Origin of the sequence: Serratia grimesii (assembly GCF_900186025.1) — a bacterium.
Taxonomy (GTDB): domain Bacteria; phylum Pseudomonadota; class Gammaproteobacteria; order Enterobacterales; family Enterobacteriaceae; genus Serratia; species Serratia grimesii.
On sequence record NZ_LT883155.1, the window covers coordinates 4389637 to 4620322 of the forward strand.

Sequence of the window (230686 nt, forward strand, 5' to 3'; positions counted from 1 at the left end):
TCGATGAACGCCACGGCGTACGCTATGGCCACGGTAGCCCATTACGTCGCGCCTCAGAAATGGAGCATATCGTCGGTATGACGCAGATGGGCATCCGCAACGTGTCTTCGTCAAATCGTGACGACTACGACGCAGCACGCAACGCTGGTTCACAGATCCTGTCGGTACGCGATGTGCGCCGCCTTGGTACTGAAGGTGTACTAGATTGCATCCCGGCGGGTACCGCCTATTACATCACCATTGATATCGATGGCTTCGATCCCTCTATTGCGCCAGGTACCGGCACCCCCAGCCACGGCGGTTTTACCTATTACGAAGTGCTGGAGATCATTCAGGCATTGTCCAAACGCAGTAGTGGCAACGTCATCGGTATGGATCTGGTCGAAGTCGCCCCCGCTTATGACCCAACCGGGCAGACGTCGATACTCGCCGCACAATTGCTGATGAACAGTCTCGGTTTCATTTTCCACGACCGCGCCACCAGCAAAGCACGCGCTATATAACCATCGCCGCGCACTGGCGCAGCCAACCACGCTTCCCAGCCCGCGACCAGAATGCGGAAAACTTATTCGGAGACAGATTCATGGATGCACTTGTACAGCAATACCTGGATCAATTCGGCGTATCGGACGCCACGCGCCACTTCCTCACCAAACCCAAAAAGATGTTTATCGGTGGGGACTGGCTCGATGGTAGCGATAACAGCACAGCCAACGTGATTGAACCTTCGACCGGAGGCGTGCTGACCCAGATCCCAATCGGCAGCATAAAGGACCTGGATCTCGCTGTGGCCGCGGCTCGTAGCCAGTTCGATGGCGGCGAATGGCGCCGTTTAAAACCGCTAGAACGCGAACGCCTGTTACACCGTCTGGCCGACCTTATCGAAGCCAATGCCACTGAACTGGCCGAGATTGAATCAGTCGACATGGGTAAGTCAGTCTCGCAGGCACGGGATGTCGACATCCAGGGCACCATTGATACTTTTCGCTACTTTGCCGGCTGGGCCTCAAAACTGCATGGCCGTACTGTCGAGCCATCCCTGCCGGGCAATTACCTGGCCTACACGCGTAAAGAACCCATCGGCGTCGTGGGCGTCATCGTGCCATGGAATTTCCCGCTGCAAACCATGGCATGGAAGTTGGCCGCGGCGCTGGCCGTGGGTTGCACCGTCGTGGTCAAACCGGCCGAACTGACCTCTCTGTCCACGCTGCGCTTTGCAGAACTGGTACAAGAAGCCGGTATTCCTGACGGAGTGGTCAACATCGTGACTGGCTATGGCAGCGTGATCGGCGCTGCCATGAGCAGCCACCCTGGCATCGACAAACTCACCTTTACCGGCTCGACCCCGGTCGGGCGCACCGTTGGCCAGAATGCAGTGAACAAGGTCAAGCGCGTCACACTTGAGCTGGGTGGAAAATCGCCAGTACTGGTGCTGAAAGATGCCGATATTCCCGCGGCGGCACGCGCAGTCGCCAATGGCGTATTTTTCAACTCGGGACAAGTGTGCGACGCCGGCACCCGTGCTTATGTACATCGCAGTATTTACGATCAATTCCTGCAAGAATTAGTGGCCTACACCGAGAGCTTGAAGGTCGCCCCCGGCCTCGATCCGGATTGCTTCATCAGCCCGCTGGTGTCCGCCAAACAGAAGGACAATGTCAGCTCATACATTGCCATTGGCCTGCAAGAAGGTGCCAAACTGGCCTATGGCGGACGCACACTGGACGGCCCAGGTTATTTCGTCGAACCCACTATTTTTTCCCATTGCCACAACGATATGCGGATCGTGCAAGAAGAGATCTTTGGCCCGGTACTGGTCACTATCCCCTTCGATACCACAGAAGAAGCGGTCAGGTTGGCAAACGATTCATCGTTCGGCCTCGCGGCAGCGATCTATTCCAATGACCTGGGCTTGGTGCATACGTTGATCCCGCAACTGCATGCCGGTTCTGTCTATGTGAATGCCCACAGCACCATTGATCCCTCCATGCCGTTCGGCGGCTTCAAAGAGTCCGGTTTCGGCAAGGATCTTGGGCCCGAGCAGCTTGACTACCTGATGGAAACCAAGGCGGTGTGGATCACCCTGCCTTAAGCGTTCTCATCCCTCCCGTTGCGGCCAGTACATGGCTGCAGCGGGCGGAGAATAAGATCAGATCCCTTGAATTTTCAAGACTTCAACCAACACGACGGTGAGGTATTTCATGCAATCTGACGTAAACGCAGCCAAAGCAATCTCCAGCGTTCAAGGCACCATCGAAGGACGCTCGATTGACTTTGTTCCGGATAGTGAAAGAAATGACAAGCTCTCCAGCCAGGGGCCGTTCTGGTTCGTCGGTAACTTTACCTTCTTTACCATGACGATTGGTTTTGTCGGGCCGAGTGTCGGTCTCACCGCGCTCTGGACTACCCTCGCAGGTACCCTCGGTATCATGTTCGGCACGTTATTTATGGCCTTCCACGGTTCGCAAGGCCCACATCTGGGCCTGCCGCAGATGATTCAGTCCCGTGCGCAATTCGGTTATCGCGGCGTAGTGTTGGTATTGCTGGCAACCTTATTTGTGTTTGCCGGTTTCAACATCGTTAATCTGGTCCTGATGATGCAGGGCCTGAAAACCTTGTTCAGTTGGAACCCGTTCCAGGTCGCTCTGGCCGTGACGGTACCTGCCACCATCCTGGCTATTCTCGGGCACGACTGGATGCACAAGACCTTCAAGTGGTCACTGTATCTATCCTTGCCGCTGTATGGCCTGGTGACCCTGGCCGTACTCATGGGCTGGGTACCTGATGCAAAGCCCATCACCGGCGCAACCCCTGTGGCAGCGTTGGGGTTCAACTGGACCGGATTTATCGCACAGTTCGCGGCGGCTGCCAGCTACAACATCGCCTATGCCCCCTATGTCTCTGATTATTCTCGCTACCTGCCGAAAAACACCCCAAGCGGCAAGCTGATCACGGCCGTGTTTCTGGGGGCATCGCTGTCGGGGGCCTGGATGATCGCCGTCGGCGGCTGGCTGGGCGCTCACCTGCATGCCACTGATGTGCTGGTCTCGCTTAATCAGGTCGGCGCCAGCATTGCACCGAAGCTGGGTACTCTGGTCGTCGCCGTTGCCATCCTCTCTTTCTTGCCAGTGATCGCAATGAACATCTATAGCGCCAAGCTAACTGCAATCACCAGTGTCGATTCGTTTCGGAAGATCGCGCCCACCGCCAAGGTACGTATTGTAGCCATCATTTTTGTCGTGCTGCTGCAACTGGGTGTGGCAATGACCATCTACAACTCAGGATCGGGGTTGTCGGTGCTGAACATCTATCTGGTGCTGATGTTGTACTTCCTGGTGCCATGGACCGCCGTCAACCTGACCGACTATTTCTTCGTGCGCAAGGGGCGCTATGCCGTGCCGCATTTCTTCATGCCTGGCAACAACATCTATGGCACCTGGGGCACCCGTGGCCTACTGGCTTACGCCATTGGCTTCGTTGCGATGATTCCCTTCTTCTGCGTCTTCAATGGCAGCGAAGAGGTCTATGTCGGTTCGCTGGCCAGGGCCATGGGCAGTGTTGATCTGGCCTGGCTTGTCGGCCTGATCGTCTCAGGCGCGGCCTACTACTTACTCTCCAACTCGCTTGATCTGGACAGTGAAGAACGTGTGATTGAGCACATCGAGAAACATATGCCGGAATTTACCACCGGGGACAAGAAACGTGTCTGAGGCACGACCCGACGCAAGGAACCAAAAAAATCATGACGATCAAACAATACGATTACATCATTGTTGGGGCCGGTTCAGCCGGGTGTGTACTGGCAAGCCGGTTGAGTGAAGACCCGAATGTCAGTGTGCTGGTGCTTGAGTACGGCGGCAGTGACCGCAGTATCATCATCCAAATGCCAAGTGCATTTTCCATCCCGATGAATACCAAGAAGTACAACTGGCATTACGAAACTGCGGCCGAGCCGCACCTGGACAACCGCAAGCTGCACTGCCCTCGCGGCAAAGTACTGGGCGGGTCCTCGTCGATCAACGGACTGGTTTATATCCGTGGGCACGCCTGTGACTTTGACGAATGGGAGTCACTTGGCGCCAGGGGTTGGGGCTACCGCAACTGCCTGCCGTACTTCAAGCGTGCTGAAAATTACAAGTTTGGTGGTGACGACTATCGCGGCAGTGAAGGCCCGTTGAGCACCAACAACGGCAATAATATGGCGAACCCGTTGTATGGCGCCTGGATCGACTCAGGTGCACAAGCCGGCTACATCAAGACCGATGACTGCAATGGCTATATGCAGGAAGGCTTCGGTGCCATGCACATGACCGTCAAGAACGGTGTGCGCTGGTCCACCGCCAACGCCTACCTCCGCCCCGCCATGCAACGACCTAACCTGACAGTGATCACTCAGGCGATGACCCGCCAGATATTACTGGAAGGTAAGCGCGCGATCGGCGTGACCTACGATCAGAATGGCGTTACCCATACCGTGCACTGCAAACATGAGGTCTTGGTGTCATCAGGGCCTATCGGTTCACCACACCTGCTCCAACGTTCCGGCATCGGCCCGGCAGCCGTGCTCCGCGAAGCAGGCATTCCGGTGAAGCACGATCTTCCCGGCGTTGGCGAAAACCTACAGGATCATTCGGAAATCTATATTCAGTACGCCTGTAAAGAACCTGTTTCGCTCAATAGCAAGATGGGGTGGTTCAGTAAGGCGTTGATCGGTTTGCGTTGGCTGCTGTTCAAGGATGGTCTGGGGGCAAGCAACCACTTTGAAGCCGGTGGCTTCATCCGTTCCGAAGTCGGGTTACGTTGGCCGGATATCCAGTTCCATTTCTTGCCGGCGGCCATGCGCTATGATGGCGATAAACCGTTCAAAGGCGATGGTTTCATGGTCTTAACCGGGCCGAACAAACCCAAAAGCCGTGGCTATGTGCGCGCGCGTTCGGCCGATCCTTATTCGCATCCGGAGATCCAATTCAACTACCTGCAAAGCGAGGAAGATCGCGAGGGTTTCCGCCGCTGTGTACGCCTGACACGTGAAATCATCAACCAACCAGCGATGGATCGTTTCCGTGGCGTCGAACTGGCACCGGGACCTGATGTGACGACCGATGAAGAGATTGACGCCTTCGTGCGCGCTAACATGGAAAGCACCATGCATCCTTGTGGTTCCTGCCGTATGGGCGAGGACGATATGGCGGTTGTGGACTCGGCGCTGAACGTGCGTGGTCTGTATGGCCTGCGCGTGATCGACTCGTCGGTGTTCCCGACCGAACCGAACGGCAATCTGAACGCCCCCACCATTATGTTGGCCGAGCGCGCGTCTGATTTGGTAAGAGGTAAAACATTGCTCCCTGAAGCTGATGTGTCCGTCGGGTTAGCCGATCACTGGCAAACACAGCAACGCACCAATAAACCGCTACGCACGGTGGATGTGTAATAGGGCCGTTCTGAATCCAGACGCATATCCTTCCTTTCTTAACAGCCCAGTGAGCATATCATCGGGCTGTTTGGCTTTTATGAAGCCCGCTGAACGGCCATATCCCCATTTGCTGATGAGATGTTAATATCGACGTTTTTCAGGTGAATAGGCTCAGCATGCCATCCTCTTATCTTCGCTGTCTTACCTTTATTATCACGCTGATTATCGGCGTTGGCTCCCCCATGCTGGCGCAGGCCAGACCCGATCTGGAGCGTAAAATTGGCGTGACCGTCGCCGATACACAGTCACCTGATTATCAGTTCAGTGATTTGCGGTTCAATTCAGCGGATGGCCAGCGTCATTACCGCATCCGCATTGTGCAACCACGTATAGCCCCGCCACCGGCTGGGTATCCGGTCATCTACTTTTTGGATGGCAACGCAGTACTGATGGAGTTAAATGCCAGCTTATTGGCCCGGCTTGCGGCACAAAAACAGCCGCCGGTATTGGTACTGCTCAGTTATGACAACGATTTGCGTATCGATGCCAATGGCCGCAGCTACGATTACACGCCGGCGCCACTGCAAACCCGTGGGATGCGGGCCAATGGCGGCGCAGATGCCTTCTTGCAACTGATCGAAAGCCAGGTTAAACCGGCCGTTGCAGCGAAAGTTGCCATTGATCCTCAACAGCAAACGCTGTGGGGACACTCTTACGGTGGCCTGTTCGTTCTGCATACGCTGTTAACCCAGCCAGCTTCATTCCAATATTACGTCGCCGTAGAGCCCTCTCTGTGGTGGGGAAAAGGCTTTATTTTGCAGGAAGCACAACGGGTTATTGATCGACATCCTGCATTATCTGCCCATCTGTGGCTGTGGACCGGCGGTGGAGAGAAAATGCGCTCGGCGCCGCCCAATATAAAGCAGACCCCACTCCCCGCAGACGCAGCTCAGCAGTTAGCCGAGCGGTTGAACACGCTAAACGGGCTTGATGTGGACTTCCGGGAATGGCCCGGCTTGGATCATGGTGCCATGTTCAGTGCAGCTATCGCACCTGCATTGGAAAACATCGCCAAAGATGGCGCTCAGGACAAATGATGGGATTCTAGGTGCTGACTCTGGGGATTCTTAAACATGGCGGCTCCCCTTTGGCAAGTTAGCTTGCTCTACCGGTGGAGCCTGAATGGCTAATGTATTTCCTGAAGGAGGCCCTGGTGAGGCACAATAGGAATAGATTGACTGGACAGGACTTACCGCTATTTATTACCGCGTATTGCGCTATTTTCTAGCCCTGTCACAGTTAATATAAAGGTTTGCCACATTAACGGGAACGGGTGAAAACCACCCTTGTAATACATTATGAAAAGTGATAGTTAAACCCGTTAGCAAGCATCAAATTGATTGCAAAAACAAATTATTATCACATGGAATTATATTACAACGATGAATATCAATATTACCGATCAGCCAAACCCACAGGATGAAGAATTCGTCATTGATAGCCTTTGGGCCCACAACGAGAAAACCGAACATGTAGATATCCACCCGTTGTTCCTGACCATTACCGATGACGAAGGAAAAATCGTCGCTGGTCTGGTTGCCAGAACCTGGTGGGGCGGGCTTGAAGTTCAGTATCTTTGGGTCAGTGCCCAATATCAGAAAAGTGGCTATGGCCGCCAACTAATGGTGCAAGCCGAAGAAGAAGCCAAGAAGCGGGGTTGCCACATGGCTTATGTCGATACCTTCGACTTCCAGGCCAGAGGTTTTTATGAAAAATTGGGCTATCAGGTCTACGGTAATTTAGGCGGATATGCCAAGAAGCATACACGTCACTACCTGGCGAAAGAGATTTAACCCAATCTTAATCGGTGAGGTCAGAATGGATTCGCCCGATAAAAGTAATGAATTCTATTTGAAAGGCCTGATTGCCATGATGGAGCACTTAAGTGAGCCATGGGGCATTAAGGACCTGGCATCCCGTCATCTTTACATGAACCGGGCCGCCTACCTCTATACCAACACGCCATTAAGTTTTGATATAGCCGGTAAGCGAGACGACGAATTCCCCGCCGACTGGGCCGAGTCTGCGGCCGATTTTGTCGAACATGACAAAATGACCGAGATTTCGCGCGATCGGGTTGCCGTGATAGAGACGCATTATTGGTACGGGAAAGACAGCCTGACACCGTTTATCAGCGAAAAACTGCCTATCTACAACGATAAGAAAGAAGTATTTGGGGTAATGTGGAACGCCAAGCCGCTTAACACCTTATCCCCACTTAACTATATCAATCATCAAAAACCCAGCGTATTGACCACTGAAACTAACAGCACCATTTTTACCCGGGCTGAGCTGGACGTTATATTTTTAATGCTGCAACGGCTGTCGGTGAAAGAAATCGCCAAAATATATAACATCAGCAATAAAACCATAGAAAATAGAATATATAACATTTATCAGAAATCTGATGTCCACACACAGCAGCAGTTTGAGGAGTTTTGCAAATATGCTCAGCTGGACAGCTACATTCCCGATCGCCTGATAGCAAAAGGCATCCAGTTTATTTAAATAGCAAGGAATACCTCATTGTGATCAAAATTGAAGACTATCCGTTAACCCGGGTACCTCAGGATAAAAGAGTCTCGTTCTTAAGCGTAGCTATTGTGCATATGGGTATGCTGACCGCTCTGGATCAGTTTATGCTTGGCGCCGTATTAGGCCATTCAATGACACTGATCGATGCATTCACCGCCATTTTTGTCGGCAGCCTGATATTTGGCGTGGTGACCTACGGCCTTGGGTTGGCGGGTATGCGAGAAGGGATCTCCGGTAGCCTGTTGGCCCGTTGGTGCGGCTTTGGCCGGTTAGGTTCAGTCCTGATCGGCGTCGTTGTCGCTGTCAGCCTGCTAGGCTGGTTTGGCATACAAAATGCTATCTTCGCCAAATCGTTGGATTTCGCTCTTGGCAATAAACTGGGCTTTGGTCTGGCGGCAGGTTTGTCCGGTACTCTGTTGACCATTCTGGTGGCGTTCGGCTTCAAGGCCTTGCGCATCGCCGCCAGAATTGCGGTACCGATGTTTATTATGTTGGTGGCCTATATTTCCTACATCACCCTCACCGGCCATAACCTGCCGGAGATTATCCAACTCATGCCGCCAGGTGATCCGCTGTCGATCAGCGCCGGTATCACCATTGTGGTCGGCGGCGCGATTGTTGCCAGCCTGATGACCCCCGATTTAACGCGCTACTCCAAAAACAGCAAGCATGTATTTGGCGTGACTATTCTCACCATTGTCGCCGGAGAGTTCGTGGTTAACGGCCTGGCATTGCTGATCGCCAAAACGCTCGGCACAGCGGATGTGGTCACCATCATGTCACAAGTCGCCGGCGGTGCAGGATTGCTGGTCGTAGTATTCTCCACACTGAGAGTTAACGATCTCAATCTGTATTCATCGTCACTGGGCATCGTCAACGCCGTTGAAGGCATGACCGGCAAAAGACTGAAATACACCGCGACCACGTTGGTGATTGGCGTATTAGGTACCACACTTTCCGTATTGGGAATTCTGGACCGGTTTGTCGATTTCCTGACGGTACTTGGCGTGGTATTCCCTCCGATTATCGGCGTTATGTTGGTCGATTATTATCTGCTGCGTACTCATCGCAAGATTCTGGATGAGAGCCGCCAAGAAGGAAAACTGCCTGACCAAACGCCAACCATTGGCTGGGCGGCCATCATCGCCAGTATTGCTGGCAGCATCGTCGGATTGGTGACTGAATGGGGTGTGCCAACCATCAACTCACTGCTGGCCGCTAGCCTGCTGTATTGGGCACTTAAATTGACGGTGAGTCGCTCTCAGAAACCGGCGTCTGCACAAAGCTGATTTGGCCTGAGTGATATCTCCACTCTCCACCACGGGGAGTGGGGAACTCGGAAACAGAGAGATAAGAGATACAATTACCGAATGATGACATCACGTCATAAATAGATATCGGTCGGCTAACTAGCCGACTGGCATCAATATAGAGGGGTGGGTTTTAAACTGCAGCTTTACAGCCGATGACGTAATTGAAATTCCCTGGTGTTAGTAGCTAAAACATCCTTTAATACTCAGAGAATGGAAACGCCTCCCTCTCAGAGCTTTTTATTATAGAAGCTGTCCGACGATTACCTATTAACCATTTGGATCGTCAATAAACACTTCAGTATGGGTGAACATTAGCTCACAAAATCCGCTCTGGTCAACACAAAAGTAGACACAAAACTCACTTTTGTGTTCACTTTTCTTGGATTGAAATGTAAGTGATTGATTTATATTTAATTACCTTTATTTCTCATTATATGCATCATGATAAATGCCTCCGTGCCCACGACAAGGGGTAGAATACTTTCCGTTTCTAAAGTGTAATCAGCTGGTTACCGGCACAATGTCCGTGTCCGTTCTGGACAATGCCGGTGCGTGCGATATAGTAAAGCCGGCCAGAATATTGTAAGGAATGCTTATGAAGACCACTAACGCCCAGCGCAAAGTCAACATCATTAAGAATATTGAATATCTGATGCGCACCCGTGGCGAAACCAAGGCATCCTTCTCTAACCGTACTGGCCTGACACGCACCACCATCTATAAGATCCTGGATGGAAAGGTCAATAATGTGCAGCAAGCCACCGTTAACCGGATTTCAGATTTCTTTGGCGTTTCCTGTGAAGAGATCGAAGACTATGATCTGGAAAAGCTGGAGCTGCTCAACGAAACCCTTTCCACCGAAGGGAATAAAAACCCCTCCGCCATTCCTGTTATTCCGCAGTCACGTTTTTTAGCGGTTGCCGGCAAGAAGATCGGTCAACTTGTCACAGAGTTCCCTTTGACTTATTTCTTCGGCGATGAGTCAAATATGGTAGCAATGAAAATAGAGACCGAAATAAAAGGTTCATTTATCCCAGGCGAGGTCATTATTATAAAACGCCCGCCGGTGCTGGTTTGCAATTCGCCTTTATTGTATCACTCGGGAAAAAACGGCTTCTTTGTCATTAATGACAAAGAAGAAAGCAGCATGGAGAAAAATCATCAGGATACCGTGCAATTCCTGGGTTATATCTTTGGAGAAAGGCTATAAATGGAACCGAATCAAAAGTTCAAGCTATTGGGCTTTACCCGACATGGCACCCTGGCCGCCAATGTCATGGTATTAGCTACAGGCAAAACCATCACCATGGGGCTCAATGAGCTGGCCGACAGCGAAATATCGGAAGATCTCAGCCGACATGAGTTGCAGGCGCTGTACCGCAAGATTTACGGTAACAATCAGCAGCAAACCGCTTACGAGCTCAGCGATCGCCACGAACGCTCCTGGTATGCCTATCTGATCATTACCGTAGCACTCAGCGTAATTTATATCTTTTCAACCCTGTGTGGCGTCAAACCGATTCAAATTCCCGCGTTGAACCTGATCACACCGCCCGCTATTTTTATTTATCCTCTCACTTTTATTCTGGTCGATATTTTAAACGAGTTTTACGGACTACGATTGGCCAGACGTACCATCATCATCTCGTTTATGGCCAACCTGATTTTTGTACTGGGTGTTTGGGCCACCACACTGGTGCCGAGCATTCCTCAGTGGGAATTCAGCAAGACCTATGATGGCATTGTTCACAGTATTATGGCGGTACTGGTCGCTTCATCTGCGGCTTATTTGATCTCCGAGAACGTCAATTCCTATCTGCTTTGCAAAATCAAAGAGTTGACCAACTCCCGCTACCTGTTTGTGCGAGTGATCACCAGCACCGTTGTCGCTTCAGCCATCGACAGTGTGGTGTTCTGTACACTGGCGTTCTACAACGTCTTGAGCTGGGACATCATCAAAACCATGATCTTGTCGCAGTTCCTGATCAAGGTGGTCTACGCCCTGGTAGGGGTTGGGCCAATTTACGCCGCCCGTAGCCTGTTTAACCGCTATATCAATACCGATCTTGCAAGGAGCAATGAATATGCATATCAAAAAACAAGATAAAATCACCCATCTTGGCGCTAACTCCGATTATCCGGACCAGTATGCTCCCGAATTACTCGAGGCTCTGCCGCGTGCTCGCGGCCGTGATCTGATCGGTGTAGATGAACAAAACCTGCCGTTTAGCGGCTTCGACCTGTGGACTGCCTTCGAGCTGTCCTGGCTCAACGCAAAAGGCAAGCCAGTGGTTGGCATTGGTGAGTTCACTCTGCCGCATTCTTCCACCAATCTGATCGAGTCCAAATCATTCAAGTTGTATCTCAACAGCTTTAACCAAACGCGCTTTGACAGCGTGGAACAGGTGAGCGCGGCGATGCAAAAAGATTTGTCGCAGGCCGCTAACGGTCAGGTCGGCGTTAAACTCTATCCGGGATTGGACGGGTATTCATCGCAGATAGACCGCCTGCCGGGAATCAATATTGACGATCTGGATATCGCCGTGGATGACTTTGACTTTAAGCCAGAATATCTGGACGGAGCTACCCATGAGCAAGCAGAAACCGTGACGGAAACATTGTCCTCCAATCTGCTGAAATCCAACTGTCTGGTCACCAACCAACCGGACTGGGGCAGCGTAGTCATCCACTATCAAGGCCGGAAAATCGATCGCGAACGCCTGCTGCGCTACCTGATCTCTTTCCGTCAGCATAATGAGTTCCACGAGCAGTGTGTCGAGCGCATTTTTAACGACATTAAGAAAAGCTGCCAGCCGGAAAAACTCAGCGTATTTGCCCGTTATACCCGCCGTGGTGGTCTGGATATCAACCCGTTCCGCAGCGACTTTGAAGCCGCACCGACACTGGGTCGACTGATCAGGCAATAAACCCTTCGATAATGCTCCCGCCCGGGAGCATTATTTTTTCCCCTTTCATCTCCTTGTTATTTTTCGCTATTACCGTCGTTAACAACTATCTTCAAAGCACACCTATGGGAGTTTAACGACGCATGCCTGATTTTTCGCGCAGAGAAATACTGCGGGCTGCCGCCATCGGATCGGCTTTTTCACTGTTACCAGTCTCGATCCGTAAAGCCCTGGCAATTCCGGCCAATAACCGCACCGGCACGATTAACGATGTCGAACACGTGGTGATCCTGATGCAGGAAAATCGCTCGTTCGATCATTACTTCGGCACACTGCCCGGGGTACGCGGCTTTAGCGATCGCATTACCATCCCGTTGCCCGACGGCCGTCATGTGTGGCAGCAGCAAGGGGAAAATCGGCTGGTGCTGCCCTATCACCTGGACAGCAAGCGCGGCAATGCTCAGCGGGTTAGCGGCACGCCGCATTCGTGGGTAGACGAGCAGTCCGCCTGGGATAGCGGCCGTATGAGCGCCTGGCCCACGTACAAAACGCCGACCTCGATGGGGTATTACCGTCGCCACGAATTGCCTTTCCAGTTTGCGCTGGCCGAAACCTTCACCCTATGCGACGCCTATCATTGTTCGATCCACGCGGGTACCAATACCAACCGTCTGTTCCACTGGACCGGGACCAACGGCCCAACGGCTGCCGACGTCGCTGTCGTGGTCAACGAATGGGACAGCCCCGGCCCCGTTGAGGTCGGCTACCAGTGGCATACGTATCCAGAACGACTCGAAGCCAGTGGTGTCAGCTGGAAGGTCTATCAATTTTTGCCGGATAACTTCACCGATAACCCATTGGCGGGTTTTCGCCAGTATCGCGCCGCCAGCGTTAAAGTGGGTAATCCGGCGCAGCCGCCGAAAGATTTCACCGCCTTTGTGCCCTACCGCGATGAGCTAAACGCCGAAGCGCCGCTGTACAAAGGGAATGGCAATACACTGCCAGCCGCTAACGGCAATGATTTGGCCGCGATGTTAGCCGGTTTCCGCGCCGACGTGCAGCAGGGCAAACTGCCACAAGTAAGTTGGATTATCGCCCCGGCAGCCTACTCGGAGCACCCCGGGCCGTCCAGCCCGGTTCAGGGGGGCTGGTTTACTCAAGAAATCCTCAATGCACTGACCGACAACCCCGAGGTGTGGAGCAAGACCGTACTGTTGGTCAATTACGACGAAAACGACGGTTTCTTCGATCATATGCCTTCACCTTCCGCCCCCTCATTACGCGAAGACGGCAGCTTTGCCGGCAAATCAACGGTGCCGTTCGACAGCGAAATATTTCAACACGTTGCCCCTCCGGGTTCACAGGACCAACCCCCACCAGACGGTCGCATTTATGGCCCCGGACCACGCGTGCCAATGCTGGTGCTATCACCCTGGAGCCGTGGCGGTTGGGTCAATTCACAGGTATTCGATCACACCTCGGTACTGCAATTTTTGGAGAAACGCTTCCAGGTGCATGAACCGAATATCAGTGCCTGGCGACGGGCAGTGTGCGGCGATCTCACCTCTGCGTTCAACTTTGTCGACCCTAACGGCGAGACGTTACCCAGCTTGCCGGCAGTCAGTCGTCACGCTGCCGACAGCTTGCGCCAACGGCAGGAACAGTTACCACAGGTACCTCTGCCGCCACCGGACAAGCAGCAGTTACCGCACCAATCGAGATTGGCACGTCCATCACGTGCGCTGCCTTATCAACTGCACGTTGAGGCCACCAGCTACCCCGAACAACACATGGTGACGCTCAATCTGTACAACACTGGCGCACAAGGCGCGGTATTCCACGTTTACGATCGACTGAACCTGGATCAGATTCCACGGCGCTATACCGTCGAAGCAGGAAAGGCCGTCAGCGATAATTGGTCAACGACGGATGAATACCATTTGTGGCTACTGGGCCCCAACGGTTTTCATCGTGAGCTGCGTGGCAACGTTCAGCAGCCGCAGCCAGAAGTACGCCTGACCCCACAGGGAGATCGTTTGTCGCTAACGCTCACGAACCCCGGTAGCCAGACAACAACAGTAACCATCGCCCGTTGCCCCTATACGCAACTCGGCCCTTGGCGAATTGAACTGCCGGCAGGTGGCCGCCATCAGCAAGCCTTTGACGCCAAAGCCAGCGGTGGTTGGTACGATCTTTCGTTAGAAGGTTCTCATGGCTGGCGGCGACGATTGGCAGGCCGTCTGGAAAACGGCGATCACAGCGTCAGCGATCCGCTGATGGGCAAAGCCTAAGATATCCGCACAGGGGTGTTCAAAAAGCGAAAGGATATGGATTATCACCCGCCACTTTATTCGGGAGCGGGGATAACTCGCTGCGGCATTTTCACCGGCAATACAGCCGAAACAAGCGCGCCAGGTGTGCGCCCATCGGCGTCAGAGTGGTGTCTTTACGCTGGATCAGATAAAACGTCGCCTTTGGAAGGCTCTCCTCCAGCGCCAGCGGCACCAGATGTTTGCCCAATATTGGATCAGAAATCACATCTACCGACAAAATACTGACAAAGTCACTCTGCGCCACCAGGCTGGTGCAAGCCATAAAAGTCTCGCATGTCACGCTGATCGACGGCGCCATCCCCAAGTCCCCGAACAAATCATGCAACAGCCGATAGTAGCTGCCTTTAGGCGTTGGCATGGTCCAGTCGCAGTGTTGCAGTTGCTTAAGTGATGTCGCCCCCTCCATCGGGTGCCCCTTACGCACCACCACTTTATACTCTTTCTCCATTAGCCGTTCGTATTGCAGCTCATTGTCCATGCTACTGGGGTAATAGGTATTCACGGTAAAATCCAGTTCACCCTGTCGCAGTTCCGGGATCATCGACACCAACTGCCCTTCAACAATTCTGACTTTGACCTTAGGGTATTCACGATGAAACTGAGTAATCACCTGCGGCATCACTGTTCGCGCAATACTGCCACCGACGCCGATATTCACTGATCCCCCTGCCAGCCCTAGCCGTTGTTGGATATCTTCTTGCGCCACCCGGAGTTCTTCGAGGATCAGACTGGCATGTTGGAAAAAGTTATCGCCACAGTCGGTGAGCACAACCCCTTGGCTACGGCGGATAAACAACTTGGCCCCCAGTACCTGTTCCAGTTCCTGAATCGACTTGGTTAGCGCGGGCTGTGAAAGGTGTGAAGTGCGGCTGGCGGCGCGAATGCTGCCCTGCCGGCTGACTTCTACAAACGCACGTAATTGGTGCAATTTTATTGAGGCGGGCATAGGCAAGTGGCGATAACTGTTGTTTATCAATAGCAACATATTGGCATCTTATTTAGCCCGATTCCATTGTGTACATTCGAAAAAAACATAATAAATAACCAAATTCTTATTTCGCTTAATTAAACGCATTTTCTGCGGTGATAAGCGCTCTTCACGGTAGTTAGTCACTAAATACGCCATTTTCATTAAATAGTTTCACCGTCTGATTTCAGTTCAGCGCACCACTGCTGCCCGGCATTTGCCTGGGCGCGATAACTTATGAGATATCCCAATGAATAATCCGCTTTCGATGTTGGTGACCGATTTATACCCGCAACTGCAGGCTTGGCGCCGTGACTTCCACCGCTATGCCGAGTCAGGTTGGTTTGAGTTCCGCACTGCTACTCTGGTGGCTGAAGAACTGGATCGACTGGGCTATCGCCTGCAACTGGGTCGCGAAGTAATTAATGCCGATGCACGTATGGGGCTTCCGTCTGCCGAAGTCTTACAGCAACAAGAGCAACGCGCACGTGAACAAGGTGCGCTGGAAAAATGGCTGCCGCACTTTTCCGGCGGTTTTGCCGGCATTGTTGCCACGCTGGATACCGGACGCCCTGGCCCGGTGATTGCCTATCGGGTTGATATGGACGCGCTCGATCTGAACGAAAAACTGCAACCGGATCACCTGCCGTTCCGTGAAGGGTTCGCCTCCTGTAACAACGGCATGATGCATGCATGTGGTCATGACGGACACACCACCATCGGCCTGGGACTGGCGCATGTATTCAAGAACCTGGAACCGCAACTGAGCGGCACCATCAAACTGATTTTCCAACCGGCGGAAGAAGGCACCCGTGGCGCAAAATCCATGGTGGAAGCCGGCGTCGTTGACGACGTTGATTTCTTTACGGCTGTGCATATTGGCACCGGTGTGCCTGCCGGGGAACTGGTGTGCGGCAGCGACAGCTTTATGGCCACCAGCAAGCTGGACGTCACCTACCGTGGCATAGCCTCCCATGCCGGCGCCAAACCGGAAGACGGCCGTAACGCCCTGCTGGCGGCGGCGGCGGCCACATTGGGGTTGTACGCTATCCCACGTCACAGCGAAGGCAGCTCACGCATCAACGTCGGTGTATTACAGGCCGGTACTGGCCGTAACGTGATTGCCGATCAGGCCTTTATGAAAGTGGAAACTCGTGGCGCCACCAATGCTATCAACGAGTTTGTCTACCAGCAGGCACTGAATGTGATTGAGGGCGCAGCCAAAATGCACGGCGTGGAATGCGAGATCGCGCTGATGGGTGCGGCGCAGAGCAGTAAACCGACCCAACCGTGGGTGGACTATATCCACCAGCAAGCACAGGGCATCGCAGAGCTATCTTCAGTAGTTGATCGCCGCGAGCAGGCTGCCGGTTCAGAAGACGCCACCTATATGATGGAACGGGTTAAATCCCACGGCGGTCAGGCCTCTTACGTGATTTTCGGCACCGAACTGAGCGCTGGGCACCACAACGAGAAATTTGATTTTAACGAACAGGTTATGGCGGTAGCGGTGAAAACACTGGCGTCTCTGGCGCTGAACCTGCCAACGTTTGGGAGCAAAGCATGAGTAATCCGCAATTACTGGCGTTCATCAATCAGTACATTGACCAACACCAGCCTCGTTTCAGCGCACTGAGCGACAGCATCTGGGATCACCCTGAAACGCGCTTTACCGAAACCTATTCTGCCAACCTGCTAGCCGATGCGCTGGAGCAGGAAGGCTTTACGCTTGAACGTGGTGTTGGCGGTATTGAAACCGCGTTTATCGCCAGCTATGGCAGCGGCCATCCGGTGATCGCGCTACTGGGCGAGTACGACGCTCTCGCCGGACTGAGCCAGCAAGCGGGGTGTGCCACACCGGAACCCTTAGTGGAAAACGGTAACGGTCACGGTTGCGGCCACAATCTGCTGGGTACCGCCGCACTGGCAGGGGCATTCGCCGTGAAAGCCTGGATACAACAACAACACCTGACCGGCACCGTACGTTTCTACGGCTGCCCCGGCGAAGAAGGCGGCTCCGGCAAAACCTTTATGGTACGTGAGGGGCTGTTTGATGGCGTCGATGCCGCCCTCACCTGGCATCCTGAAGGCTTCAGCGGGATGTTCAACACCAGTACCTTAGCCAATATTCAGGCAGCGTTTCAGTTCAAGGGAATCGCAGCTCACGCCGCTAACTCGCCACATCTTGGCCGCAGTGCACTGGATGCCGTGACATTGATGAATACCGGTGCCAACTTTCTGCGTGAGCACATCGTGCAGGAAGCCCGGCTACATTACGCAGTCACCAACACTGGGGGCAGCTCACCCAACGTGGTGCAGGCCGACGCAGAAGTGCTGTACCTGATCCGCGCGCCGCAGCTCGATCAAGCGCAAGATATTTACCAGCGGGTGATCAACATCGCCAAAGGCGCGGCACAGATGACAGACACTCAAATGACGGTGCGTTTCGACAAGGCCTGCTCCAACTATGTGCCGAACCGCAGCATGGAACAGGTGATGTATCGCTATGTCTGTGATTTCGGTTTGCCAGAGTACAACGAGGAAGAACGCAGGTTCGCCACCGAGATCCGCCAAACGCTAAACAAGGACGACCTGCGTAATGCCAAGCTGAATATCGCCCGTACCGGCGGTGCTGCCGGGCGCGAATGGGTGCAGAATTTGGGCGACAAAGTACTGATGGATGAAGTTGCACCTTATGTGGCGTCTGAAGATCTGCTGTATGGCTCCACCGACGTCGGTGATGTCAGTTGGGTAACGCCCACCGCTCAATGCTTCAGTCCGTGTTTCGCACTCGGCACACCATTGCATACCTGGCAACTGGTAGCACAAGGCCGAACCTCTATCGCACACAAAGGCATGTGCCTGGCGGGTAAAGTCATGGCGGCTACTGCCATCGAACTGCTGAGCGACAGCAACCTTCTGGCTGACTGCCGTCGTGAGTTCGAACGCCAGCGTGCAGAACAGCCCTACAGTTGCCCAATCCCCAAGGGCATTAAACCTTCACCGTTAAAATAACGACTACGCTGCAAAGGCCCGTAAACCGGGCCAGTAACAATAATTATAATTAAATCAAATAATAAAAAATAAACACAACAGGACAAACACAGAGGGTAAGCCAATGAGTGAGGTCACAACGTCAGCGAATAAAAGCCCCGGCCGCGTTTTTTACTGGGTAGAACGCATCGGGAATAAAATCCCCAATCCATTTTTACTGTTCGTCTATTTGATCGTTGTCTTAATGCTAGCCACTGCGCTGTTCTCTTGGCTAGACATGGTGGTGAAGAACCCGGCCACTGGCGAATTAATCAAGGTGAATAACCTGATGAGCGTGGAGGGCATGCAGTGGATCTTCCCCAATATCATTCATAACTTCAGCAGCTTTGCCCCACTGGGTGCCATTCTGGCATTGGTGATCGGCGCCGGGCTGGCCGAGAAGGTCGGACTGCTGCAAGCATTGATGTACAAGATGGCTTCACGCGTTAGCGCCCGCTATGCCAGCTACATGGTGCTGTTTATTGCCTTTTTCAGCCATATATCCTCCGATGCCGCACTGGTGGTAATGCCGCCGCTCGGCGCACTGATGTTCCTGGCAGTAGGCCGTAACCCGATAGCTGGATTGCTAGCCGCTATAGCTGGGGTTGCCTCAGGCTTTACCGCCAACCTGTTGATCGTAACAACCGACGTACTGCTTTCCGGTATCAGTACTGAGGCCACCAAAGCGGTGGACGCCGCCGTCCACGTCAGCGTGATCGACAACTGGTACTTTATGGCAACTTCAGTGATCGTGTTGACCATCGCCGGGGCGCTATTAACCGATAGGTTTATAGAACCGCGCCTGCCAAAATGGCAGGGCAGCGCCGAGGATAAAATTGAGGCGCTGACCCCACTGCAAAACCGTGGGTTGATGATGAGCGGTATCGCTGCACTGGTGTTTATCGCCATTATCGCCGCACTGGTGGTGCCGGAAGCGGCCCCGCTGCGCAATCCTAAAACCGGCTCGGTGATCCCATCGCCGTTTATTAAAGGCATTGTGCCGATCATTATCCTGTTCTTTTTCACCGTCGGTATTACCTATGGCGTCGTCACCAAGCAAATCCGGCGTCCGGACGATATTCCCCACCACCTGATCGAACCGATGAAAAGCATGGCCGGGTTTATCGTTATGGTATTCCCGTTATCGCAGTTCGTGGCGTTCTTTAACTGGAGCAACATGGGCAAGTTTATGGCCATCGGCCTGACTGACATGTTGGAAGCGGCAGGCATGAGTGGTGCACCGGCGTTTCTGGGCCTGATGTTCCTTTCCGCCTTCCTGTGTATGTTTATCGCCAGCGGCTCCGCCATCTGGTCGATACTGGCGCCGATATTTGTGCCGATGTTTATGCTACTCGGCTTCCACCCTGCGTTCGCGCAGATGATCTTCCGCATCGCCGACTCGTCGGTGCTGCCACTGGCGCCGATGTCGCCGTTCCTGCCGCTGTTTCTCGGTTTTCTACAGCGCTACCGCAAAGACGCCCAGCTTGGTACCTATTACGTGCTGATCCTCCCGTATCCGCTGGTGTTCTTTGCTGTATGGATTTTGCTGTTGCTGGCATGGTATGCGCTCGGCCTGCCGATCGGGCCGGGAGTCTATCCGAAGATGGGGTAAAGGTTGCCGGCCTCCATGTCTGGAGGCCGGAAGCATTCAACTATCAGAAACGATAGCCAATGCCGATGTTGAAGCCGTTAATAGCGTGGTTTTTATCATCGGCATCCAGTCTGGATCCTTCGTAACCGACATCAATCGCCAGGTTCTCCATTGGATTGACCTGGAAACCGACACCGTACATAAAGGACGTTTTCTTCTGGTTACCGCTCTCTTCGCCCATATATTCGTAAGCGCCGTTTGCGTAGTTATTCCAGGATGACTTGTAATCAAGCTTGTTATAATTCAACCCCAGCAAACCATAGATGCTGATATATTGGTTAAAACGATACGCTGGACCAACAGACAGAGAGTAGTATTTAACTTCAGCGTGGTGATCTATCACGTCACGGTAGAAACTGTAAGACTCATTCTTGTCACCGCTCATATAGGTAAATGAGCTGATAACGCTGATCGGGGAATCCCACTCGTAGCGGTATTTTAAGTTAACGCCGTTGATATTCTTGAAGTCCTGCACCTTGCTCTGTGCATAGCCGGCAGTGATAGTGCTTTGCCCGGCATGTACCGCAGTTCCGAAACCCAGAGTAGAAATAACAATACTGGCAATGACTAACTTTTTCATAACAATCATCCTTAATAGTAAGTAGAACAACATTGGTGCGAAAGCATTGGTATCTATGTCATATTGACGGCATAAATAATTTATTAGTTTTAATCAAGATAAATTGATATATAAAGTTAGAGAGTAACACACTCACTGCAATAATTAATCAGTTGAACCGGTAATTTGTGGACTACTACGCATCAATAATAATTCCTGCCGCCCAACAGACCTGTTTTATAGTTGCATTCTTTGTCTTCATTACCCCACGACTTTGATGCATGGTGGCTGCTGGTCAGGTCAACAACACTTACACCCGAGTTGGATGAGTAGATGTCATAATCGTGCCCAACCTCAGGGATAAAATTTGAAGAGCGCGTAGCTATGATTTGAGTATATTGAGACCTAAACGTCTCTTCTTTATAGGTGATACTGACATGCTGATTCGCTTTGATTTTGTATTCTATCGCATCCATCCCCTGCATCTCGGTAGACGGTGGTAACATGCCTGGTAGTTTTTTATTGTAGGTTGACTTGATACCCATGACATTGACACCCGCAGTCAAACTCTTGGCATCCACAAGTTTGTAGCACTGCCCTGATTTTTCATAAACCTCAAGAGTTAAAGGCGGCAGGTAGTTTTTCACCCTGATCCTGGCAAAATCTGCACCTGCGTAATCATCTACAGATTTTGTTAAGCTCACGGAACAGCCAGAAACGACACTGACAGATAGAAAAACTGTAAAAACTTTTATTAATACTTTAGCAACCACAACCACCATCCATTTTTATTTAAATAATCAATGCGTTAGAAAAAACACAACCAATCCACAGTTTAAAAATTGAAAATGAATATATTTATCAGTAACAAAAAAAATAAAAACCAAGCTGTTCGCATTAATCATCAGGTTTTATTTTAACTTTACGTGCTCTATACCAATCCAATCCCCTAAAGATAATAGCAGCCAAAGAAATCGCACTCCCACCAACAAATCCAAAGAAAATAGCCCTATGAATTTGCTCAACAGGGAAATTGAATTCCCCTTTACTTAAAAACGATACCGTTGAAATCACCCCTCCAATTAAAAGCAAGAAAGCAATACAAAAAAACCAGCTATAAATAAATAACTTAGCATATTTAAAAATCAATCTAATCATTTCTTATTTACCTTTTCATCAGCGGGCTTTGATAAATCCTTTATGAATCCACTTGTAAACTCTGATGACATACCACCAATAAAATCATATACATACCCTGGAACCTTATCGTCGCCAAGGATCTTCTTGACGCCCTCAGGAGCATACTTACCAAACCCGCCCCCCACAAGAGCACCACCTGCTGCAGCGCCAACCGAAACTGGATCAGCCCCATCAGTAAAGATCGTACCGCCAATTGCAATACCGATATTGGCTGGGATACCTCTTCCTGGTGCCAATCCTCCCGTGACTGCCGCCGCCGTGGTACTCCAATAATCATAAGTTTTGGTTTCATGCCCTGGTTGACTCATGTCATACCATTGATACGCTGCATTCGCTCCGCCACTCAGAACTGAACTGACGGCTACCTTGCCGATCGATGCTGCTGGTCCAAGATAGATCGCTCCCGCAATCATTGCGCCATCGGCGTAACCATTTATTATCACTTTAGCGATATCGGCCCCCTCAGGCATATCTCCCTTGGCGTAATGACTCATTGCAGCTTGTATTTCATCGAGCGATTTTCCTTCTTTCACCATGCTTTCTTGCAGAGACATTGCCCCTGAACCGTAGCTCATCATCCCAGGAGAAAAACCAAGCTGGTCATTGTTCTCAGAGGTATTCTTACCGGATTGCCCGCCAGTGACGGCTCCTGCCGTATCACCACTTGCCAACCCACCGGCCAAGCCGCCTGCGAGCGTGGCCAATGCAGAAACCGTCTGGCGCTGCTCTTCGCTCATTTTGCTGAAATCGCTGGTACCAAACATCGCCTCGGCAATCGCTTTGGTACCCAGTGCCGCCGTCGCAGCACCTGCTGCCCCTGCTGCGGCCGACTGGCCTTGCAGCTCCGCCAGTGCACCAGCCACCACCGCATGCGCGATAATACGACTTTCCTCATTGGGTGCCAGACGGTGTATCTGTTCCGCCAGATAAGGCGCAGCCCCACCGGCAATTGCCGCTTGCAGATCGCCACCGGCCAACCCTTGCACCGCGGCTACTGCTGCCTGCATGCCTTGTTGTACCTTACCGCCCGTGCCATAACCCGACTCGCTAAACGCCTTGTTATAGGCCGTCTGATAAATCTGCGCGTTGATATCGTCGTTGGTGATCACCTCACCAGGCCTATCTTTCGCCAACTTGTCGGCCGCCGCCTTGCGATCGGTATCGGTGACGTTATTCATCTTCTCTTTGGCAGCCTTGGTCGCTGTGATCGCCCCCTCGGTCCGCGCAATGTCCATCGCCTGATTGCCGATCTCGCCGATCAACTGCGCCTGCTGCAGGCGTTTCTGCTCTTTCTCTTTATCGAAGATCGGGCTCAGGGTTTGGTTGGCGTGCTCTACGTCGCGGCTCAGGTCACTGACATTCTGCGTTTGTTTGTCCTGATCCCGAATGATGATGGTGCCGTCGCTCACCGCCGATTGGGTGGTTGAGCTGTCATGTCCGCTGTTGTTGGCCCCCACCAGCAGGCCGTTGGCCATGTTACCGGCGAACTGGCTACCGATGCTGCCGCCGGAACTGATGCCCACGCTCTGGTGCTCTACCTCGAAATCAGCCTGATTATGGATGTCCTTAAAGCCCAGCGTGCCGGTGTCGAGTTTATTTTTGTCCGCCGTGGCAGTGCTGCCGATTACCGCGCCGTTAAGCTGGGTATGTTCGCCCACCGTCAGGTCAAAGCCACCTTTACCGGCGAAGATACCGGTCTGCTCCTGCACGCTGTCGTAGTTGCTGTGCATCTTGTCTTTGCTCAGGCTGATGCTGCCGGAGCCGGTCATGGAGCCGAAGGTGAAGCTGCCGCCGGCGCTGGCATTTTGCTGTTTCGAGTCGTAACGATCGCTGTCCTGCTGGCTTTCCAGCAGCAGGTTGCGGCCGACGTCGGCCTTGACCGTTTCACCGGTGACCTGCGCGCCGATCAGGTTGGTGTCACGTCCGCTGGTAATATTGACCTGATTACCGGCGTTCACCGTGGTTTCGGTATGGCTGGTACCGTTGCCCTTCTCGTTGCCCTTGCCTTTATTGACGCTGGCAGAAACGCTCAGCCCAATGCCGCCGGAACCGACGCCGATGCCCACGCCCAGCGTGCCGCCCTGGCTCTCGTTCTTGCCATCCAGATACTGGGTGTTGGTGGCAGACAGCAGATTCACGTCCCGATTGGCATTCAGGGTGATGTCTTTGCCCGCCTGCAGTTGGCTGCCTTGCACGGTGATGTCACCATCCTGACCCTTCACACCGTTGCCGCTGGCAGTAATGCTCAAGTTGTTGCCCGCCGTCAGGCTGCTGCCCTGAGCGGTGCTCTGCCCGCTGTTCTGGGTCGAGGTGGAGGACTGGGTACCGTAGGAAATACTGATCCCGACCATGTTGTTGTTGGCGGGATCGGCACCCTGCGCCTCAGCCAAGCGCGCAGCCTGCACCGCCTGTACACCACTTAACGCTGCTTTGGTGCCCTGCAACGCCGCCAGACGGCTGTCGTCGGTAGATTTTGCCTGCTGTGAGGTTTCCACCGCGGTGTTCAACGCGCTGCCAACCGTACCGGAAAGCGCCAGCGTCAGCCCGGATTTCTTCTGTTCAACCTTGTGGGTCTGGCTATTTTGATCCTGCGCCTGCGTCACCGACACATTCTTGCCGCTCAACGCCATGTCTTTACCGGCCACCAGCTCAGAGCCGGTTACCGCCAGGTTGTTACCGGCGCCCAGAGTTACATTGCCGTTTACGCTGCCGAGGGTACTGCCCTGATTGGTCAGGCCCTGCGAGGTATCGGTGGTTTTCAGGCTTTCGGTACCGTAGCTGATGCCGATGCCGCCGCTGCTCATCAGGCCGGATTTTTTCTCCTGCTTGAGATGCAGTTCGCGGTTGCTTTCGGTCGCACCGGTCACAGTCAGATCGTTGCCTGCCAGTAGTTTCACATCCTGAGTACCAGCTACGCTGCTGCCCTGCACACGCAGATCGTTACCTGCCAGCACGTTGATGCTGTCACCGCTCAGAGTGCTACCCTGAACAGTTTGGCGATCGAAGGTGTCTCGGGTTGTTGTCGTGGTTTTCGACAACAGGCCATTGCCCCCCGTCACCTTGTGACGCTCATCCAGATCACGTGTGTTCTCGCCATTAAGGATATTAACGTTATGGCCAGCATTCAGGTTAAGCGCATCACCCGCGGAAACTGTCGCCGCACGGGCGTTGAGATCGTTACCCGCATTGAGAGTCACGGCCCCTTTACCGACCACCTCGCTACCCACCTGTTGGCTATTGCCCTGTTTCAGGCTGTTATCACCGTTCCAAATCAGGTTGTCGCGGCTGGCGGTGGTCACCGTATTCAGGTTAAGATCACGCCCGGCATTCAGCACCGTCTGGCCGTTCTCACCACTGTTAACCACCTGCGCGGCATCCAATTTAATGTCGCGACCGGCCTGCAGCATCAGCTTGCCGTCAGCGCCTTGCACATACATACCCGCCACGCTGTCGATATTGGTGCGCTCGAAGCTGTTGGCCCCGTTAACGCTCTGCGCCGTACGGGTAGTACTGATGGCGTTGATATCACGCCCGGCGCTGGCCAACAGTGAGTTATTGCCCTGGATCACGCCACCGATATTGTTGATGTCGGTACGGGCGATCAGCCCAACGTCAGTGCCCTGAATGTTGCCCGCCACGTTAGTGATATTGGCAGCACTCAGTTTCACCACTTCGCGGCCTGCAATATGGCCGCTGTTAAACAGACCGTCTCCCAGATTGAGGTTGACGTTGCGCCCGGCAATCAATGCGCCAGAACCGTCCAGATCGCCCGGTTGCATGCGTGCATACACCTGCGGCACCAGCACATTTTGCTGGCTCCCGTCCGGCAACGTGACCTTGGCATTCACCAGCCAGACGATGTCTTTGGTCAACAGCCCCATCTGCTCTGGCGTCAGCGCTACGCCAACCTTCAGGTTATATTGCTGACTGAACGTCAGGCCTTGATCCATCAGCGCCTTGAACTGCTCTTCGTCGTTGTTGTAACCGTCCAGATACCGCTGGCCTGTCAGATTAATTACTTGTTCACGGATCAGTCGCTGTTCGTAGTAACCATCACCCAGGCGTTTCAGCACGTTGTCCTGATTATTGGTCGCCTTGGCGATCATGTAGTCCGAACCCAGCCAGGATTTTTGGTTGGTGAAGCGCGGATCGGTTTCCACCAGATACTGCCCACCTGGTGCCGGATTGGTCTTGAACAGGCTGTTATCTGGCAGGCGAGTGTCAGGGCCGACGATACGCACAACGCTGTCGACCGCGTCACCCTGTTGGTTGTTCACCTTATTAGCGACTTCAAACTGTTGGCCTGGTTGCAACGCCACCGCTTGAATCACCGGCAGCGCACCGCTGCCAATAGTCTGCATCCCGGCAGAAACATCGCTGCCAGTCACCACGGCATTCACCCCACCGGCCGCGCCGATGGTGGCATTGGTGCCCTGTGGCGTTAGCGGCGTGATGGCGATCGGGTTGCCTGCAACCTGCCCGTGATCAATCAGTTGGCTAGGTTTCAGCGCAATGGTCTGAATAGTGGTCGGCGGCGTGTAGGCCGTGGCGTTATGTCCCTGCTTGTCCTTGCCTTTCTTCTTGATGCGGTAGTAATTGGTCACTTCCCCGGCGTCAGTGGTCAGGCGCTGGCCCGCCACCGCTACGTTATCCACGCTGCCGGCATTGATCGCCAATGTACCGCCCGCGACCACCTGGCTCTTGTCATTGAGCAGATGACCCGCGTTGATCGCCATATCGCCACCGGCGATTATCTTGGCCGGATCGCTTTCCTTGATCTGGGTTTCCTGCACCGTGCGGTTGAAATCGAACTGGTTGTAGTTGTCTTTACGACCGTCCGGCGTGTTGAGGTAATTCACCTCATCGTGAGTAATGCGTATTTCGTCCGGCTGATAGCGCTTATCGGAGCCGCTCAGTTGATACTCGGTCAGCTTGTCGCTGGATACTGTCACCAGTTCGGTGCTGAAGTGATCATTGATGTTATTGATCTGCCCGGCGGACAGCGCCATGTTACCGGCAGACTCAATGGTCGAGCTGTGGTTATTAATGGTGCCAGCCTGCCCGCTCGCCAGGTAGTTAGCGTCAAGCTGGCCGCCAATGGCCATATCCCCGCCGCTGTAAATCAGCCCGTGGTCATAGTTATTCAGCGTCTGGGTGCCAATATCTACCCGCTCGCGCCCGGCCAACGTGGCGGCAGTACCGTTCTCCGCCAGGTTGTTGAAGGTGACGGTTTGCACGCCAATCGCATCGCCATAAATGCGACCCGTGCCGATGTTGGTCAGCGTATTGGCAGTCAGCAAGGTGTGCTTGCCATCGATCAGGCCGTAGTTGGTCAGGGTGCCATTCACCGTAAGCCAATCCTGCCCGGCATTGATCTCACCACTGTTGCTGTTGAACAGATTGTTAGCATGCAGATCAAGCCTGGAGCCCGCCAGCAGTTTGCCGCTGTTGGTCACATCGCCCGGCGTAGTGAAGTTAAAATTGCCGTTGGCGATCATCTCGCCGCTGTTATTGATGCCTTGCCCACTGACCAGATTAATATCACCCAACGACAGCAACTGCCCATCGCCACCGACCGCTGCGGCATTGATGTCCAGCAGCTTGCCAGCCTTAATGGTGCCGGCAGTGTTCAGCAGGTTAAGCGCTGCGCCCTGCAACTGCAGATTTTCGCTGGCCGCCAATTGGCCCCCGCTGTTATCAAGCAGGCCCGCGTTAGTGATGGTCAGTTGTTGGTTAGCCAGAATGCTGCCGCCACGGTTGCTCAGTGTGCCGGTGTTCAGCGCCACTGACTGGCCTTCCAACCCTTTATTTTCCGCCTGCGTCGTGTCGTTGGTGAACTGCAGAGCATTGAGCGTTACGCTGGCACCACTGCGGATCAGCCCCAGAGTGTTATCGATAATCCCCTGCGCACTATCCAGCAGCAGGTTGCCGACCGCCTGAATTTGTCCGTTGCGGTTATCCAGACCGGCGCTGGTGAGCGTCACCGCCTTCTCGCCGATAATCCGCCCGCCGTTACTGTTATCCAGCTTCAGCGCCGTCAGGGTGAAATCGCCTTTGGCCCCCAGCGTGCCGCCCTGGTTATTGAGGTCGCCACTGCTGAGTTCCAACTGGCCCAGGCTGTGCAAGGTGCCGTTCTGGTTATCCAGCAACTGACCCTGGGTATCGATCTGCATATCCGCACCCGACTGCACCAACCCGCCCTGATTATTCAGGCCGCCCGTGCCGGTCGTCGTCAGATCTAATGCCTGTTGCGCCACCAGTTTGCCGCTGCCATTCAACAGTGCTTCTGCGTCGAGCTTGAGATTTTTACCGGCAATCACTACACCTTGGCCATTATCGAACACACCAGTGGTGAGGTTCATGGCACCTTGGCTGGTGATACCGCCTTTATCACCACTGTTGTTATTGGTCAGTCGATCGACCTTCAGTTCCAGACGGTCACCGCTCTGTATCAGACCGCCGTTGTTGTTATTCAGGCTGTTGCCGTGCAGCTCCAGCACCGTCTGAGCAGCCAGTTGACCGCCCTGGTTTTCCAGCAGGCCGAAGTTGATCTTCGCTGCATCGGCACTCACCAAGGTGCCTTGGTCGTTCACCAGATGGCCGCTATCCAGTTGCAGTTTTTTGCCTGCGCCAATCACGCCAAGATTGCTGTTATCCAACAGTTCTTTGGCGTTCAGTACCATATCCTGACCGGATTTAATTGCTCCACCCTGGTTATTGATGGTGTTAGCCGCAGCCGATAAGTGCTTCTCGGAAGCCAGCGTACCGTAACGGTTATCCAGTTGGTCGCCGTGCAGTTGCAGGTCACCGGAGCTGGCGATAAAGCCGTCTTGGTTATCTACGGCACCGCCAGTGATAACCAGTTTGCCCAAGCTGCTGATGCCGCCATTCTTGCCGCTGTTGCGGTTAGTTAATGCCTGTCCGTGAGTATCGAGAGTCGCGTCCCCACCTGCCTGCAACAGACCGCCGTCATTGGTCAGCGCCAGACTGTCGATGTTGAGTGTTTGCTTGCCGACCAACGTGCCTTTGCTGTTATCCAGGCTGCCGGTGAACAGATCTGTCGTTCCGCCGCCCACCAGCATGCCCTGTGTGTTGTCCAGCGCACCGCTGTGGATCGCCAGCGTTCCCTGGCTGAGAATACCGCCAGTTTCACCACTCAGACGGTTGCTCAATGCCGCCCCATGGGTATCAATGTTCATGTTGCCGGCAGATTGCAACAGGCCACCGTCATTCGTCAGCAGGCCGCTGTTCAAGGTCAGATCACCGCTGGCGGCGATAACGCCTTGCTGGTTGTTCAGCGCACCCTTGCCGAGCGCCAGTGAAAGTTCACCACCAACGACTTGCCCAGCTTGGTTCTCTAACCCGGCGCCGCTCACTTGCAGGCCTTGTTTGGCCTCGATACGACCGCTGCCGTTGTCCACTGCCTGCCGAGCTATGACCTCAGCGCTGCCCGTCGCGGCGGAAACCAGCCCTTTGCGGTTATCCAGTTTTTCCGCCTGCAATCGGGTCTGTTGGCTAGCCGCCAACTGCCCCTGACGGTTATCGATAACACCGCTGACCTGCGCTTTCAGACTCCCATCCTGCGCGGCAATCACTTTGCCATTTTGGTTGTTCAACTGTGCTGCGTTTAGCGTCACATTACCGTTAGCCGCCAGTTGGCCACCCTGGTTATCGATGCCCTGACGGGCATTGAGGCGCATATCTCCGCTGCCGCTTTGCACCAGTTGGCCATTACGGTTAGACAGGCTGTCGGCATCCATCGTGATCTGCTGCGCTGACGTGGTACCGCCATCCAGTACGTAGTCGCCACCCTGCATACTGAGCTGGCCATTGGACAACAGTTTGCCGCTGTCGCCCTGCAAGCGGCCAGTATTCACTGCCAGCGTGCCTTTGCCCGCATGTACGATTTCACCGCTCTGGTTATCGATCGCCCCGGCCTTCAACGTCAGTCCGTTGCCGTTACTGGCGATGCGGCCGCCAGCGTTATCCAGTTTGCCCTGTGGGTTCAGCGTTAAATCTTCACTGCCAAGCTGGGTGATTTCGCCCTTCCGGTTCGATAAATCATGCGCATTCAGCGTCAGTTTATTTGCCGCCAGCTTGCCGCCGTCGTTGTTCAGTTGCTTACCGCTGTTGGCAATCAGATGCTGTGTCGCCTCGACTTGTGCATTGGCCGTCGTCAAGTCACCCTGTCCGGCGTCCAGCGTGACATTAGTACCGGCAGTCTTGCTGCCGCTAATGTCCGCCCCCTGCCCATTGGCATGCAGATTACCCGCCGCCAGGTTCTGGCCTTGTGCTGTAAGCTTACCGCTGGTGGTCAATGCCAGTTCACCACTGCCGCCCAGCTTGCCATCTTGTTGTACTCCAGCTGCCAACGTACTGCCTTTGCTGCTGTTCAGGCTGGCTGCCTGGACACGCACATTATTGCGTGCGGCGATAGAACCGCTGTTTTGCACATCCCCTTCACTACTGACGCCAGCATTGCCTGCTGCAAACAGTGAACCACTGTTGCTGACGCCGCCTTTCGAGGCCAGCTGCATGTCGCTGCCGCTGCTGATTTTGCCGCTGTTTTCAATGCGGCCATCGGCGGTTACCACCACGCTACCGGCCTGCGCACCAATATTACCGGCATTGCGTACCCCGACGCCGGTTTCGGTGCCGATCATACGGATCTTACCGGCATACATGCCGCCCAACTTCGCCACATCCACCGCCAGTTGCGGTCGCGTAGCGGGATCGTCACTTTGTTTGTCGATCTGCTGATGCGTCGCATCCACCTTGTTGCGACCGGTGGTGACTTTAAGATCGTTTGCCCAAAGCCCGGCGTTGATCTTCGTCGATCGCGCGATGATCTCGGTATAATCCTGCCGCGAACTGTCCATACCGGCGCCTTCAACCACTACTTCGCCGCGTTCAACGTTGAAGCCCGTCAGGTTGCCGTTGTTCATCTGTGCCTGACCGGTGGTCAGGGTGGCACGGTTGGCGTTGATAAAGCCGCAGCCATTACAGGTAATACCGGATGGGTTGGCGATCACCACCTGCGCACGCTGCCCGGCGACTTCGATGTAACCGTTCAGGCGGCTAGGATCACGTGAGTTGACCTCATTGAGGATCACCTTGGCCTCGCCTTTCGCCAACCACGGGTTACCGTCGACCCAACCGCCCTGTTGCGTCTGAGTCATTTTGTGGGAGTTGTTGAGGATCGCGCCTTGCTTGTCGACGTCGAACTGGCTGTAGGTATTACGGGAAACCCCACCAGCGCTTGGCGTCTGAATATTGACCTGTGGCGTACCGTTAGCACTGTTAACAATGGTCGGCTGCTGACCACCCGGCGCATTACCGTCGGCGATAATTGCCGCCTGCACCGGCTGTATAGCACCCAGTGCTATCAGCAGGCTGAAGCTAACAGCACTGATTTTGCCGATACACTGGCTCAGCGTATGGCCCAGACCAGGTGAACGCGCGGACCCGGCACGACCGGAGCGGGCAATATCCGCCACCACCATCAGCATGCCACGCGCTTTGTTGAAAACGATACGATACAGGTTCTTGTTCATGGCAATGTCCTTATTGAATTTCTGATGGTTCGACGGCTAACGGGTGGCTCGCCCACCATTGCTGCGCTTGCTGATGGCTGACCTCTGCACCTTTAAAGTTCACCACACGTTTTCCGCGTTGATCCCCCCGGTGATACAGCGCCCGTACGCACAGGTGCGGGAAGATCTCCCTGGCCATCAGATTACGCATTTCCCGCGTATGACCGAACGGCGCGATCCAGTCACAGAACCACAGACGATCGCCACTGTTCCAGTCACTTTCTTGCATATTCACTGCCGGCTGTGTCAAATAGCGCGCTTCAGCGTCTTGACTCATCCAGGCCCAACTGAGGAAAAACACGGGCTGATTTTGCTGTGATACCAGCACATATTGTTGTCGCTTGATGATCGGCAATAACAGTGTCGGTAACGTGTGCAGCGGCGCATCGCGGTGCATCGGAGAATGCATCCATAACCATACGGCCGCACCAAAGGCTTCCGCTTCACTGTCGTCACCACCGAGGATCAATGGTGCCCTGATATCATATTCGCCTGCGCGCATCGTCATGCCTCAGTAGTTCCAGCTCAGATTGAAGCCCAGGGTGACCGGGCTGGTGCTGAAACCGTCCGGTTTGGAGAAGGGCACGCCTGCAAACAGGTCATAACCGACCTTGTAGGCATAACCGCGCAGCCCAACAACACCGCCAGCCAAGTGTTGCCCCGCCAGATAATCAGAGCCATATCCACCCACTTCACCGTAGTCGGCACCGAGATACAGCTCTTGCCCCTGCAACGGCGTGCGCCAGGCGAGATCGTTGCGGACGAACCAGCCGTGATTAGCGTTCAGGGTGCGCTCACCGTCAAAGCCGCGCACCGTCCAACGGTTGCCGATAGCAAACTGGTCCTGCGGCGTCAGCGGCGTGTCGCTGATCTGGCGCTGATACTGGACGTTATATCTGAAGTTCTGGGTAAACAGGCTGAACGGCACGTCGAGCTGGGCGTTGAGCTGCACAATTTTGCTAAGGGCAGTGGCTTCACCAAAGGTTTCTTCCGGGGCCGACAGTGCGCCGAACCAACGGGTCCCCCGTTGATAACTGACACCCGCGTCCAACGTAGCCTGCTGAATATAGTGGCGGTGCTGCAAACCCAGTCGCCAGCCGGAGGTGCGTCGACGCTGCACTTCCAATTCGGTGTCATTGATGTAGTTGCTGGATTCGCGCGCCAGCACGTCATAGGTCAGTGTGGTTTTCTGGCTGCCGTTACGGTGTAGTACCCGGCTGAGCTGGAAATCCAGGTTTTTACTCTTGCCGCTGTAACGGGAGTCTACATAGGGTCCAGCGATGGTCTGGTGATAGTCATAGCTGTTGGCGGTTACCCCAGCCATCCAGTAGCCGAAAGGTACCGAATAATGGCCGGTGATGTTTTTAGTACCTTTGCCCCCCTGGTTTTGCAGATCGGTGGAGCCTGAAATATAGAACAGGTCGCTGAGCGAGAACGGGTTATCCAGCGACAGCGTCAGGCCCCCCTGATAACGCCCGGTGCTCTTGGTGCCAGAGTCATCCAACGAAGCGCCTATACGCCACATACGTTCCTGCTTCCAACTCAGAGCAATATCACTTTCGCCGGGTTGTTCACCGGGGATGATTTCCATGTTGGCCTGTACCGTCGGCAAACGCTGGAGGTTTTCCAGCCCTTGTTCGATATCGCGCAGATCCAGTAGGTTGCCTGCATGGGCCGGGAATGTGCTGTAAGGCTGAATGTAATGACCGCTGTCCGGTGTCAGTTTCACCTGACGTACGTAACCTGGCACCACCACCAGCCGCAGCTTGCCGCTTTTCAGATCCTGTGACGGTGCCAACACGCGGGTGGTGATATAACCGTGATCCACCAGCCGGTTTTGCAGAGTGCTCATCAGCAGGTTAATGCCCTGACCACCCAGGCAGTGGCCTTGCGCCTGATCGGCAATACGTTGCAGCGGCAGCCAGTGAGGCAGTTTATCCTGGCCGGTGAGTGCCACCTGGTCGATGGGGAAACAGGGTTTTTCCTGCGGGAAAGAAATACGGCCAAAGCTGGACGAAGGTGGAGACAAACGCACATCCGGTGTCGGCGGTGTCAGTTGTTGCTCCAGCGCCTTTTGTCGCTGCTGCTGTATGATCAGCTGTTCGTTGTTTGGCGTTGCCGCGTGAAGCGGTAGGCTGTATATAAACAGCGGCAAGACAACGGAGCTTAATGGAATACAGCCCTTACGCACAGCAAGGCTGAGCGACGAGTACGCGGAATGGCGCATTACTTTTTCCCTGTCTAAAGACAAATAAAAGATAAGAATTGAAAAAAAACGCAAACATTATGCGCACGAATAGCCCACAATCAACTTAATTTTGGTCCGTAATGGGCGCTAGATAACAAAACACTTAATAGAAATACGTTACACCCCTAATATATCCCCCTAAGAAAAACCCAAAAATACCATTCAATTCATTGATATACATATGATAAAATTAAAATTCATTTGTGATATCTATTAATTAACATGAATAATTGCATCTAAACGATGCATTTATTCATCACCGCATGCTTATGCTAAGCAGCACCTATAATTTAGGAAACATCCTATTCAAAATCCTCGCCATAATTCATTGGCCGTATTTAGAATTCACGATTTCCATTAATCTTAATTCAATTTTTTAATTATAGTTGTCAACACGTTACTTATTCCCGCTTGCTATAACTTATTCCCTATTCTTCATTTTTTGGCCCGCTACATGCTGACTTTACCAACAAGCTTCAGATTCTTTCATTGCAATGCTAAACCGGTTCTTCTATTTTAGCTCGTCATCTGACACAGGTGAAAACAGGGATTGAACATGGTTAATCGCGTATGGGTTCTGGGTGACGCAGTTGTCGATCTGGTTCCTGAAAATTCAAACAGTTATCTTAAATGCCCCGGTGGTGCTCCCGCCAATGTGGCGGTGGGTATCGCCCGCCTTGGCGGCGACAGCGCCTTTATCGGTCGAGTGGGGCAAGATAGCTTCGGCGCTTTCTTACAGCAGGTGCTAAGTGAAGAGCAGGTGGATATCTGCCATATGTCACAGGACCCCGACCACCACACCTCCACCGTGGTGGTCGATCTCGATCTACTGGGTGAGCGTTCCTTCACTTTTATGGTCAATCCCAGTGCCGATCTGTTCCTGCAACCCGAGGATCTACCTGATTTTAAGGCAGATGAATGGCTACACGTCTGCTCTATCGCCTTGTCGCAGGAACCCAGTCGTAGCACTACCTTTACCGCGATGGAAAACATCAAGGCAGCTGGCGGCTGGGTCAGTTTTGACCCGAATATTCGCGAAGATATCTGGCGTCAGCCGGAAGCATTGCGTCCCTGTTTGCAAAAAGCGTTGCTACTGGCAGACATAGTAAAAATCTCACAAGAGGAGCTGAATTTTATCAGCAGTATCGGGGAGTTAGAGAGTGGTATTGATTGGATGATGCAGCGCTATCCACTACGTTTGCTGCTAGTGACACTCGGTGGTGACGGCGTGTGCATGCATGACGGCAAGCAAATACGCCACTTCCGCGCCCCTTCGATCACCCCTGTCGACACCACTGGAGCGGGCGATGCTTTCGTCGCCGGCTTGCTGGCGGCACTGGCACAGCTTGGCACTCTGCCACAAGAAGAACAGTGGTCAGCCGTCATCGCCCAGGCCCAGGCCTGCGGCGCATTGGCTACCACAGCCAAAGGTGCAATGACGGCTTTGCCACGGACCGACGAGCTGCAAGATTTCCTCCAGCGTTAGTCCGTTAAGAGTGCATTTGGCCCCCACTCCCCTCACCTAAATCATTGGCTCTGGGGGCCATACCTACCGTTTTCATCATTAGGGTGTAATTTGCGGGCTTGATCACAATAGCTGAATCGGGTTAGCAAACTTGATTGCAAGCAGCCTATCAACTCACTATCTTTCATCATGAAAAACCGGTTTAGCAATTTAGCAAAATAATAACAACCTTCCCGGATGATAGAAAATCATGAAGAAACTTAGCTATCTGGCAGTCACAACAGGGCTTCTCATCTCTACTTCTGCGGCGGCTTCTGGCGCCAACAACAGTATCGAAGCGCGTCTGAATGCGTTGGAACAACGGCTGCAACAAGCTGAACAACGGGCATCGCTGGCAGAAACTCGTGCCACAGTAGCGGAACGCAAAGCACAGCAGTTGGAGCAGCGCACCGCGAACACCGAACGACAAACCATGCAGGTCGCACAACGTACTGCAACGCTGGAAACCCACGCCACACCGGCTAGCAACCTGCAACTCACCGGTTTAACCGACCTTAAATTATATGGCGATGTCGAATTTAACCTGGATGGGGCCAGCCGCAGCGGTCAGCTCACTTCGTTGAAAAGTAGCGACAACAAAGACTGGAAGCCCGGTAACAAAGAGCGCTGGGATATCAACGGCCGTATTCTGGTTGGCGTAGACGGTTACCGCCGTAACCCGGACGGCAACTTCTCGGGCTTTAGCGTGCAGCCGTTGGCAGACATGACCGGCAAAATGAACCTCGATGATGCTGCTTTCTTCTTCGGCAACGAAAAGAACTGGCAAACCAAGATTGGCCGCTTTGAAGCCTACGACATGTTCCCGCTCAATCAGGACACCTTCATCCAGTATTCCGGCAACACGGCCAATGATCTGTACGCCGACGGCTTCGGCTATATCTATATGATGAAAGAAGGCCGTGGCCGTAGCAGCAGCGGCGGTAATCTCATGTTGAGCAAATATGCCGGTGACTTCTACTTTGAACTCAATACGTTGGTGGAGGACGGGACATCGCTGTTCCAGGATGACAACTATCACGGCAACAGTTTGGATAATAAGAAAAATGTCGCCTATCTGCGGCCAGTGATCGCCTGGAAAAAAGACCAGCTTAGCGCGGCGGTGGCGATGGAAAGCAACGTGGTCAACAACGCATATGGCTATCATGATGGTCAGGGGCAATTCGTCGACCAATCCAAACGTAACGGCTACGGCATGACCCTCAGTTGGAACAACACTGCCACTAATCCGGACAACGGCGTGGTCGTCAATCTGAGTACCGCCTACCTTGACGCCTCAGGCGAACAGGATTTCACCGCTGGCATCAACATGCTGTGGCGCCGCTTTGAACTGGGTTATATCTACGCCCACAACAATATCGAAGAGTTCAATACTACCGGCATGACCGCAGACATCAGTAACCCGCTCAGCGAGCCGGGCAAATATGACATACACACCATTCATACTTCGTACCAAATACCAAACATCATGAATATGAAGAACTTCAATTTGTACCTCGGCGCTTACGTTTCAATGCTGGAAGCCAATGCCGAGAACAAGATCGCCAACGCCAACAACGATCAGCGCTATGGCGTACGCGCCAGATTCAAGTACTTCTTCTGACGCTGAAGGGCTGATTTCCGCCGCAAACTACTGCGGCGGCATTTTTATTTATAAAGGGAGTAAACATGGACATTACCGCAACCGCTAACGCGCTGTTGCCGCTGCTTGGCGGCAAAGAGAATATCGCCAGCGCCGCCCATTGCGCCACACGCTTGCGCCTGGTGCTGATCGATGACAGCAAGATGGACAAGATCGCGATCGGTAAGCTTGAAGGTGTGAAAGGTTGCTTCAGTAACGCCGGGCAGATCCAGGTGATTTTCGGCACTGGACTGGTCAACAAGGTACATGCAGAATTCATCAAGGCAGCTGGCATCAACGAATCCAGCAAGTCTGAAGCCGCCGACATCGCGGCTAAAAAGCTTAATCCACTGCAACGTATCGCTCGCCTGCTGTCTAACATCTTTGTCCCGATCATCCCAGCTATCGTCGCCTCCGGCCTATTAATGGGCCTGCTTGGCATGGTGAAAACCTACGGCTGGGCCGATGCAAACAGTGCCGTGTTCGTGATGCTGGACATGTTCAGCTCAGCGGCATTTATTATTTTACCGATCCTGATCGGCTTTACCGCCGCACGTGAATTTGGTGGTAATCCCTATCTGGGTGCGACACTCGGCGGTATTTTGACTCATCCGGCGCTGACCAATGCCTGGGGCGTCGCCAGTGGTTTCCACACCATGGATTTCTTCGGGTTGGAGATCGCCATGATCGGTTATCAGGGCACGGTGTTCCCGGTGCTGCTGACGGTGTGGTTTATGAGCATGTTGGAAAAACAACTGCGCAGAGTGATCCCCAACGCGCTGGATCTGATCCTGACACCGTTCCTGACGGTGGTGATCTCCGGTTTCGTCGCCATGCTGTTTATCGGCCCGGCCGGCCGCGCGCTGGGTGACGGTATCTCCCTGGTACTCAGCACGCTGATCACCCATGCCGGTTGGTTTGCCGGCTTGCTGTTCGGTGGCCTGTATTCCGCTATCGTCATCACCGGAATTCATCACAGTTTCCATGCCGTTGAAGCTGGGCTACTCGGTAACCCCAATATTGGCGTTAACTTCCTGCTGCCGATCTGGTCTATGGCCAATATTGCTCAGGGGGGTGCCTGTCTGGCCGTGTATTTCAAAACCCGTGATGCCAAGATCAAAGCCATCGCCGTCCCCTCGGCCTTTTCCGCCATGCTTGGCATTACCGAAGCCGCACTGTTCGGCATCAACCTGCGTTTTGTGAAACCCTTCCTGGCGGCGCTGGCAGGCGGTGCGCTCGGTGGAGCCTGGGTCGTGGCCAATCATGTCGGTATGAACGCGGTCGGGCTAACGGCAATCCCAGGGATGGCGATCGTGCAGGCCAGTTCACTGGTCAGCTATATCATTGGTCTGGTGATCGCCTTCGGCAGCGCTTTCATTCTCTCGTTGTTGCTGAAATACAAAACGGACAGTGAATAATGGAAGAACAACATTTAATGAAACAGGCCATTAAGGCCTTGATGAGCGGAATACCAAAAGCACTGAGCGATCCACACCGACCGGCGTGGCATCTGGCACCAAGCGTCGGCCTGCTTAACGATCCCAATGGGTTCATTCAGCATAACGGCGTCTATCACCTGTTCTATCAGTGGAATCCGCTGGGCTGCGAACATCGCAACAAATGCTGGGGTCACTGGCAATCGACGGATCTGATCAATTGGCAGCATCAGCCGATAGCATTGGTCCCCGGCGCCTGTTACGACAGCCACGGCTGTTATTCAGGCTCAGCGGTCGTAGCGGACGAAAAAATCATGTTGGTATATACCGGCAACGTAAAATACCCCGATGGCTCTCGCACCGCTTACCAGTGCCTGGCGCAAGAGAATACGCAAGGCGGCTATGACAAACTCGGCCCAGTGTTGCCACTACCGGCAGGCTATACCGGCCATGTCCGCGATCCGAAAGTCTGGCACCATCAGAACGCGTGGTACATGGTGCTCGGTGCGCGTGATCTGCAAGATCGTGGCAAAGTGCTGTTGCTGCGTTCCGACGATCTACGTAACTGGCAGTTTCTGGGTGAGATTGCCGGTTCACAGCTAAATGGCATCGGCGATTTCGGTTATATGTGGGAATGCCCGGATCTGTTCACGCTGGATGGCGTTGAGGTGTTGATCTGCTGCCCACAAGGGCTTGAAGCGCAGGCCGAGCGTTACCTCAACGTTTATCAGGCAGGTTACCTGATAGGTAAACTGGATTATCAGCAGGCAGCGTTTAAACATGATGCATTTCACGAATTGGATGCCGGGTTCGAATTCTATGCACCACAGACCACCCAGGCCGAAGATGGCCGCCGGTTACTGGTCGGCTGGATGGGCGTGCCAGAACAGGACGAGGATTATCATCCGACACGGCAATATGGCTGGATCCACATCATGACTTGCCCGCGTGAACTGTCACTGCATAACGGCAAACTTTACCAACAGCCGGCACGCGAACTGCAACAGCTGCGAGGCGAAAGCCGACAATGGCAAGGTGTCGCCGACAATGCACCGTGCTGGCCCATCGATAGCGCGGAACTGCTGCTGACGCCAGGGGGGAAATTCAATGCAAACTTCGGCGACGCAATGACACTGGACTGGGACGGAGGCTTGTTGCGGCTGACACGCAACAACCTGCGTAGCGGGCAACCTGAACACCGCTATTGGCGCGGTAATCTGGCCCACTTGCAGATACTATTCGATCGTTCCAGCGTGGAGATCTTTATCAACCACGGCGAAGTGGTCATGAGTGCGCGCTACTTCCCTGGCCCACAACCTCTGTTGCAACTGCGTGGTGAAGCACACCTGGCGCTCGAACACTGGTCGCTGACGCCATGCATGCTAGAATGACGCATCCTTCGATGAACTCAGATGCCGTCAGTGAAAAAAAATAAACGCATAACCATCAGTGATATTGCCGCACTGGCAGGCGTGTCTAAATCGACCGCCAGTCTGGTGCTCAATGGCCGTAGCAAGGAGTATCGGGTGTCTGATGACACCCGCGATCGTATCTTGGCGTTAGCCGCTGAACACCACTACCAACCCAGCTTCCACGCCCGCTCGCTGCGCTCTTCTCGTAGCCATACGTTGGGACTGATTGTGCCGGAAATGACCAACTACGGTTTTGCGGTAATTTCACGCGAGCTGGAAACCCTGTGTCGCGAGGCCGGTTTACAGTTGCTGATCGCCTGTACCGATGAGAACCCGGCGCAGGAAATGATGGCCGTGAACAGTCTGGTACAACGTCAGGTCGATGGTCTGATTGTCGCTTCCAGCCAGCTCAACGATGCAGAATACCAAAAGATCAACGCCGGCCTGCCTGTAGTACAGATGGACCGTCTGATTACTGGCTCCGATCTGCCTCTGGTGATCACCGACTCGCTCACCTCAACCGCCACGCTGGTGGAAAACATCGCGCGCCAACATCCGGACGAATTCTACTTCCTTGGCGGCCAACCCCGCATTTCACCCACACGTGATCGACTGGCAGGTTTTCAGCTCGGTCTGGAACGCGCCGGGGTTATCTGTAAACCGGAATGGATCATCAACGGTAATTACCACCCCAGCTCCGGTTACGAAATGTTTGCTCAGCTGTGCGCGCAGCTAGGTAGGCCGCCAAAAGCGTTATTTACCGCCGCCTGTGGCCTGCTGGAAGGGGTACTGCGTTACCTGAACCAGCACCAGCTAATGGAAAGCGATCTGCATCTGTGTAGCTTCGACGATCACTACCTGTTCGACGGCCTCACGTTGAAAATCGATACCGTGGCGCAGGACTGCCGTGCTTTGGCACAACACAGTTTCGACATGGTCAGCACACTGATTGACGAGCGGCCATTAGAGCAGAATGCGCTCTACCTGCCGGGCAGCATCCACTGGCGACATGCCGGTTCTAAAGCACTGCTCGACCAGCACTAGGTTTTTCTTTTTCCCGGTTAAGGAGCTCATCATGAGTCGTGAGATTAATAAAGACACCCAACTGTGCATGTCGCTGGCCGGACGCCCAGGTAACTTCGGGACCCGCTTCCACAACTACCTGTACCAGGAACTGGATCTCAACTTTATCTACAAGGCTTTCACCACCCAAGATATTAAAGCCGCAGTCGGTGGCGTACGTGCACTGGGTATCCGCGGTTGCGCAGTATCGATGCCATTCAAAGAGAGCTGCATTCCTTTCCTGGACGAGTTGGATGCTTCCGCCACGGCAATTGAATCAGTCAATACCATCGTCAATGACAACGGTTTTCTGCGGGCTTACAACACCGATTATATCGCCATCGCCAAACTACTGGCGCAGCACCAGATCCCAGCAGAAACCTCCTTTGCGCTGCGCGGCAGCGGTGGTATGGCGAAAGCGGTCACCGCCGCACTGCGTGACGCCGGTTTTAAATATGGCCATATCATTGCCCGTAACCCACAAGCGGGCCAGGCGCTGGCAAATGCCTATGGCTATCAATGGCTGGCAGACGTCGGTGATTTAAACGTAGAAATGGTGATCAACGTAACGCCAATCGGAATGGCCGGGGGAACAGAAGCCGATCAACTGGCCTTTGCTCCCGCGACTATCGATGCAGCGAAAATTGTCTTCGACGTGGTGGCGCTACCAGCGGAAACACCGCTGGTTCGTTACGGACGCGAGCACGGTAAACAAGTGATTACCGGTGCAGAAGTGATTGCGCTGCAAGCGCTGGAACAGTTTGTGCTCTACACCGGCGTACGTCCTACCGATGAGCAAATCGCCCGTGCTGCGGCACATGCTCGCGGCTAAATACTTTTGAACTCTTGACGTAAAAAAGGGCGCCTGAGCGCCCTTTTCTTCTTTGGTGATGTCAGTCCGCTACTTGGCGGCACCTTCCATTCCCACCAGCCCCACTTTCAGGTAACCGGCTTTACGCAGCGTATCCATTACGCTCATCAGCGTTTCGTAGTCCACGCTCTTATCCGCCTGGAAGAAGATGGTGGTCTCTTTGTTCGCCTGCGTCCGCTGGTCCAGCACTGACGTCAGTTGGTCGGCACTGACCGCCTGTTCGCCAACATAGAGCTGTTTGTCCGCTTTCACCGACAAGAACACCGGTTTTTCCGGGCGCGGTTGCGGTTTGGCGGAAGAAGCCGGGAGATCGACACGGATATCTACCGTTGCCAGCGGCGCGGCCACCATAAAGATGATCAACAGCACCAACATGACGTCGATAAACGGCGTCACGTTGATTTCATGCAGTTCGCCGCTGTCGTCCAGATCTTCATTTAAGCGCATCGCCATAACTCACCCCACCCGCAGTTGCTGTGAATGCTGTGAACGTTTGGCTTGTGCCGTGGCGGCCAGATCCAAATCGCGACCCAGCAGTAACAGAACCTGCGCCGCCACGTCACCCACCTGGGCACGATGACCGCTGATCACACGGGCAAAGATGTTATAAATCACTACCGCAGGAATTGCTGCGACCAGCCCCAGTGCGGTTGCCAGCAGCGCTTCTGCGATACCTGGTGCCACGACGGCCAGGTTGGTGGTCTGCGAATGGGCGATGCCGATAAAGCTGTTCATAATGCCCCAGACGGTACCGAACAGACCAACAAACGGCGAGATGGCGCCAATGGTTGCCAGGAAGCCGTTACCACGGCCCATGTTACGGCTGTAGCCCGCGACACGACGCTCCAGACGGAAACCGGTACGCTCCTTGATGCCATTGTTGTCGTTAGACTCTGCCGACAGCTCCAGTTCGTTCTGCGCATCGCTGAGTAATACGGAACTGATACTCTCGTCAGAGAAGTTCTGCGCCAGCTCAGAGGCTTCATCCAGCGAACGTACATTGGCCAGCGCCAGTTGTTCGCGACGCAGACGGCGTTTGGCGCGGAACAGTTCGCTGCCTTTAGAGAACAAGATGGTCCAGGTGACGATAGACGCCAGCACCAAACCGATCATCACGATTTTTACCACGATGTCGGCATGTTGGTACATGCCCCAAACGGACAGGTCCATACCGCGGGTTTCCGGCGGCTGGATGGTCGGTTGTGGATTCACCGGCGTGACATTTTCCGGCGCGGCTGCAACAACAGGCGCAGCGGCCGGTGTAACGCTTTCGGTAACGGCTGGATTAGCCGCCGGTGCTGCCTGAGCGCTACCGGCCAGGCCCACCACTAATACCATTGAAGCTAACAGACCACGGCCGAACGCCTGGCCCCATTGCGCCCGGCCCTGACCGAACGATCCTTGATTTAAATTCTTGCCAGCCGTTTTCACGCTGTGCCTCCACCCGTTACCGATCAAAATTGAGGAATAATTCAGCGTGCGATCATATCAAACCACTCAGGGATTGATAGTAGTTCTCATTATTATTTACCAAATAATCGGTAAAATTACCGTCGCAGCCTCCACAAGGCTTTTCAGCTAACCCATTCGCTGCCTGTTCGGCCCTATAAGCACCTTTTATAAGGTTTTTCGTCACTTTTACGGCACAGAGATGCAACAACGTCATCGTTTTATCGCATTTAGTCGTCACATAACGGATTTACCGATAAACCCGCTTGCTAATCGCCTCCCCGCAGAAGGATGACGTGCAGGAACAGCATCAGACAGAGGATTGCATTCGTTTCTGCATTTGGCAGTTAAAACGTCTGGATGGCTATTAAATGTCATGCTAACGTAAGGGCTATCGTAAATGGCCCGTGAAGATTCAATAAAGGTGAGCCAGCTCCTATGACGTCAAAAAACATCGAAACCACCCTGATAGGCGCCGGGCGCAGCAAGCGCTATACACAGGGCTCAGTCAATCCCGTCACCCAGCGCGCTTCTTCACTGGTCTTTGATTCCGTCGCCGCCAAAAAGCACGCTACTGCCAAACGCGCCCAGGGTGAACTGTTTTATGGCCGACGTGGCACTCTGACGCATTTCGCGTTGCAAGATGCGATGGTCGAACTGGAAGGTGGAGCGGGTTGCGTGCTTTATCCTTGCGGTGCAGCGGCGGTTTCCAACGCCATTTTGTCCTTTGTCAGCGCTGGCGATCACCTGCTGATGACCGGTTCTGTCTATGAACCCACGCAGGATTTTTGCACCCATATCCTGAGCCGTATGAACGTAACGACGACCTACTTCGATCCATTAATAGGCGCCGATATCGCCGGGTTGATTCAGCCCAATACGCGCGTGGTGTTCCTCGAATCGCCCGGTTCAATCACCATGGAAGTGCAAGACATACCCGCCATGGTACAGGCCATCCGCGCCGTCGCGCCCGACGTGGTGATCATGATCGATAACACCTGGGCCGCCGGTGTACTGTTCAAGGCGCTGGACTTCGACATCGATATTTCGATTCAGGCCGGCACCAAATACATTATTGGTCATTCCGATTACATGCTCGGTACTGCCGTAGCGAACCAACGCTGTTGGGATCAATTGCGTGAGTACTCTTATTTGATGGGCCAAATGGTGGATGCTGATACCGCTTATATGGCCAGTCGCGGGCTGCGTACGTTGGGTGTGCGTCTGAAGCAACATCAACAGAGCAGCATTGAAGTCGCTAACTGGTTAATCGAAAGGCCCGAGGTTGCCGTGGTCAATCACCCAGCGCTACCCAGTTGCAAGGGCCATGAGTTTTACCGTCGTGATTTCAGCGGTTGCAACGGTCTGTTCTCTTTTGTGCTGAAACAACGTCTCAGTGACGTGCAGTTGGCCAATTACCTGGACAACTTTAGTCACTTCAGCATGGCTTATTCCTGGGGAGGCTATGAGTCGCTGATCCTGGCCAACCAACCAGAGGAATTAGAAGCGATCCGCCCGGCGGGTGGCGTCGATTTCTCCGGAACGCTGGTACGCCTGCATATTGGCCTGGAAAACGTGCAGGATCTGATCGCCGATCTCGCCGCCGGGTTCGAGCGTATTACTAACGCGCACTGATACATCACCTGTTACAGCGGTAACTTTATTCGCCTCGTTTAATGTGTGCTTAAGCTATTAGCGGTACACTAGGCGGGTAACTGTCAGATACGGTCAACACCGCATCCTGGAGTACGTGGCTCCAGGCGCAACCGGCATGCAACAGGATATATAATGGATGTATTACGAGAGATTGTTCATGCGCTTTGGCAGCAGGACTTTATAGCCCTTGCCGATCCAAGCGTCATTTGGGTGGTTTATGCGGTACTTTTCACCACTCTATTTTTAGAAAACGGATTACTGCCAGCCTCCTTCTTGCCCGGCGACAGCTTGCTGCTGCTATCCGGCGCATTGATCGCCAAGGGCGTGATGGCCTTTGTTCCTACGCTGATCATTTTGACCGTCGCCGCCAGCCTTGGTTGCTGGTTGAGCTACCTGCAAGGTCGCTGGCTGGGCCACACTAATCTGGTAAAAGGTTGGCTCCTGCAACTGCCTGCCCAATATCACCAACGGGCGCACAACCTGTTTAATCGTCATGGCCTGATGGCACTGGTGATCGGCCGTTTCCTTGGTTTTGTCCGTACCTTGCTGCCAACCATGGCCGGCATTTCTGGCTTGAACAGCACACGTTTTCAATTTTTTAACTGGCTGAGCGCAGTGATTTGGGTTGGCGCAGTGGTCGGCCTTGGCTACGCCTTCAGTCAAATCCCGTTAGTGAAACGCTACGAAAGTCAGGTAATGACCGGGCTGATGATTCTGCCGCTGGTTCTGCTACTGGCTGGCCTGCTGGGCGCCATGGTGGTTATCTGGCGCAAGAAACGCGCAGCTTCTTCCTGATACGCTTACGGGCGGCATTAGCCGCCCCTACAAAGCTTTTTCGACCAGCGCCAGGCTCGGGGGCAACTTGCTCACCAGCGTATCCACCGCCAGCCGTACCTTCAACGACAAATGTGGCGTTTGCGGCCATACTGCGTGAGCTTCAAATGACATGCCGGGCCGCTCACTCATCAGCCTGACCAATTCCCCTTTCAACAACGATTCCCGTACCAGCCAACAAGGCAACCAGGAAATGCCAAACCCAGCCACCGTGGCGTCCGCCATCGCCTGCAGGTCATCCATCTGCAACCGCTTGTTCGGCACTACTTCCTGTACGTTGCCGTCGCTATCCGGGATCAGCCAGTTATGCACCACACCGGCACGCATGTAAGTCACCGCGTCATGCTGAGTCAATTGTTCAAGGCTTGTCGGTTCGCCATGCTGTTGTAGATAAACCGGCGCAGCGCATAACGTCATACGGTGATCGCCAATATGCCGCGCCACCAACCCACTGCTGCTAACCAGCGTTCCATTGCGGATCGCCAGATCAAAACCATCCTCAATCAAATCCACCACGCGGTCGTTGAACGACAGTTCCAGCTCCAGCCCCGGGTGCTCACGCGCCAGACCGGTCAACAGCGGCGCAATGCACATGCGGCCAAACAGCACCGGCATCGACACCCTCAGCCTGCCGCTGACCTGCTGTTTGCCCGACTCCAGCAGTGTTTCTGCGGTGCGAATCTCCTCAAGCGCCCGTAAGCAACGTTCATAAAACAGAGCGCCGTCGTCGGTCAGACTTAAACTGCGCGTAGTTCGGTGGAACAGGCGCACAGCCAATCGCTGCTCCAGACGGGCAATGGTTTTCCCCACCGCCGAACGTGAAAGGTGCAGCCGGCTGGCTGCCAGCGCGAAGCTGCCCGCCTCCACGGCGGTGACAAACACCGAAATACCGTTCAATCGGTCGGTCATGATTTGTAGCCTTTAGAGAAACAATCAAAGGAAATCTTATCGCCACTGGCGAACCTCAATCAACGATAATATCCACAGGTCTGTTTATCACTGACTTTGGAGTCAATCATGGCCGAAACAATGCAACGCTGGACAATGGATGCCCTCGGGCGTCAGCACCTGAAACTAAGTGAAAGTGCCATTCCACAACCGGGGCCACATGAGATTAGAGTGAAAGTGAACGCGGTATCACTTAATTACCGCGATAAGTTGATGATCGAAACCGGCATGGGGCTGGAGCTGCCACAGCCGTTTATTCCAGCCTCCGACATGGCCGGTGAAGTCGACGCAATTGGCGCCGATGTCAGCCGTTTCCGGCCAGGCGAGCGGGTAATTTCCACCTTTAGCCCCGGTTGGATAGATGGCAGACAGAAGCCGTATGGTAATGCGCGCACCCCGCCTTACCATACACTGGGCGGTTTTTATCAGGGCATGTTGGCGGGATATGTGGTGCTGCATGAGGACTGGCTGGTGGCCGCCCCCACCTCGTTGGACGACGCGCAGGCCAGCACCCTGCCTTGCGCCGGGCTAACCGCCTGGTTCGCATTGGTGGAACAGGGTCACCTGTTCTCTGGCCAATCCGTGCTGGTACAGGGTACCGGCGGCGTGGCGCTGTTCGCACTGCAAATCGCCAAACTGCACGGGGCCAAGGTGTATATCACTTCCAGCAGCGACGAAAAACTGGCACGGGCTAAGGTGTTGGGGGCCGACTACGGCATTAATCGCCTGGATGGCGATTGGGTAGAGACGGTGTATCGGTTAACACAGGATCAGGGTATTGACCATGTGATCGACACCGTTGGCGGCCCTAACCTCGGCAATTCGGTCCGCGCCGTCGCCGTGCAGGGACGCATCTCGGTGATCGGTGCGCTGGAAGGCTTTGAGGTCTCGGCCCCTGCCGGACCGTTGCTGCTAAAATCGCCGGTGATCCAGGGGATTGGTGTCGGCCACCGCCGCGCACTGGAAGATCTGGTGCGGGCGGTGGATGCCAATGGCTTGCAACCGGTGATTGATCAACGCTATCGCTTTGACCAACTGCAGCAGGCACTCGATCATCTCGATCGCGGGGCGTTTGGCAAAATTGTACTGACGCGCTGAATTGCCGCCCCGGCTGCGGGATTAGCCCTCCATCATTAAAGGAGGATTATCACGCAGTCGGGCCACTTCGTCGCTTGGCGTCACGCCAAAGAAGCGTTTGAATTCGCGACTGAACTGCGAAGCACTCTCATAGCCGACGCGGATCGCTGCGGTGCTGGCCTTCAGGCCGTCGTGGACCATCAGCAAACGCGCCTTGTGCAGCCGATAGGATTTCACATACTGCAACGGCGAGGTATTGGTCACCGCCTTAAAGTTATGGTGAAACGCCGAAATACTCATGTTCACTTCACCCGCCAACTGCTCAACGTTGAGGCTGTCGGCATATTGGTTCTCGATGCGCCGCAGCGCCTTGGCTATTTGGCTGAAGTGGGTATGGCGATTGACCAGTTCCTGCAACGATGTCCCGCAGCTGCCGCGCAACACGTGATACAGAATTTCGCGCACAATCTGCGGCCCCAGTACCCGCGCATCGAGCGGTTTGGCCATCACGTCCAGCAGGCGTTCGGTGGCGCACAGGAGCTCTTCCGATAATTCAGCCAGGTTCACCCCACTGCTCTCTCGGCGCGGTTTCATCAGATAGTCATCGTCGCCGATGTCGATCAGTAAATCCTGCAACATCTGACTATCGATATTCACCGACAGCCCCACCAGCGGCAACTCTGGGCTGGCAAAGGTTTCACACTCGAAAGGCAATGGCACCGTCATCAGCAGGTAATTACGCGGATCGTATTGGAATACCCGATTACCGCAGTAACCAACCTTGTGGCCCTGGAAAATGATCACGACGCCGGGTTCGTACATCACCGGCTGACGCGGACAGTGGCGGTCGACATAGAGGATTTTCACCAGTGGTACCGGCGAGGGCGTATAACCGTTGCTCTCGGCAAAACAGGCCGCTTGGCGCGCCATACGACCGCGCAGTTCATCGATTTCACTCACGGAAACACCCTCTTACACTAAGAACAATTCGGCATAAATAATAGTTTAAAACTCTACTTTTCTACAACGTTTTGTAGGAATAGGCAAGACTCGGGCAGGAATGAGCATTGTGCTACGGGGCCAGGTTACTGACAATACACCCCAGATATTTTGCGCTATCCGGCGCTTGCCTTATGCAGAAGAGAAATCAGCCATGCAAAACTTTATTCTTCATACCCCAACCAAAATCCTGTTCGGCCAAGACCAAATCGCAGGTCTGGCGCAACAAATTCCTGCCGATGCTCGCATTCTGATCACCTACGGTGGTGGCAGCGTGAAGAAAAACGGCGTATTGGATCAGGTTTATGCCGCGCTGGCAGGCCGAAATGTACTGGAGTTCTCCGGTATTGAGCCTAACCCAACCTACGAGACGCTGATGAAAGCGGTCGACGTCGTGCGTGCAGAAAACATCGACTTCCTGCTGGCTGTTGGCGGCGGTTCCGTCGTGGACGGCACCAAGTTCATCGCTGCTGCAGCCCGCTACACCGCAGATAACGATGCATGGCACATCCTGAAAACCGTCGGCAGCGAGATCAAAGACGCGGTGCCTATGGGTTGCGTACTGACATTGCCAGCCACCGGTTCTGAATCCAATAGCGGTGCAGTTATCACCCGTAAAAGCAGTGGCGATAAGCAGCATTTCTTCTCACCACACGTACAGCCCCTGTTCGCCGTACTGGATCCGGTAGTGACCTATTCATTGCCAGCGCGCCAAATCGCCAACGGCGTGGTTGATGCCTTTATCCATACCATTGAGCAATACCTGACTTACCCGGTTGATGCCAAGGTGCAAGATCGCTTTGCCGAAGGCCTGCTGCTGACCTTGCTGGAAGATGGTCCACGTGCGCTGGCTGAGCCAGAAAACTATGGGGTGCGCGCCAACGTGATGTGGAGTGCCACCATGGCGTTGAACGGTTTGATCGGCGCGGGCGTGCCGCAGGATTGGGCAACCCATATGCTGGGTCACGAACTGACCGCCATGCACGGTCTGGATCATGCCCAAACACTGGCGATTGTCCTGCCGGCGTTGTTGATCGAGAAAAAAGCACAAAAACGCGAAAAACTGCTGCAATATGCTGATCGCGTTTGGGGCTTGCGTGATGGTAGCGAAGACAGCCGCATTGACGGCGCCATTGCCGCCACCCGCGCCTTCTTCGAGCAAATGGGCGTTCCAACCCGCATGGCTGATTACCAGCTCGACGGCAGCTCGATCCCAGCACTGCTTGATAAGCTGCACCAGCACGGTATGACCGCGCTCGGCGAGCACCAAGATATTACTTTGGAAGTGAGCCGACGCATTTATGAAGCGGCACGTTAATCGCAAACCCGCGATTTACTGCTAGGCTTTAGTTTCTGTTTGTCATTTCTGCCCCTGCGTCCGACTCATCATCGGGCGCAGTCCCAAGCACTATTCCGATATCACTGAAATTTGGTTAGCGAACTCAGCACTACCCTGGTTTGCCAGCTAGAATTTACTGACATGACCTAAATAATTCGAGTTACAGGGAGGCGGTAAGCGCGAGGATCCAGAAGGACTTGCGAACAACACACCTGCAACTTGAAGTATGACGGGTATAGCCGTTCTCGGTGCATGCAGCACCGGGCAATCCGTTGACAAGGAGATACGCATGACAACGCAACAACCCATCATCAAACTCCACGATGGTAACCTGATGCCGCAGTTGGGTCTCGGCGTTTGGCAGGCGAGTATTTCAGATACCACCCAAGCGGTGATCAAGGCGCTGGAGGTGGGCTATCGCTCGATCGATACCGCTGCGATCTACAAGAACGAGGAAGGGGTCGGCGCAGCGCTGCAAACCTCCTCGATTCCCCGCGATGAACTGTTTATCACCACCAAACTGTGGAATGACGATCAAGGCGATCCACAAGGCGCACTGGAAACCAGTCTGGAAAAGCTCAAGTTGGACTATGTCGACTTGTATCTTATCCACTGGCCGAAACCACAGCAGGATCAGTACGTGGATGCCTGGCGCGGGCTGATCAAGCTACGCGAACAAGGGCTGGTTAAAAGTATTGGGGTATGCAACTTCCACACCCCACACCTGCAGCGTCTGCTGGATGAAACCAACGTCGCGCCCGTGATTAATCAGATCGAACTTCACCCACTGCTGCAACAACGCCAATTGCGTGCCTGGAATGCAACGCATCACATCGCTACCGAATCCTGGAGCCCATTGGCACAGGGCGGTGAAGGCGTATTCGACCAAGCGGTCATTAAGGACCTAGCGGAAAAATACGAGAAAACACCTGCGCAAATCGTGGTGCGCTGGCATCTGGACAGCGGTTTGATCGTGATCCCGAAATCGGTCACACCATCACGCATTCGTGAAAACTTCGAGGTCTTTGATTTCAAACTGGATAAAGACGAACTGAGTGAAATCGCCAAACTGGATATCGGCAACCGTTTAGGGCCGGACCCAGACTCGCTGTAGTTCACCGCGTTGTCTAAATGGTAGGGGGATACATGCCGTTCCCCCTACCCTAACCAACATTAAATCGGGACGAACATGGTCGTCCCCCTATTACAGTTGCTCGCCGTTAGTGGCGATCACTCGCTGATACCAGCCAAAGCTCTGCTTTTTCTTGCGTGCCAAATTATTGTCGTGATCGACGTACACAAAGCCGTACTGTTTCTGGTAGCCGTTGAGCCAAGAGAGCAGATCGATAAACGACCAAGGGTAGTAGCCGCGCACATCGGCCCCCTGTTCGATCGCCGTACCGATCGCCTGAATATGATCGCGCAGGTAGTCAATCCGCGGTTGATCGCATACCTCTCCCTCGACGATTGGATCTTTGGCACCCAATCCGTTCTCGGTAATGTAGATAGGGATGTTGCCATAGCGTTTGACGATACGCCCAATGGCATCGGTCAGCCCCTGCGGATACACTTCCCAGTCCCAATCGGTGTAAACACCGTTCGGGTTGCGCACCAGTTTGAACAGCCCTTTGAAACCCAGCTCACGCCCGCTGCCTTTCTGGCCACTGGTGTTGATGGCATAACCGTCCACGTCGTCGTTATGCGCTACCATTTCACGCTTGTAATAATTCAGCCCGATAAAATCTACGATGTTCTCCTTTAGCAGTGCCTCATCGCCTGGTGCAAAATACGGCACGCCAAAGGCCTGCTGCGCCATCGCCAAGAGCTCTGCCGGGTATTCACCCTTCAGCACGGGATCGTACAGCCAGTGGGTGAAGATCCCTTCAGCGATCTCGCAGGCTCGGCGATCCTCTGGCGAGTCACTGATCGGATCGTTGGGTTGCAGAACGTTGACGAAGCCAATCTGCCCGTTGATCTGCATTTCCCGGAAGCTTTTCACCGCACGGGCATTGGCCAGAAACACATGGTGGCAGGCCTGAATGCCTTTCTTCGGATCGGTTAACTTCGGCGGATGCGCCCCGGTGATATAACCCATACCGATAAATACGATGGTCTCGTTAAAGGTTGACCACAGCTCGACGCGGTCGCCAAAACGCTGATAACACAGACGGGCATATTCATCGAAGGCATCGACGATCTCACGCGATTCCCAGCCGCCAAACGCGTCCTGTAACGCTTGCGGCAGATCCCAGTGGTACAGGGTGATCATCGGTTTGATATTGTGTTTGAGCAGTTCGTCGATCAAGTCACTGTAGAATTGAATCCCCGCTTCGTTTACCTCTCCCCGCCCCTGTGGCAATAGCCGTGGCCAGGAGATCGAAAATCGATAGGTTTGCATCCCCAGTTCAGCCATCAACGCCACGTCTTCGCGAAAGCGATGGTAGTGATCAACCGCTACATCACCGTTGGTGCCCTGATAAGTGGTGCCGGGCAGATGGGAGAACAGATCCCAGTTGGACAGACCTTTACCATCCGCATCAAAGCCGCCCTCAACCTGATACGACGCCGTCGCCGCTCCCCAGAGAAAATCCTTCGGAAATACGCTCATTGGTTTTGCACCCCATTCTGTTCCAGTAATCGGTAAATTCTCACCAGTTCCTCCACCAGATCGCGGGCCAGCATGGCATTCATGATGTGATCTTGCGCATGCACCATAATCAGGTTGACCGGCAACTTGCCTTCCCCTTCATCAAACCCAATCAATTCAGTCTGAGTGGCATGGGCACGTTTGGCCGCCAACTGCGATTCCGCCAACAAAATATCTACCTGATCCCACTGGTATTTACGCGCCGCGTACAGCGCCTGCATGGCACAACTGCGTGCCTCACCGGCGTTGATGATCAACTCCATGACTGCCGTTTCCATATCCATCATTCGGTGACTCCCTGCGTTTGTTCAATCTGCTCCGCTTCACTCACTTCCTGGTCCAACAGTTGTTGCTCATAGACCTTGAAGAACGGGTAGTAGATCAGCGCCGATACCGCCGCCAACAGCAGCACCAACAGTGCAGCGCGGAAATCCCAGCCGGTGGCCCAAGCCGCGCCAATTGGGGCTGGTGCAGTCCAGGGCACTACTGAGATCACGCGGCCAATCAGATCCAGCTTCACTGCCGCATAGGCAATGATCGAATTGACGATCGGCGCTGTGATAAATGGGATAAAGAAAGTGGGATTCATCACGATCGGCGTGCCGAAGATCACCGGCTCGTTGATATTGAAGCAGCTTGGCACCAGGCTCAGCTTGCCGATCGAACGCAAATGCGCTGAACGGCTACGCAGATAAAGCAGCACCAGACCAAATGTCGCCCCCGATCCGCCGATGACGATAAAGAAGGTCCAGAAAGCTTCCATAAAGATATGCGGCATTGGCTGGCTGGCGGCCAGAGCATCCTGGTTGATGCCCAGATTGGTCAGCCAGAATGCCTGCAGCATGCCAGAGACGATCACCGCACCGTGAATACCGGCGAACCACAATAAATGGCCGATCAGCACCGCCAACAGGATCGCCGGCAGCGAGTCTGCGGCAGAAATCAGTGGCTGGAACAGCGCCATGATCGCCTGCGGCAACAGCAGGTTGAATTGGTGTTGAACCAGCAAGCTAAGCGGATACAACGTGATCACCACCGCCAGGATCGGGATCAGCAGATCGAACGATTGCTTGATCTTGGCCGGCACCTGTTCCGGCAGAGAGATACCGATATTTCGTACCTTGAGAAAACGGATCAGCTCAGTGGTATAGATTGCCACCAGAATAGCCGTAAAGATCCCCACACCGCCCAAGGCAGCTGTCGGTAACATCTTTTCGGTTTGCGGCGCGGCGACCAATAAAAACGACATTAGCGCCAGCATCGCTGCCATGAAAGGATCGAGCTTATAGCTCTGTGCCAAATTGTAGGCAATGGCCGCAGTAATATAGACGGACATAATTCCCATCGTCATATTAAACGGGGTAAGAATGGCAACCTGATGTTTTTCTGCCGTACCCAACCACCATTGGGCGATTCCCCAACTGCTGTCAGCGGAAAAAGGCGGATACGCGAAAACCAGTAAAAATGAGCCGACAATCATAAACGGCATTGCAGAAATAAAGCCGTCGCGGATCGCCATAATATGTCGCTGAGTCGATAATCTACCGGCAATCGGGCTGATGCGGTTTTCAATAAAATTGAATGCAGCCTGGCTGATACTCATGGTTCAACCCTCGAGACGTTCTGAGTCAATGGTCACGGGGCGAGAAAGCCTACAGCAACGGGCTACAGCAGGCGGCCCCGGTAGAATTAGCGTTGTGCAATCATCGCCAACGCTTCGGCGAGAATTTTATCGCCACGCATCATGCCGTAATCCATGCTGTTTATAACCGCAATGGGTTTATTTTCCTTGTCGGCGATTTTTTTAAAATCAGCCAATTTATATTTAATCTGCGGACCAAGCAGGCAACATTGATAATTCTCCAATGTCGTTTCAAATTCATCTATACCGACGGCGATAATATCAACCTCAATCCCCTGCTGTTCGGCAGACTTTTTCATTTTATTCACCACCATGCTGGTCGACATCCCGGCTGCGCAGCATAAAAATATTTTTTTCATCCGTTCTCCTGGGGGCAATATCCCCGTCGCCTTTCAAGCTGCAGCGTTGTTACCTGCACTCACTGACCCCAGTTACTTACTTAAGTAAGCGCCTGGAGATAAGTGAGCTGGTCGCCTAGCTGCAACTTGAAATTCATAGGGCATAGGTACAAATGATTCAGTTGAAGAATGAGTATGGTTTCAAAAATGAAAAAACAGCAACCGGTTTCAGTAACCGGTTACAGTGTTTGAACAGGTTCTGTGAAGGAGATCCAAAATTGCTGCCGATACCTCATTCTTCCTGTCGAAAGCGCCCGATACCTCTGATTTTTACTAAAGATCTTTCCGACGGCTGACGTTATGATGACGACACCCGGCCCCGACCGCCGGATCAATACCGTTAAAAATAGATAACGCACGGAGCACAATGAAATCTTCCCTATCACAGTGGTCACGCCTGAGCATACTTTGCGTCATGTTGATCCTGGCCGGTTGTTCCAGCAAAAAGCCACGAACCAGCTACGATGCTCACGCTTTTGATGATGCGATCGAAGATGCTGCGGATAAATACGATGTCGATCAAAAACTGATCACGGCGATGATAAAAGTAGAGTCCGGCTTTAACCCAGCAGCAATCAGTCGCTCCAATGCTATCGGCTTAATGCAGCTGAAAGCCGATACCGCAGGATGTGACGCCTATCGCTACAAGGGCAAACGCGGCTGCCCGGACGAAGACGATCTGCTGGATCCTGATACCAATATAGATCTCGGTGCGGCCTACATTGCCGTGTTGCAAAAACAGCAGCTTAAGGGGATCAACAACCCTGTCAATCTGCGTTACGCCACCATCATCGCCTACGTAAACGGCACAGGCGCACTGTTGCGGACCTTCTCCAGCAACCGCCAGCAAGCTATTTCGATGATTAACAATCTGTCGCCGGAAGCCTTTAACTGGCATATACGTAAATATCATCCAGCCCCGCAGGCACCACGCCACTTGATGAAAGTGGAAGCCGCCTACGATCAACTTTGATTTAAAACGAAAAAAGGAGAACCCTAGGTTCTCCTTTTCGTTTAAACACTGACTTAGCCGTTAGGGCTTACTATTACGGATTGGCTTGCGCGGCGGCTTATTGGACGGCGTACGCTGACGAGTGATGTCAGTATGCTTGGTCAACGCAGGGCGAGTATGGCGCTGCAAACGCTTGGCTTCACGCTGTTCGTCAATGCTTGGCGCCGGTACCAGACACTCGCGACGGCTGCCGATCAGATGCTTCATACCCATCTCTTCCAGCGCGGTGCGGATCATCGCCCAGTTGGCCGGATCGTGATAACGCAACAACGCTTTATGCAAGCGACGCTGGCGATCGCCCTTCGGTATCACCACATCTTCACTCTTGTAACCCACTCGGCTCAGCGGGTTTTTACCGCTGTAATACATGGTGGTGGAGTTAGCCATCGGTGAAGGATAGAAGTTCTGCACCTGATCAAGACGGAAACGGTTTTTCTTCAACCACAGAGCCAAATTCACCATATCCTCATCACGGGTGCCCGGATGCGAGGAGATGAAATACGGGATCAGGTACTGCTCTTTGCCTGCCAGTTTGGAATAGTGGTCAAACAATTGTTTAAACCGATCGTAGCTACCCATGCCCGGCTTCATCATTTTCGACAGCGGACCTTCCTCGGTGTGTTCCGGTGCAATCTTCAGGTAACCGCCCACGTGGTGGGTCGCCAACTCTTTGATATAGCGTGGATCTTCCACGGCCAGATCGTAACGTACGCCAGAAGCAATTAAGATCTTCTTGATGCCTTCCAGTGAACGTGCACGACGGTACAGCTTGATCGTTGGTTCGTGGTTGGTATCCATGTAGGTACAAATCTCTGGATACACACACGAGGCGCGGCGGCAGGTCTGCTCAGCACGCGGATTGGTGCAGCGCAGCATGTACATGTTTGCCGTCGGACCGCCCAAATCGGAGATTACGCCAGTAAAGCCCGGCACTTTGTCACGAATTTCTTCGATTTCGCGAATAATGGAATCTTCTGAACGGCTCTGGATGATGCGCCCTTCATGCTCGGTGATCGAACAGAATGAACAACCACCGTAGCAGCCACGCATGATGTTCACCGAGAAGCGGATCATGTCATAGGCGGGAATGGTTTCCTTGCCATAGGACGGATGCGGAATACGCTGGTACGGCAGGGCAAACACACTGTCCATTTCCGGCGTAGTCAGCGGGATCGCCGGCGGGTTAATCCACACGTAGCGATCGCCATGTGACTGCATCAGTGCACGCGCACAGCCTGGGTTAGTTTCGTGATGCAGAATACGCGAGGTGTGTGCATACAGCACCTTGTCGGCCTTCACCTTCTCAAAGGACGGCAGCAGCACGTAGGTTTTTTCCCACGGCTTCGGCTTGGCCGCGCGAACGGTCACCGGCTTGGCTTCCGGTTCCGGCTTACCGCCATCGGCGCACGGCAGATCGTCACCGTAAGGATTAGGGATTGGCTCAATGTGGCCCGGCTTGTCCAGGCGGGTAGAATCCACGCCGGTCCAGCCCGGTAACGCGCCCTTACGCATCACCGCTGTATTACGAATATCGTGGATTTCACTGATTTTTTCGCCTGCTGCCAGACGGTGTGCCACTTCTACTAACGGGCGCTCACCGTTGCCGTAAATCAGCATGTCAGCTTTGGAGTCCACCAGCACCGAGCGGCGCACGGTATCAGACCAGTAATCGTAGTGTGCGATGCGACGCAGGCTGGCTTCGATGCCCCCCAATACGATCGGCACATCTTTATAAGCTTCTTTACAACGTTGGCTGTAAACCAGTGTTGCACGATCCGGGCGTTTGCCGCCCACGTTGCCGGCAGTATAAGCATCATCGTGGCGCAGTTTACGGTCCGCGGTATAGCGGTTGATCATCGAGTCCATGTTACCGGCAGTGATGCCGAAGAACAGGTTCGGTTTACCCAAGCGCATGAAGTCTTCTTTATTGCTCCAGTCCGGCTGCGCAATGATGCCCACACGGAAGCCCTGCGCTTCCAGCATGCGGCCGATGATCGCCATACCAAAGCTTGGGTGATCGACATAAGCATCACCGCTGATAATGATCACATCACAGCTATCCCAGCCCAGTTGATCCATCTCTTCTCGCGACATGGGTAAAAATGGCGCAGTGCCATAGCATTCGGCCCAATAAGGCTTATAGGAAAATAATTCACGATCGGGTTGGATTAGGCTGGTGGTGCTCATTCTGGTGCTCTTATACAGGTTAATTAATCGCCGGGCGGCGATTATACGCACTAGTGGCAAAAAGAGCATGGTTATTTCACACATTAGTCACAACACAAGGGGCTTGCCCCTCGACTCTGCTCGCTTGCACCGTCATCATAGCGCATTCTGTTCGGCCCACCGGTCGGCAGCGGAGGACATGAATGAGTGAGTTTTTAGCAGTAAAGCCTGTCCTGGTACTGGGCAGTGCGATCGGTGAAGTGACGCTAACGCAGGAACGGAAGATTGGCGGCGGTGCGTTTAATGTCGCGCAAGCGCTGATGCATTTACAGGTGCCCGTGATCAACGGCATGCCTGTCGGCAACGGTGACTGGGGTGCCGCGATTGAAGCAGAAATGCAGCAGATGGGCCTGCCAGTGCTGCTGCGCCACGGCCAGATGGACAACGGCCAGCGCCTGATACAGAAGCCGTCCAACGGAGAGCCGGTTCTTGTTATCGAGCCTGGCTGCGAAACCCAATGGAATAAAGCCCAGTTGTCCACCCTCCCGTTGACTGAAGACACCCTGATTTACATCAGTGGCGAGCAACTGGTTGGGGACAACGGTGAAGCATTGCGCGATTGGCTGACGCGCCTGCCTTTTGATCAACGCCGTCTGATCGCCCTTGGTTCACAGGTCGGTCAGCTCGATGAAGATTTCTTCGCCATGCTCAGCGACAGCCACAGTTTGCTGACTTTGAACCGTTGTGAAACAACCACACTCTGCGGTGCAGGTGATGTACTTGCCGCTGCCCGAGGCTTCGCCAGCGCTCATAACCTGGCGCTTGTTTGTCTGCTGGACCGCGACGGCGTCTGGCTTTGTGATGGTGATGCCCCACCACTACAAATTGCCGGCTATCCGGTTGAAGACACGAGCCCAAGCTGTGCCCACTGCATTGGCCTGTTGGCTGGGTTGTCGGCAGGCTGGTCAGTGCCACAGGCCGTGGATCTGGCCAACCGGGTCGCTGTTTGGTGGGGAGCAAATCAGGACGCCACTGGGACGCCGGACTGGCAACAACTGCAACGATGCTTTCCTGACGTTTAAGTCAAAACGGGCGCCTTTAGGCGCCTGTTTCCTTTTTAATGTGCCCGTTGTACCGACCCCGTATTCTCCTCAGGCCGATGCTGATAATTAAAGGTCAGCGCAAAAACGATGCCCAATACCAACGTATACAACGCGAAGATCAACCAGATACTCTGCCAATCTTTTATGCCGTTGTGGGTGAAGAAATCCACGACCTCGCCGCTGGCGATCGCCCCCACATAAGCACCGATCCCGTTAACCATGGTCATAAACAGCCCCTGAGCACTGGCGCGGATGCGGTGATCGGCTTCTTTCTCAACAAAGATGGCCCCGGAAATATTAAAGAAATCAAAGGCACAGCCGTACACAATCATCGACAACAACAGCAAGACAAACCCGAAACCGGCCGGTGTGCCATAAGCCAGAAACAGGAACCGCAACGTCCAGGCCGCCATACTGATCAACATCACCTGTTTGATACCATATCGACGCAGGAAGAACGGGATCGTGAGGATAAAGAACACCTCAGAGATTTGTGACAACGACAACAGCACCGCCGGGTATCTGACGCTTATGCTGTCCTGATACAGCGGGTTGCTCGCAAAATCGTGCAGGAAGGGGTTCCCGAAGGTATTAGTCACTTGTAGCGCAGCACCCAACAACATGGCAAACAGGAAAAATAACGCCATGCGTCGCTGACGGAATAACACCAACGCGTCCAGCCCCAACACGCTGAACCAACTTTTTGATTTTTCCACCCTGCTGGTCGGGCAATTCGGCAACGTCAGCGAATAGAAAGCCAACAGCAGCGATACCCCAGAGGCCAAATACAGTTGCATATTGCTGAGTTCAATCTTGCTAAAGCCGATCAGCCACATCGCGACAATAAAGCCAACGGTGCCATAAACCCGTACCGGCGGGAAATCTTTCACCGTGTCGTAACCCTGCTTCTCCAGACAGAAATAAGAAATGGCATTGGAAAGCGAAATGGTGGGCATATACACCATGGCATTGAACAACATGACCCAGAACATCACCATAGGCTGCTCAACCTGTGCAGCGCAGTAAAGTGCACCCGCGCCGAACAAATGGCACAACGCATACAGATAGTTGGCCTTGATCCAGCGATCGGCCAGAATGCCTGCCAATCCTGGCATAATCAGCGCTGCGATACCCTTCGCGCTGTAAACCATACCCACTTGCAGCCCGCTGAAATGCAGGGTATTAATCATGTAAGATCCCAGCGTGACCAGCCAGGCACCCCAAATAAAGAACTGCAGAAACACCATCACCTTCAGTCGCGTTTTTATTGCCATCACCATCACCTTATTATTCTGATTAAAACGATGATTCGCACGGCAAGGCCCCTGTGCCCTACCGTGCAGGGACTACAGCATTACAGCGTTTTGAAGAACTCACGGATCAGGCGCATAAAATCTTCTGCCGCCAGCGCAGCACAACTCAGGGTTTGCTCATGAGACAACGGCGTATCGGACAGCCCCTCGGCATAGTTGGTCATCGCAGACACCACCAACACCTTCAGCCCGCAATGACGTGCAGAAAGCACTTCCGGCACGATAGACATACCCACCACATCACACCCCAGCGTTTGCATCATGCGGATTTCCGCTGGAGTTTCGAAATTAGGCCCGGTGTAAGCGGCAAATACCCCTTCGGCCAGCGGAATACCCACGCGTTCAGCCACCTGGGCCAACTGGCTGCGCAGGTCACGATCATAAGCGTTCGCCAGGCTAAAGAAACGCGGACCAAAACGCTCATCGTTATCACCAACCAATGGCGATTCAGGCATAAAATTGATGTGGTCAGTAAGCGCTACCAGGCTGCCCGGTGGTACCGACTGGCGCAGCGAACCGGCTGCGTTGGTCGCCAGCAGGAATTCACAACCAAGCAATTTGAAAGTGCGCACGGCGGTGGTCATCACTTGCATGCCGCAGCCTTCGTAATAGTGCCCACGCCCTTTCATGCACACTACCGGCACGCCCTCCAGCCAACCGGCGACCAGTTGCCCAGCATGACCCACCACACTGCTGACCGGGAATCCCGGCAGCTCAGCGTAGTCGATTGTCAGCGTGTCGGTCATCACCTCCGCCAGCGCGCCCAGCCCCGAGCCCAGTATCAATGCAGCTCTCGGTTGGAAACCCGGCATGCGGGTGCGGATCACGTCAGCACAGGAAAAAGCATCTTCTTGATTAAACATTGTATTCTCTTCTGTGAGGGGAGGAAGTAACCCCCATAGTAGAGAGCGATGTCCGGCGGCGACCAATACATTATTGGCGGCCTATTTATTCCATTTACCTATAAATTGGCAGTATCAGGAGGCCATCATCAGCATCAAACAGCCCCAGCAAATGCCAGACCCAAGCCGGATTAATTTCCGCCTGCTGCACTATTTCCGTGTCGTAGCGGAGGAAATGAACTTCACTCAAGCGGCACTCCGGCTAAATATTTCGCAGCCGCCGCTTAGCAAGCACATCAAAGAGCTGGAGAGCCAACTGGGTGTCGCGTTGTTTAAACGCACCACCCGCTCGATGGCGTTGACACAGGCCGGACGAATGCTGTTTCGCAACGTAGAAATGTTGCTGGATCAGGCCGGGCATGCGCTGAATCAGGTACAGCAATTGGGCCGTGGCGAGGCTGGCCACATGGTCATTGGCATGGTTGGTACTTCAGTATGGGGCGGATTGATACCGGCACTTAAGCGCTTTACCGAGCAAACGGTCAATGTCACCTGGGCTTTAAACGAACTGACGCCTAGCCAACAGATCACGGCACTGCAAAAGCGTCATATCGATATTGGCGTCTGGCGGGAAGCCAGAGAGCAAGTGTTACCGGGATTGGCGAGCCAATTGCTGGCGCGGGAGAATATTGCGGTGGTGCTGCCACTGGCTCACCCACTGGCGCAAGCAGAAAGCCTACCGCTCGCAGCACTGAGGCATGAGAAGTTCATGGTCCTACCGCCACACGAGGCCAGTCTGGGGCTATATCTGCACAACCTCTGCCTGCAGCAGGGGTTTAAACCCGATATCGCCTATCAGGTCAACGAACCGCAAACCCTGATGGCGCTGGTAGCCGAAGGTTACGGCATCACACTGCTGCCGGACAGTTATGGACGTATCCCGTGGCCCGGCGTGCGTTTCTGCCCGCTACAGCAGGCGCCATCGGCAGATTTATACGCCATTTATCATGCTGACAGCGCAACGCCGGTAGTGCAGGCATTTCTGGACATGCTGCGGACCTAGCCTTTGTGGCTGTTCATGCTTAAAGGTGATGTCGTCTCCACCGGGATTGTCGAAACAGTATGCTGCCAGGCTACGTGCTGCATTTCCGATAAGAACAAACGCTGCTCTTCCTGCCGGCGGCGTAATAGTCCTGGCAGGCGTTGACCACCGGCATACATCCACAGAGGGAATTGAGCCGCAGCCTCTTGATAACGTCCAGCGTTCAGCAATACCAATAACGTCGAAGGCGAACCGGATTTCAAATACCGCAGCCCACTCTTCACCCCTGGTTTTCCCGGTCCGACATTGAACAGAAAAGAGACCAAAGCATCGAATTGCCCTTGGTTTAACGGCACCTCAACAATCTTGTACAACAACTTTTCACAGTCCATAACATCGGCCTGCAACAGGGTTAACGCGGTTAATTCACTGATGGTTCTCCCCGGCCCAACATCACCGGTATGCCCATAGCCAATAGTCCAAATACCGCCACTGTCGCGGTACGAAGAAAGGCGAAGTCCTTCAAAACTTTTAATTAATGCAAGACCACGTTCTGACAATATTTGACGCATAAATACCCCTATCGATTACACGATTAATAATACTCCTCACTTGAATGGTGAATCAGTATAGGGGGGTAAAGGTAACTGACAATACCCCATTATAATAAATACGCGTGAATCATCAAAAAGGACATGTGAAATAAAAAACAGAGGTTTTCATAGCCAAGATTAAGAAGCTTTATTTACCCCCTTCATCATCACCTGCCCATTAAACTAAATTTGTTTTCCATTTCGAACACCCACCTGCTTATTTTGACTATATTCACCCCCCTCATCCTGCGATAGGTTTATCTCGCAAACGGATAAAACACAGGAGAATGCAGAAACCAATTCATTGGAGCATTTAATTTAATAACCCATCACACAAGAGAGCGTATTATGAATGATTCGGTTGATATCGATTTAAGTCCGCAGGAGTTATTAGCGTTGCATATCGCTATTTCCTCTCATGCATTGCTTAACCAAAGTTACAGTAATCTGTTGCTGAGCCAGCAATTATTAACATCACAACTGATGGAGCCAGGCCTAACCGTTAAAGTAAAAGCCTATCAGAATCAGTTAAGGCAGCATGCTCATAATTTTAAACAGAACACAATGTCAGAACTTATTGGGCTATTTACCAAGGCATCCAATTTTTCCACATTGGTCAATACCGTCAACACCCTCTATTCCGCAGAGGATCTGCAAGCCCCTCAGAAAGGCGCTGAGCAGATCGCGGCACTGGCTGATTTGGCACAGAGCTATCAGATTGTGGCAAAAGCTGTTGATACGCAGTTCAGCGTGACCCGAGAAACGTTAGAGCCGTTAATGCGCAATTTCCATGAGACGGTTGACGCTATCGAGCAAGGGCTCAGTGCTGAAGCCAAGCAGCAAGCACAGACTATTAGCGCACTCAATGAAGCGATTGCTAAAAATATTCAAGGCATCGTTGACGCGGGCATCAAGGCGGGTGAAGGCGTCGTGCAACTAGGCCAGTCGATTGTCGCGACCGTACCGCTAGGCCCGGCAAAAGAAACGCCTCCCGCCAAGCCTAAAGCAGCGACCGAGCAGGCCAGCTACATGATTTCCGGTATTCAGGCGATCTCAGCCGGGACTTCCGGCGCGCACCAGGCGGTGAATGATCTTAAGGCCAACTATGCCAAGCTGGCTACAGCATACCAGACGTTGGCCAGTGCCAATGCGTTGCTCACGGTTGCCAAGTCCGTTCAGGCTCAAGCTCAACTGTTTGTCGATGCCTATACACTAACCGCGCAACGTGTGGCGATATTGCCCACAGAGTGGAACAAGGTGGCAACAGCCTACCAGACAGCGGCGTCAGCGTTACGCAATATCAGTGAAGCCGCTGAAATTAAGCAAATCAAACACGTTATTTCACTCAGCGCCGATCAATGGCAACAACTCTCGAAAGTTATCGACAAGGCAAAAACTAACTACGCCGGTAATAACGTCTTACCCGAAATTTAATGATCTTTAGCCTCAGTATTTAATCACATTTAAACTCAATAAAGGAAAATATCATGTTGACTCCAACACTTTCGATTAATGACGGCATGAATACTCAATCATCCCAGGCGCTGCATATTCAAACCTATTGCAATAGTGTCAGACAGCAGATCCCCGTTGATTTTGAGCGTTTCCAGAACTTGCGGGAACATCAACGTCAAATCAATACCAGCCTGGATACTGCCAAGATCCATGCAAATAACTATCTGAATAATATTCAACCTTTAATTATCAGTAACGTCACCAACATTCAGAATTATTTCGAACTGCAGAAAATCATTCCGAGCGTTATCCCATCAGGGGCAACAAAAGAGGAGTGGTTAAAAATGCTAGGTGCAATTAATGATAAGGCTAAAGAGTATCAAGAGGTTTCGGCGAGTACGCGCCGGACAATTGGCACCCTGAATAACAACCTCATTGTTGATTCAAATAACTATCAAGTCATTGTGCTAAATCTTAATAACGTCGTCGGTGGCAACAATGGGTTATTGGAGCAGCTTAACCAAGATATCGGTAAAATCAATGCGGCCATTGATGGTGCCATTGCCGGCATTGTACTCGGCGGCCTGCTGGTCGTTGGTGGTGTATTTGTCGCAGCCGTGGGGGCGGTCGCCGGTCTGGTCACTGCTGGGACATCAACACCGGTGGTGCTTGGCGGTATCACAATGGTACTGGCCGGAGCCGCAGGCGTGACCGGTGGCGCGATTGTTCTAAGTAACTCCCTAAATGCCCGTGAAAAACTCTATCGTGATCGTAGTCAGCTAAATAGTGAAGTGTTGGTGGCAAGCCAAATCGGTTCAGGCTATCAGGGACTGCAGATTCAGGCACAAAGTGCAGTAACTGCCGCTACGCAGATGAGCAATGCATGGGATTCACTCACCACAGAGTTGGAAACCCTGAGTAATAACCTGCGCACCGGCATCATTGATGACGGGTACCTCCGCGAACTGTTCCTTAAAGCATCGACAACGTCCGTTGGCAAGGTACTGGACGGGACAACCATCATCAAACGTCAGATGGCTGGCGTGGACATCCGCGCAGTACCAAAAGGGCAAACCATTGCCGATTTTACCAAGCAACTGGTGGCATAACACCCCATAACCTTAAGGGGCGGAGCTGAGCCTGCCCCTCATTCGGAGAACTCCCTATGAGTGATGGAATGCTAACGCAAGTCATCAATAATTTATCGCGCACCGGTGAGGTCATTCAGACATTCAGCGGACTGCCTGCCAATGCCGTTCCGATCCAACATAATATCCAGAATGCTGTCGGTACATTATTGCCGGATCTTAAACAGATGCAGCGAGAGGTAATATCTTGGGGCCAAAAACTGGAGGTGCAGCTTGATGAAAAACTGGCGGTGCTGGAGAGTTTATCCCCCGCAGAATTAGGCCTGTTTATTCGCCAAAGCAAGGAAGGCATTGCCCAGGTTATGGGCCAGGTTGCGAAGGTGAAAGATCGCGCCAAGAGCACTGACAACACCGTGACCGATAATAATATGGCCCTACAACGTATTATTATCGATTTACAGGCAACCATTGCAGGATTGCGATCTAACTTGCAAGGCAGCCAACAAAAACTCGATGAGCTGAATGAGAAAAAATACTACTTTATTGCCTTGGGTATTTTCGGCATACCGGGACTCATCGCCATGGCGGTATTGCTCAGCGAAGCGCAAAAGAAGGTCGGTAATCTTGAGCGCCAAATTGCGTCACAGCAGTCAGATATTAGACAGCAGCAGAGCTTCGCTACACAAACTCAGGCCTTCTCTCAAGACTTGCTTGATCTGAGTAACCACATGTTAAAAATCGGCAATGCCATCGAAATTGTAGGTAATGACATTAATAATGCAGAGAAAAACCTTTCTGCCGGCGAAGCGCAACAGTTGACGAAGCTGTTCTTTACCGCCGCAAAAATGAGTGTGCAGACGTTGCTGGTCGACGTTTCGTAGCACGGCAGAAACCCCATCACCTTTTAGCCTGAGAGGCATCCTCCCTGACTGCGGACAATATTTGTTCGCAGTCAGGGAGGATGCCCTGTGCGAATGAAGGCATAATTAACATCCTAATGTCCTTTTTAATCACGGATACGGTTCCATTCAACCCTATACACTCAGGATCTGGCATTCCAAAATGCGTCGACTCGCTGCATTTGGATATGCGCCCCCCTGATAAGGAATATCATGAAGAAAAGAGCCTGCTCTTTCGTGTTCGCGATCTCGAGCCACATAGCGCTAAGAAGCTTCCTAGGCATTAAGCGGATAATCTTCGCCATCACCCTAATGGCTTCAGCACTTCTCGACTTAAACGAAACTTTGAGGTTTCGAATAACCCTAGTTCCCCCCAATCACCATAGCTCGATAAAGTAACCAGTATCACTTCGTATTCTCAGTGTGAAATCTAATACTATAGAGGTAATAAAAGACCTTCAAAAAAGGAGACCACTATCATGAATAACGACTTCATTCATGGAAAAACAGTGAATCACTGTGTAATTCAATGTAAATTCAGTCGCAGGGCATGAACAAAAAAAAGAACAACCCACTCTAAACGAAATTAAACAATTGCACTCAGCCTATTAAAAAGGAATTGCTATGGAATTTATGTCAAAGCGCGTTAATTACTTTATCGCCGTTGCACAAGAAGGTTCGATTACCAAGGCTGCAGATCGCCTCTGCATTACACCGTCACCATTAAGCAAAAGAATTAAAGAGCTGGAAGAAAATTTAAAAATTACGCTTTTCGAGCGAACTAACCAAGGGCTATCCTTAACCAAGGAGGGTCAGCATTTATATACCGACATTATTGCTCACTATGAAGAACTTAATCGGATCAAAGACAACCATAAAGAAAAAAGACACCTTCAGGTCGGCGTTTATGGGCCCGTTCCCCCCCACGTCAATACGGTGATTGATTATCTGTTGATAAAAAACCCCGAGTTGACCATCAACCTGGTGCGTCTCACACCGACTGAAGGGGTGAGCCGCAACGAGCTTAACCGACTTAATCTGTTATTCAGCATAGAGCCCTTGCCAACACCCCCGTTTTCACAGCATCTGTGTACCGAAGAACGACTGCTGCTGTTACATCCGGTAGGGCAAAAGCCAGAACAATACCGATCATTACCCTGGGTGCAAGGCACCTATTTTTCAGAAACGTCGATATTCAAGCACTGCCATGAGCAACTGCAACGACAGGGGTTTTCTCGGGAGTTGATGAACATCGATAACCTGCATCTACGGCTCAATATGATCCGCCAAGGCAAAGCCATAGCATTGGCTCTGGAATCCATGTTGCCGATCATGAACGTTGATAAAAGCGAATGCAGTACCTTATTGTTGTCAAATGCAAGCTTAACGCATCATATCTACAGCAACGTTGCTCAATTGAATGACAGCCAGCAGGTGATGGCGCACCTAGCTCATCAAGGTACACAGCAATGGAAGAAAATCTGCGCGCCAGCTTACATGAATTAATAAATTAATATATTTCTGAGTCAACTCAGTTTGGTTTTTTAGATTATATTCAGGTACTTTTCCTGCGCCCAACACCAGTTTTATTGCAATGCCGCTCATAGCGCTGTCAGCGCATCCTCTCTCCTTCCTGGTAAAATAGCAAACGATTACGCCTAATGACTGCCTAAATCCCATAAGATGGAAAGCTTCGTATTTGGATACCCGCAATGTTTTGTGAGTATCTCGCACAAAATAAAGGCCGGGATCCCGTAGAACCCTGGCCTCGATAGTTGATTGATTTGAAACAGCCTCTTCTTATGGCGTCAGACGTTATTCACGCTAACATGACGAGATAGGCATTACGGCAGCACACGTTGTTGTTTCAGGTAATCGGTTACATGCTCCGCCAACAAACGGTGAGTGTTAGTCGTCGGATGCAGTAGATCCCAAAATACATAGGTATCCGCATTGGTACAGGCAGCGCTAACCGGAATCGCATTGATATAATTTAACGACGAAGGTGCATTGATATCAAGGCACGCCTTTTGGGTTTCACTGACCTGATAGCGGGCAGGATTATCAAGCATATCTGTAAACAGTGCCGCTAAATCAAAAATGATCACCGGCGATTCAGAGTAGCTATTGTTGATCTTGTCAACAACCTGCTTAATGCGGGTATTGTAGTCGTTGATCTGCTGTTTAATCTTTTCACCGTCTTTACGGTAAGCAAACTCTGGCGCACGCGTTATATCGGGCAAATTGAGCACCAGCACCTTTTTTGCGCCCGCGCTGACCAGTCGATTAAGCGCCTTGGTTTGATTCTCAATCAGACCATCCACTCCTTGGTTATAGGTAACCAAATCATTGGCCCCTATCCAAACAGTAAACAACGAGTTTTCCGGACGATAATTTTTGGCCTCTTTCATATAGATAAGCCACGAATCCACTTGTTCTAGCACGCCGGGAATCACCAATTTTTGCTGATTAGACGCCGCTCCTCCAACAGCCCAGTTATAGACAGGCAAATGGTTCTGTTTAGCCAGGTACTCGACCCAGGTAGGGCCATTGCTGAACCGTCCTAAAAACCAGCTTTTCGGGTTTGGAAAACGCCATAGGGATGCATTAAACACGTTATTCGTATCGCTCAAACTGTCACCGAAAGCGATGATTTTATTGATACCTTGCCCCTGTGCCGGTGGATCATTGCTCCAAATGGTATAGTTAAAGGACAGCTTATTGTTAGCCGCAGCGATCATCATCAAAGGTTGGCGAATACCAGCCCGACTCAAGGTATTTTCACATACCTGATTCAGTACCGTTAATGGCTGATTGCTGTAAAACATATTTTTCCAGGAAACGGCCAGAGATGACCACCAACTCCCTTGCAAACGATAATACGTCGAGGAGTCTATATTTCTCGCCCAGAGATAATCTGCACGTGGAGTGGTACTGGCAGGATCTACACGATAATAACAACGCATATAAGTGTAAGTATCACTGCCCTTACCCAATATGAAGGGAGCTACTTTCCCAATTACATTAGGCCCGCTGGGTGAAAGTGTATTATTGACGCCACTCTCAGAAAGAGGAATTAATTTATCATTAGCAAAAACGGAAGACGAAACAAACAGTAATGCATACAGTATTCTTTTCATGAAAAGTCTCTCTTCTTATCGCACCGAATGATGCGATAAAACTATGACACTGGAAGAATTTCATATACAGGTCCATTTAAGACGCGGGAGAAGGCTATTTGACAACGTGCTTTTTTAATTAATTAAATTATTAAAAAGGCAACATCAGAAAATACACTCAAGAATTATTTCTGGTCTGTACATATATTATTATATGAACACTAATAAAAATCCCCTGTGGCTTGAGGCCTCAGGGGACGGGTTAAATTATAATATTTTGTGGAAACGTCGCGCTCACCGAGTTTAAGGCGCGGGCTGCACCATAAACTGGCCTGCGCTGCCGCGATCCGCCATTTCTAGCGTCTGGCTGTAGTAAAGGAACGGGAAATGTTCTGAGGTGGACTGGTTGAAGTAAACCAGCAGTTCGACGTCACCGTCGATCCACACCGTGTCTTTCCAACCACGATCTTCCGCCATTGGCTGAGCGCCGTTAACCCGTTTCACCAGGAACTGAACGCCCTGAATGTGGAACGCCTGCGGGGTATCCGCATGGATATTCCAGCGTTCCCAGCTACCTTGTTGCGTTTGTACATCAATGCGGTTCATGTCCCAGATCGCCCCGTTGATCCCGGCCTGGCTGTCGCCCAAACGGAATTCACGGGTACGGCTGACACTGCCATCCAACAGTTGATCCGCCAGCAAACGCATTGGCAAATTATCGGTCACCAGCGGCAATAGCCCTGTTGGTTTCAGCGTCAACACCTGGGTTGAAACCAGAATGCTTGACGGCTCAAACAGCCCACGCAGACGATCCATAATACCCGCGGCTTCACCGGCGGTGATTGTCACCTCATCGCCTTTAGACATGTCGATCAGCACTTCACGACGCTCACCTGGCGCCAGTGAAAGCTGCTGTACCGCAACCGGCGCAGGCAGGAAACCCTGATCGCTGGCAATAACGTTAAGCGGTCGGCCGTCACTTAATTGCAGCATGTAACGACGTGAGTTGGAAGCATTAAGCAGGCGCAAACGCACCCAACCACGTGATACTTCGACGTACGGGTTTTGCACACCGTTAACCAACAGAGTATCGCCAACAAAGCCGCCTTGCGACGGCGGGTCATATTCCGGCGTACCAAAGTTATCTAACCGCTTGTCTTGAATAATCAGCGGGAAGTCATCAACGCCGTAATGGTTTGGCAATGGCAGTGCCTTGCTGACTTCGTCTTCAATCAGCCACAGCCCTGTCAGACCGTTGTAGACGTGTGGAGCCATACGGTTCGGCGTGCTGGCGTGATACCAGCAGGTCGCAGCGTTCTGGCGGATAGGCAGCACAGGTGACCAGTCGACGTTAGGCGACATCATGCGCGGGGCGCCGCCCGTTAGTGTCCCCGGCACTTGCAGACCGCTAATGGTCATCGCCACTGGCTCCGGCAGACGGTTGCTGTAGATGAGCTTTACGTCATCACCGTTGTAAACCCGCACTGTCGGCCCAAGATACATACCGTTAATGCCCCACACTGAGGCTTTACGGTTATCCATAAATGCCCAATGCGCGCGCTGCAGCGTTAAAAACAGCGGCTGTCCACGACGGGATTCAAGCAAGGGGGGAATAGGTAATGGGGTCTGCATTCCGCTCGCCTCAGCCCTCAGCGGCACGGATCCTGCGCACAGCGCCAAGCCCGATGCCTGAATAAACTGACGTCGACTGAGTGACATATTTTCTCCATGAAAAGCAATAACTAAACCGTGTGCAAAGACCAGGCCCCTGATAATCAGATTAGCAGGAGCCCAGGCGTTAACGGCATCTGACGCCGTTTAAAAGTTCATTCTTTGAAGCCGGTAGGAATATTATTTTCCGGCCGCATTGCGCTGGGCCACTTCCGCATCCAGCTCGGCAATTTTCGCCAGCATCAGCGCATGGCAATGGGCCGCCAGCTCACGCACATTTTCTTTACTGTAATGACTAATATCGACCGGTTCTAACATTTCGACGATCGCATGGCCATTATTCCAACGGTTAAGATTAATTTTACCGCTGGTGGTAGAAACACAAATCGGCACAATTGGCACCCCAGCGGCGATCGCTGCGTGGAACGCACCCGTTTTAAACGGCATCAACCCACGCCCGCGGCTACGGGTGCCCTCTGGAAACATCCAGATCGAAATATCTCGTTTTTTAAACTGTTCGGCTACCTGTGCAATGGTGCCATGTGCTTTGGCACGATTATCACGGTCAATCAACAAGTTACCCGTCAGCCAATACAGAGGACCGAAGAAGGGTACCCACAGCAGACTTTTTTTACCCACCGTCACGGTACGCGGTTGAACCACCTTGGCGGCGGTTACCATATCGTAGTTATTCTGATGGTTAGCGATGTAAATACAGTTGCCATTTTTAGCCGCACTGGCCGGCACGCGAATTTCCACTTTTAAGCCGAATAACCCGGACAGGCGACCAAACAAGTGACCAAATGTCGCCACATGGCGAGGATCACGTGGGCTGAATAGACAGTAAATAGAACCAAAAATGCACACCAAAATACAATAGAGAGTGGCGAGCACGGCACGCAAAATCAATAACATAACAACCTCATTAGCACACTGCCGACGCAGCCTGATGCGCTGCGCAGATCCCTTTACTCGTTCTTTGATTGCAGGCCCTGAAAAAATCGCCCGCATTTTTTTGCTATTTTCCCGCCAGCCGGCGATACGCACAATAATTTTATGCAGAGAAATGTTAACTATTTGAAAATAATTGCCGGTGGTAGGAAATCAAGCGGGCGCAGCATGCTGCGCCCGTTTTGTTATCCTGCTATAGCAGGACTTATTCTTCGCTGTCGCCCGCTGGGGCACGTGCTGGTGCATCAATCTCTACGCGATCGATTCGCTGCAACCCACGTGGCAGTGAGGTGCCTTTACGGCCGCGCTCCGCACGGAATTTCTGCAAATCTTCTGGGCGCAACGTCAGCTTACGTTTGCCCACATGCAGAGTCACCGAAGTTTGCGGTGGCAACACGAACAGCCACGTTAACTTATCTTCACCAGATGCGGCCTGCGCTGATGGGATAGAGACAATCTTGTTGCCCTTGCCTTTCGACAACTGCGGCAGATCTGCAACCGGGAACAATAACATGCGTCCCGCAGCGGTGATTGACAACAGCATGTCGTCGTCGCCGTGAATCTCCATCGGTGCCAGCGCCTTGGCGTTATCCGGCAGGGTTATCATCGCTTTACCGGCACGGTTACGCGCCACCAAATCGTTGAAGGTACAGACGAAGCCATAACCGGCATCGGACGCCATCAGCAGCTTCTGATCGTCTGCCGCCATCAGCACTTGCTCAATGGTCGCGCCCGGCGGTGGCGTCAGTTTACCGGTCAACGGTTCACCCTGACCACGTGCCGAAGGTAACGTCAGCGGATCAAGCGCGTAACTGCGTCCGGTGGAGTCGATAAACACGACCGGCTGGTTGGTCTTGCCACGGGCCGCACTGCGGTAGCTGTCGCCAGCCTTGTAGCTCAAACCAGTTGGATCGATATCATGGCCCTTGGCGCTACGCACCCAACCCATTTCAGACAGCACAATGGTCACAGGCTCAGACGGCACGAAGTCATGCTCGCTCATCGCCTTGGCTTCTGCACGCTCAGTAATCGGCGAGCGACGATCGTCGCCATAGGCCTGTGCATCTGCCTGGATCTCTTTCTTGATCAGGGTATTCAGCTTGCGCTCAGAGGCCAGCAATGCCTGCAGCTGATCGCGTTCTTTTGCTAACTCGTCCTGCTCACCACGGATCTTAAACTCTTCCAACTTCGCCAAATGGCGCAGTTTCAGTTCAAGAATGGCTTCCGCCTGAGTGTCAGTAATGCCAAAACGCTGCATCAGGACCGGCTTGGGTTCGTCCTCACTACGGATGATGTGGATCACTTCATCGATATTAAGGAACGCCACCAGCAAACCTTCCAGGATGTGCAGGCGTTTCAGCACTTTTTCCAGACGGTAGTTCAAGCGGCGGCGGACTGTATCACGGCGGAACGCCAGCCATTCGGTAAGGATTTCCACCAGCCCTTTAACTTGTGGGCGGTTGTCCAGACCGATCATATTCATGTTAATACGGTAGCTTCGCTCCAGATCGGTCGTGGCAAATAGGTGGTTCATCACCTGATCCAGATCGATACGGTTGGAGCGCGGCACAATCACCAGTCGCGTTGGGTTTTCATGATCGGATTCATCACGCAGATCTTCAACCATTGGCAGCTTTTTGGCGCGCATTTGGCTGGCGATCTGTTCCAATACCTTGGCACCGGACACCTGGTGTGGCAAGGCGGTGATCACCGCACTGCCGTCTTCTTTTTTCCAAACGGCGCGCATGCGTACTGAGCCGCGGCCATTTTGATAAATTTTGCGGATTTCGTCGCGTGGCGTAATGATCTCGGCTTCGGTTGGGAAGTCTGGCCCCTGTACGAACTCGAGCAACTCTTCAAGCGAAGCGCCTGGCTTGTCGATCAGCGCCACGGCGGCGGCGGCCACTTCACGCACGTTGTGCGGTGGGATATCTGTCGCCATACCAACAGCAATACCGGTGGTACCGTTCAGCAGAATGTTGGGCAGGCGAGCCGGTAACATCTTCGGCTCCTGCATGGTGCCGTCAAAGTTCGGTACCCAGTCAACGGTGCCTTGGCCCAATTCGGCCAACAACACTTCCGCATATTTGGACAGGCGGGATTCGGTATAACGCATCGCGGCGAAGGATTTCGGGTCATCCGGCGCACCCCAGTTCCCTTGGCCGTCTACCAACGGATAGCGATAAGAGAACGGCTGGGCCATCAACACCATCGCTTCGTAGCAGGCGCTGTCGCCATGCGGATGGTATTTACCCAGCACGTCACCCACAGTACGGGCGGATTTTTTGAATTTGGCGCTGTTATTCAGCCCCAGCTCAGACATGGCGTAGATGATGCGGCGTTGTACCGGCTTCAAACCGTCACCAATGTACGGCAACGCCCGATCCATGATGACGTACATGGAATAGTTCAGATAGGCGTTTTCAGTAAATGTGTGCAGCGGTAAACGCTCTACACCGTCATGAGTCAGATCACTCATTACTCAATTATCCTCAGACCGTGGCTTGGCAATCCCTGGACGACAAAGGGTTGATTCTGTCCGCGATAGTAACTCATCAGCAGGGTGGCTGTCACAGATGGCGCAGCAATCGTCCGGTAAAGCCAGCTCATCTGCGCGTTTTATTCGAAATCCAGTCATTTGGCGCGCATTTATTGACTCAGAGTCAACACTGTTGTGCGCTGGATCCCATTTTTACTTACACTGCTAACCATTAATCTCCTTGTCAGCGAAATGTCTCCCAGCCTTCAGATGCGGAAGACATCACATATTTTAACTCTGACAGGTGCCGTGAAAAATGAGCAATATCCTGATTATCAATGCTAAAAAACAGTTTGGTCATTCTAATGGTGAACTCAACCAGACCATGAGCGACGTCGCGGAAAGCTTTCTGCGCGACATGAAGCATGACGTACAGGTCACTGTGGTTGATGACGGTTACGACATCGAGGCCGAAGTACAAAAATACCTGTGGGCCGACGTGGTGATTTACCAGATGCCGGGTTGGTGGATGGGTGAGCCGTGGATCCTGAAAAAATATATCGATGAAGTGTTCACCGCCGGGCACGGTAGCCTGTACGCCAGCGACGGTCGCACCCGCTCCGATGCCGGTAAGAAATACGGCTCAGGTGGCCTGATCCAAGGCAAGAAATACATGCTGAGCCTGACCTGGAACGCTCCGCTGGAAGCCTTTACCGCTCCAGAGCAGTTCTTCCATGGCGTCGGCGTCGACGGTGTGTATCTGCACTTCCATAAGGCCAACCAGTTCCTGGGGATGGAAGCACTCCCAACCTTCATTTGTAATGATGTGATTAAACAACCAGATATCGACGGCGACATCGCACGTTATCGCGCGCATCTGACAGAAATTTTTGCTTAACTAGCATTATGCATGTCAATCAATGAGGTAGTGATGATCACCGTAATTGCAGAAATCAAAACCAAACCCGGCCACCGTGAAACCGTGCTGAAAGCGATTGAGAAACTGGTTCCATTAGTGCTGGCAGAAGACGGCTGTAGCGAATATACGCCGATGATCGACAGCCACACACAGGCGCCTTGGCAGAAATTGTCGCCGGATTCCGTGTTTATGCTGGAAAAGTGGGCCAGCCAGGCGCATCTGGAAAAACATCTGGATATCGCTCACATGCATCGTCATCGTGACACCATCAAAGACAGCGTGTTGGGCGTGACCATTCACGTGCTGGGTAACGCACTGTAATCCCCCTGAGGGGCCGCTCTGTGGCCCCTACAGCGTCTGCGTATCAATATGCGCGCTGACGTAGTCCAGAAAACAGGTAATACGCGCTGCCAATTGGGTATTGCGGTAATACACCGCATTAATCGGCTGACGTACGTCCAACGTCTCCGACGTCAGTAACGGCACCAGCCGCCCGTTACGTTGATCGTCACGCGTCATAAAATCAGCCAACTGCACGATCCCTTCACCACGCAACGCCAATTGGCGCAGCGTTTCACCGCTGGAGGCTGATATTGTCGGTGTGATGGCGAAATGCTGTGCCTGCTGATAGCGCAGCGGCCACAAATTAAGCGATTCCGGCTGCGTGAAACCAAGCAGGCAGTGGTCGTGTAACGCCTCTACACTGTCAGGCGTGCCGTAACGTGCGAGGTAGTCTGGACTGGCGAGAATGCGTAAGCGGCTGGCGCCCAACAGACGTGCATGAATGGTCGAATCCCTTAGGGCACCAATACGAATGGCAATATCGGTACGTTTCTCCAGCAGATCGATAATCAGATTGTCGGTATTCAGTTCCAGCTCAATCTGCGGATAACTTTGACGGAATCCTGCGACCAACGGCACGATCACGTGCTCCATAAATGGCGCGGCGGCATTGACCCGCAACTTCCCAGCCGGGATCAGCCTTCGTAGCGCCATTTGCTCTTCGGCATTCTCCACCGAGCGAATAATATCGCGCGCATGACTGAGAAAGTTTTGCCCTTCTTCCGTCAGTTCTAAACGACGCGTGGTGCGACGCATAAGGGTTGTTTCGAGTTTTTTTTCCAGCCGACTGAGCGCACGGCTGATGCCAGAGGTGGTCTGGCCGAGCTGTTCGGCGGCAGCGGTGATGGAGCCGCTGTCAACCACCGTGGTAAACGCCAATAATTCTTCAAGGGTGATTTTCATGCATTCCGCCCAGAGTGGTCAGGCGCCATACGCAACGGCCCTACGGGAAGAAGGCCCGGCAAGAGTGCCGGGCCTAACGAGGATGCGTCCCACAAGAGGCCGTGATGCCATCGCATTCCCAAAAGCCCGTAATCAGGTGATGGGAGCAGGACACAACCTCATAGGTCAGACAGAAAGCTCTGCCATATCGCCTTTGTCTTGCAGCCAGTTACGACGGTCTTCCGAACGCTTCTTGGCCAACAGCATGTCCATCATCGCCAGCGTCTGATCCACGTCATCCGCATCCACCGTCAATTGCACCAGGCGGCGGGTATTAGGATCGAGCGTAGTTTCACGCAGCTGCAATGGGTTCATCTCACCCAGCCCTTTAAAGCGCTGAACGTTCGGCTTGCCCTTTTTGCGTTTCAACTGGTCCAACACGCCAGCCTTTTCTTCTTCATCCAACGCGTAGAAAACCTCTTTACCGAGGTCGATACGGTACAACGGCGGCATTGCCACATACACGTGACCGCCCCTCACCAGTGAACTGAAGTGGCGCACGAACAACGCACACAGCAACGTAGCAATATGTAAACCGTCGGAGTCCGCATCCGCCAGAATACAGATCTTGCCGTAACGCAGTTGGCTAAGGTCTTCACTGTCTGGGTCAATGCCGATCGCCACGGAAATGTCGTGCACTTCCTGCGAGGCCAACACTTCGTCCGAAGACACTTCCCAGGTGTTCAGGATTTTGCCTTTCAGCGGCATAATCGCCTGATACTCGCGATCGCGTGCTTGTTTGGCTGAACCGCCCGCTGAGTCCCCTTCTACCAGGAACAATTCGGTCATGTTCAAATCTTGAGAAGTACAGTCGGCCAATTTACCCGGCAGTGCCGGACCGCTGGTCAGCTTCTTACGGACCACTTTCTTGGCGGCACGCAGACGGCGTTGAGCGCTGGAAATGGCCAGTTCAGCCAACTGTTCCGCTGCCTGTACGTTCTGATTCAGCCATAGACTGAAGGCGTCTTTCACCACGCCGGAAACGAATGCCGCACACTGACGTGAAGACAAGCGTTCTTTGGTCTGCCCGGCGAACTGCGGATCCTGCATCTTCACCGACAGCACATACGCACAACGGTCCCAGATATCTTCAGCAGACAGTTTTACGCCGCGCGGCAAGATATTACGGAATTCACAGAACTCGCGCATAGCGTCAAGCAACCCCTGACGCAAACCGTTAACGTGGGTACCGCCCTGCATGGTCGGGATCAGGTTCACGTAGCTTTCGGTTAGCAGCTCACCGCCTTCCGGCAGCCACAGCAGCGCCCAGTCTACCGCTTCTGTATCGCCAGAGAAGTTACCGACGAAGGCCGCTTCCGGCAAAGTGATCAGACCGTTAACGGCTTCCATCAGGTAATCGGTCAAACCGTCCTGATAGCACCAGCGTTGCTCGGTATTGTTCACCTTGTCGATGAAGTAAATTTCTACTCCGGGGCACAACACCGCTTTGGCTTTCAACAGGTGAGTAAGGCGCGATACTGAGAAACGCGGGCTGTCGAAGAACTGTTCGTCAGGCCAGAAATGGATACTGGTACCGGTATTGCGTTTGCCGCAACTCCCGGTCACCGCCAATTCCTGCACTTTATCGCCATTTTCAAAGGCAATGCTGTAGACGTTGCCGTCGCGCTTGACGTTGACTTCTACCCGTTTCGACAGGGCGTTAACTACCGAAATCCCCACGCCGTGTAGGCCGCCGGAGAACTGATAGTTTTTATTAGAAAATTTACCACCCGCATGCAGACGGCACATGATCAACTCAACCGCAGGTACGCCTTCTTCAGGGTGGATATCCACCGGCATACCGCGGCCATCGTCGATCACTTCCAGTGACTGATCGGCGTGCAGAATCACATCGATGCGCTTGGCGTGACCGGCCAGGGCTTCATCGACGCTGTTATCGATCACCTCTTGGCCGAGGTGATTGGGGCGCGTCGTGTCGGTGTACATGCCGGGACGACGGCGCACTGGTTCTAGACCGCTGAGTACTTCAATGGCATCAGCGTTATAGCTGGATTGAGTCATCGTTGATTATTTTTTCGTGGTTAAAGGAAGGTGCCGGAAGCGTCTGCTCGATTCCCTTCGTCGTTCAAGCCGCAGCCGGGTTATAGCCCTAAAAAATCCACAATCTGGGGGAAGTAGTGCTCGAAACCGACGAAGGCATGGTTTCCACCCGACTCCACCGTCTGTCGGCACGCGGTGTAATAGGCGACCGCTTGCCCATAATCGAGAATTTCATCGCCCGTTTGTTGCAGTAACCAGATTAAATCCGGTGACTCCAAAGGATCGATCTGCATCGTTTTCAGATCGTAAACGTGACGTGACTCTAACACATATTGCTGGCCGGTGTAGGGGTTCTCGTTTTTGCCAAGGTAGTCAATCAACAGCTCAAACGGCTTCACGGCAGGGTTAACCACTACCGCTGGCAGTGAAAAACACTGTGAAAGCCAGGTCGCGTAGTATCCACCCAGTGAAGAACCGACCACACCTATCGTCTGCCCGGCACGCTCCATCACCATGTTCTCGATCATCTCCGCGGCGTCCGCCGGGAAAACCGGCAACTGCGGTACCAACACCTCAATATGCGGATGATGCTCGGCCAGCCACGCCTTAAAAGACGTCGCTTTAGCCGAGTGCGGCGAACTGTTAAAACCGTGCAGGTAGAGCAATGTAGAAGGCATCAATATCCATCCGAATCCATGTCGGGGCGGAAATCGTCGTTTTCCAGCCTGAAAACCTGCGTCTCGATGCGGCCATCCGGCAGCAAGTCGAGGTAACGCCAGCCGGGGGAAACGTCGTCGATAGTAAAGTTGGTACAATGCGGTTTGAATTGCACGCACGTGGACGGTGATGCCAGTAAACGGCGCCCCTGCCACTCCAGATCCAGCTCCTGGTGAATATGACCACACAGCAACGTGTTCACTTTCGGGTAACGCAGCAGTATGGCCCCCAACATATGTGGGTTGCGCAAACTGTGTTGATCAAGCCAGGTGCAACCAGAAGGCAGCGGATGATGGTGCAATAGCATCAAAGTATAGCGATCTGGATAAGCCTGCAGACAGCGCTCCATCCATTCGAGCTGGTATTCGCTCAGTTCACCGTGCGGCACACCGAATACCTGGCTGTCCAGCAACAACACTTGCCAGTGATCACCCACCAGCACGTGTTTTGACGGGGCAATGCCCGCGGCGGCCAACGCATCGACCATCGCTGGCTGAAAATCATGGTTGCCCGGTAGCCAAACGCAAGGCGCCGGCAATCGTGCAATACCTTCAGCAAAATGCTGGTAGGCAGCCAATGAATGATCCTGCGCCAAGTCACCGGTGGCGACGACCAGATCAAAATCACGCTGTTGCGCCTTGATAGCGTCCAATACCGCATGATAGCTACGATAGGTATTGATGCCGAGCAACGTCTCATTTTCGCCGGCAAAAAGGTGGGTATCTGTTATTTGTAGAATCCTGACCCTGGCCCCACTTGCCACGGTCAGTTTAAACAGGCTTTCCAAATGGTGTCCTTTGTTATCTCAGTCTGTCTAACAAACCGGAACCGCCATCGCTCCATGCGCCAAACAGTAGCGCAACCAATCAGCAAGAAACTGGTTAATTTGATGCTTTTCGTCGCGTTGATGCAACTTTTTGTTGGGATAATCATAACGCGCTTTAAAGCGATAGATCTGCTGACTTGAACACACTTCCGCAACCATCGCATCATGATAGAGCCTTACGGTCATCGCAGGCAGGCTCCAATAGCTTACCGCCGGTGCGGTCTGCTCAATCTGCACCAGCGAGGTGTAGCGCGTGGATTCAACAATAGTCAGACGATAACTGGCGCCGTTCACCTGATAAGTCACCGTTTCACCCACTTCATCATTGCGCGGCAGCAAGCGGCGCAATTGCGCGAAGTTGGTTTCACACAATCTCATCATTTCGGGGAAATCAGGGGTGTAGCGCTGTTTCATTAGTTGGCCCACTCTTTTCTTAACGATTCATGGTGCAACGCCAGCCACTGCAAAGCAATCACTGATGCCGCGTTATCAATCGCGCCCTCTTCAACCCAGCGGTAAGCCTGTTCACGGCTGACCACATGGACACGGATATCTTCATGTTCCTCTTCCAGTCCATGGATACCTTCCGCTGTGGTAGCGTCCACTTCCCCCACCATGATCGACAGGCGTTCGCTGGTGCCCCCCGGGCTTGCCAGGTAGCTCAATACAGGCTTACAACGCCCGACTACAACGCCAGCCTCTTCCTGCGCTTCGCGGCGGCAGACGTCTTCGACACTCTCACCGGTTTCGATCATACCCGCCACCATTTCCAGTAGCCAGGGGGAGCTACTGGTATCGACCGCAGCGATCCGCAGTTGTTCAATCAGCACCACTTCGTCGCGTACCGGGTCGTAGGGTAACAACACCGCAGCATGCCCACGCTCGAAAATTTCGCGTTTAATCTCAGGACTCATTTCACCGTTGAACAAGCGGTGACGAAAGCGATATAAATTGAGTGAAAAAAAACCACGATAAAGCGTCTCACGTGCAATAATTTCTACATCATTTTTATCGAGAGTAACGGGCGATGGCTGTGAGTGGCTCATAAGCGAATTCTCCTGCGTGAGTATGCCGATAAAATAAACAGTTTTGATGACAGAAACGGCGGGATAATCTTCCGCAGCTTTATGTTAGATTGTGAGCCATGATATCAGGTGTGACGTACGCAGCCAGTTGAACTAAGGTAAACAGGCGGCCTGAAAGGTAAAAGTTACGCGAGATGGCACATTCAGCCACCTGAGGCGTACAACAGACTCTGCTAGAATCGGCAACTATTTCGTCTATCGTCAGCGCTAACATAGCAATATTGCTGCACAACAAGGAATGCAAATGAAGAAACTGCTCCCCCTTCTTATCGGACTGAGCCTGGGCGGCTTCAGTGCAATGAGCCAGGCAGAGAACCTGCTGCAGGTCTACAAACAGGCCAGGGAAAGTAACCCGGATCTGCGCAAAACCGCCGCTGACCGTGACGCCGCATTCGAAAAGATCAACGAAGCGCGCAGCCCACTGCTGCCACAGTTAGGTTTGAGTGCCGGTTACAATTACAATAATGGCTATCGTGACAGCAATGGCGTCAACAGCAATGTGACCAGCGCGTCACTGGGCTTGACCCAAACTATCTTCGATATGTCCAAATGGCGCGCGCTGACGCTGCAGGAAAAAACCGCCGGTATTTCCGACGTGACTTTTCAAACCGCCGCGCAAACGCTGATCCTCAATACCGCTACCGCCTACTTTAACGTGCTGAGCGCCATTGATACGCTGTCCTATACCCAGGCGAATAAACAAGCGGTTTACCGCACCCTGGATCAGACCACTCAACGTTTTAACGTGGGTCTGGTAGCGATCACCGACGTGCAGAACGCCCGAGCGTCTTACGACACCGTGCTGGCGGCAGAAGTGACTGCCCGTAACAACCTGGATAACGCACTGGAATCCCTGCGTCAGGTCACCGGTACCTTCTATCCAGAGCTGGCATCACTGAACACTGCGTCCTTTAACACCAAGCGTCCGGAAGCAGTGAACAACCTGCTGAAAGAAGCCGAAAGCCGCAACCTGAGCCTGCTTTCCGCCCGTCTGAGCCAGGATCTGGCACGTGAGCAGATCCGTTCGGCGCAAACAGGCTATATGCCAACGGTTAACCTGAACGCTTCAACCGGTATCACCAATACCCGATACAACGGTTCAGCAACCACAGATACCCTCGGTTCCACCCGCTACAGCAACTCTGACGCGGGTCAAAACCAAGTTGGCGTATCACTGAGCTTGCCACTGTACAGCGGTGGCCAGACCAACTCGCAGGTACAACAGGCGCAGTACAACTTCGTCGGTGCCAGTGAACAACTGGAAAGCGCGCACCGCAGCGTCGTGCAAACAGTCCGTTCTTCGTTTAATAACGTGAACGCGTCTATCAGCAGCATCAACGCATACCAACAAGCCGTTGTCTCTGCGCAAAGCTCATTGGATGCAACCGAAGCTGGTTATCAGGTGGGCACCCGTACCATCGTTGACGTGCTGGACGCGACCAGTACGCTGTATAACGCTAAGCAGCAGCTCTCCAGCGCACGTTATACCTACCTGATCAACCAATTGAACATCAAGTCCGCACTCGGTACCTTGAACGAGAACGATCTGATGACACTGAACGGTGCTTTAGGTAAGCCGGTTTCGACCTCGCAAGACGTGGTTGCGCCACAGACCACCGCACAGGACGCTTACGCTGAAGGCTATAACGGCAACGCACCTGCGCCGCAAACCGCAGCACCGGTTGCTGCCACCCGCGCATCTGCGCCAGCAGCAAGCACCCCAACCCAGCCAGTACGCAAGAGCGGTAACCCATTCCGCAACTGATTTGCGCACTACGCTGAAAACGGAGTACGGCATTCGCCGCACTCCGTTTTTTTTTGCTTTGTCACTGCTTCTGCCTGCCGCCTCACAACCTGCCCCCCATCCGGTGGTGGTATCATCATGCGATGGCTTTATACCCAAGATAGACGGGATCCGATGGATAATACTTCACGTTGGCAACGCCTGATAGACGGTGAACTCACAGCGGCACAACGCCCTGCCACCGCCATTTACGCGTCCTGGCTGCGCTGCCGCAGCCTGATGCAGCCGGCGGTATGGAAAGCGCCGCACCGCGCGCTCGGTGCCACGTTCAACTCCATCTGTCAGCGCAAGAACGATCTGTTAACGCTCGGACAGGCGGCGCTGGAAGATGCTTGTGAATACATGGAACAGCGCCGCTGTTTGTTGATGATCCTCGACGAAAGTGGCTGCATGCTGTGGTTGTGCGGTGATGCCATGACACGTGAGCGCTTGCAGCAACTGGGTTTTACCCCAGGAGCCTACTGGGCCGAGGGCGACATCGGCACCAATGCGCCGTCCCTGGCGGCAGCCGAGGGGCACCCGGTGCAAGTACGCGGCAGCGAACATGTGCGTGCGGCGCTGCACGACTGGTCATTCTGTGCCACGCCGGTCTATGACAACAGTGGCCGTCAACGCGGCTCGATTGCATTAGGCTGCCTGCTTGCCGACTGTGCCGCCGGCGATCTTTCTCTGACGCTGGCGCTGGCGCGCGAGATCGGCAATTCACTCAACGCCGACAACCTGCTGGCAGAATCCAACCGCCACCTGAACCAGCTTTACGGCCTGCTCGATGGGGTTGATGACGGTGTTATGGCCTGGGATCATCGTGGCTATCTGCAATATATCAATCAGCGTGCCGCAACGCTGCTGAAGCTCGACGAACAGCACAGCCAGGGCAAACCACTGACACAGCTGCTCACGCTGCCCGCCCTACTCAATCGAGCCATCGCCCAGCGTCAGCCACTGCAACATGTTGAAGTAACCTTCGAAAGCCAGCGGCAGTTTATCGCCGCGCTATTAACCCTAAAACCGATCTTCGACGGCGAGCGCTGTAGCTTTATCGCCCTATTGCACCCGATTGAGCGCTTGCACCAGTATGTCAGCAGCCAATTGGGGCGTGTCAGTCACAGTTTTGAACAAATGCCGTCCGCCTCATTGGAGATGCGTCGGTTGATTCGTTATGGCCAACAAGCGGCGAAAGGCCAGCATCCCATACTGCTGTGCGGCGAGGAAGGTGTTGGCAAGGAGTTGCTCAGTCAGGCCATTCACAATGCCAGCGAACGCGCCGCCGGGCCCTATATCGCCCTCAACTGCCAGTTAATGCCAGAAGCGCAAGGGCTTCGCGAGCTGTTGGGTAGCGATGCCAACGAAGAAGAAGCGGGCCAGCTTAGTAAGTTTGAACTTGCCAATGGCGGCACGCTGTACCTCGAGCAGATAGAGTATCTGCCGGCAGAAATGCAGTCGGCACTGCTGCAGGTGTTGAAGACTGGCGTGGTGATGCGGCTCAACTCTAACCGAGTAATTCCGGTTGATGTACGGGTGATCGCCAGCAGTGCGGCCAATCTCCCGTTGCTGGTGCAGCAGAACCGCTTTCGCCGCCAACTGTTTTACAGTCTACAGGCGTTTGAGATCCAGATCCCCGCGCTGCGCCAACGCCTGAGCGACATTCCGCTACTGGTAAAGCACCATCTGCGCACGCTGGAACAGCACTTCCAGTGTCGCTTCCGGGTAGATGATGAAGTCATGGCCCAGCTTGGCCTGTATTTATGGCCCGGAAACGATCTGGAGTTGAAAGGCATCGTAGAACGCACGGCGATGATGTGCCACGGCCACCACCTTCAATTAGCGGACTTACCTGAGCACCTGCTCAGCCACCAACCCTTGTTAGAAAGTGAACCACAGCCGGGCATGCCGCTGTTAACGCTGGCTGAAATGGAACGCCAGGCTATTATCCGCGCGGCTAAAATCAGCCGTGGGCAATTGAACGAGATGGCGCAGCTGCTGGGCATCGGTCGCACTACACTGTGGCGGAAAATCAAACAGTATCAGATTGATATCCGCCAATTTAAGCTTCGCGCCTGAAGGTAGCCCTCAGTGACTGAGTTGCAGCACACCGCGTGCTGCATCCAGCATCGCTTTCTGGCCGTTACGGGTTTTGCTCATGCAGTCGTTCATGCCAACCACCATCGGCATGCCCATTGCTTTCGCCAGAATGGCGCTGTGCGACAGCGCATTGCCGCCACTAAGGCAGATGCCAAGCACTAAACGACGATCAAGCATTACCACGTCAGATGGCATCAGTTCATCCATGACCAAAATTGCCGGAGCAGTGAGTGTAATTGGCGGTAATGGCTGCTGTTGCAGATGACTCAGGGTACGGCGCAGCATATCGCGGACATCCAGCTCACGTGCCCGCATATAGTCGTCGTCAAGCGCACGGTATTCCTCGGCTATTGCGTCCATTTCCTGCTGCCAGGCCTGCTCGGCACTGCATTGCTGACGGGCAATACGGCTATAGGCCGCCTGCTGCAAATCCGGATCGTCCAGCAGCATGCTATGCGCACCAAAAATCGCTGCCTGCGGTTTACCAATCAATGAGCCGGTACGTTCCGCCAACCGATTCAGATCGCTCAATGTATGCTGTAGCGCCTGTCGTAACCGCTGTTGTTCATTGAGCACGTCGTCGGCGCCAATCTGGCGTTCAACCACCGTCGGCCAGAAACTGTACGCCTGCCACACCGGGCCGCTTGTCACACTTTCCGCCACCGGAATGCCGTGTAACGAAGGTAGGCTCTGCTCAGAAACCGTTTCGCCAAAGTGCTGTTCTGCCAACGCGCTAAACGCCGCCAGTGCCTGTTCGGCCTGCGCCCCGTCAGCAATCAGCTGGATGGTGTCACCATGGCGTACCTGTAATAGCGCCAGTTGGTTAAGACTACGCGGGTTGGCGTACTGACCTTGCTTTTCCAACACCAGTTCAGCATCAAAGGGTGCCAGCACTTCCGCCAATCGTGCCGCTGGACGCGCATGCAACCCATGCGGGTTTTGCACCGTCCAACTCACACGTTTTCCCTGTATCAACGGTACTTCAACCTCTGTGGTGACCGAAGCAGCGGCCTCTCCTAACTGCGCCTGCTTGGCCTGCAATGCCCCCTGCGCCTCGGCCAGCACCTGTTCCAATCCCGCACCGGCATTAGCGGCTACCACAGCCGCCAATGTTCCTTCAACCAGCGGCGCCGAACACAACCTGACTTTAGCGGCCAAGGCCGGATCCAACAAATCAATCGCAGTTTCAGCGCTCAGTAATGCGCTGCCCAAATCCATCAGCACCACAATGCCCGCACCGTCGGCCACTGACTCGATCGCTTCCATCACTTTGACAGCGTCAGTACCTATCGGGTTATCCGCATCATCGACACCCGCTGCCAACACCAGTTTGCAGCCATCGCCGTGCATCATCTGCAACGACAGCTCTTCAACTCCGCGCGCCAACTGCGCACTGTGTGAAACTACAACGATATTGATCATCTCGCCTCCTGCTATTGACCCGCGACCTCTGCCAGCGTTTTCATCATCAACATCACCGAGGTCGCCCCCGGATCCTGATGACCGATACTGCGCTCACCCAGGTAGCTTGCCCGCCCTTTCCGCGCCTGCATTGTGATAGTACTTTCGACCGCCTGTTCTGCCCGCGCGCTGGCACGCTGTAGGGCTTCCGCCACGCTCAATTGCTGTTGAGCTGACTGGCCGAGGCTTTCCACGACTGCCCACCAGGCGTCACACATGGTTTTATCACCCGGCTCTGCCTTGCCACGCATCACCACACCATCAACGCCTTCCTGTACCATTTGATGCAGCTCCGCCAAATCCAGACTCTGTTTAGCGTTTGCCGCCTGCGCCGCCCGAATGAAGAATGTGCCAAACAGTGGGCCACTGGCGCCGCCCACGCTGGACAACAACGTCATGCCGGTATTTTTCAGGATAAAACCAATGTCTTTGTCTGCCACCGATGGCAGTTTTTCCACGACTTTATTGAAGCCACGGTTCATGTTTAAACCATGGTCGGCATCGCCGATCTCGGTATCCAATCGGGTTAAAAAATCACGCTGCTGAGTAAACACCTCGCCGCAGCGCATGAGCCAATCGACTACCTGTTGTTTGGTTAACGCCATGATTCCTCCTCAGCAACCCCAACGCAACGCAGGTGTTTTCACCGGCGCATCCCACAAGGACAACAACTCGTCATCCACCTTCAGCAGCGTGATGGAGACCCCTTGCATATCCAGCGACGTACAGTAGGAACCCACCAGGCTGCGCTCAACGATCATTCCCGCTTCCGCGCACCGCTCGGCCAAGCGGTGATAAACGCCGTACAATTCAGACAGCGGTGTCGCGCCCAGGTTATTGACCAGTGCGATCACCCGATCGCCACGTTTCAGCGGTTGTTTGGACTGTACTTCATCGCGCCATTCGCCCTGCTGGCGATCCCAAACGCGAATCGTACGCTGGTAGTGGCCGTGATCGATCAGCGTATGGAACATGTCGTCCACCGCCGCATTGAGTGTGGTGAACGGGCGTCGCGCAATGCCCGGCTCGCCATGAATACCAACGCCAAACTCCATCTCGTTTTCCGCCAGCACAAACGACGGCTTACCCGCTGCCGGGACGGTGCAGGCACCCAGCGCAATACCGATCGAATGTCCGTGATTATTGATGCTGTGGCCCAACGTTACGATGGTATCCAAATCGTCACCGCGTGCCGCAGCAGCACCGAGCAATTTCTCCATCAAAACGGTATTCGCTACCCCGCGCCGCCCTGCCGTGAACAGGCTGTCTTTAACCGCGACATCATCGTCTACCAGCACCGTCGCCACCTGGGTACCGCTGTCATGCAGCAGTTCGGCGGCGGTTTCAAAGTTCAGCACGTCGCCGGTGTAGTTTTTAATCAGCAACAACACCCCGGCACCGCCGTCGATCGCCTGACCACATTCGTACATTTTATCCGGCGTTGGTGAAGTGAAAATTTCACCTGGGCAAGCCCCATCGAGCATGCCCTCGCCGACAAAACCACAGTGCATTGGCTCATGACCACTGCCACCACCGGACAGGATCGCCACCTTACCTGCAACCGGTGCGTCAGCACGGGTGACAAACACCGGCTCCTGATGCACCAACAACTCAGGATGTGCCTCTGCCAATCCCAGCAGTTGCTCTTCCAGTACCGACTCAACGTTATTGATCAGTTTTTTCACGGTTATTTCCTCATGTCAGCAACGAGGCGCAGCCTGCTGCGCCCCTGCGCGATTAGCGTGAGTGTTGTTGCAGCCAGGCGCTGCCCAGCCGATCTGCTGTCAAGATTGCCGCCTGCACGCTGGCCGGTGTGACCTTGAACGGCATATTGTGGATGGTTTCGCCTTCAGCGCAGCTCGCTTCGGCAACTGCCATGATTTTCTCTGCCGGATCGCCGCTAACCCCCATCTGCGCCAGCGTGATTGGCAAGCCCAGGCGTTGGCAGAAATCCAACACCGTTTCGATCTGCGTCATACTGCTGTTTTGCAGCACTAACTGCGACAGCGTACCAAATGCGACTTTTTCGCCGTGATACAGGTGGTGGCACTCTTCCAGCACGGTGAAACCATTGTGGATGGCATGCGCGGCTGCCAACCCGCTGCTTTCAAAACCGATGCCACTCAAATACGTATTGGCTTCAATAATGCGCTCGACCGCCTCGGTCACCACGCCGGCCTCGACTGCCAGTTTGGCCTTAACGCCCTCCGCCAACAGCGTCTCGTAGCACAGCCGTGCCAGGCTGAGCGCCGCTAGTGTTGACTTGCCGCCCGCCATGCTGGTTGCCTGAGCATCGAAACAAGCCTGTGCCTCAAAATAGGTCGAAAGCGCATCCCCCATTCCCGCCACCAGCAGTCGCACCGGCGCCTTGGCAATAATCGCACTGTCCATCACCACCATGTCAGGGTTGCGCGGGTAGATCAGGTATTCGGCAAATTCCCCCTGTTCGGTGTAAATCACTGACAGCGCACTGGTTGGAGCATCGGTAGATGCAATCGTCGGGATCAACACCACCGGGAGGTGTTGGTAATGCGCGATGGCCTTGGCGGTATCCAGCGTTTTACCGCCACCAACGCCAATCACGCCACGGCAGCCATGAGCCTTCAGCTCTTCGCCTAACCGGTCGATTTCCTTATGGCAGCATTCGCCGTTGAACACACAGGCGTGATGTTTTACCCCGTGGTGTTGCAAGCTGCCCATCAGGGTATCGCCCGCCAGCTTCATCACGAAGTCGTCGGCAATCACAAAATAATGGTCGGCAAGGGCTTTAGCGTATTCGCCCACGGCGGCCAATGCGTTGGCACCCTGGATGTACTTGCCTGGAGACTGGATGATTCTCAACATAACCGGATCCTTTTTGGGAAATTGGCGATGGTAACGTTCAGATATCAGGTGATGGTGCGCCGGGCCTTGTGCCGCCGCGTTGTTATGGACTGACTATAGAGCCTGTCAGACGCTTTGCGATCTCTCGTCTTTTTTGTTCCAAAGTGGAACGTTACTTTACCCATGACGTTTCATAATGGAACTCTGACGCGGCTTTTTTAGCCAGTAAAGCGAACTGGCGCACAGCCTAACGTATAGCTGCGTAAAGAGTGGATTCTGTGGGCGTTTCAGCTTTAATTTTGACCATCTTTCCCCTATTCTTACGGCCACTACTGGGAAAGGGCGAAAACAGCCCGACTGATGGGATTAATAACGATGAAACGGACAAAAAACATCAACCAAGAGACGTTCCGCAAATCTTGGCGCAACTACCGTGTTGCGCCCGTAGCCTTGGCGATCAGCGCAGTCTTTATGCTGGCCGGCTGCGAGAAGAGCGATGAAACGGTCTCGATGTATCAGAATGCCGACGACTGTTCGCGCACCAACCCTTCCATGAGCGAGCAGTGCACCACCGCCTATAACAACGCCCTGAAAGAAGCCGCAAAAACTGCGCCGAAATACGCCACCCGTGAAGACTGTGTTGCCGAGTTCGGTGAAGCTCAGTGTACTCAGGCACCGGCTCCGGCACAGGCCGGCATGGCCGCCGAATCACAGAGCAGCGGCAGCTTCTGGATGCCACTGATGGCAGGTTACATGATGGGTCGTATGATGGGCGGTTCCGGCTTTGCTCAGCAGCCGCTGTTCACCTCCAAAAACGCCGCCAGCCCAGCCAACGGTAAGTTTGTTGACGCGACCGGTAAGAGCTACGGCCCTGCCACCGCTGGCGGCCGCACCATGACAGTACCGAAAACCGCAATGGCGCCAAAACCGGCAGTGACCAATACCGTCACCCGTGGTGGCTTTGGTGAGTCCGTAGCCAAGCAAAGCAGCATGCAACGCAGCAGCGCGACCTCTAACTCCAGCTCTCGCAGTATGGGCGGCTAATACATGAAACGCGTTGCGATTACCGAGCGCCCGGACTGGCGCGAAAAAGCCACCGAATTCGGCTTCCGCTTCCACACCATGTACGGCGAACCGTACTGGTGTGAGGATGCCTATTATCAATTTACGCTGGCGCAGATTGAAGAAATTGAAAGCGCCACTGCTGAATTGCACCAGATGTGCCTGCAGGTCGTAGAAAAAGTGATCAACAGTGATGTGTTGATGGCCAAGTTCTGCATCCCGAAACACACCTGGGATTTCGTGCGTAGTTCATGGCGTACCAACCAGCCTTCACTGTATTCCCGTCTTGATCTGGCCTACGACGGTGTTAACCCGCCCAAACTGCTGGAGAACAACGCCGATACACCTACCTCGCTGTACGAAGCGGCCTTTTTCCAATGGCTGTGGCTGGAAGATCAGATCAACGCCGGCAACCTCAGCCCAGAGTCCGATCAATACAACAGTCTGCAGGAAAAACTGATCGAGCGTTTCGCCGATCTGAAAGCACACCACGGTTTTGGCCTGCTCCATCTGGCTTGTTGTCAGGACAGCGAGGAAGACCGCGGTACCGTGCAATACCTGCAAGACTGTGCGCTGGAAGCTGGAGTCCCGACCGAATTCCTGTTTATGGAAGACATTGGTCTGGGTGAAAAAGGCCAGTTTACTGACTTGCAAGACCAGGTCATCGGTAATCTGTTCAAGCTTTACCCGTGGGAATTCATGTTACGCGAGATCTTTTCCACCAAGCTTGAAGATGCTGGCGTGCGCTGGCTGGAACCTGCGTGGAAAAGCATTATCTCCAACAAGGCACTGCTGCCGATGTTGTGGGAAATGTTCCCGGATCACCCGAACCTGCTGCCGGCATACTTTGCACAAGACGAGCACCCACAGCTCGATCACTACGTGACCAAGCCACTGTTCTCACGCGAAGGCGCCAATATCCAGATCGTGCAAAACGGTCAGGAAGTTGCACGCGTTGACGGCCCTTACGGTGAAGAAGGCATGATCGTGCAGCAGTTCCACCCGCTACCACAGTTCGAAGGCAGCTATACGCTGATCGGCAGCTGGCTGGTTGACGATCAACCCTGCGGTATCGGTCTGCGTGAAGACCGCGAACTGATCACCCAGGATCTATCCCGTTTCTACCCGCACATTATTCTCGGTTAACGATCAAATTCATTAGTAACAGGCGCGACAATATCGCGCCTTTTTTATGTCTTCCGTCTGGTGATTAATCGATTAACCTTTTATACTCGATATGTCTGTTCTCCTCGGGCGGAGCAACCAGATATGAAGAAACTGACGTCCATTATTCCACCGCAGGTCAACCTGGCGAACGGATGTTTTACCGCGCCTGATATCCAGTACAAATCCACTACCCTGGGCAGTTTGGCTGGGATCTTCGCCGATCCCGTCGCATGGAGCGCTATGCCTGCGGAGTTTGCTGTATATCAGGTAGAAATGTTGCCCTCCATCCAGCAAGAAGGCGAACTGTTTGTTGGTACCACTCACCTGCAACCTGGCCGCGTGGGTAACGAATTCTTTATGACCCGCGGGCATTTCCATCAGCGCCCCGAACAAGCGGAATTCTATTTTGGCCTGCGCGGTCAGGGTTTGTTGTTGCTGCAGCACCAGGACGGTGCGTGCACGCTGGAGCAGGTTTCGCTCGGCAGCGTTCATCATATTCCTTCCTTCACCGCTCACCGCCTGATCAACATCGGTGATGAGATGCTCTCTGCATTGGCCGTCTGGCCAACAGTCGCTGGCCACAACTACGATGCGCTACAACCACAAGGATTCAAATTACGCATATTTGCCGACGGCGCCGGTTGGAAAGCGGAGGCACAATATGAGTGACTCGATGCTTAAATTTGGCCTGGATGTCTACATTAACGACCATCCGATGGGGTTTTGCTATGGCGATGAGGTAATTGGCCCCTTGCCGGAGATTCGGACATTGGAGCAAATCCGTCGCTCGCTACGTGACCCGGACTGCTGCGGGCCAGAACAAGTCTATGCCATCGCCATGGACGTCGCCAAACAGCAGCATTTGGCTGAATTGAAGAAACGCATGTTGCTGTTCGGTATTGTGACCTATGCCAAAGGTCAGTTAGGTCAGGAACCCGTTCGCAGTCAAGGGCATGTGCACCGTATCAGCACGCACAGTGGCTGGTCACCGCCGGAGCTGTATGAGATCTGGCAAGGGAAGGCAATCATTTATATGCAAGAACGCGTAGAGCATGAGCCAGGGCGCTGTTTTGCCGTCCATGCCGGCCCTGGTGAAAAGGTGCTGGTACCACCGGGATGGGCGCACGCCACAATTTCAGCCGACCCCAGTCAACCATTGACCTTCGCTGCCTGGTGCGATCGTGAATATGGCTTTGAATATGATGCGGTTCGTGAATACAAAGGGCTGGCGTGGTATCCGTTGTTACAGGGCAATAATATTATCTGGCAGCAGAACCCGCGCTATCAATCCGGCAGGCTCCATGCCATCGGACCACGCCAATATCACGAATTCGGTCTGAGCGACGACCCTTTGTACCTACAGTTTGAAACCGATCCAGCGCGTTTCCAGTTCATTTCCAAACCGGGCAGCGTAGCGGAAAAATGGCAACGATTTGAGCCGTAAAGACCACTGTCTCGCTCAATAACAGGAAATTTCATACCCTATGAATTTCGAGTTGCAGCTAGGCGCCCAGCTCACTCATCCCCAGGCGCTTACTTAAGTAAGTAACTGGGGGGACAAATCTGCCGGGAGCAGATTTGAACGCTGCTAGCAGCGGCCCCAAAGGGGTGTGGCCCATGGACGGGCCACATAACTGAGTGCAGGTACAACGCTGCAACTTGAAAGGCGACGGGTATTATGAGAACAGGCCGCAGGCCACCCCTGCCGCTGCCAACACTAATAACCCAAGCATCGCTTTCACCGGAGAAAGCCCTCGTTTAGCCATCAGATACCAGGTCACCAGCACTACTATCAGCGGCATCAGGTTAGGGAAAATGCCGTCCAGCATTTGCTGCAGATGAATATTCACCCCGTCTTTGGTAACAAACTCCAGACCAGTCCCCAGTTTGACGTAGCTCGCCGCTACACCGCCCATGACGAACACTCCCAGTAGGGAAAGTGCTTCTCGCAGCCGTGAGGACTTGCTACTGACCAGCATCTCCACCGAGCCGGAGCCCATATGGTAGCCTTTCATAAACAGCCAGTAGGAACCAGGAATGACGATCAGGCTGAACGCAATGATGTAAAACAGTGGGCCAATCACACTGCCACCGGCCGCCAGCGCCATACCTATACTCAATAAAATCGGGATCAGCATGCCCGGCACCATTGAGTCGCCAATACCGGCCACCGGCCCCATCAGCCCCACTTTGAGCGTGTTGATGGTTTCCCCGTCGATCGGCTCGCCGTTGGCGCGCTTTTCTTCCAGTCCAATCACCATGCCGTTAACAATCGCACCCAGCTGTGGCTCGGTATTGTAAAACGAGGTATGGCGGCGAATGGCTTCAATACGCTGCTGTTTATCCTGATACAGTTTTTTCAGCGCCGGCATCATGCTCAGACAAAAACCGTAAGATTCCAGGCGTTCGAAGCTCATCGATGACAGGTTGTACATCATCCAACTGCGCCAGCAACGGCGCAGATCCTGCTTATTCAATTTTGGTGTTGGCATATCCATCAGAATTCATCCTCATCATCAGCCTGAGGCGTGGCCTGTGCGGCGACCACCTGCGGCTCTGGCTTATAGTTGTAGTGAATCAGTGCCAGCAGCGCGCCGACAATCACCAGCGCCACCATATTCAGTTTGAGGAAAACAATGCAAATGAACCCCACCAGGAAGTAAATCAGCATGCTGTAGCTTTTAATGATCTGTTTGAGAAGTATGGCGATGCCAACTGCAGGCAGAATACCACCCACTACGTTCATGGTGGTCAACACCAGCGCCGGCAAGCTGTCCATAAAGGCGTTGATATAACGCGCTCCAAAAAAGACAGCGATAAACGTTGGCACAAAACGCAGCAAGAAGTTAGTGACCTGCGGCCAGATGGCACTATTGAGGTAAATCCCCCGTTCATCACCACGCTCTACAGCCAGATCTGCACGGTGATTCCAGTAAGAATTGAGTACCATCATGGCGTTGAACAACACCGTACCCATGATGCCAATCGTCGCCGCCAGCGCGACTGCCACCTCGGTTCCTTTACCAGAAAGAATGCCCAGCGCAATTGCCGGGAACGCCACAAAGTTGAGATCGGCCGGCATCGAACCACCCGGCGTTACCATGGCGATATATACCGCCTGTACCGCAACACCGATGATAATGCCGGTCTGTACATCGCCGAGAATAGCCCCCACCAGCATGCCGGAAACTAACGGGCGGCTGAGAATATACCAGCCTCCGGTCAACCCCAGCAGCCAAGGGCTGCTCAGCGCGCCGAGATAGCAAAGTATCCCGATAAGCGTCGCTTCAAACCACATAGTTAACTCCTGCCGTTCAGGCTTATTTGAGTTTCTTTTTTGCGTCCAACCAACTGAAATGACTGGCATCAGGGACTAAACGGAATTCGATGGCATGCCCGTGTTCAGCCAGGAAATCAAAAGCAGCGGCTTCTGTGACACTCACCGATTGATTCGGGCCGATAGTCACCGTTTCCTTACGGGCAGACATCGGTCCAACATTAATCTTCTTGTTACGATTATTGAGATCGATCCCTGCTTCCATCAGCCTACGCAGCGTGACCGGCGATTTGCCAATCACAAAATATTGCTTGTCGCTGGCGATCACTTTCGGCAGTTTTTCTATCGCTTGCTGCACGGTAAACAGCCACACCTTAGTGTCCTGTACAGCCCCCTTCATCACCGATGACAGCAGTGGATCAGCCGCCACCTCATCATCAATCGCCACGATGCCGTCACAGGGCAATTCCTTTGCCCAGCGGGTTACCAATTGACCGTGGATAACCCGGTCGTCGATACGTACAAATGAAATGGCCATATTCTTTCCTCAGAAATCGTCCAATTGCGCCGTTGGCGCCGGACGAGCAAGGGCTATTGCCTCACCCCCCTGTGCCACCAGCTCTTGTGCCGCCTGTTGAACATCCTTCCCCTCCAGCAATTCGGCGCTCATCAATAACATCGGGAAATTCACCCCCGTCACCACGGCCATTGGCACGGGTATTTCGGGATCAAAAGCATGGCGGCAGGCCACGTTGTAAGGCGTGCCACACAGCATGTCGCACAGCACCAGTACACCATCAGCCCCCGCACTCACGCGGTGCAGTTCGGCAGCAAAATCTTGTTTAAAAGCCTCAATACCGGCGCTTTCGCTCAGGCCGACATAACTGGTTCCTGGAAGTTCGCCATAAACCATACGCGCACTGGTCATCAGTGCTTCAGCCATTGGGCCATGAGAAATCACAATCACTTTCAACATGATACTTATCCCCTTACCCAGGCTTTAATCGTGCCAAGGGTTTTGCCCAAGCTTCGGCCATGAGGGCTAATGCGATACGCTCCTACTGCGGCCGGTACGATAAAGGTTTCCGCGTAATGCACCACAAAGGGAGCGAAATACCCACCGGGGCTTTCGATCACCGCCTCTTCGCCTTCAACCAAGTTCAGCACATTGACCCGGCCCTCTGTATGATGCAGTACCGGCCCGCTAAACCAGTGACGTCGCGTTTCGATAAATTCACGCTCATGCAGACCGGTCCGCTCTTCTTGCCAGCCTTCTCCCTCGGCAACGGGTTCAATACGGTTCACCAGATGCTTCGTTACCCAGTCGGTGTCACAGTGCCAGTTGATCACCTGCTCGCCGTGCCGTAGGTGCACAGGGCGTGGTTGACCATCTAATCCCAGGCGGCCCCAGTCCCACAATTTGAACGTGAAAATGTATGGCGTAGCACTGATTTCCAACACCATGGAGCCCGCGCCTGAGCAATGCACCGTACCCGCAGGGATCAAGAAGTGATCGTGTTTACGCGCCGGGAACCGATTAACAAAACGCTGATCATCAAATGCCTTTTCACCTCTTTGGGCTATGGCAAGATCTGCCATCATCGCCTGTGGGTCTGCGCCATTTTTTATGCCCAGATACACTTCAGCTCCCGGTTCAGCGGCCAGAATGTAATAGCTTTCATCCTGGGTATAATGCATACCAAAGTGCTGTTGGATGTATTCCGTCAGCGGGTGAACCTGGAAGCTGAGGTTCTGCCCACCGACGGTGTCCAACAAGTCAAAACGAATGGGGAATTCAGCCCCAAAGCGGGCATGTACCTTTTCGCCCAATAAGGGCTGTGGATACAGCAGTACCAAATCCTGTGAGGGGATCTCGACCCGAACGTCACCAAAACGCATTAGCAGGCTGTTTTCCTCGGGCACGCAGTCAAAACACCACGCGTAGTTGGCTGCCGTCGGGTCGAGATCAAACTGGTTTTTCATCCACTGGCCGCCCCAGATGCCGGGGTCAAAAAAAGGCACTACGCGGAATGGGCGTTGAGTTGCCTGCTGTAATCCAGCATGGAATGCCGTACCGGACACTAATGTCGGTTTACCGGCCTGGTTCGTGTCCAATACAAAATCCGCACGCTGAAGCAGTGGCGTTTTATGGCGATCGAAGACCCGCCATTCGACAAAGAATGCCCGCTTGTAGCGACGTAATACATCTTCATCCACATTGCCCGCGCCCCAGTTACCCAGCTCGCCACGGCGGAAGCGCTGCTGTATTTCCCAGCGTGCCATATCGGCATACACCAGCACATCCCCTTCGGCGATTAACGCGGCGCCCGGCCCATATACCACGACCAGCCCACTGTCGACGCGCGCAATCTGACCACGTAACTGCTGTATACGTTCAATATCAAAAAATTCGGGCATTTCATGGCATGACAGCACGCCAAACACACGGTCATCCGTTAGATTGCGCTCAATCATCGCGTGAATATGCGGTTCATCGTATTTGGCCAACTCGGCGTTGATGCTGCAGGCTGGTTGCAGAGGATTGATAAAATGCTCAGTGAGTTCTGCCAGATTCACCCCATGGTAGCAATCCACGATCAACAGGGTTTTGCGCAACCCAAGGGCAGCCACTTTGCGACTAACAGCCTCAGTCACAGCCTGCCATCCTTCCCAGGCGGCGTCGTCATACCCCTGGACGGTCACTTCCGGGAACTTGTCGTAGCTCGTAGCCTTATACTGTTGCTCTGCCATATTGTTCTGCCTATGAACTGAATACATAGCAAAAGATTAATCGATTAACCTTATTACAAACAGGCTGATTAACGAGATTAACCTCATAAAACCGATAACAAGCGCGTAAAAAACCGAATTTTCGTGACATTAATCACGATTTATTTTCGTTATTTTAAAAAATTAGGTTAATCGTTATACCTTAGTCTGACAAACAGTACCGACAGGACATCAAATGAGCACAATTACCTTGGCGGACGTCGCCGCACATGCAAAAGTTTCTACCGCCACGGTATCGATGGTATTGCGCAACCGCGGCCGCATATCGGATGACACCCGTAAGCGAGTCCTGAGCGCCATTGATGAATTGGGCTACGTATACAACCAGACCGCCGCTAACCTGCGTAATCGCAGCAGCAATCAGGTCGGTCTGCTACTGCACGATATCACCAATCCGTTTTATGCAGAGATGACCGCTGGGCTTAGCCAAGAGATGGAACGTCATCAGTTGATGCTATTTCTGGCTAACAGCGAAGAGTCGGCTGACAGACAGCAAAAATTTGTCGACTCGCTGCTGCAGAACAGTGCCAGCGGCATGGTGCTGTGCGCCGCCCGGCAAACACCTACCCTGTTTTTTGAAACACTGAAACGCCGCAAGATACCGGCCATTATGGTAGTCCGCCCGGTGGCCGATGCGCACTTTGACTTTGTCGGCACCGATAATTTCTTGGGCACCCAATTGGCGACTCAGCACCTGCTGGATTTGGGACACCGTCATATCGCGTTTATTGGGGGCTCCATCAGCTCTACCACCCGCGCGCAGCGACTTGGAGGCTACACCAGCAAGCTGGTTGAACACGGCATTGTGGTAAAAGGGGAATGGATCGTAGACAGTGAAGCGAGCCAGAGCTCTGGTGCCAGAGCTGCGGAACAGTTGTTGATGGCCCACCCTGAAATCACTGCAGCGTTGTGCTATCAGGATATTGTTGCGTTGGGTGTGATGCAGACATTACGTAAGTTCGACCGCCAGGTTGGCAGAGATTTTGCGTTGATTGGGTTTGATGATATTACCGAAGCGTCTTTGGTACAGCCGGGTTTAACCACCGTATCAGTGGCCTCACGCGAGATCGGTCGCAAGGCCGGGGAATTGCTGTACAGTCGTATTCAAGGCAATGATGAGCCGCCAAAACGCATCATTCTGCCACCGTCATTGGTGATCCGAGAATCTTGCGGTTTTGCCAATAAATCTACGCCAGCCTAAGCTGGCGTGACAGATTAGCCGACCTGTACCGACAACATGCTCAAAGAGCTCATCTCGATACCATCTACCGGTACGGTGATTTCTTCCTTGCCGTCCCAACCACCGAGCACATACAGCAGTGGCAGGAAATGTTCCGGCGTTGGGTTCGACAACGCCGCACCTTCGTGCTGCATAAAATTCACCAGCGGATGGTTATTACCCTGATAAGTCAGGTTATCCCGCACGAATTTATCAAACGATGCCGCCCACGGATACGGGGTAGCTTCGCCCTGCCATTTGACCATGCGCAGATTATGCACCACGTTGCCGCTGGCGACGATCATCACCCCTTGATCACGCAATGCTGCCAGCTTGCGACCCAGCTCATAATGATATTCTGCCGGCTGGGTACCATCGATGCTGAGCTGTACGATCGGGATATCCGCATCAGGGTACATCTTGATCAGTACACCCCAGGTACCATGATCTAATCCCCACTCACTGACGTCTGAAGTGACGTTGATTGGCGCCAGTAGTTGCTGGATTTGTGCCGCCAACGCAGGTGACCCCGGAGCCGGATACTGTGTATCAAACAGCGCCTGCGGGAACCCACCAAAGTCATGGATAGTTTTTGGTTTCTCCATCGCCGTCACCGCGGTGCCACGGGTGTACCAGTGGGCAGAAACAGCGACGATAGCCTTTGGACGTGGCAATGTTTCACCAAGCTGCCGCCATGCCTGAGTGTAGCGGTTTTCTTCCAGTGCGTTCATCGGGCTACCGTGACCGAGGAAAAGTGCAGGCATACGAGAGGTGTTCATACAGGATCCTTGGTTAGTCACAATATATTCTGAGGACTAGACTACGCTGTTTGCCTCAATGGCACAGCCGGATAACCGTGATGATGATCTTCAATAAATTTGAATGGTTAAAGCAATGGAAGCAATCAGCTAAATCCATTCGATTTATACTTTTGGTCTGTTAGTATCAGAAAATAAACAATAATTTCAGCATATACCCGGTAGCTTTCAAGTTGCAGACAGGTGCCCAATTCGCTCATCCCCAGCGTGCAGGTAACAACGCTGTCGCTTGAAACGACGGGTATGAGGAGACAACTATGTCCGTACCGCTACTCCTGACCTTGCTGGCTGGCGGCGCCACCTTTGTCGGTGCGCTGTTCGGCATTATTGGCCAGAAGCCATCCAACCGAATGCTGGCGTTTGCTCTCGGCTTCGCCGCCGGGATTATGCTGTTGATATCACTGATGGAAATGTTACCCGCTGCGCTGCACACCGTTGGTATGTCGCCTATGCTGGGCTACAGCATGTTCATGCTTGGCCTTTTGGGTTACTTTGCGCTGGATCGCATGCTGCCGCACCAGCATCCACAGGATTTGCTGCAGAAACCGCTCAAGCCGCACAATCTGAAACGTACCGCTGTTTTACTGACGCTGGGCATTAGCCTGCACAATTTCCCTGAGGGTATTGCTACCTACGTTACCGCCAGTACCGATCTGGAGTTGGGAATGGGTATCGCGCTGGCCGTTGCCATCCATAATATCCCTGAAGGCTTGGCGGTCGCCGGTCCGGTGTATGCCGCCACCGGATCAAAAACCAAAGCGCTGCTGTGGTCAGGTATTTCCGGTTTGGCGGAAATTCTCGGGGGTGTACTGGCATTTCTGCTGCTCGGGCCGATGATCTCGCCGGTAGTAATGGCGTCAATTATGGCCGCGGTTGCCGGTATCATGGTGGCATTATCGGTTGATGAGCTGATGCCATTAGCGAAAGAAATCGACCCACATAATAACCCAAGCTACGGCGTGCTGTGTGGGATGGCAGTAATGGGATTCAGCCTGGCATTATTGCAAAGCGGCGGCATCAGTTAATCATTTTCAGGCACAAAAAAAGCCGCGTTACGCGGCTTTTTTCATATTCAGAAAATCAGTCGGATATCAGCTGGCTTTCTTTTCGTGAGACTGGCGATAAGCCACCAGATCTTCGATAGTCAGCACAGTCATGTCATGCTGTTTGGCAAACAGGATAACTTCCGGCGCATGCGCCATGCTGCCATCATCGTTAGTCAGTTCACACAGCACACCGGCAGGTTTGAAACCCGCCATTGCCACCAGATCAATAGTCGCTTCGGTATGGCCACGACGGCTCAGTACGCCACCCGGTTGTGCACGCAATGGGAACACGTGGCCTGGGCGGTTCAGATCGCTCGGCTTGGCGTTATCAGCGATAGCCGCGCGGATAGTGGTCAGGCGGTCGGAAGCAGAAACACCGGTCGTCACGCCCTGCGCCGCTTCGATCGTCACGGTGAAAGCTGTCTGGAACTGACTGGAGTTATTAGTCACCATCATCGGCAACTCAAGCTGCTGACGGCGGTCTTCGGTGAGACACAAGCACACAATACCGCTGCCGTGACGGATGGTCAGTGCCATCTGCTCAACGGTCATGGTTTCTGCGGCGAAGATCATGTCACCTTCGTTTTCACGATTTTCATCATCGAGCACCATCACACCGCGCCCATTGCGCAATGCTTCAAGAGCGCGTTCTACGCGTTCTACCGGCGTGCCGAAATCTGAAAGTAGGGTCTGATTCATGGTAAAAAACCTCATTAATAAATTATGGATTACCAGAACCAGGGCGAACTTGAGGAGTAGCTAGCAATAGCTAAAAAAATAACGCAAGCGGGCACAAACCCGGCAGATACCGTTACTCTCTCCCATCCGGACTATAACCGTCGGCCCCGGAATTACACCGGATCTGCTGACCTCTAACCAAACTGCAAAAGACTGGCTGAGCGCTCGCGGGCTTTCACCGTAAAAGGTGATTTACCGCCGGTGGGGACTTGCACCCCGCCCTGAGAATAAGCTTCTCGACTATAACGCTAATGATTAATCAGGGCAATTGGCAAAAGCACAATTCGGTCAGCATCAGGGAATGCGGTTAATAGTTTATCCGGCGGGCAACTCGCATTACACTAGGCGACAGCTATTAAACTCTGAAAGGGATACGCCATGATTGACCCGAAAAAAATTGAACAGATCGCACGTCAGGTGCATGAGTCCATGCCTAAAGGTGTGCGCGAATTCGGGGAAGACGTTGAGAAGAAAATCCGTCAGGTGTTGCAGTCACAGCTCACCCGTCTGGATTTAGTTAACCGCGAAGAGTTCGACGTGCAGACTCAGGTGCTGCTGCGTACCCGTGAAAAACTGGCCTTGCTGGAACAGCGTATGAACGAGCTGGAAAGCAAGCTGAACACAGCACCAGTAGCACAACAGCCTGACGCAGAGTAAGTTATTGATAAGGGCGCAGTACCGCGCCCTTATTGCTGTTTCAACGCCGCCTTCGACGTAAATTGCAATATCAACCCAATCAGTACAAACATTCCTAGCGCATACAGGCTTTTCCAGCCGATGATCACCATCAACAACACACACAACCCCAAGCCCGTCGCCGCCATTAGGCGCGAACGCCCATGCAAAATCCGACAGCCCGCCAGCATGCACAACAGATAAATAAACACGAAGATCCCATTGGCATACACCAGCAACGTATCCAGCGGCAGATTCAATGTATAAATCAGCAAGGTGAACAACAGGCAACTGCCGACCACTGCGCTGAGTGCATTGACAGGTGCCTGCCCGGCGGACAGTTTGGCCAGCGCGCTGTCAGGGCGATCCTGCGCCTGCGACCACACCAGCCTTGCGAAGCTTTGCGTATAGATATTCACGCTGGCGAAGCAGGCCAGATAACCAATGATGCAGGCCACCCACAGCGCATGTTGGCCAAACAGTTGCACCACAATACCTGGCAACGACGCAGCCGCCGCCTGATGCTCACCGTAGGCATGAAAATGCAATACCGCTACGGTACACCCCCAATACACCGCCCCGGCAACCAACATGCCAAACAACAGCGCACGTGGAAAATCGCGCTCTGGGTTACGGAATTCTGTCGCCAAATGCGCAAACGCCTCCAAACCAACAAAACACCAGAACATCACTGCCAGTGCATGGAACAGATTAGGGGGAGAAATTTCGGTGAACGTCGGCCAGGGAATGTGAGTCAGTGAAATATCGCCTCGCCACCAAATAGCGGCGACCAGCGCCACCACCAGAATCGCGATCAACGTTTGAACATTAGCGCTGGAACCAGCACTGCGCATGCCCAGTAACCAGATAATCACCAGCGTGGCAATCTGCACCAGCAGCAGGCCGTTGGCACTCCAACCGAATGTGGCCTGCCAAAAACCTGCGGCAATCTGCAATGCCGCTGGCAATCCCACGGGGATCACCGACAAAAAAAGCCAGCCGGTCACCTTCGCCATACGCGGGCCAAAGGCCAGGCCGACGAAGTGAGCAGCACCACCGGCACTGGGAAAATGCCGCCCCAGAGCCGCAAAGGTGATAGCAATAGGGAAGACCAATGCAATCAGCACAGGCCAAGCCCACAAGCTATCGCCCTGCGCCACCTGGGCCGCCAAAGCAGGAACGGCAAATACGCCGGTACCCAGCAGTGAGGTGGACAATAGCCCAACGCCCTGCGCCAAACTCAGCTCTTGCTTCAGTCCACTCACTGCCCACCACCGTTTTATCCTTCATACTCCAGGCTGTATCCGCGTTGGCCGCTCAGTTATGGCCCATCCATGGGCCTCCCCTTCGGGCCGCTGCACACAGCGTTCAAATCTGCTCCCGGCAGATTTGTCACCCGAATCACTTACGCATGTAAGTTCATCGGTCTCCCTCGATTGCCGCCTTGATACAACTCGAATTATTTAGGCTAAAAATAAAATGTTAGCCACGCCCGTCTTTGATTGCCTTGATGATGTTGGTGGTCGACAGGCCGTCTTCAAAGTTCAGGACTTTGACGTCGCCGCCATTGGCCCACACCTCAGTGCTGCCTGCGATGTCTTCAGGCTTGTAGTCACCGCCTTTCACCAGCAGATCCGGCAGGATATCGGCGATCAGGCGTTGTGGCGTGTCTTCTTCGAATGGCACCACCCAGTCCACTGCTTCCAGTGCACCCAGTACAATCATGCGGTTTTCCAGCGCGTTGACTGGGCGGGTTTCGCCCTTCAAACGTTTGGTAGAGGCATCACTGTTTACCGCTACGATCAGGCGATCGCCTAGTTTGCGGGCATTCGCCAGATAAGAGACGTGACCGGCATGCAGAATGTCAAAGATACCGTTGGTCATCACGACTTTCTCACCGCGCTGACGGGCTTGCGCCACAGCGGTTTTCAACTGGGCTTCGGTCATCACGCCAAAGCCGGTTTCGGCCCGGCCACGTACCGCGTTTTCCAGTTCGATCGGTGAAACGGTAGACGTCCCCAGCTTACCCACCACCACGCCAGCGGCGGCATTGGCCAGGAAACAGGACTCTTCCAGTGTGTTACCGGCAGCCAGTGCCGCAGCCAACACGCCGATAACGGTATCGCCGGCACCGGTAACGTCAAACACTTCCTGCGCCAGCGTTGGCAAGTGCAGAGGCGCGATGCCCGGCTGCAACAGCGTCATACCATGTTCGGAACGGGTGACCAGCAGTGCAGAAAGCTCAAAGTCCGCCACCAGCTTCATGCCACGCTCAACCAGTTCGGCTTCGTCTTTGCAGTGACCTACCACCGCTTCGAATTCGGACAGGTTTGGCGTCAGCAACGTTGCACCGCGATAACGCTCGAAATCAGAGCCTTTAGGATCAATCAGCACTGGGACTTTGGCAGCACGAGCCAGTTGGATCATGCTCTGCACCTGGCTCAGCGCACCTTTGGCATAATCAGACAGGACCAACGCGCCAATCTGCGGCAATGCCTGCTGAATACGTTCCAACAGCGGCTGCGGATCGACGTTAGAAAAGCCTTCTTCGAAATCGAGACGGATTAATTGCTGATTACGTGACAACACGCGCAGTTTGGTGATGGTCGGATGCGTCGGCACCGAGACAAAATCACAGCGCACGTTCACTTCGTTCAATTTGGCACTCAGCGCCCGCGCTGCGTCATCAATACCGGTCAAGCCCACCAGGCGTGAGTTAGCACCCAGCGAAGCAATATTCATCGCCACGTTAGCCGCACCGCCGGGACGCTCTTCAATGGTTTCAACCTTGACCACCGGCACCGGCGCTTCCGGTGAAATACGGCTGGTCGGCCCATACCAATAGCGATCCAACATGACGTCACCCACCACCAATACCCCGGCGCGGCGAAAATCAGGCAGTGTAACTTTCATCCGATAACTCCAAAAAAGTACAAAATTTTAGTGGCGCAGATATTACCACAGACGTTTGTAATAGCTGCAAAACGTATTGCGCAACTGGCTTGCTCAGCCCAGCCACTTCACCCAACTGGCGCGGACTTGCTCACGTTCGGCAATGAATTGCCCATTACTGACCTTGCTGGAATGCTCTTGCAGCGCCAGGTGGTGGATCTCATCGCGCATGGTGACATACGCTTGGGTCAGCGCACGCGCCTCTTCTTCCGGCATGATGTCGTAATTGGCCATCAACTCAAAAATACGCACATTATCAGACCAGCGCGTCAGGCGCGGTTCGGCGCCCGCATAGCCTAAGACCAGATACTGGGCAATAAATTCGATATCGGTGATCCCGCCTTCATCCGCTTTGATATCAAAGAGATCACGTTGCTTGCTGCCAAGGTGGCTGCGCATTTTCTCCCGCATCTCACGGACCTCACGCCGCAGCGTTTCTGGATCACGCGGTTTGCACAGGATCTCACGACGGATAACGTCAAACTGCTGATGCAACGCCGGATCGCCATGCACAATGCGCGCCCGCACCAGTGCCTGGTGTTCCCAGGTCCAGGCTTCGTTTTGCTGATAATCTGCAAACGCCTCGACGGTGCTGACCAACATGCCAGCCGCACCCGATGGCCGCAAACGGGCATCAACTTCATACAATATGCCGGACGAGGTACGGGTACTAAACAGGTGCATCACACGCTGTGCCAGACGCAGATAGAATTGGCGGCCATCGATACTGCGCTCCCCGTCGGTCATCACTTCCGGTGGGCAATCCAGAATAAACACCAGATCAAGATCAGAACTGTAACCCAGCTCCCAGCCGCCCAGCTTGCCATAACCAATCACCGCAAAACCACGCCCTTCACGTTCTTGCAAATGCGTCGGCTGGCCATAACGCGCAACCATATCGTTCCACGCCTGCTGCACCACTGTGTCGATGATGGCTTCAGCCAGGTAAGTAAGGTGATCACTCACTTTCATTACCGGCAACGCGCCCGAGATATCCCCGGCGGCAATACGCAGCTGTTGGGCCTGCTTGAACTGGCGTAATGCCTCCAGCCTCTGCTCTTCGTCGTCTTCGGGTACCCGTAATAGGTATTGGCGCAGTTCGCTGCGATAGGCATCCGGAGCTACCGGTTGATAGAGCGTCGCTGGATCCAGTAATTCATCCAACAATAACGGGTAACGCGACAGTTGGTTGGCAACCATCGGCGAGGCAGCGCACAGACGAATCAAATGGCTAAGTGCTGCATGGTATTCCACCAGCAGTTCAAGGTAGGTGGTACGGGTCACGATACTCAGCAGCAACTGAGTCAAACGCAGCAATGCAGTCGGCGCATCCTGACGCGGGCACACCTCCGCCAGTAAGCGCGGCATCAGTTGATCAAGTACGTCCCGGCCACGTGGACCTATGGTGCGTTTATCAACGTCATGACGGAATTCAGCAATGGTACGCAACATTTGCTTGCGCGCGTCTTCGTCCAGGTGCGGCGTCAGCGGTGCCAACTCGTTTTCTTCCAAGGCATCCTGCCACAAGCTGTGGTAGTTCTGATAATCCGGATCTTCACCAACATCTGGGCTATCGTCGCCAATCAAGTCGTTAAATACGGCCCTTACTGCTTGCATATGCCCATCGAGCGTGGTCAACAGTGCCGACCAGTCACCGAACCCCATCCCCCAAGCCAAACGCGCTTGATCGAGTTCATCTTGCGGCAGCGTTTGTGTCTGTTGATCGGCAATCGCCTGCAGCAGGTTTTCCAACCGACGCAGGAACAGGTAACTGGCGCTCATTGCCTGGACCTGTTGCGACTCCAGCAACCCCAACTCCCCCACGGCCTGTAATGTCGGCAGTAAGGAGCGCCCCTGCAATGCAGGTTCACGCCCACCACGGATCAGTTGGAATACCTGAGTGATAAATTCAATTTCGCGAATGCCGCCAGCACCCAGCTTGATATTATCTTTCAACCCACGCCGCCGCACCTCACGCGCAATCATGCCTTTCATATTGCGCAGTGACTGGATCACGCTGAAGTCGATATAGCGGCGGAAGACAAACGGTCGCAAAGTTTTGCGCAACTCCTCACTGTAGGCGTCTTCTGAACCGCCCATCAGCCGTGCTTTCACCATCGCATAACGTTCCCAGTCGCGCCCTTGCTCTTGGTAATAGTCTTCCAGCGCGGCAAAACTCATCACCAGTGGACCGCTGTCGCCAAAGGGCCGTAGCCGCATGTCCACACGATAAACAAAGCCGTCGATAGTTTGTTGATCCAGCGCTTTGATCAACCGCTGCCCCAGGCGGGTGAAGAACTGGGCGTTATCCAGTTCACGCCGTCCGCCCTGAGTTTGGCCGTTTTCCGGATAAGCAAAGATCAGATCAATATCGGATGAAAAATTCAGCTCGCCACCGCCCAACTTCCCCATGCCGAGGATCAGCAGCGGCTGTGGTACGCCCTGAGCGTTGCACGGCGTCCCCCATTCACGGCAGCAAGTTTGGTACAACCAATCACGAGCACTGACAATCAGCGTTTCCGCCAGCCCACTGAGCTGCAACAGCGTCTCTTGCGTGCTGCATAGTTCTTGCGCCTGCGCCCAAGCAATCCTCACCAGCGTCTCACGCCGGAACAGGCGCAGTACGCGCATCAGTTGCGCTTCGTCGCGCACCTCTTCCAAATCATCCTGCAGCCAGGCGGCGTAATGCAGCCACTCGTCCGCCACCGGCGGTTGCTTGCGCAGTGTCTCCAGCCATTCCGGCTGATGGAGTAACATGTCACAGACAAAGTCACTCGACGCTAAAACCCGCTGTTCCTGATCGCTGAGCGCGCTGTCCGCGCCCTGAGTTTCCTGAAAACGCTGCACGATGTTCTGTGCCTGAGCCTGTAACGCTGCTGAGAGTGGCAACATAATGAATGATCCGTTCTGCGGCCCACGCCTCGCAGGCCAGCTTAATTAGCGGAGCGCGCCGTTTAACCAGAATGGCGCATGCGATAAGGCTTGCTTACGGCTGCCTTCGTACCAGCCCTGGCGTCGTTCGGCTATCGCCAACTGCAGCTCACGCCAGCCGTCGATGTAGGGGCCGGTTTCGTCGTCAGGGTAAGCACCTGACAGCAGGATAAATGCCGAGACCTGACGCGTCAGACGTGGCAATTGTTCTTCGTATTCATCATCGTTCAGCGTACGGGTAAAAGCGTCTTTCAATTCCGCAGCGCTACGCCCCAGCATAATGTCGCTGAAACGTTTGAAAGAACCGTCAAGCTTAGCCTGCGCCTTGGCATCAATAAACGGACGCCAGGCGCCGGTCACCAACCATGATGTGAGTTCCAACTTACATTGCAGATACTCTGCGCTGTAGCACAGCTCCTGTGGCTGAGTGGCTTTATCGATCAGCAGCGGTTCCAGTGCAGTCAAGCGGGCGCGCAGATCGGCGCTGGCCTTACGCGGCACCAGGCCGCCAAAGATCACCAGAGCTTGGCGGATCAGTGCAATCGCCTCCATAACGGAACGGCGTGCCTGAGTATCTCCGCGCAGCCACAGTTCTTCGTGATATTGCCAATGACTCAAACCCAATTCAAAACTGGCGATCATCCCTTGTTCAACGCTGGATTTTACCGCAGGTTTCAAGACCGCCAACGGGTGGCGCTCACGTGGGGCATTACCTTGTGCCAGATGATAACCACGCGCTGCTTTACTCAGGCTACCCTGACGCAGGCCGCCGTGTTCTGCCAGTGCGTTAGCCAGCGCCAGCAAATCTTCGGTATTCCCGGTTTTAAGCTCCAGCTCGATCTCGCACAGTGCTTCGCTCAGCTCTCCCGCTTTCACTTCGCCCTGATCAAGACCAACCTCAATCTCGCTCTTACCGTAAGTGACCACCCACTTTTCCCGCACAAAATCAGTACGGAACAACGGTTGGAGCGACTGCTGTAACGCTTTGATATCACAGCCCTGCGGCCAGATATCCGCCGGGAACTGATCCAGCGCCAGTTCTGGCGTGGCGATCGCGACATTGTATTCCGGGCGCTGATGTAAGCCTGCGACGACTTTACCGGCGGTTTTGATGGTCATTTCATAGCTGTCATCGAACCCACGGATGCGCAGCCCCATGTCGTGACCACGCAGAAAATTATCAGCGGTTTCGAAATAAATATTGGTCAGTTTTTGCGGCGCGGAATGTTGGTTTGGCCAAGCCGCCAGTTGCTGCGGCAAAGCGGCAACAGCATCCGGGGTAGCAATAAATTTCAGTTCTATTTCAACGGTCATAAGTCTTTTACACCAATAAGTTACGCATTCGCGTCAGCCTTCACGGCGGCAGGCCTGACCTGCCACGTTCTGCCCGGTGACGCACAGTTGCCGTTATCTTACCGCGATTCCCAGCGCCTTAACCCTGCTAACTGCAGAAAAAACCTGTTACGTTATAAAACGCTGCGCAACTCACAGAATCTGCCACAGTAAGATAGTTCTCATTCCGGTTTTTGCGTTGCGTCGTCAGACTGAACGCTCTACTATCGTTCCCATAAATTCACACAGAAACGATGAACTAATGCAGAAATTACGCCTAATTTGCCTTGCCGTGCTGAGCTTCAGCATCACTTGGGGCGCACATGCCGAAGATAAGCGCTATATCTCCGATGAACTGAATACTTATGTCCACAGCGGCCCGGGTAATCAGTACCGTATTGTCGGTACCCTGAACGCCGGTGAAGAAGTGACCCTGTTGAGCGTAAATGACAGCACTAATTATGGCCAGATCCGCGATGCCAAGGGCCGCACCACCTGGATCCCGCTGGATCAGCTTAGCCAAACACCAAGCCTGCGTACCCAAGTACCTGCGCTGGAACAACAGGTGAAAACCCTGACTGACAAGTTGGCTAACATCGACAACAGCTGGAACCAACGCACCGCAGAAATGCAGCAAAAAGTGGCGGGTAGCGACAGCACCATCAGCGGTCTGCAACAGGAAAACCAAGATCTGAAGAACCAACTGGTCGTCGCCCAGAAAAAGGTTAACGCGGTTAACCTGCAACTCGATGACAAACAGCGTACTATTATTCTGCAGTGGTTCATGTACGGCGGCGGTGTAGCCGGCGTTGGCTTGCTGCTTGGCTTGTTGTTGCCGCACCTGATCCCACGTCGCAAAAGCAACAACCGCTGGATGAACTAATTTTAGTATCGTTCAGTTTGAAATCGGGCGCCTGCGGGGCGCCCTTTTTATTGGCGCCGACATCCCGTCACCAATTCATGTAATCTGATAGACAGAGCCCTAAGAAAAATTCAGGAGTTAACCGTGAAGATTTACCTGGTCGGCGGCGCTGTCCGCGACAGCTTGCTTGAGTTACCGGTGTTTGACCGCGACTGGGTGGTGGTGGGTGCCGCACCGGCAGAGCTGATCGCACTGGGGTATCAGCAGGTCGGTAAAGACTTCCCGGTGTTTCTAAACCCGGAAACTCATGAAGAATACGCGCTGGCCCGTACCGAGCGAAAATCCGGTCAGGGATATACCGGTTTTACCTGCTACGCCGCCCCCGATGTCACGCTGGAAGAAGATCTGCAACGCCGCGATTTAACCATCAACGCCATCGCTCGGAGCGCCGACGGTGAGCTGATCGACCCTTTCAACGGCGTGACCGATCTACAATCGCGTGTACTGCGTCATGTGTCGGATGCTTTTGGTGAAGATCCCCTGCGCGTGCTGCGCGTGGCACGCTTTGCCGCCCGTTTTGCTCATCTGGGCTTTACCATTGCCCCAGAAACGCTCGCATTAATGCGTCAAATGGCACGCAGCGGCGAATTGGTCGCATTGACAGCTGAACGGGTATGGAAAGAAACCGAGAAGGCGCTGCAAAGCCAAAGCCCTCAGGTGTATTTTCAGGTGCTGCGAGACTGTGAGGCACTGAGCGTGCTATTCCCAGAGATCGACGCCCTGTTCGGCGTACCGGCTCCTGCCAAATGGCACCCGGAGATCGACACCGGTGTTCACACAATGATGACGCTGGCGATTGCTGCCCAACTCAGCCCTGACGTGGACGTACGCTTCTCCGCACTCTGTCATGATCTCGGCAAAGGTCAGACGCCAAAAGAGCTCTGGCCACATCACCACGGCCATGGGCCTGCGGGCGTGCTGCTGGTTGAAGAACTGTGCCAGCGGCTACGAGTGCCCAACCCGGTGCGAGATCTGGCCAAGCTGGTCGCTGAATATCACGATCTGATCCATACGGTAAACAAGCTGCGCCCGGAGACATTGTTGAAACTGTTTGATGCAGTTGATGTTTGGCGCAAACCGCAGCGGCTGGAACAGATGATCCTCACCAGCGAAGCCGATGCCCGCGGTCGTACCGGCTTTGAAAACAACCCTTATCCGCAGGGTGACTACCTGCGCCAAGCGTTTCAGGTGGCGAATGCGGTGTCGGTTAAAGAGGTGGTAGCTAGCGGCCTACAAGGGCTGGCAATCCGCGACGAGCTGAAACGCCGCCGTCAACAAGCGCTGGCTGAATGGAAACAAACTCAGGATATCCCTTTCGATCAGGCATAAAAAAACCCCGCAGCGCGGGGTTTTTTTATTGCTGCACAGCTTACATGAAGACCATGTAAACCACGCCAGCCACGATAAAGCGATAGATAGCGAACGGCACAAAAGAGATGCGTTTGATCAGCGACAGGAAGGTCTTGATCGCGATCAGCGCTACTACGAAGGCAGTGGCAAAACCGACGGCAAACATCGGTAAGTCGCCCATTGTCAGGAAGTGCAGACTCTTGTACAAATCCAAAGCACTGGCACCAATCATCATCGGCACCGCCAGAATGAAAGAGAACTCCGCAGCTGCGTAACGATTCACGCCCACCAGCATACCACCGGCAATGGTGGAACCTGAGCGGGAGAAGCCCGGCCACAGTGCCAGACATTGGAAACAACCAATCATAAATGCCTGGCGGTAGGTGATGTCATCGAGCCCTTCCGCACTTGGTTTTTTCGGTTTAAACCATTCCGCTGCCAAGAGCAGGAAACCGCCGACCACCAGCGCATACATCACGTTTTTCGGTGCAAACAACGACTTGATAAAGTCATGGAGTAGCAGCCCCAACACCACCGCCGGGATCATCGCCAGCAAAATATGGCCCAGTTTCAAATGGCCTGTCGTTTTGCCTTCGTGCTCAACCGGTTTACCGCCAAAATGAATGCCGATCAACCCAAACAAACGGCGCCAGAACATCACCACCACGGCCAGAATCGACCCCAGTTGGATGATCACCTCAAAGGTTTTAGCCTTATCACCGGTAAAACCCAGCCACTCGCCCACAATGATCATGTGTCCGGTAGAAGATACGGGTAAAAATTCAGTTAATCCTTCGACCACCCCAAGAACAAACGCAATAAACAGTGAATGCATGTCCGCCATGTGCTTCGATCACCCTATAAAGTTACGGCTATAAACATAAAAAAGCGGCAGTGTTCAATACATTGCCGCTAAAACTATTCTCAGGTTCGGACCAAATTAACGGTCTTAAGTTGCATCTGTATGACAGAACGTCACGCCGGACGGGTACCACGCTCAATGATCACCCCAACCCGGTTGGCATGTGCAACTGCGCCCGGTTTGCTGACCTTAATACGGACCCACGGGGAATTGAAGCGCTGGAGTAATATTTCAGATATTTCCTCTGCAACCCGTTCTACCAGCGCAAAGCGATTGGGCTCCACGTGCTGGATAATAGCTTCACTGATATCGGCATAGCTCAGGCAGTCATTCACATCGTCACTGGCAGCAGCCTGACGGTTGTCCCAGCCCATTTCGATATCGAACACCAACTTCTGGCGAATGTTTTGTTCCCAGTCGTAAACGCCAATGGTAGTAATTACGGTAAGCTCTTCTATAAATACGATATCCATCACGTCATTCTCTGTTTTTGGCCTTGCCGGATACCACTTCCAGCGGAATATGCGTATTATCCATATATGTTGCGAGTAAAACGACCCTTATTAAACGGAACCGCGTTATGAGTGCTACCGCGCTTGGCATGATTATCTTCGCGTATCTGTGTGGCTCAGTTTCCAGTGCGATCCTGGTTTGCCGGATCGCCAGGCTGCCCGATCCGCGTGAAAATGGCTCAGGGAATCCAGGGGCTACCAACGTCCTGCGCATCGGCGGTCGTGTCGCCGCGGCAGCAGTGTTGCTGTTCGATATTTTAAAAGGGATGCTGCCGGTCTGGCTGGCGTACAAGCTTGATGTCCCGCCGCTGTACCTCGGACTGACAGCGATCGCTGCCTGTGTGGGGCATATCTATCCGGTCTTCTTCCACTTCCGCGGTGGCAAAGGCGTAGCAACGGCATTTGGTGCTATCGCGCCGATCGGCTGGGATCTTACCGGCCTGATGACCGGTACCTGGCTGCTGACCGTGTTGCTTAGCGGCTATTCTTCACTCGGTGCCATTATCAGCGCGCTAATTGCCCCGTTCTACGTCTGGTGGTTCAAACCGCAATTTACCTTCCCAGTGGCAATGTTGTCGTGCCTGATCCTGATGCGGCACCATGACAATATCCAGCGCTTGTGGCGCGGTCAGGAAGGGAAAATCTGGGGTATCTTCCGCAAAAAGAAAACGGATGCGGTAGAACAGGAAGAGAAAAAAGAAGAGTGATCAAAAAGGCCGGATATCCCGGCCTTTCTTAATTTATACTGCAGGCAGTTCCGCCAGTGGCCAACGAGGTCGCACCGAAACGCTCAGTTCCGGATTAGCGCCGCTTTTCAACCGCACCAGGCCCGCATAAGCGATCATCGCGCCGTTATCAGTGCAGAATTCCGGACGGGCATAAAACACTTCACCACCACGTTTTTGCATCATTTCCGCCATTTTAACCCGCAGCGTACGGTTAGCACTGACGCCGCCAGCCATGACCAAACGTTTAAAACCGGTTTGCTCCAGCGCGCGCTTGCATTTGATCGCCAACGTATCCACAACGGCATCCTCAAATGCCCGCGCGATATCCGCCCGCGTCTGATCGTCATTACCGTTGGAGCGGATAGTATTGGCAGCGAAGGTCTTCAACCCGGAGAAGCTGAAATCCAGACCGGGACGATCGGTCATCGGGCGTGGGAAGGTGAAACGACCTGCAGTGCCCTGTTGCGCCATTTTTGACAGCATCGGGCCGCCAGGGTAGTCCAGCCCAAGCAGCTTGGCAGTTTTGTCGAAGGCTTCACCGGCCGCATCGTCCACCGACTCACCCAACAGTTCGTACTGACCAATACCGGTCACGCTGATCAGTTGGGTATGACCACCGGAAACCAGCAGCGCGACAAACGGGAAAGCCGGAGGATTATCTTCCAACATTGGGGCCAACAGGTGACCTTCCATGTGATGCACCGGCACCGCCGGCACATTCCAGGCAAACGCCAATGCGCGACCAATGGTAGCGCCGACCAGCAGGGCTCCGACCAGGCCTGGCCCTGCCGTATAGGCAACGCCGTCGATATCGGCAGCAGTCAAGTTCGCTTCCTTCAATGCCGCCTGAATCAAAGGTACGGTTTTACGCACGTGATCGCGGGAGGCCAGTTCAGGTACCACACCGCCGTAATCGGCATGCAGCTTCACTTGGCTGTATAATTGATTGGCTAATAAACCGGTCTGATCGTCATACACTGCAATTCCGGTTTCATCGCAGGATGTTTCTATACCCAGTACTCGCATTACATTTCCCATCATTCACATGCGGCCGCCAGTTTAGCACAATCAGGCCTGTTTACCGCCAGCACAGCGCATCTTGTCAGAGGTATTGGGCTATGTTGATGATTCCAGCCATAAATGCCGGTTTGATTAAAAACGAGCATTTTTTTCTGATTAGTCTATAATCAGCGCCCGATGCAAAATTGCGCATGTTTTACCAGGGTGGCCGCAGGTTTCAATTTGCTGTGGTGCTTTACAAAGCAGCATCCGTTGAAGTAAAATTCCGCACCATTTTGAAATTGCTGGCGCTTGGCCAGCAGCAAACCGAATTTTATTGAGGTGAGAGGCACATGCCTGTAATTAAAGTACGTGAAAACGAGCCATTTGACGTTGCTCTGCGTCGTTTCAAACGCTCTTGCGAGAAAGCAGGCGTTCTGGCTGAAGTTCGTCGTCGTGAGTTCTATGAAAAACCGACTACCGAACGTAAGCGCGCTAAAGCTTCTGCTGTGAAACGTCACGCGAAGAAACTGGCTCGCGAAAACGCACGCCGCACTCGTCTGTATTAATTCTTCGGGGGTAACCCCGCCGCGTGAATTTCTGATTTTAAAAATCGCGCAGACCGAGTAGTTGCATACGAAGGCCGTGCTTTCCGAAAGGAATGCGCGGCTTGTTCTCGTTTATAGGCTAGTAAAGTAAGGGCTTATGGCTGGACGAATTCCGCGCGTATTTATCAATGACTTGCTGGCTCGCACCGACATCGTCGATCTGATCGACGCACGTGTGAAGCTCAAAAAGCAGGGCAAGAACTATCACGCGTGCTGTCCGTTCCACCACGAAAAAACGCCTTCATTTACGGTTAATGGCGAAAAGCAGTTTTACCACTGTTTTGGTTGTGGTGCGCACGGTAATGCCGTCGACTTTCTGATGAATTACGACAGACTTGAGTTTGTTGAAACCATCGAAGAGCTGGCGACCATGCACGGGCTGGAAGTGCCTTACGAGGCAGGTTCCGGACCAACCCAAATCGAACGTCATCAGCGCCAGAGCCTGTATCAACTGATGGAACAGCTCAGCGCGTTCTATCAACAGTCACTGCATCAACCCTCCGGTACGCCGGCGCGTGATTATCTGCAACAGCGCGGGTTGAGTGACGATGTTATCCGACATTTTGCTATCGGCTTTGCACCTGCCGGTTGGGATAACGCATTAAAGCGTTTTGGTCGTGATGCCGACAGCCGTAGTGCATTGAACGATGCCGGCATGTTGGTGACTAACGATCAAGGACGCTCATACGATCGTTTCCGTGAACGCGTGATGTTCCCTATCCGCGATAAACGCGGGCGAGTGATCGCCTTTGGCGGGCGCGTGTTGGGTGACGGCATGCCGAAATACCTGAACTCGCCGGAAACCGAAGTATTCCACAAGGGTCGTCAATTGTACGGCCTGTATGAAGCACAACAAAACCACCCTACCCCGCAACGGTTGCTGGTAGTGGAAGGTTATATGGACGTGGTGGCGTTGGCGCAATATGGCATCGATTATGCCGTCGCCTCGCTCGGGACTTCAACGACAGCTGAACATATTCAGCTGCTGTTCCGCGCCACCGATAACGTTGTCTGTTGCTATGACGGTGACAGAGCTGGTCGTGAAGCGGCCTGGCGTGCGCTGGAAACCGCGTTGCCCTATCTGAACGACGGGCGTCAGTTGCGGTTTATGTTTTTGCCCGATGGCGAAGACCCAGACACATTGGTACGTAAAGAAGGCAAAGAGGCCTTCGAACAACGAATGGAGCTGGCGCAGCCGCTTTCCACTTTCCTGTTCGAAACCTTGATGCCGCAGGTTGATTTGAGCAGCCCAGACGGTCGCGCCAAGCTAAGTACGCTGGCACTGCCGCTGATTACTCAAGTGCCGGGCGAAACGTTGCGCTTGTACCTGCGCCAACAGCTCGGCAGCAAGCTTGGTCTGCTGGATGATAGCCAGCTCGACAAGCTGATGCCCAAGCAGGCTGAAAATGCGAATACTTATCAGGCGCCCCAGCTAAAACGCACAACCATGCGTATACTAATAGGGTTACTGGTACAAAATCCGCAACTGGCTACACTTATCCCTTCACTCGAGGGATTGGAGCAGACTAAACAGGCGGGCTTACCGCTGTTTGTCGAGCTGGTGCAGACCTGTTTGGCGCAGCCAGGCCTGACAACCGGTCAATTGTTGGAGCAGTATCGCGACAACAAATTGAGCCAACAACTTGAAACCTTGGCGACATGGAACCATATGATCGTTGAGGACAGGGTCGAACAGACCTTTTTAGATACCTTAGCTAGCCTATATGACTCGGTACTGGAGCAACGGCTGGAAACATTGATCGCGCAGGCCAGAACGCATGGCCTCAGCCCAGAAGAACGTGAAGAAGTCCGTTCTCTTAACCAAGTGTTAGCAAAGAAAAACTAATTTTTGACCAAATTAATTCATGTTCAAGCCGCCAATAACGCCGCCAGAACGTGAAGAATAAAGAATACAACGGCTTAAGTGCCGATAAATGCGAGGGCAGAGCCCTGCAATATGCCGCCACAGTGGGCCGCGGCAACAACAAAAACGCCCCAAATGCTATTGTTGGCGGTTTCGCCGACCGACACCAACCCAAATACTCTGAAGTGTGGATACCGTCTTATGGAGCAAAACCCGCAGTCACAGCTAAAGCTACTTGTCACCCGTGGTAAGGAGCAAGGCTATCTGACCTATGCTGAGGTCAATGACCATCTGCCGGAAGATATCGTCGACTCCGACCAGATCGAAGACATCATCCAGATGATTAACGACATGGGCATTCAGGTTCTGGAAGAAGCGCCAGACGCCGATGACCTATTACTCGCTGAAAACTCAAACAGCACAGACGAAGATGCGGAAGAAGCTGCCGCTCAAGTGTTGTCGAGCGTTGAGTCTGAGATTGGCCGTACCACCGACCCGGTGCGCATGTACATGCGTGAAATGGGTACCGTTGAACTGCTGACGCGTGAAGGCGAAATCGACATCGCCAAGCGTATTGAAGACGGTATCAACCAGGTTCAGTGCTCTGTTGCCGAATACCCTGAAGCCATCACCTATTTGCTGGAGCAGTACGATCGCGTCGAAGCAGGCGAAGCTCGTCTGTCCGATCTGATCACCGGCTTCGTTGATCCTAATGCGGAAGAGGACATCGCCCCTACCGCTACGCACGTTGGTTCTGAACTGTCGACTGAAGAACAGAACGATGACGAAGAAGAAGACGACGAAGACGACGATGCTGAAGACGACAACAGCATCGATCCGGAACTGGCACGCCAGAAATTCGCCGACCTGCGTGATCAATACGAAGCGACCCGTGTTGTCATCAAAAAGAACGGCCGTAGCCACGCCAGCGCAGCAGAAGAAATCCTGAAGCTGTCTGAAGTGTTCAAGCAGTTCCGCTTGGTGCCAAAACAGTTCGACTTCCTGGTCAACAGCATGCGTACCATGATGGACCGCGTTCGTACTCAAGAACGTATCATCATGAAGCTGTGTGTTGAACAGTGCAAAATGCCGAAGAAAAACTTCGTCACTCTGTTCGCCGGTAACGAAACCAGCAACACCTGGTTCGAAGCAGCACTGGCAATGGCTAAGCCATGGTCAGAGAAGCTGAAAGACGTTTCCGAAGACGTACAGCGCAGCCTGCAAAAACTGCGTCAGATTGAAGAAGAAACCGGCCTGACTATCGAGCAGGTGAAGGATATCAACCGTCGCATGTCTATCGGTGAAGCGAAAGCCCGCCGTGCGAAGAAAGAAATGGTTGAAGCTAACTTGCGTCTGGTTATTTCTATCGCCAAGAAATACACCAACCGTGGTCTACAGTTCCTGGATCTGATCCAGGAAGGTAACATCGGTCTGATGAAAGCCGTAGACAAGTTCGAATACCGTCGTGGTTATAAGTTCTCAACTTACGCCACCTGGTGGATCCGTCAGGCTATCACTCGCTCTATCGCCGACCAGGCGCGTACCATCCGTATTCCGGTGCATATGATTGAGACCATCAACAAGCTCAACCGTATTTCGCGCCAGATGCTGCAAGAGATGGGCCGTGAACCGACGCCGGAAGAGCTGGCTGAACGTATGCTGATGCCGGAAGACAAAATCCGTAAAGTGCTGAAGATCGCTAAAGAGCCGATTTCCATGGAAACGCCAATCGGTGATGATGAAGATTCACATCTGGGCGATTTCATCGAGGATACTACCCTCGAGCTGCCACTGGATTCTGCAACTTCAGAAAGCCTGCGTTCTGCAACGCACGACGTACTGGCTGGCTTGACTGCACGTGAAGCGAAAGTGCTGCGTATGCGTTTCGGTATCGACATGAATACTGACCACACGCTGGAAGAAGTGGGTAAACAGTTTGACGTTACCCGTGAGCGTATTCGTCAGATCGAAGCCAAAGCACTGCGTAAACTGCGTCACCCAAGCCGTTCCGAAGTACTGCGTAGCTTCCTGGACGATTAAGGTTTAGCTGCTTGCAAAAAACCCCGGCATGCCGGGGTTTTTTATTGTCTAAAACATGCTGTTGCCACTGGCCGTTTTTTCCGGCACCGGTTGGGTAACGTCCCAGTGTTCCACGATTTTCCCCGCATCGTTGAGACGGAAAATATCGATAATTGCGGCTGTTTTTCCCTTTTCACGTCCACTGGTTTCCACATGTAATATCACATAGTTACCGTCGACAAATACCTGTTTGATTGCGCTATGAGAACGGGGAAAACGTGTTTTCAACAGTTCGACAAACTTACGGAATCCTTCTACACCATCCTGCGCGTTAGGATTATGTTGTTTGTATTCATCGCCCAAATAGGGCCGCGCCGCCGCAAAATCCTTGTTGTTCAGCCCCTGCTGATAAAACTCCAACACGTTATTTTTATTCTGCACTTCCTTCGGGGTGTTACCTGCCTGAGCAACACCGGCAACCAACAACAGACCAACCACACAGCCTTTGATTATCGATTTCATGCATGAGCTCCAATAAAGATCATTTCAGGGCCAGGTACAGCGCGTGATAGCTCGCTGTAAGTTGTTCCAGCGTGGCACGGTTCAATCCGCTTGGGTTAGGCAATACCCAAACCGCAGTTTTGCCAATGGTCATCTCCTGACGCCCCCAAGACGCGTTACGCACACCAAAGGCACTGCTGAACGCCTGTTTCCCCAGGATAGCCAGTGCACGCGGCTGATAACGCAAAATCTTTTCTTTTAACGCCTCACCACCGCTGAGTAACTCGTCGCGCGTTACTTCACTGGCCGCTACCGTTGGCCGTGCCACCAGCGCAGTGATGCCACAGCCTGTATCTTGCAACTGCTGCCACTGCTCGGGGGCCAATTGACGCTCAGTAAAGCCAGCCTGATGCACCACCTTCCAGAAGCGGTTGCTGCCGTTAGCAAAAGGGTAGCCTTGATGGGCTGAAGAAAGGCCGGGGTTGATGCCGCAAAACACCACCCGCAGGTTGGGTGCCAGGAGTTCCATAGGGTTCGCGCGTCCATTAAAAGGATTTACAGCGGTTATCGCAAAATCCGCCAGTAATTACAACAGGCTATAACTGCGCATAAAAGCAACATACAGATGGTTAACAGTAGACCTGCGCCAAAAGATTACCGTATAATCTCGCCGCTTGGCCCCTTAGCTCAGTTGGTTAGAGCACGCGACTCATAATCGCTTGGTCACTGGTTCAAGTCCAGTAGGGGCCACCAAATTTTAGCTGATATTACAGCATATTAAGCCACTTCTCCTGAAGTGGCTTTTTTGTTTCGTGCCCGCTGAGGCGACAAAATGGCGACGTTCGCATTTTTCAAAACTTCAGATACGATCCAGTAGCCAAATTCAACGTACCGCTACATAATTTGTCCAGACAAGGATTCTATTTTTCCAGGAGGAATAATGACGACGTGCATTCAATGCGACAATCAAGCACTTCAAGACAGTGATTTTTGTGCGGATTGCGAAAACAAAGAATTTAAGAAAATCCGTGGTTGGCTTTTTGTCCCTGCGTTCGGCCTGCTCATTAGCATCATTGGTCATATTGTCGCCATCACCAATACACTCAAGATAGCACTTAACCATTACGACGTTCTGCAGGTGGCACTCAAAGGGATTTTGTTTTTCGAACTATTCAGCTTTATTGGCCTGTTTTTATTGTCTATTTATACCACCAGCCTCTTCTTCCGTAAGAAACGTCAGCTACCCAGATTTTATATTGGTCTGCTGCTAGCTAATATTCTTTTCTTAGCGATAGATCTTTACCTTGGCAATCGTTATTTAGACGTTGCGCTTAACTATGAAGAGTCCCGCCCATTGATCCGAAATATTATCGGAGCTTGTATCTGGATACCTTATTTCTACGTCTCAGTACGCGTTAAACGCACTTTTGTGCACTGAGTCAAAATATTGCCCAAATACGTACAGATCAGCCAGATAATCTCTGGCACGGCAGAAAGCCGTTGCCCAGAGTCTCTGGTTGACTCAAGTAGATTCCCAGCGCCTGCATACGACGCGGGGTTTTAGCGAAAAAGAGCGAGTCGTGTTTTATCGAAAAACACTCGCGTAATCAGGCTTTGCCAGTCTGCCGCTGATGCGCCAATTGTTCGGCACGCAACAGGATGTCCTGCAGATCGTCTTCATCGATATCAAACAGTTCGCCCTGCATCAGCGCCTCGTGCAAGTCGGCGCGGGTAATAGACACCGCATCGATCGGCAGATTGGCTGGCTTGGCCTCGGTCGGTGCCAAAGGGTGCGGGTAGCGTCGCCCTGCCAGGTTATTGAAGATAATCGCCAACAGCGCCAATAAGACTGAGTTCAGCAGTACTGGGTACAACACGAAGCTATAGCCGAGTTGGTGAATACCCGGCCCACCGAGGATCGCAGTCAGTGCGACTGCACCACCGGGCGGATGCAAACAGCGTAGTTTGAACATCAATCCAATCGCCAGCGCGGCTGCGACTCCACAGGCTAACCCGGGATCAGGAATCAACAGACTGGTACTCACCCCCACCGCCGCAGCAGATATATTGCCGCCCACGATCGACCAAGGTTGCGCCAACGGGCTGTTCGGAACACCAAACAACAGCACGGCAGATGCCCCCATAGGTGCGATGAACCATAGGTTCACCTCGCGCAGCACAAAATGACTGATCCAACCTGCGATCATCAACCCCAACCCAGCGCCGACGCTGGAAAGTAAAATCTCTTTTTTACCAACGGCCAGAGGATGCGGCCACAAACGTGCGCATCCCACTTTCAATCTTTCTTTCAACGACATCTTCATGTTACTTCGCACTGCCAAATTCAACTTAATGGCAACAAATATATCACAACGCAGGCTTCTGCCGCTTACCACGCCAAACACGCTAGAAATAACTTTCAGCTAACAGATTGATCTTTAGCCATTCCTCGTCAATTATCAAAGTTCGCGTCCCTTTGCCTTGAGGAAATCCCAATGTCTCAGCCGATTGCCGAACTCTATACCGATGCTGAATTTTTCAGCCCTTATGCCATGTCGGCGTTTATTACGCTGACGGAAAAAGGCATCCCCTTCACCGTGAAACCGGTCGACCTGGCACAGGGGAAAAACCAAGAAGCAGCCTACGCGGCGCTGTCATTGACGCGCCGGGTGCCTACGCTCGTGATCGGCGAGTTTCAGCTTTCGGAATCCTCAGCCATTGATGAATACCTGGATGAGATCCATCCGGCCCACCCGGTGTACCCACGCGATGTCAAACAACGGGCCAAGGCCCGCGAGGTTCAGGCATGGTTACGCAGCGATTTGCAGGCCCTGCGTGCCGAGCGTCCCACCGAGGCCGTGTTCATTAACAGTAAGTTTCCACCGTTGTCCGCCGCTGCGCAGGCTGCCGCCAACAAGCTGATCGCCGTCGTCGAAAAGTTGCTGAGCCACGGCCAGGATAACCTGTTCAGGGAATGGTGCATTGCCGATACCGATCTGGCCTTGATGCTGAATCGGTTGGTGATACACGGTGATGCCGTACCCGAAAGTATTCGCCACTATGCACACAAACAGTGGCAACGCCCTTCGGTACAGGCCTGGTTGGCACTGCCGGAGAAAATAAGCGGGTAATAAAAAATCGGCGGCCACGACGCCGCCGTTCTCAATGACCGAGAAACAACATCACTTCTTGAGGGAAGGCAAGTCACCATCCAGAGGGCAGATAACCTAATAACGAGGCAATGGCATATACCGCGCTTGCCAGATACAGCAACACAATGCTGATCTGCAACAACGGATGAGTGATCCAGCTACACTGCCAACGCGGCGTCTGATCGCCGTGCTTACGCGCACCACGCAAGATTAACATCGGCATAATCGACAAGATCACCCCGCTGAATACCCCAGCGAAATACAGCGCGTTAACGAACGACACCAGCCCGCTGTACGCCAGCACAAACGGTGGCAACACCACCAACATCAACACACCGAAGCGGCGCAGCGGCTGCTCGTCGTTGCCCAGCCTGAACTGGTCAAAAATATTGGTCAGGAAGCTACCACCCAACCCCCAGTAAGACGTCAACATCGCACACAGCGCAAAGATGTTGGCTGAGAAGAAGGCCCACTGCCCCAACGCCTGTCCCCATGAAATGGTTGCCACGTCAGAGATGCCATTTAGCCCACTGAGCGCAATCACCGACATCGGCACCGCTGCCAGCAGCACAAAAGTCACCGCCATGCCGACCATAATTGCCTTGGGCAGTTGCTCTGGTTTGTCCGAGAAACCACGTGCCATTTCCGGCACGATGTATTGCGCAGAGAAGCAAAACACCACCACGTTGAATACCGGCACCATAAAGCGCCAATCACCGTCCAGCAGGTTACGCATCTGGGTGGTATCTTTGAGCAATGTGGCCGCTACCAATGCGGTCAGCATCACCACCATACCGATACTGATAAACTTTTCACCGCGACCAATCGCCTTTAGCCCCAGATACAACACCCCTGCCGCCGGCACGAAAAACAGCAGGCTGCCTATCGCCGGAGAAATACCAAACAGGGATTGCAACAGCTTGCCGCTGCCAGTCATATAGGCAGTCAAAGCTCCAACACTGTTAACACAGACAGAAGCAAACATCAGCCAGGCACCAATACCGCCGACATAACGTTTTGCCAGCCCGCTTAACTGCAAATGAGCACGGGTACGCAGAGTCGACTCGGCGACATACAGCATGGTGACCGTGGTCAAACTCCCCACTAACACCAACCAAAACAACAGGGGTAAAAAGCCAGCCTTGCTTGAGGCATAAGCGATGGACAGTACACCGGCCCCAATGTTGGTGCCGACAATCATCGCCACCCCTTCGAGGAAACTCAGTGATTTGGTGGGTGCAGACGTTCGCACCCCGGCGGCAAGCGCCGGAGAAATATAGGTATTATCAGAAGACATGCAGCATCCTTTGTCTCCCGGCAGCTCGGGCCACCGGGGTAGGTTAGTTTCCCGGTGGTTAACAGCTCACATCGATACACAGGTATTTTAGCTCCAGATATTCTTCAATCCCGTAACGCGATCCTTCACGTCCGAGTCCTGACTGCTTCACGCCGCCAAACGGCGCGACTTCATTGGAAATCAACCCGGTATTGATACCGACCATGCCGTACTCCAGGGCTTCCGGCACTCGCCACTGGCGCGACGCATTCTGCGTGAACACATAGGCGGCCAGGCCGAATTCGGTATCGTTGGCCATGGCGATGGCTTCCGCCTCATCATGGAAACGGAACAACGGCGCTACCGGTCCAAAGGTTTCTTCTTTGGCGAAACGCATTTTTTGCGTCACGCCAGTCACCACCGTCGGTTGGAAGAAGGTACGGCCCAGTGCGTGCGGCTGCCCACCGGTCGCGATCTGCGCGCCTTTGATCAACGCGTCGTCGATGTGGTTCTGCACTTTTTCAACCGCATCCTGGTCGATCAGCGGCCCCTGCGTGGTACCTTCCTGGCTGCCGTCGCCGACCTTCAGTTGCTCAACCGCCACCACCAGTTTGTCCACCAAACGGTCATAGATACCGTCTTGCACGTAGATACGGTTGGCGCAGACACAAGTTTGGCCACTATTGCGGAACTTAGAGGCCATAATGCCCGCTACCGCGGCGTCCAAATTCGCGTCGTCGAATACAATCACCGGTGCATTGCCGCCCAACTCCAGCGACAGCTTCTTAATGGTTGGCGCACACTGCGCCATCAAAATACGGCCGACTTCGGTCGAACCGGTAAAGCTCAGTTTGCGTACCACCGGGCTGTCGCACAGCACTTTGCCCACTTGGGCAGCGTCACCGGTCACCACCTGCAGCACACCAGCAGGAATGCCTGCATCCTGCGCCAGTTTGCCCAACGCCAGCGCAGTCAGCGGCGTTTGCTCGGCCGGTTTAACGATAATGGCGCAGCCTGCCGCCAATGCCGGTGCTACCTTGCGGGTGATCATCGCAGCTGGGAAATTCCACGGTGTGATCGCCGCACAAACGCCGATCGGTTGTTTCACGACGACTAAGCGCTGTGAAGCTAATGGCGCCTGCAATACCGCACCGTCTACCCGTTTGGCTTCTTCGGCGAACCAGGTGATAAACGAGGCCGCATAAGCCACTTCACCACGCGCTTCCGCCAATGATTTCCCTTGTTCAGCCGTCATCAGCTGCGCCAAATCTTCTTGTGCTGCCAGCACCTTGTCGGCCCAGGTCTGCATCAGCGAGGAACGTTGTTTTGCGGTCAGTTGCTTCCAACTTTGCTGCGCCACCTGCGCCGCATTGATTGCCTGTTGGGTCTCTTCGCCGCTGACCAGCGGTATGCTGGCCAGTTCAACACCGGTTGCTGGGTTGATGACCGCTTCGCGTTTTCCACTCAGCGCATCACACCACTCACCATTTATCAGGCACTGACTGCGTAACAGTTCGGGATTATTCAGTTTCATAGCAGCCACTCCTTATTGAGCCAATGCGCGAGAAAGAATGCCCAGCGCTTTGGTGAACTGGTCCTCAGGAATGGTCAGCGGATACAGGAAGCGGATCACATTGCCGTTCACACCACAGCTCAGCAACAGCAGACCTTCTGCCAATGCTTTCTGTTGTACCTGACGGGTAATTTCCGCTGATGGCTTACCGGTCGCCGGATCATTGAACTCCACCGCCACCATCGAACCCTGTGCACGAATATCTGCAATCGCCGGGCTGGTCTGACGCGCCTGCTGCAACACTTCCACCAGATGTTGGCCCAGGCGTTGCGAACGTTGGCACAGCTGTTCTTCTTCAATCACGTCAAGCACTGCCAGTGCAGCCGCTACCGCCAGTGGGTTACCGGCATAGGTGCCGCCCAACCCGCCCGGAGCTGGGGCATCCATCACTTCGGCACGACCCGCCACGGCAGACAGCGGCATGCCACCTGCCAGACTTTTTGCCATGGTGATCAGATCGGGTTTTACGCTGTAATGATCCATTGCAAACAGCTTGCCGGTACGAGCAAAACCGGTCTGCACTTCGTCGGCAATCAGCAAAATACCGTGCTCGTCGCACAAGGTACGTAACGCCTGCATAAACTCGGCGGGTGCGATATTGAAACCGCCTTCCCCCTGCACCGGTTCCAGCACGATAGCGGCGACCTGCTTAGGATCAATATCCGCTTTAAAAATACGTTCCAGGCTGTTCATCGCGTCTTCAGTGGTCACGCCATACAACGCGTTCGGGTACTGCCCGTGGAACACTGAACCCGGGAATGGTCCGAAGCCCAACTTGTAAGGTGCCACTTTTCCGGTCAGCGCCATGGTCATGTAGGTACGTCCGTGGAAACCGCCACCAAAGGTGATCAGCCCCGGACGCCCCGTATGAGCACGCGCAATTTTGACGGCGTTTTCTACCGCTTCAGCACCGGTGGTGAAGAACGCGGTTTTGCATGGACCTTCGATCGGCGCACATTGGTTGATACGTTCCGCCAGCGTTACGTAGCTTTCGTAAGGAACAATTTGGTAAGCGGTATGAGTAAACGCCTTCAGTTGCTTTTCAATCGCGGCGATCACTTTCGGGTGACGGTGCCCGGTATTCAATACGGCAATACCAGAAGCGAAATCGATAACTTCATTGCCTTCGACATCCCACAGCGTGGCGTTTTCTGCACGCTCAGCGTAAAAACCACACATCACACCTACCCCACGCGGAGTGGCATCCTGACGACGTTGATTCAATTCTGCGTTTTTCATGTTGTTCTCTCCAGTCGGTGCCTGTTGTACGTTTCGTTCACATTCGTGAAACAATGACGTTTATTTACACAGGATGTGGCCCTATAATCGAGAGCCAGTTACGATTAATTAAGGGATCCAATTGCGCTCACTGAGTGGTGATCTGTTATTGCAACGTCTTGGCGAACAACCTGAAGATAAGCTGCATAAACGGCTATATAACGCGATCCGCACCAGTATTTTGGACGGCAGCCTGCCGCCCTCCAGCCGGCTGCCTGCCTCACGGGATTTGGCGCAGGAACTCAGCCTTTCTCGTAACACTGTATTAACCGTTTATGAACAACTCCTGGCAGAAGGATATGTTCTGGCTCGTGCCGGAAGTGGCACATTCGTCGCCGAAACCGTACCGGATAGTTGTTTATCCACTACCAGTGCGCCGACGGGCAGTGACGGGGAACAACGACGTATTGAACTGTCAGCGCGCGGTACTACCCTCTTGCACCACGCCAGTGCCAGCCCAAAACAATGGGGCGCGTTTATTCCCGGCGTACCCGACGTTAACGCCTTTCCACACCAGTTATTCAGCAAAATCCAGGCACGCATTAGTCGTCGTCCTGCACCACAGCGACTGACTTACAGCAATCAGGGCGGTAGCCCGGAGCTGCAACATGCTCTGGTGGATTATTTGCGGGTAGCACGCTCGGTCCGCTGTTCTCCGGAGCAAATTCTGATCACAGAGGGTATTCATCAGGCGATAGATCTGGTGACACGCATGTTGTGCAATCCGGGTGACGATGCGTGGATTGAAGAGCCGGGTTACTGGGGGATCCGCAATATCCTGCGGATGAACGACGTGAATATCTGCCCGCTAGAGGTTGATGAAGCTGGTATGGTGCCGCCGGAAAAACCCACTGGCGCACCACGGCTGATTTTCGTTACGCCCTCGCACCAGTATCCGCTGGGCTCCGTGATGAGTCTGGCGCGGCGGCAACGGCTGTTGGCACTCGCACGCAACGGCGGCAGTTGGATTGTTGAAGACGACTACGACAGCGAATTCCGTTTCTCCGGCCAGCCGATACCGGCGCTGCAAGGGCTGGAAGCCGACGCACCGGTAATCTACATCGGCACCTTCAGTAAAACGCTCTACCCCGCGCTAAGGTTGGGATACGTGGTATTGCCAAAACCGTTGATGGCGGCACTGAAAACGGCTCATGCCGAACTGTATCGTGGGGGTCACTTGCTGATCCAAACCGCATTGGCGCAATTTATTCAGGAAGGCCATTACACGGCGCATATCCGCCGCATGCGACTGCTTTACGCTCGACGTCGGGCATTTTTGACCACATTGATCGAACAGCATTTGGGTAAGCAGGCGCTCAGCGAATTCAACAACAACGCCGGGTTGCATCTGATCCTTAATCTGCCAGACGAAGCTGACGATGTGGCGATCGCCGCCGCTGCTAACACACGCGGCGTGCTGGTGCGACCGCTTTCGCGTTATTACATGCTGCCCAACCATCGCCGTGGTCTGTTAATGGGCTTCGCCTGCGTGCCGGAAGAACAGATGGCAGCCGCCTTTGCCCAACTGCTGGAATGCATCAATCCCTGATACAAAAAAGCGGCCCCTAAGGCCGCTCTGCACATTCAATTGACGTTTATCACCAGACTTGAAGTTGCCACTTTCCTTCCTGCCACTGTAAGCGGTGGGTTAATTTTAACGCCTGCAAAAACGCCTCATCATGCGATACCACCAGCATGGCGCCAGGGAAATCGACCAACGCGCGCTCAATCGCCAATGAGGAAGCCAAATCCAGGTGGTTAGTCGGTTCATCCAGCATCAGCAATTGCGCTGGCTCCTGCCGCCACAGCATACAGGCAAGCGCCGCCTTCAAACGCTCTCCCCCACTTAGTGCTGCCAAGGGCAACAGCACACGTTCTGCATGTAGTTGCAACTGCGCCAACTGGCTGCGAACCGTGCCCTCATTGAGCGGCGAATCCTGCAAGCCAAGGTGCTCGACGACCGACAGCGACAGATCGAACTGTGAAAGATTTTGATCGAGGTAAGCCGTTGACAACGGACAGTGGCACCGGCCGGAATCGGCCACCAATTGGCCCACAATCACCTTCAGTAACGTGGATTTACCGCAGCCATTCGGGCCGGTCAGTGCGACGCGCATAGGGCCGTCGAGGCGCAAGTCCAACGGTGGCATAGCAATAAAAGGCAGTTGCAGTTGTTCAAGTACTAACACCTGTTTACCCGCCGCCACGGCACTGCCCGGTAGCGTCAACATCACCGGGTTATCTTCATCTATCCGTTGGTATGCCTCACGCACAGCGGCGTCGAGACTGGTCTTCTGATCATGATGCTGCTTACGCAGCGTACCGAGACTTTCTTTGGCAGCTCCCTTGTAGGCCACACGTTCAAAGGAGGCAATATTCAGCGTATCAACCGTTTTCAGCGTTTGCGCAGAACGCCGCTGGCTGATGTCGTGTTCTTTCTGTTGTCGGGCACGGATGCGACGCCGCTCCTGCCGCGCATGCTCCAACCCGGCACGCGCCGCCTGCTGCTCCAAATCACGCTGACGGCGATAATCATCATAGTTACCCCCGTAGCTGAGCAATGTGTCGGGCGTCAGTTCAACGATGCGCTGCATGCGTGCCAGCAGTTGCCGATCGTGGCTGGCAACCAGCAAACCACCGCGCCAACTTGCTAGTTGCTGATACAGCCAATCACGCCCCCAGGCATCGAGATGGTTGGTCGGTTCGTCCAGCAACAGGAAGTCCGCATCGCCCAGCATCGCGCCACACAATACAGCACGCATGCGTTCTCCGCCGCTCAAATCATGTGCCGGTCGTTGTGGATCGAACGCTGGCAACCCAGCAGCGGTAAAAGCGATCTGTAAACGATCATTCAGATCCCACCGCCCTTCAAGACGATCGATATCTTCCGCTTGCGGCTGCCCCTGCTCAAGACGGGCCAGCGCGGCGAACATCTCACCGTAGCCCAGCAGCTCCGCTAGCGTGGTGTCCGATGAAATTTCTGGCTGCTGTGCCACATAGGCCAATGAAGCATGAGATTCAACATGCCCGCCGCCGGGCTGATCTAGCCCCGCTATCAGGCGCAGCAGTCGAGTTTTGCCGACGCCGTTGCGCCCAACCAGGCCGCAATGCTGTTGATCGAAAGTCAGATCCAATGGGCCGAACAGCGTTTCACCGTCAGCAAACTGGCAGGTCAGTTGGTGTAAAACAAAATGGGGGGACTGCGCAAAATGAGCCATAAGCACTCCTGAATGAAATCAAAACATCCCCACAAAGCACGGATATGTGCAGCGCAGGACAAGATATCAGCAGGTGTGTGTGTTCATTTTCGGTAATGGCTCCGCAGAGAGAAGGAATTTCAACGCGCAAATGCTAACCGATTTGCTGTTCAGTATGCAAACAACAATAAAGATTCATGACATCTATCACATTCAGCGCAACACAGATTCCCAACGGCAGTGACAACGGCTAGATTTATCTCATCCGACCACTTAGTGTCGCAACATAATAATAACAACTAATCATGCCCAATAATTTTCAAGCGATAGCCCGTTTGAAAGAGGCAGGGGATGAACGATGGAGACTGCAATGAGCAATTACCCACACCTGCTGGCACCGCTGGATCTCGGCTTCACTACCCTGAAAAATCGAGTGCTGATGGGATCAATGCATACCGGCCTGGAAGAACTGCCCAATGGGCCCGAGCGGATGGCGGCCTTCTATGCCGAACGTGCGGCGGCTGGCGTAGCGTTGATCGTTACCGGCGGTATTGCCCCCAATGAAAAAGGTGTGGTGTATCGCGGTGGCTCCACCCTCAGCCACCCGCAGCAGGTCGCTCACCATCGCATTGTCACTGATGCGGTCCATCAGGCTGGCGGCAAAATTGCACTGCAGATCCTGCACGCCGGTCGCTACAGTTACCAACCGCAGCCGGTAGCCCCTTCTGCACTGCAAGCGCCGATCAACCCCTTCGCCCCCACTGCGCTGAGCGAGGATGAGATCTTGCAGACTATCGCCGACTTTGCCCAGTGTGCAGCACTGGCGCAGCAGGCAGGTTACGATGGCGTCGAGGTGATGGGTTCCGAAGGTTATCTGATCAACCAATTTCTGGTGTCGCGCACCAACCAGCGCGACGACCAATGGGGCGGCAGTTTCAGCAACCGCATGCGTTTTGCCGTGGAGATCGTCCGGGCGGTGCGGCAGGCGGTCGGTAGCGATTTCATTCTGATTTATCGCCTTTCGATGCTCGATCTGGTGGAAGACGGTTCCAGCTGGCAGGAAATCGAACAGCTGGCGCTGGCGGTTGAGCAGGCGGGAGCGACCATCATCAACACCGGCATCGGCTGGCATGAGGCACGTATTCCGACCATCGCCACCATGGTGCCACGCGCGGGGTTCAGTTGGGTAACCCGTAAGCTAATGGGGAAAGTGCGCATCCCACTGATCACCACCAACCGCATCAACGATCCGGCGGTAGCAGAACAGGTGTTGGCGGACGGCTGCGCAGACATGGTGTCGATGGCCCGTCCATTCCTGGCTGACGCTGCCTTTGTGCAAAAAGCTGCCGAGGGACGCGCCGACGAAATCAATACCTGTATTGGCTGCAACCAGGCTTGCCTCGACCAAATTTTTGAAGGCAAGCTCACCTCTTGTCTGGTTAATCCGCGTGCCTGCCGCGAAACCGAAATGCCGTTGATCCCGACAGAGAAACCGAAAAAATTGGCGGTCATCGGCGCAGGGCCAGCCGGGCTGGCATTTGCCACCACAGCCGCCAGCCGTGGCCACCGGGTGACGTTATTCGATGCTGCCGATCAGATTGGCGGTCAGTTCAACATCGCCAAGCAGATCCCCGGTAAAGAGGAATTCCACGAGACTCTACGCTACTTCCACCGCCAACTGACGCAGCTCGAGGTGACGCTGAAACTGGGTACCTGGGTGACAGCGGCCGATCTGGCAGAATTTGACGACGTGATCCTCGCTTGCGGTATCGTGCCGCGTACTCCGGAGATCCCCGGTATCGATAACGCCAACGTGCTGACCTATCTGGACGTACTGCGCGACAAGAAACCCGTCGGCCAACGGGTCGCGATTATCGGTGCCGGCGGCATTGGCTTCGACACCGCCGAGTACCTCAGCCAGCACGGCGTGTCGAGCAGCCTGGATCAAACCGAGTTTAACCGTGAATGGGGTATCGACAACCAGCTTAACCATCGCGGCGGTCTGGCAGCCGAAGGACCAGTGGTGACACACGCAGCTCGACAAATTTATCTGCTGCAACGTAAGACCAGTAAAGTGGGCGAAGGCTTGGGGAAGACAACAGGTTGGATTCACCGCACCAGTCTGGCGATGCGCGGTGTAAAGATGCTAAACAGTGTGAATTATCAACGTATTGATGATGAAGGCCTGCATATTGTGCGAGCCGAGCAGGAAAGCTGCTTACCCGTCGATACAGTGATTATCTGTGCCGGGCAAGAGCCGCGTCGCGAGTTGCAGCAACCGCTGTTGGAAATGGGGAAAACAGTACATTTGATTGGCGGTGCGGATGTCGCCGCCGAGCTGGATGCCCGCCGCGCTATCGATCAGGGCACGCGTCTGGCGATGGCACTGTAGTGACAATAATAAGGGGGCGCATTCACTGCGCCCCTTCATTGACTCAGTAACGTGCGCCGGATTTCACCGCTTTCAAGATCACGAACTTCTTGTTAGAGGCTATCAGGGTGCAATTGCCGAACAAACGTTTGAGTTTCTGGTGATAATCCAGATGGCGGTTACCGACAATACGCAGCTCGCCGCCCACCTGCAGGCAACGCTTGGCATCACAGAACATTTGCCAGGCTGTGTGATCGGTGATCGCATGCTGTTGGTGGAACGGCGGATTACACAGCACTGCACGCACGCTTTCACGTTCAATCCCCGCCAGCGAGTTGTTCACTTCAAACTGACAACGATCCAAATCCTGCGGCAGGTTGTGCTCCACGTTTCGCTCACTGGAAGCTACCGCCATATAGGACTCATCAGCAAAGGTCACCTGCGCTTGCGGGTTCTGCATCAAGGCAGCCATGCCGATAATGCCGTTACCACAGCCGAGATCGATGATATGGCCTTCAAGGTCATGCGGCAGGTGATCCAGGAACAGGCGCGCGCCAATATCCAGGTTGCTACGTGAGAACACGTTAGCATGGTTGTGGATAATCCAATCCGTGCCGTCCAGCACCCAGTTGGTGGTTTCCGGAGCGACTGGCGGCACGATGTCTGCAACTTCACAGTAGATCAATCGCGCTTTCTTCCAGGCCAGGCTAGTGCGGGTCGGACCAAGCACCTTTTCAAACAGCTGCATGGTCGAGGTGTGTACATCACGCGCCTTGGCACCAGCGATGATTACCGTGTCCGGTGCCACCACATCGCGCAGCGCACGCAGTTGCTGTTCCAGCAACGCCAGCGCTTTAGGAATACGGATCAATACCACTGCCGGTGACGCCGGCAGTTCTGCCAGACTGTCCAACAGCGTAACCTGCTCTGGATCCAGCTCATTGAGCTTGAGGTTATGGCGCGTGGCCAGCTGGCTCATGTATGAATCGCTGATGCTATATGGCTGATGGCTGTGCAACGCACAGGCCAGCGTGCCAAAGTTGTCGTTGAAAATCAGCACCGGACGACCGTCGATGTTTACATTTTCAAGCTGTTGCAGCAGATATTCGTCCGCCGCTTCCCACGCCTGCAATTGGGTGGATTCTTCCTGTTGGGGATAACGTTCCAGCTCAAGTTGCTGTGTTCCCAGATCGAGTTGGCTCATTGCCCCTCCTGACTGATAAAATTTGGGCTGTTTATCCCCTAAAAACGTCCAGCAGTAAAATGTTTTTTCGGATAAATTGCCCTTTGCGGGTTTTGTGCGAAAAAACATCATACAATGACCCGCTGAATTACGGCCAATACGGGAAGATGATGTCCGAACTGACTTACTTGCAGGGCTACCCTGAACATCTGCAAAGCCAGGTGCAGCAGCTGATCGACCAACAACGGTTAGGGGATGTGCTGTTGCAGCGCTATCCGCAGGTGCATGACTGCACCACCGACAAGTCGCTTTATCAGTTTACCGTCGATTTAAAAAACCAATACCTGCGCAACGCTCAGCCGCTAAGTAAAGTCGCCTATGACGGTAAAATTCAGGTGATGAAACACGCGCTCGGTATGCACACCGCCATTTCCCGAGTGCAGGGCGGTAAGTTGAAAGCCAAAGCGGAAATTCGTGTGGCGACGGTATTCAAATTAGCACCAGAGCCGTTTCTCCGTATGATCGTGGTACATGAGCTGGCACACCTGAAAGAAAAAGACCATAACAAAGCCTTCTACAGCCTGTGCTGCCATATGGAACCCAATTACCATCAACTGGAGTTCGATACCCGACTGTATCTGACCCACCTCTCGGTGTTTGGCAATCTGTATACCTGACGAGCCCCTGTGATACTCTGATTTCTAACATCTGGGAACCGGAGACATCTATGATTCGCTTTGCTGTTGTTGGTACAAACTGGATTACGGAACGCTTTATCGATGCCGCACATGAGAGTGGCAAACTCACGCTGACCGCTGTCTATTCGCGCAAGCTGGAACAGGCGAAGGCGTTTGGTGCCAACTACCACGTCAATGCGTTTTTCGATTCCCTCGAGGCACTGGCCCAGTCAGACGAGATTGATGCGGTTTACATCGCCAGCCCTAATAGTCTGCACTACCAGCAGTCGCTGCTGTTCCTCAGCCATAAGAAACACGTCATTTGCGAAAAGCCGCTGGTATCCAATCTGCGCGAAGCCGAGAAGTTGGTAGCCTGTGCTCGCGAGAATCAGGTAGTGTTGTTCGAAGCCTTTAAAAGCGCTCACCTGCCGAATTTCTTGGCTTTACAGCAAGCGCTGCCGAAAATTGGCCACCTACGCAAAGCCTTTATCAATTACTGCCAATACTCTTCGCGCTATCCACGTTATCTGGCAGGAGAGAACCCGAATACCTTCAATCCGCAGTTCTCCAACGGTTCGATCATGGACATTGGCTATTACTGTCTCGCCAGTGCCGTAGCGTTGTTCGGTGCGCCAACGTCGGTCATGGCCAGCGCGTCTTTGCTCGATACCGGCGTTGATGCTCACGGCACAGCCTGCCTCAACTACGGTGATTTCGACGTAACTATCTCCCACTCCAAAGTCAGCAATTCGGACATTCCCAGCGAGATCCAGGGTGAGGATGGCACGTTGGTGATTGAGAAAATCTCGGAGTGCCAGAGCGTTGCGCTAACGCCGCGCGGTGGGCATCGTCAGGATTTGACCCAGCCGCAGCACATTAACACCATGCTATATGAAGCACAGGTGTTCGCCGAGCTGGTGGAGAAACGGCAGGTGGAGCATCCGGGGTTAGAAAACTCGTTAATTATCGCCCGCCTGTTGACCGACATTCGCCGCCAGACTGGCGTCGTGTTTCCTGCCGATGGAGAATGACATGAAGCCACTATTACTGATGCAAACTGGCGATGCACCAGACGCTATTCGCCGGGAAAAAGCCAATTTTGACGGTATGTTTCTGCAACAGGGAAACATTGACGCCGATCGCGTGCAGATCGTGCATCTCCCCGCAGGCGAACACCCTCTGCCACCGCAAAGCTACTCTGGCGTGGTGATCACGGGTTCACCGGCGATGGTCACCGAGCAACTGCCGTGGAGCGAACAGGCCGCCGAATGGCTGCGCCAGGCGATGCTCATCAAGCTGCCTATTTTTGGCGCGTGTTATGGCCACCAATTGCTGGCCTACGCGCTTGGCGGGGAAGTCGGTTATCACCCGCAGGGCATGGAGGTCGGGACGCTGGATATCGAGCTGTTGCCTGCCGCCGCCAATGACCGGCGGATGGCGATGTTGCCACCGCGCTTCAAGGCAAATCTGATCCACTCGCAGAGCGTATTAACCCCCCCTGCCGGCGCCGTAGTGCTGGCACGTTCGCAACAGGATGCTTTTCAGATCCTCAGCTATGGCGATCACGTGCTGACGACTCAGTTCCACCCAGAGTTTAACGGCGCGGTGATGCATCAGTATCTGAGCTGGCTCGGCGAGCTGTATCCAGAGCAACTAGCGGAGTATCAGCTTAAGCAACAGCAGGTTAGCGATACGCCGTTCAGCCGGCTGCTGTTACAGGGGTTTGTCGTCAGCCTGGGCGCCCAAAAAGCCCTGGCTGGGTAACGCAATAAACGTTGACCGCTGACACATTTTGCATTACTTTCTGCCGTGCAAAGGGGAGTAACTTTTATACCTAATAGATTTCAAGGTGCGGCAAGGCGGCAACCGAAGGCGTCCTCAGGAGCTTACTTAAGTAAGTGACTGGGGTGACAGAGGGAAGACAACGCAGCAGCGGCTTGAAAGATGAAGGGTATCTTGCCGGTTAATCGTCATTACGGTGCGCAAGCACCCGGTTACCGGGCAACCTGATGTCAGGGCGCACTGTCGGTGCACCTTCATCAACGTTGTAAGTGAGACCTTGCCGGAAGGCGAGGTTTGCTTGCAGCGTTCATAAGAGCGGCTAGCGTCTTCCGACGTTGGCCGTTTTTGTTTTTGAAGGATACCTCTGATGATGAATACCGTTGGCACACCTTGGTTATGGGGCAGCTTTGCCGCCATCATAGTTGTGATGCTCGCAATCGACTTACTGCTGCAAGGCCGTAAAGGCGCACATACCATGACGCTAAAGCAGGCTGCCAGTTGGTCGCTGGTGTGGGTCAGCCTTTCCCTGCTGTTCAACCTGGGCTTCTGGTACTACCTGAACCAGACTGCCGGGCGCGCTGTTGCCGATACTCAGGCGTTGGCCTTCCTCACCGGTTACCTGATCGAAAAAGCACTGGCGGTTGATAACGTCTTTGTTTGGCTGATGCTGTTCAGCTATTTTGCCGTGCCGGCCAACCTGCAACGTCGGGTGCTGATTTTCGGCGTACTGGGTGCGATCGTACTGCGTACCATCATGATCTTCGCCGGTAGCTGGCTGGTTACCCAGTTCCAGTGGTTACTGTACTTGTTCGGCGCTTTCCTGCTGTTCACCGGTATCAAGATGGCGCTGGCGAAGGAAGATGATTCGGCGATTGGCGACAAACCATTGGTGAAGTGGCTGCGCAGCCACCTGCGTATGACCGATAACCTGGAAGGTGAGCGTTTCTTCGTGCGCCGCAACGGTTTGTTGTTTGCGACGCCGCTGGTGTTGGTGCTGATCCTGGTGGAACTGAGTGATGTGATCTTTGCGGTAGACAGTATCCCGGCAATCTTTGCCGTCACCACGGATCCGTTTATCGTTCTGACCTCTAACCTGTTCGCCATCATGGGGCTGCGTGCCATGTACTTCTTGCTGGCTAACGTGGCAGAACGTTTCTCGATGCTGAAGTACGGCCTATCGATCATTTTGATGTTTATCGGTGTCAAAATGTTGATTATCGACTTCTTCCATATCCCGATCGGCGTTTCGCTCGGTGTAGTGGCCGGTATCCTGACGTTGACCCTGCTGATCAACGCCTGGGTTAACCGCCGTAACGACCGTCTGGCTAATAATAAAGCACCATAATCTGTTATCCGGGGCGCTAGTCGCCCCGTGATTGTTTGGCAATTCATCCCAAACGCCAAATGTTATTGCGATCACACAAATGTAACCAGTATGTTATCAAGAGTTGATCCGCCCTCAGAATTTCACCGCTGGCTCTTTCCAACCCCATTCGTTTACTGAATACTGATTAAGCAAACACACTTGGTTACAGATTCAAATAAAGTTGTCCGGTGGCGTTCCCGCCGAGATAAAGCTGTAAGCAACATCATCAGGAAGAAGAGCACTATGCAAAAATTACTACAAAAGATCACTCAGGGCAGTCTGGTCAAACAAATCATGGTCGGCTTGGTGGCCGGTATTATTGTGGCGTTGGTCTCACCGGCAACAGCTTCAGCCGTTGGACTGCTGGGCGCACTGTTCGTCGGAGCATTAAAAGCGGTGGCGCCGGTGCTCGTGCTGGTATTGGTTATGGCTTCAATCGCCAACCATAAACACGGCCAGAAGACTAACATCCGTCCGATCCTGTTCCTTTATCTGCTGGGCACCTTCGCTGCCGCGCTGGTGGCGGTTGTGGTCAGTTTTATGTTCCCGTCCAACCTGGTGCTGGTAACCGGCAACGCCGACATCAACCCACCGGGCGGTATTATTGAAGTGCTAAAAGGTCTGTTATTGAGCGTGGTTGCCAACCCGTTCCAGGCACTGATTAGCGCCAACTATATCGGGATCCTGGCTTGGGCTGTGGGTCTGGGCTTGGCACTGCGCCACGCCTCTGAAACCACCAAATCACTGATTAACGATATGTCACACGCGGTAACCATGGTGGTTCGTGCGGTGATCCGTTGTGCACCGCTCGGTATCTTCGGTCTGGTGGCCTCGACGCTGGCGGACACCGGTTTCGGTGCGCTGTGGGGTTATGCCCAACTGCTGGTGGTGTTGATCGGCTGTATGTTGCTGGTAGCGCTGGTGCTGAACCCGCTGATCGTTTACTGGAAAATTCGCCGCAATCCTTATCCGCTGGTCTTCGCTTGCCTGCGTGAGAGCGGTGTGACCGCGTTCTTCACCCGCAGCTCAGCCGCCAATATTCCGGTGAATATGGAGTTGTGCAAAAAGCTGAATCTGAACGAAGACACCTACTCGGTTTCTATCCCGCTGGGCGCCACAATCAATATGGCCGGTGCGGCTATCACCATTACCGTCCTCACGCTGGCTGCGGTCCACACTCTGGGCGTACCGGTTGATATCCCCACTGCGCTGCTGCTGAGTGTTGTCGCCGCTATCTGCGCCTGTGGTGCTTCCGGCGTGGCTGGTGGCTCGCTACTGCTGATTCCATTGGCCTGTAACATGTTTGGTATTCCGAACGATGTGGCCATGCAAGTTGTTGCTGTCGGCTTTATCATCGGTGTGCTGCAAGATTCCGCTGAGACGGCACTGAATTCTTCTACCGACGTGCTGTTCACCGCAGCGGCCTGCCAGGCAGAAGATCAGCGTTTGGCGGATGAAGATCCACTGAGAGTCCGTTAATACCTGAAATAACGCTATAGGCGCCCGTTATCGGGCGCTTTTTTTCGGCGTCAGCAAAGCAGAGACAGTGGCTTTACAATGTCACCCCACTTTTAAAAATCGCTAATTCACGAAAGTCGTTCACTTCGTTACACGTCGCCTGACCATTAGCGATCGCCACGATGAGATCAACAAACTGCTCCAGTAGACGATCCATCGATGTCCCATGGATCAACTTGCCAGCATCAAAGTCGATCCAGTGCGGTTTCTTCGCCGCCAGTTCGCTGTTAGTGGCCAACTTCACCGTAGGAACAAAGCCACCATAGGGCGTACCGCGCCCGGTGCTGAACAACACCATATGACAGCCAGCACCCGCTAACGCACTGGTCGCCACCGCATCATTGCCGGGTGCACTCAGCAAGTTTAAGCCAGGCTGCCGCAATCGCTCGCCATACTTGAGCACATCCACGACCTGACTCTGCCCCGCCTTCTGCGTGCAACCGAGGGATTTCTCCTCCAGCGTAGTGATACCTCCGGCTTTGTTGCCCGGAGAGGGATTTTCATAAATTGGCTGATTGTGAGCGATAAAGTACTGTTTAAAATCGTTAATCATGCTGACGGTCTTTTCGAAGGTCGCCCGATCGCGGCAGCGGCTCATCAAGATCCGCTCGGCACCAAACATCTCTGGTACCTCTGTCAGCACCGTAGTGCCGCCGTTAGCGATCAGGTAATCGGAAAAACGCCCCAGCAACGGGTTGGCAGTGATGCCTGACAAACCGTCCGAGCCGCCGCACTCCAGACCAAACTTCAATTCACTCAATTTGCCTGGCTGCCGGTTGTCTTCGCGCATCACCTGATACAACGCATGTAGCTGCTCGAGCCCAGCCTCCACCTCGTCGTCCTGCTGTTGGCACACCATAAAGCGCACCCGCTGTTCATCGATCACACCCAACGTGCTACGAAAAACATCTACCTGATTGTTTTCACACCCTAGCCCAATCACTAACACCGCCCCCGCATTTGGGTGTCGCACCATATTTTGCAGCATGGTTCGGGTATTGTCGTGATCCTGCCCCAGCTGCGAACAACCAAACGGGTGGCTGAACAGATGCACGCCGTCGATCCCCGCAGCATTCTGCGTTTCCTTTAAAAAACGCTGTTGGATCTGCCGGGCAATACCGTTAACACAACCAACGGTTGGTACGATCCACAACTCGTTGCGGATCCCGACCTCCCCGCTGCTGCGGCGATAAAGGTTTACCTCTCGGTCTGCAGCCTGCGGGGGCAGTGATGGAAAAGCAGGTTGGTACTGATAACTGTCCAGATCGCTCAGGTTGGTTTTGGCATTTTGTGAGTGGATATGCTCACCTGGTGCGATGGCATCCAACGCATGCCCGATCGGCAAACCGTACTTGGTGATCGCCTCACCGGCCGCTATGGGTTGCAGCGCAAACTTATGTCCGCGAACCACCGATTGCGTCAGTACAATGTCTTGCGACTCGATCCGCAGCGTTTCGCCTGCGGCCAGATCGCGCAGTGCTACCGCGACATTGTCCAGCGAATGAATTTTTACCATGCTTTGCATAAACCCACCTTGGGCAACAGCTACGCCAGTTCAATGGCGAAATAGTTTTTGGCATTGTCGAAGCAGATATTTTTCACCATCTGACCCAGCAGCGTGATATCCGCCGGCGCTTCCCCCTCTTCCACCCAGCGACCAATCATCTGGCACAGAATGCGACGGAAATACTCATGACGGGTATAAGACAAGAAACTGCGACTGTCGGTCAGCATGCCGACAAAACGACTCAACAGGCCAAGTTGCGCCAACTGTGTCATCTGGCGCTGCATGCCGTCTTTCTGATCGTTAAACCACCAGCCAGAGCCAAACTGCATCTTGCCCGGCGTACCTTCTTCCTGGAAGTTACCGACCATCGTGCCGATCACTTCGTTATCGCGAGGGTTGAGGCAGTACAGGATCGTTTTCGGTAGTCCACCCTGACGCGCTTGGGCGTCCAGCAGGCGTGAAAGTGGCTCCGCCAACGGTCGGTCGTTAATCGAGTCGAAACCGATGTCCGGCCCCCGACTTGCCAGCATGCGACTGTTATTATTGCGTAGGGCACCGATATGGTATTGCTGCACCCATCCACGACGTTGATATTCGGCAGCCAGGAACAGCAGCACTGCGCTTTTAAACTGGGCGCTCTGCTCCGGTGTCGGTGACTTGCCGCTCAGGCGTGCAGCTAAAATAGTGTCTAATGCCGCTTCGTCCGCTTCGCCATACACCACCACATCCAGTGCATGGTCAGCCACCTTGCAGCCATGAGCAGCAAAGTGATCCATACGCTTTTTCAATGCGTCACACAGGGCACTGAAACGACCAATATTGATGTCTGCTGTCGCTTCCAGTTTTTGCAGGTAATCATTGAAGCCCGGCGCATCAATATTGAACGCCTTATCCGGACGCCAGCTTGGCAATACTTTGATATCAAAACTGCTGTCGGCGGCAATGGCTTTGTGGTGACGCAGATCATCGATGGGATCATCTGTCGTGCCGACCATTTTTACGTTCATTTGCTGCATGATGCCACGCGCCCTGAAATCGTCCTGTGCCAGTAAGGCATTACCGCGCTGCCAGATATCGTCCGCTGTCGTCGGGGAAAGTAACGTCCCTGTGATGCCGAACGGGCGACGTAGCTCCAGGTGAGTCCAGTGGTATAGCGGGTTACCGATGGTGTGCGGCACAGTGGCGGCCCAAGCGTCGAATTTTTCACGGTCGCTGGCATCGCCGGTACACAACCGTTCCGCCACGCCGTTAGTGCGCATCGCCCGCCATTTGTAGTGATCGCCCTTTAGCCAAATCTCATACAAATTATTAAAACGGGTATTTTCGGCAATCTGTTCCGGTGGTAAATGACAGTGATAGTCAAAGATCGGTTGGTCCGCTGCATAGTCATGATACAAACGCCGGGAGAACTCGGTATTTAACAGGAAATCTTCACTTAAAAACATCGCCATATCTGGCTCCTCACCTTGCTTGTCGTTCTGCATTGTGTCCAATGCGACAAAGTTATCACACCAATTTATCTGGGCGTCCAGCAAAATATCACTCTGGATTGCGGCTTAGTTCCCTTTCAAAGGCCATTAACCGGCGGTTTTGCGGTAAAAATCGGCATGAATCGCATAATTATCCAGCAAACAGTATTACGTAATTGAAAAACGGCTTTTGTGATATCACTCAACTTTTAAATCTGTATGACAAGTTATTGTCTCGCCACCCAGTCGTTCATGCGGCGGGAATACGTCGGTGACGGACAGGCCGGCGCAGAACAACGAAAAGGGATCACCCCCTAAAACGCTGCTGCCATCTCGGCACTGCCTATTGAAGACTGGGAGACATTTCGGATGCGTAAAATTAAAGGGTTACGCTGGTACATGATCGGATTGGTGACCATTGGCACCGTGCTGGGTTACCTGACCCGCAACGCCATTGCCGTCGCGGCGCCGACGCTGGAAGGTACCTTACATATCACCACGCAGCAGTACTCATATATCGTCGCGGCCTATTCCGCCTGCTACACCGTGATGCAGCCAGTCGCGGGATACGTACTGGACGTTTTAGGGACCAAAGTGGGATACGCCATGTTCGCTATCCTGTGGGCGCTGTTTTGTATGGGTACCGCGCTCGCCAACAGTTGGGGTGGATTAGCGCTGGCACGCGGTGCCGTTGGCATGGCAGAGGCAGCAATGATCCCCGCCGGGCTGAAAGCCAGTAGCGAATGGTTCCCGGCCAAAGAACGCTCCATTGCCGTGGGTTACTTTAACGTGGGTTCGTCGATCGGCGGTATGCTCGCCCCGCCTTTGGTTGTCTGGGCCATCGTGGCACACAGTTGGGAAATGGCATTTATTATCACCGGTGTGCTAAGCCTGATCTGGGCCATCTGTTGGCTGATTTTCTACAAGCATCCGAAGGATCAGAAGAAACTCAGCAAAGAAGAACGCGATTACATCCTTGAGGGCCAAGAGGCGCAACATCAAACTGACAATGCCAAGAAAATGTCTGCCTGGCAGATTGTACGCAACCGCCAGTTCTGGGGAATAGCACTGCCGCGATTTCTGGCAGAGCCCGCCTGGGGCACGTTCAATGCCTGGATCCCGCTGTTCATGTTCAAAGCCTACGGCTTTAACCTGAAAGAGATTGCCATGTTCGCCTGGATGCCGATGCTGTTCGCCGATCTCGGCTGCATCGTTGGCGGATACCTGCCACCGTTTTTCCAAAAACACTTTAAGGTGAACCTGATCGTTTCCCGCAAACTGGTGGTCACCCTGGGTGCAGTGCTAATGATTGGCCCTGGCATGATCGGTTTGTTCACCAGCCCCTATGCGGCTATCGCGCTGTTGTGCGTCGGTGGTTTTGCTCATCAGGCACTGTCCGGCGCGCTGATTACCTTGTCTTCTGACGTATTTGGTCGCAACGAGGTCGCCACCGCCAATGGCCTGACCGGCATGGCTGCCTGGACCGCCAGTACGCTGTTTGCTCTGGTGGTCGGCGCATTGGCAGATACTCTGGGTTTCAGCCCACTGTTTGCTGCGCTCTCGGTATTCGATATTCTCGGTGCCATTGCTATCTGGACCATCTTGCAAAATCGACCGGCAACCCCGTCGACGGAAGATGCCCTACAGCCGGAACCAGCACGCAGTTAATCCCACAGCCCGGTCATCGCGCCGGGCGTTCCCCAGCCGTCACTGGTAGCTCTACCGGATAAGTGGTATAACAAATCCATGGCTATGCCCCCTCTCTACCCTAAGAGCATTCACTATGGAATTCACTGAAACCAGACGCCTGTACCAACAACTGGCCGCCGAGCTTAAGCAGCGTATTGAAAGTGGTCGATATCCTGTGGGCGATAAACTGCCGGCCGAGCGCTACATTGCTGAAGAGATGAATGTTAGCCGTACCGTAGTGCGGGAGGCCATCATCATGTTGGAAGTAGAAGGCTACGTTGACGTACGCAAAGGCTCCGGGATCCACGTGATGTCCAACCAGCAGAAAAATCTGGTCGTTCCGGGTGACAGCATTGAGTTTGCCACTGCTGGCCCCTTTGAGCTTCTACAGGCGCGCCAACTGATCGAAAGTAATATTGCTGAATTCGCGGCGACCCAGGTCACCAAGCAAGACATCATCCAATTGATGGAGATCCAGGAACAAGCGCGTAAGGAAGATCGCTTTCGTGATTCGCAGTGGGACCTGAAATTTCACGTGCAGGTGGCTCTCGCTACCCAAAACACCGCCATGGCCACTATCGTAGAAAAAATGTGGGTGCAACGCGTCAATAACCCTTATTGGATCAAGTTGCACGAACATATCGACGATCGCTCCATCGCCAGTTGGTGCGACGATCACGATCAGATCCTTAAAGCTCTGATTCGCAAAGATCCCCATGCAGCCAAATTAGCCATGTGGCAACACTTGGAAAACACCAAGCAGATGTTGTTCAATGCCACCAGCGACGATTTTGAATATAACGCTGACCGCTATCTGTTCGCCGATAATCCAGTGGTGCATCTGGACGGCGTGGCCGCAGAAAATAAGTAGCCCAAGCGGTCAAAAATCGTCGGGTTATGTCAGGTATTGTAAAATCCGCTGAATCGATGCCTGAACCGCGGTTTGCCGTGTAGTATTTCACCGATGGCAACGTAGATTTCCCTGTTGCCAATCGTGCTATTTTGTTAGAGTTGAGCCACTTTTTTACCCTCTGCTACGGGGCGGGACGCGAATAAATGCGCTGGTTGTTTGCCATGCTTATTGCTCTTTTCTGCTGGACCGGTTCGGTCTCCGGCCAAAAGCTATGCGCGACAACTCCCACAGCATTGAACAGCCAGCTATTGCTCGTTGATACAACGCTTTCCTCTTCTGACTTGGTTTACCAGTCACCAGCAGAGCTGCGGCGCAAACCGCCCGGCAAGTTTCCGCTTCTGTTGCCGCGGGTACATTCTTACCCCGGTTCATTGACAGCCTCAGCCCAATGGCTGCCGGTCTATACTCAGACCACAGTGTTAGGCTACAGCACTCGGCTCCCGCGCCAGACCTCACCTGCGCTAAACCGGCTTGCCCAGGTCAATTGGGCGCTGCACACCCCGCAGCGGCAAAACAGGCTAGGCGGCTGGAAAGAAAGTAATATGCTTTACCGTGGCACGCTGACTTACCACTCTTGACCGGTGTCGCACCGATTAGAACCCACTAAAAAGCAACGCCGTTTCATCGTTACCAGCAGTCAGGATCGCCCGCGCGCTCTTCGCCCACTTCCGATCCGCCGCTGAGACACAAACAAACAATGACGTTTTAGGAACACCGGATGGACATCATTAAAGAACTGTTACATGCCTTATGGCAGCAGGATTTTGAGACGCTGGCGAACCCTTCGCTCGTGTGGACTCTCTACGTCCTGCTGTTTATGATCCTGTTCCTGGAAAATGGCCTGCTGCCAGCAGCATTTTTGCCGGGCGACAGCTTGCTGATCCTGGTTGGCGTGTTGATCGCCAAAGGCACCATGAATTTTCCGCTCACCATTTTTATCCTGACCGTCGCCGCCAGCCTGGGGTGCTGGGTCAGCTACATACAAGGCAAATGGCTCGGCAATACGCGAACGGTGCAGGGATGGCTATCACATCTGCCGGCTCACTATCACCAGCGTGCGCATCAATTGTTCCACCGTCACGGGCTTTCCGCTCTGCTGGTCGGTCGTTTCCTGGCCTTTGTCCGTACTCTGCTGCCAACCATTGCCGGCCTCTCTGGTTTGAGCAATGCGCGTTTCCAGTTCTTTAACTGGATGAGTGGTCTGTTGTGGGTCGTGATCCTGACCTCTCTGGGCTTTGCGTTGGGCAAGACCCCGGTGTTTCGCAAGTATGAAGACCAGTTAATGTTCTGCCTGATGCTGCTGCCGTTAGTGTTGCTGGTTGTCGGACTGGTCGGTTCGTTGATTGTGCTGTGGCGTAAGAAACGCTCAGACAGCCAGAATCAGGGGAAAGGGGCGTGATGACAAAGCGCCCGCGCTGGCAGTACGTTTTGCTGATTGCGCTCGCTTTGCTGGCGCTCGCCACACTCTTGGTGCCTTGCATGGTGCGCACCGAAAGCGAGCTTCGCATTCGGGCTGGCCAGCAAGGTCTTTCGCTGCCTGACGGTTTTTATGTTTATCAACGTTTGGATCAGCGCGGTATTCGCATCAAAAGTATTACCCCGGAAGGCGACGGTTTGGTGATTCGCCTGGACTCACCTGAACAACAATTGTTGGCACGCGAGGCGCTGCAAACAATTTTGCCACCGGGATATATTATCGCCCTGAGCGAATCCCCTGTTCCTACCCATTGGGTGCGTGAATTTGCACGCGCCCCACTCAATCTGGGATAATACCCCTTCATATGAAGGGTTTTCCTTTCATATTGTCAACCGCTCAATTAATCACCAATCACTACTGAACTGTGGCGGATTCTTTGGGGTCTTCACAATTTATGGCTATGCTAAAGGTTAGCGTCAGTCAGCAGCGTAAGACTCCTGTCGCACTGCCTTTGTGGCAGTCAGGAACAGTGGATGCATGCCAATGCGTCCCATTAACAAGGAACTGATAGCATGAAATTACGCCAATCGATGTTACTGGCTCTCCCGTTATTATTTGCCTGCCCGGCGCTGTCGTTTGCAGCAGATAACGGCTGCACCATCAAGGCACAAAATATTCAGCAACAGATTGATTACGCGACCCAACACGGCAATACCCAGCGTGTTGCCGGTTTGAAAAAAGCGTTGAACGAAGTGCAAACCCATTGCACACCGGCTAGCCTACAGGCCGATCGTCAGAAAAAAATTGATGAAAAACAACGCAAAGTGACTGAGCGTCAGCAAGAGCTGAAAGAAGCTCAGCAGACCGGTAATCTGGAAAAAGTCGCCAAGAAACAGAAAAAGCTGGCTGAAGCTCAAGCAGAGCTTAAGCAAGCCCAAGCGGAATAATTTTTTTACACCAGCGGATTTATCGCTGAGAGCCGCGCCATACGGGATTTTCATTACGTATAAAATGGATGCTTAGTGATATCAGCTACCCATCTACCCTTTGCTCCGGCGAAAAAATCCGCTATGTTGAAAGTCTGTCGAAGTTAACGTTAAGGAATAATCACATGGCACATGATTCAAATGCAGAGAACTTACGCGCTGAACTTAAATCCTTAGCTGATACGTTGGAAGAAGTGCTGAACTCTTCCACCGATAAGCCAAAAGCCGAGCTGGAAAAACTGCGTTCCAAAGCAGAAGGTGCATTGAAAGATACTCGTGCACGTCTGAGCGATGCCGGCGACAAAATTGCTTCCCAGACCAAACAGATCGCAGGCCAGGCGGACGATTACGTTCGTGATAATCCGTGGACCGGCATCGGTATCGGCGCTGCAGTTGGCGTGGTGCTGGGCGTTCTGCTCGCGCGTCGTTAATTATGACCGAACAACCACAAGGTCGTGAGGGCCCCGCTAAAGGGGTCCTGGACATCGGGCAGCGCATCATCACTATTCTTGTCGGTATGGTGGAAACGCGTGTACGACTGGCCGTGGTCGAGCTGGAAGAGGAGAAAGCCAACCTTATTCAGTTGTTGATCATGGCCGGTATGACGCTGTTGTTCACGGCATTTGGTCTGATGAGCCTGCTGATCCTGATTTTCTGGGCTATCGACCCCGTTTACCGCTTGATCGCATTAGGCACTACCACTGGCGTACTGTTGTTCCTGGCCATTGTCGGTACCATTTGGACGCTGGTCAAAGCGCGGCGCTCTACGCTACTTGGCGCTTCGCGCAAACAATTGGAAATCGACCGTTCCCAGTTGGAGGGTGAACAATGAATCGCCGCCGCTATCTGGAATGGAGGAAAGAGAAGCTGATTAACAAGATCCAGCAGCAAAGGCTGGATCTTGCTGACAATAAAACTCTTTGGCTGGAAAAGACTGAACGCATCGATCGCGGCTGGCAAACCATTTTTGGCTTGCGTAAATATCTGGTGGTCGGTTCAAGTGTGATGGCGCTGTACGGCGTCCGCCACCCCAGCAAGCTGATTCGCTGGTCTCGTCGTGCCTTTGCCGCAGTTAGCACTATCAGATTGATCCAGAAAACCTTTTCCTCGAAATAGCCTGCCTCACTTTCTTCAATACTTCCGTTGTTACGCCCGCCTTTTCACAGAAATATGTCGTTTCTGTCGGTGAAGGTTGGGCAACATTCTGATTACCCTCCATTTGTTAGCAGGCTAAAGATTCAGTTTTTTTGAAAAAATACGACAGTTTTACTTGCTAACAAAGCATACGCTTCCCGATTAACATTCACTCCATCAATACGAAACGGGCAGGACAGGGTCAGATACCCGGCATACCACCCACTGACATGAAAACGCCAAGACTGGCAAACAAAAATTACTTTGGAGTAGATGATGAAAAAATTAGAAGATACAGGTTTGCTGGTTGCTCGTATTCTGATGCCAATCCTGTTTATCGTGGCAGGCTACGGCAAAATGGGTGATGCCTATGCCGGTACCCAACAGTATATGCAATCAATGGGCGTTCCTGGCTTCTTGCTGCCACTGACCATCCTGCTGGAATTTGGCGGCGGTCTGGCAATTCTGTTCGGCTTCCTGACCCGTACAGTGGCACTGTTCACCGCTGGTTTTACCATCCTGACCGCACTGTTGTTCCATACTAACTTTGCAGATGGCGTAAACCAATTGATGTTCATGAAAAACCTGACCATCGCCGGCGGCTTCATCGTTCTGGCCGTAGCAGGCCCAGGCGGCTTCAGCATTGACCGCATTCTGAACAAAAAGTGGTAAGATTTTAAGACCGATTCAGGGTCCGGCATGCCGGACCCTTCTGCTTTTTCACTCGGACACGAAGGAGATTCCCATGGGACAACTCGTCGATGGCGTTTGGCAAGACATCTGGTATGACACCTCATCCACCGGAGGCCGTTTCAAACGCTCAACCTCTCAGTTCCGCAATTGGGTGACCGCTGACGGTCAACCGGGCGAACACGGAGTCGGAGGTTTTAAAGCGGAGAAAGATCGTTATCACCTGTACGTTTCACTTGCCTGCCCTTGGGCGCACCGCACTCTGCTGATGCGCAAATTAAAAGGGCTGGAGCACATCATTCCCGTTTCCGTGGTGCATCCGCTGATGTTGGAAAACGGTTGGACCTTCGGCACTGATTTCCCTGAAGCGACCGGCGATAACCTGTACCAGTCAGACTTCCTCTACCAGATTTACTTGCGCGCCGACAAACACTATACCGGCCGCGTGACAGTGCCGGTGCTGTGGGATAAACAACAGCAAACCATCGTCAGTAATGAATCTGCCGATATCATCCGTATGTTCAACAGTGCATTTGATGGCGTTGGCGCACGTGCCGGCGATTACTATCCCGCGGAGCTACGCGGAAAAATTGATGAGCTAAACGGTTGGATTTACGATCAGGTAAATAATGGGGTGTATAAGGCTGGTTTCGCCACTAGCCAGGCGGCCTATGATGAAGCGGTAACCGGGGTATTTGATGGACTCGCACGGTTGGAGCAAATCTTGGGGCAGCAGCGCTACCTGACCGGCGAACACCTCACCGAGGCTGATCTGCGCCTGTGGACTACGCTGATACGCTTCGATCCGGTGTATGTCACCCACTTTAAATGCGACAAACACCGCATCAGCGATTACCTCAACCTTTATGGCTTCCTGCGGGACATTTACCAGATGCCCGGCATTGCCGAAACGGTCAGTTTGCCGCACATTCGTAATCACTATTACCGCAGTCACGCCACTATCAATCCGCACGGTATTATTTCCATCGGGCCGTCACAGGATTTGGACGCACCGCATGGTCGAGACAAGCGTTTCGGGTGACACGTTTCTCCCCCTCTCCTTACCGGCGAGGGGGAATGAATTACTGCCGCTCCAGTTGTGCAAACAGCCGCGGAATTTCGCGCAGGAACCAGGCCTTGGCCTCCCCCATGCTGTCACGCCGCCAGGCCATGATGATATCAGCCTCGCGACTGTACTCCGGTCCGACAACACGCAGACGCCCTTCTTCAATGTCTTTTTCGACCATCGGGTAAGGCATGGTCGCCACACCCAGACCAGCCAGTAAAGCCAAGCGCTTGTCTTCAATGGTGCTGACCGTCAGCCGCTGCTGTTTATCCAGCAATTGCACAGTCAATACCGGGCGTTCACGGGCGGTATCCGCAACCGCAATACCGCGGTACTTCACTCGCGTCAATTCGGATAACGGTTCAGGCTCAAGGTGGATCGGATGGTTCGGCGCAGCGACGTATACACTCATCACTTTGTACAGCTTACGGGTGTTAATTTCTGACGAGGCGCGGAAATGCATGTCCGGGGCGATAACGATATCGGCACGCCCTTGCTCCAACCGTTCCCAGGCACCAGCCAGCACCTCGGTGAAAATTGACACCTGGGTATTCGCCTTCAGCGCCAATTTGTCGACCAGCGGGAACAATTTACTCGGCGGTGACAGCGCTTCGCTGACGATCGTCAAATGGGTTTCCCAACCACGCGCCAACGCTTCGGCATCGGTAGTCAGTTTGTCTGCCGCTTCCAACAGCACCCGACCACGCTCCAGCAGCATGCGCCCGACATTGGTGAACTTGGTACGGTGACCGGAACGGTCGAACAGCACCACGTCCAATTCTTCTTCCAATTTTTGCATGGTGTAGCTGAGTGCCGACGGCACACGCCCCAGCTCATCGGCTGCCGCAGCGAAACTACCACGTCGGTCGATCGCATCCATAACCCTTAACGCCTCAAGCGTTAACGCCCGATCTCTGGCCATCGAATCTCTCTGTCAGGAAATTTGAATATGCCGACCAGATTAACTGGCTAACAATCCGGCGTCCAGATGCTTACCATCTTAATATACCCAATAGGTTTCTGGCGGCAGCGAGAAAATGGCCAAGATAAGCCAACGCAATAGCAATCAGAACGATGAAGGGAAGAATAAATTTAGAGAGCCGATTGCCATGATTACATGCAGAACAGCACAACAATGCGGGCAAGCTGACTTTGGTTGGCTGCAGGCTCGCTACACCTTTTCTTTTGGACATTACTTCGATCCCAAGCTGATGGGCTACGCCTCATTGCGGGTGCTCAATCAGGAGGTGCTGGCGCCGGGTGCGTCATTCCAGCCACGCACTTATCCCAATGTGGATATCCTGAATCTTATCTTGCAGGGGAAAGCCGAATACCGCGACAGCGACGGCAACACAGTGAATGCTCAGGCTGGTGAAGCCTTACTGCTGTCCACTCAGCCTGGCCTGAGTTACAGCGAGCAGAACATCAGCAGCGATACACCGCTGACCCGTTTACAACTGTGGCTGGATGCCTGCCCAGAGCGCAGCAACGAACGTGTACAACGCCTGATGCTGCCAGAAAACGGCCTGACGCTGCTGGCCTCGCCAGATGGCGCACAGGGCAGTCTGCAACTGCGCCAGCAGGTGTGGATCCATCATTTGGATTTACAGTCCGGCGAGCAGCAGACATTGGCGCTGAACGGACCGCGTGCGTATTTACAGTCGATCCACGGCACCATTGAAGCCAATGGCGAACGTCACGACGGTCATCGACTGACCTGCGGTGATGGGGCGTTTATCCATGAGGAGAATCGACTGACTATCCGCGCTAAAACGCCGCTGCGAGCGCTACTGATTGACTTGCCGGTGTGAGTGGCATTCTAAAAGGAAAAAGCCCGCGTAACTTGCGTTACGCGGGCTTTTCTTTATAGAGGGAGTTGACCGGTAAGCCGGGTTCTGTCGTGGACAGTCATTCCTCTAGGCCAGCAATCGCTCACTGGCTCAAGCAGCCTACCCGGGTTCAGTACGGGCCGTACCATGTGAACCCCTATTTGGCCTTGCTCCGGGTGGAGTTTACCGTGCCACGAACTGTTGCCAGTCGCGCGGTGCGCTCTTACCGCACCCTTTCACCCTTACCTGATCCCGCTTGCGCGGGCCATCGGCGGTTTGCTCTCTGTTGCACTAGTCGTAGGCTTGCGCCTCCCAGGCGTTACCTGGCACCCTGCCCTATGGAGCCCGGACTTTCCTCCCCTCCACCTGTCTCCCCCGAAAGGGACGGCAGTGAAGCGGCGACTGTCTGGTCAACTCCGGCGCGGATAGTAGCGTCGTGCTCGCGGCAGGTCAACCGCTTTACTGTTCTTGTTGCTCTAAGGCGTACTTATACAACGCATTTTTCTTTACACCATGGATTTCTGCCGCCAGCGCCGCCGCCTTTTTCAACGGCAGTTCTTTTTGCAGCAATGCCAGTGTACGCAGTGCTTCCAGCGGTAACGCATCTTCCTGCACCTTGTGGCCTTCAACGATAAGCACCATTTCGCCACGGCGACGGACTTCATCTTCCTGTACCCAGGCCAGTAACTCACCAACCGGTGCGCCGGTGATGGATTCCCAGGTTTTGGTCAGCTCGCGCGCCAATACCACATAGCGTTGTGGCCCCCACACGGTCACCATGTCCTGCAAACTTTCCAACAAACGGTGAGTAGATTCGTAGAAAATCAACGTGCGCGGTTCCTCTGCCAGCGCCATCAGCGTATCCTTACGCCCCTTGGTTTTCGCCGGCAGGAACCCTTCGTAGCAGAAGCGGTCTGAAGCAAGGCCTGCGGCGCAGAGTGCGGTAGTTGCCGCGCAAGCTCCTGGCAATGGCACTACCCGAATGCCGGCCTCACGACAACGGCGTACCAGGTGATAGCCAGGATCGTTGATCAACGGCGTACCTGCGTCAGAAACCAGCGCAATGCTCTGGCCTTCTTGCAGTTTCGCCAACAGTTGATCGGCTTTTTGCTGTTCGTTATGGTCGTGCAGCGCAAACAACCGCGCGCTAATCGCGAAGTGTTGCAGCAGCAACCCGGTATGGCGCGTGTCCTCGGCCGCAATCAGATCAACGCTTTTCAGTACCTCTAACGCACGATGGGTTATATCCCCTAAATTGCCGATTGGGGTGGGCACCACATACAGTGTTGATGCAGAAATGACTGATTGTTGGTGTTGATTCATTGTTTCATCCGAGTTGCCGATTTAATATTAAGCATCTTGAAAAAAACATCACTGGATACAGTATGCTTTCCTCAACATTCGTTCGTACCAAAGCAGGGCGTTCAAAGCCTGTCCGACTTACCGCAGTTATCGCTGCAGCCCTTTTCCTCGCAGGCTGCCCGAGTCAGGCCCCGCAGACGCCGCCCGCTAATATACAGGACGAAGCGAGCGCCAGTTCCGATTACTATCTGCAGCAGTTGCAGCAAAGCAGTAATGATAACAAGGCTGACTGGCAATTACTTGCTATTCGCGCGCTGTTACGCGAAGGGAAGCTGCCGCAAGCCAGTGAACAGCTGAACCAACTGCCAAAAAACCTCAGTAGCGTGCAGCAGGTAGAACGCCAGTTGCTGAGTGCTGAACTTCAGGTGGCGAACAAAAGCTACGTCAGCGCCCGCAGTACATTAGGCCATCTGGATACCGGCTCGTTGTCAGCCAATCAGTTAGTGCGCTTCTATCAGGCGCAGATCGCCGCTAATCAGGGTAAACCTTCTCTGCCGCTCATCCGTGCTTATATCGCACAAGAGCCATTGTTGACCGGCAAAGCGCACCAAACCAATCTGGATCAAACCTGGCAAGCATTACTACAGCTGACACCGCAGGACATGAACAGTCTGGTGATCAATGCCAATGAGAATGTGCTGCAAGGTTGGCTTGATTTGTTGCGTGTTTATCAGGACAACAAGCAGGATCCTGATCTGTTGAAAGCAGGCATTAAAGACTGGCAGAATCGCTACCCGCAGAACCCGGCGGCGAAAACGTTACCGACCCAGTTGAACCAGGTACTGAACTTTACCCAGGCTTCTACGTCGAAAATCGCCCTGCTGCTGCCGTTGAACGGCCAGGCCAAAGTGTTCGCCGACGCGATCCAAAAAGGCTTTGAAGCGGCGAAAAATGGCGTGACGTCTTCAGCACCGGTACAACAGCAACCACAACCCGTCAGTGCCCCCGCACAAGCACCTGCACCAGCGGACCAAAACGCCAATGGTGCGGTAAGCACCTCTGCGCCGTCAGCTGAGGCTGCTCCGGTCACAGCGGCACAACCGTCTACACCGTCCACTGCGCCTATTACGCCGCCACAAGCCGCTAACGCACAGATTAAGGTATATGACACCTCCAGCCAGCCACTGGCCGCGTTGCTGACGCAGGCACAGCAGGATGGCGCGACCCTGGTGGTCGGTCCGCTATTGAAAGAAAATGTCGACCAACTGGCCAGTAGCACAACCACGTTGAACGTACTGGCGCTTAATCAGCCGGAAACCCCGAAAGACAACCCAAATATTTGCTACTTCGCACTTTCACCGGAAGACGAAGCCCGTGATGCTGCACGCCACATCTGGGAACAGCAGAAACGGCAACCACTGTTGCTGATCCCACGCGGCGCCTTTGGCGATCGCGTTGCCAAGGCTTTTAACCAAGAGTGGCAGAAACTGGGCGGCCAGACCGTGTTGCAGCAAGGCATCGGTTCACCGGGTGAATTGCGTCAGATGGTGAACAGCGGCGGCATTCGCATGTCCGGTACGCCAATCTCTGCTGCACCTGCACCACAGGCGGTAACCATTGCCGGGCTGACTATTCCGGCACCGCCAAGCGATACGCCTGCAGCCAGCGGCGGCAGCGTAGACGCGGTCTATATCGTAGCGACACAGTCTCAACTGACACTGATCAAACCGATGATCGACATGGCTACCACCTCACGCAGTAAGCCGGCAATGTACGCCAGCTCACGCAGCTATCAGGCCGGTGCCGGTCCAGACTTCCGCCTGGAAATGGAAGGTCTGCAGTTCAGCGACATCCCATTATTGGCCGGCTCCAACCCACAGTTATTGCAGCAGGCAAGCAGCCAGTTCCGTAACGATTATTCGCTGGTTCGTCTTTACGCAATGGGGATGGATGCCTGGACATTGTCCAACCACTTTGCTGAAATGCGCCAACTGCCAGGCTTCCAGGTCTCAGGCACGACGGGTGTGCTAACATCCTCACAAGGTTGTGTGATCAACAGAAAACTGCCTTGGCTGCAATACCGTCAGGGTACGGTCGTTCCGGTCTCTTGAGTCAACGCGCCACAGGAGCGGGCTATGAGTTACAAGCCCGCCATTATCTGGAACGCGCCGGGCTCACCTTCTTCGCCGCCAACGTGGCGTTGCGCGGCGGTGAGCTCGATCTCATCATGCGCGATGGTCAAACCTGGGTGTTCGTCGAAGTCCGCTACCGCCGCAATGACGCTTTTGGTGGTGCGGCAGCCAGCGTCACTTATCGTAAGCAACAACGGTTGTTGCATGCCGCCGCCGTTTGGTTGGCGGGGCGCGGAGCCAGTTTTGACACATCATCTTGCCGTTTTGATGTTTTGGCCATCACCGGTAGCCAGTTAGAATGGATACCCAACGCCTTCAATGCGGATTAATCGTGGTTTACCGGTGCAGACCGGCCCTTTGACTTAGTGGATTAATACAACGTGCTGGATAGAATTAAAGCCTGTTTTACCGAAAGCATCCAAACTCAGATTGCGGCAGCGGAGGCTTTACCCGATGCCATCTCGCGAGCAGCGATGACGCTGGTCCAATCCTTACTTAACGGTAATAAAATTCTCTGTTGCGGTAATGGCACCTCGGCAGCCAACGCACAGCATTTCGCCGCCAGCATGATCAACCGCTTTGAAACCGAGCGCCCAAGCCTGCCAGCAATTGCTCTCAATGCCGATAACGTGGTGCTGACGGCGATCACTAACGATCGTCTGCACGATGAGGTCTACGCCAAGCAAGTGCGCGCGCTCGGCCATGCCGGCGACGTGTTGTTGGCAATTTCCACCCGCGGCAACAGCCGTGATATTGTAAAAGCGGTCGAAGCCGCAGTGACGCGTGATATGACGATTGTCGCGCTGACCGGTTACGACGGCGGGGAACTGGCCGGTTTGCTCGGTCAGCAGGATGTCGAAATCCGTATCCCATCACACCGCAGTGCACGCATTCAGGAAATGCATATGCTCACCGTAAATTGCCTATGCGACCTGATAGATAGTACGTTGTTTCCCCACCAGGACGATTAAGGAACTGAGATGAAGCTGAAAGCCACATTTGCAGTGCTGTCCAGCGCCCTGCTGTTACAAGGCTGTATTGCAGGCGTTGTCGTTGGCAGCGCGGCTGTTGCCACCAAAACCGCCACCGACCCACGCAGCGTGGGTACTCAGGTAGACGACGGCACGCTGGAAGCCCGGGTCGAGAACGCCCTAAGTAAAGATCAGCAGTTGAAAAAAGATGCCCGCGTCGTTGCAACGGCTTACCAGGGTAAAGTATTACTGACAGGCCAAGCGCCGAGTACCGATTTGGCCGCACGCGCCAAACAAATCGCGATGGGTGTTGAAGGCACGACTGAAGTGTATAACGAGATCCGCCAAGGTACTCCGGTCAGTCTGAGCACCGCCTCTTCCGATACCTGGATCACAACCAAGGTACGTTCACAGTTGCTCACCAGCGATACGGTGAAGTCATCGAATGTGAAAGTCACCACCGAAAATGGTGAAGTGTTCCTGCTGGGCCTGGTTACACCACAAGAAGGGCAATCAGCGGCACAAATCGCCAGCCAGGTGAGTGGTGTGAAACACGTCACCACGGCCTTTACCTCAGTAAAATAACCCGCCGCGCCGGATAAGGCACTAGCCTTCATCCGGCGCGTTAATCCAGATTATTCTCTTTCAAAAACGCTTCCCCGCCCAGTTGGCGCATCTGGCGCATAATCCATTGCTGTCGTTGTATCACGTAGCCAGAAGGGGCATTCGCCTTGAAACGGTGCGGGTTGGGCAATACCGCCGCCAGCAATGCAGCCTCTGATGCGGTCAGCCGCTTGGCCGGTTTGTTGAAGAAACGTTGTGATGCCTCCTCCACACCGAAAATACCGTCACCGAATTCGACGATATTCAGGTAAACCGTCAAGATACGCCGCTTGGTCCACACCAGCTCAATACCGGATGTCAGCCCGGCTTCCAGCCCTTTGCGCAACCAACTACGGCCATCCCACAGGAACAGGTTCTTGGCGGTTTGCTGCGACAGCGTGGAAGCACCACGGATGCGCGTCGGGCGCTTCTCGTTGTGGCTAAACGCCTTTTCGATCGCCGCCACGTCAAAACCCCAGTGGTCAGGGAATTTCTGATCTTCGGCCGCCATCACCGCCAACGCCATCTGCGGGGAAATATCGTCCATTGACACCCAGTCGGAGTGCGCTACATAGCCAAAATCGCCTCTCAACCAGGCACCAACCTGCCGTTCTACCATGACGGAAGAAAAAGGCACTGGCAGGAAAGCAAAGGCAATAATCCCCAATAACCACACCCCAACCAGAGCAAGAAGCCCACGCTTCAGCCAAAACCACGGCCGGGATAAAATCGATTTCCCCGCAGACTTTCTCATTCAGCCAAATCCAGCACCCGTGAAACCAGCTTATCAATCCCGCTGGCTGCTTCACCGATAGATTTAGCCAGCATATAGGCCGGTGTCGTCACCACTTTGTTTTCACTATCCACCACGATGTCATCGACTGGGCAAATCACCGGTTCACCGCCCATGGCATCAATCACTTCACCGAGGTCTGGATCGTTGCCAATGGTCAGCCGCACTTGTTGATCCAGCAACTTCGGTAGCAACGCCGGGGCAATACACATAAAACCGATTGGTTTATTTGCCTTATGCATTTGTTGCGTTAACTTAACCAAATCCTTATCAATCCAGCATCCCTCACCTTCGCTCGCAAAACTGCTGAGGTTCTTCGCTGCACCAAATCCTCCTGGGACGATCAGGGCATCCAACTGACTGGCATCGGCTTGTGAAAGCGGCTGGACCTCGCCTCGTGCAATGCGCGCTGACTCCACTAAAACATTACGCTGCTCGGGTACTTCATCACCAGATAAGTGATTAATAACATGAAGTTGAGGTTTATCAGGTGCAAAGCACACTGCTTTGGCCCCCGCACGGTCCAACGCCAACAGTGTCAGAACGGCTTCATGAATCTCCGTACCGTCATAAACCCCGCAGCCACTCAGCACTACACCAACGTTTTTCATCACCCTTCCTCCTGTTGATACTGTCAACTGGTTAGTGCTCGGAGTAGACAAACACTAATCTACATCACACATTTTAATGAATCTTCTAACAAGAGCGCTTACATTTGCTATGTTGTTGGCTGTATGATGTTTAGGAATTCTCTACAACCTGCTCGACCAGAACACTAAATCCAATACGCAGGTTCACAATACGCCATTCCTGTTTCAGTTCATCAACCCAGTCTTGTACGTTATCCCACCATGCCGGCAATGTTGGCGTTTGAATTTGCTGAGCAAGCTGTTGCAGATGACGCAAGCCAACCGAACCCGCCGCACCCTTGATTTTATGCGCCTCTTCTGTGATGCCTTTCTGATCGCGCGCCGTCATGTTGGAGTCCAGCACCGCCAGATAACCTGGCATCATCTGCTCAAACATCTCCAGGCTTTGATGAATCAACTGCGGCCCCACCAGGTCCATATACTGTTCCAACACGGTGGTATCCAGTAACGACTCATTAATCTGCATCGTCTTTTGCTCCGTTTTCTTTGTGGCGTGAGAGGATTGATGATCCCAGTAATGTTTGATGACTTTGGTCAACGCCGGTACCGACAGCGGCTTACTCAGCACGTCGTCCATCCCCGCGTCGAGGTACTCTTTTTTGTCTTTCAGCACGTTGGCCGTCAACGCCACCAGTGGCGGTAAAGCCTGCCCGGCATAGCGCTCACGCAGTATTCGAGCGATATCCAGCCCGGTCATGTCCGGCAGTTGGATATCCAGTAACACCAGATCGAACTCGTCCGGATCAAACATCGCCAGCGCATCCTGTCCATTCATTGCGACTTCTACGCTGTTACCCAGTTTCTCCAGGACTGAGCGTGCCACAATCACGTTCAGTTCAATATCTTCCACCAGCAGGATATGCAGGGCCGGTAATGGCAGTACCTCTTCGGCCTGTGTTTCGTTTTCCGCTTCCTGCACCCCTGGCGCCTTAATGGACAAGGTGAAGCAAGAACCGTGCCCCTGTACGCTGCTGACGGTGATATCACCGCCCATGCTCTGCGCCAATCGCTTGGAAACCGCCAGCCCGATGCCGGTACCGGTCGCCGGGCGACCGCCATGCTGATCCTTTACCTGATAATACATAGCGAAAATCTTGTCTTGTTCGTCCTGAGGGATCCCCATGCCGGAGTCTTCTACCTCAAACACCAACCGATCCTGCTCTTCGCGCCGCACACGCACCACAATCCGCCCTTGCGGGGTGAACTTGACCGCATTGCCGATCAAGTTCCACAAGATTTGCCGCAGGCGAGTACCGTCAGTGATGATTTGTTGCGGCAGCGGTTGCTGCGGCTCCATCACAAATTGCAGCCCTTTCGGTTGTGCCAGCAGGCCAGAGAGGTTTTCCAGATCGGCGAGGAATCCGGTGAAATCGACCGGCTGATTGTCGAGTTGCACTTTACGCCGCTCAAGCTTATCCATTTCGATAATGTCATTGAAGATATTGCCCAGCGTAATGGCGCTGACATGGATAGTTTTGAGGTATTTCAGCTGTTCGTCGTTTAAATCGGTATCGAGCAGAATGCGACTCAAGCCAACAATGCCATTAAGCGGCGTACGAAGCTCGTGGCTGATCGTTGAGATGAAGGTCGTCTTATCCCTACTGGCGTTCTCCAGCGCGTCCTGGTAGCGCTTACGCTCGGTTATATCGCGGCCAAAGCCCATAAGCCCATGACGTTTACCCACACGGTCATAAAACGGCACTTTACGCAGCTCAAAACAGGCCTTGCGCCCATCGGGATAAACCAACCATTGTTCATAGGTCAGGGAAACGTTATGACGGAACACTTTCTCGTCGGTTTCGATCACCTTCTCGGCAATTTCCTGGCCGTAGACATCAAATGGCGTTAGGCCAATCAGCTGTTTTTCACTTTTGCCGGTCAATAGCTCCATCGCCCGGTTGCAGCCAGAGAACTCTTTGTCTTCGTTGCGGTAATACACCAGATCCGGCGAAGCATCGAGGAATGAACGTAACAGTGCCGACTGCTGACCCAGTTCGATCTGCGCCAATTCACGCTGTTCCATTTCTTCCGTCAGTTTGTCCATCACTTGCTGACGCTCTTCTTCTGCCTTGATACGGTCGGCGATTTCCTGATTCAGTTGACTGATGTTGTCCTTAAGCTGTTGGTTAAGCTCCAGGTCGCGGTGGCGCATTTCTTCCAGTTTATCTACCAGTCGTGCCAAACGCTGACGTGACTCCTCTAGCTGTTCAACCACCACCGACAGGAAGTAGACCGCCCACGGCGTAATCAACAAACCAAAGAAGATTGAGCGCACTACGTCAATGCTTTCGACTTCGCCACGCAGTAGCATGGTCACCGCCATCTGCACCACCATCGCCAGCACCACCAATGCCGACGCCAGCAGCAGCGAAAAGCGCACTAGCCCCAGTTTTACCATTAAATCAACATAGTACTGGGCTAACACCCGGATTTGCTTCATAGCGGCTCCCATCAGACAGAATCGTTTAAATCATACCGTAAAACACCGATGAGATAAGGAAGCAAACACCGAAGTGTGGGAAAGATTGCAAATCAAAACAGCGATCAAGGGTGATATTGCTGCTTTTCATCCAATGCACTGCCCTGTCCCCCATAACGCTGCAAGTAACCACCGACTGCCTGCATACCGTTCCAACGGTTTTCGCACCATAATGGTGCCAACAACGTCGGCCTGCGTGCGCTCGCAGAGATACGGTGATACACCACGTTTTTCGGCGTATGGCGGATCATCTCGCCCGCACTGACGGCATACTCATCAAGCGTTAGTTCAGGTAACCTGCCAGCTTGCCAGGCCCGCGCTAGCGTGCTCCCCGTAACAATATGCAGCGGATGCAGTTTGATGCCATCCACACCGCAGTCCACCACCTGCTCCAGCGAAACCAAGTGGTCGGCAGCAGTTTCTCCAGGCAACCCGACGATCAGGTGACTGCACACCTTCAACCCACGCTCGCGCGCCAGTCGTGCGGTATGTTGATAACAGGAGAAATCATGGCCTCGATTGATGCGTTTTAGCGTTTTATCGTGCGCAGTCTGCAACCCGAGCTCCAACCAGACTTCATAGCCTTGTTCGAGGTAACTCGCCAGCAAATCAAGTGCGGCGGTTGGCACACAGTCCGGGCGCGTGCCTACGCAGATGCCGACCATGTCAGCCTGTGCCAGCGCCTGCTGGTACATCTGCGCCAACAAACTCACCTCTGCATAAGTACTGGTATAAGCCTGAAAATAGGCGAGATAGCGCTTTGCGCGATTCACTCTGACGGCCTGCAGTGCCAACTGTTCTGCAATGCTCTGTTGTTGCATTTGCTCATCGGCAAAAGAGGCAACATTACAAAAGGTACAGCCACCGCGCCCCAGCGTGCCGTCGCGGTTAGGACAACTAAAACCGCCGTGCAGCGTGAGTTTATGGATCTTTTCACCGTATCGGCGCTGAAGATCGGCGCCAAACATATTGACTAATTGCGGCAACTGCATAATCTTGGTTGTCTCTGTGTTCAAAGCCAGTGATGCTAATAAGAAACGGCTTTTCCCGCGATGACAGAGATCAACGCTTTCCCCGCAAGGCTTCACCAGGCATAACTATTCATTATAAATGCAAATAAAATCACTCCAGCCAAGATGAATTTTTCTTATTCTCACGCAACCGTTCACGTCAATATGACAAAGCGATGAAAAATAGTTATAAACAACAATAAAGAATGACTTATTAGAATAAAACTCTGCCATTCCCACCCGCACTAGCATGGTGCAGAGATTCGGGCGTTGCACTATAGTGAGACAGCTCACATTTCTCCGGGGGTTACTGCTCTCCTGCGCAAGCTAAAAAACTCAAATAAAATATTAAATATCAAATAATTAACCGAAAAAAATCCCATAAGAAACCCCCTTAGGCCTATAGTTGACCTGCGTATTCTTTCTCGCTAAGTTGGAAGTCCGCTGGAAGCTTTCTGGACGGGCAAACGTCTCGTCATATTTATGCAGTAATTTAAGACTCCCTCTTAAAACAAGTCATTTACCACTTGTGAGAACCGTCACGAGAGGCCATTAACGGAGGGCGGAAAAGCAGATCGGCGCTATTAACCTTGCTGATTGGACTTCTGCCTGAAATTAAGAAGCCGCTCGCAGTGGGTTGTGAGAGTCACGCAGAGCCTGGGGAGGTTCACTGATATGTTGTACGATAAATCCCAAGAGCGGGACAACTGTGGTTTCGGCCTGATCGCCCACATAGAAGGCGAACCTAGCCATAAGGTGGTGCGTACCGCTATTCACGCACTTGCCCGTATGCAGCACCGTGGCGCAATCCTTGCTGACGGCAAGACTGGCGACGGTTGCGGCTTGTTATTACAAAAACCCGACCGCTTTTTCCGCATGGTGGCGGAAGAGCGCAGCTGGCGTTTAGCCAAGAATTACGCCGTTGGCATGATGTTCCTCAGCCAGAACGAAGAGGAAGCCCGTGCCAGCCGCCGCATTGTCGAAGAAGAATTGCAAAATGAAACGCTGTCAGTCGTGGGTTGGCGTGAAGTACCGACCAACCCAGACGTGCTCGGCGAGATTGCCCTCTCTTCTCTGCCGCGTATTGAACAGATCTTTGTTAACGCCCCAGCCGGTTGGCGTCCACGTGATATGGAACGCCGCCTGTTTATCGCGCGCCGCCGTATCGAGAAACGCGTTCAAGACGACAGCTTCTATGTGTGCAGCTTCTCGAATCTGGTGACGATCTATAAAGGCCTGTGCATGCCTGCGGATCTGCCACGCTTCTATCTTGATTTGGCGGACCTGCGCCTGGAATCGGCCATTTGCCTGTTCCACCAGCGTTTTTCTACCAATACCGTACCGCGCTGGCCGCTGGCACAGCCATTCCGCTACCTGGCACACAACGGCGAGATCAACACCATCACCGGCAACCGCCAGTGGGCGCGTGCCCGTACTTATAAGTTCCAGACGCCACTGATCCCGGATTTGCAAACTGCCGCACCGTTCGTTAATGAAACTGGCTCTGACTCCAGCTCGCTGGATAACATGCTGGAACTGTTGCTGGCGGGTGGTATGGATCTGATCCGTGCCATGCGCCTGCTAGTGCCACCTGCCTGGCAGAATAACCCGGACATGGACACCGATCTGCGTGCCTTCTTCGACTTCAACTCGATGCACATGGAACCGTGGGACGGCCCTGCCGGTATCGTGATGTCCGATGGTCGCTACGCTGCCTGTAACCTGGACCGTAATGGTTTGCGCCCGGCACGCTACGTCATCACCAAAGACAAACTGATTACCTGTGCTTCTGAAGTGGGTATTTGGGATTACCAGCCAGATGAAGTTGTAGAGAAAGGCCGCGTTGGTCCAGGCGAACTGATGGTGATCGATACCCGCAGCGGTAAGATCCTGCATTCCGCCGAGACCGATGACGATCTGAAAAGCCGCCATCCGTATAAAGAATGGATGGAAAAGAACGTCAAGCGCCTGGTGCCGTTCGAAGACTTACCGGCCGATCAAGTCGGCAGTCGTGAACTTGACGACTCACAGCTTGAGACTTACCAAAAACAGTTCGGCTACAGCAGCGAAGAACTGGATCAGGTAATCCGCGTTCTGGGTGAGATCGGTCAGGAAGCCACCGGCTCAATGGGTGATGATACCCCGTTCGCCGTGCTCTCCAGCCGTCCACGCATTATCTATGACTATTTCCGTCAGCAGTTCGCCCAGGTGACCAACCCACCTATCGACCCGCTGCGCGAAGCGCATGTGATGTCGCTGGCGACCAGCATCGGTCGCGAAATGAACGTGTTCTGCGAGGCTGAAGGCCAGGCACACCGGTTAAGCTTTAAATCGCCGATCCTGCTGTACTCCGACTTCAAGCAGCTCACCACGCTGGAAGGCGAATACTATCGTGCCGACAATCTTGATCTGACCTTTGATCCGGCAGAGCAGGATTTGGAACAAACCATCCGCGCGCTGTGTGACGAGGCGGAACGCAAGGTCCGTGATGGCGCCGTGTTACTGGTGTTGTCTGACCGCGCGATCTCCACAAGCCGTCTGCCGGTACCTGCTCCTATGGCCGTCGGTGCGATCCAGACCCGTCTGGTTGAAAAGAGCCTGCGTTGTGACGCTAACATTATCGTTGAAACCGCCAGCGCCCGCGATCCGCACCATTTCGCCGTGCTGTTGGGCTTCGGCGCGACTGCCGTCTACCCGTACCTGGCCTACGAAACCTTGGCCAAACTGGTGGATACCCAGGCGATCGACAAGAAATACCGTGAAGTGATGCTGAACTACCGTAATGGCATCAACAAAGGCCTGTACAAGATCATGTCCAAAATGGGCATATCGACTATCGCTTCTTACCGCTGCGCCAAACTGTTCGAGGCCGTTGGTCTGCATCGCGATTTGTCCGATTTGTGTTTCCAGGGCGTGGTTAGCCGTATCGGCGGAGCCAGCTTCAGTGACATCCAACAAGATCTGCAAAACCTGTCCAAGCGCGCATGGCTGAAACGCAAGCCGCTAGAGCAAGGCGGTCTGCTGAAGTTCGTCCACGACGGCGAGTACCATGCGTACAACCCTGACGTGGTGAGTACGCTACAAACCGCGGTCCACAGCGGTAAATACAGCGACTACCAGACGTATGCCAAGCTGGTGAATGAACGTCCCGTTGCTATGCTGCGCGATTTGTTGGCTATCACGCCGAAAGGCACGCCAATTCCGGTTGATCAGGTTGAACCCGCCGAATCACTGTTCAAACGCTTCGATACTGCGGCCATGTCCATCGGTGCTCTGAGCCCGGAAGCACATGAATCGCTGGCGATCGCCATGAACAGCCTCGGCGGCTTCTCCAACTCTGGTGAAGGCGGCGAAGATCCAGCACGTTACGGCACCAACAAGGTGTCACGCATCAAACAGGTGGCATCAGGCCGCTTCGGTGTGACCCCGGCCTATTTGGTGAATGCAGATGTGATCCAAATTAAAGTCGCGCAAGGGGCCAAACCTGGTGAAGGTGGCCAATTGCCAGGGGATAAAGTCACTCCTTATATCGCCAAGCTGCGTTATTCAGTGCCGGGCGTAACCCTGATATCACCCCCGCCGCACCACGACATCTACTCGATCGAAGATCTGGCACAGTTGATCTTCGACCTGAAACAGGTGAACCCGAAGGCAATGATTTCGGTGAAACTGGTTTCTGAACCCGGTGTGGGCACCATCGCGACCGGTGTGGCGAAAGCCTATGCCGATCTGATCACCATCGCAGGTTATGACGGCGGCACCGGTGCCAGCCCATTATCTTCAGTGAAGTACGCCGGCTGCCCGTGGGAACTCGGTCTGGTGGAAACCCAGCAGGCACTGGTGGCTAACGGTCTGCGCCATAAAATCCGCCTCCAGGTGGACGGCGGCCTGAAAACCGGCGTGGATATCGTCAAAGCAGCGATCCTCGGCGCAGAAAGCTTCGGCTTCGGCACCGGCCCAATGGTGGCACTGGGTTGTAAATACCTGCGTATCTGTCACCTGAACAACTGCGCAACCGGCGTGGCAACTCAGGATGAAAAACTGCGCCGCGATCATTACCACGGCCTGCCTGAGCGTGTGACTAACTACTTCCAGTTCATCGCACGTGAAACCCGCGAGATCATGGCGCAATTGGGTGTTAGCCAGCTGGTCGATCTGATTGGTCGCACCGAGTTCTTGACCGAGCTGGATGGCATTTCTGCCAAACAGAACAAGCTGGATCTGTCGCCGCTGTTGAAAACTGCCACGCCACATCCTGGCAAGGCGCTGTACTGTACTGAAAGCAGCAACCCACCGTTCGACCAGGGGTTGATGAACAAAGATCTGCTGGCGCAGGCGGAACCGCATATCGAAGCCAAGCAGAGTAAGGCGTTCTACTTTGATATCCGCAATACCGATCGTTCAGTAGGTGCAACACTGTCCGGGGCCATCGCTACAGTCCATGGCGATCAGGGCATGGCGGCCGATCCGATCAAAGCGTACTTCTCCGGCACCGCCGGTCAGAGCTTTGGCGTATGGAATGCCGGTGGGGTTGAACTGACCCTGACCGGTGACGCCAATGACTATGTTGGTAAAGGTATGGCCGGTGGCCGTATTGCCGTGCGCCCACCGATTGGTTCAGCGTTCCGCAGTCACGAAGCCAGCATCATTGGCAATACCTGTCTGTATGGCGCAACCGGCGGCAAGCTGTTCGCCGCGGGGCGTGCAGGTGAACGCTTCGCCGTACGTAACTCTGGCGCCATCACCGTCGTAGAAGGCATCGGTGACAACGGTTGTGAATACATGACTGGTGGCATCGTCTGCGTCCTAGGTAAAACCGGTATCAACTTTGGTGCAGGTATGACCGGCGGTTTTGCCTACGTGCTGGATGAAGATGGCGAATTCCGTAAACGTGTGAACCCAGAGCTGGTGGAAGTGTTGGATGTCGATCAGTTGGCAATTCATGAAGAGCACTTGCGCGGTCTGATTACCGAGCACGTGCAGGCGACCGGTTCTTCGCGTGCGGAAGAGATTCTGGCTAACTGGCCGGAATGGGCACCGAAGTTCGCTCTGGTCAAGCCGAAGTCCAGTGATGTCAAAGCATTGTTGGGTCACCGTAGTCGTTCCGCAGCTGAGCTGCGGGTTCAGGCGCAGTAAGAGGTCATTAATGAGTCAGAATGTTTATCAATTTATCGACCTGCAGCGCGTTGATCCGCCAAAGAAACCGTTGAAGATCCGTAAAATTGAGTTTGTAGAGATTTACGAGCCGTTTTCGGAAACTCAGGCGAAGGCGCAGGCGGACCGTTGTCTGTCCTGCGGTAACCCTTATTGCGAATGGAAATGCCCGGTTCACAACTACATCCCGAACTGGCTGAAACTGGCAAACGAAGGCCGCATCATGGAGGCTGCGGATTTGGCACACCAGACCAACAGCCTGCCGGAAGTATGTGGTCGTGTCTGCCCACAGGATCGCCTGTGTGAAGGCTCCTGTACCCTGAATGATGAGTTCGGTGCGGTAACTATCGGTAACATCGAACGCTATATCAGCGATAAAGCGATCGAAATGGGCTGGAAGCCGGATATGTCCCATGTGCTGCCTACCGGCAAGCGCGTGGCGATCATCGGTGCCGGCCCTGCCGGTCTGGCCTGTGCCGATGTACTGACTCGCAACGGTGTGAAAGCGGTGGTTTACGATCGCCACCCCGAGATCGGTGGTCTACTGACCTTCGGTATTCCGGCCTTCAAGCTGGAAAAAGAAGTGATGGTCAAACGTCGCGGCATTTTCAGCGAGATGGGCATTGAGTTCCAGCTCAATACTGAAGTGGGCAAAGACATCGCCATGGAGACGCTGCTCAATGAGTTTGACGCGGTATTCCTCGGTGTCGGGACTTATCAGTCGATGCGTGGCGGCCTGGAAAACGAAGAAGCACCGGGCGTCTACGACGCATTGCCGTTCCTGATAGCCAACACCAAGCAGTTGATGGGCTATCAGGCCGAGCAACACGAGCCGTATGTCAGCATGGAAGGCAAGCGTGTCGTGGTTCTTGGCGGTGGTGACACCGCGATGGACTGCGTGCGTACCTCTATCCGCCAGGGTGCAACCGAGGTTATCTGTGCTTACCGCCGTGATGAAGCCAATATGCCGGGCTCCAAACGTGAAGTGAAAAATGCGCGTGAGGAAGGGGTTGATTTCAAATTCAACCTGCAGCCGTTGAGTATCGAATTAAATAGCGCTGGCCGCGTAGCCGGAGTGAAAATGGTTCGTACTCAGTTGGGTGCACCAGATGCTAATGGCCGCCAGGTTGCTGAGCAGGTACCGGGCTCTGAACATATCATCGATGCTGATGCAGTGGTCATGGCCTTTGGTTTCCGTCCGCACCAAATGGACTGGCTGGCAGCTCATGACGTTGAGCTCGATAAGCAGGGTCGTATTGTTGCACCGGAAAGCACCGATAATGCCTTCCAGACCAGCAACCCGAAAATTTTCGCCGGTGGCGATGCGGTACGCGGTTCGGACCTGGTGGTTACCGCGATCGCCGAAGGCCGCAAGGCTGCTGATGGCATCATGAATTACCTGGAAGTTTAATCCTTCCCCGCTTTGCCTCTAAGGGCCCGCAGTTCACACTGACGGGCCCTTTGTTTTCACTGCACTCCCCACACGCTTTGTAACAACCTCACCCGCAGTCCAGCGCCTGGCGCGCTATAGTATTCTATTAATGTCACTCAGGGCGCAGTTGCGCCTGGTATCTTGATAAGGATAGCTAACCATGAAATTGCCCGTTCCCTTATTAGCCAGCGCTTTGCTGGTTGTCAGTTTCAGCTCACTGGCGATGTCGTTGGATTCACAAGAGGTGGGTTACAACATTGAGGCGCGCGGTGCGGCATCGGTAGTGGCTCAACTGGCGAAAGCAGGCCAGCTTCATGCGGTAGAAAACAGCATTAAGCTGGGTGACGACAGTTGGATTGCCTTGGCACCCAAGTTAGCCAACGGCGGTAACGCCGCCTTTACCGCGGGCGTCAAATCAGCGCTGTCTTCTGCATTGGTCTACAACCCAGCCGCGGTATTGCATGCCCTCGACAAAGGCAATAATTTACCGATCAACGATATCTGCACTGCGCCACCAGAAATACAAGGTGACACCGCCATTACCTCGTTTAAACAACGCGCGACCCACGCACTCACTACTGTGCGTATCGGCGATCTCAGCGCCCCACGTGATGCCTGCATTGCGTCATTGAAAAGCTGACAGCGCCCTTTTTACAGGCAAAAAAAAGGTCACCGAGGCGACCTTTATTGTTCACTGCTGCGGGATTATTTCACCACGCGCAATGCTGGGCGACCACCACGTGGCGGCGGTGGCGGCTCATCATCCGGATCGTGATCTTCGCTCAGATCCGGGCGGTCGCCATCAATCACCGACATCAGGCTTTCCGATGGAATCGTCTCATTGTCCATGCCTTCAAACGATCCTTCCGCTTCATAAGCGGCTTCAGGTTCGAACATGGTGCCTGCGCCGTTTTCACGCGCATAGATTGCCAGCACGGCAGCCATTGGTACCGAGACCTGACGTGGCACACCACCGAAACGCGCATTAAAGTGCACTTCGTCGTTGCCTAATTCCAGGTTCCCAACTGCACGCGGTGCGATATTCAGAACGATCTGACCATCACGAGCGAACTCCATAGGAACCAAGACGTCAGGACGCGTCACATCTACCACCAGGTGCGGTGTTAGCTGATTATCCAGCAACCACTCATAGAACGCCCGCAACAAATACGGACGGCGTGGAGTCATCTGAGACATATCCATGATACTTAGCCCCGAGTCTGCAGGCGCATTTCGCGCTCCGCTTCGGTCAGAGAGGCCAGGAAGGCATCACGCTCGAACACACGGGTCATGTAACCTTTCAGCTCTTTGGAACCCGCGCCGATCAGATCAATACCCAACTGCGGCAAACGCCACAACAGCGGTGCCAGGTAGCAATCCACCAGGCTGAACTCTTCGCTCATGAAATACGGGGTCTGACCAAAGATAGGGGCAATCGCCAGTAACTCTTCGCGCAGTTGGCGGCGAGCCGATTCAGCTTCCTGACCGTTACTCTGCTCGATTTTGTACATCAGCGAATACCAGTTTTTCTCGATACGCAGCATCATCAGACGGCTCTCACCACGGGCAACCGGATAAACCGGCATCAGCGGTGGATGCGGGAAACGCTCATCGAGGTATTCCATGATGATACGGGATTCATACAAGGTCAGCTCGCGATCGACCAGCGTAGGCACCGTCTGGTACGGGTTGAGGTCAATCAGGTCCTGCGGCAGGTTATCCAACTCAACCTGCTCAATCTCAACGCTGACACCTTTCTCCGCCAGTACGATACGTACTTGATGGCTAAAAATGTCGGTCGGGCCAGAGAACAGCGTCATTACCGAACGTTTGTTGGCAGCGACAGCCATGAAAACCTCCAAGTTATCTAGAAAATACTGCGAATAGCCAACTTCCCTTCATTTTTCATACTGCAACAGTGCTGGCTTACCTGTCTCATCCCCAATGACTTAGCGTACTAAGTTCCAGGGACTCGTCCAGTTGCCCGCCTTGCTGCACCACGAAATCTATCGGGTATACCAGGCTGCTATCCTGAATGATCTTGACCGCAGGCCAGCAACTCGCAGCTAAACCCGAGGTCTAAAAACCGGCCTTGGAAGTAAACTGATAACTGCTGCATGGCGAACAGGCGCAAAAGTGGATGATAGTTTACCAGATTTTGCTTGTTTTGTGGGGGCTGTACGGCTAATTCGTATTGAATTGTCTGATATACCAAAGATTTTAGTAACGACGACTTGATTTTCAGGCATAAAAAAACCCGGTGAAGCACCGGGTTTTTTGCGTAAATTCCACTGCCAAGGCAGTAAAAAATTAACGCTTGGAGAACTGCGGACGACGACGTGCTTTACGCAGGCCGACTTTCTTACGTTCAACCTGACGGGCGTCACGAGTAACGAAGCCAGCTTTACGCAATTCTGCACGCAGAGTCTCGTCGTACTCCATCAGTGCACGGGTGATACCGTGACGGATAGCGCCAGCTTGACCAGAGATACCACCACCTTTAACGGTGATGTACAGGTCAAATTTACCAACCATGTCGGTCAGTTCCAACGGTTGACGAACTACCATGCGGGCAGTTTCGCGACCGAAGTACTGTTCCAGGCTGCGCTGGTTAATTACGATGTTACCACTGCCCGGCTTGATAAAAACGCGAGCGGCGGAGCTTTTGCGGCGACCAGTGCCGTAGTATTGATTTTCAGCCATTGCCTATAATCCCGATTAGATGTCAAGAACTTGCGGTTGCTGTGCCGCATGAGTGTGCTCAGTGCCCGCGTAAACTTTCAGTTTACGGAACATTGCACGACCCAACGGACCCTTTGGCAGCATGCCTTTAACCGCGATTTCAATCACGCGCTCAGGACTGCGGGCAATCATCTCTTCAAAGGTCGCTTGCTTGATACCACCGATGTGGCCAGTGTGGCGGTAATACACCTTGTCTGTACGCTTGTTGCCGGTTACAGCAACTTTTTCTGCGTTCAGAACGATGATGTAGTCACCGGTATCAACGTGCGGGGTGTATTCCGCTTTATGCTTGCCGCGCAGACGACGAGCCAGTTCAGTAGCGAGACGGCCTAAAGTTTTACCATCTGCATCAACAACGTACCAGTCGCGTTGAACGCTCTCTGGTTTAGCTGTAAAAGTTTTCATTAGAAAGCTTACCCAATAATTAGTTACACGTTGGTGAACACCCAAACGCTCGAAAACAGTTGAGGCTCACACGACCATACAAGTCCAGCAAACCTACCCCTTCGAATAGCCATTGCCGGCACTATAAAGTTTTTGGGAAAAAAAACTTTGTTGTAACGTGGGGTCGCAAGATTATAGAGAAGTCGCTCACAAAGATCGAACGCTTTTTGAATGGAAATACAATTTATCGCTAGCAGAGGAGAACCGGGGACTCCAATGACTGAATCCCCGTGGACCTTATGGCAAATGCGGCAGCTTCAAATACTCTTCACTCTGCATCTCTTGCAGGCGCGACAAGCAACGTTGGTATTCAAACTTCAGCCGCTCACCCTGATAGATCTCAAACATCGAGGCTTCAGCAGAAATAACCAGCTTAACGTGACGTTCGTAAAATTCGTCCACCAAGGCCAGGAAACGACGCGCGGTATTTTCCTTCAGCGGCCCCATCACCCGCACATTATACAGGATGACGCTGTGATACAGGCGCGATAATGCAATGTAGTCCAACTGGCTGCGTGCATCCTCGCACAGCGTGTGGAAATCCACAGCCAGCACGCCATCTACCGCACGGATCGCCTGCAGTGGCCGATGATTGATCTGCAAGACTGGCGCAAACTCGCCTTCCTTGCCGGCTAACTTCCCAAATATCAGGTCCATGGTCTGCCGAGTCTGCTCATCAAGCGGCGTCAGATACAGATGTGCCTGAGTCAACGTACGTAGGCGGTAGTCAATGCCAGCATCGACGTTCATGACATCACAATAGGTATTGATCAGGTCTATCGCCGGCAGGAAGCGCGCACGCTGCAAGCCATTGTGATACAAATCGTTAGGCGGAATATTTGAAGTGGCCACCAGCGTGATGCCTCGGGCAAACAAGGCCTGCAACAGCGTAGCTAACAGCATGGCGTCAGTGATGTCGGAGACAAAGAATTCATCGAAGCACAGCACATCGGTTTGCGCTTTAAACCCATCAGCGATGATTTCAAGCGGGTTCTCCTGCCCTTGCAGTTCCGTCAGCTCTTCGTGCACCCGCAGCATAAAGCGATGGAAATGCAACCGCAGCTTGCGCTCTCCCGGCAGGCTGTGGAAGAACATGTCCATCAACCAGGTTTTGCCGCGCCCAACACCGCCCCACATATATAAGCCCTGCACTGGGCGTTGTTTTACGACTTCGTTACGCTTGCCCAACAAACGACTGAGCTTACCGCGCAGGCCGCTGGCTGACGCACTGACGGCAGGTGTCTGCTGCAATGCCTGATAGATATGATCCAGTTGAGTCACGGCCTGACGCTGAACCGCATCGGCCTGGTATTCTCCCGCGTCCAGCGCCTGCTGGTAGCGTGATAACGGTGATTGTGCCTGCATCTGTTCGATGTTTCCTAAGAACGCTATCCCCTTCATCTTCAAGCTGCCGCAGCGTTGCCTCCTTAATCCCAACAGCCTTGAAAGCTTAGCGTTGGAAATCCGCACGGTTACTGCCTTGTCGTAGCTTGAAACCTATTGGGCATAATAAATTATTTAGCCAATTTTGGCGGCAAGTTGATGCTGCTTCGCACCGTAATCGCCACAAATACCCACTCCGGGCAATGCTGAAAAACCCTGTAAACACTAGGTAAAAGCTCATCAGGATTCCACTCGGACAAGGTTAACGGTTATAGTGGATATTATTAAGTGAAAAATCCCTGCGGAACAACGAAGTCAAAATAGGAGTCATCATGACCTGGGAGTATGCGCTGATTGGTTTGGTGGTCGGTATCGCCATTGGTGCGGTAGCGATGCGTTTTGGTAACCGTAAATTACGCCAACAACAAGTTTTGCAGAACGAGTTGGACAAGAGCAAAACCGAGCTGGAAGAATATCGTCAAGAGCTGGTTGGCCATTTTGCTCGCAGCGCTGAGCTGTTGGACAACATGGCACGTGACTATCGCCAGCTGTATCAGCATATGGCGAAAAGCTCCAACAACTTGCTGCCAGACCTGCCGATGCAGGAAAACCCGTTCCGCTATCGCCTGACCGAAGCCGAAGCGGACAATGATCAGGCGCCGGTAGAAATGCCGCGCGACTACTCTGAAGGCGCATCTGGCCTGCTGCGTGGCGAACGCCCACGCCGCGACTAAACGCTTTTCTTTACCCGTGGGACAGCCCCACGGGTTTCTTACTCTTCCCCCTACTGCTTACCCCGCGCTGAGCTATCCTTAAAGCTGGCGATTGAGTGAACTTTTCACGCAAATTCACGGTCTTACCCTTCACTATGGTATTGCTGCTGCTTTATCATCACTATTTCACCGGCAGGTATTGAGAGAGTTATTATCAATGAAGAAAAAGTCGTTAATTCTTAGTGCATTGGCAATGAGCATTGGCCTCACACTGACCTCCGTACCGGCAGCCACCGCGGCGATGCCCGTCGCCGTTCAGGGGCAGCCGCTGCCAAGCCTGGCGCCGATGCTGGAAAAAGTCTTGCCTGCAGTAGTCAGCGTGCATGTTGAAGGGACTCAGGTGCAGCGCCAACAAGTACCGGAGGAATTTAAACGCTTCTTCGGCCCGGGCGGCCCTGGGCAGCAACAGAGCTCACGTCCATTTGAAGGGCTAGGGTCTGGCGTCATTATCGATGCCACCAAAGGTTATGTGCTGACCAACAATCACGTGATCAACAACGCCGACAAAATCAGCGTGCAGTTGAATGATGGCCGTGAAGTGGACGCCAAGCTGGTTGGTCGTGACGAACAGTCCGACATCGCTTTGCTGCAACTCAGCGACGTAAAAAACCTGACGGCGATTAAAATAGCGGACTCAGATCAACTGCGGGTCGGCGATTTCGCTGTGGCCGTCGGTAACCCATTCGGCCTCGGCCAAACCGCCACTTCCGGTATTATTTCTGCGTTAGGCCGCAGCGGCCTGAACCTGGAAGGGTTGGAAAACTTCATCCAGACCGACGCCTCCATCAACCGGGGCAACTCAGGTGGTGCGTTGGTTAACCTCAACGGCGAGCTGATCGGTATCAACACCGCCATTTTGGCGCCAAGCGGCGGTAACGTGGGCATCGGCTTCGCTATTCCGAGCAACATGGCGCAAAACCTCAGCCAACAGTTGATCGAGTTTGGTGAAGTGAAACGCGGCTTGCTGGGCATCAAAGGTAGCGAAATGACGGCCGATATGGCCAAGGCATTTAATACCGATGCCCAACGCGGTGCCTTCGTCAGTGAAGTGCTCCCGAAATCAGCCGCCGCCAAGGCAGGTATCAAAGCCGGCGATATTCTGGTTTCTGTTGACGGCAAACCGGTCAGCAGCTTCGCCGAGTTGCGTGCCAAGGTAGGAACTACCGCACCGGGCAAAACCATCAAGGTTGGGTTGCTGCGTGATGGCAAACCACAGGAAGTTTCCGTTACGCTGGATAACAGCGAAAGTGCTTCGACCAATGCCGAAACGCTGTCACCGGCCTTGCAGGGTGTTTCACTCAGCAACAGCGCCATTCCAAGCGGCGAGAAAGGCGTGAAGATCGATCGAGTAGACAAAGGTTCTGTGGCAGCGCAGATCGGGCTACAGAAAGACGATGTAATCATTGGCGTCAACCGCCAGCGTATTGAGAACATCACGGCACTGCGTAAGGTCCTTGAAGCCAAACCACCAGTAATGGCGCTGAACATCGTACGTGGCGGTGAAACCATTTATCTGCTGCTGCGTTAATCGGTAATTTGTTTAAAAACCGGGCTCGGTGACATACTGCGCCCGGTATTCTCATGTTATCCTCCGTGTATCTTTCATCTCACGTACTAAAACTCCATGTTTGCTAAGCTCTTGCGCTCCGTCGTTATTGGTCTAATCGTTGCCGGTCTGTTGCTGGTTGCTCTGCCTGCGCTACGTTCTTCCAATACTCTGTTCGCAGAAAAACATGACAATACCCGTGATGAAACACCGGTTAGCTACAATAAGGCGGTGCGACGTGCTGCGCCTGCCGTAGTGAATATCTATAACCGTAATATGAGTGGCGCTGCCAACGTTCTGTCGCTAGGTTCTGGCGTGATCATGAACGATCGCGGTTATATCCTAACAAATCGCCACGTGATTAAAGATGCACAGCAAATTACGGTTGTGCTCCAGGATGGCCGCCGCTACGAAGCTCTCTTAGTCGGTTCTGACAGCCTGACCGATCTGGCTGTTCTGAAAATAGATCCTGGCAACCTGCCGGTAATCCCATTTAATAACGCCCGCACTGCACACGTCGGTGACGTCGTCTTGGCGATCGGCAACCCTTATAATCTCGGTCAGACCGTCACCCAGGGTATCCTCAGCGCTACCGGGCGCATCAGTATGAGCACAACCGGCCGCCAGACCTTTCTGCAAACAGATGCTTCGATTAACCGTGGCAACTCGGGTGGCGCGCTGGTCAACTCACTGGGTGAGTTAATCGGTATAAACACGCTGACCTACGACAAAATCACTGACGGTGAGACACCAGAAGGTTTGGGGTTCGCTATTCCTATCGAACTGGCGACCAAAATCATGGATAAACTGATCCGCGACGGTCGTGTCATCCGTGGTTACTTTGGCATTCAGGGTAAAGAGATTATTCCCCTGCGCTCGTCCAATTCTGGTATCGACCGCCTGCAAGGCATTATCGTGACAGAAATTACGCCGAACGGGCCCGCAGGCAATGCAGGTTTCCATATCAACGACGTGATTATCAATGTGGATAACAAACCGGCAATTTCTGTACTGGAAACCATGGACCAAGTGGCTGAGATCCGCCCTGGGACTGAAATTCCGGTGGTCGTGCTGCGAGAGGGAAAACGCATCACGCTGAAGATGACGGTCGGTGAGTTCCCGGAAGACAGCAATTAAAAAGGGCCCGGCAATGCCGAGCCCCAAACTGCATTTCCGCCGGAGGCAACGCCCCGGCGTTTAACAAATTACTCGCCTTTCACACGCTCGATATTTGCACCCAGCGCACGCAGCTTGTCTTCAATACGCTCATAACCACGGTCAATGTGATAGATACGATCGACAACGGTCACACCGTCGGCGATACAACCAGCCAACACCAGACTGGCAGAAGCGCGCAGATCGGTTGCCATCACTTGAGCGCCAGACAGCTGCTCAACACCATGACAAATCACAGTGTTGCTCTCGATCTCTGCGTGTGCACCCATACGGATCAATTCAGGCACGTGCATGAAACGGTTTTCAAAGATCGTCTCGGTGATCACACCGGTTCCTTCCGCGACCAGGTTCAGCAAGCTGAACTGGGCTTGCATATCGGTCGGGAACCCTGGATGTGGTGCAGTGCGAATGGTAACCGCTTTCGGGCGTTTGCCATGCATATCCAGGCTGATCCAGTCTTCACCAACTTCAATATCCGCACCTGCTTCACGCAGTTTGGCTAACACAGCGTCCAAGGTGTCTGGACGGGTGTCACGGCACAGTACTTTACCGCCAGAAACTGCTGCGGCTATCAGGAAGGTACCGGTCTCAATACGGTCAGGCAGAACGCGATAAACACCGCCACCCAGGCGCTCAACGCCTTCGATAGTGATGCGGTCACTGCCCGCACCAGTAATTTTCGCACCCAGCGTGTTGAGGAAGTTGGCAGTATCGACAATTTCCGGCTCACGTGCAGCGTTTTCAATCACGGTGGTGCCCGTTGCCAGAGTTGCAGCACTCATGATGGTCACGGTAGCGCCAACGCTCACCTTGTCCATAACGATGTGCGCGCCTTTCAGGCGACCGTCAACGGAAGCTTTAACATAACCTTCTTCCAGTTTGATCTCTGCACCAAGCTGTTCCAGGCCGGTGATATGCAGGTCAACCGGACGTGCACCGATTGCACAACCACCCGGCAGTGAAACCTGACCACGACCAAAACGAGCAACCAATGGCCCCAGCGCCCAAATGGAAGCGCGCATGGTTTTCACCAAATCGTACGGCGCACAAAACTCGTCCACGCCGCTGGCGTCAACAAACACGGAACCGTTGCGCTCAATCTTGGTGCCTAACTGGCTGAGTAGCTTAATGGTGGTATCGATGTCCTTCAGCTTCGGGACATTCTGCAGCTCGACCGGCTCTTCCGCTAACAGTGCGGCGAACAAGATCGGCAGGGCGGCGTTTTTAGCCCCGGAAATAGCAACTTCACCGCTGAGGCGGGTCCGGCCCTGCACACGAAATTTATCCATTTGACTACTCTCTATTATCTAAACTGATGCTGCCCGCCCTTCTGGGCAAACAGCCTTAAAATCCGTTGAGTTTGCGGTCTCGCTGCCACTCTTCAGGGGTATATGCCTTGATCGACAAAGCATGAATACGGTTGTCCGCAATGTATTCCATCAGTGGCGCATAGACCGCCTGCTGTTTTTTAACGCGGCTCATAGCAGCAAATAATTCGCCGACCACGATCACCTGAAAATGGCTGCCGTCGCCGGTAACATGTGCTTCATCCAGTGCCAATGCGCGCATCAACACGTCTTTTATCTCGTTATTTTCCATAGTATCCAGTTCTGCATCAAAAGGATCATAATCAGCCTGACATCTTAGTGGAATACGACGTTTTCTTAAACTAAAGAAAAAGCCCCTGTGTGACAGGGGCTTTTTGAAAGAAAACCGTCTTTAGCCAGCCTAAAATAGGGCTAACCAGCGGTATCGACAGGCATTATTGCTTGCAGGTTGTACAGCGCGATCAGCGTTTTTAAACGATCGCTGGCACCAGAAATTTTTAATTCCACACCACGTTGACGCTGCTGTTCGCGCAGATGCACCAGCAGTGCCAGCCCGGAAGAGTCCACGCGCTGCAGTTGCGTAACGTCGAGGACGGTTTTATCCGCCAGCAACGTTTCCCGCTGTTCCCACAGCGGCAACAACGTTTCCCGATCCAGCTCACCGCGCAGGATCAGGGTCTGTTGTTGCGATTCAAAGCTGAGTGCTGCGGACATCAGTTTTTCTGATCCAGCGTGATTGGACGCTGCGCTGCTGCCTGCAGTTGTTTGGTCAGGCCGTCAATCCCTTGGGTACGCAACGTAGATGCCCACTCGTTTTGTTTAGTGGTAATCATGCTGACACCTTCGGCAATCATGTCATACGCCTGCCAGTGACCGGTTTTGCTGTTTTTACGCCACTGGAAATCCAGACGCACCGGGGGACGACCGCCTTGATCAATGATGGTTACACGGATGGCCACAATATCGGCAGTGCCGAGCGGCTGCTCAGGTTCAATCTGATAAGTCTGGCCGTGGTACATCGCCAACGCCTGGCCGTAAGCTTGTTCCAGATAAGCCTGGAATGCGGTGAAGTAAGCTTCACGCTGCGCCGGTGTGGCTTCTTTGTAATAACGGCCCAGTACCAGGGCGCCAGCGTATTTGACCTGTACAAACGGCATCAACTCCTCGTGCACGACGGCACGCAGGTAGTTAGGGTCTTGCTTGATTTTTGGCTGCTCTGTTTTAAGACGGTTGAAGGTCTTTTGAGCCGCATCTTGCATCAGGCTGTAAGGATTGGTTTGATCGACCGCATTCGCCAGCGGCGCAACCACCAGCAGGGCAACCATAAGTAAACGTTTAAACATGCAGGCTTCCTCTCTTAATGAATGGGGGCAGCAGATTGCGGCGCAGCACCGGCAGCCGGGCTAGCAGCCGCGTCTCCCGCTTTATCTGCGTTATCCTGGCCGCCGCTCTTATACAAGAACTGGCCGATCAGATCTTCCAGAACCATTGCTGATTTGGTGTCCTGAATAGTGCCGCCGTCTTTCAAAATGGCAGTCCCCATATCCGGATCTTCAAAACCGACGTTCAGTGCCAGATATTGTTCTCCCAGCAGACCGGAAGTACGGATCGCCAATGAACTGGTATCCGGGATCTGGTCGAATTTATCCTGGATATCCAGGGCGACACGCGGTGTATACGTTTTAGGGTCAAGCGAGATATCAGCCACACGTCCAATGACCACGCCGCCAATTTTCACCGGTGAACGTGCTTTCAGACCGCCGATATTATCGAAGGTCGCGTAAATACGGTATGTTGGTTCGTTACCAATCGACTTAATGTTCGCCACTTGCAGGCACAAAAACACGATGGCGCACAGCGCAATCAGCATAAATGCCCCAACCCAGATTTCACTCTTCTTCGTTTGCATCGAATCAATTCCCAAACATCAGTGCTGTCAGCACAAAATCCAATCCCAACACCGCCAGTGACGAATGTACCACGGTACGGGTCGTTGCCCGGCTAATGCCTTCAGAGGTCGGTACCGCATCATACCCGTTGAAAATGGCAATCCAGGTCACGGTGATGGCAAATACCACGCTCTTGATCAGGCAGTTGAGTAAGTCTTTTTTCCACTCTACGGCGCCCTGCATTGCTGACCAGAAGAAGCCACTGTCAATGCCCTTCCAGTCTACGCCAACCACCGAACCGCCCCAGATGCCGATCGCGACAAAGATCAGCGTCAGTAGCGGCATACTGATCAATCCTGCCCAGAAGCGGGGTGCAACAATGCGCCGTAGCGGATCGACTGCCATCATTTCCAGGCTTGAGATTTGTTCGGTTGCCTTCATCAGGCCAATTTCGGCTGTCAACGCCGAACCAGCACGACCAGCAAATAACAGTGCCGTGACCACTGGCCCCAATTCGCGCAGCAATGACAATGCCACCATCATGCCCAAACTGGCCTCGGCGCTGTAGGTGGTGAGCACAATATAACCCTGTAGCCCTAGCACCATGCCGATAAACAACCCGGAGACCATGATGATCAACAGTGACTGTACGCCAACGCTGTGCATCTGTTTGAGCAGCAGCGGCCACTGTTTGCGTGGTTCAGGCCGCCCGACCAGCGCGCCCCACAGCATCAACCCGGCACGCCCAAAGCTGGCGCTGGTGTTGATGCCACGGCGTCCTAACGACGCTAACGCCTGTAATAACATCAGCTTATTTACTCCCTAAACCTAACAGCTCGGCCTGATAGTCACCGGCCGGATAACGGAAAGGTACTGGCCCATCGGCAATACCATCCAGGAACTGGCGCACGCGCGCATCAGGATTGTTCTGTAATTCTTGCGCCGTGCCTTCGGCTATCACCCGATGATCAGCAACAATGTACGCATAATCGGCGATGCTCAGTACTTCTGGCACATCGTGTGAAACCACGATGCAGGTGATACCCAATGCGTGATTCAGCTCATCGATCAGCTTGACCAATACACCCATGGTGATCGGATCCTGGCCGACAAACGGCTCATCGAACATGATCATTTCCGGGTCGAGCGCGATAGCCCTCGCCAGCGCGGCACGCCGCGCCATACCGCCGGACAATTCATTGGGCATCAGGTCAGCCGCACCACGCAACCCAACAGCTTCCAGCTTCATCATCACCGTGCTGCGCAGGAGCGGCTCCGGCAAACGACTATGTTCACGCAGCGGGTAAGCTACGTTTTCAAACACTGTCAGATCGGTGAACAGCGCCCCCGACTGGAACAACATGCTCATTTTCTTGCGCGCATCATACAGTTGATGACGGGACAACGCGGGAATGTTGTCGCCATCGAACCAGATCTCGCCACAGTCCGGCGTCAACTGACCGCCGATCAGACGCAAAAGCGTCGTTTTGCCAATACCGGACGGCCCCATGATCGCCGTCACCTTGCCACGGGGAACCGTCAGGTTGATATCTTCAAATATCAGTCGATCGCCGCGCGAGAAACTCATATCGCGAACTTCGACCAGATTCTCTGCCTTCTGGTGCATGTTAATGGATCCTTTACGTACGGCTCATTTTTGCTAAATCTACCCGTGATGTTAAAGCAACGGGCGCAATGCGTCTTATCTTTACAAAAACTTACCGGCATTTCGTTACCAATGGTGCGCCAAGGCACAGCCTATTTTACTTTTACGCGTCACCCGGTCAAAATTGGCACCATAACGAAAAAAAACGAAAGTGTTCATATATTAGCCGGGAAAACCCGTTGCTGCGGCTTTAGTCTGCACAACGGAGGGCAAAGCAAGATAGCCGAATTACGGCTTTTAACCAACGAACCGGGATAATACCCAACAAAGGACCCTGCATGTTTCTCGCGATAGCGTTATTAATCGTTGGTTTATTTTTACTGGTGTATGGCGCAGACCGCTTAGTTTACGGTGCTGCGGTAATTTCTCGTTCACTTGGCGTACCACCGCTGATTATCGGCATGACCATCGTCGGTATCGGCACGTCATTACCGGAACTGTTCGTATCTACGACAGCAGCGCTGAACGGGCAAATAGATATGGCTGTAGGGAACGTATTAGGTTCCAACATTACAAATATTCTATTGATCCTGGGCGTTGCTGCGCTGATACATCCTTTGGCGGCGCGTTCCGAAGTTTTACGGCGCGAACTGCCGCTGATGTTGGCGGTCACAGTATTGTGTGGCTTCGTCTTGATGGATGGCACCTTGAGCCGGCTGGATGGCGTGGTGCTGTTGGCTGCCGCCGCCGTCTTTATTTTGTTGATGCTAAAAATTGCCCGGCTGGCGCAGCGTGAAGGCAATGACAGCCTGACCGTGGAACAAATGGCCGAACTGCCGCAGGACAGCAGCAATACTGTCGCGGTGCTGTGGCTGGTGTTGGCGTTTATCATTCTGCCACTGTCTTCCAGAATGGTGGTCGATAACGCCACGGTGATTGCGCACTATTTCGGTATGAGTGAACTGGTTGTCGGTTTGACCATTATCGCTATTGGAACCAGCCTGCCTGAACTGGCCACCTCAATCGCCGGGGCACTAAAGGGTGAGGATGATATGGCAATTGGTAATATCATCGGTTCCAATATTTTCAACACAGTAATCGTGCTGGGGGTTCCCGCCCTGCTGTCTCCGGGCAGCGTCGATGCCGCCGCCTTCCATCGCGATTACTGGGTGATGTTGGCAGTCAGCATTGTGCTCAGTGCCCTGTGCATTGGGCGGAAACATCGCATCGGCCATCTGGCGGGCGCTCTGTTATTATGTGGTTTTATTGCGTATCTTGCGGTGCTGTTCTTTAACCCTTTCCATTTATTTGGCTATACCCTATAGCCGTTGAAAGATTCGAAGACGGCAAAAGAACGACTAACCGGCCACAGCCGATTTGAACAGCGCTTGCGCTGATCCGCTGGTTGAGCCGAAGAACAAGGCTCATCATCTCTGGGAACTTAGCCCGCTAAGTGCCCAGGGTAAGAAAAAGCAGCCAACACCCCTGTATCTTAAAGAGAAAGGGGATAACCGACGGGAATGAGTATGTCGAACATTCAGTTGCAACCGGGCTTTGATTTTCAGCAGGCAGGTAAAGAAGTGCTGCAGATTGAACGTGACGGGCTGGCTCAGCTCGATCAATACATCAATGCAGACTTTACCCGCGCCTGCGAGTTGATTGCCGGTTGCAGTGGCAAAGTGGTCGTGATGGGCATGGGTAAATCCGGGCATATCGGCTGCAAAATTGCTGCGACCTTTGCCAGCACAGGCACGCCTGCGTTCTTTGTTCATCCTGCCGAAGCCAGCCACGGCGACCTCGGAATGGTCACTACGCAAGATATCGTGCTCGCCATATCAAACTCGGGTGAGTCTAACGAAATCCAGGCGCTGATCCCGGTATTGAAGCGCCAGCAAATCCCATTGATCTGCATGACCAACAATCCGGACAGCTCGATGGGCAAAGCGGCCGATATTCACTTGTGCATCAAGGTGCCACAGGAAGCCTGTCCGCTTGGCCTGGCCCCGACCACCAGCACCACTGCCACTCTGGTGATGGGTGATGCCTTGGCCGTCGCACTGCTGAAAGCGCGGGGGTTCACGCCAGAAGATTTTGCCCTTTCGCACCCAGGCGGCGCTCTGGGTCGCCGATTGTTGCTACGTGTATGCGACATTATGCACAGTGGTGATGAAATCCCCCATGTCAGTGCCGACGCTTCTTTACGCGACGCATTACTGGAGATCACCCGTAAAAATCTGGGTATGACAGTCATCTGTGACGATCTTATGAAGATCGCCGGTATCTTCACCGATGGTGACCTGCGCCGAATATTTGATATGGGCATTAACCTCAACGAAGCCAAGATCGTCGATGTCATGACACAGGGCGGCATACGAGTACGCCCGAACCTGTTGGCCGTCGACGCGTTGAACCTGATGCAGCAACGTCATATCACCGCCGTGCTGGTTGCCGATGGCGACCAATTGCTGGGTGTGGTACATATGCATGACATGCTGCGCGCCGGCGTCGTTTAATTATGGAAGAGAACTCAATGAGTCTGGTTGAAACCTGCTACGGGCCTGTAGAACAAGACGTCATGGCGCGTGCCGGGAAAATCCGCCTGCTGATTTGTGATGTCGATGGCGTGCTGTCAGACGGCCTGATTTTTATGGGCAACAATGGCGAAGAGTTAAAGGCGTTCAACGTCCGTGACGGTTACGGCATCCGCTGCCTGAAAACCTCAGATATCGACGTGGCGATCATCACCGGCCGCTCCGCCAAGCTACTGGAGGACCGAGCTAACACCCTCGGTATCACTCACCTTTATCAGGGGCAATCCGATAAGCTTTTGGCCTTCCGTGAACTGTTGGATACACTGTCGCTCACGGCAGATCAGGTGGCCTATATTGGCGACGATCTGATCGACTGGCCGGTGATGGCGCAAGTGGGCCTGGCCGTTGCAGTCGCAGATGCACATCCGTTGCTGCTACCACGCGCCCATTACGTTACCCGCATTGCCGGCGGCCGGGGCGCGGTGCGCGAGCTGTGTGACATTATTCTTTTGGCTCAGAACAAGCTGGAGGACGCCAAAGGGCTGTCGATATGAGTAAAACCAAACTTTGGATCACCCTCTTGCTGGCGGTGATCGCATTGGCGCTGATTGGCTGGAACATGGCTGACTTCAATAATGACTCGGTCCCAGGGCCGGTCAACAGCCAGGACCCAACTTACCAGAGCCAGCACACGGTCACCATAGTGTACAATCCGACCGGCAAGCTGAGTTACAAGCTGGTGGCGGAAGACGTGAAGTACTATGAGGCCGACGAATTAAGCTGGTTTACCCAGCCAGTGATGACGCTGTTTGATGAAAACGCGGTGGCCACCTGGTCAGTTCGCGCCGATCGCGCCAAACTGACTAAAGACCGGATGCTGTATCTTTACGGCCATGTCGAGGTGAACAGCCTGACCACCACCTCACAGCTGGAAAAAATTAAAACAGACAATGCTCAGGTGAACCTGGTGACCCAAGATGTGGCTTCGGATGACGAAGTGACACTCTACGGGACGAACTTCACCTCTAACGGCATGAAAATGCGTGGGAACCTGCGGGCCAAAACCGCTGAGCTGATTGATAAGGTTAAGACCAACTATGAAATTCAGAACCAACAAACGAAGCCGTAATCTGTTGATCGGCAGCTTGATTTTGGCCGCCAGTGCACCCGCTTGGGCGCTGAAGTCCGACTCCAGTCAACCAGTGAGCATTGACTCACTGAAACAGTCTCTGGACATGCAGAGCAACGTCAGCACCTTTACCGATAACGTGGTGATCAAGCAAGGCACTATCGATATCAAAGCCGACAAGGTCGTGGTGACCAGGCCGGGCGGCGACCAGAACAAAACCTATATTGAAGCCTTTGGTAACCCAGTTACTTTTTACCAGATGCAAGACAGCGGCAAGCCGGTTAAAGGCCATGCCCAAAAGGTCCGTTACGATGTCGCATCGCAGTTAGTGACCCTGACCGGGAATGCCTATCTGGAACAGCTCGACAGCAACGTAAAAGGCGATCGCATCACCTACCTGGTGCAACAGCAGCAAATGCAGGCGTTTAGCGATAAAGGCAAACGCGTGACTACGGTTCTGGTACCGTCGCAGTTGCAAGACAAAAACGGGCAAAAGAAGAGTAACTAATCACTTATGGCTACACTCATCGCAGAAAACTTGGCGAAAGCCTACAAGGGCCGCAAAGTTGTTGAAGACGTCAGTCTGAACGTGAAATCCGGCGAAATCGTCGGCCTTTTGGGGCCAAACGGCGCCGGTAAGACCACCACCTTCTACATGGTGGTCGGTATCGTCCAGCGTGACGCCGGGCGTATCGTGATTGACGAAGAAGATATCAGCCTGTTGCCACTTCATGCGCGCGCACGTCGTGGTATCGGCTATCTGCCGCAAGAAGCGTCAATCTTCCGCCGCCTGAGCGTGTATGACAACCTGATGGCCGTTCTGGAGATCCGTGACGATCTCAGTAGTGAACAGCGAGCAGACCGTGCGGTAGAGCTGATGGAAGAGTTCCATATCTCCCATCTACGCGACAACCTGGGCCAGGCGCTGTCCGGTGGCGAACGCCGCCGCGTGGAGATCGCCCGAGCACTGGCGGCCAACCCGAAATTCATCCTGCTGGATGAACCGTTCGCCGGGGTCGACCCCATTTCCGTTATCGACATTAAAAAAATTATCGAGCACTTGCGTGACAGCGGCCTGGGCGTGCTGATCACCGACCACAACGTGCGCGAAACGCTGGACGTATGTGAACGCGCCTATATCGTCAGCCAGGGCAAACTGATTGCTCACGGCACGCCGGATGCTATTCTGGCCGATGAGCAGGTGAAACGCGTTTATCTGGGCGAAGAATTCCGCCTCTGAGTTCCAGCACGTCCTGATGGGCGACGCTTAACGGAAGTAGACAGAAGATTATGAAGCAAGGTTTGCAACTCAGGTTTAGTCAACAATTGGCTATGACCCCCCAACTCCAGCAGGCGATTCGCCTGTTGCAGTTGTCCACGCTTGAGCTCCAGCAGGAGATACAGCTGGCGTTAGAGAGCAACCCATTGCTTGAACAGACCGACCTGCACGAAGAAATCGATACCAAAGAAACCATCGAAACCGAAGGTTTGGACACCCGCGAAGCGCTGGAACAGAAAGACATGCCAGAAGAGCTGCCGCTGGACGCCACTTGGGACGAAATCTACACGGCGGGCACCCCCTCTGGCACCCGCACTGATTACAGTGATGATGAGCTGCCGGTTTATCAGGGTGAAACCACCCAGACCCTGCAAGACTATCTGATGTGGCAGGTAGATCTCACACCGTTTTCCGATACGGATGCCGCCATCGCCACCTCAATCGTCGACGCTGTCGATGACACCGGTTATCTCACCGTGCCACTGGAAGACATTCTGGAGAGCATCGGTGACGAAAATGTGACAATGGACGAAGTCGAAGCCGTGTTGAAACGCGTACAGCGTTTTGATCCGGTTGGCGTTGCCGCGCGCGATCTGCGCGACTGCTTGTTGGTTCAGCTTTCCCAATATGCCGAAGACACGCCATATCTGGCTGAAGCACGCCTGATCATCAGTGAACATCTGGACTTGCTGGCGAACCACGACTTTCGCAGCCTGATGCGATCAACGCGCTCAAAAGAAGATACACTGAAAGAAGCGATGCAGTTGATCCAGTCACTCGATCCACGTCCGGGCCAGTCGATCAATACCGGCGAGTCTGAGTATGTGATCCCAGACGTGCTGGTACGCAAGGTGCAAGATGTTTGGACGGTTGAGCTCAACAGCGACAGTATTCCACGGCTGAAGATCAACCAGCAATATGCCGCAATGGGCAACAGCGCGCGTAACGACAGTGACGGTCAGTACATCCGCAGCAATCTGCAGGAAGCCAAATGGCTGATCAAAAGTCTGGAAAGCCGAAACGACACCTTACTGAAAGTCTCACGCTGCATTGTCGAGCAGCAGCAGGCCTTCTTTGAGCAAGGTGCAGAATTTATGAAGCCCATGGTACTGGCAGATATCGCACAGGCCGTGGAGATGCATGAATCGACAATCTCACGTGTGACTACGCAGAAGTTTTTGCACAGTCCGCGCGGCATTTTCGAATTGAAATATTTCTTCTCAAGCCATGTGAATACCGACAGCGGGGGCGAAGCTTCCTCTACGGCGATCCGGGCAGTCGTGAAGAAAATGATCGCGGCGGAAAACCCCGCCAAACCGCTCAGCGACAGCAAGCTGGCCACCCTGCTCTCCGACCAGGGGATCATCGTGGCGCGGCGTACCGTCGCCAAGTACCGAGAGTCTTTGTCCATCCCGCCGTCCAACCAACGTAAACAGTTGGTTTGACCTCTATTGAGAAGGAAGACACTATGCAGCTCAACATTACCGGACACCACATCGAAATCACCGAACCATTGCGTGAGTTCGTGAACACTAAGTTCGCCAAACTCGAACAGTATTTTGACCGCATAAATCAGGTGTATGTCGTTCTTAGTGTGGAAAAAGTGCAACAGATCGCGGAAGCGACGGTGCACGTGAATGGAGGCGAGTTGCACGCCACCTCGGAAGACGAGAACATGTATGCTGCAATTGATACCCTGATCGACAAACTGGCACGTCAATTGAACAAACATAAAGACAAACTGAAGCAACACTGACATTCTGGGCCGTTTCCGTCAGCGGATTCGGCTCAAACGTATATTCGGCCATCGGCGCGTTACCTGTCTTTGTATGGGTACCGCGCCGATAAGCCAACAGGCGAAAAATCACCTCACAAGCCTGCTTGCTGGTGTGATTTTAAGTGAAGATGAGATGAACAACGAAACAATGCAATTAAGCTCGGTCTTAAACATCGAGTGCACCAGAAGCGCCGTCCATTGCACTAGCAAGAAACGCGCTTTGGAAATTATCAGCGAACTGGCCGCCAAGCAGCTAAACCTGTCACCACAGGTGGTGTTTGACGCGGTTCTCACCCGCGAGCGTATGGGCAGCACCGGTATCGGCAACGGTATCGCCATTCCCCATGGCAAACTGGAAGAGGACACATTGCGGGCTGTTGGCGTGTTTATCCGTCTCGACCAACCTATCGCCTTTGATGCCATTGATAATCAGCCGGTCGATCTGCTGTTTGCCTTACTGGTACCGGCCGACCAATGTAAAACCCATTTGCATACCCTGTCTCTGGTCGCGAAGCGCCTGGCCGACAAAACCGTATGCCGTCGCCTGCGCGCCGCGCAAAGTGACGAAGAGCTTTACCAAATCATCACCGAGTAACGCCCGGCTGGCGTGACTTCCAGCCCGGATAACGATACTGTTTAGCCATGATGGATTCCGGTTCAGGCCGGAATAATAAAGTTTCTAACGGTGGCGATAGACGCCACTGAGATGCCAGGGGAGTTTCCACATGGTGCTGATGATTGTCAGCGGCCGTTCCGGTTCAGGGAAATCCGTCGCCTTACGGGCGTTGGAAGACATGGGTTTTTACTGCGTTGATAACCTGCCCGTGGTACTGCTGCCGCAGCTTGCCAATACGCTGGCGGAACGCAACAGCTCCGCGGCGGTAAGCATCGACGTACGTAACATGCCGGAATCGCCGGAAGTGTTTGAATATGCGATGACTCAACTGCCGGACAGCTTCTCACCGCAGTTGCTGTTCCTCGACGCCGATCGCAATACGCTGATTCGCCGCTACAGTGATACACGCCGTCTGCATCCGCTCTCCAGCAAGAACCTGTCACTGGAAAGCGCTATCGATGAAGAAAGTGATCTGCTCGAACCATTGCGTTCCAGAGCCGACCTGATCATCGACACCTCAGAAATGTCAGTGCATGAGCTGGCTGAAATGCTGCGTACCCGCCTGTTGGGCAAACGCGAGCGCGAGCTGACCATGGTGTTTGAATCCTTCGGCTTTAAACACGGTATCCCAATCGACGCCGATTACGTGTTCGACGTACGCTTCTTGCCGAACCCACACTGGGATCCCAAACTGCGCCCAATGACCGGTCTGGATAAGCCCGTCGCTTCATTCCTCGATCGCCACACTGAAGTGCACAACTTCATCTACCAGACTCGCAGTTATCTGGAGCAGTGGCTACCGATGCTGGAAACCAACAATCGTAGCTACCTGACGGTTGCCATTGGCTGTACCGGCGGTAAGCACCGTTCGGTGTATGTGGCAGAGCAGTTGGCCGACTACTTCCGCTCACGCGGCAAGAACGTGCAATCACGCCATCGTACGTTGGAAAAACGCAAACAATGACGGTCAAGCAAACAGTTGAAATCAAAAATAAACTTGGCATGCATGCGCGCCCAGCGATGAAGCTGTTCGAGTTGGTGCAGAGTTTTGACGCCGAGGTTATGCTGCGTAACGACAGCGGCACAGAAGCCGAGGCCAGCAGCGTGATTGCGCTGCTGATGTTGGACTCTGCACAAGGCCGTCACATCGAAGTTGAAGCCACCGGCCCGGATGAAGTTAAAGCGCTGGCTGCCGTGATTGAGTTGATTAATTCCGGCTTTGACGAAGACTAAAAGACAAGGTGCGCCACCTGCTGCGCACCTGCTTCAAAACATATCACTCCTGCCGCTAGATCCGACTCAAACAGTCTAACGCCACTGCCTTAAAACTATCAAAATTGTCACTGCCCAGCAGACGACTCATCGATCGTTCACGCACGAAGGTAACGAACAGATCATAGATCGCCATCGCTTCTTCATAGTCACTTTTGCTGATTGCCAGCAAGAAGATCACGTGAGCAATCTCGCCGTCGCCCCAGACGACGCCCTGTGGCGCCAGCAACGTCACCACCACGGTTTTTTTCGCCAGCAAGCCTAGTGAGTGCGGCAGGGCAATGCCTTCGCCCAACATCGTGGAAACAATGGTTTCGCGCTCCACTACCGACGGATAAAAATCATCGCCGACATAGCCTTCACGCTCAAGCTGGCTACAGACTTTCTGGAACAATTGCGCCTGGGTCAGCGGTTCGTTCACCACCATGAAGTGATCAGCATCGAAGAACTTTTCCAACATGTAAGGTTTGGTTCGATCCACCAGGACCAACTTGCCGAGCTGCTCGAGCTGATATTCAGTCGGGAACGGTGACATCACAACAACAGGCTTGTTCTTTTCGCTGACCCGCGCGTTAGAAATAACAAAATCTTCGTCAATGTGGTTGAGCACCTCGTAATCACGTAGCGAAACGATCCGCGTCATTACCAGTTGCGGGTACTTACGTGCGATCTGTGCCTGGATCATCCGCACCGTCGAGTTGCCGGTGTCACATACCAACATCACCTGCGGGTGCCGCTCATAGCCAATGTTGTAATGCCGTTCCAGACCAACCCCAATGTGCAGCACCAGGTACCCAATCTCGTTCTCGCTCAGGGTATAAGGCGTGTATTTCCCCCAGCTAGACACTGCTGCCAATGTCACATCATAGGCCATCGGGTAATGCTGCTTGATATTCGCCAGCAGTGGATTGGGGATATTAATCTGGTATTTCACCCGGGTAATCATGGTCTTGATATGGGTGAGCAGATCGGCTCGCAGCTGTGTGTCGCCCTGCAGATTGTAGTTATAGTGCGCGTTGATGTACGACAGAATGTAATCCACCAGCGCTTCTTCATCGTCAGCATTGATCTCCGTCGGCTGCACCTCTTGAACCCGGCGCGCAGCAATATTCACCCGCAAGTAGGCCTCTTCCGCCATTGATATATCTTTCCCGCTGGCTTTACGCAGCTCACTTGCCAACCAGGTAGAGACCTTGCGCACAGCATCATCACCATCCTCAACGTCAAAGTCCGGCAACGGATAACCGTCGGTAATGCGTCGCAGCGCCACTGCACAGTAGAAAATTAGATACTGCTCACCTTCGTCCGTCAGACGAATGGCATATTGCGACAGCAACGGATGCAGTAAACCGGCAAAGGTCGTCACCTGCGGTTGCCGCAGGATCTCATTGTTGAGCAGTGGATTTTCGGCATCGGCCAAATGCAACTGGAATAACAGATCGGTCAGACAGGCGCGGATCGCCATCTCCGAACCGAACAACTTCATGCCATAGCGCGGTTTGGTTTCAATGGTTAACTGGTAGTGCGCCAGGCGCTCTCTCACCTCAGCCATGTCGTTTTGCAGCGTACCGCGGCTGACAAACCATTCATCGGCTAAATCTTCAAGCTTTAGAGAAAAAGCTGAGGTCAAAAAACGAATCAGCAGATAGTGCACCCGCTCCTGTGCACTGCGTGGAGTCGCATGCTTTTTGCGTTCTTGATGCTGTAAGGCGCTGAACAGTACGGCGTCATCTATCTGTAAGTGATAGCCCGCACCACGGTTATGCACAAAGTGGGCTCCATATTTTTCCAGAATGTCGTTCAGTGCAGTGATATCGGCACGCACGGTCCGGGTGGACACAGCGAAACGCTTCGCCAACTCGTCTTGTGGCAAAGTCTCAGACTGTAAAGCATCAAACAGATAGGCCAAACGCGGGTAGGGAAATCGCACCATTCTCTTTCCGTCAATTAAAGTGCCCGCCTGAGGAGTCAGACGGGCAGCGGGTTACTTCGCGAGCGGCAAGAACACCATTTGCGATGGGCTGCCTACCGGCGTATAGCCTTCAACAAAGCTGAGCTTGCCACTGGCTTTATCTACACTGAAGCGGGTAACGTTATCGCTGCGTTGGTTCATCGCATACAGATAGTGACCGTCCGGGCTCAGCGTCAATGACCGTGGGTAATCACCACGCGTCCAGATTTCAGCCACCGCGTGCAGCTCGCCGTCAGGGCCAACACTGAACTGTCCAATGCTGTTGTGCAGCCGGTTAGCAACATACAGATTTTTGCCGTCTTCGCTCAGGGCCAGGCCTGCAGCAAAGTTAGTGCCCTTATAATCAGCGGGCAGTGAAGACACAACATGCTGCTGTTTCAGAGTACCTTTTTGGTTATCAAAACGGTAGCTGGTCAGCGTCGAGGCTTCTTCATTCACCAACAGCAACGTTTTGCCGTCCGGGTGGAACACAAAGTGACGTGGACCTGCGCCGGCAGACGATGCCGCGATCCACTGTGGATCATTCGGCGTCAGTTGACCGCTGGCATCATCAAAGCGCCATTGATAGATACGATCCAGCCCCAGATCGGTTGAAAACACATACTTACCGCTCGGATCGCTGGCGATCATATGTGCATGCGGACCATTGTGGTCGCTGATCGCAAAACTGCCTTCCACCGCGCCTTCCGGCTTGCCGGTACCGGCTGGCCCTTGCTGTTGCTGCACTGAGCTGGCGTTACCCAGCTTGCCATCACTCTCAATCGGGAATACCGCCACGGTACCGCTGACGTAGTTCGCTACCAGGAGATGGCGGCCGTTAGGCGTCGGAGAAAGATATACCGGCCCCGCGCCTTGGGAATCGACCTGATTAAGCTGCGTCAGCCCACCATCAACCGGGTTGATATGGTAAGCAATAATGCCGCCGTGTTTAGTGCCATTAAAGTCCGCCACTTCACTGGCGACATACAGCGTCTGGCCTTTGGCATCTACGGTAAGCTGTGCTGGATTACTCTGTTTACTGACCAGCGTTCTGGCGCTCAACACACCGCTGGCCGAATCAACCTGCACGCGGTAAACGCCTTCACCGTTGGGATTGTAAGTACCGATATAAGCAAAATGAGATGACGTAGATTTCATTGCATCCTCAGCATGCAGCACCGGGCTGGCCATCGCCAGTAGCGCCAGGGTTAACGCGGTGCGTAGGGGTGGAGACTGCCAGTTTCGCATAGTTATCCTTATGATAGATAGCGGCGCGGCGTGCCCGCGCCTGCGGATACAGAACCTGTCGCCTCCCTGCCTTACGTCATCCGATAATGCGTTTACCCGACCAGCTTTTTGGTGATTGCCAGCAGGGTTTTAACGTCCTGTGGGCGAGTGTTGCCGGTGGCGGAATCAATGATTGAGCTGTAGATATGTGGGATCACTCGTTTCACACCGGCAGCCAATGCGATCTCAACGATCGGCTCGAAGTTTTCAAGATCGATACCGCCGGTCGGCTCCAGCATAAAGTCATGCTCAGCACAGGCCTGGGCCACATACTGATATTCCTCTTTGCATGCCAGCCCACCCATTGGGAAATACTTGATCGAGCTGCCACCCATATCTTTTAACAGGGCAATGGCGGTTTCCACCGGCACGATACCGTCCGGCGCAGAAGCACTCAGTGGACCAGTAGAGATCTTCACCCAGCCGACGCGACCAGTAGGTGACACCAGGCCATTGACCACGCTGTCATTTTGGCCCAGCAGCGCGCGGCTGGCACCGACACCGGTAAACACTTGGTTTACGTGTTGTGGCTGCACCCGTTGAGAAATCAGGCTGACCATCGCCGATTGTTTCGGATCGCCCGCGCCCAACCCTACCGACAGCGCATTCTCAATCAGCCGCGCATAGCGCTGCATGTCAGCCACCGCGCTGTCGACATCTGGATAGTTCTTAGACAGAACGCCCACCAGCACATGCCCTTCCGCCGCCGCATAAATGTCCTGCGCATTGTCTTTTGAACCGGCCAATACGTTGAGGCATACGCGATCGCGATAGTAGTTAGGTTGCAGCTTCATGCTTGTTTCTCCGTAAACAGATTTTTAATACAGGTGAAGACAGTCATCAGTTGTTGCTGGTCAACACTGCGCACATCCACTTCAATCTTGCCTTCGTTAGCCTTATAGCCACGGAAGTAGATAGCGATATCGCCGGTTTTCAGCGCCTGTACGATGTCGTAGGTCGAACGCCCAAGCACCGCTTCGTCAAAGGTGATTTCCGCCCGCGCGATATCGCGACCGGCGCTGTCCCAAACGGTTTTGGCGCTGATGCCGGTCAACGTATTGAGGCTATCGATAAACGGCGTCATTCTTTCAACCATTTGCTGACCGGTGGTTTTTTCCAGCGTCAAATAGCTCTCTATCGCCTGAGTCAGACCTAGAATGCCCTCTTTGCCGACCTTCATCGCTCGGCCGATGCCGCCAGATTGCAGCTTCACCCATTCAACATACTGTTTTTTACCGATCACCAGACCGCTGGTTGGGCCTTCGATGGCTTTGGCGCCGCTGTAAACCACCAGGTCGGCTCCCATTTGGTAGTAACACAGCAGATCTTCTTCCGCGGCGGCATCAACAATAAGCGGCAGGTTATGTTTACGTGCCACCACGACCGCCTGCTCAACAGAAAGAATGCTTTTCTGCACACAGTGGTGTGATTTGATGTAGAGAATAGCCGCAGTCTGAGGCGTGATGCAGGCTTCAAGCTGTTCAGCAGAACATTCATTAGCGTAGCCCGCCTCCACAACCTTACCGCCGCCCAGCGCCACCATGGTGTCAACCGGTGCACCAAAGTTAACGTTATGACCACGTGGCAGCACAATCTCACGTGGAACGGTAATAGGTGCTGAGTGCAAGTTCACCAACAGGTTGGCATTGTCTTTCACAATCAATGCCGCCACCGATTGGGCGATGCCTGCCGAAGCGCAGGAAACGATCACCGCAGCTTCAACATTCAGCAGGTTGGCAATATAGGCACCAGTCTTATCAACCAGATCTTTGATTTCAAAATAGTGATTCAGGCCATAGTCAACGGCGTCAATGACATCCTGGCGCGGCGTAGATACACCGAGCATAGTCATGCGACCGGAAGTATTAATGACCTGTTTTAAATTATATTTTTCATAGATTGAAGACATGAGCGGCTTTCCCTTCATCGGTTAATAGGATTTCACCGGCCACGACGGCAGCAAGTGGAACCAGCAACTGTTGTCCAGCAACTGATTGCCCTTCTGAATCAGCGAACACCTGTGGCCCTTGGTGGAGTTCAAACAGGGTGAAATCAGCGTCATAGCCTGGTGCGAGGCGACCTTTATTGTTCAGACGCAGCGCCGAGGCAGCATTCTCCGTTACGCAGGCAATCACCTGCGGGAGAGACAGGCCGACACTGAAGAATTTGGACATCACTGTCGCCAGACTGTGTACTGGCCCGGTCATACGGTTGCGACAGTAAATATCGGAACTGATGGTATGCGGCAAAATACCCAGTGCTATCGCCTGCCGGGCGACCTCAAAGCTAAAGCTGGCAGTGCCGTGACCTACGTCGAGCAACACGCCACGCTTCAATGCACGCTGAATGGACTCACGCAGCGTACCGGCAGGCGTCAGAATGCGATTTGGTTTGCCGTTGTAGCAGTGGGTAATAATGTCGCCACGGGTCAGCAGATCGGCTATCTCGTCGAGATCCGGTGGGTTATTACCGATATGTACCATCAATGGTAATTGGTTATTTTCCTGCTGGATCTCTTTGGCAAGCACCAATGGCCGGGTGCCATTCTGGCCGACTACGCTACTGCTCATGCGTGCCTTTATACCGATGATAAAACCCGGATGTTTGCCGATCGCTTGGCTGACTTTTTGCTTATCGATATCGGCCAAGTCGGCCAACTCGTTTTGCCGCAACAAACCGATGCGTGAAATATTTAGAAAGGCGAAGACATTGGTTTTAGCATTGCGCGTCAGCGCATAAAACGCTTCGACGTCATCGGTACCGGTACTACCGGCGTCGATCACTGTCGTGACGCCACAGGCCGTGCCAACCAGGTCCGGTTCGTCATGGTAAATCGGCGAAGAAGGGTAACAATGCACATGAGAGTCGATCCAGCCGGCGCTCAAGAGACAGTTGCCCGCCAGATCCAGTTGCCGATGGGCGCAGACGTCGTCGGTTAACTGTCCAACCTCGGCAATCTTGCCGTCCTGAACTGCTATATCGACCAACTGGTCATCCACCAATCTGGCGCGTCTGATTACTAAGTCATACATACTGCATTACTCCTTTTCAAGCGGGGGAGCGGCGTGCCGCTCCCCAACAATCACAGTCGCATTTAAGCGATGGCGACCGGGAAAATGGCCCCTAACAACATCGCGCCGAGGATCGCCCCACCGGTGATTGGCTTGTTCCAGATATAGAACAACAGTGCGCCGAGCAGTGAACCTATACCAATAGGAATTGAAGCAGTCATTGCAGACAGGATGATCAATGGCCCCAGGAAACGCCCAGAGGAGTTACCTGCCCCCATCATCACATCAGCCCCGTAGGTAGAGTTGCTCTGGTTGATGGTAAATTTACGCGCCAGGATGATCAGGTAGCCAATCGCCAAACCAATCACCAAACCGGTTATCAGCGACGCAGCAAAGTTCGCCACCGGGAAGATGATCCCCGCCCCGAGCAACAGTGCAGGAACACCCAACCCAACACCGGTCTGGATCGCCCCTCCGATGTCCAGGATCCCCACCAGCGAGCCTTCGATGATGCGCGCAAACAGGAAGCTGGCACCGAATGCCGCTACAGCACCATAAACACCGGTATCCATCCCGGCACGCAGCATAGAAACAAAGGCGACTTCGTTAAATGCGCCGATGCCGTACAGGTAGTACATGTGCGTCCCGGCGAACACGCCGGACGAGAGTAGGCCAACAAAAATCGGGAATGACCAGTCGGCATACCAGAAGCCTTTTTGGGTTTGTTCTTCCATTTTCCAGCTCCTTATTTACCGCTCAGGGTATTGTGAATGGCGTCAAGCCAGCCCGGTACGCCGAGGCTGAAGGACTCGAGGACTTTCATGTCGAAGCCGCGGAAGAAGCCGCTCAGCACGAACAACAGCACGATCACCGCCATCATGATCTTGGTGATTTTGTTCCATCCGCTTTCTTCGACGCCTTTACCGATCAGGATGCCCAATACCAGACCCGGAACGGCATTGCCCATGATCAACTGCGCCAGACCGCCAAAGATGGTGCCCCAGAAGCCAGAACGACGCCCGGCGTCGATCGCCGCCAGCCAGAAGATCACCGGCATCACGGTATTCACCAGCAGGTTAGCTGCCGGCACCAGCACTTTAATCGCCGTGACTTGCAGTGCAGCAGGCACTGCGGAGGCGGTAGTATTGAGGAAAGCCACCACCAGCATGCCGATAATGCCGCAGGCGATAGCCATTTTTTTCGGGTCGTGCAGTGTTTGCGCCAGGTTGCGGTTTTTGACCATCAACGCTGCCGCACCCCAGTGTGGGATGATGCGGTGGTCAACGTCCTGCGTGAAGGCACCCGCCGCCACGGAAGACGCCCAGGCGTTGAAGAAGAAGCCCAGACCGAATGAAAAGTGGGAAGCCGGATCGCCCTCGCAGGAGTTCAGCTCGCCCAAGGTACGGAAAGCGCCCATGCCCTGAGTGGTTGGGGCATGGAACATGCGTGCGGCGCCAGCCCCTACGCCAACCCCCACCAGTCCGCCGATAATAAGCGACTTAAATAAGATGATTAAAAACATCAGTATACCCTTTGATTTATGCTAACGTTTTTATTTCGTGACGAAGACAACTTTTTCTGTATTGATGATTGTCACGTTCACGGTTATTTCCAGAGATACGGAATAATTCTTTCTTTCGCGCGGTAGAAAGAAGAATAGAAACTTTTCTTTTGTTATTTTCTCTTCCGCTCTTAATACGCTGACATCCTGCGGTTCAATACGCAGCAGAATATTACTGGTGGATTTTAATACCGCGCCCTGTACGTTGGCCAAGGCGGAAGCAAAAGCTTTCGCTTTGCTGTCGCCCTTACCCTCCACCTTTACCGACGTTGTATATTGTTCTTTCATTACGGATTGCCGTGTTTTTTAACGTAGGCTTCAACCAGTCTCTGACCCAGTTCTTCTTTATCCATAAAACCAAAACCTAACACCGTGCAACCTTCGTTAATTGCCGTCACGCCTTCATCAATGGAGCGCATACCGTATTTGGCTTTGTAACCGTATTTTGTTTGTGCAGTAATCGCGCCGGCACCGCCACTGCCACAGAAAGAGATTCCTAACTGTGCACCTTCCGCTTTCATCACATCGCCCAGCTTCATATCTGCCGCTACGCCAGGGATCACAATGGCTTTTCCACCTGCATTTTCAATGCCCTGACCCACTTTCTGACCTTTACCCAAACGATCGCCAATCACTACAGTAATCTGACCCATGGTATTTTCTCCTGATTAATTTAATTCGCTAACGGCTATTGGTTATTATCTTTTGCTACTTCGAAATGCACGGACAGCAAATAAGCCTCTTCGATCGGAAGAGTGGTAAACTGATCGACCACTCTTTCAGCCATTTGCATTGATTCCGCTGAAATCTCATCAAACAGTGACTTATCAACTTCCGGTAATGGCTCACCTGTTATTGAGCGCAATACCATGGCGCGAATATGAGATTCCAACATCTGTTGCTGTACCGCATTGGTATAAATACCGTCTTCATTCAGCATAGTGGTAATATCTGACAGTACCTGCTCAGTTATCGCCCCGGCCATGCTGACATCAGGCTGTTCATTCTTTTCTATCGCAGCAGATCCATCATTCACTTTTCAGTACCCCTAGATCCCAACATGATTCTGTCAATCTCACAGCGCATCACTTGAATAACCCGCCTTCTCTGATGTCTTTACCCTAACCCCAGGACGATTTTCTGTGTAGCGTGTTTTTTTCCAGTTGGAAGTGGAAATTCAGTGACCATCAGGGATCCATTTCGCAAAATAAGGATTTATTAGATAATTCAATTAAATTACAAAAAGATAACCCCACAAGCTGTTTCCAGTTAACCCGGCGGCGGTGAAAAGCTTCGTGATCGGGATCTCTTTCTTTTCCCCGCTTAACCGCCTACTATCGGTAAGACAATTCGACATCAACAACACCCCCGCTCCTCTGGCGCGGGGGTGTTGCTTTTGTGCTGTTTTTCCGAATTTATGGGCGCGTAACCCGTCGCCTTTTGATTTGACTGGAGAGTGGAATGACCAAGCCAACCATTACTATTAATGAGCTGGATGCGGAACGCCTGGATGCGCTATTGGAACAACCGGCCTTTGCCAACACCGACGTCGCCGCCGCGCTGAACATCGAACTGGATCGCGCCGAAATCCTGCCGCCGTCCCAGATCCCGGCCAACGTGGTGACCATGAACAGCCGCGTGCGTTTCCGCGATCTGCATACTGCAGAAGAACATGTGCGTACGCTGGTTTACCCGGCGTCGCTGAAAGATAGCCACGAGCAGCTTTCAGTGATGGCGCCGTTAGGCGCAGCGCTACTGGGCATGCACATTGGCAACCAGATTACCTGGCAGTTGCCGAACGGTGAAGAAGCGCGTATTGAAGTGCTGGAACTGTTGTACCAGCCGGAAGCGGCGGGTGAATATCACCGCTAAGCGGTTTTCAGGGCGGTGACCAACCGCCCTTTCTGCATTTATAAGCTGATGGCGACCAGTACGACGATCAACAACAGCACGTAAATTCTGGCATGCAGCCTGTCATTAACCTTCGGCAACCATTTTTTGGCGAACGCAATCCCCATAATACCTGCCGCTACAAGCAACCCCAGAATGGTCAGATTGACATAACCCAGATACTGCGGCCCAGTCATTTCCTTCCAGCCCAAAGCGACATACATCAGTGCACCAATGATAGCGACCGGGATCGACAGCGGATTGGCTGCGCTGACGCAATGTTTCATCTCATAACCATGTCGGCGTAATAAAGGCACGGTTAACACGCTCCCTCCCACGCCGAGCATCGTCGCAATCACCCCAATGAGCGGACCACCGACAAATAGCGTCACCTTAGACAAGGCCGCACGAGGCGGTTTGACCAAAAAACCCCGCCTGAACAGACAGTCCGCAATCGTCACCAGCATATAAATTACAAACAGTAGCCTAACCACACCGTCTTCCAGCAGGCTTGAGGCAAAAGCCCCCAATGCAGCGCCAATAGCGATAAAATAAACCAGCGGAACAATGGTTTCACGCAGCAAATTACCACTACGCCAGTTAGTGAAGGTGGCATAGCCCGCATTCAGGATCATCACCGCCGTTGAGGTTGCCACTGCAACATGCATCGCTTGACCTGACTGTTCACCCGAAGAGGCAACCAGATGATAAACAAAAGGTACCACCACGAAGCCGCCACCGAAGCCGAATAAAATGGTGGTAATGCCGGTAATAAAACCGGCACCAAGAATGACCAACATCTCAATCATGGCTATGCGCCCGAATGAAATCATCGAAACCAGCAGCGAATTGGCCCGCCAGTTCATGGAACTCATCACCCACAAACAGAGACAGATAATGGCGGCGAATTGCATCATGGTCGATCAGTTCAATCCCAAGCGCCTCGGCCTGCGCCAAAGAGTGTGCGTCCGGAAATCCCCAGTAACGGTAGTCGCCCTGTAGCTCAACGGTTATCGCTTCCCGCTCATCCGCCCGTATCAAATGGTGCGCTAAAAATGCCCCAGAGCGGCACCCCAGCAGTATCATGTTTTCCAAAAATGAAAGGTCATAGCGCAGTTCAGCCGACTGGCGGGCGATCACCGGACCTGCATCCCACTGCTCATCCATTTCATGCAGCGTCAATGCACAGTTTTTCTCGCCGTTGACCATAGCGCGAAACAGCGTCATGACACCGCGATAATGTGGCAAATCCCCCGGATGAAGATTCCACAGCAATTTACCGCGCTGGCTGAAAGCCCGCACATAATCTGCAGAGAATTTCTGATAACAACGCAATGAAATGACCGCATCCATATTGCCCAAACTGCTGATAAAAGTTGCATCATTAATATCAGCAATACGGTGGGCCTTTACTGCTGAGCCCGCCAGGAAAACCTGCGGAGCCTGATAAGCGCCCTGGCAAATATCAGCATGTCGGGTGACAAAGGGAAAAACAAAGTCATTCAGTACCTGGCGTTCATAGAGGCCAAGTTGCCGCACAGCCGGCTCTTGGAAACGGCGCGATGCTTTCACCAATGGAAAATAAACCGTAAAGGCACATTCCTTGTTTAAGGCGCTAATAACATCCTGACATGCCAGCCAGGAAAAAATATCGTTGCCAACAAATAGCGCTACGTTTTTCATACTATCGCCTTCTTTGTATTAAATATGCTGTTATTGAAAACTATTTTGCTGATATCTCGGGTAATGGATTCCATTGCCGAGGTATAAAAAAGATCACCTTTGGCAGGAGCGCCAAGAGAGTACAGGTTTTGTTCATTTCCCTGTTCATCTGGGACTTTAAGCGTGAGAGGGTTACATTTCACACCACCAAATATGTTTTCCTGCACCAGTCCACCTTGAAGCAGAGTGCCATTTAACCGGTTTGGCTTCATTTGGTATGAAGGGGCAGTACAATTAAGTAAATATTGAGTATGTACCGTCGCATTGTGGCAGAAAGCGTTGAACCCTTGATTATCCTTCTCAATATTTACCACGCCGCCAAAGGCGCGTAAGCGTTGGCACTCTAATCCGGTGATAATTTTATAAGCATTCTTTAATGGCATAGCGTGCCGATTGCGCATCCAGGAAGAGTTATAAAAGCGCATAAATACTTGTCGATTATTTTCATCCATTTTAACCCAGGCTTCACACACTGCCGGATGGATCGCGGCCAGGTAGCTACAGATATGCTCCCGGGCAAAACGTGCCCGGTCGAGGCTTTCAGCCAGGTCACGATAACAATCTCTACCAGCGCCCATAGAGGACAATACCGTCAGCCGCTCTGGCCCAGGATAGTATTGCTCCAGTGCCGCATTAATCATGTGAACTAACTGATGCGCATCGATATAGTTATGGTCGGCAACAAAGCGGGTCAATCGCTGCTTAAATTCTGGCGGCGGTGCACGCATCAGCGCAGGTTGTACACTGGGAAACAATCCGGAACGCGACAAAGCCGAAATATTACTCGCCCCCACCCGCTCAATCAGTTCAATAATGGCATCTATCGCCGTTAGGCTACAGCCAATCACGCCAATTGCTGAAGTAGGGTTGATAGCCGGAAGATCTCGATTCGCCTGATAAGAAATCACGCCATCAATGGGATACAGACTTTCCGCTTCATTATGCCCCGAGCACAGCACCAACGCATCCATCTGCTCTGCAATCCCACCAGCTGCGGTCAACAAATATCCCGCAGGATGCGGGCCGATTTCCTCAACTTCAGCGGTAATGAAATTCAGTGTAACGTTGCTGTCGGCCGCCATAAAGACCGACATATCACGGATAAAATCGAGATACTCTTTATAGAGCCAACGCGGTGGGTAACGGTCTTTAGTGTAGCGAGGAAAATGCATAGTGATCCAATCTGAAAAGTGCGCACGATCAAAAATATCTGCCGACATGTTCTCCGGCGTCATATTTAAAATATGACTATCGAAATCGCTGCTGTAAGCCATGCCACCGTTAAAACCTTGCTTGTCAAAAACCTTCAGCGAAAGATGTTTATTGCAATTATTAACAGACTTATTCTTAATGAAATTGTAAACAAAGGAAATGCCAGCCGCCCCACCACCAATCACACCGATCTTACACATGAAATATCACCTTATAGTCACAGCATTAAAAGAAGAACTATTGCTTCAGGTGTTGGAATAAAAAGACAACTTATTCCTTATTAACTTCTTGTATTGTGCAGACGAGATAACTCGTCCTGCCCCGGCGTTTAAAATAAGAGGGTTCATCAACAATAAAAATATCTCACTGCCAAGGCAGCGTTATTTCTCTTCCTTGATAGTAAAGTGATGGCGATTGGCTTGCTTTATATGAAAGGCCAACTATCATTGCATTTCGGCCAACATGCTCAACGATAGGGCTTATGCGCAACGTACGTATAGATGACCTCGACCACGTGCCAAGGCCAGTGATCGCCATCGGCACCGATTATCCATCAGGCCATCTGCTGCCCATGCACAGTCACCGCCGCGCCCAACTCCTGTATGGCGCGACCGGTGTGATGCACGTATTTACCCGCCAGGGGAATTGGATTGTGCCGCCGCAGCGGGCAGTGTGGTTGCCACCGCAAATGCCGCATGAGGTCAGAATGGTCGGTGTCACTACTCGGAGCCTATACATTGAGCCGACGGCTCTACTGCCCGCTCAACCGCAGGTTTGCCAAGTGGTTAGCGTGACGCCACTCATGCGCCAACTGTTGATGGCAGCCGTCGATATGCCTCTGGAATACGACCCACAGGGCCGGGATGGCGCGCTGGTTAGTCTGTTGTTACATGAGCTCGCTCATCTGCAGTCCTTGCCCCTGCATATCCCGCTGCCTGCTGACCCACGGTTGGGTGAACTGTGCCAACGATTCCTGCAACAACCTGACGCCCACGACTCACCGCAGGAGTGGGCCGCACGCCTGTACATGAGTATCCGTAGCTTCAGCCGCCTGTTCCGCACTCAAACCGGCATGTCATTTTCGCAATGGCGCCAACGAGCCTGCGTGGTATTGGCATTGGCCCGACTGGCCGAAGGTAGCAGCGTGACGCAGGTAGCTCTGGAATTGGGTTATGAAAGCAGCGCGGCGTTTGCAACCATGTTTCGACGCGTGCTGGGGCAAGCGCCGTCCTGCTATCTGACCTCAGAACGGCGCGAAAAGACTTAGCGGAATTTCTTATGATTGACGTCGCGGGTTTGCTTGAAGCCCTGAGCAACTTGCTTGGCTTCGGCCAGTTTGCCTTGATTAGCCAGCGCCAGCGATTGATCTATCTGGCCGATCAGCGTATCCAAACCGTGATGGAAATCTTTTATCTCCGGGCTGTTGGCCGCTTTATCTTCCATTTTTGGTGGCTTACTTTGCTTCGCATCTACGGCAGCGGCACGCATATTCTGCAAGCTTTGCTTCATTGTGTCCGTGGAGTCGGTGCTCAGCACCGTTTTGTAATTGCCCGATATGGTATCCATATCGTCGGCCAGATCGGCTGCGACAGCCAGTGAACTGGCACCCAGCAGCGTCAATGCCATAAGCGCTTTCAGTTTGTTCGACATGCTTGCTCACCTTCCAGTTATTGTTTTATTTGACCCAGCCTAACCATAGGCAAGGGAAGTGAAAACCGAAACCGAAGATTTGTAAGCAAGGTTAAAACGGGGGAAAGGGAAGTGATACGGCTGGCAACCGGAGCGGCCAGCCGTGGTAAACATTACTGACCGGCGATTTTCATGTCCGGCAACAACACAGAACCGCACTGGATGTTACTGCGGGTTTCGATATCGCTACCCACGCTGACGATGTTACGCAACATATCCTTCAGGTTACCCGCGATAGTGATCTCGCTGACCGGATATTGGATCTCGCCGTTTTCTACCCAGAAACCCGCCGCACCGCGCGAATAGTCGCCGGTAATGCCGCTGACCCCCTGGCCCATCAGTTCGGTAACCACCAAACCGGTGCCCAACTGCTTCAACATGCCGGCAAAGTCATTACCCTGCCCTTTGATCCGCCAATTGTGGATACCGCCCGCATGGCCGGTACTGTGCATACCCAGCTTACGCGCCGAATAGCTGGTCATCAGCCAGGTTTGCAACACGCCATCTTTGACAATGTCGCGGCGTTGGGTACGGACACCCTCGCTGTCGAACGGCGTAGAGGCCAGCCCTTTTAGCAAATGCGGGTGCTCTTCGATAGTCAGCCAGTCCGGCAGGATTTGTTTGCCCAAAGAATCCAACAGATAAGTGGATTTTCGGTAAACACTGCTCCCACTGATGGCACCGACCAAATGCCCGAACAACCCCGTTGCGACTTCAGAGGCAAACAATACCGGTGCGGTCATGGTTGACAGCTTACGCGGTGCCAGGCGTGACAGCGTGCGACGGGCACATTCCTGCCCGACCCATTCCGGGCTTTCCAGATCGCCCATCGCGCGGCCAATGGTGTAAGCGTAATCACGCTCCATATCACCATCCTGTTCCGCAATGACGCAGCTAGACAGTGAATGCCGGCTGGAACAGTAACTTTGCAACATGCCGTGGCTGTTGCCGAACACCTTGATACCATAGTGGCTGTTAAAACTGCCCCCTTCGGTATTGGTAATACGTTTGTCTGCGGCCAGTGACGCCTGTTCGGCTCGTGCAGCCAGTTCGATACCGCGCTCTGCGTCCAGTTCCTCTGGGTGGAACAGATCCAGATCCGGTGCGTCAAACGCCAGTAGATCTTTTTCTGCCGGGCCGGCGTTAGGATCCACCGAGGTATAACGGGCGATATCCAGTGCTGCCTGCACAGTACGCGCAATCGCATCCGGGCTGAGATCGGTAGAAGACGCACTGCCTTTACGCTGTTGGTGATAAACAGTAATGCCCAACGCACCATCGCTGTTGAACTCAACGTTCTCCACCTCGCCGAAGCGGGTGCTGACGCTGATACCGGTAGATTTGGTCACGGCAACTTCTGCCGCATCGGAGCCGGCGCGTGCCAGTTCCAAAGCCTGTGAAACGGCCTGTTCCAGCGCCTTGCGCTGTTCTGCAACTTGAGTGACTACTTTCATCAATCTGCCATACTTAATCAGAAAATCGTTGAGAAAAGTGCCGTGGCGGCGTGGTTGCGCGTGGAGTCACGCGCAAAAATCATGTGATTTATACTTTTGAGTCTAACAGGAACCGCGTGGAATTTCGCATAAAGCCAGCAACCTGTTAGGATTAGCCTCTTTTTAACGGAGCCTACCATGAACAAACAGCCTGAAGACTGGCTCGACGATGTCCCGGAGAACATTGACGAGGAAGATGACGAGATTATCTGGGTCAGTAAAAGTGAAATTAAACGTGATGCCGAAGCGCTGAAAGATCTGGGCGTCGAACTGGTCGAGCTGGGTAAAAACGCCCTGGACCGCATCCCGCTGGACGAAGATTTACGCACCGCGATTGAACTGGCGCAGAAGATCAAAAAAGAAGGCCGCCGCCGTCAGCTGCAACTGATTGGCAAAATGCTGCGTGCCCGCGATGTAGAGCCGATCCAAACCGCGCTCGACAAACTTAAGAACCGCCATAACCAACAGGTTTCGCTGTTCCATAAGCTGGAAGTGCTGCGCGACCGCCTGGTAGAAGAAGGCGATGATGCGATCCCGCCTATTCTGGCGCTGTATCCAGATGCCGATCGTCAGCAGCTGCGCTCACTGGTGCGTAACGCACAGAAAGAGAAAGCCGCTAACAAGCCGCCGAAAGCTTACCGTCAAATCTTCCAGTACCTGCGTGATCTGGCCGAGACCGCCGAATGATCGCCGCCGTCACCACGGGATGAACCCAGTTCATCCCCGGTGATGTGCAGGTTCACCGCTGCTTTCACGAATATTGAAACGCAGGCTACCTTCCAACTCTTCTTCCGCCTCTTCAAACAGAAGAATAATTGCGCCAAAACGACGTTTGCTGCGGGCGTTGAGATGGGTAAACTCAATCTCAACCGGCAAGCCGATGTCCGCGGTTACCACGTCCCACAGTGCATCCAGATTGGCGCCAAACGCCTCATCCAGCGCAAACTTATGTGCAAAGTCGCGGTAGAACGCCGGCAAATCGTTAATCTGATTAAAATCGAACTCTACTTTTGCCATCAAGCTCACTCCACCCGAATGAAGTTTTTATAATGGTCACGCGTGACAAAAATCAGGCCGTCGCTGGAATACAGCAAGCGATCGGCACCGCGCCGGCCGCATTGATAATTGATATCCGCTTCGCGCCATACTCGGCTGCGGGCGGTAGGCAGTTGCCCTTCACGGTTTGAGAAACGGTCACCGCCAATGGCCTTGCCCGGCAGCACCGAACACAAATTCCCGTTACGTGCATCCCACCCCTGTTCACGCGCCTGCTTCTTGGTGATGTAATAGTCCGGCAGCCGCTGATGCTGCTGCAGGTAACTCACCACCCTTTTCTGCTGCGTCAGTTGGTCAATACTCTGACCTTCAGCCACCGCCGGCACGTTGGCAATCACCCTATCGGTACCGCGCAGTGCGTTAAAACCGGCTATCACAACGGCGATAACTATCGCCACGAGGATCCGCTTATTCATTGCTGTCCCTGAATTATGGCAGACAGGGGTGCATCAGCACCCATGCTAGTTGGATTTATAGATGAAAAGGATGAAGCAGAGATGACTGTCATATAACGTTTTCACTTCAGGGGAAACCGCACCCAACAACTTGCATCACCCATTCATGCTAATCATGCCATTTTGCAGCGCGTCTGGCACTCAGTGCAACTCCGAAACAGGGTCATCTTTGGCAAGTATAGCCCCGGGAGGGGCATTTGGCGTGTCAGTCGATCAACGCATGGCGGTAACGATGCAACATGTCCGCCAGGCGTTTTACCGGCCCAGTGACGCTGAGTGGCGCATGATAATCCACCAGTTTTTGCTGATAGTCATTCATTTCACCCAACAGTCGATCGTAATAGTACGCGCGCTTCACATCGTTTTTAGCCGAAACAACATGGTCTGCGGTATTGCGGATCTGCTTATGGAATGCTGAAAGCTCCTCGCTGGCCGGTATCTCCGCTCGCTGCATACGCTGGTGGGCGATGATCAGGTTTAGCGCCAGGCGGTACTTCGCGATATCGTTCGGGAACATCATCAGCAGTTGATTCAGTTGCTGATACAGTGCTGGCAGATGATTTTGCCGACGACGCGACGCCTTGGTGGTCAACGCCGATACTGCACTGCTGACAAACTGGTTCAGCAGCGTACGCCCCGTACGTTCACGTGAGTTATCGCGGATCAGTAATAGCACCATCAAGCCTACGCAGCTACCAAGGAACTGACCGAGCGCCCCGTCGAGGAACTGAGTCACGTTGAACTCCATCGGGTTACTCAGCACCAGAATGTTGATGGTCCCGGCCAACAGGCCGAGTGAGCCCAACCGCCGTTTCTGCACTTCGATACCGATGAAGAAGGCCAGCAGACCCAGACTGAGGCACAGCAGTAAAATACTTTGCTGGGTCGCCGGCAGGATCACCATAAAGTACAGTGAGCCGACCGGGATCGCCGCCAGCATACCCAGGATAAAGTCCATCGCCACCATGCGCGGTGCCGGGGTGCGCATTGCCAGCGAGGTGATCACCGCAATAATCACCATAAAACCACTGCCGGAGGTCCAGCCAGTCCATAACCACAATAAGCTACCAAACGCCGTTGCGACAAAGGTACGCAGGCCGTTAATCATTGCGTGGTGTCTTTCCGCCGAGGTCGGTTTAACCACGACCTCACTGCTTAACACCCCTTCTTCCACCACACTAATGCTGCTGTTGGTATGCACACCTTTGGCCAGCAGCAGGTAACGAGAGGCTGCGCCCACCCAACTGGTGATGGTTACTAAAGTCTCGTCGGTACGATTGGTGGTCAGCACTTGCCGCAATAACTTCATGCGTTTATGGATTTCCTGCGGCGTTTCCGCAGGTACCATCAATAACTCGCGAACGTTTTCTTTCAGCGCATCCGGGTGGTTCAACAAGATTAAATAGGTCTCACAGGCCTGGGTAATCAGTGTCAGCGAAAGCGTATGCAGCGCCAGAATGCGGCGATTCGCCTTTTGCCAGCGTGATGACTCCATCATCAGGTTGCTGCGCATACCGTTCAGCGCTGTGGTGCTTTTCACCAAGTTGCTCCAGGCGCGGTCGATGTCTTCTTTCTCGGCATTGCTGATGCACATCTGCATCAACAGGTACTGATCCACCAGCAGTTTATCCACCGCCCGGTCAATATCCTGTTTGATTGAACGCGGCGAGAACAGCAAGTCTGCCAACACGGCGCTGACGATCCCCAGCACGATCTCGCTGCAGCGCTCTATGGCGAACTGCGGCGCTTCCAGCAGATGCGCTTCGCTGCTGGCAACGGTGACAATAATGATTAGCGCGGTATAACCCGCCAGGCCCCAGGCATAGGAGTTTTCAACTTTAACCAGAGAGGAAAGCCAGGTACAGAAGCCAGCCCAGATGCAGCACAGCAGCAACATCACTACCGGCGCACGCGCCGTAGTGACGATAATCGCTATGCCGACAAAGCAGCCGATGAATGTGCCGATAATACGCAGCCAACCGCGATGGCGAATAGCACCGGAAAAAGGCTCGCCGCCCGCCGCAAAGGCCGTACCGGCGGCCACGATGGCGGCGGTCATCGCCGACCAGCGTGGGGTTTCCAGATTGAGATGGAAGCCGACGAACAGCGCAAACACCACCGCAAAACTGAGCTTGAAGGCAAATCTCAGCCGGATAAAGGTTGGGTTATTCATTAACCGAACTCACGCAGCCGATGCATCAAACGCACAAAAGGTGAGCCGCTATCGACAGCGCGATCATTCTTACCGGTGATCACCACCGTGGCGGTGGTCCCGGCCGGATAAGGGTGTAACTGGTCTTTATCGTCCAACAGAATTTTCACTGGCACGCGCTGTGCCAAACGCACCCATTCCAGATTACTGTCGATTGACGCCAGCCCTTTACTGTTCACGGTGCTGCTACTGTTGTTAACGGCAGCGGCCACGCTATCCACGGTGCCGTGCATAATACGGTCACTGCCCAACGGAGTGATCTCTGCACGATCGCCTTTATTCAGGCCATTGAGCTTGGTTTCTTCCAGATAGGCCAGAATGTAGAAGCTGTTTTTCTTCACCAGTGCCACAGCCACTGAACCACGTGTAATGTATTCGCCAGCGTGTACGTTCAGGTTGGTGATCCAGCCGTCAGCGGGTGCACGTACCGTGGTGCGTTCCAGATCCAGCTGCGCCAGTTCGCGCGTCGCTACGGCCTTCGCTAACTGATGTTCGACCGTCTGCAGTACGTTATTCGCCTGATCGATCTCTTCTTGCGACATCGCCTGCACACCTAAGCGTACGCGGCGGCCGGCTTCACGCCTTTTTTCCGCTGCCAGCGTCTGGTAATAGGCAACATCGGCGCTGGCTTCCGCCAATGCCTGTTGATAACGCGGCTGATCGATAACCAACAGTACCTGCCCTTTCTTCACCAATTGGTTATCCACTAACGGCACGTCAGTCAGCAGACCGGTGACGTCCGGGGCTATCGCCACTACGTCAGCGGTAAACTTGGCGTCTCGTGTCCAGGGGGATTCGGTGTAGAACACCCAAGCTTTGAATATGGCGATTATCCCCAGCAGGACCAGAATCAGTGTGATCGCGATTCGGGCTATTTTTATTGAAAAATTTTTCACAGCGACCTCAAACGAAAAAACATGAAATCAGATAGAACAAACAGCAATACAGCGCGGTATTAAACAACGCTGGATGCCAGACAAAATCGTAAATCCCAGTGGGCTGCAGCAGACGGCGCAGCAAAAAAAACAGCGCCAGCGAAACCAGCAACTCAAAAAAGACCGGGGGAAACGACAGTCCGAAAATGACCATAACCGGAAGCAAACTCATCAATTTTTCCTTATCACTCACTGCACCGGGCGTTAACCTCCATACCCGTCATCTTTCAAGTTGCAGTGTTGTTACCTGCACTCGCTCACCCCAGTGACTTACTAAAGTAAGCGCCTGGGGATGAGCGAGCTGGGCGCCTAACTGCAACTTGAAAGCTATAGGGTATATCTCCATTCACATTCTCTTTACATTTTAGCTGACACGCACCACAAATTCCGGCCCAGACAGGTCAGGAACCTGAAAAAAGAGTAAACTCTGGAACGTACATCCGCGATAGGAATTGCGAGGATACCGGAGGGTTCGGCCACTATGACGCTGCCGATCACACTCGCGCGTTGATAAGGTCTTTCCACCCGACTACGTTATATTAGCTTGCTTACTATCAACTCATCAACAATCTGTGATCTAAATCACTTTTAAGCCAGAGTGAATAATGGAAAGACTAAAACGGATGTCGGTATTCGCCAAAGTGGTTGAATGCGGGTCGTTTACGGCGGCTGCGCGTCAGCTCGATATGAGCGTTTCATCTATCAGCCAGACCGTCTCCAAACTGGAGAATGAACTACAGGTTAAACTGCTTAATCGCAGCACACGCAGTATTGGCCTGACAGAAGCCGGGAAAATTTACTATCAGGGGTGTCGCCGCATGTTGCTGGAAGTCAGCGAAGTGCACGAACAACTGTACGCATTTAACAATACGCCGACCGGCACGTTGCGTATTGGCAGTTCATCCACCATGGCGCAAAACGTATTGGCCACCATGACCGCCGATATGCTGAAAGAGTATCCCGGCCTGACAGTGAACCTGGTCACTGGCATCCCAGCACCGGATTTGATCGCCGATGGACTGGACGTGGTGATTCGCACGGGTGCGCTGCAAGACTCCAGCCTATTTTCCAAACGCCTGGGTTCAATGCCAATGGTGGTGTGTGCCGCCAAAAGCTATCTTAGCCAATACGGTACGCCACAAAAACCGAGCGACATGGTCAATTTTTCCTGGCTGGAATACAGCGTGCGACCGGATAGTGAATTCGAGCTGATCGCACCGGAAGGCATCAGCACACGTATTGCACCGCAAGGGCGTTTTGTCACCAACGATTCACAGACCATGATCCGCTGGTTAAAAGCCGGGGCAGGCATTGCCTATGCACCGCTGATGTGGGTGATCGAAGAGATCAAACGTGGCGAGATCGAGATCCTTTTCAAAAGTTATCATTCGGATCCTCGCCCGGTATATGCCGTGTACACCGAGAAAGATAAACTGCCACTCAAGGTACAAGTGTGCATCAACTACCTTACCGATTACTTTAAGCGCGTGGGGGAAGTCTATCAGGGCTATCGCTAAGCAGAACACGGCGCACCAAGGCACCAAGTACCAGTAATGCCAGCATGCCTAGCCCCCAGATCAACCAGACGACATATCCCGCCCAGGTAAGCAGCAGCGGGAAAGAGCCCGCCAGCCAGTTCCCCAGTTGCTGCAACCATGGTAACCCGCTATCCAACAGCGTCTGCGGAACCAGGTTGAGCAAACCGGTAAGCTGTGGCGCCAACTGCGCCGACCCACTCTGCGCTAGCCCTGTCAGTGCAGGTAGCCAACCCAAGATACCAGAGGCTCCCCACGCCAACAGCGTCCATAACGCCATGGCAACCAACAGCACTATCACACTCCATCCACGTTTCGTCATGACTGTCCCCCATTGACCGCCTTGCCGCATTGTTGGCAAAAACGGCTGCCCGGTGGCAGCGGTGCAGAACATCCGTTGCATTGTGATGCTGCCGTCTCAAAAGGTTGCCCACAACGGTGGCAATAACGCGCACCGGGCTTGTTAGGCGCCTGACATTGCAGGCATTGTGGCCCCTGATCGCCATACTGATTATAACGGTTGCCATGATGCCCCCGGCCATGTCCCGAACGTTGATGCACGCCACCGAAACCGCCTTGCCCCAAGAGCTTTTTCAACATGCTCATCGCGCCTCTCCTCTCTGCATTTCGCCAGGCCTCACAATAAACCCTGGAGTAAACTCCAGGGTAAAGTGCCATGAAGGGGATTTACGTTTCATTACATCACCGAATCAGCAACGCTTTGATGTGGTTAACAAAAAGCATTATCGGTCATTACCTCGCCTGCCGTCGGTGCGCTATGCTGCGAGAACCTCTCCCTGCATCAGGAATAAAAATGAAAAAAATCATACTGGACTGCGATCCAGGGCATGACGATGCGATCGCCATGCTGCTGGCCTGGGGTAACCCGCAGATTGATCTGCTGGCGGTGACTACCGTAGTAGGTAATCAAACACTGGATAAGGTCACCCGTAACGCACTGGCCGTCGCACGCATCGCCAATATTACCGGCGTGCCCTTTGCTGCCGGCTGCCCGCGCCCGCTGGTACGCCAGATAGAAGTCGCACCCGATATCCATGGCGAATCCGGCCTGGATGGCCCAGTGCTGCCACAACCAACATTGGCGCTGGAACCCTGCCATGCGGTAGATCTGATCATCGACACCATCATGGCTCACCCGCCAGGTAGCGTGACGCTCGTCCCGACCGGCGGCCTGACTAATATCGCAATGGCGGTGCGTAAAGAGCCACGCATTGCCGAACGCGTGAAGGAAGTAGTGCTGATGGGCGGCGGCTACCACGTGGGCAACTGGAGCGCGGTGGCAGAATTTAATATCAAGATCGATCCGGAAGCCGCGCATATCGTATTCAATGAAAAGTGGCCACTAACCATGGTCGGGCTGGATCTGACCCATCAGGCGCTCGCCACGCCAGAAGTCTGTGCCCGTATTGCCGCTATCCAGACCGGACCGGCCAGGTTTGTCGGTGAACTGCTTGAGTTCTTTGGCAAAATGTATCAACAGGCGCAGGGCTTTAGCGCCCCGCCGGTACACGATCCTTGCGCGGTGGCCTATGTGATTGACCCCGAAGTGATGACTGTCCGTAAAGTCCCGGTGGATATCGAACTGACCGGCACCCTGACGCTGGGCATGACGGTGGCCGACTTCCGCGCCGCGCCTCCGCCGGACTGCCACACCCAGGTGGCGGTAAAGCTGGATCAGGATAAGTTTTGGGGTTTGGTGGTAGATGCACTGGAGAGGATTGGGGAAGTGAAAGTTTAAGCTGCGGCTTATATGACAGGTAATAGTAAGGCGGCAGGCCGGGTAGCTTTTGGATTGCCGCCCGGCCTGGTTTTATCGCGGAGGAGAAACTAGCGCTTTAGTAATGCGGTTAATTGTCCATTCAACTGGCTAAGGCAGTCATCCATATATTCCGTGGTGACCTGCTTCACCATCGCATAATCACTGGCTTGCCACTGTGTTAGTGGTGCCGCGCGCGGGGTTGGGCTGCATTTGAATTGGTCGAAGGCTGAGAACATGCTTCCCCCCTCCGGCCGCTTATAAAAGGTAACGGCGTAGCGCAGTTCGTATGGAGTATCACTTTTCGCTAGATCCTGATACACCAGCAGCCATCTGGCGGGTGTAATATTCAAATTATTATTGTAACTGTAACCGGCTCCATTCTTTTGCAACCAGTCGGCGATAACAACCTTGGCTTTAGGCACCAGATAACTTTTAGTCGGTTCTGGCAAAGTATCGACACTGCTGCCTTTCAACGAGTCCTTGCTGAAAGTGTTGGCGGAAAGACCACCGGTAAGTGCAGAGGTTAAAACCTGTAGCCCTACACCTACGCCGGTATTGGTCTGTGTGACAATACGCAGCTTGGTGTCGGCATATTGATTATTGTTATTTTCAGGTAGCGCAAAGAAAGTCTTCACACCAATGCTACTGCCATTAGCAGCGGTGACTTTTTCTACATTATTAGTGGATGAACAGGCGGTTAATAACAGCATACTACTCGCCATGCAAACACATAGAACTTTTTTCATTACTGCTCCTTGTTAGTAATATTCCAACATCATGTTGGGTTTTTATTGATATCGTTTATCTTTAATATAAAGAAATTTATTTTATTAATGATTAATCTTTGGTAATTCAATTTTCAAAATGACAATATTTTTCTAATCAACCGGCTACTCCCGACACTGCAGCTCTCCGAATTAGGCGATTGCGGCAGCAGGAGTTAATGGATTTAGGCCTTAGAAATCACAGTCATGACCTTACCTTGGGTTGTTGCCTATGGGCCAGCCCATGTTAGCTTGGGCTTTAACTCATCAGGGGTTATTTTAAATAGTTCTCCGATATAGTAAACATGCTGGTTATAGTTTGGTGATATATCATCATTACATTTTTCAAAATAATACTTAGCCTGGTTATTCAGAAACCACACATCATGCTCAGTCATACTATTACACATAAGGCTTTCAGGGAGGTTATGTATAAGCTCTGTTTCTAAATAACATGAAACATCTCTTAATTTTACCCAAGAATTTTGTAATTGAATACTCCTAACGTAAGGTTAGAACAAGTCCAAAAATTTTTATGTAGATCTCTAACTTATTCATATTATTCACCAACGCCAACGTTTCAACATAGTAACAGCACCCACTGGAGCACGACTATTTTTTGATTTGCCAAGTCACGAATAACCACGCTACCGCCCGACACCGCCGCCTGCGTGGTGCCTTTGGCATGCCCTTTATTGCCTGCGCCGGAAAGGGCTGCACCCGCCAAATTGGTCAGCAAATCGGCCGCCACCGGGCCGCCGCTACTGATACTTCCCCCCTGGTGTTCGGCCTTGAAATCCGTCTGATTATGGATATCGCTGAAGCCCAGAGTACCTGTATCGAGACGGTTTTTATCCGCTGTGGCGGTACTGGCAATCACCGACGCTGAACAACTGGAGGTCACCGCGCCCCCGAGGTTATCCGGCTGCAACATCGGGAAGCGGGAGGATTTTAGGGCTTAGAAGCAAAAACCCCGGCCAGTTGGCTGGGATCCATGTCTTAGTTCAAAAGCTCCGTTGATACATTGCCAGTATCAAAGAACTCCTTAAAAACTTTGACAACAAGATCAAAGTCTTTCGTGACCTGCCTTTCGGACCAATAATCTCCTAGGATTAGTACCCTTTTATCCGGTTGCGTTAAATCCGTAAACGTCATAACTTCATCTTCTTCATTCAAAAAAGTGACCATATAAAGGCCTTTTTCCATTCTCACTTGAATTTCTGAGATTAAATAACCTTCATCATCTAATTTATCCACTGTCACGCAACCACTAGATAAACGAAGATTATTTAGTAGGTTACCGATGTCATCCCAACTGTCAGATTTCTTAGTACCGCCTTTTGGCGAGCAAGACCAGGAGAGGTGCAACTTACTCATCATTAGCTCCTTTAATACGGAAGCCTTTCGTGCCAGCCTCCCAATATAAAGTCCTGCCTGAACTCTCTTCAAACAAGGTTAGAGACTTAAGCCCAGACTTCTCAGCCATGAGTTTTATATCAGTTAGACAGAAAGAACAAACATCTTGCCCACTCACCGACATAAGCATATCTTTGCCGTTAGTCATCCCTTTCTCATAGGCCTGCTGGATAACACCTATTTCTGCATGAGCAGTACCCATATTTCCATTAGGATAATTTTTGTCAGGGCGCTTATTTATTTTGGCCTGTACAACATCATTGATTAAGGTCGGTTTGTTAAAATCAGCTAATTGTGACGGTCTTACTCCCTGATTTGTATCAGTGAACTTGCTACCATCAACATTTCCTTTCGCGACAACTTTCAGATTCGCATCCACAATCTTACTCAGTTGTTTTGCTGCTGCGGCACCCAATACAGGTGTCAATGAAGCAACAAAGATATCAGCACCCTGCTTCAGCTCGGCATAATCTTTGGCTGTTGCATAATCGACTCCTTTGGTTGTCATGAAGAAGTTGATCATTGCGTCTTGGATCTGTTGCTGATTTTGTGCATCAACGCTGGTGATATTCAGCAGATTCACTATCTGACCGTAGGCATCCGAGTACTGCTGGCTGGCTTTCGAATTGTAGTTACCGGTATTCTCGTATTCACCTTTCGCCGCAATAACCTCCAGCCTCGCCGCACCACAGGCTGCACTTGCTGCCGTTCCATTCCCGCAGGCATCAATCACTTTCTGGTCGCTAGCTATATCTTTTTCACGTAACGCATCGTATTTCTGCTGGGCTTTCTCGCGCTCTGCCGGGTCTTTGCTCTTCTGAAGAGTCTGCTTCGCTATCTCAAACTCCGTCTTTTCAGACACGCTTAGATAGTTATTCTCCACCGCCGTCTTACTGGCCACGCTACCGCCCACGGCCCCTGCGGTGCTGTCCGCTACCAATCCACCTGCCAGCCCTGCCGCCAATTGGCTGAGCGCACTGACATTTTGCTTCTCTGCTTCCGTCAGGGCTGAAGGATCCTTGCCATAATACTGTTCGCTGATAATTTTAGCAGCTAGTTCCCCACTTGCCGCGCCTGCAGCTCCCGACGCCACATTGTTACCCGAGACCAATGCTACCAATGCCCCGGCTACCGCATGTGCAGCCGCATTCGCTGCCGTGTTGCCTTCTGTACGGGTTTTGATTTCCCGTGCCAAATACGGTGCCAGCGCACCACCGGCCGCAGCGCCAATATCACCGCCGCTAATTCCCGCCAGCGCCGCACTGATAGCCGTCCCCGCAGCCCAGAAATTACTGCCGATACCGTACTCTTTCTGCGCCGCCTTATACTCCGGCGACCCCTCTAGCATTTTCTGGCGTTCCTGTGCACTTGCACTCAGGTAGGCTGGATCCTGACTCAGTTTTTCCGCAGCGGCACGCTGAGCCTGTAGCATCTGCTTGTTGCCATAATCGCTGACCAACTGCGTCGCAAGCTGCGTGACGCCCTGGGTAAACGCCAAGTTGTCTTTCACCTTCGCCTCATCGAAGATTTTATCGATACGTCCGTTGGCATTGTCCGTATCGCGGCTTAGCTCGGCGATATCTTGTGTCTGAGCTGCCGTATTACGGATATCAATATTGCCTGCGGCGACTGCCGACTGCGTAGTGCCGGCAGCCTTTCCTTTTTCCTTGGCGAGACCACCGCCGGTTGGCCCACTGGTAGAAATACCAAAACCGCTGCTGCTGGCGTTATACTCCGCTTTATTATCAATGGCATCCCAACCCAGCGAGCCGGTAGAGAGCTGATTTTTGATGCTGTCAGCCGTCGAAGCAATCACCCCACCATTCAGTTGCGTATGGTTGCCAACGTTAATATCAAAGCCTTTATCTCCCGCAAACAAACCACTTTGGTCACCCACACTGGCATATTCACTCTCGATTTTAGTCTGGCTCATACTCAACGAGGCAGAACCGCTCATCGACCCGAAGGTAAAGCTCGCGCCACCGCTAACATCTTTCTGCCAGCTGTGATAGTCGTCGGTATCTTGCAAACTACCGATCGACAGATCACGACCCGCATCCACCTTAATCTTGTCACCCAGTGCCTGCGCACCAGAAAGCATGGTATCGCGTCCACTGCTCAGGCTTAGTTCATCTCGTGCATTGAGCCGGGAGTTAACGTATTCGGTGCTCTTGCCATCTGTCGCACCTTTCGATTGATAACCACTGGCCGAGACGCCAATCCCCGTCTCATCCCCCAGTGAAATATGTACCCCTGCATTCCAGCCACTGCTGTTGTTTTTGCTGGTCTGCTCGCGGTGGTTTCCGGCAGCATCCAGCAGCAGATCGTTTTGCGCCGCAAGCGTCACCTTGTTGCCGGTGATAGCACTACCACTAACGTGCAGGTCGCCGCTAGTCCCCTTCGAGCCTGTAGCGGCCAAGGTAGCGTCGCCGCCTGCCGTTAGGTTACTGCCACGTATCTGATTCTGTTTCAGTTCAGACTCGGAAGTGCTTTTGCTCGACCCAACGCTAAGCTGCACCTTCACACTATTGGAAAACTCACCTTTCGCCAGCCCCTGCGCCTGATCGGCACTGGCCTCAGAATTAACCCACCCTGCACGGGCTGCCTGTACCGCATACAGCGCTTTCAATCTGCCATCACCAGTATCATCCGCACGCTTGAGCGAATCATTCATCGCCAGTAATGTATCGGTGATAGGGCTGGAGACCGACAGCGTCAATCCGCTTTGCTTCTGCTCGTAACGCTCTTTACGCCGCAGCAGATCATTGCCCGGATCGACACTGATCTCACCCGCTACCACGTTAAGGTTCTTATCCGCAATCACGTCCGCACCGCCGATATGCGCCTTGCCGCCTGCCACGATATTCACGTCGCCGCCGGTAGAGCCGATAGTGCTAACGCTCTGGCTTTGGGTGGTGCCGTCTTCATTCAACTGATGCCGTGACGAAGTGCTACCGATAGTCACGCCGATACCACCGCCGCTGAACATGCCGCTCTTTTTCTTCTCGTTTAACCGATAGCGGGATTGTTCCTCGGTAGCCGCCACAATATCGACGTTGTTACCTGCCTGCAGGTTTACCTTGCCGTCGCCGACTACCGTTGAGCCTTGCACCTTCAGGTCATTACCGGCGTTGAGTGCGATATTGTTGCCGCTCAGCAACGTACCTTTCTCGCGAGTAGCGTAGTCCTCTTCCACTGTATGGGTGGTGGTTTTGGACATAAACCCTTTTTTGACTTTGGTCTCTTCGAAGAAGCTGTAGTCGCTTTCGGTGGCGCTGTTCAGCGCAATATCGCGCCCAGCGCTCACTGCCACGTCACCACTGGCCTGAGCCTGAGTGGCGTTGAGAGTCGCGTCCCGTCCGGCCTGAATGCGCGTGTCGCCGCCGCTGGCGATTTCAGTGCCTTGCTGGCGTATGGACTCGTTTACTCGCTGCTGGCGACCGCCGTGGCTTTCCTGATATTCCCGGCTTTGTTGGGTATTGAGGTTAACGTCACGCCCGGCCCGCAGGCCGACGTCGTTGTCTGCCACCAGCGCCGCGGCCTGTGAATTCAGGTCACGTCCGGCCTGTAGTTGCAGATCCCCACTGCTGGTGAGAGTGCTGCGCGTCGCGCCACTACTGATGTGCTCACTGCCGTCGGTTTTCTGACGACTCCCCTGTTCGGCGGTTTGCAGATTGATGTCACGCCCGGCTTTTAATGCCGCGTCGCCCTTGCTGCCGATTTGACTGGCGGTCAGATTCAAATCCTGCCCGGCACTGACGTTTAGTGGCCCACCCGCGCTGATTTCAGTGGCCAGGCTACCATGGGTTTCACTTTCTTTTAGCCCACCGCCCCAGCGGCCACCGTCAGACTTGTCGACGCGAGCAGTGTTATTGGCAAGCAGGTTGACGTCGCCGCCCGCCCGCAGATCCATTGCACCGCCAGAGATGACCTGCGCCCCGGTAACTTCGATATTGTTACCGGCCTGCATGCCCAATGCATCTCCTGCGCGGATCACGGCAATATCACCGACTTCCGTACGCGAGCGCGTCAGCGTCAGGCCACCCTGGGTCCCGGTGGCATCCCACTGGCGGGCCTGGGTTTTATTGATAATGCTGCCGTCCTGGCTTTCAAGCTGGACCCGCTGCCCACTGATGGTCGAGCCGATATTACTGATATCACCAATAGCACTCAAACTCAGCCCATCGTTAGCGTTGATCATCCCCTGATTAAGATTGCTGATGCTTGTCTGGCTGTTGACGTTCAGCCGCTCACCGCCCTGTAGCGTGCTGGCGTCGTTGCGAATGCTGCCGCCGTTCAGGTTAACCTTATTGCCGGCAATCACGCTGCCGCTCAATGGGGCGACGTCACCTTTGGCCAAATAGAGTTTGGGTGCCAGCACCGTCTGGCCATTGACCGTCACCTTCTCCCACCAGACGATACTGTGCTCCAGCTGTGAAACCTGTGCCGGTGTCAGGCTGATGCCGAACTGCAGATTCAGGCTGCTCTGCGCCCGTGCCGCGTTGTCGATCAACTGCTGCATCTGTTCCAGATCGGATCCGACGCCGTTAAGGTAGCGCTGGCCGGTTTGGCTGAGCATCGCGTTGCTGATGTAGCGGGTATCGAAAGCCGCGTCCCCGAGGAAGCGGTAGTCGTAATCTGGATTCAACTGCAAACGGTCGAGGAAATAGGCCGAACCGATAAACTGCTTTTCATCGGTGAAACGGCTATCGTTTTCACGCGGGGCAATGCCCGGCTGCTGGCCCAACATGGCATAGAGATCGTTGAACAGACTGCTGTCCAACTGGCCCAGGCCGTCCAGTTTGGGATTGGTAGTGATCAAATAAGGGCTATCAGGATCCCCAGTGACGACAAAGTGACCGTTGCCGCTACTTGGCAGAGGATAATCCGCCAATGCTACGGCGTTATTGCCGAGTGACCCGAGAGCATCTTGAAGATTGTCTTCCCACTGTGGCGAACCAAAGACCACACTTTGATCCTCTGCCAGCGCCTGCTGTTGCACACCACTGACAGTTTCCGGTTGCTGCAGGCTGTCCAGCGTTGGCCGCACCAGAGTGTGGCTGAGGCTATCCGCGTTCGGGGTCAACGTGGTGTTGCCGATATCGTCGCTAAAGTTGGCGTTGACCGCTCCACCGGCCTGAATAACCGAACGATAAACACCGTCGTCGGTGCGTACGGTGCGTACGTCTCCGCTGGCTTTATAGTGAATATTCTTATCGTCGATTTTCCCTTTGGCGTAGTCATTGATTGCAAAAACAGCAGATACCTTCGGCGTATTATCCGATCCCGGCAATGGCGGTTTTTGATAGGTATAGGTTTGATAGCGCGTTTCTGTACCCGCAGCCCATGACTGGTTGTTCAGCGTGCTGCCGGTAAGCGCAATATCCCCATCGGCCAGAACATCGCTGGCCAGATTATCCAGCGTAGTGGCATTCAGCGTCATGTTACGACCGGCGGCAATACGCGCCGCGCCGCCCGCACTGCTGACCGTTACCTTGCTGGTCGATAACGCCAACTCTTTGGTCGTGGCATAGGGTGAGGCGTAGGTATACCGCTTGTACACTTCACGGGCAGCATCCCCCGCCATTTGACGCATGGTATCTACTGTGTAGTAGCCGTACTCATCATCGTTAAAGAAGCTCAGCGGAATACTGGCCGTGGCACCGTTCAGCCAGTCGTATTTTTTGGTCAGATCTTCCTGCGTAACCGAGGTTTTAAGCCCATCGCGCTGATTAAGCAGATGTGCGGTGTTGATATAAATATCGCCGGTTTCAGTTTCGATAGTGCCGGAGGTGTTGACGATTTGGCTGTTGGCCTTGCCGTCGGCGTCTTTCTGCATCCACAGGTTTTTGCCCGCCAGAATATCGCCACGCTGGTTGGTAATACGGTCCGCCAGCAACTCCATATCACCACCGGCGTACAGCATGCCGCCGTTGAGCAGTTGGTTAGCGGCACTCAGTAGCAAAGAGCCGGCGGTACCGATAAAGCCGTTATTGCTGATGTCACCCCGGCTCAGCAATTGCACCAACCCGCCCGATTGCAGGCTGGCATCGCTGTTTTGCGTGATCCCGGCCGCTTCCAAGCGCATGTCGCCGCTCCCGCCGCGTAAGGTGCCTGCGTTGGTCAACTGGCCACCGCTGCGCAGATCCAGGCTCTGGCCCTGAGTGGTTCCCTTTAGCAGAATATCGCCGTCACTGGTCAGGGCCAGCGCTTTGCCCGCCGCCAGAGTGCCGCTCTGGGTAAAGGCGTTTTTCAGCGTCAGTGTCATATTGCCCAACGCCACCAGTTGACCGTACTGATTCAGCAGGGTGCTGACCAGTGTGGTATCGCCCCCGCTGAGCAGCTTGCCGCTGTTCTGGTTATCCACCTGTCGTGCTGTGATTGTCATCTGGCTGGTTGCCAGCAGCGTGCCGGCGTTATCCATGCTGTCCGCCTTCAGGGTTAAATTACCGCCCTGCAGCGTCCCCGTATTATTCAGACTATCGAGCGTGAGCTGGTTATCACCGGTAGTGCTCAATGTGCCGCTGTTATCCAAGCTGGTGCCGTTGAATGTTAAACTCTTAGCCTGTAACCAACCGCTGTTGTTCAGTGTTGGTGCTTGCAGACTCAAGGCATCACCAACCTTCAGGTTGCCTGAGTTGATCAAGAGACGATCCAACTGCAGCACGCTGCTGCTATCCCCCTGCAGCTCACCGGCGTTATTCAGTTCGTCCGCTTCTATCCGCAACCCGGCCAAACTGCGCACATTGCCGCCTGCCAGATTGTTGAATACGCCGCTCAGCTTGGCCTCGAAGTGGGTTTGCCCCTGCAGCTTACCCCCGTTGCTAAGATCTTTGGCCTGCAACGTTAAATCACCCGCCTGAATCAGACCCTGATTATCAATGCGATTCGTACTGAGCTTCAGTACGCCATTACTCAGCATTTGGCCCACAGCCTGCTGAGTTACTGTTTCTGCAATGTCAGCATCCAATCGGTTAACACCGATCAAAGTCCCATTATTGTTCAGGCTATTTCCTGCCAGATGTAATGTACCTGCCTGCCAATTGCCTTGATTATTCAGCGCTAGCGCGTTGATCGCGATTTTGCCATTGGAGAGGATCTTACTGTCGGCACCGGCATTAAGATCACCCGTTAGATCCAGCAGGATCCCTTTTCCCGCCTGCAGCGTGCCATTCAGATCCATTTGCCGGGCCATCATCACAATGCGATCACCCTGCCATAACCCACCGTTATTTACCTTCGCCGCACTGGCCGTTAACTCTCCTTCACTGAGAAACTGACCCGCAGTGGCGTTATGAAGATCCTGCTGTAGCTGCAATGCCAGTTTCTGTATACCAATCAGGGTGCCAGTGTTGTCCAGCGAGTCAGCTTCCACTTGGGTGTTATTTCCCTGTGCCTCACCATGATTGTTAATGCCACCCGCTTTCAGCACCAATGCCCCTTCACTTAGGACTTTGCCACTGTTGTCCACCGTGCCGGCAATCAGTGCTAGTTGGCCACCGCTTAGCAACTGTCCGCGGTTATCCAACCGCTGGCCAATCTTCGCGTCCATCGCGCTAATGCCCAACGCACTGCCGATGTTGTCCCAGTGCTGTACGTCGACATCCATGCTCTGGCCCTGCAACTTACCGACATTGTTCAACTGATGGCCCTGCAGTGCCAGCACGCCACCAGCCACGATCCTGCCCGCCAAGCGGTTTTGCAGATCTTGGGTAACGACATTAGCTCGCCCCTTGGCCTGCAGCAGTCCGCTGTTCTCCAGATTTTCTGCCGTGAGTGTCGCGTTGTTCGCCACCAATGAACCCGCGTTATTCAACGTCGGAACTGTCAGCGTCATTGCATCGTCCGCTACCAGCTTCCCAAAATTATCTACCGCTCCGCTAAAGGCCAGGTCCATCTCCGATGCGCCAATCTGCCCGCTGTTGACCAGACTATCACCGCGCACAACCAGACGTTTTCCGGCCAACAGTTCTCCCTGTTGCTCAAGACGGTCGACGGTCAGTGTCAATTCATTATCGGCCTGCAACTGCCCACGTTGGCTGAGATAATTTCCTTTCCAATCAATGCCACGTGCGCTGATATCACCGGTGTTATCCACCGTCGCACCACTGACATCCAGATATCCCAGCGTACTGAATACGCCAGCGAGCTGTGCCCCTTCGGCTATTTTCAGCGTCATGCTCTGTTTGGCCTGAGTCTGGCTGCCCCCAGCTGCAGTCAATTGCCGGGTGCCAATCACCAGACCACGCTCACTGGAAATCAATCCGCCGAGTCGTACATTATCGCCACGAATATCTATATCGCCGTCACTCATCAGTGAAGAACCTTGCGACGTTTTCAACATGCCGTTGGCGATAACGCCCTGCTTCCCGGTCGCGCTGCCAGCCAGCAGGAACTCGCCAGTATTTACCGTTAATGGGCCTTCGGCATACAGTGAACCGCCCAGGCTAAGTGTATCGCTCACCGTTAAATCAAGCTGTTGCTGGGAACCGATCAGCCCCTGATTGTTTACTTCTCTGGCGTTCACCGTCTGCTTTTGGCCTGCCTGCAGTTGGCCGCCATTATTCAACCGCTCACTGGTCAGAGTTTGCGTGCCCTGCGCCTGTATCAGCCCACTGTTAGTCAGATGCTGTGTCTGGATTCTGCTGTCTCGATTGGCGGCCAATTGACCATGATTATTCAGCGTGTTGGCCTGCAATAGCAGATCTCGCCCGGCAGTCAGCTCCCCTTGCCACTCCCCGTCACCCTTGAGTGTCAGATTAATATCGCCTTCGGCAGTGATCCGACTGGTTGCCCCACCGTCAAAACGATCAGTGTTAAGGTTAAGATTGCCACCCGAAGCGGTTTTACCCGCCAGGTTCAAAGCATCGGCTTGTAGGTCTACCTGACGCAAACCAGTTACCGATGAAAAACTATCCAGTTGCAGCTTATGCGCTACCTCTGCCGTGACCGTTCCAGCGTTGAGTTGACTATTACGCCACTGCTGATCATCGGCCTTCACCTTCAGAGTGTGTGCAACAGTAACCTGCTGTTGCTTATTCGCTCCCGCCAGCAATGTGCTGTTATCTGCTCGCAATTTGCCGCCGGCAGTAAGCATCACATCACCTTCGGCGCTCAGCGTGGCTTTATCCAAAGCAATGTCACCGCGACTGTTCAGAGTCGCCACCTGTCCGGCTTTATGGCTGCCGCTCAGCGTGATTTCAGCGGCGGCGACGTTTAGGGCCCCCTGTGTCAGCGTGTTGCTCAGGCGTAATTGCCCATTGGTATCCAACTTAATATCGCCTTCACGCGCGTTAAGATTACCAAGGTTTACTCCCACCCCCTTTTCACTGGAAACCAAATGAATTCGGTTAGCGTACATACCACCAAGCGCGCCAGTATCGATAGCCACTTTAGGCACGTCACCCTTACCCGCAATCGCTGTAGCCTTACCAGTTGCATCAACACGGTTAGCGCCAAGCGTAATGTTGACGTCTTTGGCATGCAGTTGTGCATTGATCTCGGTAGCCCGGGCGATGAGGGCGAACTTGTCACTTTTACTGGCATCCAGCCCCTTGCCTTGAATAGTGATAGCCCCTTGAGTGACTTCGAGCGCCTGCAGTTTGCCCTCAGCGTCCAGAATCGGTTTGCCGGTAGTCAATGTTGCATTAGGGGTATTGATAAAACCGCAGCCGTCGCAAGTGATGCCATAGGGGTTGGCGACCATGACGCTAGCCTGCTTGCCTGCCACCTCCAGGTAGCCCTGCAGCTGTGAAGGGTTCGGGGCCACCACTTCGTTGATGATGCCCTGCGCTTCCTTGCCGGCCTGCAGGTTGGGATTGTTCTGGATCAGGCCGCCGAGTTGGGTCTGGTTGAGCTGGCCGGTGGCGTTATTGAGGATGATGCCCTCTTTCCCAACGTTGAAATCGTTGTATTTATTATGAGAAATGCCAGCCTGATTCGGTGTGGCAATGTTGACCACGGGTACGCCGTTAGCGGCCTGATCGACTCGGGTATTGCCCTCGGCAACGTTAACGCCTTGGGCCAGCGCAGGCAGCAGCGGCTGCCCGGCCAGCAGTGCGCACAGGGTGTAACTCAGCAGTCGCTGATTGAAATTAAGATGTTGATTATCTGTGTGTTTCATCCTTGAAACCTTCCTGTACGTTAGCGTTAAAGTACGATATTGACCCGGTAATAGACTGAGACCCGATCCGGTTTCAGCCAATCAGGGTAAGCCAGCGGCCAGCCGACGGTTAGTTGACTGCTAAAATAGCGGCTGCGGTTACCTACCCCCACTGCACCACCCCATAACGTGCCGGAAGCGTTAGTGTCCAGTTTATCGCGATGCAGATAACCACCGTCCAATGCAGCCAAGGCGTTAATACTGCCGAGGTACGGCAATGTCACCAGCGGTCGGTTCACCTCGTTACGCCAATACCCCCCCTTGTCACCGGAAAGATATTGCTCCTTGAAGCCGCGAACTGAGCTTTCTCCACCAATCGTCAACCGTTCACTACCGTACAAACGATGATTACTCCATTGGCTATAGAGACTGGTGAGATAAGTCCAATCTTTCGCCAGCGGCAGGTAGTAACTGCCGGAAAGCGAAAGCTTATGGAACTCGGCCCGTGGTGCTTCTTTGGCTTTTCCGCTGTCATTTTCCGCCCCCAACCAAGGGACCCCACGGCTGTAGGCAGGATTCAAGGTGGCGAAACCGCCCAGCAGTTTCTGACTGTGGCTGACTCCCATCGTCACGCTGGTCAGCTTGCGGCTGCTGCTCTCCAGCCGAGTGTCGTTAAGATAATTGCGATTAATTCGGTGAGTTAACCCCAACGACAGACCCGTTTTCATTTCACCGTCACGGAACAGTACTCGCGAAACGCCCAAACGATGAGTCTGGCTGTCGCCACTGGAACGCCAGTCAAATCCCTGGTTGTTAAGAGTGGTCAGGTAGTCGCTGTAGGAATAGTTGTAATCCAGCGTCCAATAACCGTAAGGCAAGCTAACGCCAGTCTGCACACTGCGTGCGTTGTGATCGTTGGCGAAATCACTGCTGCGAGCACCAGCGACAAACCATTGGTCCGCCAAGCCCAGCAGGTTATTGCCGGTCAGCGATCCGTTGATCTGCCCGGTCCCGGTGCTTTTTTGCCCGCTGTTGTCGAACCCCAGCCCAAGCATCAGCGGAAACTCGGGTTTGGCACTTAAATTGACCACCGAGTAGCCCGGTTGGTTGCCGGGCAGGATTTCTATCTGCACCGGTTGCTGGCGCAGACGGTTGATCTGCTCCATGCCCTGCTCAATATCGCGCAGGTTGAGGATGTTCCCCTGCAAGCCAGGGAAAGCCATTTTAAGCATGCGATCTTGGTGCTGCTCCAGCAGGATTTTCTCAAGACGGCCTTCCAGCACCAGTAACCGCAGTTCGCCGCGCGAAAGATCCTGATCAGTCAAGAATGCACGGCTGGTGATATAACCACGACCGATGTACCAGTCGGAAACCTGCTGCACCAGCGTTTGGATTTGCCCCAGATCCAGGCATTGTTGCAGGTAATTCTGGGTGAGTTTGCGTTGCGCACTGGCAGGCAGATGCTCGGCGCCTTCCAGTTGAATACGGTTGATGGTGAAGCAAGGGCCACCCACTTTGGCGCTGGGTATTGGGGTTGCGGGCAAGGTCGGCGTCAGGCTGCGTTGCAGTTCCTGCCGCTGCAGCTGGTTTTGCTCCAGTAAATCACGTTGTTGTTGTTGGATAGTGTCGCGGTCCGCCGGACTCAGCAGGTTAGCGCCGGTGGCAGAGGAAAAGAAAATGCACAGCAAAGCTGCCGTGAGACGTTGAGTAACTGAATCCATTCAGAAGACCATCCGTGTGTTTTTTCAGCATTTTAACGACGGGATGGAGAATGTAACAAGATGCAAATAATTAGCGGATGACTAAATCAGGCTAACAAAAAAAGAATGTTCCTAGACCAACCAGCAGAAAGTTATTTGAAATAGTTAAATTTAACTTATTGATTTGTACGAGAAGGAAAAAACAGTGAATCGCTCTTAATTGCCGCTAAACTGAAAAATTACTGCTAATGCGACGCGTGCCACAAAACAGGATGCTGATAGGGGCCGTGAACCGGCCCCTGGAGAACATTACGCGGTCCCACCAACGGTCAGAGTGTCCAGCTTCAGGGTCGGTTGACCGACGCCCACAGGCAGGCTTTGCCCTTCTTTGCCGCACACACCAACGCCTTTATCCAGCGCCAGATCGTTGCCAACCATCGATATCTGCTGCATCGCCTCAATACCTGAGCCAATCAACGTAGCCCCCTTCACCGGTTTGGTAATGCGGCCTTTCTCGATTAGATAGGCTTCAGTGGTGGAGAACACAAATTTGCCGGAGGTGATATCTACCTGACCGCCGCCAAAGTTAGGCGCGTACAGGCCGTATTCAACGCTGGCAATGATCTCTTCCGGTGTAGATTTACCCGCCAACATGTAGGTGTTGGTCATGCGTGGCATTGGCAAGTGCGCGTAAGACTCGCGACGTCCGTTACCCGTTGGTGCAACGCCCATCAGGCGTGCGTTGAGTTTGTCCTGCATGTAGCCTTTCAGAATACCGTTCTCGATAAGCACGTTGTACTGGCCCGGCACACCTTCGTCATCAATCGCCAGGGAACCACGGCGACCTTGTAAGGTACCGTCATCCACTACCGTACAAAGCTCGGATGCCACCAACTGCCCCATCTGACCACTGAACACCGAAGTACCACGACGGTTGAAGTCGCCCTCCAGACCGTGGCCCACCGCTTCATGCAACAACACGCCCGGCCAACCAGCACCCAGAACCACCGGCATATTGCCGGCAGGTGCCGCAACGGCGGAAAGGTTAATCAACGCCATGCGCACCGCCTCTTTGGCGTAAGCATCAGCGCGAACTTCGCCCTCGGCAATTTCAAGGAAATAGTCGTAACCGAAACGACCGCCGCCGCCGCTGGAGCCGCGTTCACGCTTACCGTCTTGTTCAACCAGCACACTGACTGATAAACGTACCAACGGGCGAACATCTGCCGCCAGCGTTCCGTCGGTAGCCGCAACCAGGATCTGCTCGTACACACCGGTAATACTGGCGCTCACTTCCTGCACCCGTTTGTCGGCAGCACGGGCAACCTTGTCTACGCGATGCAGCAAAGCAATTTTCTCTTCACGCGGCAGGCTTTGCAGCGGATCGAGCAATGGGTACAGCACGTTATGACTGATTTCGCCCAAGGTATGCACCTTGCCGTTACCCGTGTCACGTACGATACTGCGCGCAGCTTGGGCGCTCTGCTGTAGTGCGTTCAGGGTAATCTGATCGGCATAGGCAAAGCCGGTTTTCTCGCCGCTGACAGCGCGTACCCCGACCCCTTGATCAATATTGTAAGAGCCATCCTTGATAATGCCGTCTTCAATCACCCAGGCCTCGTGATAGCTGGACTGGAAATAGAGGTCGGCATAATCGAGGCGGCGTTCGGCCAGTTGCCCCAAGACGGAAAACAGGTCCTGGTGGCTCAGCTTATTGGCAGTAAGTAACTGCTCACTGACAAACGTCAGGCTCATAATTTTTTTACTCTTTAATGGAGAAGTTTTTTTCAAACGGCGCGGTCAGCGACGTCTGGAATCTGTTGTGTTGCAATACCGGCATCTGTTCGCGAATGGTTTTGAGCCCAGTAATATCGACCCGCACCTTCATCGCCGATACTGCATCCGGGTTTTCAGCCAGTACTTTGCCCCAACCGTCCACGGCCATCGAATGGCCCCAAGTGCGACGCGTAGGCCCATGGCTGCCAACCTGTGCTGGCGCCAGGATCACACACTGGTTTTCAATCGCTCTTGCGCGCAGCAGGATTTCCCAATGCGCTTCGCCAGTCACGCGGGTAAAGGCAGCCGGCACCGAAATCAACTCGGCGCCCTGCGCCCGCAACGCTTGAAACAGTGCAGGGAAGCGCAGATCGTAACATATGGTCATCCCTAAGCGCCCTACAGGAGTATCGACTACCGTTAGCTGTTGACCGTGCTGATACGTGTCTGACTCCCGATAGTGGCCATGAGTATCCTTAATGTCCACGTCAAACATGTGCAACTTGTCGTAACGAGCACGAATTTCACCTTGGTCATCAAACAACAAGCTGCTGGTAGTGATAAGTGCGGGGTTCTCACGGCTGATCAACGGCATGGAACCGACCAGCAACCAGACGCCATAACGCCGCGCCATTTCGCGCACCGCATTCTGCAACGGCCCGTCACCCTGTTGCTCTGCATGCTCACGATAAGCGGCGGAGTTAGCGAACAACAATGCGTTCTCTGGCGTCATGACCAGTTTCACCCCGGCATTGAGTTGCTTAATCTGCTGTTCAATCTGGGCCAGGTTGTCACGCACCCGATCGCCACTGCACAACTGTAACAACGCAACGTTAGCATTTCTCATGGCGCCTTATCCTCCTTTGGCTTACGCAGAACCTCGTTGATTTTCGGCTGATCCAGATCACCACTGATATGGTAGCGAATCAGTGAAATCTTGCTCCACAGCGGTCCAAGCACCTGCGAAGCGGCAAACACCGCCGCCCCCACAATCGGGTTAATCACGAACGCCGTAGCCACACCAACGGTGGCTGAAATGGCCGGCGCGACTACCGCTTCCATATCAATCCGACGGCGTGCCAGATCAATCTGGCCACTCATAGCGATGTCCGCTGCCAGTCCGTCAACCAACAAGTTATCGGTATGCATTATGCCATCTTTCAGCCATGCCGTGCTGCGGATGGAATCAAAGTAGAAGCCTTTACCAAAGGTATCACT

At 53.4% G+C, this 230686-nt stretch carries 201 protein-coding genes, 1 tRNA gene, 1 other RNA gene, 1 pseudogene and 1 riboswitch (2 of these 205 running past the window's edge); of the genes and pseudogenes, 98 read left to right on the forward strand and 106 right to left on the reverse strand.

All coding sequences use genetic code 11. The annotated features are described in order from the left end of the window. The 12 genes from speB to SGBXF1_RS20605 form a co-directional block, all read left to right on the forward strand. Positions 1–503 carry the 3' portion of an agmatinase gene (speB, locus tag SGBXF1_RS20550; RefSeq protein ID WP_037416698.1) on the forward strand. It extends 481 nt beyond the left edge of the window, so 503 of the gene's 984 nt are visible here — the last part of the coding sequence; its start codon lies off the left edge, out of view; it ends in the stop codon at positions 501–503. A gap of 80 nt (positions 504–583) precedes the next feature. Further along, positions 584–2092, forward strand: a complete 1509-nt coding sequence (locus SGBXF1_RS20555; RefSeq protein WP_186427463.1) for an aldehyde dehydrogenase family protein — start codon at positions 584–586, stop codon at positions 2090–2092. 109 nt (positions 2093–2201) lie between these two features. Continuing rightward, on the forward strand, positions 2202–3710 hold the full coding sequence (locus tag SGBXF1_RS20560) for a purine-cytosine permease family protein (RefSeq protein WP_037416692.1): 1509 nt from the start codon (positions 2202–2204) through the stop codon (positions 3708–3710). A 32-nt stretch (positions 3711–3742) separates the two neighbouring features. Then, positions 3743–5431, forward strand: a complete 1689-nt coding sequence (betA, locus tag SGBXF1_RS20565; RefSeq protein ID WP_037416689.1) for a choline dehydrogenase — start codon at positions 3743–3745, stop codon at positions 5429–5431. Positions 5432–5589: 158 nt separating this feature from the next. Next, complete coding sequence (locus SGBXF1_RS20570) at positions 5590–6510, forward strand: alpha/beta hydrolase (RefSeq protein WP_186427464.1); 921 nt, start codon at positions 5590–5592, stop codon at positions 6508–6510. Positions 6511–6855: 345 nt separating this feature from the next. Continuing rightward, positions 6856–7266 (forward strand): GNAT family N-acetyltransferase, encoded by a 411-nt coding sequence (locus tag SGBXF1_RS20575; RefSeq protein ID WP_037416683.1) that lies wholly within the window; start codon positions 6856–6858, stop codon positions 7264–7266. A 25-nt stretch (positions 7267–7291) separates the two neighbouring features. Next, positions 7292–7981, forward strand: coding sequence for a helix-turn-helix transcriptional regulator (locus SGBXF1_RS20580; protein ID WP_037416680.1), 690 nt, complete (start codon positions 7292–7294; stop codon positions 7979–7981). A 20-nt stretch (positions 7982–8001) separates the two neighbouring features. Next, positions 8002–9297, forward strand: a complete 1296-nt coding sequence (locus SGBXF1_RS20585) for a cytosine permease (protein ID WP_037416677.1) — start codon at positions 8002–8004, stop codon at positions 9295–9297. A gap of 619 nt (positions 9298–9916) precedes the next feature. Further along, positions 9917–10531 carry a helix-turn-helix domain-containing protein gene (locus SGBXF1_RS20590; protein ID WP_037416674.1) on the forward strand — a complete coding sequence of 205 codons (615 nt, stop codon included), beginning with the start codon at positions 9917–9919 and terminating at the stop codon, positions 10529–10531. Continuing rightward, positions 10532–11428, forward strand: a complete 897-nt coding sequence (locus SGBXF1_RS20595) for a queuosine precursor transporter (RefSeq protein WP_037416671.1) — start codon at positions 10532–10534, stop codon at positions 11426–11428. Beyond that, a complete protein-coding gene (gene queF, locus SGBXF1_RS20600; protein ID WP_037416668.1) occupies positions 11406–12248 on the forward strand; it encodes an NADPH-dependent 7-cyano-7-deazaguanine reductase QueF in 843 nt (280 codons plus the stop codon). Before SGBXF1_RS20595 ends, queF begins: the two co-directional genes overlap by 23 nt. Positions 12249–12370: 122 nt before the next feature. Beyond that, positions 12371–14518 (forward strand): phosphocholine-specific phospholipase C, encoded by a 2148-nt coding sequence (locus SGBXF1_RS20605; protein WP_186427465.1) that lies wholly within the window; start codon positions 12371–12373, stop codon positions 14516–14518. Positions 14519–14609: 91 nt separating this feature from the next. On the opposite strand, the gene SGBXF1_RS20610 is transcribed toward SGBXF1_RS20605, so the two are convergent. Beyond that, entirely contained in the window at positions 14610–15506 is an 897-nt protein-coding gene (locus SGBXF1_RS20610; RefSeq protein ID WP_037416662.1) for a LysR family transcriptional regulator, read from the reverse strand. 271 nt (positions 15507–15777) lie between these two features. On the opposite strand from SGBXF1_RS20610, the gene SGBXF1_RS20615 reads away from it, so the two are divergent. The 3 genes from SGBXF1_RS20615 to abgT all read left to right on the forward strand — a co-directional run bounded on the left by SGBXF1_RS20615 (position 15778) and on the right by abgT (position 20172). After that, positions 15778–17094: a M20 family metallo-hydrolase gene (locus tag SGBXF1_RS20615; protein WP_186427466.1), complete on the forward strand. Its 1317-nt coding sequence runs from the start codon at positions 15778–15780 to the stop codon at positions 17092–17094. Further along, on the forward strand, positions 17091–18542 hold the full coding sequence (locus SGBXF1_RS20620; protein ID WP_186427467.1) for a M20 family metallopeptidase: 1452 nt from the start codon (positions 17091–17093) through the stop codon (positions 18540–18542). Before SGBXF1_RS20615 ends, SGBXF1_RS20620 begins: the two co-directional genes overlap by 4 nt. Positions 18543–18645: 103 nt before the next feature. Then, entirely contained in the window at positions 18646–20172 is a 1527-nt protein-coding gene (gene abgT / locus SGBXF1_RS20625) for a p-aminobenzoyl-glutamate transporter (protein ID WP_186427468.1), read from the forward strand. A 43-nt stretch (positions 20173–20215) separates the two neighbouring features. On the opposite strand, the gene SGBXF1_RS20630 is transcribed toward abgT, so the two are convergent. From SGBXF1_RS20630 to SGBXF1_RS20655, 6 genes are all read right to left on the reverse strand, one after another. Next, positions 20216–20791 (reverse strand): Ail/Lom family outer membrane beta-barrel protein, encoded by a 576-nt coding sequence (locus SGBXF1_RS20630; RefSeq protein ID WP_037416649.1) that lies wholly within the window; start codon positions 20789–20791, stop codon positions 20216–20218. Positions 20792–20973: 182 nt separating this feature from the next. After that, the gene (locus SGBXF1_RS20635; RefSeq protein ID WP_238320989.1) at positions 20974–21543 is read right to left on the reverse strand and encodes a hypothetical protein; all 570 of its coding nucleotides are present in this window, start codon (positions 21541–21543) and stop codon (positions 20974–20976) included. A gap of 124 nt (positions 21544–21667) precedes the next feature. Further along, entirely contained in the window at positions 21668–21928 is a 261-nt protein-coding gene (locus tag SGBXF1_RS20640) for a hypothetical protein (protein WP_227021831.1), read from the reverse strand. Next, positions 21925–31524, reverse strand: a complete 9600-nt coding sequence (locus SGBXF1_RS20645; RefSeq protein WP_238320990.1) for a hemagglutinin repeat-containing protein — start codon at positions 31522–31524, stop codon at positions 21925–21927. Before SGBXF1_RS20645 ends, SGBXF1_RS20640 begins: the two co-directional genes overlap by 4 nt. A gap of 10 nt (positions 31525–31534) precedes the next feature. After that, a complete protein-coding gene (locus SGBXF1_RS20650; protein ID WP_037416883.1) occupies positions 31535–32065 on the reverse strand; it encodes a toxin-activating lysine-acyltransferase in 531 nt (176 codons plus the stop codon). A 9-nt stretch (positions 32066–32074) separates the two neighbouring features. Then, entirely contained in the window at positions 32075–33790 is a 1716-nt protein-coding gene (locus SGBXF1_RS20655; RefSeq protein ID WP_186427469.1) for a ShlB/FhaC/HecB family hemolysin secretion/activation protein, read from the reverse strand. Positions 33791–34367: 577 nt separating this feature from the next. Between SGBXF1_RS20655 and SGBXF1_RS20660 the strand changes: the two genes are divergently transcribed. From SGBXF1_RS20660 to SGBXF1_RS20685, 6 genes are all read left to right on the forward strand, one after another. Continuing rightward, positions 34368–35297 carry an aminoimidazole riboside kinase gene (locus SGBXF1_RS20660; protein ID WP_061807894.1) on the forward strand — a complete coding sequence of 310 codons (930 nt, stop codon included), beginning with the start codon at positions 34368–34370 and terminating at the stop codon, positions 35295–35297. Positions 35298–35526: 229 nt separating this feature from the next. Beyond that, positions 35527–36936, forward strand: a complete 1410-nt coding sequence (locus SGBXF1_RS20665; protein WP_186427470.1) for a carbohydrate porin — start codon at positions 35527–35529, stop codon at positions 36934–36936. A gap of 65 nt (positions 36937–37001) precedes the next feature. Next, on the forward strand, positions 37002–38372 hold the full coding sequence (locus SGBXF1_RS20670) for a sucrose-specific PTS transporter subunit IIBC (protein WP_186427471.1): 1371 nt from the start codon (positions 37002–37004) through the stop codon (positions 38370–38372). After that, a complete protein-coding gene (locus tag SGBXF1_RS20675; RefSeq protein WP_186427472.1) occupies positions 38372–39781 on the forward strand; it encodes a glycoside hydrolase family 32 protein in 1410 nt (469 codons plus the stop codon). Before SGBXF1_RS20670 ends, SGBXF1_RS20675 begins: the two co-directional genes overlap by 1 nt. A 21-nt stretch (positions 39782–39802) precedes the next feature. Beyond that, positions 39803–40846, forward strand: coding sequence for a LacI family DNA-binding transcriptional regulator (locus tag SGBXF1_RS20680; RefSeq protein ID WP_186427473.1), 1044 nt, complete (start codon positions 39803–39805; stop codon positions 40844–40846). Positions 40847–40877: 31 nt separating this feature from the next. Then, complete coding sequence (locus SGBXF1_RS20685) at positions 40878–41696, forward strand: shikimate 5-dehydrogenase (RefSeq protein ID WP_061807890.1); 819 nt, start codon at positions 40878–40880, stop codon at positions 41694–41696. Between the two features lie 69 nt (positions 41697–41765). Here SGBXF1_RS20685 and exbD read toward each other — a convergent pair whose 3' ends face one another. Together exbD and exbB are read right to left on the reverse strand one after the other, a co-directional pair. Further along, the gene (gene exbD, locus SGBXF1_RS20690) at positions 41766–42188 is read right to left on the reverse strand and encodes a TonB system transport protein ExbD (RefSeq protein ID WP_037416623.1); all 423 of its coding nucleotides are present in this window, start codon (positions 42186–42188) and stop codon (positions 41766–41768) included. Between the two features lie 3 nt (positions 42189–42191). Further along, positions 42192–43166 carry a tol-pal system-associated acyl-CoA thioesterase gene (exbB, locus tag SGBXF1_RS20695; RefSeq protein WP_073963463.1) on the reverse strand — a complete coding sequence of 325 codons (975 nt, stop codon included), beginning with the start codon at positions 43164–43166 and terminating at the stop codon, positions 42192–42194. Positions 43167–43622: 456 nt separating this feature from the next. Between exbB and metC the strand changes: the two genes are divergently transcribed. Together metC and SGBXF1_RS20705 are read left to right on the forward strand one after the other, a co-directional pair. Next, complete coding sequence (gene metC / locus SGBXF1_RS20700; RefSeq protein ID WP_186427474.1) at positions 43623–44819, forward strand: cystathionine beta-lyase; 1197 nt, start codon at positions 43623–43625, stop codon at positions 44817–44819. 153 nt (positions 44820–44972) lie between these two features. Continuing rightward, positions 44973–45635 (forward strand): DedA family protein, encoded by a 663-nt coding sequence (locus SGBXF1_RS20705; RefSeq protein WP_037416618.1) that lies wholly within the window; start codon positions 44973–44975, stop codon positions 45633–45635. 27 nt (positions 45636–45662) lie between these two features. Here the strand turns inward: SGBXF1_RS20705 and SGBXF1_RS20710 are convergent, their stop codons facing one another. Next, the gene (locus SGBXF1_RS20710) at positions 45663–46583 is read right to left on the reverse strand and encodes a LysR family transcriptional regulator (RefSeq protein WP_186427475.1); all 921 of its coding nucleotides are present in this window, start codon (positions 46581–46583) and stop codon (positions 45663–45665) included. A 108-nt stretch (positions 46584–46691) separates the two neighbouring features. Here SGBXF1_RS20710 and SGBXF1_RS20715 point away from each other — a divergent pair, with 108 nt between their 5' ends. After that, positions 46692–47720, forward strand: coding sequence for a zinc-dependent alcohol dehydrogenase family protein (locus SGBXF1_RS20715; protein ID WP_061807888.1), 1029 nt, complete (start codon positions 46692–46694; stop codon positions 47718–47720). Positions 47721–47741: 21 nt separating this feature from the next. Here the strand turns inward: SGBXF1_RS20715 and SGBXF1_RS20720 are convergent, their stop codons facing one another. Continuing rightward, positions 47742–48629 (reverse strand): AraC family transcriptional regulator, encoded by an 888-nt coding sequence (locus tag SGBXF1_RS20720; protein WP_370452817.1) that lies wholly within the window; start codon positions 48627–48629, stop codon positions 47742–47744. A gap of 223 nt (positions 48630–48852) precedes the next feature. Here SGBXF1_RS20720 and yqhD point away from each other — a divergent pair, with 223 nt between their 5' ends. Continuing rightward, positions 48853–50016 carry an alcohol dehydrogenase gene (gene yqhD / locus SGBXF1_RS20725; RefSeq protein ID WP_037416609.1) on the forward strand — a complete coding sequence of 388 codons (1164 nt, stop codon included), beginning with the start codon at positions 48853–48855 and terminating at the stop codon, positions 50014–50016. A gap of 310 nt (positions 50017–50326) precedes the next feature. Further along, a complete protein-coding gene (dkgA, locus tag SGBXF1_RS20730) occupies positions 50327–51151 on the forward strand; it encodes a 2,5-didehydrogluconate reductase DkgA (protein WP_186427476.1) in 825 nt (274 codons plus the stop codon). 90 nt (positions 51152–51241) lie between these two features. Here dkgA and SGBXF1_RS20735 read toward each other — a convergent pair whose 3' ends face one another. The 4 genes from SGBXF1_RS20735 to SGBXF1_RS20750 all read right to left on the reverse strand — a co-directional run bounded on the left by SGBXF1_RS20735 (position 51242) and on the right by SGBXF1_RS20750 (position 54685). Further along, a complete protein-coding gene (locus tag SGBXF1_RS20735; RefSeq protein ID WP_186427477.1) occupies positions 51242–52645 on the reverse strand; it encodes a GH1 family beta-glucosidase in 1404 nt (467 codons plus the stop codon). Next, a complete protein-coding gene (locus SGBXF1_RS20740; protein ID WP_037416601.1) occupies positions 52642–52971 on the reverse strand; it encodes a PTS lactose/cellobiose transporter subunit IIA in 330 nt (109 codons plus the stop codon). Before SGBXF1_RS20740 ends, SGBXF1_RS20735 begins: the two co-directional genes overlap by 4 nt. After that, positions 52968–54287, reverse strand: coding sequence for a PTS sugar transporter subunit IIC (locus tag SGBXF1_RS20745; protein ID WP_037416599.1), 1320 nt, complete (start codon positions 54285–54287; stop codon positions 52968–52970). Before SGBXF1_RS20745 ends, SGBXF1_RS20740 begins: the two co-directional genes overlap by 4 nt. Positions 54288–54373: 86 nt before the next feature. Then, on the reverse strand, positions 54374–54685 hold the full coding sequence (locus SGBXF1_RS20750; RefSeq protein ID WP_061807885.1) for a PTS sugar transporter subunit IIB: 312 nt from the start codon (positions 54683–54685) through the stop codon (positions 54374–54376). 406 nt (positions 54686–55091) lie between these two features. On the opposite strand from SGBXF1_RS20750, the gene SGBXF1_RS20755 reads away from it, so the two are divergent. Continuing rightward, the gene (locus SGBXF1_RS20755; RefSeq protein ID WP_037416593.1) at positions 55092–55697 is read left to right on the forward strand and encodes a transglycosylase SLT domain-containing protein; all 606 of its coding nucleotides are present in this window, start codon (positions 55092–55094) and stop codon (positions 55695–55697) included. Positions 55698–55757: 60 nt separating this feature from the next. On the opposite strand, the gene SGBXF1_RS20760 is transcribed toward SGBXF1_RS20755, so the two are convergent. Continuing rightward, positions 55758–57923, reverse strand: coding sequence for a YgiQ family radical SAM protein (locus SGBXF1_RS20760; RefSeq protein ID WP_186427478.1), 2166 nt, complete (start codon positions 57921–57923; stop codon positions 55758–55760). A gap of 182 nt (positions 57924–58105) precedes the next feature. Here SGBXF1_RS20760 and SGBXF1_RS20765 point away from each other — a divergent pair, with 182 nt between their 5' ends. Next, positions 58106–58984: a PfkB family carbohydrate kinase gene (locus SGBXF1_RS20765; RefSeq protein WP_186427479.1), complete on the forward strand. Its 879-nt coding sequence runs from the start codon at positions 58106–58108 to the stop codon at positions 58982–58984. Positions 58985–59019: 35 nt separating this feature from the next. Here SGBXF1_RS20765 and SGBXF1_RS20770 read toward each other — a convergent pair whose 3' ends face one another. Then, complete coding sequence (locus SGBXF1_RS20770; protein ID WP_037416588.1) at positions 59020–60279, reverse strand: nucleoside permease; 1260 nt, start codon at positions 60277–60279, stop codon at positions 59020–59022. 80 nt (positions 60280–60359) lie between these two features. Then, on the reverse strand, positions 60360–61181 hold the full coding sequence (gene xapA / locus SGBXF1_RS20775) for a xanthosine phosphorylase (protein ID WP_186427480.1): 822 nt from the start codon (positions 61179–61181) through the stop codon (positions 60360–60362). Between the two features lie 151 nt (positions 61182–61332). Here xapA and SGBXF1_RS20780 point away from each other — a divergent pair, with 151 nt between their 5' ends. Further along, the gene (locus tag SGBXF1_RS20780) at positions 61333–62223 is read left to right on the forward strand and encodes a LysR family transcriptional regulator (protein ID WP_186427481.1); all 891 of its coding nucleotides are present in this window, start codon (positions 61333–61335) and stop codon (positions 62221–62223) included. Here SGBXF1_RS20780 and SGBXF1_RS20785 read toward each other — a convergent pair. After that, on the reverse strand, positions 62220–62774 hold the full coding sequence (locus SGBXF1_RS20785; RefSeq protein ID WP_314727910.1) for a lysozyme: 555 nt from the start codon (positions 62772–62774) through the stop codon (positions 62220–62222). The two genes, SGBXF1_RS20780 and SGBXF1_RS20785, sit on opposite strands and share 4 nt — an antisense overlap. A gap of 369 nt (positions 62775–63143) precedes the next feature. On the opposite strand from SGBXF1_RS20785, the gene SGBXF1_RS20790 reads away from it, so the two are divergent. The 4 genes from SGBXF1_RS20790 (at position 63144) to SGBXF1_RS20805 (ending at position 67743) form a co-directional block, all read left to right on the forward strand. Further along, on the forward strand, positions 63144–64229 hold the full coding sequence (locus SGBXF1_RS20790; protein WP_186427482.1) for an HBL/NHE enterotoxin family protein: 1086 nt from the start codon (positions 63144–63146) through the stop codon (positions 64227–64229). Positions 64230–64282: 53 nt separating this feature from the next. Next, positions 64283–65359 carry an HBL/NHE enterotoxin family protein gene (locus SGBXF1_RS20795; protein ID WP_186427483.1) on the forward strand — a complete coding sequence of 359 codons (1077 nt, stop codon included), beginning with the start codon at positions 64283–64285 and terminating at the stop codon, positions 65357–65359. Between the two features lie 56 nt (positions 65360–65415). Then, on the forward strand, positions 65416–66219 hold the full coding sequence (locus SGBXF1_RS20800; RefSeq protein WP_238320991.1) for a hypothetical protein: 804 nt from the start codon (positions 65416–65418) through the stop codon (positions 66217–66219). Between the two features lie 642 nt (positions 66220–66861). Continuing rightward, positions 66862–67743, forward strand: coding sequence for a LysR family transcriptional regulator (locus tag SGBXF1_RS20805; protein ID WP_186427485.1), 882 nt, complete (start codon positions 66862–66864; stop codon positions 67741–67743). 338 nt (positions 67744–68081) lie between these two features. Here the strand turns inward: SGBXF1_RS20805 and SGBXF1_RS20810 are convergent, their stop codons facing one another. The 4 genes from SGBXF1_RS20810 to parC all read right to left on the reverse strand — a co-directional run bounded on the left by SGBXF1_RS20810 (position 68082) and on the right by parC (position 74457). Then, positions 68082–69377 (reverse strand): SGNH/GDSL hydrolase family protein, encoded by a 1296-nt coding sequence (locus tag SGBXF1_RS20810; RefSeq protein WP_186427486.1) that lies wholly within the window; start codon positions 69375–69377, stop codon positions 68082–68084. 282 nt (positions 69378–69659) lie between these two features. Further along, positions 69660–71075, reverse strand: a complete 1416-nt coding sequence (gene ftsP, locus SGBXF1_RS20815) for a cell division protein FtsP (RefSeq protein WP_186427487.1) — start codon at positions 71073–71075, stop codon at positions 69660–69662. A gap of 132 nt (positions 71076–71207) precedes the next feature. Further along, positions 71208–71942: a 1-acylglycerol-3-phosphate O-acyltransferase gene (locus SGBXF1_RS20820; protein ID WP_037416577.1), complete on the reverse strand. Its 735-nt coding sequence runs from the start codon at positions 71940–71942 to the stop codon at positions 71208–71210. Between the two features lie 241 nt (positions 71943–72183). After that, positions 72184–74457: a DNA topoisomerase IV subunit A gene (gene parC / locus SGBXF1_RS20825; protein WP_186427488.1), complete on the reverse strand. Its 2274-nt coding sequence runs from the start codon at positions 74455–74457 to the stop codon at positions 72184–72186. Between the two features lie 316 nt (positions 74458–74773). Between parC and SGBXF1_RS20830 the strand changes: the two genes are divergently transcribed. Both SGBXF1_RS20830 and SGBXF1_RS20835 read left to right on the forward strand, forming a co-directional pair. Continuing rightward, the gene (locus SGBXF1_RS20830) at positions 74774–75355 is read left to right on the forward strand and encodes an NAD(P)H-dependent oxidoreductase (protein WP_186427489.1); all 582 of its coding nucleotides are present in this window, start codon (positions 74774–74776) and stop codon (positions 75353–75355) included. A gap of 33 nt (positions 75356–75388) precedes the next feature. After that, the gene (locus tag SGBXF1_RS20835; RefSeq protein ID WP_020828683.1) at positions 75389–75697 is read left to right on the forward strand and encodes a putative quinol monooxygenase; all 309 of its coding nucleotides are present in this window, start codon (positions 75389–75391) and stop codon (positions 75695–75697) included. Between the two features lie 27 nt (positions 75698–75724). On the opposite strand, the gene SGBXF1_RS20840 is transcribed toward SGBXF1_RS20835, so the two are convergent. From SGBXF1_RS20840 to nudF, 6 genes are all read right to left on the reverse strand, one after another. Next, positions 75725–76621: a LysR substrate-binding domain-containing protein gene (locus tag SGBXF1_RS20840; RefSeq protein ID WP_037416568.1), complete on the reverse strand. Its 897-nt coding sequence runs from the start codon at positions 76619–76621 to the stop codon at positions 75725–75727. A gap of 165 nt (positions 76622–76786) precedes the next feature. Beyond that, a complete protein-coding gene (parE, locus tag SGBXF1_RS20845; RefSeq protein WP_037416565.1) occupies positions 76787–78682 on the reverse strand; it encodes a DNA topoisomerase IV subunit B in 1896 nt (631 codons plus the stop codon). Between the two features lie 80 nt (positions 78683–78762). After that, entirely contained in the window at positions 78763–79338 is a 576-nt protein-coding gene (yqiA, locus tag SGBXF1_RS20850) for an esterase YqiA (RefSeq protein WP_037416562.1), read from the reverse strand. Continuing rightward, positions 79338–80165, reverse strand: a complete 828-nt coding sequence (gene cpdA, locus SGBXF1_RS20855; RefSeq protein ID WP_037416560.1) for a 3',5'-cyclic-AMP phosphodiesterase — start codon at positions 80163–80165, stop codon at positions 79338–79340. The genes yqiA and cpdA overlap by 1 nt, the downstream gene beginning before the upstream one ends. Positions 80166–80192: 27 nt before the next feature. Next, positions 80193–80618: a DUF1249 family protein gene (locus tag SGBXF1_RS20860; RefSeq protein ID WP_004948286.1), complete on the reverse strand. Its 426-nt coding sequence runs from the start codon at positions 80616–80618 to the stop codon at positions 80193–80195. Then, complete coding sequence (gene nudF, locus SGBXF1_RS20865) at positions 80618–81250, reverse strand: ADP-ribose diphosphatase (RefSeq protein WP_037416554.1); 633 nt, start codon at positions 81248–81250, stop codon at positions 80618–80620. The genes SGBXF1_RS20860 and nudF overlap by 1 nt, the downstream gene beginning before the upstream one ends. Before the next feature lie 283 nt (positions 81251–81533). Here nudF and tolC point away from each other — a divergent pair, with 283 nt between their 5' ends. Both tolC and dhaR read left to right on the forward strand, forming a co-directional pair. Continuing rightward, positions 81534–83054 carry an outer membrane channel protein TolC gene (tolC, locus tag SGBXF1_RS20870; RefSeq protein ID WP_037416552.1) on the forward strand — a complete coding sequence of 507 codons (1521 nt, stop codon included), beginning with the start codon at positions 81534–81536 and terminating at the stop codon, positions 83052–83054. 153 nt (positions 83055–83207) lie between these two features. After that, positions 83208–85154, forward strand: coding sequence for a dihydroxyacetone kinase operon transcriptional regulator DhaR (gene dhaR, locus SGBXF1_RS20875; RefSeq protein WP_186427490.1), 1947 nt, complete (start codon positions 83208–83210; stop codon positions 85152–85154). Positions 85155–85163: 9 nt separating this feature from the next. On the opposite strand, the gene dhaM is transcribed toward dhaR, so the two are convergent. The 4 genes from dhaM to SGBXF1_RS20895 are packed head-to-tail and all read right to left on the reverse strand — an operon-like array spanning position 85164 to position 89480. Beyond that, positions 85164–86597, reverse strand: coding sequence for a dihydroxyacetone kinase phosphoryl donor subunit DhaM (gene dhaM, locus SGBXF1_RS20880; RefSeq protein ID WP_037416546.1), 1434 nt, complete (start codon positions 86595–86597; stop codon positions 85164–85166). A gap of 11 nt (positions 86598–86608) precedes the next feature. Further along, the gene (gene dhaL / locus SGBXF1_RS20885; RefSeq protein WP_037416542.1) at positions 86609–87241 is read right to left on the reverse strand and encodes a dihydroxyacetone kinase subunit DhaL; all 633 of its coding nucleotides are present in this window, start codon (positions 87239–87241) and stop codon (positions 86609–86611) included. Positions 87242–87250: 9 nt separating this feature from the next. Continuing rightward, the gene (gene dhaK, locus SGBXF1_RS20890) at positions 87251–88321 is read right to left on the reverse strand and encodes a dihydroxyacetone kinase subunit DhaK (RefSeq protein ID WP_186427491.1); all 1071 of its coding nucleotides are present in this window, start codon (positions 88319–88321) and stop codon (positions 87251–87253) included. A gap of 52 nt (positions 88322–88373) precedes the next feature. Further along, positions 88374–89480 carry a glycerol dehydrogenase gene (locus tag SGBXF1_RS20895; RefSeq protein WP_186427492.1) on the reverse strand — a complete coding sequence of 369 codons (1107 nt, stop codon included), beginning with the start codon at positions 89478–89480 and terminating at the stop codon, positions 88374–88376. A gap of 354 nt (positions 89481–89834) precedes the next feature. On the opposite strand from SGBXF1_RS20895, the gene SGBXF1_RS20900 reads away from it, so the two are divergent. The 4 genes from SGBXF1_RS20900 (at position 89835) to SGBXF1_RS20915 (ending at position 93132) form a co-directional block, all read left to right on the forward strand. Next, positions 89835–90503: a DUF1190 family protein gene (locus SGBXF1_RS20900; protein WP_037416536.1), complete on the forward strand. Its 669-nt coding sequence runs from the start codon at positions 89835–89837 to the stop codon at positions 90501–90503. A gap of 3 nt (positions 90504–90506) precedes the next feature. After that, complete coding sequence (locus tag SGBXF1_RS20905) at positions 90507–91667, forward strand: glutathionylspermidine synthase family protein (protein WP_186427493.1); 1161 nt, start codon at positions 90507–90509, stop codon at positions 91665–91667. Positions 91668–91790: 123 nt separating this feature from the next. Continuing rightward, positions 91791–92357: a glucose-6-phosphate isomerase family protein gene (locus tag SGBXF1_RS20910; RefSeq protein ID WP_037416531.1), complete on the forward strand. Its 567-nt coding sequence runs from the start codon at positions 91791–91793 to the stop codon at positions 92355–92357. Continuing rightward, positions 92350–93132, forward strand: coding sequence for a glucose-6-phosphate isomerase family protein (locus SGBXF1_RS20915; RefSeq protein ID WP_186427494.1), 783 nt, complete (start codon positions 92350–92352; stop codon positions 93130–93132). The genes SGBXF1_RS20910 and SGBXF1_RS20915 overlap by 8 nt, the downstream gene beginning before the upstream one ends. Before the next feature lie 232 nt (positions 93133–93364). Here SGBXF1_RS20915 and SGBXF1_RS20920 read toward each other — a convergent pair whose 3' ends face one another. Genes SGBXF1_RS20920 through SGBXF1_RS20940 form a run of 5 tightly spaced genes read right to left on the reverse strand, consistent with a single transcriptional unit; the run spans position 93365 to position 97716 of the window. After that, positions 93365–94186 (reverse strand): PTS system mannose/fructose/sorbose family transporter subunit IID, encoded by an 822-nt coding sequence (locus tag SGBXF1_RS20920; RefSeq protein ID WP_186427495.1) that lies wholly within the window; start codon positions 94184–94186, stop codon positions 93365–93367. Further along, a complete protein-coding gene (locus SGBXF1_RS20925) occupies positions 94186–94986 on the reverse strand; it encodes a PTS mannose/fructose/sorbose/N-acetylgalactosamine transporter subunit IIC (RefSeq protein ID WP_037416524.1) in 801 nt (266 codons plus the stop codon). The genes SGBXF1_RS20920 and SGBXF1_RS20925 overlap by 1 nt, the downstream gene beginning before the upstream one ends. Positions 94987–95008: 22 nt before the next feature. Further along, entirely contained in the window at positions 95009–95503 is a 495-nt protein-coding gene (locus SGBXF1_RS20930; protein WP_037416520.1) for a PTS sugar transporter subunit IIB, read from the reverse strand. Between the two features lie 9 nt (positions 95504–95512). After that, complete coding sequence (locus SGBXF1_RS20935) at positions 95513–95941, reverse strand: PTS sugar transporter subunit IIA (protein ID WP_037416517.1); 429 nt, start codon at positions 95939–95941, stop codon at positions 95513–95515. A gap of 5 nt (positions 95942–95946) precedes the next feature. Continuing rightward, positions 95947–97716 (reverse strand): class I mannose-6-phosphate isomerase, encoded by a 1770-nt coding sequence (locus SGBXF1_RS20940; protein ID WP_186427496.1) that lies wholly within the window; start codon positions 97714–97716, stop codon positions 95947–95949. Positions 97717–97930: 214 nt separating this feature from the next. Here SGBXF1_RS20940 and SGBXF1_RS20945 point away from each other — a divergent pair, with 214 nt between their 5' ends. Beyond that, on the forward strand, positions 97931–98956 hold the full coding sequence (locus tag SGBXF1_RS20945; protein ID WP_037416513.1) for a LacI family DNA-binding transcriptional regulator: 1026 nt from the start codon (positions 97931–97933) through the stop codon (positions 98954–98956). 14 nt (positions 98957–98970) lie between these two features. Here SGBXF1_RS20945 and ygiD read toward each other — a convergent pair whose 3' ends face one another. Next, positions 98971–99753, reverse strand: coding sequence for a 4,5-DOPA-extradiol-dioxygenase (gene ygiD, locus SGBXF1_RS20950; RefSeq protein WP_186427497.1), 783 nt, complete (start codon positions 99751–99753; stop codon positions 98971–98973). A gap of 296 nt (positions 99754–100049) precedes the next feature. Between ygiD and zupT the strand changes: the two genes are divergently transcribed. Next, a complete protein-coding gene (gene zupT / locus SGBXF1_RS20955) occupies positions 100050–100817 on the forward strand; it encodes a zinc transporter ZupT (protein WP_037416508.1) in 768 nt (255 codons plus the stop codon). Positions 100818–100883: 66 nt separating this feature from the next. On the opposite strand, the gene ribB is transcribed toward zupT, so the two are convergent. Continuing rightward, complete coding sequence (gene ribB, locus SGBXF1_RS20960; RefSeq protein WP_037416506.1) at positions 100884–101537, reverse strand: 3,4-dihydroxy-2-butanone-4-phosphate synthase; 654 nt, start codon at positions 101535–101537, stop codon at positions 100884–100886. A 110-nt stretch (positions 101538–101647) separates the two neighbouring features. Continuing rightward, positions 101648–101809: riboswitch (FMN riboswitch) on the reverse strand. Positions 101810–101954: 145 nt separating this feature from the next. On the opposite strand from ribB, the gene ubiK reads away from it, so the two are divergent. Then, the gene (ubiK, locus tag SGBXF1_RS20965; RefSeq protein ID WP_037416503.1) at positions 101955–102233 is read left to right on the forward strand and encodes a ubiquinone biosynthesis accessory factor UbiK; all 279 of its coding nucleotides are present in this window, start codon (positions 101955–101957) and stop codon (positions 102231–102233) included. A 29-nt stretch (positions 102234–102262) separates the two neighbouring features. Here the strand turns inward: ubiK and yjeH are convergent, their stop codons facing one another. From yjeH to SGBXF1_RS20985, 4 genes are all read right to left on the reverse strand, one after another. Continuing rightward, positions 102263–103516 (reverse strand): L-methionine/branched-chain amino acid transporter, encoded by a 1254-nt coding sequence (gene yjeH / locus SGBXF1_RS20970; RefSeq protein WP_037416500.1) that lies wholly within the window; start codon positions 103514–103516, stop codon positions 102263–102265. 217 nt (positions 103517–103733) lie between these two features. Beyond that, positions 103734–105164: a bifunctional D-glycero-beta-D-manno-heptose-7-phosphate kinase/D-glycero-beta-D-manno-heptose 1-phosphate adenylyltransferase HldE gene (hldE, locus tag SGBXF1_RS20975; protein ID WP_012146988.1), complete on the reverse strand. Its 1431-nt coding sequence runs from the start codon at positions 105162–105164 to the stop codon at positions 103734–103736. Between the two features lie 93 nt (positions 105165–105257). Then, on the reverse strand, positions 105258–108095 hold the full coding sequence (glnE, locus tag SGBXF1_RS20980) for a bifunctional [glutamate--ammonia ligase]-adenylyl-L-tyrosine phosphorylase/[glutamate--ammonia-ligase] adenylyltransferase (protein WP_186427498.1): 2838 nt from the start codon (positions 108093–108095) through the stop codon (positions 105258–105260). 45 nt (positions 108096–108140) lie between these two features. Continuing rightward, positions 108141–109448, reverse strand: a complete 1308-nt coding sequence (locus SGBXF1_RS20985; RefSeq protein ID WP_186427499.1) for a CYTH domain-containing protein — start codon at positions 109446–109448, stop codon at positions 108141–108143. Between the two features lie 280 nt (positions 109449–109728). Between SGBXF1_RS20985 and SGBXF1_RS20990 the strand changes: the two genes are divergently transcribed. Both SGBXF1_RS20990 and SGBXF1_RS20995 read left to right on the forward strand, forming a co-directional pair. Then, the gene (locus tag SGBXF1_RS20990) at positions 109729–110349 is read left to right on the forward strand and encodes a TIGR04211 family SH3 domain-containing protein (protein WP_037416495.1); all 621 of its coding nucleotides are present in this window, start codon (positions 109729–109731) and stop codon (positions 110347–110349) included. 123 nt (positions 110350–110472) lie between these two features. Continuing rightward, a complete protein-coding gene (locus tag SGBXF1_RS20995; protein ID WP_061807862.1) occupies positions 110473–111717 on the forward strand; it encodes a multifunctional CCA addition/repair protein in 1245 nt (414 codons plus the stop codon). A gap of 40 nt (positions 111718–111757) precedes the next feature. Here SGBXF1_RS20995 and bacA read toward each other — a convergent pair whose 3' ends face one another. Then, positions 111758–112582, reverse strand: coding sequence for an undecaprenyl-diphosphate phosphatase (gene bacA / locus SGBXF1_RS21000; RefSeq protein WP_085119304.1), 825 nt, complete (start codon positions 112580–112582; stop codon positions 111758–111760). Positions 112583–112713: 131 nt separating this feature from the next. Then, complete coding sequence (folB, locus tag SGBXF1_RS21005; RefSeq protein ID WP_037416487.1) at positions 112714–113073, reverse strand: bifunctional dihydroneopterin aldolase/7,8-dihydroneopterin epimerase; 360 nt, start codon at positions 113071–113073, stop codon at positions 112714–112716. Positions 113074–113180: 107 nt separating this feature from the next. Between folB and plsY the strand changes: the two genes are divergently transcribed. Further along, complete coding sequence (plsY, locus tag SGBXF1_RS21010; protein ID WP_061807861.1) at positions 113181–113819, forward strand: glycerol-3-phosphate 1-O-acyltransferase PlsY; 639 nt, start codon at positions 113181–113183, stop codon at positions 113817–113819. A 33-nt stretch (positions 113820–113852) separates the two neighbouring features. Here plsY and tsaD read toward each other — a convergent pair whose 3' ends face one another. Next, positions 113853–114866, reverse strand: a complete 1014-nt coding sequence (gene tsaD, locus SGBXF1_RS21015; RefSeq protein ID WP_061807860.1) for a tRNA (adenosine(37)-N6)-threonylcarbamoyltransferase complex transferase subunit TsaD — start codon at positions 114864–114866, stop codon at positions 113853–113855. Positions 114867–115192: 326 nt separating this feature from the next. Here tsaD and rpsU point away from each other — a divergent pair, with 326 nt between their 5' ends. From rpsU to rpoD, 3 genes are all read left to right on the forward strand, one after another. Further along, positions 115193–115408, forward strand: coding sequence for a 30S ribosomal protein S21 (gene rpsU, locus SGBXF1_RS21020; RefSeq protein ID WP_001144069.1), 216 nt, complete (start codon positions 115193–115195; stop codon positions 115406–115408). Between the two features lie 136 nt (positions 115409–115544). Continuing rightward, complete coding sequence (gene dnaG / locus SGBXF1_RS21025; RefSeq protein WP_061807859.1) at positions 115545–117293, forward strand: DNA primase; 1749 nt, start codon at positions 115545–115547, stop codon at positions 117291–117293. A gap of 219 nt (positions 117294–117512) precedes the next feature. After that, complete coding sequence (rpoD, locus tag SGBXF1_RS21030; protein ID WP_037416481.1) at positions 117513–119351, forward strand: RNA polymerase sigma factor RpoD; 1839 nt, start codon at positions 117513–117515, stop codon at positions 119349–119351. A 48-nt stretch (positions 119352–119399) separates the two neighbouring features. On the opposite strand, the gene SGBXF1_RS21035 is transcribed toward rpoD, so the two are convergent. Then, on the reverse strand, positions 119400–119852 hold the full coding sequence (locus tag SGBXF1_RS21035) for a nuclear transport factor 2 family protein (RefSeq protein ID WP_037416478.1): 453 nt from the start codon (positions 119850–119852) through the stop codon (positions 119400–119402). A gap of 19 nt (positions 119853–119871) precedes the next feature. After that, positions 119872–120360, reverse strand: coding sequence for a G/U mismatch-specific DNA glycosylase (mug, locus tag SGBXF1_RS21040; RefSeq protein ID WP_061807858.1), 489 nt, complete (start codon positions 120358–120360; stop codon positions 119872–119874). A 147-nt stretch (positions 120361–120507) separates the two neighbouring features. On the opposite strand from mug, the gene SGBXF1_RS21045 reads away from it, so the two are divergent. Both SGBXF1_RS21045 and SGBXF1_RS21050 read left to right on the forward strand, forming a co-directional pair. Next, positions 120508–120584 (forward strand) — tRNA-Ile (locus SGBXF1_RS21045). A gap of 187 nt (positions 120585–120771) precedes the next feature. After that, entirely contained in the window at positions 120772–121269 is a 498-nt protein-coding gene (locus tag SGBXF1_RS21050) for a DUF2569 domain-containing protein (RefSeq protein ID WP_037416472.1), read from the forward strand. A gap of 169 nt (positions 121270–121438) precedes the next feature. Here the strand turns inward: SGBXF1_RS21050 and SGBXF1_RS21055 are convergent, their stop codons facing one another. Continuing rightward, positions 121439–122155 (reverse strand): HPP family protein, encoded by a 717-nt coding sequence (locus SGBXF1_RS21055; protein WP_186427500.1) that lies wholly within the window; start codon positions 122153–122155, stop codon positions 121439–121441. A 171-nt stretch (positions 122156–122326) separates the two neighbouring features. On the opposite strand from SGBXF1_RS21055, the gene yfcF reads away from it, so the two are divergent. Next, positions 122327–122962 carry a glutathione transferase gene (gene yfcF / locus SGBXF1_RS21060; protein ID WP_061807856.1) on the forward strand — a complete coding sequence of 212 codons (636 nt, stop codon included), beginning with the start codon at positions 122327–122329 and terminating at the stop codon, positions 122960–122962. Between the two features lie 73 nt (positions 122963–123035). On the opposite strand, the gene SGBXF1_RS21065 is transcribed toward yfcF, so the two are convergent. Genes SGBXF1_RS21065 through SGBXF1_RS21075 form a run of 3 tightly spaced genes read right to left on the reverse strand, consistent with a single transcriptional unit; the run spans position 123036 to position 127071 of the window. Next, positions 123036–124280: an aromatic amino acid transport family protein gene (locus SGBXF1_RS21065; RefSeq protein ID WP_037416463.1), complete on the reverse strand. Its 1245-nt coding sequence runs from the start codon at positions 124278–124280 to the stop codon at positions 123036–123038. Between the two features lie 58 nt (positions 124281–124338). Next, positions 124339–125793, reverse strand: a complete 1455-nt coding sequence (locus SGBXF1_RS21070) for an NAD-dependent succinate-semialdehyde dehydrogenase (protein ID WP_186427501.1) — start codon at positions 125791–125793, stop codon at positions 124339–124341. Positions 125794–125805: 12 nt separating this feature from the next. Then, a complete protein-coding gene (locus SGBXF1_RS21075) occupies positions 125806–127071 on the reverse strand; it encodes a 4-aminobutyrate--2-oxoglutarate transaminase (RefSeq protein WP_061807854.1) in 1266 nt (421 codons plus the stop codon). 121 nt (positions 127072–127192) lie between these two features. Here SGBXF1_RS21075 and pdxR point away from each other — a divergent pair, with 121 nt between their 5' ends. Then, on the forward strand, positions 127193–128659 hold the full coding sequence (pdxR, locus tag SGBXF1_RS21080) for a MocR-like pyridoxine biosynthesis transcription factor PdxR (protein WP_186427502.1): 1467 nt from the start codon (positions 127193–127195) through the stop codon (positions 128657–128659). 49 nt (positions 128660–128708) lie between these two features. Here pdxR and SGBXF1_RS21085 read toward each other — a convergent pair whose 3' ends face one another. Then, positions 128709–130328: an ABC-F family ATP-binding cassette domain-containing protein gene (locus SGBXF1_RS21085; RefSeq protein ID WP_186427503.1), complete on the reverse strand. Its 1620-nt coding sequence runs from the start codon at positions 130326–130328 to the stop codon at positions 128709–128711. A gap of 349 nt (positions 130329–130677) precedes the next feature. Between SGBXF1_RS21085 and SGBXF1_RS21090 the strand changes: the two genes are divergently transcribed. Beyond that, the gene (locus SGBXF1_RS21090) at positions 130678–132699 is read left to right on the forward strand and encodes an NADPH-dependent 2,4-dienoyl-CoA reductase (RefSeq protein ID WP_186427504.1); all 2022 of its coding nucleotides are present in this window, start codon (positions 130678–130680) and stop codon (positions 132697–132699) included. A 43-nt stretch (positions 132700–132742) separates the two neighbouring features. Here the strand turns inward: SGBXF1_RS21090 and rlmG are convergent, their stop codons facing one another. Next, complete coding sequence (gene rlmG, locus SGBXF1_RS21095; RefSeq protein ID WP_037416449.1) at positions 132743–133882, reverse strand: 23S rRNA (guanine(1835)-N(2))-methyltransferase RlmG; 1140 nt, start codon at positions 133880–133882, stop codon at positions 132743–132745. Between the two features lie 149 nt (positions 133883–134031). Here rlmG and SGBXF1_RS21100 point away from each other — a divergent pair, with 149 nt between their 5' ends. From SGBXF1_RS21100 to sstT, 5 genes are all read left to right on the forward strand, one after another. After that, positions 134032–134538 (forward strand): M48 metallopeptidase family protein, encoded by a 507-nt coding sequence (locus tag SGBXF1_RS21100; protein ID WP_037416447.1) that lies wholly within the window; start codon positions 134032–134034, stop codon positions 134536–134538. A gap of 50 nt (positions 134539–134588) precedes the next feature. Continuing rightward, positions 134589–135569 carry a Gfo/Idh/MocA family protein gene (locus tag SGBXF1_RS21105; protein ID WP_186427505.1) on the forward strand — a complete coding sequence of 327 codons (981 nt, stop codon included), beginning with the start codon at positions 134589–134591 and terminating at the stop codon, positions 135567–135569. A gap of 1 nt (position 135570) precedes the next feature. Beyond that, a complete protein-coding gene (locus SGBXF1_RS21110) occupies positions 135571–136302 on the forward strand; it encodes a glutamine amidotransferase (protein WP_186427506.1) in 732 nt (243 codons plus the stop codon). Between the two features lie 385 nt (positions 136303–136687). Next, the gene (locus SGBXF1_RS21115) at positions 136688–137665 is read left to right on the forward strand and encodes a TerC family protein (RefSeq protein ID WP_037416439.1); all 978 of its coding nucleotides are present in this window, start codon (positions 136688–136690) and stop codon (positions 137663–137665) included. Positions 137666–137929: 264 nt separating this feature from the next. Further along, positions 137930–139165, forward strand: coding sequence for a serine/threonine transporter SstT (gene sstT, locus SGBXF1_RS21120; protein WP_037416435.1), 1236 nt, complete (start codon positions 137930–137932; stop codon positions 139163–139165). Positions 139166–139238: 73 nt separating this feature from the next. On the opposite strand, the gene SGBXF1_RS21125 is transcribed toward sstT, so the two are convergent. After that, the gene (locus SGBXF1_RS21125) at positions 139239–140729 is read right to left on the reverse strand and encodes a UxaA family hydrolase (protein ID WP_186427507.1); all 1491 of its coding nucleotides are present in this window, start codon (positions 140727–140729) and stop codon (positions 139239–139241) included. 20 nt (positions 140730–140749) lie between these two features. After that, entirely contained in the window at positions 140750–142162 is a 1413-nt protein-coding gene (gene uxaC, locus SGBXF1_RS21130) for a glucuronate isomerase (protein WP_186427508.1), read from the reverse strand. Between the two features lie 387 nt (positions 142163–142549). Here uxaC and SGBXF1_RS21135 point away from each other — a divergent pair, with 387 nt between their 5' ends. The 11 genes from SGBXF1_RS21135 (at position 142550) to SGBXF1_RS21185 (ending at position 150051) form a co-directional block, all read left to right on the forward strand. Continuing rightward, a complete protein-coding gene (locus SGBXF1_RS21135; protein ID WP_037416425.1) occupies positions 142550–143848 on the forward strand; it encodes an MFS transporter in 1299 nt (432 codons plus the stop codon). Between the two features lie 115 nt (positions 143849–143963). Continuing rightward, a complete protein-coding gene (gene exuR, locus SGBXF1_RS21140) occupies positions 143964–144740 on the forward strand; it encodes a transcriptional regulator ExuR (protein WP_037416422.1) in 777 nt (258 codons plus the stop codon). Positions 144741–144925: 185 nt separating this feature from the next. Further along, on the forward strand, positions 144926–145360 hold the full coding sequence (locus SGBXF1_RS21145) for a hypothetical protein (RefSeq protein ID WP_130382117.1): 435 nt from the start codon (positions 144926–144928) through the stop codon (positions 145358–145360). 140 nt (positions 145361–145500) lie between these two features. Beyond that, positions 145501–146181: a DedA family protein gene (locus SGBXF1_RS21150; protein WP_037416416.1), complete on the forward strand. Its 681-nt coding sequence runs from the start codon at positions 145501–145503 to the stop codon at positions 146179–146181. Then, complete coding sequence (gene mzrA / locus SGBXF1_RS21155) at positions 146181–146552, forward strand: EnvZ/OmpR regulon moderator MzrA (RefSeq protein ID WP_061807841.1); 372 nt, start codon at positions 146181–146183, stop codon at positions 146550–146552. Before SGBXF1_RS21150 ends, mzrA begins: the two co-directional genes overlap by 1 nt. 219 nt (positions 146553–146771) lie before the next feature. Further along, positions 146772–147146 (forward strand): DUF1090 domain-containing protein, encoded by a 375-nt coding sequence (locus SGBXF1_RS21160; RefSeq protein WP_130382119.1) that lies wholly within the window; start codon positions 146772–146774, stop codon positions 147144–147146. Between the two features lie 164 nt (positions 147147–147310). Then, complete coding sequence (locus tag SGBXF1_RS21165) at positions 147311–147616, forward strand: ElaB/YgaM/YqjD family protein (RefSeq protein ID WP_037416411.1); 306 nt, start codon at positions 147311–147313, stop codon at positions 147614–147616. 2 nt (positions 147617–147618) lie between these two features. After that, positions 147619–148017: a phage holin family protein gene (locus tag SGBXF1_RS21170; RefSeq protein ID WP_186427509.1), complete on the forward strand. Its 399-nt coding sequence runs from the start codon at positions 147619–147621 to the stop codon at positions 148015–148017. Then, positions 148014–148301, forward strand: coding sequence for a YqjK-like family protein (locus tag SGBXF1_RS21175; RefSeq protein ID WP_037416405.1), 288 nt, complete (start codon positions 148014–148016; stop codon positions 148299–148301). Before SGBXF1_RS21170 ends, SGBXF1_RS21175 begins: the two co-directional genes overlap by 4 nt. Positions 148302–148595: 294 nt before the next feature. Then, on the forward strand, positions 148596–148991 hold the full coding sequence (locus SGBXF1_RS21180; protein ID WP_024483097.1) for a DoxX family protein: 396 nt from the start codon (positions 148596–148598) through the stop codon (positions 148989–148991). A gap of 73 nt (positions 148992–149064) precedes the next feature. After that, positions 149065–150051, forward strand: coding sequence for a glutathione S-transferase family protein (locus tag SGBXF1_RS21185; RefSeq protein ID WP_186427510.1), 987 nt, complete (start codon positions 149065–149067; stop codon positions 150049–150051). 40 nt (positions 150052–150091) lie between these two features. On the opposite strand, the gene SGBXF1_RS21190 is transcribed toward SGBXF1_RS21185, so the two are convergent. Then, entirely contained in the window at positions 150092–150997 is a 906-nt protein-coding gene (locus tag SGBXF1_RS21190; protein ID WP_037416398.1) for a LysR family transcriptional regulator, read from the reverse strand. 187 nt (positions 150998–151184) lie between these two features. Here SGBXF1_RS21190 and SGBXF1_RS21195 point away from each other — a divergent pair, with 187 nt between their 5' ends. Next, on the forward strand, positions 151185–151886 hold the full coding sequence (locus tag SGBXF1_RS21195) for a pirin family protein (RefSeq protein ID WP_186427511.1): 702 nt from the start codon (positions 151185–151187) through the stop codon (positions 151884–151886). A 57-nt stretch (positions 151887–151943) separates the two neighbouring features. Here SGBXF1_RS21195 and rnpB read toward each other — a convergent pair. After that, positions 151944–152322, reverse strand: an RNA gene (gene rnpB, locus SGBXF1_RS21200) — RNase P RNA component class A. A gap of 41 nt (positions 152323–152363) precedes the next feature. Continuing rightward, positions 152364–153227, reverse strand: a complete 864-nt coding sequence (gene rsmI / locus SGBXF1_RS21205) for a 16S rRNA (cytidine(1402)-2'-O)-methyltransferase (RefSeq protein WP_037416395.1) — start codon at positions 153225–153227, stop codon at positions 152364–152366. Positions 153228–153289: 62 nt separating this feature from the next. Here rsmI and SGBXF1_RS21210 point away from each other — a divergent pair, with 62 nt between their 5' ends. From SGBXF1_RS21210 to dolP, 4 genes are read left to right on the forward strand one after another with little or no spacing between them, the layout of a single operon-like run. Continuing rightward, positions 153290–155317 (forward strand): penicillin-binding protein activator, encoded by a 2028-nt coding sequence (locus SGBXF1_RS21210; RefSeq protein WP_186427512.1) that lies wholly within the window; start codon positions 153290–153292, stop codon positions 155315–155317. Beyond that, positions 155314–155667 (forward strand): YraN family protein, encoded by a 354-nt coding sequence (locus tag SGBXF1_RS21215; RefSeq protein ID WP_115185184.1) that lies wholly within the window; start codon positions 155314–155316, stop codon positions 155665–155667. The genes SGBXF1_RS21210 and SGBXF1_RS21215 overlap by 4 nt, the downstream gene beginning before the upstream one ends. 51 nt (positions 155668–155718) lie before the next feature. Continuing rightward, the gene (gene diaA, locus SGBXF1_RS21220) at positions 155719–156309 is read left to right on the forward strand and encodes a DnaA initiator-associating protein DiaA (protein WP_037416387.1); all 591 of its coding nucleotides are present in this window, start codon (positions 155719–155721) and stop codon (positions 156307–156309) included. A 9-nt stretch (positions 156310–156318) separates the two neighbouring features. Next, positions 156319–156894, forward strand: coding sequence for a division/outer membrane stress-associated lipid-binding lipoprotein (gene dolP, locus SGBXF1_RS21225; protein WP_037416385.1), 576 nt, complete (start codon positions 156319–156321; stop codon positions 156892–156894). 40 nt (positions 156895–156934) lie between these two features. Here dolP and mtgA read toward each other — a convergent pair whose 3' ends face one another. From mtgA to mnmL, 4 genes are all read right to left on the reverse strand, one after another. Then, the gene (mtgA, locus tag SGBXF1_RS21230; protein ID WP_037416382.1) at positions 156935–157666 is read right to left on the reverse strand and encodes a monofunctional biosynthetic peptidoglycan transglycosylase; all 732 of its coding nucleotides are present in this window, start codon (positions 157664–157666) and stop codon (positions 156935–156937) included. Continuing rightward, positions 157663–158316 carry an isoprenoid biosynthesis glyoxalase ElbB gene (gene elbB / locus SGBXF1_RS21235; protein WP_037416379.1) on the reverse strand — a complete coding sequence of 218 codons (654 nt, stop codon included), beginning with the start codon at positions 158314–158316 and terminating at the stop codon, positions 157663–157665. The genes mtgA and elbB overlap by 4 nt, the downstream gene beginning before the upstream one ends. Positions 158317–158446: 130 nt before the next feature. After that, a complete protein-coding gene (arcB, locus tag SGBXF1_RS21240; protein ID WP_186427513.1) occupies positions 158447–160795 on the reverse strand; it encodes an aerobic respiration two-component sensor histidine kinase ArcB in 2349 nt (782 codons plus the stop codon). Positions 160796–160899: 104 nt separating this feature from the next. After that, positions 160900–161826 (reverse strand): tRNA modification radical SAM protein MnmL/YtqA, encoded by a 927-nt coding sequence (gene mnmL, locus SGBXF1_RS21245; RefSeq protein WP_186428547.1) that lies wholly within the window; start codon positions 161824–161826, stop codon positions 160900–160902. A gap of 693 nt (positions 161827–162519) precedes the next feature. Between mnmL and gltB the strand changes: the two genes are divergently transcribed. The 3 genes from gltB (at position 162520) to SGBXF1_RS21260 (ending at position 169070) form a co-directional block, all read left to right on the forward strand. Further along, positions 162520–166980 carry a glutamate synthase large subunit gene (gltB, locus tag SGBXF1_RS21250; RefSeq protein WP_037416371.1) on the forward strand — a complete coding sequence of 1487 codons (4461 nt, stop codon included), beginning with the start codon at positions 162520–162522 and terminating at the stop codon, positions 166978–166980. Positions 166981–166990: 10 nt separating this feature from the next. Beyond that, entirely contained in the window at positions 166991–168409 is a 1419-nt protein-coding gene (locus SGBXF1_RS21255) for a glutamate synthase small subunit (RefSeq protein WP_061807835.1), read from the forward strand. A 181-nt stretch (positions 168410–168590) separates the two neighbouring features. Further along, entirely contained in the window at positions 168591–169070 is a 480-nt protein-coding gene (locus tag SGBXF1_RS21260; RefSeq protein WP_037416368.1) for a hypothetical protein, read from the forward strand. Positions 169071–169135: 65 nt separating this feature from the next. On the opposite strand, the gene sspB is transcribed toward SGBXF1_RS21260, so the two are convergent. From sspB to zapE, 5 genes are all read right to left on the reverse strand, one after another. After that, complete coding sequence (gene sspB / locus SGBXF1_RS21265) at positions 169136–169633, reverse strand: ClpXP protease specificity-enhancing factor (RefSeq protein WP_061807834.1); 498 nt, start codon at positions 169631–169633, stop codon at positions 169136–169138. Positions 169634–169638: 5 nt separating this feature from the next. Further along, positions 169639–170280, reverse strand: coding sequence for a stringent starvation protein SspA (gene sspA, locus SGBXF1_RS21270; RefSeq protein ID WP_037416363.1), 642 nt, complete (start codon positions 170278–170280; stop codon positions 169639–169641). Positions 170281–170740: 460 nt separating this feature from the next. After that, entirely contained in the window at positions 170741–171133 is a 393-nt protein-coding gene (rpsI, locus tag SGBXF1_RS21275; RefSeq protein WP_020831838.1) for a 30S ribosomal protein S9, read from the reverse strand. 15 nt (positions 171134–171148) lie between these two features. Next, entirely contained in the window at positions 171149–171577 is a 429-nt protein-coding gene (rplM, locus tag SGBXF1_RS21280) for a 50S ribosomal protein L13 (RefSeq protein WP_037416359.1), read from the reverse strand. Between the two features lie 276 nt (positions 171578–171853). Next, on the reverse strand, positions 171854–172981 hold the full coding sequence (gene zapE, locus SGBXF1_RS21285; RefSeq protein ID WP_186427514.1) for a cell division protein ZapE: 1128 nt from the start codon (positions 172979–172981) through the stop codon (positions 171854–171856). Between the two features lie 350 nt (positions 172982–173331). On the opposite strand from zapE, the gene zapG reads away from it, so the two are divergent. The 3 genes from zapG to degS all read left to right on the forward strand — a co-directional run bounded on the left by zapG (position 173332) and on the right by degS (position 176455). Further along, positions 173332–173733, forward strand: coding sequence for a Z-ring associated protein ZapG (gene zapG, locus SGBXF1_RS21290; protein WP_006317094.1), 402 nt, complete (start codon positions 173332–173334; stop codon positions 173731–173733). Between the two features lie 196 nt (positions 173734–173929). Then, a complete protein-coding gene (gene degQ, locus SGBXF1_RS21295) occupies positions 173930–175300 on the forward strand; it encodes a serine endoprotease DegQ (RefSeq protein WP_037416356.1) in 1371 nt (456 codons plus the stop codon). A gap of 96 nt (positions 175301–175396) precedes the next feature. Further along, entirely contained in the window at positions 175397–176455 is a 1059-nt protein-coding gene (degS, locus tag SGBXF1_RS21300) for an outer membrane-stress sensor serine endopeptidase DegS (RefSeq protein ID WP_061807832.1), read from the forward strand. A gap of 68 nt (positions 176456–176523) precedes the next feature. Here the strand turns inward: degS and murA are convergent, their stop codons facing one another. The 7 genes from murA to mlaF form a co-directional block, all read right to left on the reverse strand. Beyond that, the gene (gene murA, locus SGBXF1_RS21305) at positions 176524–177783 is read right to left on the reverse strand and encodes a UDP-N-acetylglucosamine 1-carboxyvinyltransferase (protein ID WP_037416349.1); all 1260 of its coding nucleotides are present in this window, start codon (positions 177781–177783) and stop codon (positions 176524–176526) included. 55 nt (positions 177784–177838) lie between these two features. After that, the gene (gene ibaG, locus SGBXF1_RS21310; protein ID WP_017894138.1) at positions 177839–178093 is read right to left on the reverse strand and encodes a BolA family iron metabolism protein IbaG; all 255 of its coding nucleotides are present in this window, start codon (positions 178091–178093) and stop codon (positions 177839–177841) included. A 140-nt stretch (positions 178094–178233) separates the two neighbouring features. Continuing rightward, on the reverse strand, positions 178234–178536 hold the full coding sequence (gene mlaB, locus SGBXF1_RS21315; protein ID WP_037416347.1) for a lipid asymmetry maintenance protein MlaB: 303 nt from the start codon (positions 178534–178536) through the stop codon (positions 178234–178236). Next, the gene (mlaC, locus tag SGBXF1_RS21320) at positions 178536–179165 is read right to left on the reverse strand and encodes a phospholipid-binding protein MlaC (protein ID WP_037416345.1); all 630 of its coding nucleotides are present in this window, start codon (positions 179163–179165) and stop codon (positions 178536–178538) included. The genes mlaB and mlaC overlap by 1 nt, the downstream gene beginning before the upstream one ends. Positions 179166–179179: 14 nt before the next feature. Further along, positions 179180–179731: an outer membrane lipid asymmetry maintenance protein MlaD gene (mlaD, locus tag SGBXF1_RS21325; protein WP_037416342.1), complete on the reverse strand. Its 552-nt coding sequence runs from the start codon at positions 179729–179731 to the stop codon at positions 179180–179182. Positions 179732–179735: 4 nt separating this feature from the next. Then, on the reverse strand, positions 179736–180518 hold the full coding sequence (gene mlaE, locus SGBXF1_RS21330) for a lipid asymmetry maintenance ABC transporter permease subunit MlaE (protein ID WP_037416339.1): 783 nt from the start codon (positions 180516–180518) through the stop codon (positions 179736–179738). A 4-nt stretch (positions 180519–180522) separates the two neighbouring features. Further along, entirely contained in the window at positions 180523–181338 is an 816-nt protein-coding gene (mlaF, locus tag SGBXF1_RS21335; protein ID WP_037416336.1) for a phospholipid ABC transporter ATP-binding protein MlaF, read from the reverse strand. 317 nt (positions 181339–181655) lie between these two features. Between mlaF and SGBXF1_RS21340 the strand changes: the two genes are divergently transcribed. The 11 genes from SGBXF1_RS21340 (at position 181656) to npr (ending at position 189882) form a co-directional block, all read left to right on the forward strand. Further along, positions 181656–182642 carry a calcium/sodium antiporter gene (locus SGBXF1_RS21340; protein ID WP_061807830.1) on the forward strand — a complete coding sequence of 329 codons (987 nt, stop codon included), beginning with the start codon at positions 181656–181658 and terminating at the stop codon, positions 182640–182642. 201 nt (positions 182643–182843) lie between these two features. Next, entirely contained in the window at positions 182844–183830 is a 987-nt protein-coding gene (gene kdsD, locus SGBXF1_RS21345; RefSeq protein ID WP_061807829.1) for an arabinose-5-phosphate isomerase KdsD, read from the forward strand. A gap of 17 nt (positions 183831–183847) precedes the next feature. Beyond that, entirely contained in the window at positions 183848–184402 is a 555-nt protein-coding gene (gene kdsC, locus SGBXF1_RS21350; protein ID WP_037416326.1) for a 3-deoxy-manno-octulosonate-8-phosphatase KdsC, read from the forward strand. Continuing rightward, the gene (gene lptC, locus SGBXF1_RS21355) at positions 184399–184977 is read left to right on the forward strand and encodes an LPS export ABC transporter periplasmic protein LptC (protein WP_037416323.1); all 579 of its coding nucleotides are present in this window, start codon (positions 184399–184401) and stop codon (positions 184975–184977) included. The genes kdsC and lptC overlap by 4 nt, the downstream gene beginning before the upstream one ends. After that, positions 184946–185485: a lipopolysaccharide ABC transporter substrate-binding protein LptA gene (gene lptA / locus SGBXF1_RS21360; RefSeq protein ID WP_037416318.1), complete on the forward strand. Its 540-nt coding sequence runs from the start codon at positions 184946–184948 to the stop codon at positions 185483–185485. Before lptC ends, lptA begins: the two co-directional genes overlap by 32 nt. 6 nt (positions 185486–185491) lie before the next feature. After that, the gene (gene lptB / locus SGBXF1_RS21365; protein ID WP_037416315.1) at positions 185492–186217 is read left to right on the forward strand and encodes an LPS export ABC transporter ATP-binding protein; all 726 of its coding nucleotides are present in this window, start codon (positions 185492–185494) and stop codon (positions 186215–186217) included. Positions 186218–186267: 50 nt separating this feature from the next. Continuing rightward, positions 186268–187701 (forward strand): RNA polymerase factor sigma-54, encoded by a 1434-nt coding sequence (rpoN, locus tag SGBXF1_RS21370; protein ID WP_037416312.1) that lies wholly within the window; start codon positions 186268–186270, stop codon positions 187699–187701. Between the two features lie 23 nt (positions 187702–187724). Beyond that, entirely contained in the window at positions 187725–188012 is a 288-nt protein-coding gene (hpf, locus tag SGBXF1_RS21375; RefSeq protein ID WP_004948547.1) for a ribosome hibernation promoting factor, read from the forward strand. 154 nt (positions 188013–188166) lie between these two features. Continuing rightward, on the forward strand, positions 188167–188628 hold the full coding sequence (gene ptsN / locus SGBXF1_RS21380) for a PTS IIA-like nitrogen regulatory protein PtsN (protein ID WP_172479792.1): 462 nt from the start codon (positions 188167–188169) through the stop codon (positions 188626–188628). Between the two features lie 130 nt (positions 188629–188758). Further along, complete coding sequence (rapZ, locus tag SGBXF1_RS21385; RefSeq protein ID WP_012147065.1) at positions 188759–189613, forward strand: RNase adapter RapZ; 855 nt, start codon at positions 188759–188761, stop codon at positions 189611–189613. After that, positions 189610–189882: a PTS phosphocarrier protein NPr gene (gene npr, locus SGBXF1_RS21390; protein WP_020831874.1), complete on the forward strand. Its 273-nt coding sequence runs from the start codon at positions 189610–189612 to the stop codon at positions 189880–189882. The genes rapZ and npr overlap by 4 nt, the downstream gene beginning before the upstream one ends. Before the next feature lie 55 nt (positions 189883–189937). Here the strand turns inward: npr and SGBXF1_RS21395 are convergent, their stop codons facing one another. The 10 genes from SGBXF1_RS21395 to SGBXF1_RS21440 all read right to left on the reverse strand — a co-directional run bounded on the left by SGBXF1_RS21395 (position 189938) and on the right by SGBXF1_RS21440 (position 198767). After that, positions 189938–191854, reverse strand: a complete 1917-nt coding sequence (locus SGBXF1_RS21395; RefSeq protein WP_130382133.1) for a BglG family transcription antiterminator — start codon at positions 191852–191854, stop codon at positions 189938–189940. 51 nt (positions 191855–191905) lie between these two features. After that, positions 191906–193120, reverse strand: coding sequence for a lactonase family protein (locus SGBXF1_RS21400; RefSeq protein WP_186427515.1), 1215 nt, complete (start codon positions 193118–193120; stop codon positions 191906–191908). Positions 193121–193212: 92 nt separating this feature from the next. Then, positions 193213–193953, reverse strand: coding sequence for a 2-dehydro-3-deoxy-phosphogluconate aldolase (gene dagF, locus SGBXF1_RS21405; RefSeq protein ID WP_186427516.1), 741 nt, complete (start codon positions 193951–193953; stop codon positions 193213–193215). Then, a complete protein-coding gene (locus tag SGBXF1_RS21410; protein WP_037416304.1) occupies positions 193950–195068 on the reverse strand; it encodes a DgaE family pyridoxal phosphate-dependent ammonia lyase in 1119 nt (372 codons plus the stop codon). Before SGBXF1_RS21410 ends, dagF begins: the two co-directional genes overlap by 4 nt. Beyond that, positions 195052–196191: an amidohydrolase/deacetylase family metallohydrolase gene (locus SGBXF1_RS21415; protein ID WP_037416301.1), complete on the reverse strand. Its 1140-nt coding sequence runs from the start codon at positions 196189–196191 to the stop codon at positions 195052–195054. The genes SGBXF1_RS21410 and SGBXF1_RS21415 overlap by 17 nt, the downstream gene beginning before the upstream one ends. A 62-nt stretch (positions 196192–196253) precedes the next feature. Continuing rightward, positions 196254–196904 (reverse strand): DUF4310 family protein, encoded by a 651-nt coding sequence (locus tag SGBXF1_RS21420; protein WP_037416299.1) that lies wholly within the window; start codon positions 196902–196904, stop codon positions 196254–196256. Positions 196905–196915: 11 nt separating this feature from the next. Further along, entirely contained in the window at positions 196916–197692 is a 777-nt protein-coding gene (locus tag SGBXF1_RS21425) for a DUF4311 domain-containing protein (protein ID WP_012147073.1), read from the reverse strand. Positions 197693–197722: 30 nt separating this feature from the next. Then, positions 197723–198019, reverse strand: coding sequence for a DUF4312 family protein (locus tag SGBXF1_RS21430; protein ID WP_061807823.1), 297 nt, complete (start codon positions 198017–198019; stop codon positions 197723–197725). Then, positions 198019–198384 carry a glycine-rich SFCGS family protein gene (locus tag SGBXF1_RS21435; RefSeq protein WP_012147075.1) on the reverse strand — a complete coding sequence of 122 codons (366 nt, stop codon included), beginning with the start codon at positions 198382–198384 and terminating at the stop codon, positions 198019–198021. The genes SGBXF1_RS21430 and SGBXF1_RS21435 overlap by 1 nt, the downstream gene beginning before the upstream one ends. Before the next feature lie 35 nt (positions 198385–198419). Continuing rightward, the gene (locus tag SGBXF1_RS21440) at positions 198420–198767 is read right to left on the reverse strand and encodes a glycine dehydrogenase (RefSeq protein WP_061807822.1); all 348 of its coding nucleotides are present in this window, start codon (positions 198765–198767) and stop codon (positions 198420–198422) included. Between the two features lie 425 nt (positions 198768–199192). Here SGBXF1_RS21440 and rnk point away from each other — a divergent pair, with 425 nt between their 5' ends. Then, entirely contained in the window at positions 199193–199603 is a 411-nt protein-coding gene (gene rnk / locus SGBXF1_RS21445) for a nucleoside diphosphate kinase regulator (protein ID WP_020831894.1), read from the forward strand. A gap of 38 nt (positions 199604–199641) precedes the next feature. Here the strand turns inward: rnk and SGBXF1_RS21450 are convergent, their stop codons facing one another. The 3 genes from SGBXF1_RS21450 to SGBXF1_RS21460 are packed head-to-tail and all read right to left on the reverse strand — an operon-like array spanning position 199642 to position 202755. After that, entirely contained in the window at positions 199642–200430 is a 789-nt protein-coding gene (locus tag SGBXF1_RS21450) for a sulfite exporter TauE/SafE family protein (RefSeq protein WP_037416286.1), read from the reverse strand. Further along, positions 200423–201304 carry a formyltransferase family protein gene (locus SGBXF1_RS21455; RefSeq protein WP_037416283.1) on the reverse strand — a complete coding sequence of 294 codons (882 nt, stop codon included), beginning with the start codon at positions 201302–201304 and terminating at the stop codon, positions 200423–200425. Before SGBXF1_RS21455 ends, SGBXF1_RS21450 begins: the two co-directional genes overlap by 8 nt. Then, on the reverse strand, positions 201301–202755 hold the full coding sequence (locus tag SGBXF1_RS21460) for an FAD/NAD(P)-binding protein (RefSeq protein WP_186427517.1): 1455 nt from the start codon (positions 202753–202755) through the stop codon (positions 201301–201303). The genes SGBXF1_RS21455 and SGBXF1_RS21460 overlap by 4 nt, the downstream gene beginning before the upstream one ends. A 281-nt stretch (positions 202756–203036) precedes the next feature. Between SGBXF1_RS21460 and SGBXF1_RS21465 the strand changes: the two genes are divergently transcribed. Continuing rightward, positions 203037–203822 carry an AraC family transcriptional regulator gene (locus SGBXF1_RS21465; RefSeq protein ID WP_037416277.1) on the forward strand — a complete coding sequence of 262 codons (786 nt, stop codon included), beginning with the start codon at positions 203037–203039 and terminating at the stop codon, positions 203820–203822. On the opposite strand, the gene cybC is transcribed toward SGBXF1_RS21465, so the two are convergent. Then, positions 203819–204205, reverse strand: a complete 387-nt coding sequence (gene cybC, locus SGBXF1_RS21470) for a cytochrome b562 (RefSeq protein ID WP_037416274.1) — start codon at positions 204203–204205, stop codon at positions 203819–203821. The genes SGBXF1_RS21465 and cybC overlap by 4 nt on opposite strands. Positions 204206–204357: 152 nt before the next feature. Continuing rightward, positions 204358–205698: a metalloprotease PmbA gene (pmbA, locus tag SGBXF1_RS21475; RefSeq protein WP_037416271.1), complete on the reverse strand. Its 1341-nt coding sequence runs from the start codon at positions 205696–205698 to the stop codon at positions 204358–204360. Between the two features lie 177 nt (positions 205699–205875). On the opposite strand from pmbA, the gene yjgA reads away from it, so the two are divergent. Then, on the forward strand, positions 205876–206424 hold the full coding sequence (yjgA, locus tag SGBXF1_RS21480; protein WP_037416268.1) for a ribosome biogenesis factor YjgA: 549 nt from the start codon (positions 205876–205878) through the stop codon (positions 206422–206424). A 30-nt stretch (positions 206425–206454) separates the two neighbouring features. Here the strand turns inward: yjgA and SGBXF1_RS21485 are convergent, their stop codons facing one another. The 5 genes from SGBXF1_RS21485 to aaeX form a co-directional block, all read right to left on the reverse strand. Beyond that, a complete protein-coding gene (locus SGBXF1_RS21485) occupies positions 206455–206754 on the reverse strand; it encodes a barstar family protein (RefSeq protein WP_037416266.1) in 300 nt (99 codons plus the stop codon). A 5-nt stretch (positions 206755–206759) separates the two neighbouring features. Next, entirely contained in the window at positions 206760–207209 is a 450-nt protein-coding gene (locus SGBXF1_RS21490) for a ribonuclease (protein WP_130382151.1), read from the reverse strand. A gap of 244 nt (positions 207210–207453) precedes the next feature. Next, positions 207454–209421: a p-hydroxybenzoic acid efflux pump subunit AaeB gene (aaeB, locus tag SGBXF1_RS21495; RefSeq protein ID WP_037416263.1), complete on the reverse strand. Its 1968-nt coding sequence runs from the start codon at positions 209419–209421 to the stop codon at positions 207454–207456. Continuing rightward, positions 209421–210356, reverse strand: coding sequence for a p-hydroxybenzoic acid efflux pump subunit AaeA (gene aaeA / locus SGBXF1_RS21500; protein ID WP_186427518.1), 936 nt, complete (start codon positions 210354–210356; stop codon positions 209421–209423). The genes aaeB and aaeA overlap by 1 nt, the downstream gene beginning before the upstream one ends. A 7-nt stretch (positions 210357–210363) precedes the next feature. Further along, the gene (gene aaeX / locus SGBXF1_RS21505; RefSeq protein WP_037416257.1) at positions 210364–210567 is read right to left on the reverse strand and encodes a p-hydroxybenzoic acid efflux pump operon protein AaeX; all 204 of its coding nucleotides are present in this window, start codon (positions 210565–210567) and stop codon (positions 210364–210366) included. Between the two features lie 433 nt (positions 210568–211000). Between aaeX and aaeR the strand changes: the two genes are divergently transcribed. Beyond that, entirely contained in the window at positions 211001–211912 is a 912-nt protein-coding gene (aaeR, locus tag SGBXF1_RS21510; RefSeq protein WP_037416253.1) for an HTH-type transcriptional activator AaeR, read from the forward strand. Here aaeR and SGBXF1_RS21515 read toward each other — a convergent pair. Together SGBXF1_RS21515 and SGBXF1_RS21520 are read right to left on the reverse strand one after the other, a co-directional pair. Continuing rightward, positions 211875–212252, reverse strand: coding sequence for a hypothetical protein (locus SGBXF1_RS21515; protein ID WP_186427519.1), 378 nt, complete (start codon positions 212250–212252; stop codon positions 211875–211877). The two genes, aaeR and SGBXF1_RS21515, sit on opposite strands and share 38 nt — an antisense overlap. Then, the gene (locus SGBXF1_RS21520; protein WP_186427520.1) at positions 212249–212536 is read right to left on the reverse strand and encodes a zinc ribbon domain-containing protein; all 288 of its coding nucleotides are present in this window, start codon (positions 212534–212536) and stop codon (positions 212249–212251) included. Before SGBXF1_RS21520 ends, SGBXF1_RS21515 begins: the two co-directional genes overlap by 4 nt. A 208-nt stretch (positions 212537–212744) precedes the next feature. Here SGBXF1_RS21520 and uriH point away from each other — a divergent pair, with 208 nt between their 5' ends. Next, positions 212745–213689 (forward strand): uridine-preferring nucleoside hydrolase UriH, encoded by a 945-nt coding sequence (gene uriH, locus SGBXF1_RS21525; protein ID WP_186427521.1) that lies wholly within the window; start codon positions 212745–212747, stop codon positions 213687–213689. Positions 213690–213778: 89 nt separating this feature from the next. Here the strand turns inward: uriH and SGBXF1_RS21530 are convergent, their stop codons facing one another. From SGBXF1_RS21530 to yhdP, 8 genes and pseudogenes are all read right to left on the reverse strand, one after another. Then, positions 213779–214456, reverse strand: coding sequence for a hypothetical protein (locus SGBXF1_RS21530; protein WP_037416244.1), 678 nt, complete (start codon positions 214454–214456; stop codon positions 213779–213781). 634 nt (positions 214457–215090) lie between these two features. Further along, positions 215091–215357, reverse strand: a pseudogene (locus tag SGBXF1_RS21535) (hypothetical protein); the annotation flags it as partial. A 116-nt stretch (positions 215358–215473) separates the two neighbouring features. Beyond that, on the reverse strand, positions 215474–215851 hold the full coding sequence (locus tag SGBXF1_RS21540) for a DUF6911 family protein (RefSeq protein WP_037416238.1): 378 nt from the start codon (positions 215849–215851) through the stop codon (positions 215474–215476). Then, on the reverse strand, positions 215844–226013 hold the full coding sequence (locus SGBXF1_RS21545) for a hemagglutinin repeat-containing protein (protein WP_186427523.1): 10170 nt from the start codon (positions 226011–226013) through the stop codon (positions 215844–215846). Before SGBXF1_RS21545 ends, SGBXF1_RS21540 begins: the two co-directional genes overlap by 8 nt. A gap of 26 nt (positions 226014–226039) precedes the next feature. Beyond that, positions 226040–227713, reverse strand: a complete 1674-nt coding sequence (locus SGBXF1_RS21550; RefSeq protein ID WP_186427524.1) for a ShlB/FhaC/HecB family hemolysin secretion/activation protein — start codon at positions 227711–227713, stop codon at positions 226040–226042. A 288-nt stretch (positions 227714–228001) separates the two neighbouring features. After that, a complete protein-coding gene (tldD, locus tag SGBXF1_RS21555; RefSeq protein ID WP_037416235.1) occupies positions 228002–229447 on the reverse strand; it encodes a metalloprotease TldD in 1446 nt (481 codons plus the stop codon). A gap of 7 nt (positions 229448–229454) precedes the next feature. Continuing rightward, a complete protein-coding gene (gene nit1, locus SGBXF1_RS21560; protein ID WP_037416232.1) occupies positions 229455–230315 on the reverse strand; it encodes a deaminated glutathione amidase in 861 nt (286 codons plus the stop codon). Then, positions 230312–230686: the 3' portion of an AsmA2 domain-containing protein YhdP gene (gene yhdP, locus SGBXF1_RS21565; protein ID WP_186427525.1), read on the reverse strand. The gene runs 3441 nt beyond the window's last position; the window shows 375 of its 3816 coding nt (coding positions 3442–3816); its start codon lies off the right edge, out of view; the stop codon is at positions 230312–230314. Before yhdP ends, nit1 begins: the two co-directional genes overlap by 4 nt.

Bases quoted from the DNA above. Each gene is read 5' to 3' on its own strand.
- sstT (WP_037416435.1), top strand. From the start codon at position 137,930: ATGCAAAAATTACTACAAAAGATCACTCAGGGCAGTCTGGTCAAACAA.
- SGBXF1_RS20820 (WP_037416577.1), bottom strand. From the start codon at position 71,942: ATGTTATTGATTTTGCGTGCCGTGCTCGCCACTCTCTATTGTATTTTG.
- yqhD (WP_037416609.1), top strand. From the start codon at position 48,853: ATGCAAAACTTTATTCTTCATACCCCAACCAAAATCCTGTTCGGCCAA.
- SGBXF1_RS20810 (WP_186427486.1), bottom strand. From the start codon at position 69,377: ATGAAAAGAATACTGTATGCATTACTGTTTGTTTCGTCTTCCGTTTTT.
- SGBXF1_RS20610 (WP_037416662.1), bottom strand. From the start codon at position 15,506: ATGCCCGCCTCAATAAAATTGCACCAATTACGTGCGTTTGTAGAAGTC.
- SGBXF1_RS20990 (WP_037416495.1), top strand. From the start codon at position 109,729: ATGCAGAAATTACGCCTAATTTGCCTTGCCGTGCTGAGCTTCAGCATC.
- SGBXF1_RS21180 (WP_024483097.1), top strand. From the start codon at position 148,596: ATGAAAAAATTAGAAGATACAGGTTTGCTGGTTGCTCGTATTCTGATG.
- yqiA (WP_037416562.1), bottom strand. From the start codon at position 79,338: ATGCCTTCTACATTGCTCTACCTGCACGGTTTTAACAGTTCGCCGCAC.
- rlmG (WP_037416449.1), bottom strand. From the start codon at position 133,882: ATGAGCCAACTCGATCTGGGAACACAGCAACTTGAGCTGGAACGTTAT.
- SGBXF1_RS20660 (WP_061807894.1), top strand. From the start codon at position 34,368: ATGGTTAATCGCGTATGGGTTCTGGGTGACGCAGTTGTCGATCTGGTT.
- bacA (WP_085119304.1), bottom strand. From the start codon at position 112,582: ATGGCGGACATGCATTCACTGTTTATTGCGTTTGTTCTTGGGGTGGTC.
- lptA (WP_037416318.1), top strand. From the start codon at position 184,946: ATGAAATTCAGAACCAACAAACGAAGCCGTAATCTGTTGATCGGCAGC.
- SGBXF1_RS20650 (WP_037416883.1), bottom strand. From the start codon at position 32,065: ATGCGCGCAGGCGAATATGATATCAGGGCACCATTGATCCTCGGTGGT.
- SGBXF1_RS21430 (WP_061807823.1), bottom strand. From the start codon at position 198,019: ATGAAAGAACAATATACAACGTCGGTAAAGGTGGAGGGTAAGGGCGAC.
- npr (WP_020831874.1), top strand. From the start codon at position 189,610: ATGACGGTCAAGCAAACAGTTGAAATCAAAAATAAACTTGGCATGCAT.
- elbB (WP_037416379.1), bottom strand. From the start codon at position 158,316: ATGAAAAACGTTGGTGTAGTGCTGAGTGGCTGCGGGGTTTATGACGGT.
- SGBXF1_RS20575 (WP_037416683.1), top strand. From the start codon at position 6,856: ATGAATATCAATATTACCGATCAGCCAAACCCACAGGATGAAGAATTC.
- SGBXF1_RS20670 (WP_186427471.1), top strand. From the start codon at position 37,002: ATGGACATTACCGCAACCGCTAACGCGCTGTTGCCGCTGCTTGGCGGC.
- SGBXF1_RS20945 (WP_037416513.1), top strand. From the start codon at position 97,931: ATGAGCACAATTACCTTGGCGGACGTCGCCGCACATGCAAAAGTTTCT.
- SGBXF1_RS20630 (WP_037416649.1), bottom strand. From the start codon at position 20,791: ATGAAAAAGTTAGTCATTGCCAGTATTGTTATTTCTACTCTGGGTTTC.
- kdsD (WP_061807829.1), top strand. From the start codon at position 182,844: ATGTCGAACATTCAGTTGCAACCGGGCTTTGATTTTCAGCAGGCAGGT.
- plsY (WP_061807861.1), top strand. From the start codon at position 113,181: ATGAGTGCTACCGCGCTTGGCATGATTATCTTCGCGTATCTGTGTGGC.
- SGBXF1_RS21530 (WP_037416244.1), bottom strand. From the start codon at position 214,456: ATGAAAAAAGTTCTATGTGTTTGCATGGCGAGTAGTATGCTGTTATTA.
- SGBXF1_RS21450 (WP_037416286.1), bottom strand. From the start codon at position 200,430: ATGATTGAGATGTTGGTCATTCTTGGTGCCGGTTTTATTACCGGCATT.
- SGBXF1_RS21455 (WP_037416283.1), bottom strand. From the start codon at position 201,304: ATGAAAAACGTAGCGCTATTTGTTGGCAACGATATTTTTTCCTGGCTG.
- SGBXF1_RS21255 (WP_061807835.1), top strand. From the start codon at position 166,991: ATGAGTCAGAATGTTTATCAATTTATCGACCTGCAGCGCGTTGATCCG.
- mlaB (WP_037416347.1), bottom strand. From the start codon at position 178,536: ATGTCCGCAGCACTCAGCTTTGAATCGCAACAACAGACCCTGATCCTG.
- ygiD (WP_186427497.1), bottom strand. From the start codon at position 99,753: ATGAACACCTCTCGTATGCCTGCACTTTTCCTCGGTCACGGTAGCCCG.
- mlaC (WP_037416345.1), bottom strand. From the start codon at position 179,165: ATGTTTAAACGTTTACTTATGGTTGCCCTGCTGGTGGTTGCGCCGCTG.
- parC (WP_186427488.1), bottom strand. From the start codon at position 74,457: ATGAGTGATCTGACTCATGACGGTGTAGAGCGTTTACCGCTGCACACA.
- SGBXF1_RS20750 (WP_061807885.1), bottom strand. From the start codon at position 54,685: ATGAAAAAAATATTTTTATGCTGCGCAGCCGGGATGTCGACCAGCATG.
- SGBXF1_RS21035 (WP_037416478.1), bottom strand. From the start codon at position 119,852: ATGAAATCGATAATCAAAGGCTGTGTGGTTGGTCTGTTGTTGGTTGCC.
- SGBXF1_RS20800 (WP_238320991.1), top strand. From the start codon at position 65,416: ATGAGTGATGGAATGCTAACGCAAGTCATCAATAATTTATCGCGCACC.
- nit1 (WP_037416232.1), bottom strand. From the start codon at position 230,315: ATGAGAAATGCTAACGTTGCGTTGTTACAGTTGTGCAGTGGCGATCGG.
- SGBXF1_RS20675 (WP_186427472.1), top strand. From the start codon at position 38,372: ATGGAAGAACAACATTTAATGAAACAGGCCATTAAGGCCTTGATGAGC.
- SGBXF1_RS20590 (WP_037416674.1), top strand. From the start codon at position 9,917: ATGAAGACCACTAACGCCCAGCGCAAAGTCAACATCATTAAGAATATT.
- SGBXF1_RS21435 (WP_012147075.1), bottom strand. From the start codon at position 198,384: ATGGGTCAGATTACTGTAGTGATTGGCGATCGTTTGGGTAAAGGTCAG.
- pmbA (WP_037416271.1), bottom strand. From the start codon at position 205,698: ATGAAAGTAGTCACTCAAGTTGCAGAACAGCGCAAGGCGCTGGAACAG.
- SGBXF1_RS20620 (WP_186427467.1), top strand. From the start codon at position 17,091: ATGAGTAATCCGCAATTACTGGCGTTCATCAATCAGTACATTGACCAA.
- sspB (WP_061807834.1), bottom strand. From the start codon at position 169,633: ATGGATATGTCTCAGATGACTCCACGCCGTCCGTATTTGTTGCGGGCG.
- SGBXF1_RS21125 (WP_186427507.1), bottom strand. From the start codon at position 140,729: ATGCAAAGCATGGTAAAAATTCATTCGCTGGACAATGTCGCGGTAGCA.
- dhaM (WP_037416546.1), bottom strand. From the start codon at position 86,597: ATGATCAATATCGTTGTAGTTTCACACAGTGCGCAGTTGGCGCGCGGA.
- SGBXF1_RS21050 (WP_037416472.1), top strand. From the start codon at position 120,772: ATGACGACGTGCATTCAATGCGACAATCAAGCACTTCAAGACAGTGAT.
- dhaR (WP_186427490.1), top strand. From the start codon at position 83,208: ATGGATAATACTTCACGTTGGCAACGCCTGATAGACGGTGAACTCACA.
- SGBXF1_RS20555 (WP_186427463.1), top strand. From the start codon at position 584: ATGGATGCACTTGTACAGCAATACCTGGATCAATTCGGCGTATCGGAC.
- SGBXF1_RS20935 (WP_037416517.1), bottom strand. From the start codon at position 95,941: ATGTTGAAAGTGATTGTGATTTCTCATGGCCCAATGGCTGAAGCACTG.
- SGBXF1_RS21465 (WP_037416277.1), top strand. From the start codon at position 203,037: ATGCGCAACGTACGTATAGATGACCTCGACCACGTGCCAAGGCCAGTG.
- dagF (WP_186427516.1), bottom strand. From the start codon at position 193,953: ATGAAGCTGCAACCTAACTACTATCGCGATCGCGTATGCCTCAACGTA.
- SGBXF1_RS21550 (WP_186427524.1), bottom strand. From the start codon at position 227,713: ATGGATTCAGTTACTCAACGTCTCACGGCAGCTTTGCTGTGCATTTTC.
- dkgA (WP_186427476.1), top strand. From the start codon at position 50,327: ATGACAACGCAACAACCCATCATCAAACTCCACGATGGTAACCTGATG.
- rpsI (WP_020831838.1), bottom strand. From the start codon at position 171,133: ATGGCTGAAAATCAATACTACGGCACTGGTCGCCGCAAAAGCTCCGCC.
- cybC (WP_037416274.1), bottom strand. From the start codon at position 204,205: ATGTCGAACAAACTGAAAGCGCTTATGGCATTGACGCTGCTGGGTGCC.
- SGBXF1_RS20570 (WP_186427464.1), top strand. From the start codon at position 5,590: ATGCCATCCTCTTATCTTCGCTGTCTTACCTTTATTATCACGCTGATT.
- hpf (WP_004948547.1), top strand. From the start codon at position 187,725: ATGCAGCTCAACATTACCGGACACCACATCGAAATCACCGAACCATTG.
- SGBXF1_RS20605 (WP_186427465.1), top strand. From the start codon at position 12,371: ATGCCTGATTTTTCGCGCAGAGAAATACTGCGGGCTGCCGCCATCGGA.
- SGBXF1_RS20910 (WP_037416531.1), top strand. From the start codon at position 91,791: ATGAAGAAACTGACGTCCATTATTCCACCGCAGGTCAACCTGGCGAAC.
- SGBXF1_RS21170 (WP_186427509.1), top strand. From the start codon at position 147,619: ATGACCGAACAACCACAAGGTCGTGAGGGCCCCGCTAAAGGGGTCCTG.
- SGBXF1_RS20560 (WP_037416692.1), top strand. From the start codon at position 2,202: ATGCAATCTGACGTAAACGCAGCCAAAGCAATCTCCAGCGTTCAAGGC.
- SGBXF1_RS21135 (WP_037416425.1), top strand. From the start codon at position 142,550: ATGCGTAAAATTAAAGGGTTACGCTGGTACATGATCGGATTGGTGACC.
- abgT (WP_186427468.1), top strand. From the start codon at position 18,646: ATGAGTGAGGTCACAACGTCAGCGAATAAAAGCCCCGGCCGCGTTTTT.
- SGBXF1_RS20680 (WP_186427473.1), top strand. From the start codon at position 39,803: ATGCCGTCAGTGAAAAAAAATAAACGCATAACCATCAGTGATATTGCC.
- ptsN (WP_172479792.1), top strand. From the start codon at position 188,167: ATGAACAACGAAACAATGCAATTAAGCTCGGTCTTAAACATCGAGTGC.
- SGBXF1_RS21195 (WP_186427511.1), top strand. From the start codon at position 151,185: ATGATTACATGCAGAACAGCACAACAATGCGGGCAAGCTGACTTTGGT.
- SGBXF1_RS21210 (WP_186427512.1), top strand. From the start codon at position 153,290: ATGCTTTCCTCAACATTCGTTCGTACCAAAGCAGGGCGTTCAAAGCCT.
- SGBXF1_RS21395 (WP_130382133.1), bottom strand. From the start codon at position 191,854: ATGGTGCGATTTCCCTACCCGCGTTTGGCCTATCTGTTTGATGCTTTA.
- mug (WP_061807858.1), bottom strand. From the start codon at position 120,360: ATGGAACTCCTGGCACCCAACCTGCGGGTGGTGTTTTGCGGCATCAAC.
- murA (WP_037416349.1), bottom strand. From the start codon at position 177,783: ATGGATAAATTTCGTGTGCAGGGCCGGACCCGCCTCAGCGGTGAAGTT.
- degQ (WP_037416356.1), top strand. From the start codon at position 173,930: ATGAAGAAAAAGTCGTTAATTCTTAGTGCATTGGCAATGAGCATTGGC.
- SGBXF1_RS21110 (WP_186427506.1), top strand. From the start codon at position 135,571: ATGAAGCCACTATTACTGATGCAAACTGGCGATGCACCAGACGCTATT.
- SGBXF1_RS21160 (WP_130382119.1), top strand. From the start codon at position 146,772: ATGAAATTACGCCAATCGATGTTACTGGCTCTCCCGTTATTATTTGCC.
- SGBXF1_RS21065 (WP_037416463.1), bottom strand. From the start codon at position 124,280: ATGTCTTCTGATAATACCTATATTTCTCCGGCGCTTGCCGCCGGGGTG.
- SGBXF1_RS20655 (WP_186427469.1), bottom strand. From the start codon at position 33,790: ATGCGCCATTCCGCGTACTCGTCGCTCAGCCTTGCTGTGCGTAAGGGC.
- mtgA (WP_037416382.1), bottom strand. From the start codon at position 157,666: ATGAGAAAGTCTGCGGGGAAATCGATTTTATCCCGGCCGTGGTTTTGG.
- SGBXF1_RS20780 (WP_186427481.1), top strand. From the start codon at position 61,333: ATGCCAGACCCAAGCCGGATTAATTTCCGCCTGCTGCACTATTTCCGT.
- SGBXF1_RS21540 (WP_037416238.1), bottom strand. From the start codon at position 215,851: ATGAGTAAGTTGCACCTCTCCTGGTCTTGCTCGCCAAAAGGCGGTACT.
- SGBXF1_RS21340 (WP_061807830.1), top strand. From the start codon at position 181,656: ATGTTTCTCGCGATAGCGTTATTAATCGTTGGTTTATTTTTACTGGTG.
- SGBXF1_RS20785 (WP_314727910.1), bottom strand. From the start codon at position 62,774: ATGCGTCAAATATTGTCAGAACGTGGTCTTGCATTAATTAAAAGTTTT.
- rpsU (WP_001144069.1), top strand. From the start codon at position 115,193: ATGCCTGTAATTAAAGTACGTGAAAACGAGCCATTTGACGTTGCTCTG.
- SGBXF1_RS20735 (WP_186427477.1), bottom strand. From the start codon at position 52,645: ATGAGCGTATTTCCGAAGGATTTTCTCTGGGGAGCGGCGACGGCGTCG.
- SGBXF1_RS20615 (WP_186427466.1), top strand. From the start codon at position 15,778: ATGAATAATCCGCTTTCGATGTTGGTGACCGATTTATACCCGCAACTG.
- SGBXF1_RS21260 (WP_037416368.1), top strand. From the start codon at position 168,591: ATGAAATTGCCCGTTCCCTTATTAGCCAGCGCTTTGCTGGTTGTCAGT.
- SGBXF1_RS21150 (WP_037416416.1), top strand. From the start codon at position 145,501: ATGGACATCATTAAAGAACTGTTACATGCCTTATGGCAGCAGGATTTT.
- tldD (WP_037416235.1), bottom strand. From the start codon at position 229,447: ATGAGCCTGACGTTTGTCAGTGAGCAGTTACTTACTGCCAATAAGCTG.
- queF (WP_037416668.1), top strand. From the start codon at position 11,406: ATGCATATCAAAAAACAAGATAAAATCACCCATCTTGGCGCTAACTCC.
- SGBXF1_RS20720 (WP_370452817.1), bottom strand. From the start codon at position 48,629: ATGGCGCGCCAAGCGGCCTGTTTTGCCGAGAGCAACGGTTATACGCCC.
- SGBXF1_RS20860 (WP_004948286.1), bottom strand. From the start codon at position 80,618: ATGAAACAGCGCTACACCCCTGATTTCCCCGAAATGATGAGATTGTGT.
- zapE (WP_186427514.1), bottom strand. From the start codon at position 172,981: ATGCAGGCACAATCACCGTTATCACGCTACCAGCAGGCGCTGGACGCG.
- tsaD (WP_061807860.1), bottom strand. From the start codon at position 114,866: ATGCGAGTACTGGGTATAGAAACATCCTGCGATGAAACCGGAATTGCA.
- SGBXF1_RS20745 (WP_037416599.1), bottom strand. From the start codon at position 54,287: ATGAGTATCAGCCAGGCTGCATTCAATTTTATTGAAAACCGCATCAGC.
- SGBXF1_RS21485 (WP_037416266.1), bottom strand. From the start codon at position 206,754: ATGGCAAAAGTAGAGTTCGATTTTAATCAGATTAACGATTTGCCGGCG.
- rsmI (WP_037416395.1), bottom strand. From the start codon at position 153,227: ATGAATCAACACCAACAATCAGTCATTTCTGCATCAACACTGTATGTG.
- SGBXF1_RS20920 (WP_186427495.1), bottom strand. From the start codon at position 94,186: ATGGATATGCCAACACCAAAATTGAATAAGCAGGATCTGCGCCGTTGC.
- SGBXF1_RS20835 (WP_020828683.1), top strand. From the start codon at position 75,389: ATGATCACCGTAATTGCAGAAATCAAAACCAAACCCGGCCACCGTGAA.
- SGBXF1_RS20580 (WP_037416680.1), top strand. From the start codon at position 7,292: ATGGATTCGCCCGATAAAAGTAATGAATTCTATTTGAAAGGCCTGATT.
- ribB (WP_037416506.1), bottom strand. From the start codon at position 101,537: ATGAATCAGACCCTACTTTCAGATTTCGGCACGCCGGTAGAACGCGTA.
- hldE (WP_012146988.1), bottom strand. From the start codon at position 105,164: ATGAAAGTTACACTGCCTGATTTTCGCCGCGCCGGGGTATTGGTGGTG.
- SGBXF1_RS21190 (WP_037416398.1), bottom strand. From the start codon at position 150,997: ATGGCCAGAGATCGGGCGTTAACGCTTGAGGCGTTAAGGGTTATGGAT.
- mlaD (WP_037416342.1), bottom strand. From the start codon at position 179,731: ATGCAAACGAAGAAGAGTGAAATCTGGGTTGGGGCATTTATGCTGATT.
- ibaG (WP_017894138.1), bottom strand. From the start codon at position 178,093: ATGGAAAATAACGAGATAAAAGACGTGTTGATGCGCGCATTGGCACTG.
- degS (WP_061807832.1), top strand. From the start codon at position 175,397: ATGTTTGCTAAGCTCTTGCGCTCCGTCGTTATTGGTCTAATCGTTGCC.
- SGBXF1_RS20840 (WP_037416568.1), bottom strand. From the start codon at position 76,621: ATGAAAATCACCCTTGAAGAATTATTGGCGTTTACCACGGTGGTTGAC.
- metC (WP_186427474.1), top strand. From the start codon at position 43,623: ATGACGTCAAAAAACATCGAAACCACCCTGATAGGCGCCGGGCGCAGC.
- glnE (WP_186427498.1), bottom strand. From the start codon at position 108,095: ATGTTGCCACTCTCAGCAGCGTTACAGGCTCAGGCACAGAACATCGTG.
- SGBXF1_RS20915 (WP_186427494.1), top strand. From the start codon at position 92,350: ATGAGTGACTCGATGCTTAAATTTGGCCTGGATGTCTACATTAACGAC.
- ubiK (WP_037416503.1), top strand. From the start codon at position 101,955: ATGATTGACCCGAAAAAAATTGAACAGATCGCACGTCAGGTGCATGAG.
- SGBXF1_RS21490 (WP_130382151.1), bottom strand. From the start codon at position 207,209: ATGAATAAGCGGATCCTCGTGGCGATAGTTATCGCCGTTGTGATAGCC.
- SGBXF1_RS21460 (WP_186427517.1), bottom strand. From the start codon at position 202,755: ATGTGTAAGATCGGTGTGATTGGTGGTGGGGCGGCTGGCATTTCCTTT.
- SGBXF1_RS21520 (WP_186427520.1), bottom strand. From the start codon at position 212,536: ATGAGCATGTTGAAAAAGCTCTTGGGGCAAGGCGGTTTCGGTGGCGTG.
- SGBXF1_RS21175 (WP_037416405.1), top strand. From the start codon at position 148,014: ATGAATCGCCGCCGCTATCTGGAATGGAGGAAAGAGAAGCTGATTAAC.
- mlaE (WP_037416339.1), bottom strand. From the start codon at position 180,518: ATGTTATTACAGGCGTTAGCGTCGTTAGGACGCCGTGGCATCAACACC.
- uxaC (WP_186427508.1), bottom strand. From the start codon at position 142,162: ATGGCGATGTTTTTAAGTGAAGATTTCCTGTTAAATACCGAGTTCTCC.
- gltB (WP_037416371.1), top strand. From the start codon at position 162,520: ATGTTGTACGATAAATCCCAAGAGCGGGACAACTGTGGTTTCGGCCTG.
- SGBXF1_RS20685 (WP_061807890.1), top strand. From the start codon at position 40,878: ATGAGTCGTGAGATTAATAAAGACACCCAACTGTGCATGTCGCTGGCC.
- rnk (WP_020831894.1), top strand. From the start codon at position 199,193: ATGACCAAGCCAACCATTACTATTAATGAGCTGGATGCGGAACGCCTG.
- rapZ (WP_012147065.1), top strand. From the start codon at position 188,759: ATGGTGCTGATGATTGTCAGCGGCCGTTCCGGTTCAGGGAAATCCGTC.
- SGBXF1_RS20770 (WP_037416588.1), bottom strand. From the start codon at position 60,279: ATGGCAATAAAAACGCGACTGAAGGTGATGGTGTTTCTGCAGTTCTTT.
- SGBXF1_RS20805 (WP_186427485.1), top strand. From the start codon at position 66,862: ATGGAATTTATGTCAAAGCGCGTTAATTACTTTATCGCCGTTGCACAA.
- kdsC (WP_037416326.1), top strand. From the start codon at position 183,848: ATGAGTCTGGTTGAAACCTGCTACGGGCCTGTAGAACAAGACGTCATG.
- SGBXF1_RS21055 (WP_186427500.1), bottom strand. From the start codon at position 122,155: ATGAAGATGTCGTTGAAAGAAAGATTGAAAGTGGGATGCGCACGTTTG.
- SGBXF1_RS20740 (WP_037416601.1), bottom strand. From the start codon at position 52,971: ATGATGGATATGGAAACGGCAGTCATGGAGTTGATCATCAACGCCGGT.
- SGBXF1_RS20755 (WP_037416593.1), top strand. From the start codon at position 55,092: ATGAAATCTTCCCTATCACAGTGGTCACGCCTGAGCATACTTTGCGTC.
- rpoN (WP_037416312.1), top strand. From the start codon at position 186,268: ATGAAGCAAGGTTTGCAACTCAGGTTTAGTCAACAATTGGCTATGACC.
- SGBXF1_RS21545 (WP_186427523.1), bottom strand. From the start codon at position 226,013: ATGAAACACACAGATAATCAACATCTTAATTTCAATCAGCGACTGCTG.
- SGBXF1_RS21105 (WP_186427505.1), top strand. From the start codon at position 134,589: ATGATTCGCTTTGCTGTTGTTGGTACAAACTGGATTACGGAACGCTTT.
- SGBXF1_RS21090 (WP_186427504.1), top strand. From the start codon at position 130,678: ATGAGCAATTACCCACACCTGCTGGCACCGCTGGATCTCGGCTTCACT.
- SGBXF1_RS20940 (WP_186427496.1), bottom strand. From the start codon at position 97,716: ATGGCAGAGCAACAGTATAAGGCTACGAGCTACGACAAGTTCCCGGAA.
- rpoD (WP_037416481.1), top strand. From the start codon at position 117,513: ATGGAGCAAAACCCGCAGTCACAGCTAAAGCTACTTGTCACCCGTGGT.
- tolC (WP_037416552.1), top strand. From the start codon at position 81,534: ATGAAGAAACTGCTCCCCCTTCTTATCGGACTGAGCCTGGGCGGCTTC.
- nudF (WP_037416554.1), bottom strand. From the start codon at position 81,250: ATGAGCCACTCACAGCCATCGCCCGTTACTCTCGATAAAAATGATGTA.
- SGBXF1_RS21165 (WP_037416411.1), top strand. From the start codon at position 147,311: ATGGCACATGATTCAAATGCAGAGAACTTACGCGCTGAACTTAAATCC.
- mlaF (WP_037416336.1), bottom strand. From the start codon at position 181,338: ATGCACCAGAAGGCAGAGAATCTGGTCGAAGTTCGCGATATGAGTTTC.
- mnmL (WP_186428547.1), bottom strand. From the start codon at position 161,826: ATGCAGTTGCCGCAATTAGTCAATATGTTTGGCGCCGATCTTCAGCGC.
- aaeR (WP_037416253.1), top strand. From the start codon at position 211,001: ATGGAAAGACTAAAACGGATGTCGGTATTCGCCAAAGTGGTTGAATGC.
- rplM (WP_037416359.1), bottom strand. From the start codon at position 171,577: ATGAAAACTTTTACAGCTAAACCAGAGAGCGTTCAACGCGACTGGTAC.
- SGBXF1_RS21100 (WP_037416447.1), top strand. From the start codon at position 134,032: ATGTCCGAACTGACTTACTTGCAGGGCTACCCTGAACATCTGCAAAGC.
- SGBXF1_RS21400 (WP_186427515.1), bottom strand. From the start codon at position 193,120: ATGCGAAACTGGCAGTCTCCACCCCTACGCACCGCGTTAACCCTGGCG.
- aaeB (WP_037416263.1), bottom strand. From the start codon at position 209,421: ATGAATAACCCAACCTTTATCCGGCTGAGATTTGCCTTCAAGCTCAGT.
- exbD (WP_037416623.1), bottom strand. From the start codon at position 42,188: ATGGCGATGCGCTTAAATGAAGATCTGGACGACAGCGGCGAACTGCAT.
- SGBXF1_RS20665 (WP_186427470.1), top strand. From the start codon at position 35,527: ATGAAGAAACTTAGCTATCTGGCAGTCACAACAGGGCTTCTCATCTCT.
- SGBXF1_RS21145 (WP_130382117.1), top strand. From the start codon at position 144,926: ATGCGCTGGTTGTTTGCCATGCTTATTGCTCTTTTCTGCTGGACCGGT.
- SGBXF1_RS21075 (WP_061807854.1), bottom strand. From the start codon at position 127,071: ATGAAAAACGCAGAATTGAATCAACGTCGTCAGGATGCCACTCCGCGT.
- SGBXF1_RS20900 (WP_037416536.1), top strand. From the start codon at position 89,835: ATGAAACGGACAAAAAACATCAACCAAGAGACGTTCCGCAAATCTTGG.
- SGBXF1_RS20930 (WP_037416520.1), bottom strand. From the start codon at position 95,503: ATGGCCATTTCATTTGTACGTATCGACGACCGGGTTATCCACGGTCAA.
- dolP (WP_037416385.1), top strand. From the start codon at position 156,319: ATGAAGCTGAAAGCCACATTTGCAGTGCTGTCCAGCGCCCTGCTGTTA.
- zupT (WP_037416508.1), top strand. From the start codon at position 100,050: ATGTCCGTACCGCTACTCCTGACCTTGCTGGCTGGCGGCGCCACCTTT.
- SGBXF1_RS21070 (WP_186427501.1), bottom strand. From the start codon at position 125,793: ATGAAACTGAATAATCCCGAACTGTTACGCAGTCAGTGCCTGATAAAT.
- yjgA (WP_037416268.1), top strand. From the start codon at position 205,876: ATGAACAAACAGCCTGAAGACTGGCTCGACGATGTCCCGGAGAACATT.
- dnaG (WP_061807859.1), top strand. From the start codon at position 115,545: ATGGCTGGACGAATTCCGCGCGTATTTATCAATGACTTGCTGGCTCGC.
- arcB (WP_186427513.1), bottom strand. From the start codon at position 160,795: ATGAAGCAAATCCGGGTGTTAGCCCAGTACTATGTTGATTTAATGGTA.
- SGBXF1_RS20765 (WP_186427479.1), top strand. From the start codon at position 58,106: ATGAGTGAGTTTTTAGCAGTAAAGCCTGTCCTGGTACTGGGCAGTGCG.
- SGBXF1_RS21425 (WP_012147073.1), bottom strand. From the start codon at position 197,692: ATGTTTTTAATCATCTTATTTAAGTCGCTTATTATCGGCGGACTGGTG.
- parE (WP_037416565.1), bottom strand. From the start codon at position 78,682: ATGACTCAATCCAGCTATAACGCTGATGCCATTGAAGTACTCAGCGGT.
- betA (WP_037416689.1), top strand. From the start codon at position 3,743: ATGACGATCAAACAATACGATTACATCATTGTTGGGGCCGGTTCAGCC.
- SGBXF1_RS20760 (WP_186427478.1), bottom strand. From the start codon at position 57,923: ATGAGCACCACCAGCCTAATCCAACCCGATCGTGAATTATTTTCCTAT.
- lptC (WP_037416323.1), top strand. From the start codon at position 184,399: ATGAGTAAAACCAAACTTTGGATCACCCTCTTGCTGGCGGTGATCGCA.
- SGBXF1_RS20645 (WP_238320990.1), bottom strand. From the start codon at position 31,524: ATGAACAAGAACCTGTATCGTATCGTTTTCAACAAAGCGCGTGGCATG.
- zapG (WP_006317094.1), top strand. From the start codon at position 173,332: ATGACCTGGGAGTATGCGCTGATTGGTTTGGTGGTCGGTATCGCCATT.
- SGBXF1_RS20790 (WP_186427482.1), top strand. From the start codon at position 63,144: ATGAATGATTCGGTTGATATCGATTTAAGTCCGCAGGAGTTATTAGCG.
- SGBXF1_RS21415 (WP_037416301.1), bottom strand. From the start codon at position 196,191: ATGTATGACTTAGTAATCAGACGCGCCAGATTGGTGGATGACCAGTTG.
- SGBXF1_RS20895 (WP_186427492.1), bottom strand. From the start codon at position 89,480: ATGTTGAGAATCATCCAGTCTCCAGGCAAGTACATCCAGGGTGCCAAC.
- SGBXF1_RS21085 (WP_186427503.1), bottom strand. From the start codon at position 130,328: ATGGCTCATTTTGCGCAGTCCCCCCATTTTGTTTTACACCAACTGACC.
- SGBXF1_RS20710 (WP_186427475.1), bottom strand. From the start codon at position 46,583: ATGACCGACCGATTGAACGGTATTTCGGTGTTTGTCACCGCCGTGGAG.
- uriH (WP_186427521.1), top strand. From the start codon at position 212,745: ATGAAAAAAATCATACTGGACTGCGATCCAGGGCATGACGATGCGATC.
- exuR (WP_037416422.1), top strand. From the start codon at position 143,964: ATGGAATTCACTGAAACCAGACGCCTGTACCAACAACTGGCCGCCGAG.
- SGBXF1_RS20705 (WP_037416618.1), top strand. From the start codon at position 44,973: ATGGATGTATTACGAGAGATTGTTCATGCGCTTTGGCAGCAGGACTTT.
- SGBXF1_RS20830 (WP_186427489.1), top strand. From the start codon at position 74,774: ATGAGCAATATCCTGATTATCAATGCTAAAAAACAGTTTGGTCATTCT.
- lptB (WP_037416315.1), top strand. From the start codon at position 185,492: ATGGCTACACTCATCGCAGAAAACTTGGCGAAAGCCTACAAGGGCCGC.
- ftsP (WP_186427487.1), bottom strand. From the start codon at position 71,075: ATGTCACTCAGTCGACGTCAGTTTATTCAGGCATCGGGCTTGGCGCTG.
- xapA (WP_186427480.1), bottom strand. From the start codon at position 61,181: ATGTTTAATCAAGAAGATGCTTTTTCCTGTGCTGACGTGATCCGCACC.
- SGBXF1_RS21115 (WP_037416439.1), top strand. From the start codon at position 136,688: ATGATGAATACCGTTGGCACACCTTGGTTATGGGGCAGCTTTGCCGCC.
- SGBXF1_RS20640 (WP_227021831.1), bottom strand. From the start codon at position 21,928: ATGATTAGATTGATTTTTAAATATGCTAAGTTATTTATTTATAGCTGG.
- mzrA (WP_061807841.1), top strand. From the start codon at position 146,181: ATGACAAAGCGCCCGCGCTGGCAGTACGTTTTGCTGATTGCGCTCGCT.
- SGBXF1_RS20595 (WP_037416671.1), top strand. From the start codon at position 10,532: ATGGAACCGAATCAAAAGTTCAAGCTATTGGGCTTTACCCGACATGGC.
- sspA (WP_037416363.1), bottom strand. From the start codon at position 170,280: ATGGCTGTCGCTGCCAACAAACGTTCGGTAATGACGCTGTTCTCTGGC.
- SGBXF1_RS20715 (WP_061807888.1), top strand. From the start codon at position 46,692: ATGGCCGAAACAATGCAACGCTGGACAATGGATGCCCTCGGGCGTCAG.
- SGBXF1_RS20905 (WP_186427493.1), top strand. From the start codon at position 90,507: ATGAAACGCGTTGCGATTACCGAGCGCCCGGACTGGCGCGAAAAAGCC.
- aaeX (WP_037416257.1), bottom strand. From the start codon at position 210,567: ATGAGTTTGCTTCCGGTTATGGTCATTTTCGGACTGTCGTTTCCCCCG.
- dhaL (WP_037416542.1), bottom strand. From the start codon at position 87,241: ATGGCGTTAACCAAACAACAGGTAGTCGATTGGCTCATGCGCTGCGGC.
- SGBXF1_RS21185 (WP_186427510.1), top strand. From the start codon at position 149,065: ATGGGACAACTCGTCGATGGCGTTTGGCAAGACATCTGGTATGACACC.
- yfcF (WP_061807856.1), top strand. From the start codon at position 122,327: ATGTCTCAGCCGATTGCCGAACTCTATACCGATGCTGAATTTTTCAGC.
- SGBXF1_RS21515 (WP_186427519.1), bottom strand. From the start codon at position 212,252: ATGACGAAACGTGGATGGAGTGTGATAGTGCTGTTGGTTGCCATGGCG.
- SGBXF1_RS21410 (WP_037416304.1), bottom strand. From the start codon at position 195,068: ATGTCTTCAATCTATGAAAAATATAATTTAAAACAGGTCATTAATACT.
- SGBXF1_RS20925 (WP_037416524.1), bottom strand. From the start codon at position 94,986: ATGTGGTTTGAAGCGACGCTTATCGGGATACTTTGCTATCTCGGCGCG.
- SGBXF1_RS20985 (WP_186427499.1), bottom strand. From the start codon at position 109,448: ATGACCGTTGAAATAGAACTGAAATTTATTGCTACCCCGGATGCTGTT.
- folB (WP_037416487.1), bottom strand. From the start codon at position 113,073: ATGGATATCGTATTTATAGAAGAGCTTACCGTAATTACTACCATTGGC.
- SGBXF1_RS20795 (WP_186427483.1), top strand. From the start codon at position 64,283: ATGTTGACTCCAACACTTTCGATTAATGACGGCATGAATACTCAATCA.
- SGBXF1_RS21420 (WP_037416299.1), bottom strand. From the start codon at position 196,904: ATGGAAGAACAAACCCAAAAAGGCTTCTGGTATGCCGACTGGTCATTC.